Genomic DNA, 213,780 nt, shown 5'->3' on the forward strand with positions numbered 1-213,780 from the left:
CACGCCACAGTCGTTAGCATTGTTGGACAGTCATATCGAATTAAGGATCATTTTACCAAAGAGAATGAGTGATTTTGTACATCCTTAAACAAGCGAAAGTGTACATGTTTAGGTTGACATTTACAGCGTAATTTCAGTATTCATGTGATGAGTAAGTAACTATATTCCTACATTAAAGTTATATTGTCCAAGATTTTTTCATATCCCGCTCATCTTATATGTATTAGATAATAACATATAGGGAAGGGATGGGTTGTGAGCCAAAACGTGATTGTGGGTGTTGCCAAAATAGTATATGTGAATTTTTACAAATATACTAAAGTTGAAAGTATCGTAATAGCAGGAAACGAAATTATGGTATCTTATTTTCTTTCATTTTCACATTATAAAATGGGTATAAAAACCGACTTGAAAAAGTCGATTTTTATTTTCTACAATAAGGTGCTTCCAATATTAATTTCTGTTGCATAGATATTATGAAATGAAGAAATTAACAAAATTAATTTTATTTGTCTTAATAGATTTTTGGAAGTTTTTTTAAAAGTATAGTTATCTATTTTACTATTGAACTTCATCAATATATTATGGTTTTTTTCTGAGATGATAGTTAAGAATTTAATTTTTAATAGGTAAAAATTCATAAAAACTAATTATATTAAACTATGTGTATTTGACTATTAAACAGAGAATACTATTTTTTTTTCCAAATGATAAAAGTGACTATGATACAAACCCACGCATTAATAGAAAAAGTACATATACAGTAAAGAGAGTTAAAAAACTCAATTTTTTTTATAAAGGAGACTATAAAATATGAGTGAACAATGCCCCATTAATGTACCATGTCAAGTAGTAGGACAAACTCAAACACCATTAAGTGATGCAGCTGCAACGCCAATTACTACTCCGGGAACACCGATTGTAAAAGTACCAGTTGTATTAGCAGAAAGAACGATTCAAATTGTTGTAGAATCTGATATTTCATTAGATCCTCCAGCAGTTGAAATTAAACGTATCTTAAAAAATGCATTTTTAACACAATGTAAGTTAGTTCCTGTAGCATTTACTCCAGTACCAGGTACAAATTACCGCCGAGTTACAAGAGCAAAATTATTTGTACAAGGATATATTCGTAAAAATATTGAATATGCAAATGACGAGTGTAATGGAGTGCTATATGACCGAGTTGCTAATGTTCCATTTTCTGGTTTTGCTGATTTGACAGCTGCTGATTTTCTATCACAAGCTATAGTAGCTGCTTCCTCAGATACTACTTCTCACTTTATTAATCCTAAAAATGGTGATCTACCACGTTTAGACAAATACTTCTTCGAAAATACAGTTTTTTATAATGAACAACCGTATTGCGAATTAGTCAGCGCTCAATTTTTTGAATTAGACTTTTCACCTTGTCCAACAGACCTAAACGAACCATTTGAGACTCTTCGTGAAAAAATTGTACTAGATCTTACTTTGAAAGTTTTACAAGTACAACAAGTACAAGTATAAAACTAAAAAAGCATTGTCTTTGATAAAAAGACAATGTCTTTTTTATTATTATAAAACATATATAATGATGAAATGGTCACGTACAAAAAGCATGTTTGTTGAATTTCATCAGATGGGGAGATGGTGATGAAAAATCCATGGGTTGGTAAGGAAATATGGAACAAAGTTTATAAAGGGAAAAAGCTGAATGTTCAAAATGATTCACGCGAAATAAGAGAAAAGGAGAAAAGTGAAGAAACAGAGTCGAAAAAAGAAGATAAAGCAATTAAATTAGAGAAAAAGAGTAAAGAAACAGAGTCAAACAAAGAAGATAAAGCAATTAAATTAGAGAAAAAGAGTAAAGAAACAGAGTCAAACAAAGAAGATAAAGCAATTAAATTAGAGAAAAAGAGTAAAGGAACAGAGTCGAAAAAAGAAGATACGGCAATTAAATCAGGAAAAGAACGTAAAGAAACAGAGTTAAAGAAAAAACGTGTAGATTCAAAATCAAAAATAGAGACTTCAGTACGTTTAATAGAAGTGAAAACTCCATTTTCTATTATTTCGGATGTAACTAGTTTTATAAAATTCCCTAACATGAACGTGAAAAATCAAGAAGCATTTGTATTTCGTAATGAAAAAGATGCAAGAGGGCGTGAGCTGGATTCTAAGTTATTAACTACAATGGAACATTATCATGGAGAAATTGATTGTAATTTAGTTTCTTCAAACCTTCATGAAAAGAGAGTACTTTTAGAACTTTCTAATCAAAAAGTAAAAGGGAATATCCAAGAGAGTTCGGTAGGCTCATCTTCATGGGTTCCTATCCACGGTATCATATTAGAGACGGAAGTTGAAGCAGATGTAAATAATTATATAACTGCGAAATTACCAATAGAAATAGGGAGGTATAAAGGTGAAATTAGTTTAATAGAAAAGATTGTTTTTAAAGAAACAGTTATAGAAATAAAAGAAGTATCACAGGAAATTATTGTAACAAACAAAGAATTCTTATTGCCAAAAATAATAAAGAAAGAAAAAAATCCATCTATAATCGAAAAAGGAAGCTTACGTGTAGAAGGCTATATATTTCAGTGTATTGAATTTACATCAGACCAAAGTGAACATCATGATAAGATCTACCAGTTAATGCAAAATATTATATTGGAACTGAACGTCCAATTATTACAAGAACAGGAAGTTCGTGTGCGAATTACATAAATGATGATATCTCTATCAATCAGTTAGGATTTTTTGGAAATTCGTGATAGAGAAACACAAAAAGTGCTAGCAAGTCTGCAAACAAGCTAGCTAACATGTATTGGAAGTGAAATATTGCCGATGAAGTGATTAACTATACGTTAATTAACTAGGTAAAACGTGATAAATCTTTTTTACATGTGGGGAAATACAAGGTGTTAAATCCTAATTTAGAAAACTCACAACTTAAATAGTAAAACATGTTTATCATAAGTATCCAAACACCAGTTATATTTTTTTAGAATAATTGGATGAATAACTTCTTTGGTAGCATCAACTTCAGTAAAGCCATATTTCTTATAAAAGTTTTCTAATTCCTCAAAAGGAAGACGATATACATTTGGTACTTGTAATTTCTTCGCAGTTGCTACTAAAAATGAAACGAGTTCCCCGGCTAATTGTATTCCTCTATATTGAGGGAGAATATAAATTCCACCCATTTCTAAAGTATCTTTATCTATTTGGATTAATATTCCAAAATCTGCATACTCATTGTTATATGTAATGATTGCAATTTTAGCTCTTTTTAAATCACTTCGTACAAATCCTATTGAGTCATATTGATTATTAATTCCATTCTAAATCATTAGATGTAGCCATTTGAATCCTCATATACATTCTCCTTCGGAATACTAGCATTATCTTCATTTATATTGTATGAAATATATTCTAGAGTAGTCACAAAGAAAGTTGTCTTCTTATTAGAAGGCAGCTTTCTTTTATTAGAAAAAGAAGTAGAAGATTAAGTTACTTGTCCAAACAAATTTTTAAAAAATACATAAAATGCTAGTAGTTAGTCAATATTTTCATATTGCTAATTTTTTAGACTAAAAGGGGTGATTTTATGTGTGAATGTGAAGTTTGTAGAAGAAAGAAAAACCGGGATCCATTAAATCGGGATTCAGAATCATTAAATTCTTATTCATTTAGTAAAAATGCAAATTTTTTAGAAGAAGCTATACAAACAGATGAAATTGATCAAGTTTCTGTGGAATATATTGAAATAGTTGATTCAGCAGATGTACAAGTTACTACTACAGATACAAAAGCTGCGCTATCTATCCAAGCAGCATTACAAGCAGCTATTGTGGTTGTAGTAAGTATTTCTATAGCAGATAGTGAAAAGGTAGATAAAATAACACAAGAATTATTTCAAAAATCATCTATTAAACAAATTAATAGACAAAAAACATTTATTAAAAATTCCAGAAACGTAACGGTAACAACTACTGATACAGATATTGCAGTGAATATTCAAATTCTCCTTCAAATTTTATTAGCTTTACTAGTTAAACTAAATATTTTATAAAGTGTCTAACTTGTTTATATTTAGCTATAAGAGTTCACTCTAAGTAAATATTGTTTGTAGTAATAAGTGGTATAAGCTTGGACTTTATATTATGACTAAATTAATATTCAAGATTGATGGGAAAGTAAGGGTGGAAAACTACAAAATAAAAAAGGTGAAATATACCATTTAACAAGGAAAGCTGTCTTCATATTAGAAGCCAGCTTTTTGATTTTATTAGTAAAAAGAAATGAAAATAGAAGATTAAGTTACTTGTCCAAGCAATTTTTATTAAAGTACATATAATGCTGGTAGTTATTTGAAAATTTTATAGAAAATTGATTGGAGTGAATATTGTAAATGGATGATTTAAACAAATTTTCTTCCTTTAAGTTTGATAAAGATCAAAAGAATATAATCATAGACCTTTTACTCTCAGATATTTTTAATAGGCACGGCATAAATGAAGAAAAATTAAAAAATTTATCGCCAGAAAAAAAGCAAAAAATTAAAAGTATTGTTTCTGAAATACAATCACAGGTTAATAATTATTTAGATTGAAAGGGGGTGAACTCATGGGAAAAGCATGCCGTTCAGATGAAAATAAAAAGTGGAGTGCATTAGATTCTTCAAATCCTCATCCTTCTTTTAAAAATGCTAATGTTTCAGAAGTAGCTGCACAAGAAAGTAAAACTTACCAAATTTCTGAAGAATCTATTACAATTGTTGATTCAGCAGATGTAGAAGTTACTACTACAGATACAAAAGCTGCGTTATCTATTCAAGCAGCATTACAAGCAGCTATCGTGGTTATAATAAGTATTTCTATAGCAGATAGTGAAAAAGCTGACCGTGTAGCTCAAGAATTGTTTCAAAAATCATCTGTTAAACAAGTTAATAAACAAGAAACTGTTATTAGAAATTCTAGAAATGTTACAGTTACGACTACGGATACAGACATAGCAGTAAATGTTCAAATTCTTCTCCAAATTTTATTAGCTTTACTAGTAAAATTAAATATTTTATAAAATGTTTAACCTGTTTTTTAATATAGTGATTCTTACAGGTGAATATTCACTGTTTTAATTATAGTACAGGCTATAAATATTAATCATAACTGGACTAATATTTAACATCGCCAAAATAATAATGTCGACAAGCAATGTGCTGGAAAATAAAGTTTGGTTATTTTTAAAAAATTTAAAAGCCGTTTCCTTTATTGGATTTGGCTTTTAAATTTTAAACAGTATAAATTCGAAAAAGATTATAATAAAATAACAATAAAAAAGTGGTTAAAATAGAATGATTTTTATTAACAGTTCAAGTTTTGAAGAATAGTGCATACAATATAAAGTGTTTTCCTTTCTTCATTTAAGTTTTGCGTATATAATTTAAAAGTACTATTTTTATTTTATATTTTTTATATTTATAACAGAATAGAGGTTTAAAAATGGGTGTTAAAATCATAACGGATAGTGCGGCGGATTTACCGGTAGAATTGCTGCAAGCATATGATATTGATTTAATTCCACTCCGTGTATATGATGAAGCAGAAACAGAATATTTAGATGGAGTAACATTAGAGTCAGTTACATTATTGCAAAAAATGAGAGAAGGCGCAGTTTATAGAACGTCATTACCTTCACTTGAAACTTTTCAAGAAAAATTTGTTTCTTATGCAAAAGAAGGTAATCCTTGTATATATTTAGCTTTTTCATCTGAACTGTCTGGTACATATCAATCGTCAGTTGTTATTAAAGAGGAAGTAAAAGAAACATATGCTGATTTAGATTTAGAAATTATCGATACAAAATGTGCTTCGCTTGGCCAAGGGCTTGTCGTATTAGAAGCTGCTAAAATGGCGAAAGACGGCGCATCAAAAGAAGATATTTTAAAACGTGTTGATTTTCTAATGAACCATATGGAACATATCTTTACTGTAGCTGACTTACAGTATCTAGTTAGAGGCGGGCGCTTAAGTAAAGTAGCAGGTTTTATCGGTGGTTTATTAAACATTAAGCCGATTTTGAACGTGGAAGAAGGAAAACTTGTACCACTTGAAAAAGTACGAGGGAAAAAGAAAGTACTTGGCCGAATTGTAGATATTATGGAAGAACGCGGAAAAGAGCTTAAAGGTCAAACAATCGGTATGACTCACGGTGACGACTTAGAAACAGCTGAAGCATTAAAAGCATTAATTACGGAAAGATTTGGCTGCGAAGTATTTATTGTAAATACAATTGGTGCAGCAATCGGAGCACATACAGGACCTGGCGTTATAACGTTATTTTTCTTAAATGAAGTAGAGTAAAGGATTGATCATTTGATCAATCCTTTTTTAATATTATTCTATAATTACTGATCGATATGGTATTGGTGAAGATAAAATCATAGAAGTTTTGACTGTACCAAATTGTATAACGATATCAATTAATTCCTCTAATTCCTTCATAGAGTGAACTGCTACTTTTAAGTAATAGCTACTTTCACCTGTTACTCGGTGACATTCGAGTATTCTATGTTCTTCGTATATTTTCTCCTCAAATTTTTTGCATGGAATTTTTAAATTTTCGATTCTTAAAAATGCTTGAAGTGATTTTCCAATGACATCTAGTGATATCCGAGCTGTATACTTTTCAATTATCCCTGCATCTTGTAACCTTTTTAGTCTTTCTGTGACACTAGGACGGCTGAGGTGTAGATGCTCAGTCATTTCTGTAATTGTCATTCTGGCATCCTCTTGTAATAATAGGGTTATTTTCTTATCGATTTCATCCATGAATTATGCTCCTTTACAAATGTGAAAGTAAAATTCTGAAATAAATACATAATATAAAATCTAATGCTAGATTACATGCACTTTTGAATGTTGAATAGACTGATAACTTTCTATAATTAAAATATAAATGGAGGTGCATGTAATGTCTAATCATTTTAATAAAACAATTTCAGTTAAAAAGGGAACAGCTTTATACGTCGGAGCGGTTTTAGGATCAGGAATACTTATATTACCTGGTATGACAGCAAGTGTAGCAGAAGGGAATGCCATTGTTTCTTGGCTTGTTATGATTTCACTTAGTATTCCACTTGCATTCACATTTGCTTTTTTATCAATTGAGCATCCAAGTGCAGGTGGAATTGCTACTTTTTCAGAAAAAGCTTTTGGCAAAAATATAGGTGCCATTATAGGTTGGTCTTTTTTTATAGCGGGTAGCGTTGGACAAATCGTTGTATCATTGACCGGTGGCATGTATATAGTGAAAGTATTTGCTTTACCATCATATTTTTCATACGTTATAGCGCTAATTATTTTAAGTATTTCAATTGGCTTCAATTTATACGGGTCAAAAATGAGTGGATTGTTTCAAGTATGTATAGGTGTATTAACTTCCTTTATTTTAATCGTAACAATTATAAGTTCACTACCTTATATTGAAGTGAAACATATAAATATACATATTTCTATGCTAGAAATAAATCCAATTTTAGATGCATCATTATTAATTTTTTGGTCGTTTTTTGGGTGGGAAGCTATTGCAAGTTTAGCTCCAGAATTTAATACACCTAGGAAAAGAAATATTATTTTGTCTACAGGATTTGCAATTGTTATTATTGGATTTTTATATATTGGTATTGCATTATCAGTAATTGGAACGAAATCCTATCATATAAACGCTGATAATACTACAGCTTTAGTGCTTGTAATCAAGCAAACTTTAGGCGAACAATTTGCATGGATAATTGGATTTGTAGCTTTTATTATTTGTTTAGGGACAACAAATGCATTTATCGCAAGTATGGGCCGTTTAGGTTATTCATTAGGGCAGGAAGAAGTTGCACCACGTTATTTAGCACATATTAATAAAAAAAGAGAAACGCCAACAAATGCAATAAAAGTTGTAGGGTGTATTGCAATTATAGGTTTGCTAATAAGTTTCGTTTTTCAAATCAGTATAGATAACATCGTATTAATACCAAACTCATTAGGAATTATTACATACCTAGTCGGTACTGCGGCCGGAATGAAATTAATAAAGAATAAGTTAGGTAAAAATTTTTCTATAGTAGCTTTTACATATTGCATAGCGGTTTATCCTTTTATTGGGGGAGTAATACTTATTCCAGTAGCCATATCATTTCTATGTTTATGCTATTTGCGTTTCAGTAGCAGAAGCAAGAAGTATAAATGAGAATGCATTTATAGAAATCTAAAAATTAAAATATATTAAAATTTTGTCGTTTCATATATAATTGTGTAGGGAGAAATATCTGTAACTATTTGTAAAAACAGGAGGCAGCTATAAAAATGCATGAAATTGCTAAGTGGGATTTAGATCGATTGTATTCGAATGAGGATATTCTAATTCCAATATTGGAGTTAAAAGAACAATATTTTGTAACAAAAGATATAGATATTCTTTCAAAACTTATACAAGCTATTGAAAAAGCAGAATACTATTTGTACTGTCGATCGGCTGAAGAAAGTGTTTCATCTGACAATACTATATTGACTGTGAAAGTAAAGGAACTAAAAAGTGAAGTACAGCAAATAACAAAACAAAGTGAAGTGGAAACTTCCGATAATATTAATACTAGGTTAATAAAAGATGAACTAAGTGCATGGGAAAATATGTACATACAATTAAGAAATAAGATAGAAATAGAGTACAATAATAAGCAATTATCATTTGGACAAGCAAATAATATTGCAATGAATAGTGATAATGAAAAGGAAAGACTAGAAGTATTCGAGTTATTAACAAGTGCTTTACATAAGGAAAAAGAAATCTTTGCTACTGTATTAAACCAAATAGGAAGATTGCGTAATACAAAGAGTAATGCAAAAGAAGATAGAGAGATTTTAGTAGGGTCACTTCATGCGAATGGTATTTCAGAAACTGTATTATTACAAATGTGGAATGCGACAGAAGAAAATCTTGATAAATTAGTAAGTGTTTTAAACGTGTATAAGAAAGGGAAAGCATCGATTACATGGCATGAACTTATGACAGTAAACGAAAATAATGAAGTTATTATTCCCTTTTCAATAGCAGTACAAAACGTTTTTGATGCATTTAAGAATATAGATGAAGAATTAGCAGAATTTGCACGGGATGCAATAGTAAATGGATGGGTAGATGCGGAGCCAAGGGACAGTAAACCACCAGGTGGGTTTTGCGCTCCTTTTTTCAGTGAGAAAGAATCGCGAATCTCTATGTGTTATGACGGGAGTATCGATAGTGTAAGAGTACTTGCCCACGAACTAGGACATGCTTGGCATTTTTATAATATGAGTTTTGAACAAGCTACTTCTTTTTTAGATGATTATTTGCCAATGAGTACGGCTGAATCAGCGTCTATTTTCTTTGAAACCGTGCTAATAAATTATCTAATTCAAACAACAGATAGTATAGATATGAAAAAGTCATTGCTTAGTTGGAAAATAAGAAACAGTTTTAATTATGTAATGGCAATTCGAGCATCGTTTGAATTTGAGAAGAATTTTTATGAAAAGTGTAAAGAAGGTTCTTTAAGTGCTGATGAAATTGAGAAGTTATCTATAGCAGCGCAAGAAAAAGCATATGGGAATGCATTATTAGAATATCAGCCGTTTGTTTGGATGAAATATGTTCAGTTTTATATAGCAGATATTCCTTTTTATAATTATCCATACACATTTGGTTATTTAGCTAGTTTTAGTTTATTAGAGATGGCTCAAGAAACTAAAAGTACATTTCATTCGAAATATAAAGAGTTTTTACGAGAAACAGGAAAAGCTCCAGTGAAAGAGCTTATGAAAAAATATTTTGAAATAGATATAACAAGCTATGAATTTTGGGATAAAGCTTTTAAACAAATTTCTAAAGATATCGATGAATATTTGCAACTTACGTAAGGGGAGAGTATAGTGGATTACCAGCTTATAAAAGGAATACCTTTTTCAACTTTAGAGTCTGCAAAAGCTATAAGTTTATTAAAAGGTTGGCTACATGAACAACAAGAGAAACCAAGGTTTGTAGTAACTGCAAATCCTGAAATTGTTATGTCTGCAAAGGAAAACACAGAAAAATCAAAGCAGTTTAAAAAGATGTTACTATCTGCGGATTTAATAACAGCGGATGGGATTGGCGTCATAATTGGCTCGAAAATATTGAAGGGAACTTTGAAAGAACGTGTTACTGGGGCAGATATTACTCACGATTTAATAAAATATTGTAATGACAATGGATACCGTGTCTTTCTTTTTGGAGCCGCACCAGAAAGTAATAAAAAGGCATTATTAAAATTAAATGAGCAGTTCCCAGGAGCACAGTTTAAAGGACAGCATGGATTTGTAAATGTTGAAGAAATAGAAGAAGTAAAAATAAAAATCAAGCAATTCAAGCCGCACTTATTGCTAGTAGGACTAGGATCACCAAAACAAGAAGAATTCATCTATGAAAACATACAAACATTAAACGTTCCGCTATCTATTGGTATTGGAGGAATGATTGATATAATATCTGGTACTGTAAAAAGAGCACCGAAAATTATGAGGGATACTGGAACCGAATGGCTGTATAGGTTACTCTCACAGCCGAAACGGTTAAAGAGACAATTTGTACTTCCGAAATTTTTATTTTCGGTTATGTCTGAAAGAATTAAAGGGAGTAATTAATAAAGGGGACTATATACATGAACAAAATCGGCATTATCGGAGCAATGCAAATTGAAATAGACTTACTTTTAGAAAAACTAGTTATAAAAGAAGAACAAATAATTGCGGGAATACCTTTTTACGTTGGAGAATTCATGGGAACAGAAGTAATTATTACACGTTCTGGTGTAGGGAAAGTAAATGCAGCTGCATGTACGCAAACGTTAATTCATAAATTTGATGTAGATGCTATCATCAATACGGGTATTGCTGGCGGGTTACACCCGGATGTAAAAGTTGGCGATGTAGTTATTTCAACGAATGTTACCCATCATGATGTAAGTAAAACTCAAATGAAAAACTTATTCCCGTTCCAAGAAGAATTTAATGCAAGTAAGGAATTAATAGAGTTAGCACGTAAAGCAAGCAATAGTAGTAGTAGTTTACATATGGAGGTTCATGAAGGAAGAATTGTCAGCGGTGAATGTTTTGTTGAAGATTCAAAACTAAAAGCGAAGTTAATAGAAGAATATGCACCGCATTGTACAGAAATGGAAGGTGCAGCAATTGGACATGTTGCCCACATAAATGAAGTCCCTTTTCTCGTTATACGATGTATTTCTGACAGTGCAGACGATGAAGCTCAAGTTTCCTATGATGACTTCGCAAAAACGGCAGCGAATTATTGTTCAGAAATTATCGTTGAGATGCTGAAAAATATATCGAGTAAAACTTATAGTTCAAAAGGAGAAGATGAAATGTTACAAGCATTAATTTTTGATATGGACGGAACGTTATTTCAAACAGATAAAATTTTAGAATTATCGTTAGATGATACTTTTGAACATTTAAGATCATTACAATTATGGGATACGGTAACACCTATTGAAAAATACCGTGAAATCATGGGTGTGCCTTTACCGAAAGTTTGGGAAACTTTATTACCGAATCATTCTATTGAAGTAAGAGAACAAACTGATGCATATTTTTTAGAAAGATTAATTGAAAACATTAAGAGTGGAAAAGGTGCTTTATATCCGAACGTAAAAGAAATTTTTGCATATATAAAAGAAAATAATTGTTCAATTTATATTGCAAGTAATGGTTTAACTGAATACTTAAGAGCAATCGTATCTTATTACGCTTTAGACCAATGGGTTACTCAAACATTTAGTATTGAACAAATAAACTCGCTTAATAAAAGCGACTTAGTAAAAAGTATTTTGAACAAATATGATATAAAAGAAGCAGCGGTAGTCGGGGATCGTTTATCTGATATAAACGCAGCTAAAGATAATGGTTTGATTGCAGTTGGTTGCAATTTTGATTTTGCACAAGAAGATGAGCTTGCTCAGGCGGATATAGTAATAGATGATTTACTGGAGCTGAAGGGGATATTACCTGTTTTGCAGAAATAATAAAGGTATTTAATTTATAATAAAATCATTTAAAAAAATAATATAATTTTTTAAAAATCCTTCTCCTATTAATGAAGCAGATTAGTTCAATAAAGTACCAAAAAAGAACTTGTAGCTTCTGAAGAAGTGGGATAAAAGAAAGATTATAAATTCAAAATAGCCTCTGTTATATAGAGGTATAGAGATTATAATTCATTTGTGATGAATTAGTAATAGTTTGATTTGTTTAAAAACTGAGTAGAGGATTATAAAGTGTGCAGTTTTGCCAATTCCTATATGTCTTATTTCACGGAGTAAAATATGCTTAAAGATAATGTTAAAATTAGTAATATTCCTACAGTTTTATGGGGAGATAAGAGTGAAAAAGTTTTTATTGCAGTACATGGAAATATGTCAAATAAGGAAGATGCAGTTATTCAAATACTAGCTGAAGAAGCTAATCAAAAAGGTTATCAAGTATTAAGCTTTGATTTACCTGAGCATGGAGAAAGAACAAATGATAATACACCTTGCAAAGTACAGGTTTGTGTTAGTGAATTATCTATAATTATGAATTACGCAAAAGAACATTGGAAACAAGTAAGTGTGTTTGCATGTAGTATTGGAGCTTATTTTAGCCTTTTAGCCTATCAAAATGATGTGATAGAAAAGGCATTATTTTTATCACCAGTAGTTAATATGGAACGAATTATTGAAAATATGATGAAATGGTTTAATGTAACACCGGAGCTTTTGCAAAAAGAAAGGACTATAGAGACACCAATTGGCCAAAAGTTATATTGGGATTATTTATGCTATGTAAAAGAACATCCTATTAATACATGGAATATAGATACATATATTATGTATGGAGCCAAGGATGAACTGTGTGAATTTGAAATTATTAACGATTTTACAAAAAAACATCGTTGTGAATTAGAAGTCGTGGAGACAGCGAAACATTACTTTCATACTGAGGAACAGTTAAAAATATTTGAACAGTGGTTACACAAGCATATCGATTAAGAAATTATAATTTATCTTGAACCTATTAGAGAAGAATGGTGAATATATAAACTGATATTATATTTAAGAGACATTATAAAAGTATTCACTTAAACAAACAGGTGCTTTAGTTCAATAAGAATTTTTGTCACAATTTAGTACAAAATATCGTTCTGGGGTACTATAGAATTTTAGCTTAATGGGCATTGGGAGGTTACCCTGATAGAGCTATTTTTCCTTTTATGCAGGGAAACAAGCATTATTTTCGAATATGTAGTTAGTAAGGTTACGTAAAGGAGGAGAAATTGAAATGAATCCATATGATTTAAAAATAAAAGAATATTTAAATGAAACTAAGATTAATGCGCAACATTTAATTTTGAACGAATCTTGTCATTCTGTGGAGGAAGCAGCTAAAGCTGTTAATGCGTATAAAGAAGAATTTGTAAAAAATATTTGTATGATGGATCAGAATGGGAATTTAATTGTAGCAATTGTAAAAGGGGAAGATCGTGCTAGTACATCTAGAGTAAGTAAAGCATTAAATATTGCGCGACCACGGTTAGCAACGGAAAATGAGGTATTAGAAGGAACAGGTTATCCAGCAGGAGGTGTCCCTTCCTTTGGGTATCGAGCTGAATTTTTAATTGATCCTAGAGTAACAGAATTGACTTATGTATTTACTGGAGGAGGGTCACCTAATTCTTTAGTGAAAATAACAGTTGAAGATTTATTAAAAGTGAATAAGGGACTAGTTGTACGAATAAGAAAATAAATACAGCAAGATAATAACATGAAATCAGTAGCGTGTATTTCATTAAAAACACTTTCATTTCTATGGAAACAACTTTATTATCACTTCACACCATGCCCATCAAGTTAAAGAGAAATTGTATCTATAAAACGAAAAAAACAGTATTCTTTCTGTAGAATCATAGGAAAGCATGACGTTTTTTATGATTCTTTCGATTCAAGATGTATTAATATTATTTTAGTTATCATAAAATATAGGTTTGCGAAGTATTTTTTATCAAACTTTATTTAAAAGCTACATTAAGTTTTAAGGTAGAAGGACTGTCCTTCTACCTTTTTGTTCAGTTATTTTGTATCAATAATTTTTAATATATTTAGAGTCGTTTATTCGGTAAATAAATAACAACAATAAAAATGAAGAGAAAATAGTGGGTGAAGGACTAAATAATAAAATGAATATGTAATTCCGGTGATGGACGATACTAAACGGAATCATTAAACTTGTTAAATAGAAAAGAGGAATAATATGGATAAACAATATAGTAATCAGAATAGGGGTGAAAAACTGACCGAGAGAATGATGACTACGCCAGTAGTATGGCCAGGTGACAAGAAGGCATTTTTCACGATATGTTTTTCTTATTCCCCTTTTCAAGGTGAGGGGCAAAAACACCCTATATCTTTTAGGATAAAAAGAATGTCTTTATTATGGTGACCTCTGCAAATGGATTTGTGAAGAAAGAAGTATATAAAGGATCTAGTCACTATAAGGTAGTATAGAAATAGCTATCCAAACAATATTTTTGGAAGCTATTTTGATCATCATGGGCTGCTATATTTGAAAAATACAAATACAATTTCATTTACCGAATTATTATTACAAAAAAAACTCAGCTCCAAAAAATAAGCTTATGAGATCACTGTTTTCTAGTCAATTAGGTTTTAACTTTCATTTGTTTCAATAATACCCTCGGATCACCTTTTACATAATAAAAATGCGGATTATTTTCATCATCATAAAGCATAATATAAGGTTTTTCGTTAAGCGGGAGAAGAATAAGTACTTCATCAATTGTTGTATGCAACCATTTATTGGTAATAGAAACTGGTTTAGATAAAGGGATTTTTATCATGTGACCATCTTTTGGGACGACGTTTAAGTTTTTGAATGGACCAGTAATGGATTTAGCGTATTGAACAGCTTCTTTTTGAATAGCTGGATCTAAAGATTGTTTTTGAACGACCATTTCTTTTTGACAATCAAATACTTCAATTTGTTGATTTGTATTTGCGAACGCATTTGTTGATAATAAGAAACAAAGAAGAGTAATGACCCCGATTTTTTTAATCATAATACAACACCTCGCCTTTACTATACCCTTAAAAGGTTTAAATATTTTTCTGTCACATTTATGTAACAAAGAAATTGTATAATACAATTGGTTTTTGTTTAAAAGCAATGGAGGATAATGTATGAAAGTATTAATCGCAGATGATGAACAAGATATGTTAAGGATTTTAAAAGCTTATTTTGAGAAAGAAAGCTTCGAAGTTTTATTAGCGAAAGACGGAGAAGAAGCACTTCAAATTTTTTATAATGAGAAAATAGATTTAGCTATTTTAGATTGGATGATGCCAGTATGTAATGGTATTACTGTCTGTCAGGAAATGAAAAAGAATTCGAGCATAAAAGTATTAATGCTTACGGCGAAAAGCGAAAGTGAAGATGAATTAGCAGCGCTTCAAAGCGGGGCAGATGAGTACGTAAAAAAACCATTTCATCCTGGGGTATTAATAACTAGAGCGAAAAAGCTTATACAGCATGATGATGTCATTCAAGTTCAAGATTTGAAAATAGATTTTACTAAAAATAAAGTTTATAAAAATGACAAAGAGTTAGATATTACAAAAACAGAGCTAGAATTAATAAAGTGTTTTTTAAATCATAAAGGCATGATTTTAACTCGTAAAAAATTGTTAGATATCGTATGGGGGTTTGACTATTTTGGAGAAGAGCGAACGGTTGATACACATGTTAGAAGATTACGTAAAAAAGTAGGAGAAAATATTATAAAGACGCACCGCGGGCTAGGATATAGTTTGGAGGAACAGAGTGAATAAACTTGGAAAAAAGCTATTTCTCAGCATTTCTTTAACTGTTGTTCTTATTTTTACGATATCTTTATTATTAATTAACTATCTTTTACCGAAATATAATATTTACAAAACGCGAGAAAGCTTAGAAGGTATTACAGCGCAAATTCAGTCCATACCGAGCGAACAATTGGACGAAGCAATTACGAGCATTGAAAATAAAGGGAATGTTACGATTGCGTATACATCAATTAACAATTCAGAAGATCATATTAATGATGAGTTACGTATGCAACTTACAAAAAAGAGAGTGGCCCTTAATAAACTTTGGATTACAAAAGAAGAAATAATGAAAGTAAAGAACTTCGGACAATCGAATAAAATATATGATCAAGAGAAAATCAAATCTAGTTTTTTTGTGAAATACATTGCGAAAGACGATATGTTGATTTTAGTTGGGGTTTCTATCGCGCATTCTAATGAAATAATAAAAACGTTAAACTCATTTTATTTATTCATTTTAGGTATTACGATTTTTCTCATTATCGTACTTGTATGGATATTGTCCCAAACAATCACGAGACCATTGAAAGAATTAAGTGATGTTGCAGAAGATATTTCACGTTTGAAATTTGAACGAGCGAAAGTGAAAACAAATGATGAAATTGGAGACTTAGCTAATAGTATTAATATCATGAGTGAAAAACTACATGAAGCGCATCAAGATTTAACAAATCGAAATGAACATTTAAAACGATTTATGGGTGATGTGACGCATGAATTAAAAACTCCAATCGCGTTAGTGAAAGCATATTCTATGGGAATAAAAGATGGTCTAGACGATGGTTCATACATAGATACAATCACTAAGCAGACAGATCACATATCAAACTTAATTGAAGAGTTATTACGATTTTCTAAACTAGAAAGAGATATTTTACAAAAAGAGGAATTTCCTATTGTATCACTAATCCAAAGTATATTAGATAAACATAAGATTGAACTTGACTCGAAAGGAATCAATTTACAAGTGAACTATAATGTTGGTAATGCAATTATTTATGCGGATGTAAATAAAATGAGAATGGTGTTTCAAAATTTAATATCTAATGCGATAAAATATACAGCAAATCAAAATATAAAAATTACTTTAGAAGATCGAAATGAAAGTGTATATTTTCAAATTCAAAATGGTATGAATGCTGAGCAAATGAAAGATATCGATAAAATTTGGGAACCTTTTTACGTCTTAGAATCTTCTCGTAGTAAAGACCATTCAGGTACAGGACTAGGCTTAGCGATCGTGAAAAGTATTTTAGAAAGGCATGGTTTTGACTATGGCGTATCTACTATAGAGGGAGAAATACGGTTTTATATTAATATGAAGAATGACTAATTCAATGCTTTACTTGTTGATTACGGAGGAACGAAGCCGGAAATTGTAACGCGAGGCTGGATGGATCCACAAAACTTAAAGAGTATAGAAAATTCAACAGCGATTCAACCGGGCAAAGAATATACATTTACATGGGACATGCAGCCAGATGATTATGTATTTAAAGCGGGGCATCAAATTGGGGTCGTTTTAATTGCTAGTGACTATGATTATACAATTAGACCGAAGGCGGGCACGAAGCTTACAGTAAAGTTAAGTTAAGTGAAGTGGCATTGCCAATCGTAAAATAAATAGTTATGAATAAAGAGCTTACCGCATAGTAAGCTCTTTACATTTTGAAAGGGGAGTTTATTATGAATTTCAATTGGTAGATATAAAAATGCTTACAACAAATAAAAAATTGCATTTATGATCAATAGGCCACTAAATGTAAGCACAGCAAACCTCCAGCGAATCCGCCCTTCGTAAAAAAAGTCTGAATTTTCATTTTCTATATTTTCATTTCTAAGAAAATATTATACAATATAATTATATTCTATGGAAAGCGAGTGATATATTATGACAGTCAGCTCTTTCGAACTTTCATTAAAAGTAAAGGTACAGGAAGATTAATTGAATGAAAATCTTCCGTACGTAAAAAACGGAGGAGAAAATAAATGTTTAGTTTTTATAGCACACTTTGCACGGAACTTTATGATTACACAAAGCCTGTCGGTTATTCTTTAAATGGTGATATTGAGTATTACCAAGAACGTTTAAAAAATTGTAGAGGAAGAATTCTCGAAGCAGCGGTAGGTTCAGGGCGTGTCATCATTCCGCTTCTAGAGGCTGGTTTTAAAGTGGAGGGGATAGATTATTCAACTGAAATGCTAGATTCTTGTCGTATACGCTGCAAAGAGAGAGGATTACATCCTAATTTATATGAAGGAAGCTTACAACAATTTTCACTTCCTCATAAATATGAGGCAATTATCATTCCTACTGGATCTTTTTGTTTAATTGAAAATCGTGTGGATTCTATAAGCGCATTGAAATGTTTTTATGAACACCTTAATCCAGGCGGACGATTAATCGTAGATATTATGCTTCCGAATGACTGGAAGACTGGGGAGATTCATACATCGACTTTTTCTTTGCCAAATGGAGACGGGATTACATTAGAAAATAAATCAATTGAAATAAATTGGCTGAACCAAGTTACTCTATCATATTTAAAATATGAAAAATGGAGTAAAGGCCAATTAGTACAAACAGAACTGCAACGCTTTGCAATGCGCTGGTATGGAATAGAAGAGTTTAAACTTCTGCTAGAAAGTATTGGTTTCTCTAGCATTACTTGTTCTGCTGACTATGTTTATGAAAAAGAACCATCAAATGCAAATCAAATGTTTACTTTTGAAGCTGTGCGAAAAGAAAAATAAAGAACTATCTAAGGAAACAAGGCGATCGATATTGTATCGATCGCCTTGTTTCCTTTGTATATTACTTACATGTTATTACTTTTTCATTGTCCAAGCATCCTTCTACTAATTACATATACTATTTATATTAAAGACAGTCATTATTTTAAATAGAACTGTTATTTTTCTATAAATGATATTTTAGAGAAGCAGGTGGATAAATTCGGAAAACGACGAACAAGGAAGAATTGAAAATCAAGTGTATTCAAATCGGATAGTAAGATCAGAATTTGATGCGAATTGGGAAACATGTATATCAAAAAGCGGTTATGTAATTTATGTAGCAATAAGTAATAGTATTTCTTGCAGATGGTTCAAGCAAGTTATTAATTTTCGAAAAAGGTGGTAAAGTAGTAGTAGGCGGAGGTGGAACAAGTCATTACAGTAAGCCGCATATTGCAAGAAATATTTAAGGTAGAACATGTTAATTGAGAAGAAACTGGAAAACGGTTAGTTATTCATGTTTAGAGCATGATAGACAAACCGTTTTTATTTGTTTAAACCATTTTAGAAAAAATTGATTTATTACAAATACTTTTGGAGGACCAGTGAATTCTGTAGGGAATTGTATAGATCAGAATTTGAAATAAAATGTAGGTTTTGAAGAATCCTATAAGCAATATAAAAAAGCATTTCCTATTTCGGGAAATGCTTTTTCTATGTTATAGTATAATAGTGTTTTAAAACGATGTTATTTTAATATACTGCAAATTTTGTTGTGTATTATTTTTATATTAAATTAGTTGTGCAAGTATTTTTTTATATAAGGAGTAATAAATAGAGAAATGAAAAATATAGACTTTATACTAGAAAGTGATGAGACATTAAAACCGTCTGAACGATTAGTACTATTATTATTAGAGAAGCATAGAATGTTATATACGAACGATCTATTAGCATTATCTAATTTATCATATAAAACATTAACGGATTCATTAACGGCGCTTGTTTTAAAATCATATGTGTTAAAGGAAACAGGCAAGGGAAGAAGACAGAATTGTTATAGATTAGTATGATAAGACTGCTGATTTTAGAGGGTTCATATCAATACTTTTCAAATGTAAGGAAAAAATGCGTTTTTATTTTTAATTGAAAATACACATCGCAAGGCGCACTTGTATATTTGAATTTCATTTTTATTAATGTAATTCTATCAGTATTGAAAATAGAAAAATAAAATAAACTGCATAAAAAAGAAATAAAAAAACAATCCGTTTTTAAAACGGATTGTTTTTTTATTGGAATAATATTATTTGATGGGTGGAAAACAGGAATGATTATTCTACTTCACTTGTATACTTTTCAGGTAATAATTCCATTACGTTACATTTTACAAGTTCACCATTATAAGAAAGTATAACATTCGTATTTTTTCCGTAATCACTTATTAATTCTCGACACATACCACATGGAGCAACAACCCAACATTTTTCTATATCTTCATGAGGGTGTGGGTGAGCAACTGCTACAATGGTATCAAATTCATGATCGCCTTCTGAAATAGATTTTCCAATCGCCATAGCTTCACCACACACTGTTATTCTTCCAACATTCGCTTCAACATGCACTGCTGCATAAATATTACCTGTTTTAGTTCTTACAGCTGAACCGATATGATGACGACCATATTTATAGTTTTTTTCAATTACTTTTTCAGCAGCTGTAATTAAATCATAGTCTTCATTATTTAAAGGAATTACTTGTAACATGATTTCTCCTCCATATTAAACATGATTAATGCTATTTTAATAGAAAATTTTAATATTTAAAATGAAAGATAAGGTTTGAATAGATAATATTATTATGTAAACTATAATTGACAGGAATATATAATAATCAATAGAACATATAGAAGAGTGTAATTAAATATTCTGAATGATGGGAGATTATTATGGAGATTTTACAATCAATAACACAAGCTGTTATAAGCGGTAATAAGGAAAAAGTGGTGGAGTTTATAAAGACGAATCCAAGTGCAGTTAATGAATTTAGTGAAGAGGGTTGGACACTTCTTCATTTAGCGGCTTATTTTGGACAAAAAGAGATAGCAAGGTTTCTTATAGAAAGTGGTGCAGATATACATATTAGAGCAAAAAACGAGAATAAAAATACACCTTTGCAAGCGGCAATAGCGAATAAGCAAAGTGAACTTGTTGCTTTCTTAATTGAAAAAGGTTCAGATGTAAATGTTATACAAAGTGGTGGTTGGACAGGACTCCACGAAGCAGCATTATTAGGACATGAAGAAATAGTTATGCTACTTCTTGAAAATGGAGCTAATAAAATGATTAAGAAAAATGATGGGAAAACAGCCTATGATATTGCATTAGAAAAAGGATATACTCACCTTTTACATCATTTAAGACAGGAAGTGAACGTATGATAAATAAATGGAGTGTAGGTATATTTTTATTTAATGAGGTAGAAGTGTTAGATTTTGCAGGGCCATTTGAAGTTTTTTCTGTAACCGAAGCGTATGAAGAAAAGCCATTTACTGTCTATACAGTTAGTCAAAATGGAGAAATGATTACAGCAAGAAACGGATTAAAGGTAAAGCCGGATTATAGCATTGAAGATTTACCACCAATTGATATTTTACTTATTCCAGGTGGTAAAGGCGTTCGGGAAAATGAAGTGGAAAATGATATTATAATAAATTGGGTTCGTCAGCAAATGAAAGAAGTAAAACTAATGACTTCAGTTTGTACTGGAGCATTATTACTCGCGAAAGCTGGTTTACTGGAAGGGTTAAAAGCAACAACACATTGGGCTAGTATTCAAACTTTCAAAAAAGATTTTCCAAATGTAAAAGTAATGGAGAATGTGAAATTTGTAGATGAAGGACACATTATTACATCTGCAGGTATTTCAGCTGGTATTAACATGTCATTTCATATTGTGAAAAATTTGTTAGGTGTGGAGATTGCTGAGGAAACAGCTAAAAGCATGGAATATGATATTGATTTACAAAATTAAAAAAGCCCGATTTGGGCTTTTTTTTATTTTGAATGTATATATAGGTAAGTTCCTTAACAGATGATTTATGCTCTAAACCTAAGTTCTGAAACAGTTATTCTGGTTTTATCGAATGAATGTGCAATAATGCTTCTCTTTTCTCCTTGTAACCATGTTAAAACAAGGAGAAATTTGTATGTAAAAAAACTCTTCTACAATAGTAGAAAAAGAATAACAGAAACTACTATTTTATGGCAGCATACATAAAAAAATGCAATATAAATATGGAAATGTCGTCGAATGCTATCTTTAATTGGTTAATTTGTGAGATATTTTTGTGAAGGAGCTTATTTTATAAGAATAGAATTAAAGTTAGTAAGAGATCATACCGATGGTAGTGAAAATATATGTGTTAGGGGGATTTCATAATGAGGAAACTCAAGCGAATAAATGTTCCTAATATACAAGAACAACTATCACAGTCTAATGAGAATCGTGCAATTAATAAGAAAAAACTAAGGCGATTTATATTCATGTTTATATTTATTGCGGCGGCTATTTTGTACGTTCAATTTATTTTAACGAAACAACAAGAAGTAATTGTAGAAAAAAAAGATACAATAACGAATCAAAAAAAACAATTGGTTTCTTTAAAGAAAGATCAGGCTTCTTTAAAGACTAACATAGAAAATTTAACAGACGATGAGGAAGAAATTTTGAAGTTTGCGAGAAAAGAATATCAATTTTCTAAGTCAAATGAAACTATATTTGTGTTGCCGAAGTAGTGTAATAGAACAGTTAGCGATAGCTAGCTGTTTTTTCATGTATGAATGGTATGGTACAAGAAACAATTACATATTGTAAAAATGAAGAGCTTGAGCTGTTTTTATACTTATGGAATATATACCGCGATAAATGTTGTTAAAATTCTGTTAATTGTATTATAATACAAGGTAAGCGGATACATTTTTTAATCAATGTTGAGTTTATCACTCATACGACTATTAAGAAAACCGTTATCCCGTATTAGAAAGGAAGAGAGCTGTGTACGCTTCAAATACAATTTATGTCGTAGGGGATGCGAAAGCACCTCAAAATAATCCCATTACCGAAAAGTTTAAAAGCTATTTTGTAGCGTTTGTACTTGTTAAGGAGACTGGGGAAATTGTAGATGCAGATTGCTCAGCGACAATTGCATTAACATCTCAATTCGTTAAATATTTATTTCTACATAAAAATATTAATGACCCAGCGTTAGTAATGGAAATAAAAGATCGTTATTTCGGTTCGTCTCAAAAGGCACTACTTGTAGCATTAAAAGATGCACAGAAAAAATATAATCAAATCGCTGCTTTGTCTACACATTCCTAGACAAAATCCAGCCGTAAGAATCTTCTTATGGCTGGATTTTTTTATTTCACATTAACCTTCTACATGAAAGGTAAGTGAAAGAGGAGATGAATTGCACGTAAAAAACTAATTTGTTTTTTGGATTAAGATTCCACTTTTTCAGACAACGAAAGGATGAACGAAATGAAAATTACCGATGTAAAAGTAAATCGTAGACGTATAAATCTGCATACACCGTTTAAAACGGCGCTTCGTACCGTAACTGAAATAGAAAGTATAGATGTATATATTCATACAGATGAAGGAATTGTTGGCAAGGGCGCTGCAACCGCAACACCAGTTATTACGGGTGATTTTGCTAACGGGATTGAAGAAGCAATTTTAGGGCCGATGCGTTCCTATTTAATTGGCCAAGACATCATTCAGTTTCAGCAGTTACTGCAGCACATTCAAATGAGTTGTATTGGAAATCCAAGTGCGAAAGCGGCGGTAGATATCGCATTATATGATGTGTATTGTCAATATCAAAACGTTCCACTTTACGCATTATTAGGCGGGAAGAAAGAAATTCATACAGATATTACGGTGAGTGTAGATGAGCCTTTCATTATGGCGAAAGAGGCAAAGCAATATGTAGAAAACGGATTTCAAACTTTAAAAATTAAAGTGGGGAAATCTGCTCCTTTAGACTTAGAACGTATTGAAGCGATTCGAAATAGCGTACCAAAAAATACGACGTTACGATTAGATGCAAATCAAGGGTGGAATCCAAAAGAAGCGGTTACTATCATTAAAGAGATGGAAAATCGTAATTTAAACATCGAATTTATTGAACAACCTGTTTATGCGAAAGATTGGGATGGGTTAAAGTACGTCAAAGATCATGTACAAACGCCCATTATGGCAGATGAAAGCATATTCTCAGCGAGTGATGCATTGAAAATTGTTCAAGGAGGATATGCAGACTTGCTCAATATTAAATTAATGAAATGTGGTGGCATACGTGAAGCGTGGCGTATTGCTGATATCGCAGAAACAGCAGGTGTAAAATGTATGGTCGGAAGTATGATGGAATCTTCACTTTCTGTTAGCGCTGTAGCCCATTTAGCTGCTGCACATCCTAATATTCATTACTTCGATCTTGATGCACCGCTTTGGTTAATGGAAGAACCGGAAGGAATGACTTATTCTGGATCAAAGGTAAATCTTCAATCGACAGTGAATAGTAAATCTTAGGAGAAGAGACTAGTAAACTATCTTTTAAGGGGGATATTTATGAAAAAAGTAGGAACTGCATTTTTAACAACTTTATTTATATTTTCATCGTTTACATCAGCGAATGCTGAAGAGAAGAAAGATAGTAAAGCGTTTATCGATGTATCTGCCGCAACACTTTGGACTGCGCCTGATTCATTACGGCCAATTGATGTACCGAGCGCTACAAATCCAGTTGATTTGTGGAAGTGGACGAAATCGATGACGCTTGATGAGAAACTTTGGTTAACAAATGCAAATAAGTTAGAAACGCAAGCGTTATTAGGCCAAGAAGTAACGGTTGTTGATAAAAAAGGTGAGTGGGTGAAAGTATTAGTCCATGGTCAGCCAACGCCAAGAAACGAAGAAGGCTACCCAGGATGGATGCCTGAAAAACAGTTAACTTATAATCAAGAATTTGCAGATAAAACAAATGAACCTTTCGTATTAGTAATGAAACCGACAGCAATTTTATATATAAATCCTTCTGAAAAACATAAATCGCTTGAAGTGAGCTATAATACGCGATTGCCGTTACTAAGTGAAGATACGATTTCATATCGCGTGTTGCTACCAAATGGACAGAAAGCTTGGCTACGAAAAAATGATGGAACGGTTTACCGTTCGCAAAATGATATTCCGAAGCCGGCAGCTGATGATTTAATAAACACAGGGAAAATATTTTTAGGATTACCGTATATATGGGCTGGTACAAGTGGCTTCGGATTTGATTGCTCTGGATTTACACATACGATTTATAAATCGCACGGTATTACAATTCCGCGAGATTCTGGTCCGCAATCGAGAAATGGAGTTGCAGTTGATAAAGAACATTTACAAAAAGGAGATTTAATCTTCTTTGCACATGATCAAGGGAAAGGCAGTGTTCATCATGTGGGGATGTATATTGGTGACGGAAATATGATTCACTCACCAAGAGCTGAAAGATCAGTAGAGATTATACCGCTAAATACACCAGGATATATAGAAGAATACGCTGGTGCTCGTCGTTACTTACCTTAAAAATAGAGGGGGTTTTCAAATGAAAAAAGTTGTTCGTTACTCATTAGTTAGTACCCTATTAGTTTCTTCAATTTTAGTTGGCTGCGCAAAAGAAAAAACAACGACAAAGCCGAAAGAAGAGAAGAAAGTATTACAGTTACTAGAAACGGGTGAAATTCCGTCGTTAAATTCAGGGAAAGTAACAGATGCAGTATCATTTAACGTTTTAAATAACGTAATGGAAGGATTATTCCGCTTATCGAAAAATGATGAATTGATTGAGGCTGGAGCACAAAAATATGAAGTGAGCAAAGATGGAAAAACATACACATTCCACTTGCGTGATGCGAAATGGTCTAACGGAGATCAAGTAACAGCACAAGATTACGTATACGCTTGGAAGCAGCTTATTAATCCGGATACTGCTTCCCAATATGCATACATTGCGTACGATGTGAAAAATGCGGAGAAAATAAATAAGAAACAATTAGGGTTAGAGGAATTGGGAGTAAAAGCGAAGGATGATAAAACGTTCGTTGTAGAGTTAGAACATCCTGTACCGTATTTTACGAAACTACTTATTTTACCTTCCTTCTATCCAATTAACGAAAAATATGCGAAAGAACAAGGTGATAAATACGGATTAGAAGCAAATAAAGCGGTATATAATGGGCCTTTTACATTATCTGATTGGAAGCATGAAGCTAGCTTTACAATGAAGAAAAACGATAAGTATTGGGATAAAAAAGAAGTGAAGCTAGATGAAGTAAACTATCAAATTGTAAAAGAAATTTCAACTGCGGTAAATTTATATGAAACAGATAAAGTTGATAGAGCTGTCATTTCAACAGAATTCGTAGATAAATATAAAAATAATAAAGAGCTAAAACAATATACAGATCCAGTAATGTACTTCTTCCGATTTAATGAAAATGTGCCGATTCTTAAAAATAAAAATGCAAGGCTTGCACTAAGTACAGTGTTTGATAAGAAAGGACTTGCAACTTCATTTTTAAATGATGGTTCGGTTGCTGCAAACTATTACGTACCAAAAGGATTTTTAAAAGGTCCAGATAAGAAAGATTTTAGAAGTACGGCAGGTGAGTTTAATAAGACTGATGTAAAAAAGGCGAAAGAATATTGGGAAAAAGCGAAGCAAGAGACAGGTACAAATGAAGTAACGCTTGAGTTATTAAACTATGACTTAGAAAACTTCAAAAAAGTAGGGGAATACATTAAAGAACAGCTAGAGAAAAACTTACCAGGCTTAAAGGTAAATGTAAAATTACAACCACACACGCAAAAACTAGCACTAGAGAAGAAGAAAGAATATGAAATGTCATTATCACGCTGGTTACCGGATTATCCAGATCCAATGACTTACTTAGAAGTATTCCTTTCTGGAAGCAGTGTGAACAATACAGAATATGCAAACCCAGAATATGATGCGTTAATTAAGAAGATTAAAACAGAATTAGGTAATGATGAAAAAGCTCGTTGGAAAGCAATGCAAGATGCTGAGAAAATGTTACTGGATGATGCAGTAATTGCACCAGTATTCCAGCGCGGGTTATCATACTTACAAAAGCCGCATGTGAAAGATTTATATGTTCATCAATTCGGTCCAGCAACAAGTTTAAAATGGGCAGATGTACAAAAATAAAAGTATGGAAAAACAGACTTCACATGTGTGATAGTCTGTTTTTCTTATTTAAAGTTAGATAAATAGTTCGTGGTATAATTTACTAGTCTGTAAATAGAGATTGAAGGGGGATGGTGTTTATTTATGTTGGAAGAAAAGGACGTAATATGTACAAAAAGATTGTTCATGAGGAAACCAACTATAGAAGATGTTGATTACTTTTATAACATATTAAAGGAAGAAGCTGTTGGCAAATGGCTTGCTAAATCAAGAGGAATGTCAAAGGAAGAAGTAAATGATTATATTGGACAACTTATATCACATTGGGAACAGTATGATTTCGGGGTATGGTTGTTGGTTAATAGAAATACAGGAAAGCTTTTAGGACATTGTGGTTTAAGAAAGGTAAATGAGACAGGTGAAATAGAAATTATGTATCTCCTTGCCCCAGAATATTGGGGGAATGGATATGCATCAGAAGCAGTAGAGGCTTCCATTCAATATGCAATAGAGACTATGAATGGAAAGAGAATAATTGCTAGAGTAAAAGTAGCAAATGAAAATTCGAAAAAACTATTACGAAAGTTAGGTTTTACATATACTCATGATGTTGATTATAGCGGACGTTTATTATCGTACTTTGAACTCCATACATCATTAGTTGAATTATAGACATTTCCTATGTTTTTTAACTGTTTAAAAATAAAATTGTTATTAAAATTCTAGTGTGAAATGTATGTAGAATCTTGTATAATTAAAATGTTTCTATGGAAACATTTTCTTGCGCTATTTATATAGGATTTAATAGAACAAGGAAGGAAATACATACATGTATATAATAGATAAATAGAATGGAACATGTATAGAGAAAAAGGAGAGAAATGATGGCGTGTCAAAAACAAGGGTTACAATTAAATAGTACTAGAAAGAGGAATAACAGATGAAGATGAAGCATGCTTTCGGACCAATGATTTTAGCCTGTATACTCTTTTTCATTGTGTTGCTTATTCCCTCAAAGAGTTTAGTATCGCTAATAAGCGATAAAAATGTAGAAGATGCGGCAACTTCCTTACAAAAAGAAAAATTACAAAGTGTTTTCTTACAGCAGAAAATGTTAGAGGATTCGCAGTATTTACCGATGTATGGTTCATCTGAATTTTTACGAATGGATGCATATCATCCGTCTAATTACTTTAAAGTAAATCCCGCAGGTTTTACACCATATTTAATGGGGATTGGCGGTACGCAAAGTTTAGCTCACATATTAAATATGACGTCTACAATGGATGAGTTAGAAGGTAAAAAAGTAGTCTTTGTTCTATCACCACAGTGGTTTACCAAAACTGGTGTATCACAAGGGGATTTTACTAATAATTTCTCCAAACAACAAGCATATCATTTTATTTTTAATGATGAAATAAATGTTGAAATGAAGAAGAAAATTGCGAAACGACTATTAGATTATAAAGTTGTTCAAGAAGATGATATATTAAAAAATTCATTACAGGGTATTGTATATAACGATACAAAACATAACATAAAAGCAGGTTTAGTCAAACCACTTGCTTATATGCATCGAAACATTTTAGATCATAGAGATTTATTTAACTCTATATTTAAGATTGAGCCGATGAAAGAAAAAACAAATATGGGATTACGTTCAATTTCTTGGATAGATGCACGTAAACATGCGGAGGAAGAAGGGAAAGCGGAATCTACTACAAACGCATTCGGAATTGAAAATCCGTATTATTATAAGAATAATCTGAAGAAAAAACTAAAAGGTCTAAAAAACTTTAGAGCAAATGAATCGTATGAAGAATCACCAGAATATGATGACTTACAAATTGTTTTAGATATTTTTAAAGAGAAAAATGTCAAGCCACTCTTTATTTCTGTACCTGTAAACGGACCGTGGTATGATTACGCTGGTTTCCCTAAAGAACGCCGTGAAGTGTATTATAAAAAAGTTCGGGAACAAGTTGAGAAAGCAGGATATCCAGTAGTTGATTTCTCCGGCCATGAATATGATAAGTATTTCTTAAAAGATACAATTCATTTAGGTTGGAAAGGCTGGATTTACTTTGATGAAGCAGTGCAAAACTTTTATACTGAGAAATAATAAGAGTGGAGAAAAAGGAATGGCTATAAGCCGTTCCTTTTTTAGTATAGAGGATTTTGATGTGGACAATCTGTACCAAATGTTCCAATAGATGTTGAGGAAATGAATAAGGGAGCAATTAAATATGCGAGATCTGGTATTTTAAAAGAAGAACTATTAAATCAATTTAGTGTTACTCGTAAACAGTTAGTGGATGAAATTGAGCGAATTCCTGCCTGTAATTTTAATAATGAATTTCAAATTGGTACAAAAAAAGTGATGCTAAATCATTATTTTTCATCACTCATTCAGCATGACTTAAAGCATAAAGAAGAAATAATCCAATTTTTAATACATAATCAAGTCTATAATAAAAACCGCTAACATTCGTAATGAATGTATAGCGATTTTTATTTATATTTTTAAGCAAGATTTTTATGCTTTTTTGTCCATTTTTTTATAACGAAGTATAAAAGTATAAGTACGACGCCACCAATAGCGAACGATTTCACATACGGTCCAGCAACATCGTTAATATTCTCCCAATTTTGACCTAGTTTTTCACCTAAGTAAATGAAAATGATAGACCAAGGGATGATTGCGAGTGCTGTTAACGTAGTGAAACGTAGGAATGACATTTTTGTAATACCAGCAGGAATTGAAATCGCATGACGTACTACTGGAATGAAGCGCGCAGTGAAAATTACGCCAGTCCCGTAACGATTAAACCAATCCTCAGCAGCGTCTATTTGTTTTTTATGAATGAAAATATATTTTCCATAACGTTCTAAAATAGGGCGTCCACCGTATCGTCCAATCCAATAAATAAAGATTTGAGCAATAACACCGCCAATTGTACCAAATACAACTGCGCCTAAAAATGAGATACTACCATTGAATACTAAGTATCCCGCATAAGCAAGGACAATCTCACTTGGAATAATCTCAATCATAAGTCCAAGCATAATGCCCCAATAACCTAATCCTTCAAAAAATGTTAATACTGAATGAATAAAACTACTTACCATTGTTGCACCTTCTAATTTATGAATTTTTGAATAGATGCCCCTTTATTTAACAATATAAAAGGTTCACTATATGTAGATTATACCTTATTTATATAGGGGATTGCTATTTCAAATCTTTTATGCCTCTCATAAGTATTATAGTAAAGCATATAAGCCCAGTTTTCATGAAGAGATAATGAAAAGATTATTAAAAATTTCTCATAAAAAAATAGAAGCATTTCTGCTCCTATTTTTTAAGGCTTCACATCTAAGTTCTGTAAAAATAATGTTGCTGTTACGTAACGTTTCGCTAACATTTGTACATAAGCGGTATGTACAGAAAGTGTGGCAATAATAATGGCGTTCCGAATTGCTTCGCGTTGCTCGTTATTAATTTGATCGAACTTGCTTGCGATTTTATCAGCTTTTTCTTTTACGATATTTTCAATTGTATGGACTGTATCTGTTGCATTTAATTGTAAGCAATTCCCTTGATTAAGCTCTTCAAATAGAGAAGAGTATGCTCCATATAAATGAACAGGATTGATTAAGTCATCACTTCGATCGGCTGGGTCATTTACGATAAGGCGTAATAGCTTACGAATGGATTCAAAATCAAGTGCTGTTTTTAAATCTTCAACAATGAATAGTAAGGCTGCTTGTTCAATTGAATACTTTTTCCCTTTTTGAGGAGAGCCAATCATTTCTTTTATATCTCGTTTTACCCAGTTTTGCATGGCCGTTACTGAGAAACTTGTATTTTCAATCTGATTTCCAAGCGCAACTATTTCATTTAATGAAAAACCAACGTCCGTATCTTCAATCTTAATTAGTTTTTCAAAAATAGGTGAAAGTGCGGTAGTAATAAAAGCAGTTACGCTTTGTCCGCTTTCAATATCTTTTTTATGTGACTTAGCCCAAGCTTCTTGTAAAATACCGAGAGGCTTTTTCGTATTCCATCCTCTTAAAGATAGAAGAAGAGTAGCCATTTCGTTTCGTGTGAGATGAAATGTTTCCATCTTTTCACCTCCAAAATAATAAAAAGTTCTTATGAACCTATAATATGTTTTGTTTCATTTAAAGTCAATTCTGTTTTGCTTAATTTTTCCTTTGTCACCAAACTGTCGGAAGTAAATAATACTTGCATATTTCGACAAAAGTTCATATAATAAGTTCATAAGAACCTTTAAAATGTTTTTAAAAAAATCTATCATTCTGAATTTACTAGAAAGGTAGATTTCACATATATCTATATAAAAGGAGAATGGATATAATATGTTGAAAAAACTTGTAGCAGTCATGACAGCATTCATGGTTATCTTTGGAGCTAGTAGCTTCATGTTTGTAGATCAAGCAGCAGCGAAGAGTTACAAATCTGGTAAAAAATCATACACACCAAGTTCAGGTCAAAAGTCAAAAGTTGATTTGAACAAAAAAGATAATAACGTGAATTCACAAAAAACAACAACAGATTCAAAAACAAAAGCAACAAACACAGCACCAAAAAGTAATAAAGGAAGCTTTATGAAAGGTTTATTATTAGGTGGTCTTGGTGGTTTACTAATGGGTAGCTTATTTGCAAATATGGGAGCTCTTGGTTCTGTATTAGCGTTTATGGTAAATATGTTAGTAATGGCTGGTATCGTAATGTTAGCAGTTCGTGCATTTAAATACTTCAAAGATCAACGTAAGAAAAAGGAAGATGAAGTAGCATGGAAACAATAAAAATTTCTGAACAAGAACTAATCAATGCGCTTTGCGTATATATCGCTGAAAAAAGACAAGTTGGTCCAGGAGAAGTTTTAGTTGAACTAATGTATGACGATGACTACGGTTTCTCTGCTGAAGTAGAGGTAAATGGTCGCCAGCAAATTTTAATTCAAGCGAACTTAATCGAAGCGCTACGCTTATTACTTGACAGAGAATATAATGTCAATTCATTTGCAGCAAGATTACAACTTGAATTAGATGATGAAGAAGGCATTTACGCATTAGCGAAATTTAATAACTCAGATGAGTAGAAAAAAGAGCTGTTGAGAGTAATCTCAGCAGCTCTTTTTAGTATGTGTATTTTTGTAAATATAGGAAAGGGTAATTTTGTATAATGTTGTTAAATTTGACTAGTATCAATTACGTTATAGATGTATAATTAAATTAATAGAAATTATATTTAATTTTGTTTAAAACTTATAAACTATTCGTGGATTTTATAAGTTTTTTTACAAAGGATTAAATATGAATATATACTTTTTTTATTATAGTGGTTTGTCAATAGATTTTATATTCATGAAAGTGTTAAAAATTTTGGCTACAGAGGTGATCTGATATTATGTATATTTTACATCCTCCTTTTTTAAAAGAAGAGTATGGTCTGAGTTTTGGTGAATCTTGGGAAATATTTTGCTTGAAGCTCTTGAAAATTCATTATAAAACAAATGAAATAGAGAAAAGAAATCCGCCTGAAAGTGGGATTGATTTATATTTCTCCGATAAAAAAATTGCGTTTCAATGTAAAAGTATAGCAAATAGTAATGGCACATTTAATTATACGCTTGCAGAAAAATCATTACAAAATGCACTTTCAATTCAAAAAGATTTGGGGTGGGAAAAATTCATATTATGTATTAATGGTGAAATTACAGGTGAACAAATCAAAAGACTTCAAAAGGTATATAAAAATGTAAAAGTTATGAGTAAGTATTTTTGGATTCATTTATGTGAAAATCATCCGGAAGTTATTCAAAATAATTTCAGAAAGGTCATAGATGTCCCTAGTTCTTTTCAAGCAAATAAGATTAAAAAAATTTCTAATATACCTCAAGAAATAAAAGACATAATGATTATTAATGACAAGTGTTTTTCGATATGGATTTATATAAGTCAAAATGATTCTTTGATTCCTGTTGAAGTATACAAGGAAATGACTGTTGCTAATCTATTGACATTGATAAAGAACTTACTAGGTATTACTAATAAAACTTTTGTGCAGACCGAAGAAGTTCAGGTGAGTTGTGAACTTTATTTTGGAGGGGAGTATATTAGTGAGTCAAATAAATATTTAGTGGATTTATGTATACAACCATATAGTATAATTGCATTCAATATTAATGTAGAACTTTCAGATATCACTGTATCTTCCTTGATGTTTAATGAAGAACGAGAGTTACTTAATTCATATTTATGTGAGAGAGAAAACTTTCTTTTAAATTGTATTAAATCATATAAAACGAGAGGGTACTAGTGGATAATAAAAACAGATTAATGCTTATATCAGGTGTTACGAATTTTGCTTTTTACGATTACAATAGTTTTCCGGAAATTAATTGTTACAATTATTATACAAAATATATTAATCAAATTTATAATGAAGTTAAAACTGTATCGTATTCTCGATATAGTGAGAGAAATCTTAACTTTAACTTTATTAATCGTTTTGATATAAATGGTATTGCATTTATAAAAGATAATGATGATTATGTACATATTAATGAAGGAGCTTTATACAAAGTATATAAAAAATTTAGTGAATTAGTGATTAGTGGAGCCTTTTCAGAGTATACTTATATAAAACAAGTAGCAAATTGTCAAGTGAATTTAGAAAACGAAGAGGTAACAGAAGAACAATTTATATATAAGATTCCTGATGATTATAATGGTAAGCTTATTTCAGAGTATTTAAGCATGTTTGCAATGAAATTTATTATTTTGCATGAGTTAGGCCATCACATAAACGGGCATTTATTATATATTAAAGAAAAGTATGGGGTTAATAGTTGGTATACAAGAGGAAATCGCCAAAATGTACCTGATGTATTAATTCGCACTCTGGAAATGGATGCCGATGCATTTGCTATAAGTCAATTAGTTAGAGAGTTTCAAGAATTAATTATAAATGATTCTAAATTCAGTAGTTTAGCTATGCCAAATGAAATAAAACTCGGGCTTTTCATTTTTGCAATTCATGTTCTGTTTATTATTTTAGGAGAAGGAATAGAACCTGATGTTTCTAGTAGCAAATATATGATAAGAAAGGCACGGTATGTTTATAATATCTCATGCCTAGAAACTAATTTGAAACTTCGATATAGTGAATTTTATGCATCAATAAATTTTGATTATGTTACTTCCTATTATTGGGTTTATACTGAGAAATTGTATCATAAAGTTTTTGGTGTTGATAATAAGTTGATTGAGGATATGAATAAAGTTATATCTGATTTTAGAAATTTAGACGAAATGGAAAAAACATGGAATTCAATTCATGATGAGCTTTTTAAATTTGCTAGAATACCGATTGCTTCTAAATATGTTTTATCAAAAAAAAAACGCTGAGAAATCTTGGCGTTTTTTTTGATATGGATTTTATTACTAGTTTAAATTGTGAATTAACAATAGACAAACCTGATTATTGCGCTACATGTTTAGTATGAGTTAAACAATGATTCCAAATTTCATTCATCTTCCGTCTACCGACATCAATCCTCGGGTTAAATTGAATGGCAGCTTGTTGACGTACGGCATGTACATGTTGCATTGCTTGTTGCAAGTGCTGTTCAACCGAATGAGATTTTGTATTTGCTTGTTTTACAATTGAATATCCAGCAACAGTTCCTTGTGCCATTGCGATTTTCCCGCTTTCAATGCCAGTTATATTGCCGGCTACAAATAAACCAGAAAGAGGGGTTTCCATTGTTTCGGAATGGATAGGAATGTGCCCGCCTAATTCCGGAATGTAACGGAAAGGACAGCCAGCTACAGCAGCAAGCTCAGCAAGAGGGTATAAGCCGCCAGCAATACAAACGAAGTCTGCCTCATATATTTGTTCCGATCCAGTTATGATGTTTCCTTTCGTATCAATATTAGCAACGCGTACACCTTCAACTTGATCTGTACCGATAATTTCAAGAGCTGCTTTTCGAAGGTGAAGTGGTGTGCCATTTATTTTCATACCGTTATTTGGATAGAAGTTTAATCCAGCTTGTTTCGCCCAATTATATTTCATTAATTGACTACCTATACGTAATAAAGGTGACGGGGCAAGGTGGGCAGCATGTAAGAGAGAATTTAAAACTTCTTCTGGTTCACCAGATTTTTTGCTTAATTCACTTTTTTCAGGAAGTACGATATGTTCCACTTTAATACCCGCTAATTGTAATTCATTTAAAATAGCGAATGACAAAATGTTAGCACCAATAATTACTCCTTTTCTCCCGACTTGAACGCGATGTACATTTGTCATTACTTGGGCTGCCCCGATTGACATGACTCCCGGAAGTGTCCAACCAGGAAGGGGAATAGAGTACTCAGCAGCACCAGTAGCAAGTAAAACGAACGGTGCTTCTAACGTACCGATATTCGTATGTACGTACCAAAAACTTTCATCTTTATCTAAATTATAGACGGAAATACCACATCGAATATCAACTGAAAGTGATTTTGCTTCTTCGTGAAGGCGTTTTGACTCTTCTATTCCATTCCACCATTCTCCAGAAGGCTCTTGATGTAATTGTCCGAGCAACCTTCCGCCAGGCTTCATAAATTCATCAATAACAAGTACATTTAGTCCAAAACGAGCACATGAGATAGAGGCTGATAAACCCGCTGGTCCAGCACCGATAATAATGACATCGTTCATCGCTTTTTCACCATCTCTCTCACGATATTTGGATGCTGTTTACCACTATCAACAACCATATTTTTTTCTACAACAGTTAAGCATGCTCGTACGTTCGTTTGATTGTTTACAGTGACGCGGCATTCAGAACAATGTCCGATATTACAGTAAATACCTCGCGGCGTTCCGCTATCTTCATGCACTCTTAATGTTCTTATTCCGTTTGCAAGTAAAGCGGCCGCAATCGTTTCATGTTCATATGCTTCGTATTGTTGACCATTAAATTGAAAAGTGATGCGCTTACTACTATTTAAACTCCCTAAAATAGGGTGATTTGTAATTCTACTCATTTACTTTCACCTACCGATCCAAAAGTAACTGCACGTACCGGTGGTTGATATTTCAATGGAATGTCATGTGTAGTTACGCCTGGATTTGCATTTTCAATCATTCGATCTATCATCATTCTACATGTGCGGCCACCGCAAAATCCCATGCCAGCACGTGTCCTTAGTTTTAATTCTCTTGCCGAACATTTATAATCAGCAATTGTCGATTGAAGTTGACCGTATGTAACTTCTTCACATCGACAAACAATTAAGTGATCTTTATTCGTCATATGTATTCCTCCTCTAATTCGGTTTGCACAAATTAAATAATGCAATAACTATGCCAATATAGAGGAGGGAAGGTTTATTGTAATCCAAGTTTTTTTAAACGGTTATATAAAGTGGCCCTCGTAACACCAAGCTGTTTCGCGCATTCTAATTTATTCCCATTCAAAATGCGTAAAGCCCTCTCAATGACTTTTTTCTCATGTTCCTCCATCTCTTCTTGTAAAGAGAGGATTGTATTATTGTTGCTGAGTAATAGGGAATGAGCCGAATGATCGTCTAACGTTTCAGTTGTATGAAATGGTAAATATTCTTGTTTTATAATACCGTCAGTCGCAAATACGACAAGTCTTTCAACAACGTTACGAAGCTCGCGAATATTACCTGGCCAATTGTAATGAAGCAGTTCATGCATAATGCTTGAAGGTAAGTCACGAATTGGTCTGTTATAGTTGATTGAAAAATCGTTTAAGAAAGAGTAGGTTAATTCAATAATATCTTCACGTCTTTCGCGCAGCGGTGGAATATGCAAGCTAACTACATTTAGGCGATAGTATAAATCTTCTCGGAACGTGCCTTTTCTCATTTCTTCTTGTAAATCACGATTTGTAGCAGCGATAATACGGAAATCAATATTAATCTCTTTTTCTCCACCAACTCGGTAATATTTTCGTTCTTGTAGTACACGTAAAAGCTTCACTTGCATATCGAGTGGCATTTCTCCTATTTCATCAAGGAATAATGTACCGCCTTGCGCGAGCTCTATTTTACCTTTTTTCCCTTTACTATTTGCACCAGAAAAAGCCCCACGCTCATACCCAAATAATTCGCTTTCAAATAACGCTTCAGGAATTGCACCGCAGTTAATCGAAATAAAAGGTGCCTTCGCTGCCTCACTTGCTTCATGAATCGCTTTCGCAAATACTTCTTTTCCAACGCCGCTTTCGCCGAGTATTAAAACAGTAGATTTCACCGAACAAACCTTTCTAGCTAATTGTATTGTTCTTTGTATAACAGGGCTTTTTCCATTCATCGCAAGGAAAGGATCTGATTCATCTTTATACTTTGCGACCTCTTGTTCTAAACGGTGCATTTCATGTGACATATTAAATAGTTTTTCATTTAAAGCAACTTGGTTTGTCACATCAGTTTCTGAGACGACCGCTCCGATAATTTCATCGTTACAGTAGACTGGGTTTGAATTGATTAATACGAACAAATCTGGACGAGGCTGATGGAACTGAGCGATTATACTTTTTCCGTCATGTAATGATTGCAAAATTTCCAAATCTTTATAGTCAAAAAAACGAGTGATAGGTTGTCCAATAATTTCATTATGGTTGACTGAAAAAATCTTTTCGGCGCCATCTGTCCAAGTACGAACGCGTTCTTTATCATCGATGACTGTAACAGAAGAATCAGTAGTTTGTATTACGGTGTTATAAAAAGATTGTAGTTCATAGTAAGACTTAACAAGAAACGGAATGATTTGCTGGGCTGTTATACAGCATAAAGGCTCCTTATTTATATTCATTATGATCGTGACTAGTTCATTAGAAAACGCGTCAATTAAAGTATTGAACGAATCATCTTCATATATAACTGCACAGTTATATTCTTCTGTAGTAGAAGAGCGGTAATAAAATCTTTCATCAACTTGTTCAATATGTTGAGTGTTATATGTATGATCAATTGATAATGTTTTTAGAAATTCTTTTATTGTGGGAAATGAGAATGCCATATTGACCTCCTGTTATGTATAAAAATTTTGACAGTGATAAAAAAATAATACACCTATTTACGATAAATTTAAAATATTTTTACAAATAAAAATATTATTTGTAAAAAGTGTATATATGTAGAGTTGGCATGTCAATTGCATAAAAGAAAGTGAGGTAGTAAAAAGAAGGGAGGGGTGCTACGTGAGGCACTGTGACGTTTTAATAATTGGCGGTGGTATTATTGGCTGTTCTATCGCTTATTACACATCAAAATACGGAAGAGACGTAACAATCATTGAAAAAGGAGAATTTGTCAGTGGGACGTCTTCACGGTGCGACGGAAATATTTTGGCTATTGATAAAGACCCAGGATTTGATAGTCAAATGTCGTTAGTAAGTCAAAAATTAGTAACTGATTTAAGTGAAGAGTTAGAGCACTCATTTGAATATAGGGCGCCAGGAAGTATTCTCGTATGTGAGTCAGACGAAGAAATGGAAGCAGCGCAGCAATGGGTGAATCGTCAAAAAGAAGCGGGTTTACCGTTTCGAATGCTTGATAGGGAAGATATAAGAGAAGAATCACCATTTTTCGCAGATGATTTATTAGGTGGGTTAGAATGCGCAACAGATTCGACTGTAAATCCATATCTTCTTGCTTTTTCACTTCTTGCAGAATCGAAGAAATTTGGTACGAAAGCTTTTAATCATACGGAAGTAAAAGAAATGAAAAGAGATATAGACGGTTCCTTTATTGTAGAAACGACAAATGGGACGTTTTCTGCGAAGCAAGTGGTGAACGCAGCGGGTGTGTGGGCTCCGAAAATCGGACAAATGTTGGATGTAAATATCCCAATTGAACCGAGAAAAGGGCATATTATTGTAGCTTCAAGGCAACAGCAAGTTGGTTGTCGTAAAGTAATGGAATTTGGTTATTTAATTTCTAAATTTGGTGGAAAACGAAAAGTGGATGCTTTAACTGAAAAATATGGAGTAGCCCTTGTGTTTGAGCCGACAGAAAGCCAAAATTTTTTAATTGGTAGTAGTAGAGAGTTTGTAGGGTTTCATACGAGGATAAATAACGAGGTTATTAAATGTATTGCGAACAGAGCAATTCGTTTTTATCCGAAAATGGCCGATATGATGGTGATTCGTTCATATGCTGGATTACGCCCATGGACAGAAGATCATTTGCCGATCATTTCACATGTGGAACATATCCCAAACTACTTTATAGCAGCAGGGCATGAAGGGGATGGCATTAGTCTTGCCGCAGTTACAGGGAAAGTGATTGAAGAGTTATTAAATGAAAAAGAAACAATCATTCCTATTGAACCACTTCGTTTGAGTCGTTTTACAGAAAGGTTGTTAAACGGATGAGGTCACAAAGAGTCTTTACGACGATTGATACACATACGGGCGGGAATCCAACGAGGACATTGATTAGCGGACTTCCTAAGTTAATTGGAGAGACGATGGCAGAGAAGATGTTACATATGAAAAAGGAGTATGACTGGATTCGCAAATTGTTAATGAATGAACCGCGTGGTCATGATGTAATGTCAGGAGCACTATTAACAGATCCATGTCACCCTGAAGCAGATATTGGTGTTATATACATAGAAACAGGCGGATATTTACCAATGTGTGGTCACGATACAATTGGTGTATGTACAGCTTTAATTGAATCAGGTTTAATTCCGGTAGTTGAACCGATTACTTCGTTAAAGTTAGACACGCCAGCCGGATTAGTTGAAGTAAATATTTCTGTTCAAGATGGAAAAGCGAAAGAAGTCTCCTTTTGTAACATACCAGCTTTTTTACTGAAACATATTATTGTAGACGTCGAAGACATTGGAACTGTAGAGGCCGATATTGCGTATGGAGGGAATTTTTATGCCATTATCGATGCGAAGTCAGTAGGTTTAGAGTTAGTACCAGAAAACGCATCTACAATCATCGATAAGGCAATTCATATAAGAAATATCATTAATGAGAAATTTGAAATCATTCATCCAGAGCATTCGTTTATTAGAGGATTAACCCATGTGGAGTTTTATACAAATCCTACTCATAAAAGTGCACATGTAAAAAATACAGTTGTCGTTCCGCCAGGAGGAATTGATCGATCTCCATGTGGTACAGGAACATCAGCGAAATTAGCTGTATTATACGCTAATCAAAAAATCGAGATGAATGAAGAGTTTGTTCACGAGAGTATCGTTGGTTCTCTATTTAAAGGGTGCGTCATAAATACGACAAATGTTGAAAATATTGAAGCTGTGGTAACGAAAATCACAGGGTCAGCTTGGCTTATGGGTATGCATAGATTTTTTTACAATGAAAAGGATCCACTGAAAGAAGGCTTTTTGCTAATTCCGCCGATGGAACATGAAACGGAGGATGTAAAATGAACATTCAAAAACTGTATACAGCAGTAGACGTACATGTAAATGGCGAGGCATTTCGTGTAATAAAAGATGTACCATGCAAGTACTACTACAATTTAGAGCAATTAAACGAACAATTTTCAATTGAATTAGCAGAAGAAATGCAGCTTTTATTAAATGAACCACGTGGTTTTATCGGTTTAAATGGATGTATCGTCGTTCCTTCTATTCATACGGAAGTCGATGCAGCTGTATTATTTTTTAATCATGAAGGGTCCATCCCTCTTCATTACGGAGGTATTGTCGCAGTCATAACGATGTTACTAGAAAGCGGGTATTTAAAAAAGAGAGAGACGAATCAATACAAAATCGAAACGTTATCTGGCATATTTTCAGTTCATGCGTATATAGAGAATGATGAAGTTGTATCTGTTTCGTTTGAAAGTAAACTATGTTATATGATTGAGAAAAATTTACAGGTAAGTAATATAAGTTACTCTCTTATACAAGCAGATAAAAGATATGCAGTTGTAGAAAAGGATACGTATTCACCAGAAATTCGTATCGAAAATATTTCTGAATTGAAAAAATGGGGAGAAGCCACACTACAAGCTATACAAAAACAGTCGTTAATAAAAAGGCTTATTTTAGTAGATTCTTCGCAAAAAGAAAAGAACCATATAAAGTCGATTACCTTTCATGAAGATAACTTTATCGTACGATCGCCAGGTTTTGTTTCTACTATTGTGTCTTATGTTCATTCGTTATTTAAAAATGATGATATAGCGGATAAACCTTTTATAAATGAAAGTATATTTAATAGCTTTATAACAGTTGAAAAAGTGAAGAAGGAAGAAACGGGTTACATTTTCCGTTTTGAAAGTAGAGGTTTTATTACAGGGATGCAAACGTTTCTATTAGACCCTACAGATCCGTTTCTGACAGGATTTTTATTAAAATAAAATGGTAAAGGGAGAGATAAATATGAAAAAAATTAAAGGGGCATTTCCAGTATTAATTACTCCGATGGATGAGTTACAAGAAATTAATTGGAACGGTGTGAAACAAAACGTAAACTACTTTATTGAGCAAAAGGTGGCTGGAATTATTATTAATGGAAGTACAGGAGAGTTTGTTAGTTTGTCAAAAGAAGAACGATTTAAAATGGTAGAAACAGTATTAAAAGAAGTTGACGGTCGTATTCCAGTTATTGTTGGAACTGCTGCGGAGACGACGAAAGAGACGATTGAATATACGAAACATGCAGAAGCGCATGGAGCGGATTGTGCATTAATTATTAACTCGTACTATTGTAAACCGAAAGAAGAGGAAATTTATTTTCACTTTAAAGAAATCTCAAACGCTGTAAATATACCAATTATGTTATACAATAACCCGTTTACATCTGGTGTTGATATGAGTACAGAGCTCATGCTACGTATTGGAAAAGAGTGTGAAAATGTTACACATATTAAAGAATCAAGCGGCGATATTCGAAAAGCAAGAGATTTAGTAAGACAAGGCGAAGGTGCTTTTCAAGTCTTCTGTGGATCTGAAGATTTAGTTATGGAATCTTATTTAGTTGGTGCCTCGGGATGGGTTTCAGTAGCAGGAAATATCGTACCGGGACTTGTTACGAAAATGTATGAGCACTTCCAAAATGGTGAATTAGAAAAAGCTTGGGAAATAAACGACGCTATTTTACCTCTTTGTGAGTTTCTTGAAGGATCTGGAAAATATGTACAAATCGTGAAACGCTCCATGGAATTGCACGGGCAAGCTGGGGGACCTTCTCGCTATCCGAGACTCAGATTAACTGAAGAAGAAGATCAAAAACTTCAAACGATTTTATCAAAAATTGCAGCGCTTGCGGCTGTTTAATTAAGGAGGAGAGCATATATGTTAACGACAAATATTGAGCTGAAACCAAAAGTGAAAGCGTTTTTAGACGAAGAGATTAAAATGTTTATTAATGGTGAATTTGTTCCTTCAATTAGCGGAAAGACGTTTGAAACATATAATCCAGCGACAGAAGATGTTCTTGCGGTTGTTTATGAAGCACAAGAAGAGGATATTAATGCGGCAGTAAAAGCGGCAAGATCTGCATTTGAATCAGGACCTTGGGCAGAAATGACTACTGCTGAAAGAGCGCACCTTATTTATAAATTAGCAGACTTAATTGAAGAGCATGGAGAAGAATTGGCGCAGTTAGAAGCTTTAGATAACGGGAAGCCATATCAAGTAGCACTGGATGATGATATTGCAGCGACTGTAGAAAATTATCGCTATTATGCGGGATGGGCTACAAAAATTATCGGGCAAACAATTCCGATTTCAAAAGATTACTTAAATTACACACGCCATGAACCTGTTGGGGTTGTAGGGCAAATTATTCCTTGGAATTTTCCGCTCGTTATGTCTTCTTGGAAAATGGGAGCTGCACTAGCAACAGGTTGTACGATCGTATTAAAACCAGCAGAACAAACGCCTTTATCGTTATTATATATAGCGAAACTTTTTAAAGAAGCAGGTTTTCCAGATGGTGTTGTAAACTTTGTGCCAGGTTTCGGCCCTGAAGCGGGAGCTGCAATTGTAAACCATCATGATATTGATAAGGTAGCCTTCACAGGTTCAACAGTTACAGGAAAATATATTATGCGTCAATCTGCAGAAACGATTAAACATGTAACGTTAGAACTTGGTGGTAAATCACCAAATATCATTTTAGAAGATGCTGATTTAGAAGAAGCGATTAACGGTGCATTCCAAGGTATTATGTATAATCACGGTCAAAATTGTAGTGCTGGATCTCGCGTGTTCGTTCACCGAAAACATTACGAAACAGTCGTAAATGAACTAGTAAAAATGGCGAATAACGTGAAACTTGGTGCAGGTATGGAGAAGGAAACGGAAATGGGTCCACTCGTATCTAAAAAGCAACAAGAGCGTGTACTACATTATATTGAACAAGGAAAAGTTGAAGGCGCTACTGTTGCTGCTGGTGGTGAACGGGCATTTGAAAAAGGTTATTTTGTTCAGCCAACAGTATTCACAGATGTTACTGACGATATGACGATAGTTAAGGAAGAAATCTTTGGTCCAGTTGTCGTTGTACTTCCATTTGATTCGATGGAAGAAGTAATTGAAAGAGCAAATCGCTCTTCATACGGGCTTGCAGCGGGCGTATGGACACAAAATATTAAAACCGGACATCAAGTTGCCAATAAATTAAAAGCAGGAACAGTATGGATTAATGATTATAACCTAGAAAATGCAGCAGCACCATTTGGTGGGTTTAAACAATCTGGTATCGGTCGTGAGTTAGGTTCATATGCGCTTGATAACTATACAGAAGTGAAAAGTGTTTGGGTAAATATAAAGTGATAGAGAGTCTAACGTTAATAAATAGAGGGATGAAATAATGAGATAGGCGGACAACTGGAAGGCTTAATAATAGTTGTCCGTTTTCTTATATATAAAATAGTTTTTAAAAGAATGATAAGGGGGATTTAGATGGAGCAATTAGTAGAGTGGTTAGTAGGGCAAGTGTGGAGTATTGGCTTAGTTGTTTTCGCATTAGGGGCGGGTGTGTATTTTACAATCGCAACCCGTTTTCTACAAATTCGTTATTTTAAAGAGATGATTAAACTATTGTTTGAAGGGAAGAGCTCGGAGACGGGAATATCATCCTTTCAAGCATTTTGTTTAGCCTTATCAGGTAGAGTTGGAATAGGTAATATCGCAGGCGTCGCGACAGCTATCGCTTTTGGTGGTCCTGGAGCTGTATTTTGGATGTGGATAATGGCCCTTTTAGGGGCAGCGAGTGCATTTGTTGAATCAACATTATCTCAAGTGTATAAAAGTAAAGTTGGAAATGAATATCGCGGTGGTACACCATATTTCATTGAAAAAGGCTTAAAAATGAAATGGTTTGCAGTCATTGTAGCGGTCGTTGTAACACTTTCATATGGTGTTTTGTTACCAGGTATTCAATCTAGTAGTATCGCAGTTGGATTCGAAAACTCTAATGGGATTAGCAAATATATAACTGGTATATTGTTAGTCGTATTATTAGCAGCAATCATTTTTGGCGGCGTAAAGAGAATTGCGGGCGTTTCTCAAATGCTTGTTCCATTTATGGCAATTGGTTATGTAATTGTTACATGTATCGTATTAATTGCGAATGTAACAGAAATTCCAAGTATGTTCGCTTTAATTTTCTCTAGTGCTTTTGGTGTAAATGAAATGTTTGGCGGAATCGTCGGTGTAGCAATTGCATGGGGTGTAAAGCGTGCTGTATTTTCAAATGTTGCTGGTGTTGGAGAAGCGACGTATAGCTCCGCTGCGGCTGAAGTATCCCATCCTGCAAAACAAGGGTTAGTTCAAGCATTTTCTGTATATATCGATACAATTGTAGTATGCACAGCGACAGCTCTTATGATTTTAATAACAGGTATGTATAATGTTATACCTGAAGGGAAAAGCGCTATCGTAAAAAATATAGGGAATGTTGATGCAGGTCCAATTTATACACAACAAGCAGTTGAAACTGTTATGACAGGGTTTGGTCCATTATTCATTTCAATCGCAATCTTCTTCTTCGCATTTACAACGTTACTCGCTTACTATTATATCGCTGAAACGACACTTACTTATTTAGATCGTGAGCTGAAATATAGCTGGTTAAAACCAGTTTTAAAAATTGGATTTTTAATTATGGTTTACATAGGTAGTGTAGAATCAGCGTCGCTTTTATGGAATCTTGGGGATTTAGGAATTGGTAGTATGGCATGGTTAAACTTAATCGCGATTCTACTATTAAGTAAAATCGCATTAAAAGTGTTAAAAGATTATGAAGCGCAGAAAAAAGAAGGGAAAGATCCAGTGTTTAATCCTAAAAATGTTGGGATTGAAGGATTAGTTTTTTGGGAAGAGAGAAGTAAAGAGATTGAAAGGAAAAACTATAAAGAACAATCAGTAGTAGATGATAGTCTGAAATTGTAGTTGAAATAAACTGAATATTCATTCTTTTTAATGAGGTATATTGCCTTCTTTTCATCACATACTACAATAGGTACAGATAATTTGAATGGAGGTAATAATAAGATGGAACACGAACAACATCATAGTTCAGTAAATGACGTTCTACATCATTATAAAGAAGGTATCGGTAGTTTTACAAACCAAATTCCTGAAATTGCTGAAACATATAATGCATTCACGCAAGCTTGTTTTCAAGAGGGCACTTTAACAAAAAGGGAAAAACAACTTATCGCATTAGGAATTAGTTTAGCAACGCAAGATGAATATTGTACCATTTATCATACAAAAGGTTGTCTTGATCAAGGGTGTTCAGATAAAGAGATTCTGGAAGCATGTGGTGTATCAGCAGCATTTGCTGGTGGAGCTGCAATGAGTCAAGCGGTAACATTAGTGCAAGAGTGTTTAAGTGAACTGAAAAATCAGAAGCATTGAATATAAAAGAACGTTTTAAACTTTATGTTTAAAGCGTTCTTTTACGTGAGATTAAATTTGAGTATAAAAATTACCTCGTATGTGATGTATTAAAGTAAGAATTTTATATTTAGTGGGAATGAGAAATAACAACTATTTATTTAGTTTTAAGATTTTCTAAAAAGTTTCAATTGTTTCATATAGTCAATAGCTTTTGTTTTGTTCTTTTGTTTACATACATATTCGAATTCATTCTTATCTCGATAATAACTATTCATTATTTCTTCTGTAAGAATTCCATCAGAAATAGCTTTTTTAATTGCGCAATGTGGTTCATTTGTATGAGAGCAGTTAGAGAATTTACATTTCTTAGATATCGCCTCTATATCTTCATATCCAAGATCAAAGTCGTCCTTATGAATTATTAAGTCAAATCCTATTTTGCTAATGGTTAATCCCTCCACCTTTAATACATTTTATAAGTATGTTTTCGATTTCCAGTCAAGTAATGCTTTTGCGTATGTTCTACCTAAATATATATTTCCTTTAAGTATTTCGTTATTCCTTCTTTAAAACTTGGTACAATGAAACAAAAGGGGGATTAGTAATGCAAGATTTAGTAATTGAAGAGATTAAGCAAATAAAAGATGATATGGAAGAGCTTTCTGAACTATTAAAAACGGTTGTAGATGATGGGGCGTCAATTGGTTTTTTGCCTCCACTGGAACAAAAAGAATCAACGAAGTATTGGGAAGTCGTTTTAGCACCAGAAGTGATCTTGTATGTCGCTAAAATAAATAATGAAGTGGCAGGGAGTATTCAATTACATTTAGTTACAAAGCCTAATGGGATCCATAGGGCCGAAATTTGCAAGTTAATGACTCATCCAAACTTTAGACGTAATGGCATTGGACGTTTACTTATGCAAAAAGTAGAGGAACGAGCAAAGCAAGAAAACAGGTCTCTTTTAGTGTTAGATACGAGAGAAGGAGATCCTTCTAATAGATTGTATAAATCATTAGACTATCAAGAAGCTGGAAAAATACCAGATTACGCAATATCTCCAAATGGTAATTTAGATGCCACAGTTATTTATTATAAAGTTATATAAGTTATATAAGTTGTGATTAAAAGGTTATCATGCTTAAAATAATAAATTCATTTAGTACATGAAATAAATGAATTTGAGAAAGTTTTTAGAGGGTTCTTTTAGTAATGTTCCTCGACTTATAATGGATGTAGAGAAGATGACTAGGCAACTATAGTTGTTTTCGCTTTATTATGGGAAAGGGGATGACGGGATGAAAACGAAAGGTTTACAGAAGGTGAAGAAAGTCATATTAAGTGGTGGCATATTACTTACGGGATTGTTAACTTTCGGTTTTTCAGAAAAAGCTTCAGCTCACGGATATGTAGAATCACCAGCAAGCCGTTCTTATTTATGTAAGCAAGGGGTGAATGTAAATTGCGGTCCGATTCAATATGAGCCGCAAAGTGTAGAAGGAATAGGTGGATTCCCGCAATTAGGACCTTCTGATGGACAAATCGCAGGAGCTGGCCATTTTCCTGCTTTAGACGTTCAAACAGTTGATAGGTGGAAGAAAGTTACGTTAAACGGCGGGACGAATACATTCAAGTGGAAACTAACCGCACCTCATAGTACGAAAGAATGGAAATACTACATTACAAAAAAAGATTGGAATCCAAATAAACCATTATCACGATCTGATTTAGATTTAGTACCGTTTTATGTGAAAAATGATGGAGGAGCTAGACCAGGAACTTCCGTGACACATGAAGCAAATGTACCTACAGATAGAAATGGATATCACCTTATTTTAGCTGTTTGGGAAATTGCAGACACTGGGAATGCGTTTTATCAAGTTATAGATGTGAACCTTGTAAATACTGGTTTAGTATCAAATTTCGCGCTAAATCATGTAGTGCAAGTTCCTACATTGTTTTAAATGAAATATACATTTTGATCATCTAATTCATTTTAGATGATCTTTTTTACGCAAAACGATGAAAAATATAGAAGAAAGTGCAATTATTTATAAAAAATTATGCTTTAAATATTGTCATATTTGCTTCTTTAAGATATCCTTTTCATGAAGAGGTGGAAAACATGGAAAAAGTACTAGTTTTCGGGCATAAAAACCCAGATACAGATGCAATTTGTTCTGCAATTGCTTATGCAGAATTGAAAAAAGAATTAGGAATGAATGCTGAGCCTGTACGTTTAGGCGAAATCAGCGGTGAAACTCAATTTGCGTTAGATTATTTTAAAGTAGAAGGACCGCGTTTTGTTGAGACAGTTGCAAGCGAAGTGGACAACGTTATTTTAGTTGATCATAACGAGCGTCAACAAAGTGCTAACGATATCGAATCTGTTCGTGTGTTAGAAGTTATTGACCATCACCGTATTGCTAACTTTGAAACAAGCGATCCTATATACTACCGTTGTGAGCCAGTTGGTTGTACAGCTACAATCTTAAACAAAATGTACAAAGAAAACGGCGTTACAATTCGTAAAGAAGTTGCAGGTTTAATGTTATCTGCAATCATTTCAGATTCTTTACTATTCAAATCTCCAACTTGCACAGAGCAAGACGTAGCGGCAGCTCGTGAATTAGCGGAAATCGCTGGTGTAGATGCTGATAGCTACGGCTTAGAAATGTTAAAAGCTGGTGCTGACTTAAGCGGAAAAACAATGGAGCAATTAATCTCTCTTGACGCTAAAGAATTCCAAATGGGTAATGCGAAAGTTGAAATCGCACAAGTAAACGCTGTTGATACAAACGACGTTCTTGTACATCAAGCGGAACTTGAAAAAGTTATCTCTGCAGTAGTAGAAGAAAAAGGTTTAGACCTATTCTTATTCGTTGTAACTGATATCTTAACTAACGATTCTGTCGGTCTTGCAATCGGTAAAGCAGCAAACGTTGTTGAGAAAGCATACAACGTATCTCTAGAAAACAACACTGCTACGTTAAAAGGTGTTGTATCTCGTAAAAAACAAATCGTACCAGTATTAACAGAAGCATTCCAAGCTTAATATTATTGATTATGATTTAACAAAAAGACAAGTAGTCAGATTGGCTACTTGTCTTTTTCTTTCTCTAAAAAACAGAAAATTAGAATTTTAAAAGGAGAGTTGTGTATGTTTAATGATTTGGAGAGTAAATTACAGTCACTTTTAGAGCGAAATATTACTTCTGTTTTAGAATTAGAAAATTGGCTTTTCGATGAATTGCGTGTAAACGCTGAAATAGAAGAGAAGATAACAAGTAGTTTAATCGCCACGTATAGAGATACAGATAACAGAAATATGCGTGATTTACATATGTATAATCAAAATACAATTCAACCACTTTTAAAAAGATACAATGCAAAATTTGACCAGAAATTTAGAGAGTCTCCGTTTTCCGGCTTATTAGATGAGAAGAAATACAGTTTTATGAAAAAAGCAAGATTGTTGAAGAGTAAAATGTTTAATGAAAAGAACATTATTCTTTCCGTTAAAGAGCAAGAGCTTATTGCGAAGTATAGAGCAATAATGTCTAACATATCGATTAATTGGAAAGGCGAGCAAAAGACGTATGCATACGTAAAAGCAAAGTTAGATAACCCCAATAGAGCTATTCGCGAAAAGGCTTGGTATGCTTTATGCGAAGCAAGGAGTATAGTGAAACCAGAAGTGGATCGTATTATGTATGAACTTATACGATTACGGAATGAGATAGCTTTAAATGCAGGGTTTAATAATTATAGTGAATATGCTTTTAAACAAAAAAACAGAGATTACAGTATTGAAGATTGCTATAAGCTCCATGAATCTATAGAAAAGTATGTTGTACCAATTTGGAAACAGTTAGGAAGTATTTCTAAAAAGAATCTCGGTGTAAAAACGTATCGCCCTTGGGATCTTTCTCCATGTAATTTACCAAAAGTCCCATTCCAAAATGTGATTGATTTATTAAATGGTGTGGAAGAAATATTTCGAAAGACAGATTTATATTTTTATGAGAAATTTATTCATATAAGGAAAGCTGGATGCATTGACGTAGAAGAACGTGAAAATAAAGCGCCAGGAGCTGCTTGTTTTACCTTGCCTCATAGTAAAGGGGTTTTTGTGTATTCTAATTTCAGTCCATCTTTTTATGCAATTAATGCACTGATACACGAATTGGGGCATGCATTTCATTTTTATAAACAATTTAATAATGAAAGTAGCATGCAGGAAAGGTATCTTCGTGAAGAGGTGGCTGAGCTGTATTCTCTCAGCCTTGAGTTACTAGTAATGGATAAGCTTAATATCTTTTACAAGCAAGAAGATGAATATAAAGAAGTGCAGCGAGTACAATTATATCGTACTTTGTCTTTATTACTATCATCAGTTGCAGGAGATGTATTCCAGCATTGGATCTATACAAATCCAAACCATACATCTGAAGAGCGTGATAAAAAATATGTTGAACTATGCAAAAGGTATCAATATTCAACAGTCAACATTACAGGGTTAGAGGATGAAATCGGTGCAAGCTGGATAGAGTCATTTCACTATGTTCAGCTTCCCTTTTATAAAATTGAATACGCAATTGCACAAATAGGAGCAATGCAATTGTTTCAAATGTATCGAGAGAATCCAGAAAAAGCAATTGCTTTCTTTAAAGAGGGAGCGAGTGCAGATTGGAACCTACCTATACAAGAAATATATGAAAAGACCGGTGTCTCGTTTGACTTTTCAGAAGAAAGGATAGAAAGTACTGCAATGGTTATTTTGGATCTGCTAAACGAATTAAAATAAGGATAGCATTTGCTATCCTTATAACTGTTTGTTCGTAGATTTTTTCTTGTTTATATAAAATGTAATAATAGCTGTAATGAGAAAAATAGGTATAGCATACACTTGCCCAACAAACAACTTCCAGCCAACATGATTATAGCCTTGAGATGATGGAGCAATCATAGCGATTATGCAAACAATAATATAGAGTACTAGTGCAGGGATTATATTTTTCATATGTTCACCTCCTTTTCATATTTTTATTACATGTATATCTGTATAATACATTGTAGTTTGAGACAAGAGATATATTTTTTCAATAGTCATATAATTAAAAGGGTTGTTTTAAAGTGGAATAGAATAGGTGTATGTAGAATGATATAGGGGTGTTATATATAATGAATAATATACTAAATCGAATAAAGGAAGATGTAAGTATAGAATTATTGAATACGCTATGGCCTGATTTTAATAGGACTGCATTTGAATTATATGATGATAAGCATGTGTATGTATTTTATCATCCATTATTTTTGAAAGATGATAATGAGTACACCATTTTAAAGTGGGATGAACAATTCAAAGCTGATACATTTATCCTATTCAAAGGTTATCCGACTGCCATCGTTAATATGAATAGATATAAAGATTATGAATGTTTATTTGCGGTTTTAGTGCATGAACTTTTTCATTGCTATCAATATTTGAATAAAGAAAGTAGATTTCCAAATGAATCTATAGGATTTCAATATCCTATAATAGAAGAAAACATAGAATTGCGAAATAAAGAACGAATTTGTTTATATGATGCTGTTCATTGTAAGTCACAAGCTGAGAGAATTAATTATATTAAGCGATTTATTGAACTAAGAGAGCATAGAGCTAGTTTTATGAAAGAAGAGTTTATAACATATGAATGTATGGTTGAAAGCATAGAGGGGCCTGCTTGGTATGTTGAAATGAATGCATACAATTCAGTATGCAAAAAGGATGAAAGCGAAACATTACGAAAATATAGCGGACTTATTTTAGATGCATATGAAGCTAATTATAACATTAGGAAGAGCTGCTATAGTTCAGGAATGCTTTTATGTTTAATATTAGATGAAATCCTCCCCGAATGGAAAAAGAGCTTCTTTTATAGTGGTAAATCGTTATATACTTTTTTAAAACAAAATATAAATGTGGATTTGAGTTTAAGTAATGAAATTGTAATGAGTAAAGAAACGAAGCAAATCCTTCATTTTGTACAAAACGAAAGAGGTAAGGATATTAAGCAATTTTATGATGAAGAAGGGTATCATCTATATATTGTAGGGGATATAAAATTAAATTCGTTTAATCCAATGAATGTAAAGTTAAACGGAAATAAAGCATTACATAAAACTTTTTTAAGTGTAAGTATACATAATAAAACATATATGATAAATCAACCTGTTTTAGCATCTTTTGAAGAAGATTTTAAAAATATGACACAAGTTCATATCATAATGAATGAAAAACCGATAGAAACAAATAATGGTTGGAACGTAGTGGGAATTGGAGATATAGAAGCTGCGTATGAAGAAGTAGAGAGTTCTCTATTTTTATATTTAAAAAGTTAGAAGTGAGGTAAGAAATAAAGATGAAAAGGTTATGCATAATTCCATGCGGAAAGAAGAAAATTTGGGATAAGTATTCAGATTACGGGCCGATGGAGGCAAAAGATGTATATATTAGCCCATTCGGAAAAGCATGTCAGGCGTATGCAACTATGTTTTTCGAGAATTGGGTTATCTTATCGGCGAAGCATGGATTTTTAAGACCAAATGATATTGTATTAGAAAACTATGATCTTGCGTTTGATTCAAAGAGTGATGAGATTATTAGTATGGAACAATTAAAACAACAGATGATTGAAAAGGACTTGCTTCAGTTTGATGAAATCGTTTTACTTGCAGGAAAGAAACATAAGAAAGTAGTGAAACAATTATATCCAGAAGAAATCATTACGTATCCGTTAGCTGGGTGTAAAGGGATTGGGTATATGTTGCAGAGGTTGAAAGGGGCTGTGGGGGATGGGAAGGAATTATAGGTAACTAATGTATAATTAAGGTATGAAGATGGAGGTGATTAAGAGTGAAAAAGGTTTTCAAAAGTAATGTATCTAGCTTTGTTTGTATAGGTCTTGTGTTATTATTAATTGATTTTAATAACTTATCAATATTAGAATACATATTCTTAACAACAAGCACCCTTTCTTTTGTTGCATTTTTAGTGAACTTAGCAGTTACATACTATTGTGAGAGAGAAGAAAGAAAATATACATGAATGTAAAGCCCAAATATTGGGCTTTTTTCTATGTTATATTTCCGTTGAATATGTAAGGAAGAATTATTAAGGGTACTAAAATAACTTTTATAAAACGTAGAATATAGACTAGTAAACAAGCCTTTTTATACTTTCAAACATAGAATATGATGAATGCTATTGAAGGGAGAGTCATATTCATGGGAAACAATTGTCGTTGTAGACAGTTCCGGGATTGTAATAGATTTTGGGATGATCTAATGTTTGGAAGATGCATACGTAGAGATTGTGATGATTGTGGTTGTAAACGTAAACGTCATTGTGATTGTGATGATTGCCGTTGCAATCGTAAGCGTGACGATGATGACGATAAATGCCGCAAGTGGTAATTTTTTTTGAAAGAGTACTTAAAAGTAAGTACTCCTTTTGTATATGAAGCTTTTACATTCCATCTTGAATTAATTTTCTTTCAATTTCCCATGTATCTCGTTTTTTAATTTTTATAGCGATATTAGTTCCGCTAGATTCCTTATAAAAGATATATCCATTGTTTTCGTTTACATATGCCAATGGTTCACCTATGCAATCTTGTGAACAAGATGTATTGATAATTTCAATTAAGGATAGTTCGCTCGGATCGTTTTTACTTGCATCTATAATAGTATCAAGGTTCGTTTTACGATAGCCTTGTAAGTTGATATGAAAAAACTGCTCTATTTCTCCTGTAATACTAGTATTCATTACTTCAACTGAATTTTTCTTTTCTTGAAGAAATCCGTTCTCGTAAAGTAATTTTGTATATCCAAGCCATGCGATTAAAACTAGCATGATAAACATACTAAATATTTTTAGTGTTCGAAGTCGTTTGCTAACTACCGTTTCTGAGTATTTCATTTAGTTTAATCCTCCAATGTTTTTAATTTAAAGTATGCCTAAATACTTACTTTTAGAAGAAGGATAGAACTTAACGAGTTCTAGATTCAAAAAAGAAAGCATCTGAAGTTAGATGCTTTCTTTTTTTAGTATTTTTCACTATCTGTTCGTTACTTGTTTCATAAGTGGTCTTATTTCTTTAACTGGTGGTTTTTTATCATAGGCATCAACGTAAGAAAAGTAGTAATTCAAGTTTCTGAGAAGTCCTTTTCCTATTTTAGCGCTTAAAAATGGGAATACTTGTCCAGTATAATCATCAAGAGATTTACAGTAGTATTTTTCATCTAAATATATACTGTATTTACATGTTAGTTCTACTAGTGAGTTTCCTTCATCATCAATTACTTCCTTAGAATCAATAATGTCTATTAATGCGAATTTTTCATTTAGATAAACTTTCTTCTTTTTCTCGTGTTTATTTGTGAGTATAAATACGAGACCAATGGCGTTAATCAAACTGTTTCCTCCTATAAAAAACGGATATTTATAAAATATATCGATATACGTTAAATGTAAAGAGGACAGGTGAAATATCATTGATAGAAAGTTTAATAAGCCGATTTGGTTTTCAAATCGGCTTATTGTTATTGAAATACTTGCGGGAATTGCTTTACGATTGCATTTGTTATCATGTCGGCCATTTCTAAAGCTTCTTTTTCAATTTTATCGTACAATTTTACTCCTGCTTCATAATCTTTATTTAGAAAGGCAAGTGCCTCTGCTTTTGTTAATGCTAAATGTTCATAAAACATTTTTCTGAATTCTTCTTTTTCTATATATGGGTTGATGCTAGTAAGAAACGCAACAATTTCATCACCGTTAGCGTACCATTTTTTCTCTATAGCGGCAGCTGCATTTTGGTCACCAGCTTTTGCGGCTTTAACAAGATCTGCTGCAATGACTAAGTGGTCTTTAATTAATGCACTATATTTTTTTACAGCATCCTCACCATAGAATGGTTCAAGTGACAGTCCCATATGTGTTGCATTTTGAAGAAGCCGTCCAATAGTAACGTTTACGTCAGGTAAATTGAAAACAATACTTATAATAGCTAATCTCGTCCAAGCGACATGTTGTTCCCATAAGGAACGCATATAACCTTTTAAAAAATTCTCGTTTTTACTAATTCGGTAATTACGTACAGATGTATCAAAGTGTACATAAGGGTTATGATACGGGGAGTAATACGATTGCCAATAAGAATACATAAACGGTAACACTCCTTTGAACATGTATAACTCAAAGTATGATGGGAATTTATATTTAGTTACGTGTCCTCGTTTATTTTTAAAATTCGATTTGGGAAAATTCAAGTCTTTTCATTGTGATATATATAGATAAATTGAATATAAAGTAAAAGAGGCTCTGCAAGGGAAGTTGCAGAGCCTCAAAAGGGTATTGCCGAGATGTCGGACTCGACTACGTAATATTATCATAAAACTCGCTTGAAAAAACCTGGTAAATGTGTCCAAATGAAAGTGTGTCTTTAATAAAGTCAAAGGGATCTGCTTCCCGCGGCAGATCCCTTTAACTAGATAATGTCGATGAGCAAAAACTCATCTGGAGTACTTTTATAGTAACAAGTGAATTTCGTTTTGTGTATTGAGAAAAAAGAATTAGATAGTTAAATGTTAAGAATCTATATTTTACCTTTTGTGATTATCACCATTTGTAGTGAGTGGATTATGGTTATAAAATGGTGATAAAATTTATAATTACATCTAAAAGTGTTATGAAATATATAATGATTAGAAAAGACCTGCTTATATAAGCAGGTCAACTTAAGGGGTTTATCCAACAGAATATTTCATATGATAACGACTGTATTGTAGTATGTCTATAAGGTTTATATTGAGAAAATTTTTGTGAATACTATATTTCGCACGTGGATTAACGTTTTAAAAGTTGAGAAAGAAAATGAAAAAGCTTTCTATAAGAAAATAATGGCTGGTACTTATAATATGATTCATATTTCCACACGTCATTATTTGAGAATTGGAGTTGGTTCGGTACGTTTTTTTGCTTGACGGAACTAATATTACGATGCTTCATATAGTCACCTCCTGAATTCACATGTATAAGATTAGTAGTATTCAAGGAAGAGTAATAAAATGTATATTTATTTTGAAATTCTTTTTATATGTGCTGTATTTATATTTAAAAAAAGCAACTAAAACATAGTTGTTAATCAACCTCTAACACGTAAAGAAGTATAAAAAAATGAAAAAGCAAGCTGTTAGTCATGTATTCATCACTTTCATGACGCTTAAGTGATGATATAATAGGAGTAGATGAAAGATAAAGAAAAGCAGGTGACTCTTTTTTGTTTACAAAAGCACAAGAACTTTTAGCGTCTTATTTCGGTTATTCGTCATTCCGAAGGGGACAAGATGAAACAATTAAAAATGTATTAGACGGGAAGGATACAGTCTGTATTATGCCAACGGGCGGTGGTAAGTCAATTTGTTATCAAATTCCCGCATTAGTATTCGAAGGAACGACGTTAGTTATATCGCCTTTAATATCACTTATGAAAGACCAAGTAGATACATTAGTACAAAACGGTATTTCAGCTACTTATATTAATAGTTCTATTTCTATTGCAGAAGCGAATCAACGAATTCAATTAGCGAAACAAGGACATTATAAGTTACTTTATGTGGCGCCTGAGCGTCTTGATTCAATGGAGTTTGTTGATCAACTTATCGATATGAAAATCCCGATGATTGCAATTGATGAAGCACACTGTATTTCGCAGTGGGGACATGATTTCCGTCCGAGTTATTTACATATACATCGCATATTAGATTATCTTCCAGAAAAGCCGCTCGTATTAGCATTAACTGCGACGGCAACACCACAAGTTCGTGAAGATATTTGCAACACGCTTGGAATTAATCAAGAAAATACGATTATGACAACGTTTGAGCGCGAAAACTTATCATTTTCTGTTATTAAAGGACAAGATCGTAATGCATATTTAGCGGATTATATTCGTCAAAATCAAAAAGAATCTGGGATTATATATGCAGCTACTAGAAAAGTAGTTGATCAATTGTATGAGGATTTAATGAAAGCGGGAGTATCTGTATCAAAATACCATGCTGGTATGAGTGATAACGATCGAAATGAGCAGCAAGAACTCTTTTTACGTGATGAAGTGAGTGTAATGGTAGCGACATCTGCATTCGGTATGGGGATTGATAAATCGAATATTCGTTACGTTATCCATTATCAACTGCCAAAAAATATGGAAAGTTATTACCAAGAAGCAGGACGTGCTGGCCGTGACGGATTAGATAGTGCATGTATATTGCTATATTCTTCTCAAGACGTGCAAGTACAGCGCTTTTTAATTGATCAATCGACCGGAGAATCTCGTTTTTCAAATGAACTTGAAAAACTGCAAAATATGACGGACTACTGTCATACAGAACAATGTTTACAATCATTTATTTTGCAATACTTTGGAGAAGAACCTAAAGAAGATTGTGGCCGCTGCGGTAATTGTACTGATGACCGAGAAAGTATCGATGTGACGAGAGAATCACAAATGGTTCTATCTTGTATGATTAGGACGAACCAACGATTCGGAAAACAAATGATTGCACAAGTACTAACTGGATCTAAAAATAAGAAAGTCATTGAATTTAATTTTCATACTTTGCCAACATACGGACTTTTATCAAATCGTAGTGTAAAAGAAGTCAGTGAATTTATTGAGTTTCTCATTTCAGATGAGTTAATTGCAGTTGAACATGGTACGTATCCAACATTAAAAGTAACGGAAAAAGGGAAAGAAGTGTTACTAGGAAAAGAGAATGTTTTACGCAAAGAACGAGTAGAGACAAGACAAATAGTTCAAGATCATCCTTTATTTGAAGTACTTCGTGAAGTACGTAAAGAAATCGCGCAAGGAGAAGGTGTACCTCCATTCGTTATTTTCTCTGACCAAACGTTGAAAGATATGTGCGCAAAAATGCCGCAAAGTGACTCTGAACTTTTAACTGTGAAAGGGATTGGTGAACATAAACTTGTGAAGTATGGTTCTCACTTCTTACAAGCAGTTCAGCACTTTATTGAGGAAAACCCAAACTATGCTGAAACAGTTAAAACAGAAGTGGTTACAGAGCGGAAAAAGTCAGGGAAAGCTTCAGCAAATTCTCATTTAGAAACGTATGAAATGTATAAACAAGGCATTGATCTAGATGAAATTGCGAAAGAACGTGGATTATCAAGACAAACGATTGAAAATCATTTAATTCGTTGTTTTGAAGATGGCATGGAAGTAGACTGGAACAGTTTTGTTCCTGCAGAATATGAACAACTGATTGAAACTGCTGTGAAAAATGCTGATGGTGGTTTGAAATCTATAAAGGAACAACTTCCGAATGAAGTGAGTTACTTTATGATTCGTGCTTATTTACAAATTAGAAAGTAGTGACATGTAAAGGGGATAGGGATTTATGCATCACGTTTTTGTGTATGGCACGTTAAGAAAAGAGCAAACGAATGCTCATTTTATGCAAGGTGCAATATGCATCGCAGACGGAGCGTGGACGTATGGCAAATTATTTGATACAAACGAAGGCTATCCGGCGATGATTTATTCAAATGAAGAAAAGGTCTATGGTGAAGTTTATGAAGTAAATGATGAGATATTGCGTAAGTTAGATGAACTAGAAGAATATACAGGGAATGCGGAGACTGATTTATATTATCGAATCAAGCAAACAGTATATGCTGCTGATAGGGAAATAGAGGCATATGTATATATTGCTCAAGATAAAAAGATGATATTGAAAGTGATTGATTCTGGAGATTGGGTGGAGTATCAAAAAGAAAAATAAGAGTAACTAAAGAGTAGATAGTGGAATAATCCATTATCTATTTTTTATATTTAGACTTTTAAATTTCTTATTATTTTGATAAATTGTAAATATAGGGGAATAAAAGGGGGTTTTTTCATGGGTGTCAGAAATTTAATTTCTCGCCTGTAGTAGAAAAATCTTTTGCAGGAGGAGAATAATAATGAACGAATTAAATGTGAAGGAATTTTACCAAAAACAATTTGAACTGTCGAATTACGATATAAATACAGAAAGCTGGTTAGAGCAGGTTGCTAAAGAAGTTAAAGAACAAATTGGATATCCATTTCAGTCGATGTTAGAATTAGGAGCAGGAAATGGCGGTTTTGCAAGAGCGATGTCTAGGTTACAAGTGAAAATGACTACGGTTGAGCTTGTACCAGAGTTAGTTATGTTTGCAAAAGAACATTCTACTAGTGATATAGATATTCATTGCGCTGATTTTTATAAAATTAACGTTGAAGAAAAGTTTGATGTCGTTACTTATTTGGACGGATTTGGTGTAGGAACGGATGAAGAACAATTATTTTTATTAAAACGCATCCATAATTGGTTGAAAGATGATGGGTGTGCACTTATTGATATTTATCAACCTTTATATTGGGAAAAAGCAAATGGACAAGAAATGCCGATTGGCTCTGCAATGCGAAAGTATGAATATGATAGTGAAAATGCAAGAATGCTGGACCATTGGTGGGAAACGGATTCTTCAAATGATATTGTGACACAATCTTTACGTTGCTATACTATAGATGAGATTAGTAATTTATGTGCAGAGGCTCGTTTCAGTATAGTTGGGATTTTCCCAGGAGGAGCGTATGACTTTGAAGAGAGAAAATATAAAGAACAAGTATCATTAAATGAATGTTTATCATATCGTATAAAAGTAAAAAAGAGTAAGGATTAACTCCTTACTCTTTTTTTGCTATTATAGTGTGAATAATTGACTGTTTTTCGTGTTCATTGTCGTTCTTTTTTTATTCTTATGGATCTCAGTATGATCCCAATTCCAAGAAATAAAACAGTAGCAACGACTCCGCTAATAGGGTTTAACCAAAAATCACTGCTGTTGGTAAGTGTAATAATCCCTGTTATTGTAACTAAAACAGTAGGAACGGCGTCTTCAATTGCATGCATGATTACGCATGGCCATAATGACTTTGTAAGTCTATATATTTCAACATACATAATAGACCAAGAAACCATAAGTATACAGCCTAATAAAAGCATATTTAACCTTGAAATAGATTCAAAATATTCATTTGGTAAAAAGACTAAATAATAAGCGGCATGCCAAAGAGCCCAAACTAAACCAGAAATAATATAAATAAACCAATCGTTTAACTTTAGTTCAATCAGCTTTGGAGTTAAATAACCGCGCCAAGAAAACTCTTCAAAAATATTTTTAATAAAGTTACCAATAGTAGACATGAATATGAGTGAAAATAATGAGGGCATTTCAAAACTGGTTATGTTAGCTACTCCAAAAATAAGTGCTATGCTTATCGTTATTAATATAACGAATGGATAAATTAGTAATGCAACGAAATACCATTTAAAGTTTGCCTTCAAATTTAGTTTGATCCCAAAATCATTCCAATCTCGACCAATAATTCTAAGTAAAATACTTGCGAGAAAGGGTAATATTAGCCATAATCCCATACCTAAAGAGTTTCCGTCAGGCTGATCCGTTAGGAAAGAATCTAGAAATACCCCAATCCAACCACTTGCCAACACAATTAACACAAAAATAAGTAAGTGTAACTTTAGAGGCTTTCTTTTGGTGGTAGTCATTTTTAATAGACTCCTTTACTTTTGTTTTTGAATTTTGTAACCTTGGTTAATTTACAAATGAAATAATAGACAACTAGAAAAGCAGTTGGAGTGTATGTACGGGAAACAAAGTTAGATAGTGTAAAGTTCTTTTAATCGTATCTATTGAATGAATCACTTAATTATATGTGTAGTTGTATAATTTAGATGTTATATATTCTTATCATGTAAAAATATCATTTGAATTTTAATATTAGAAAGGTGAAAAGTAAGTTTTTTCAGAAAAAAAAATTAAATCCTTGACTTTATAAATGGATTTTTAATACAATTATATTTCGACTGAAAAATTAGAACGGACAGGAGGGAATCATCAAATGAACAGCATTTTTGAAGAAGAGTTACAAAAAATGAAAGATACATTACGTACGATGGATGATCAATTAGAACAGCTTGAAAAAATTCCAGTTTATTATGGCGATGATTTTAAAGAGCAAATTCTTGAAAGTATGAGGGAGTCTAATAGACAAAACTTACGTATTGGTGTACAAGAGCCGTACTTTGGAAGATTAGATTTTCAGGAGGATGGCAAGGAAGACATTATGCCTATTTATATCGGTAAAGTAGGTGTTTCAGATAAAGATACGATGAAACCAATTGTAATTGATTGGCGGGCATCTGTCGCAAGTATGTTTTATTCATTTACGGGTGGTGATGAATTAGCGTTTTATCAATCGCCAGACGGATTAGTAGAGGGTGATGTTTATTTAAAGCGAAACATCTCCATTCGAAAAAGAGAACTAGAACGTGTTGTTGATACATATGTAAAAGGAAATGAAGATGTCTCGCATGCCGATGATTTTCTTCTATATCGATTAGGTGAGAATAAAGATAATAAACTAAAGGATATTGTTTCGACGATACAATCGGAGCAAAATGATATTATTCGTGCGGAAAGAAACTTACCATTACTTATTCAAGGGGTTGCGGGAAGCGGAAAAACAACGATCGCTTTACATCGTCTTGCTTTTTTAATTTATGAATATCGTGAGCAATTAGAAGCTGAGAGAATGATTGTTTTCGCTCCGAATAGTCTGTTTTTAGACTATATTTCGAGTGTACTTCCTGAATTAGGTGTAGGGAATATTAGTCAAACAACATTTCCAGATTGGGCATTACGTACGTTAGATGATTCGGTGAAACTGAAGCAGACAGAAGAAAAGTTGAAAGAAGCATTTTCTATTAATCGTGATGAAGAAAAGGTTATGCTCGGTAAATTGAAAGGTACGCTAGAATTTAAGGCATTTATTGAAGAGAGAATGATACAATTTGAAAATGAGTTAGTGCCAACAAAAGATTTTGAAGCATGGGATAAGGCAGTTATTCCGTTAGAAGATATTAAAAAATGGATGCAAGTGGAGTATAAACATTATCCATTAAAGAAAAGAAGAGAACGTCTAGTCGGCCGAATGAAGCGCTGGATTGAAATTGAACTGAAAAAGTATGGAGAAACAAACGAGAAGAAATTATTAAAAAAAGAAGCGACAAAGAGATTGAACACTTATATGAAGTTTTGGCCGAAAATGAGCTCACTTTCACTATATAGTTCAATATTGAAAAGTAAAGAAATACTTGAAGTATTGCCTGAAGAACTTGTGAAAGAAACTGAAAAGAGTTGTCGTAAAAAAGAAGTGTATGTAGAAGATTTACCAGCTTTAATTTACATACATCACCGAATAACAGGTATTGAAATCGGACAGAAATTCCATCACGTCGTTATTGATGAAGCGCAAGATTTCTCGCCATTTCAAGTTTATGTATTAAAAGAAATTACACTAGGTAATTCTTTCACTATATTAGGTGATTTATCTCAAGCAATTTATGATTATCAAGGGATTGAAGATTGGAGTGCTTTTAAGGAAGTATTCCAAGAAACAGGTTATTATGAACTGACGAGAAGTTATCGCTCTACAAAAGAAATTATAGAATTTGCGAACGAAATAATTAAAAATGCAGAGATTCCAGTTGGGCTTGCAACGCCAGTTTTCCGTAGCGGGGAAGAAGTGAAAGTGATTCAAACAGAAGATCAATTCACTGAAATTATGAAGACTTTACAGCATCTACAAAATGAAGATGTGAAAACAATTGCGGTAATCGGAAGAACAGACGGTGAATGCCGCGATATATATGAGAAATTAACAAATGCAGGATTGGCTGTAAACGTCATTGAAGCAGATCAAAGTAAATATGAAGGCGGTATTTCAGTAGTACCTGTATACTTGGCGAAAGGGCTAGAATTTGATGCTGTTCTACTGATTGATGTTGATGCAGAACATTATAAAAATACGAAACATGATGCGAAGTTACTGTATGTCGGATGTACAAGGTCACTTCATGATTTATGGATTTTCCATAGTGGTGAAGCATCTCCGCTAATTAAGAAATAAAAATTCAAGAGGCTTTTCTAGTAACAAAAAGAAGAACCTCTTGTTTTTCTATATAAAGACATGGAGAGAAAATAACTATGATAACAAAAGTAATAACAAAAAGAAATTGGGAAATCGCAAAGATAGATGGAGAAATTAATGAAGCTTCACTAAAAGAAGAGGGATTTATTCATTGCTCATTTTTAGAGCAAGCGTTAAAAGTTGCTGAGAAACATTTTAGTCATGAAGAAGATGTTTTATTACTAACAATTGATCCATCCTTAATAAAAGCAAAAATAAAACATGAACTTGCTTCTAACGGTCAAGAATATCCGCATGTATATGGAGTAATTCATATTGAGGAAATTGTAGATATTACCCCATTTACTAAAGAAAATGGAAAATTTATATTACAAGAGGTGCAAAATTAAGATTGTACTAGGCATTTAAATTAGCTAGAAAAGCACAAATTATATAGTTTGTGCTTTTTAATTGTCTATTTTTTGTAAATACTCATTGTTTTTATCACACTAATACTGTACGATACATAGTATAAAACATATACTGTATGACATATAGTAATGAAAATGAGGTGAGTGAGTGAATGGATGCTTTATTAAATTCGTTAATTACTGAACTAAGAAGAGGTACATTAACATTAGCGGTTTTAAGCCAATTAAGAACGCCGCAGTATGGATATTCACTTGTCCAATTATTGGAGCAATCAGGGATTACAATTGATCAAAGTACTTTATATCCACTACTTCGCCGATTAGAAAAGCAGGAGCTAGTGACGAGTAGTTGGGATAAAACGGAGAGTAGACCTCGTAAGTATTACGTTTTAAGTGAATATGGATTAGAGATATTTTTACAGTTAAAAAAGGAATGGATAAAGGATTCGAAAGAACTTTATAACTTATTAAAGGAGGAGGACAAGAATGAATTTAATTGATATTTATGTCGAGGAAGTAGCGAAGAGATTACCTGAAAAAAATCGTGAAGATATTATTCTGGAACTACGGTCAACAATCGAAGATATGTTACCTGATGATTATACTGAAGATGATGAAAAGAGAGTTCTTGAAAAATTGGGGAGTCCGGTTTCATTAGCAAATGGATATTTGGATAGACCGATGCATTTAATTGGACCGCGTTATTTTGATGTATATACGACGTTATTAAAAATGATTATACCAATTGCAGCTGTTATCGCACTCATTGCAATGGTTGCAGAAAATTTTGTAGGATATAATGGTGAGCCAGCGGTATTAAATGTTATTTTAAATTTGATAGGTAAAGGAATTGGAGAAATTGTCGAAGTTAGTCTCCATGTATTTTTCTGGTTGACACTTGTATTTGCTGTTTTAGAAAGAACGGATACAGAAAAGGATCCACAGCCATTAACAACAAGTTTAAAAAAATGGACGCCAGATGATTTGAAAAATATTTCGTATATCCCGAAGAAAAAGGCAATCTCAAAGTTCGAAGTATTTGGAAGCTTAATGTGGACGGCAATATGGGCTACACTTTACTTTTATGCGAACCATCTCGTTGGCGTATACAGTGGTACGGAAAATGGATTGAAGTTTGTCGCGCCAACTTTTAATCAAGATGTTTTACTGCAGTACTGGCCAATTATTATAATTATGATCGTTTTCGAAATTGGTATATCTCTTTATAAGTTAGTACAAGGACAATGGACGAAAAAGTTGGCAATCGGGAATACTATTCTCCAAATAGTTGGAACGATAGCATTCATTGTAATTGTAGTAAATCCATATTTATTTAACGAAGGATTTATTACGTTTGTTGCAAATGTGTTCACTATTTCTCCAGAAGAATTTAAAACTTGGTTAATTAGTGGAGGTATTCTCATTTACGTTTTATCTGCTGTATTAAGTATTTATGATGGCTTCCGAAAAGCTAGTGTTCGTGTAACGAATAGGTAGTAAAAAAAGAAAACGTACATGAAAGGAAGAAAACGATGATAAGGGAAGCAACGGAAAAAGATGTAACATATATTTTAGATATTTATAATGAGGCGATACTGAATACAACAGCTGTATATGCATATAAACCTGTAACCCTTGAAAATAGAATAGATTGGTATAAACAAAAAAAAGCTGATGGCTATCCAATTTTTGTATACGAACTAGATAATAAAGTGGTAGGATTTGCGACATTTGGTCCGTTTAGAGCTTGGCCAGCTTATAAATATTCAATTGAACATTCTGTGTATGTTCATAAGAAATATAGAAAAAATGGAATTGGCACTTCTTTAATGAAAGCGTTGATTACATTTGCAAAAGAAAGAGAATATATGACCTTAATTGCTGGAATTGATGCGGAAAATGAGAAAAGTATTGCTTTACATGAAAACTATGGATTTGTTCATGCAGGGACAATAAAAAAAGCTGGTTATAAGTTTAATAAATGGATAGATTTAGTTTTTTATCAATTGGAGCTTAATGGTCCTAAAAATCCTTTAGAAGAATAGAAGTTTTTCGTGAAAATTTAACTTTTAGGTAGCAAGGAGTAATTCATGCTACCTTTTTTTTTGTAATAGCCGATATAATCTACTAAAAAGGGTTTTTATATTCTGTATTGAATTATTAGGAGATCATAAAACGGTATGAAATGAGGAATGGAAATGGAAACTGTCATTCAAAAAATGAAAGAGATACAATCTGATCATGTTGGGATAGCTATTTATTCTACAAAAAGCAATCGTATAGTTGCTTCATATAATAGTGCATTAAATATTCCGTTAGCATCGGCAGCAAAAGTAGTAATTGGATTTGTAGTAGCGAAAATGGTAAAGGAAAATACATGTAATTGGAATGATATACTTCATCATGTTAAATTTAATCCACTTGAAGATAGTGCGCAGCTATATCCGCATTTACAAGGAAGAAATGCTTTAACACTTAGTAAAGCAGTAGAAGTGATGATAGCATGTCATGATAGTTACGTTGCACAGTCAGTTGTAATGTACTGTGGTGGATGGGATGCTGTGAAAACATATGCCCAAACGTACTTTTCAAAAATTCATATACAAGAGAATGCTAGAGATAAGAAAAATGCTGGAGAATTAAATGAAGTTCTTTCACTTTTAATACAAATTTTTCAAGGGTATAAATCAGAAGCAGAATTATGGGAACCCATTATTAGCGGCATGGTAAGGCAGCAAGGGGAATATGAAGGAATACATTCATATCATTTAGCTCATATGACAGGTGGACTACCCACAGCTACAATAAATATTGGTATAATAGGAATGTTTAACGAATTCCCGTTTCTTTATGTTATTGGAGGTAAAGATTTACCTAGTCGACGTGAAAACAAAGAGACAGATGAAGCTTTTGCAGTAGCTTTGAAGTGTATGTACAAAGAATATAATAAAAGCATACTAGGGGTGAGTGATTGAAAAGAAACTTAAAAACTTCAACGATCATCATTTTAATTTTAACAGTTATTGTTTTGGAAGTTGGAATTGCTCTATATGATCGGAATTTGTCACTAGATACGATTTACTTTGCTGCGATTCTTATTTGCATTGTATTGCTTTTTGGCACACGTGTTTCTGAAGATAAAGAAAGTACATCGAAACAAGGGCGAAAAAAACAGCTCTTATATTTTGGCCATCTATTTTATTGTCTATTGCTTGTTTTGCAGTTATAAGTTATATAAGAATAGGCTTTGTCTCTGTTCCAGGGATAATTTGGTTTTCGTGTTTTGTTACATATGGTGGATTTGTATTCATTAATATTTTAAAGAGAAAAAATAAAAATTAAAGGTAGCTTACTAAGTTGAAAGGAAGAAATATATGAAACACATAGAGAATGGTACTCGCGTTGAAGGAGAATACATAAAAAATAAAGTCATTCAATATAACATGTCTGTTTTAACTGATGAAGCAAAACAGCCGATGGAACAAGTAAGTTTTGTTGTGAAAGATGAGGATGGAAAAATCTTTGGTGGGGTAACAGGAACGATATATTTTTATCATCTTCATATAGATTTTTTATGGGTTGATGAATCAGTTCGTCATGATGGTTATGGTAGTCAACTATTACATAAAATTGAAGACATTGCGAAGGAAAAAGGTTGTAGATTAATATTATTAGATTCATTTAGTTTTCAAGCACCAGAATTTTATAAAAAGCACGGCTACAGAGAGTATGGTGTTGTTGAAGATCATCCTAAAGGGCATAGTCAACACTTTTTAGAGAAGAGGTTATAGTATTCGTGTTTTACAAGAAAAGTGGATTTTAAAAGCATCACCTTGTTGGCGATGCTTTTTTTAGTTTATAGAAACTAATCAATCTGATGCAATTATGGAAACAAAAAGTACGATTCGTATTATAATGATTTTCTTTTTTATGTAAATAAGTTACTGTTTTTGTAGAAGATAATAACTTATTTATTATGTGCACTAACAAACAGTATTAAATTTTTTGAAGGGGAAGAGCAATAAGACGAGCTCTGAATATAATAATGATAAAGGAGGTGTTAAGCAATGGGTTATATTGTAGATATTTCGAAATGGAACGGTAACATTAACTGGGATGTAGCAGCTCCACAACTAGATTTCGTAATCGCTAGGGTACAAGATGGTTCAAATTATGTTGATCCTTTATATAAAAGTTATGTTCAAGCAATGAAAGCAAGAAATATTCCTTTCGGTAACTATGCATTCTGCCGTTTTATTTCGATTGCTGATGCGAAGAAGGAAGCGCAAGATTTTTGGAATCGCGGTGATAAGAGCGCTACGGTTTGGGCGGCTGATGTAGAAGTGAAAACAATGAATGATATGAGAGCCGGTACACAAGCTTTTATCGATGAATTACGCCGACTAGGTGCTAAGAAAGTTGGTTTATATGTTGGCCATCATATGTATGAACCTTTTGGTATTGCGAACGTAAAAAGTGATTTTGTATGGATTCCTAGGTATGGTGGTAATAAACCAGCATATCCTTGTGATATTTGGCAATACACTGATACTGGTAATGTACCTGGTATCGGTAAATGTGATTTAAATCAATTAATAGGAAATAAACCACTTTCTTGGTTTACTGGATCAGTACAAAAACAAGAAAATGTGCAAGCACAAGTTTCCAAACAAAACATCATCCAATCAGGTGCTTTTTCACCTTATGAAACTCCAGATGTTATGGGAGCATTAACTTCTTTAAAAATGACAGCTACCTTCATTTTACAATCGGATGGACTAACGTATTTTGTTACTGAGCCAACTAGTGATACGCAATTAAACGCTATGAAAGATTGGCTTGATAGAAAAGGTTGGTGGTATGAGGTTAAATAGCTTCTATATGTGAAAAAAAAGAGCCATCCAACAGGACTGCTCTTCTCAAGTTATTATTGAATCTTGCTATTCAAATAATTTATCCATTAAATCTTGGATTTCACGCCTTTTCGTATCTGTTTCGTCCTTATCGATTGTATACTTATCATCCTCGATTATAAGTACATCACCCTCTTTTGCAGTGGAAGGGAGTTTGGATTTAGGTACATCAATTGTTACGTTATTTATTTCAATAACTGCTAGTTCGCCTTCAAAACGGTCAATAATACCTCTTTTCATAATTATCTCTCCGTTCTTACAGAAATGTTAGAACCATCACTATTAATAATTACAGTGCCATTTAAATCAGTTCTATATACCTTAACAGACATTGAATTTAACTTTGCTAAAGTTTCCTGTGTAGGATGGCCATAGCGGTTACCAGAACCTGCACTGATCACAGCGATACTTGGTTTCACTGCATCTAAAAATGGCTGAGAAGAAGATGTCTTACTTCCATGGTGACCAGGTTTTAATACATCAGATTTTAGGTTAGAAGCATATGTTGCAACCATATCTTTTTCACTTTTAGATTCAGCATCACCAGTAAATAAGAAAGATTTGCTTCCGTGTGTTACTTTTAATACAGCACTCCACTCATTTAAATCGTTACCGTATTCTTTAACGGGAGCTAAAAATTGTGAGTTTAAACCATTGATTGGTAAAGTTACTCCAGATTTCGCTTCTTTAATGGTTAATCCTTTGTTGGCTACTGCAGTTAAAAAGTCTTTAAATGTTTGTGTTGTATGGCTTACTTTAGGAGTGTAAACGTTTTTTACATTCATAGAATATAGGACTTCATCTAATCCGCCTACATGATCTGCATCAGGATGAGTGGCGATCATGTAATCAATAGTTTGGAATCCTAATCCTTTTAAGTAATTTGCTACTACCTTACCTTTTCCGTTGTTACCACCGTCAATAAGGATCGTTTCTCCACTTGGAGATTTAATAAAAGTAGCATCACCTTGTCCTACATCAATATAATGTACCTCTAAGTTACCTTTAGGCTTAGGAAGAGCTGGCCGGAAATTTGGTTCTAATACACGAGCCAAAAATGCAGCGAATTGCTCACGAGTTACTTTTACGTCTGGACCAAATGTACCATTAGGGAATCCAGCGGTAATATTATTTTGAGCTAAAATTTTGACATAATTGTAACCCCAGTGATTAGATGGAACATCAGGGAAATTTACGTCGGTACCTGTCGGTTTCAAATCAAAAGTTTTAACAAGAACTACTGCCATTTCTGCACGAGATAACGAGCGATCAGGGAAGTAGTTTGTTTCGCGTTGTACAATGTTATTATGTGCTAACTTATGTATAGAATCATAGTAATAGATACCTTTGGCTACATCGGAAAAAATATGATTATAGCTAGATGGTTTTTCTAATTTTAATGATAAATCTAGCATTAAGGCCATTTGTCCACGCGTTACATCATCACTTGGTTTAAAAGATCCTTCTGGCGTACCTTTAATGATACCTTTATCCGATAAATAGTTAATTTCTTTAATTGCCCAATGATTAGCTTGGACATCAGGGAAAGATTTAGCACTTGTAAGATTTGGAATGAACAATGTTAAAATCATGACAAATGCTGTTAGTAATAAACTAAACTTTTTCAAAAAATCGCCTCACTTAATGTATTTTTCACCTTATTAACCTTACCATTTCTTACAAGTAATTCAAAGTTTAATAGGTAAATATTTTATTAGTAATTGTTTATATTCACAAATTCATTAAATTTAAACATAGTAATGAAATAGAGGAAATATGAAAGAGAGCGGGGAACTATAAATATTGCAATTGTAAAATCTATATTATAAATTAATCTTATGAAGGTTTGGTATTAGGTTAGATTCTAGAACTATAGTGAAGGAAAGGAAGTAAGGAAAAATAAATACGAGGAGAAACTGCACTGTGTAGATCGTTTTGAGAAATGCGCTGAAATAACATTGTAGTTACTTAATGAAAAGTACTAACAAGTATGCAAACGAACTTGTTAATACTATATTTCAATATTTATAAAATAAATTATAATAATTTATATTCTATATTAATGGGAGAAAGAAAATGTACACTTATAAATTACAACATGATCAACCAATCTGCGCAGAAAAAATAAAGAAGCTTTACGATTCTGTAGGTTGGTGGCCAGAAAGAAAAGAAATCGAAATTCAAAAAATGTTAAAGAATAGTATAGCAATTGGTGTATGGGAAGAAAATGAATTAATAGGTTTTGCTAGAGTTGTTTCTGATGGTGTTTTTCGAGCGTACATAGAAGATGTTGTTGTACATGAGAGTGTGAGAAATAAAGGTATTGGAGAGAAGATGCTGACAATATTACTTCAAGAGATATCTCATGTTCATATTGTTAGTCTATTTTGCGGAGAGAAACTAATAAAGTTTTATGGTGAACAGCAGTTTCAAGCGACGAAACAAATTGTAATGCATCGTAATCAAATAGTGAAAGAATAAGAGGTGACAATTAGAATGAGTGCAACAAGAACATATTGTTTATCGAAAAGAAAAGCGACAGAAGATTCTCCAGATGGTTGGAATGCAACATGTATAAGGCTTAATAATAAAATATTTGCAATAGTAAACCATGAAGAAGGAGAAAAAGCTGCGATTACTTTAAAATGTGATCCAGAACTTGCACTAAGATTAAGAGAGGAGTATCCAGAAACAATCATTCCGGGGTATCATATGAATAAAAAACATTGGAATACAGTGTATATACATAAAGATGTAGAGCAGGTGCAAATTAATAAGATGATTGATTGGTCGTATGATTTAGTTTTACAATCATTTTCAAAGAAAAAGCAGCAAGAGTTATTAGATTAATATGTATGAGGGGTGGATGTATTGAAAGACACGATCAAAGATACATATGATAAATTAGCGAGTACATATAAAGAGAATCTAGATGTGGCAAATCCATATAACAGCTATTATGAAAGACCAGCGATGATGGAGATGATCCCAATGAAATTAGAAGGGCAGAGTATACTAGATGCTGGATGTGCAGCTGGATGGTATACTTCTCAATTTGTAGGAAGAGGAGCAAACGTTACTGCAATTGACGTAAGTTCTGAAATGGTAAAAGCTGCAAAGAAAAGTATGGGTGATAAAGCAACGTTTCTTTGTCATGACTTGCAAGAAGTATTGCCATTTGAAGATAATACTTTTGATGTTATTGTAAGTTCGTTAACTCTTCATTATTTAGAAAATTGGAATAAAGTATTTCAGGAATTTCATCGAGTATTGAAGCCTGGTGGAGAATTTATATACTCCATTCATCATCCTTTTATGGACTTTACAAAGTTTCCTTGTGAAAATTATTTCGAAAATCAATTATTAGTAGATACTTGGGTTAAACCAAATATTACAATAGAGGTTAGCTTTTTTAGAAGGTCACTTCAAGATATAATTAATGAAACAACAAATTATTTTGTGTTAGAAAAAATGGTTGAACCAAGGCCTATTGAAAAGATGAAAGAAGCAAACGAAAAGTCATATCATTATTTAAATGCAAATCCACATTTTCTTATTATAAAAGCCATTAAAAAATAGCTAGTAAAATAATTATATTTTACTAGCTATTTACAGTTTTAAATTACATATTAGGAGATCTTGTGATGAATATGAAACGAAATAGATTATTATATGCACTGTTTACTATCGTTGTAATTATTTTAGGTCTTAGTTCAAGAAAGTTAGCTTTTGCGTTACCTCATCTATTAAACGATTACTTAGGTGATGCTTTATGGGCATTGATGATTTTTACAGGGTTCGGATTTTTATTTCCTAAAATAGAAACGAAGAAATTGGCTTTTATAAGTTTAATGTTTTGCTACGGGATTGAAGTGAGCCAATTATACCATGCCGAATGGATAGATAACATTCGTGCAACGACTTTAGGTGGACTCGTATTAGGTTACGGATTTTTGTGGAGTGATTTAGTAGCTTATACAATCGGTGTTGGGATTGGAATATTTTGCGAGTTTATGTTACGGAAAAAATAAGAGATTTAAAAAGGGGTATTTATGAAAAAAATAATATTAATAGGTTCTGGTGGTTCAGGAAAATCTACATTAGCAAAAAAGTTAGGGAATAAATTAAATATTAAAGTGCATCATCTTGATGCGTTATTTTGGAAACCAAATTGGGAGGGTGTTTCGAAAGAGGAGCAAAGAACAGTCCAAAATGAATTAGTTAAAGGGGAAAAGTGGATTATTGATGGGAATTATGGCGGGACAATGGACATAAGAATTAACGCAGCTGATACAATTATCTTTCTTGATATTCATAGAACAATATGTGTTTATCGTGCTTTTAAAAGGGTTGTACAATATCGGAATAAAACAAGACCGGATATGGGTGCTGGATGTGAAGAAAGGTTTGACTTGCGATTTCTCAAATGGATATGGGAATATCCTAAAACGAAACGACCTTCAATTTTAAAGAGGCTAAATCAATTAAATAAGGATAAAGATGTTATTATTTTAAACTCTTCAAATGAAGTAAGACTATTTTTAGAGAAGTACGATACCATAAATAGTTAGATTATAAAAAGAAGTAACATGGGGGGATAGGATTGAATAGATTCATTGGCCCGGTTGATTCTAATATGGTGAAAATTCCAGCAGGAAAAATAGAATTAAGAGATGATCGAATAAAAAAAGAATGGCAAGTTCAAATAAAACCATTTTTTCTGGCAAAGTATGTTGTAACAGCAGAATTATATTATGCAATTACGAATCGTGTACTAAATGGTAATGAAAATAGTAATAAACCTGTTGTAAATATTTCATGGCATGATGCAATTGCTTTTTGTAATTTACTTTCTAAAACAGCAGGATTTACAGAGTATTATTCTATACATGATGATGGGAAAAAGGTTAGTTGTAACTTACATTCAAATGGTTACCGATTACCTTCTGAAGCAGAGTGGCAATACGCATGTAAAGCAGGTACACCGGGATATACATATGGCGAACTTCAAAAAATAGCATGGTATAATGAAAATTCAAATGGACAAATTCAAGAGGTCGGTAAAAAAGAGCCGAATGCATGGGGGATTTATGATATGTTAGGAAACGTTTGGGAATGTTGCTATGATTTGTATGATGAAAAGGTATATGGATCGTACCGAATTTTCCGAGGTGGTAGTTGGGCTGAAACTGCGAGAGGTTGCGGTGCTACTTGTCGCCGGCGTAGCCATCCAACATTTCATATAGATGATCTTGGGTTTAGGCTTGCAAGGTCAATTTAATAAAAGAATGGTATTTAACAAAAAGTTTGGAGAGTATCCATATACTTAACATGTTAGAAAAGATTTGACGTGAGGAGAGTTTATAATGGTACGTGTTTTATTCATTAATACTGGATCAGAAGGACATACAAATCCAACATTACAAGTTGTAGAAGAATTGGTTTCGCGCGGGGAAGAGGTCGTTTATTTTTCAATAGAAGCTTTCAGAGAGCGAATTGAGAAGACAGGTGCGACGGTACGAACAATTGATGATCAAAAATTTATAAAAGCATTTCTTTCCGGTGGCCGAAATTATTTACAAGAAAGAATAAATGGTCTTTTACATACAGCAGATATTATTATACCAAGTGTTCTTGAACAAATTGAAGGGGAACATTTTGATTATATGATTCATGATTCAATGTTTGGCTGTGGCCGTATAATTGCTCAAATTCTCAATCTTCCTGCCATAAATTCGTGCACATCCTTTGCGCAGGATGAAAAATCATTTGAACAAATGTTAGACCACTTGTCTAAAAATATCCCAGTGGAAATTCAGGATAAGATACATAATGATTTTGAAAGCTTAACTAAGGGAATTGCAGAAAAATATAGTGTTGAAATAAACTCACCGTATGAAGTTTTCTGTAATCCTGCGCCACTTACTATTGTGTATACAATAAAAGAATTCCAACCATTTGGAGATATGTTTGATGAAACATTTAAATTTGTAGGTCCATCTATCTCTACACAAGTAAAAAATGAAGAGTTTGATTTTACTACAATTGAAGAAAAAAGCCCGATTTACATTTCATTAGGTACTGTTTTTAATGAAGCATTTGATTTTTATAAACTATGTATGAAGGCGTTTGGGAATAGTGATCATACAATTGTGATGTCTATTGGTAATAAAACGAAAATAAGTGATTTAGGTGAAATTCCTAAAAACTTCATTGTCAAAAACTATGTACCACAAACTAAACTACTTGCATATACAAAATTATTTATTACACATGGCGGGATGAACAGTACGCATGAAGGACTATATAACGGGATTCCACTTATTGTAATTCCGCAAAGTGCAGATCAGCCAGTAATCGCAAAGCAAGTGGAGAATCTCGGAGCTGGGGTTAAGTTGTCTATGAAGGAATTAACTGAGGAACAACTACGTGAAAGTGTAGAACTCGTATTAAATAACTCTTCATATAAAGAAGCTGCTTTGAGTTTGAAGGAGTCTCTTCGGAAATCTGGTGGGTATAAACAAGCTGTTGATGAAATTTCTACATTTGTAGGTCAGTAATAAATAGAAAATAATAGATTTTCAAAAAAAGTGGTATTAATTGGAATTTATGCTCTTTATCCTGTATGATGAAAATGAGGATATTCTAATATTATTATAGCTAATAAAAGGGGAAGGTAGGAGGAGTTGTCATGAAAAACTTAAAAACGGCTATGACGTTGGTACAATCACATCTTAATGAAAATGAGATTATTGAAAATAGCCTATATGGAATGTTTCAATATCAAGTATTTGGTATGGGTGGTCAAAGAAAAGGGATATTGGTCGCTACAAATGAACGTATGTGTTTTTATACAAAATATTTAGGAAGTGAAACGTTTAAAGTATTTGATTATGCCAAAATTAATTCGATAGAGGTAGAAAAAGGGTTATTAACAGGAAAGAAAATCATTTTTTATCATGATGGCGAACGTGAAGTGATGAATTTAATTGAAGAAGGTGACTTGGAGGGGTTTGCAGTATTTGTAAAAGAAAAAATTATGATCTTGAAATAAAGAAGTTTGTTTTTTAAATTCGCTTCTCAAATTAAACAATATTATTATTTGTTAAAATCGAAAACATTAAAACAAAAAACAAATTTTAAATAACTTCAATAACCTCCCATCAAACAGTTTGATGGGAGGTTATTGCCTTTCTGAAGATAAAAATAAAGAGCTTTATTATCCTTATACATAGAAGCTCCAAAAGGGTTCCCGCAAGGCGGCCCGGTTGATGGGCAAATCGCTTCTGCAGGTGGTAAATTTGGTGGTATTTTAGATCAACAAACAGCCGATCGTTGGTTTAAAAATACAATCACATGCGGGGAAAATACATTTACTTGGAAGTATACAGCGCCTCATTTAACGAGTAAATGGCATTACTATATCACAAGAATTGAAAGCGCTTCATATGAAGAGTGGGATGCAAAGAAAGCATATGAAAAGGGCGATAGAGTTCTACACGAGGGAAAAGTATATGAAGCAGTCCAGAGTTATAAAGGAAAGGGGGATCTCAACTGGATTTATGCCTTATCATTATGGAAAACAATATAAGCTTTACCTAGGTATGAACTGAGAGATAATGGGCTTTGATGCAAAAGGAAATCTTGAGAATTCACTTTTCTATTAATAAAAAAGGGTAGTATATGACTACATAAAGTAGTTTCATATACTACCCTTTTTATTATGATAACATTTTCGTCATAAGTATATGTGGAATACCGTCTTCCATAAATACATCAGAAGAAGTTTGATAACCTAATTTTTTATAAAATCCTTCAGCTTGTGTTTGGCCGTGTAGTTTTACTTTTGTTGCTTCTTTTTTTCGAGCAATCTCTTCTAATGCTTGAATAATTACTTTACCTAAACCGTATTTACGATAGTCTTTTAAAATGCAAATGCGCTCTAATTTTCCAGCACCATCAACAAATCGTATACGACCTGTACCTACAGGGAGCTCGTTATAATAAACTAAAATATGTTTACAATTCTCACCGATTTCATCAAATGTATCAAATTCATCTTCAAGTGGGACACCTTGTTCTTTTACAAATACTTCTTTTCGAATGTGAAAGGCAGTTTCTAAATCTGTAAGTTCTGTTATGAGTTTGGAATGCAAATTGTTCAGCCCTTTCTAGTGTAATGTGCTTTTGTTTTCATAGTATATCATAATGATACGACATAAAGAGAAAATAAAAAAGCTGACTGTAAGAGTCAGCTTTCATTATAATTCCTTTATCCCATTTTTTGTTCCAATAATCGCCTTACTAGTCATATTAACAAACAAGCCTGTTTCAACTACACCTGTAATCATTTTTAATTGAGTGTGTAAATTGGCAGGATTAGTTATGTTATGAGGGAATACACAATCTATAATCATGTTATTGTTATCAGTAATAAAGGCTTCATTATTTTTTAAACGTAACGTTGTTTGGCAACCTAAAGCTTGAATTTTATTTTCGGTTTGTTTCCATGAAAAAGGTATGATTTCAACAGGTAATGGGAAAGTACCTAAACGGGTCACAACTTTTGATTTATCAGCGATAATTATAAGTTTGTTGGAGGACGAGGCTACAATTTTCTCTCGAAGTAATGCACCACCGCCACCTTTGATAAGCTGTAAATTAGAATCAATTTCATCCGCTCCATCAATTGTAAGATCAAGACTTTGTACGTCGTTTAACGAAATCAGGGGGATGTTTAGTTGCTGTGCTAATGCTTCTGTTTCCTTTGATGTCGGTACAGCTTGAAATGATAGTCCTTCTTTGACACGTTCACCTAATTTTTGTATCGCCCAGTATACAGTAGAACCTGTTCCAAGCCCAACTTTCATTCCATCTTTTACATAGTCAGCAGCATATTCACCTGCGAGCTGTTTTAAATTCATCACTTTACTCCGCCGGACGTGGTCCAGCATCAAGACTTGAATTTTCAACAGTAAGTACCGGACGAACGACTATATCTTTATGTACGCGCATTTGACACGATAAGCGTAAATGATCTTCAATTCCTTTTTCCGTCATCGCATTCTTTTCATTCGTACTCACTTCACAGAAATCACCTGCTATAATTTCTACTCTACAAGTTGTGCAACGTGCTTTTCCTCCGCAACGATGAAGTATGTGTACACCGTTGTCTTCAATCGCTAATACTAATTTTGTGCCTTCTTTTACATCAAACGTTCCCGCACCTTCAATTGTTAATTTTGGCAAATTTGTTCCTCCTCACGTAAAATTGTACATAACATATTTATGACCGCGAATTATTGAACATAAACATAATTTTTTTATATGCCCCGTAACTTTTTTATTTGTTGAATCGTTAATTAAGTAAGCGCTGAAAAGGAGTGGTTATTTTGTGCACAAAAGTAACTCATATTTTAAAAAATCATATCGATATGAATCATTCAAATATAAACTTTTTAATTGAGCAATACGGAGAGTTGAAAAGGTACTGTACATTTTTAACGAAAAATAAATGGGACGGCGAAGATCTTGCCCAAGAAACAGTTTGTAAAGTTCTTCAAAAATATAGTAATAAAGATATTTGTATGACACTTGTATATAAAATAGCTAGAAATCGTTGGATAGATCAGATGAAATCAAAATCAGTTCATGAAAAAATAAGAGACCCAATTACTTTTGAAGAACCACAAGAGAACATTGCAGATTTGCATGAAATGGTAGGGAAAGTATTATCGTCATTAAATGTACAGCAATCCGCAATTTTATTATTAAAGGATGTTTTTCAATATAGCATCGCTGATATTGCTAAAGTATGTTCGGTATCAGAAGGTGCAGTGAAAGCTTCTTTATTTCGGAGTAGAAATAGGCTGAAAACTGTAAGTGAAGAAGGGATTGAAGTAGTCGAATTCACAGATGATATGGAAGTTGTAGTAACGTCTATTCGTGAGGAGAGACCGGAATTATTAACGAAACTGCTTCCGACGATAGATTTTACTAAGTTACCATCTAAACAGCCAGTCTTATTATTTAATGTGAAAAAACCTTCTTCCTACAGTTGTATGCTTTGCGTTGCATAACAATTATTGGAGGGATATAAAATGAATGCAATTCCATATGTTGTAGAACAAACGAAATTAGGAGAACGTTCCTATGATATATATTCAAGGTTATTGAAAGACCGTATTATTATTATCGGTTCAGAAATAAATGATCAAGTAGCGAGTAGTGTCGTAGCTCAATTATTATTTTTAGAAGCAGAAGATGCAGAGAAAGATATATTCTTATACATCAATAGCCCCGGAGGTTCAACGACAGCAGGTTTTGCCATATTAGATACGATGAATTTAATTAAACCAGATGTACAAACGCTATGCATGGGCTTTGCAGCATCATTTGGTGCATTGTTATTATTATCCGGTGCCAAAGGAAAACGGTTTGCGCTCCCTAATAGTGAAATTATGATTCATCAACCGCTTGGTGGTGTAAAAGGGCAAGCAACAGAAATTGAAATTACAGCAAAAAGAATATTGAAATTAAAGCATGACATTAATAAAATTATTGCTGACAGAACAGGACAGCCAATCGGAAAAATAGCACATGATACGGAAAGAGATTATTTTATGACAGCAGAGGAAGCTAAAGAATATGGGATTGTTGATGGGGTCGTTGAGAAAAAATAACATAAAACAGGCTAGAGAATATACTAATTCTCTAGCTTGTTTTATTAATCTTTTACCCATTCATCAACTAGCGCTTGATTCTTTTCAATCCATTTTCGCGCCGCTTCTTCGGGATCTTTCGTTTTATTTAACATGACCATTAATGTACCAAGCTGTTCATCGTTCATTTTCCATTTGTCAAAGTATTTTACGATATCCGGATGATCTTTTTCGAAACCTTTACGGACAGAGTAATAAATGTCATCTTTTTCACCATATACTTTCTTAGGGTCTTTTAAATATTTTAAGTCAAATTCTGAAAAGCCCCAATGCGGATTCCAAAGCGTAACAGCAATTGGTTTCTTTTTCGTATATGCTTTCTTTAGTTCACTCATCATCGCAGCTTCAGAAGATTGGACAAGTTTTAGCTTTATATCATATTCCTTCATTGCTTTATTCGTTAAATTCATAAGACTGCTACCGGGTTCAATCCCGACAATTTTATTTTCTAATTCATCTTTATGAGCATTTAAATCTTCGATACTGTTTATGTTTTTCATATAAGAAGGTACGACTAAACCTAGTCCAGTTCCTTCATACCATTTAGATTTTAAGACAATATCATCTTTATAACGATCGTTTAGCGGTTTATCCGTAACGGGTAGCCATACTTCTAAATTAGCATCAACATCACCACGAGCAACACCAGTCCAAATCGCAGCTTTTTCTAAATACATGAGTTCAACTGTATAGCCTTTTTGTTCTAGTAATACTTTCCACATGTTTGCAGTTGCAATATTTTCTTTCCAACTTGTTACACCTAGTTTAATTTTTCCTTTCGAATTTGCATTTGTTGCATTACATGAAGAGAAAATCATAGTAATAAATAATGCAAGGCATATAAGCCATATTTTCTTTCTCATTGAAAACCTCCTAAGAAACGTTTGCCTTTTTAAATAAATGTATAAGTAAGCATTCTTATTATGAACGGAAACGAGAATTTTAAAGAAATCTTATGAATGTCATTTTTATGTAATATTTCTTTGTAAAATCGCAACACTATGTGAATAGATGGGTAGAAAAGGAGTAGTGACATGGATAATACAAAGGTGCGTGTTGAAAACGTAACAAAAGTATTTGGGAAACACCCGCAAAGAGCCCTTTCCTTATTAAAAGAGGGAAAAAGTAAATCAGAAATTTTGAAAGAGACAGGAATGAACGTTGGTGTAAAAAAGGCAACGTTTGAAGTATATACTGGAGAAATTTTTGTGATTATGGGTTTGTCTGGTAGCGGAAAATCTACGTTAGTTCGTATGTTAAACCAATTAATTAGACCAACAGCGGGGCATATATACATAGATGGTGAAGACATCGCAACGATGGGAAAAGAAGAGTTACGAAGAGTGAGAAGAACGAAGATGAGCATGGTCTTTCAGAAATTCGCTCTATTCCCGCATCGTACCGTTTTGCAAAACGTGGCATATGGATTAGAAATACAAGGAGTACCAGTAGAGGAACGAGAGAGAAAAGCGTTAGAGTCTTTGAAATTAGTTGGACTAGACCATCATAAAGATAATTATCCAAGTCAACTTAGTGGTGGTATGCAGCAGCGTGTTGGCATTGCAAGAGCGCTTACGAATGATCCGGATGTTTTACTTATGGATGAATCATTTAGTGCATTAGATCCACTTATTCGAAAAGAAATGCAAGATGAGCTGTTAGAGTTACAAGACAAAATGGAAAAAACAATTATATTTATTACGCATGATTTAGATGAAGCACTTCGAATTGGAGATCGTATCGCATTAATGAAAGACGGAGAGATTGTTCAAATTGGAACACCGGAAGAAATTATGATGAGCCCTGCCAATGAATTTGTAGAGAAATTCGTGGCGGATGTGAATTTAGGAAAAGTAATTACAGCGGAATCTATATTAAAACGACCGGAGACATTATTAATTGATCGTGGACCACGTGTAGCACTTCAAATTATGAGGAATGCCGGAGTTTCTACTGTATATGTTGTAAACAAAAAATATGAATTTTTAGGTATATTAACTGCGGATGATGCAAGTAAAGCAGTTCAAAAACAGTGGCCGATTGCTGATTTATTACTTAACGATATTCCGCACGTGTATTTAGATACTTTACTGGAGGAAACGTATGCAAAAATGGCGGAGATGAAATATCCGTTACCAGTAATCGATGAGAAGAAAAGGCTAAGAGGAATTATTAAACGTGAAAGTGTCATTCAAGCTCTTGCAGGCAATATTGAGGAAGAGGTGAAAGACGATGAATAGTATACCACGTATTCCTTTAGGAGAATGGGTTGACTCATTTGTTGCAAGTTTATATGAGCACTTTGAAGGCTTGTTCCGAGGATTCTCTTATATTATCGGCGGATTCGTTGATTTACTCACTAATTTTTTAATAATAATACCAGCTATATTGATGATTATCATCCTTTGTTTCCTCATTTGGTACACAACGAGAAAAATATCTTTAGTAATTTTTACACTGATCGGGTTATTATTTATTTTAAATATTAACTACTGGGCACAAACAATGCAAACATTAGCTCTCGTACTTACATCTGTTATTATTTCAATCATTGTAGGTATCCCAATCGGTATTTTAGCTTCGCAAAATGAACGCTTTTCAAAATTTTTAAAACCGACATTAGATTTTATGCAAACAATGCCGGCTTTCGTATATCTTATTCCCGCGATTACATTTTTCGGAGTAGGTGTAGTACCGGGGATTATTGCATCAGTAATCTTTGCAATGCCACCGACAATTCGTTTTACTGATTTAGGAATTAGACAAGTTCCAGAAGATTTAATTGAAGCAGCGAATGCATTTGGCTCAACCGCATCACAAAAATTATTTAAAGTACAATTACCACTCGCAACTGGAACAATCATGGCTGGTGTGAATCAAAGCATTATGCTCTCTTTATCTATGGTAGTAACAGCATCACTTGTAGGAGCACCTGGACTTGGCGTCGATGTATATCGTTCTGTAACACAAGTTAATATCGGAATGGGATTTGAAGCCGGACTAGCTATTGTTGTCATTGCGATTATATTAGACCGCATTACACAAGGATTTCATCAAAAAAGAAGATAAAAGGAAAACACACTTTATTATACAAAGTGTGTTTTTTATTCGAAAAGATTACATACGAACAATAACAGAACCGCCAGCTGGTGCACAAACTTGATTTTGCTGTTGTTCCATTGATTTAATTAAATGATTATTTTCTTCGATTAATGAGATTAGTTTCGCTAGTTGACTTTCAAGACTTGCAATACGCTGCATCATATAGTGAGAATTATGATGTAGTGTATTCCTTACTAGATGAGGGGAATAAACATATGGTTGATTTAAATGTGGATTCCAATGAGGATACATTTGAATCGTTCCTCCTTCAATAAATTACGAATCTTTCTTATAGTAAATGCCTATGTATATTTAATGGTTACTTGAAATTTTTTCATTGTAAAAGGAGTATGTACAGAAAATGGAAAATATAATATGTGAAGTTAAAGTGCATTTTTTGGAAATATTCAAGTGAGATAGTGAATATAATTAATACATTCAAGTAATTGTATGTTATTTAGGGAGAAATGATGGGAGGAGATGCAATTTTGGCTAAAAATAATAAAAGAAATGATGCCTTGGCAATAGGTGTCGCTATAGGGGTTGTAATCGGTGTATTTCAAGGGTTCTTTACTAACAATTTGGTAATCGGAATTGTGATTGGAATTGTAATTGTGATTGCGTTTTTGAAGAAATAATGAGGTGTAAATTCATATCAAAAATTCACGTATCAAAAGAATGAATTTTCGGAATATAAATCTTGTTTTTCCTTTTTTTATGATATTATATATAAAAAGGTTGGTGATGGATATGTCAACAAACAATCAAGTAGAACAAAACTGCTTTATTTGTGAAAAACATAAAGGAAATATTATAGTTCCAGGTGGTGCTATTTATGAAGATGATCTTATATACGTTGGACATGTCCATTGGGATAGAGAAGAAACATATCTTGGTTATGTAATGATAGATATAAAAAGACATGTACCTGGTCTTGCTGAACTAACAGATGAAGAAGCGAAAACGTTCGGACTTATAACAAGTAGAATAAGTAAAGCACTAAAAGAAAGTGAAGGTGTAGAACATATTTACACTTTTGTTTCAGGGAATGGTGTACCACATATGCATATGCACATCATACCGCGTTATCAAAATACACCCAAAGAGTTTTGGTCACCAACTGAAGTAGCGAAATGGACTGGTGCGCCATATGGTGACGCAGAGAAAATCAAAAAACTATGCGAAAGAATACGTAAGTATATGGTGAATGAATATGCATACAACAAATAATAGACAATATTCATGGGTTGGAAATACGGAAATGTGTTTAGACGAAGTTTCGGTAAAGCAATATGGTGATATAGTACTTGGTAAATACGGTGGGAATATAATTGCCGGAGCAAAAAAGAATGAAGACGGTGCTTTAGTTTGGTCGAATAATGATTGGGAATTCGCGGTTATATTAGACGGACATAATAGTGCAGAAAGTGTTGATTTAGTAGTAAATACAATCCAAAAAGAGTATGAAAATATAAAAACGATTATGAAAGAGCCAATTGAAACTGTGTTTCGATCTGTTGAAAATCATATACTTACAATTTTTCAATCTTCTTCATTTAAGGAAAATTGCCAAAGAATTAAAGGTGAAACAGCTTGCTTACTATGTGCAAGAAAAGAAAACTATATATGGTGGCTATCTATTGGAGACTGTTTAGTTTATGTATTTCATGAAGAGTTACATAAGTTAGGACAATATGCATTAAATCAACGTCATTTTTACGAATGGGTTGGTAATATAAATACTTTTGATTTACCTGTACCTTGCTATTCATCAGGAATTCGCGAGTTACGTACTGGCAACAATCGAATTGTAATGGTGACAGATGGGGTATTAGAATGCGGAGAACGTCGATATGAAACTCCATCAAATCTTTATAATGATATGAATGAAAATAATATAGAGCTTAATGAAAATGTTCACAATGTTTTAAAATACGTTCATCATCAATTCGGACGAGATAGTGCGACAATTATTAGTTGGGACGTAGAAAACAAAGGGAATGCTACGTATCCGAGTGATCAACCGGATAAAAGGTAAAGGAGGAGACAACACTGTTTTTGGTTAAAGTAATTTTATTAATATTATGGATCATATTTTTAGTTGTTTTGGAAAAAGTAGTGAGAAAAAAATTAAATATACCGAAACAAACAGAATGGAATAGTAAATATGTAAACCACTTTCATAAATGGGGCACTAGGGCTCTTATCATTTCTTATATAGTTATTACGACGATATGTGCCCCTTTAAATCCTATTTATATTAGTAATTTACCCATTTTATTTTTAATAACTTTATACTGCTTTCAATCATATATGGAATGGAAATTTGATAAAGAATCGAGGGAATATGTCATTTCTTTAGGAACCGTTCCATTATTAATAATAACAGGAATTATACTTAATCTTTTCTTTTATAACTATTGGATTTAATCATATGTGGAATGAATGAGGAGACAAAATGAAAATGCCTAAATTACGCGCTGAAGTAATGATTTTAAATGAAAATCATTCTAAAGTACTTGTACAATGTGATTTAAGAGAAACATTTTATCGTTTTCCAGGAGGCTCTATTGAATTTGGTGAAACTGCAAAAGAAGCAATAATGCGAGAATTAATGGAAGAATACGATTTGAAGATTGATGTTCAAGAGTTAGCCGTTGTAAATGAGCATATTTTCGAGTGGAACAACGAAAAAGGACATCATTGCACATTGATACATTGGGGGGAACTGTTAAAGAGAGGGTTATAAATGAAATAAGGCATAAAGAATATGAGGATATTATATTAATATGGAAGAGCATAGAGGGATTAAAGGAGAAACCTACATATGCTGAAGGGATTGTAAGTTATTTAGAGGAGAATAACCGAAATATAGTCCACTTTATTTCTAAATATATATAAAGTAATAGGGAGGAGAAGAACAATAGGTACCTCTACAATTTTAATTATTATTATTGGACTGGGTATAGGTGGTTACTTTTTAGAACAGTTTTTAAGAAGAAAATTAAATATGGAGAAAAGAGGTTTCTTTGGATATAAGCATGTGAATAGTTTACATGTAAAATTAGAAATAGGGCTTATTATTATTTATGTAATAGGTAGTTGTTATTATATGTTTAAATTTGAAAACGCTAAAATGGCTTATGTCATGTTCACATATTTAGGGGTATCATTGACTTTAAGAGCATGGATGGAATGGAAGTATGATAGAGAATCAAAAGAATATATACTTTCGATAACGGGAATGGTTGCATTTATATTGATGCTCTCGATACTATTTTATTTAGTTCCACCTGCTGCATAACAAAATGCTTATTAATGGAAGAGAGATAGGAGGATGGACTAAGTTGGATTTAAATGTGATCTTACAAAGAATTTATGAAAAAGGTAAAGAGCAATCACTACAAATAATAGGTATTGATGGTTGTGGTGGCGCAGGAAAAAGTACGTTAGCTAATAAAATAAAAAGTAAGTTTTCCACTGTAACGGTTGTACATATGGATGATTTTTATTTACCATCTGCACAAATTGTAAATGAACATCCTACGAATAAATCGATTGGTGCGGATTTTGATTGGAAACGTCTTTTACAAGAAGTTTTAGATCCGATTAGTAATGGCGTTGAAGGCTGTTATAAACGTTATGATTGGGAAACGGATTCTTTAGCCGAATCTCATATTGTCCCTGCAAACGGAATTGTTATTATAGAAGGTGTATATGCAACGCGTCAGGAGCTGGTTGAAGTGTATGATTTGAAAATATGGGTGAATTGCCCTCGTGAAACACGGATAAAAAGAGGGATTGCTAGAGACGGGGAAGCAGCGCGCGATATGTGGGAAAACAATTGGATGGTTGCTGAAAATATGTATGTAGAAAGTCATAAGCCACATAAATTGGCAGATTTTATTATTGATGGTACAAATCATGAGATAACTAATAAATAAGAAACCATTTACTACTAAATGGTTTCTTATTTAAATTAATCATTTATTTTGGCTAATATCGATGTAATAAAATTTGTTTTATCCTCTGCATATTGATGTTTATCATTAGGATTAGCTCGTGAAAGTTGAATCTTTAACTGTTCATACTGTATACGAGAAGTTTTGTTGTCTATTAAGTAATCTCTGAATTGTAATTGTTCTATTAAATATTTGTTCCTGTGTTCATACATATGAATTTGATGAGTTCGTGGCTTGCCTTTATTAAAATAGTATCTTTCAGGCAGTACATCTTTTCTATACTTATAATTTAGTAGGTCTAACTTTTTAATACATTTCAAACCGTCCGTATAATCTTCTAATTCGATTGCTATATCAATAATTGGTTTTGAACTTAAATGTGGAATAGAAGTACTACCAATATGGTGTATTGCTAAAATATGTTCGCCAATTTGTTCTTCAATGAATTGTTTCTCTTTCATAAACTCGATTTCCCATTCTGCAGTCCACGGAGCTAAAAATACTTTTCCATATGGTAAACCTAACATTTGTTTAGCATCTCTTTCAAAATGGTTTTCAATAAAGGTAATTACATCTTCTTAAAGCTTCTCAAAACAAGGTATTCCCACAATCTCCAAGGAAGAATCTTCTTCGCAAAGATCATAAATTTTACACCTTTTCCAATTGGATATCGTAAATTAGTACGCTTAGATTCAGCAATTTCAACGATTTTATTGGCAACATCTATCGGATTACCAAATGTATCACTGCCGCTATTAATATGTTTTTGTATTTTATCCATATATTCTTTGTAAGGAGAAGTAGTATCAGATTGATTTGTAGCTAGTTGTTTACCAACTTCCCAAATATTCGTGTTATAAGAACCTGGTTCAACTAAAGCAACATCTATTCCGAAAGGTTGTACTTCTAAACGAAGGGATTCACTCCAGCCTTCTAATGCATATTTTGAAGAAACGTAAGGGGATAGACCAGGGAAGCCAACTTGGCCACTAATGCTGCTTATATTAATGATTTTTCCATTTTCTTGTTCTCTCATATAAGGTAAAACAAGCTGAGTGATTGAAATAGCACCAAAAAGGTTCGTTTCAAATTGTTTACGGTATTCCTGTACTGGAATGTCTTCTACAAAACCTCCATTTGCATATCCTGCGTTATTAATAAGTAAGTCTACTCTGTTTATTTCTTTTATATATAATTGAAAGTTATGTATAGAGTTTTGATCGGTTACATCTAATTGTTGAACTTTAATGTTTTGCTGTAAGTTGAGTTGAGTAACTTGAGATATTAAGTTCACTTGTTTTTCAAGGTTTCTCATGGTAGCGATAACTAAATAGTCTTTTTTCGCAAGTGCAATTGTTGTTAAAAGACCGAACCCACTTGAAGCCCCGGTTATAACTGCGATTTTTTTATTCATTTTTTGCTCGCTTTCTTTTTCTTTTATCATAACGAGTTATATAGGGAAAAGCTATTTATTGTATAAAGATATTTGTTATAATTGAAAATAATTATCAATTATTTGTTGATTCATTTATAAAAGGAGCGTGAATTTCATGAGGGCTAACGGTTTTCATGATATTTTTCATAAATATTTTCATGGATTACAAATGGCAGATGAAAAACATATGAATGTACCCAAAACATTAGGTAAAGGTGAAGTACGAAGGTGGACCTCGTTTTCTGGAATGGAAATTGTGTTATCAAACTTTCAATTCTGTAATAATCACCATATTCAGTTTGAATCAGATGCAGCAATGGTGGAGCTTAATTTTTGTTTGCAAGGTTCTGCAGAAGTACAAGTAGGGCGCTCTTCTTATGAATTAAAGACTGGAAATAGTTATTTATATTTTATGAATAATTTTGAAGTAGTATTTGAATATGAAAAAGAGAAGCCTTTATATTCATTAGCTATCGGAATCCCTGTACCATTGTTTAATCATTTTATACTGGATTATACGGATGAAGGAATGCTTAATTTTCACACTATATTAGGTAATCACTCCTTTAAAAAGTTGCAAAGTCCAATTGACTCTCTATCAGCTAATATAATTTCAAAAATGATAGAGTTGCCACATCAAGGTCGTATATATCAATTAGAAATTGAAAGTAAAGTGCTTGAATTACTCTCCATACATTTTGGTAGATTTTTGCTAAAGAATCGTGATGAAATAAAACGAAGAGTTTTATCAAAAGGTGATATAGATAAAATAAAACGTGCTGAAGAAATATTAGTGCAGCGGATGGAATTACCACCATCATTATTAGAATTAGCTAAGTTAGTAGGTTTAAATGATTATAAATTAAAACTGGGATTTAAAGAGTTATTTGGCACATCCGCATTTGCATATTTAAGAGAACAGCGAATGGAACGGGCGATGTTTTTATTGCGTTCTGGAACTAGTAATGTAACTGAAACGGCAGTCGCTATTGGGTACAAAAATATTAGTCACTTTTCAGAGTCATTTAAAAAGAAATATGGAATAAATCCTTCTGAAATTTTACGTATGTATTAAAAATCCGCTATACCGTAAACTCCTCCGTCATTTGGTAGTTTCTTTTTGTAATGGTCATTATAATTACAATTAACATCCAATTGCAAATAACTTTTTATGGGGGAATGTAAATGAACGAACGGAATGAACATCACTTTTGGGTATTTGTATTAATAGGAATGTTCCTGATTATAACAACAACTGGTTTTGCACGTATGGCATATGGAATTATATTACCATTTATGCAAGAGGGACTTCGCTTATCTACAGCTCAATCAGGTATGTTAGGAACTATACTTTTTTTAGGCTATTTATTAACTGTAGGAACATCTGGAATATTTACTATCCGTTTTGGCGCAAAATCCGTTTTATTAATAGGGAGTTGGCTTGTTGTTGTAAGTTTATTGGGATTAGCTTTTGTTTATTCATTTTGGCTAGTCGCTATTTGTATGCTATGTGCTGGAGCTGGTAGTGCTCTAGTATATACACCACTCATGTCAATAACGGTAGGATGGTTTCCAGACAAAAGAGGAACTGTGATGGGGCTGCTATTAAGCGGTGCTGGCATAGGTATGCTATTTAGTGGGATAATTGTTCCTTATATAGTACGTACATTTCCTGAGTATAGTTGGCGTGGTGTGTGGTTTTTGTTTGGAGTTATTACATGTATCGTAGTATGTATCGCTTCAATTATTTTGAAAAATCCTGATGTAACCGAAGATGAGGAAAAAAGGAATCATAAATCGTTTTTATGGAAAACAAAAGAACTATATGTTATTGCATGGATGTATTTTATTGTGGGCATTGTTTACTTAATTCCGAATTTATATCAAACTAGTTTTATGATTGATAGTGGTATTTCGGCACCAATGTCGGGAACCGTTTATGCAATTGCTGGTATGTTTTCAATTGTAGGAGCTCCTATCTGGGGATTGATTTCAGATAGGATTGGCATAAAGAAAACGTTATGTACTGCACTTTTATTAGCTGTAATAGGTGATATGACGCCAATCCTTTTTGGAAACATAATGGGTTTTATTGTATCGGCAATAATTTGGGGTTCTAGCCTCGGTGGTATTCTTTTATTAATTCAAGTTGCAGCATCAAAACAAGTATCCCAAAAGTATGTATCAATGGCAATTGGTTTTATATCTGTTTTTTATGCAGTTGGTCAAATGATTGGACCAGGACTTGCAGGCTGGATTATTGGGACAAGTGGTTATACAGCTGCTTATGGATTAGGTGCTTTCGGTTTCTTTATGTGTATATGTATGGGATTGCGTTTGAAAAGAGGAAATCTTACAAATTCAGCGTATTTAGAGAAGTGAGTATTGTCATGAAATGAATCTTTTTAAAGGAGGGACGAAAAGTGGTACATGTGAAAGATGTATTAGCAGATCAGTTATTAGCGAATGCAAACGATCCTAGTTGGTATATTCCATTTTCAGATGCGGTTAAGGATTTATCTGAGAGAGAAGCTTTCTGGAAACCGAATGAAGAGAGTAATAGTATAGCTGAGATTGTACAACATTTATTGTATTGGAACTCAACGTGGCAAACTAGGTACAAAGAATCGAATGTGAATGCTGTGCCCGCTATTGGTGATAATAACAAAAGTTTTATGCTTTCAAATAATCAAACTTTCGATGAATTAAGAGAAAAACTACTAGAGAAGCTCTTACAATGGCAAAAGCTTATAAATGAAGAAAAGGTTGAAAGTGATATAGTTGGATTTCCTGTTTCTGCAAAGTGGTGGGAAGTGTTAGCCAATGTAACAACTCATAATGCATATCATATTGGTCAAATTATTTACATCCGGAAGTTACAGAAGAGTTTTGATAAGGAATAAGATAATAATTCTCAAATTAGGTGAACAAAAGTGGACAAAACGAGACAGCTGTCTCATTTTGTCCACTTTTTTATTTTTAAAAGGCAGAGAAAACCTATTAAATTAAGGATTGGAAATTGGCACGGTACTTGCAATATAAAAGACGAACAAGAAAATAGGAGGGCTGGACATGTTAAAAACAACTGAAAGTAAAGGGAATGAAATTACGAAAGAACAAGCTCGTTGGATGTACGAAAAAATGTTAGAGATTCGTAAGTTTGAAGATAAGGTGCATGAATTGTTCGCACAAGGCGTTCTGCCAGGTTTCGTTCATTTATACGCAGGTGAAGAAGCGGTAGCAGTTGGTGTATGTGCCCACTTAACGGATAGTGACAGTATTACAAGTACGCATAGAGGCCATGGGCATTGTATCGCAAAAGGCTGTGATTTAAATGGTATGATGGCTGAACTTTTTGGGAAAGCGACTGGGTTATGTAAAGGTAAAGGCGGTTCCATGCATATTGCTGATTTAGATAAAGGAATGCTTGGTGCAAATGGAATTGTAGGTGGCGGTTTCCCACTTGCTTGCGGTTCGGCATTAACAGCTAAATATAAAGGAACAAAAGATGTAAGTGTGTGCTTCTTCGGTGACGGTGCGAACAATGAAGGGACATTTCATGAAGGGGTTAACTTAGCGGCGATTTGGAAGTTACCAGTTATTTTTATCGCTGAAAATAACGGTTACGGTGAAGCGACGACATTTGAATACGCTTCAAGTTGTGATTCTATTGCCGATCGTGCAAAAGCGTATAACATTCCAGGTGTTCAAGTAGATGGAAAAGATCTACTTGCAGTATATAAAGCAGCGGAAGAAGCAGTAGAACGTGCGCGTAATGGTGGTGGCCCAACAATAATTGAATGTATGACATATCGTAATTACGGTCATTTCGAAGGTGAAGCACAAACATATAAAACTTCAGAAGAAAAAGAAGAACATTTAAACGAAAAAGATGCGATTGTGAATTTCCGTAAGCATTTAATTCATGGAGCTTTATTAACTGAATCTGAGCTTGTGGATATGGAAAAGGCAGTAGATGAAGCGTTGCGAAAATCGATTGAATTTAGTGAAAATAGTCCATATCCAGAGGATGAAGAATTATTAAAAGATGTATACGTTTCTTACAAATAAGAGGAGGGTGAAAAATAATGACTAGAACAGTAAGTATGTCAACTGCAATTAATGAAGCGATGAAAATTTCAATGCGTCGTGATGAAAATGTAATTTTAATCGGAGAAGACGTTGCAGGTGGTGCACAAGTTGATCATTTGCAAGATGATGAAGCATGGGGTGGTGTACTCGGTGTTACGAAAGGACTTGTACAAGAATTTGGCCGAAATCGTATCTTAGATACACCAATTTCTGAAGCAGGTTATATGGGAGCAGCAATGGCAGCTGCGGCAACAGGATTACGTCCGATAGCTGAATTAATGTTTAATGACTTTATTGGTAGTTGTCTTGATCAAGTATTAAACCAAGGCGCAAAGTTCCGCTATATGTTCGGTGGTAAAGCGAAAGTTCCAGTGACAGTACGTACGATGCATGGCGCTGGTTTTAGCGCAGCGGCACAACATTCACAGAGTTTATATGCGTTGTTTACGAGCATTCCAGGTATAAAAGTTGTCGTTCCTTCTACTCCGTATGACGCAAAAGGCTTATTATTAGCGGCAATTGAAGATGATGACCCAGTAATCTTCTTTGAAGATAAAACACTCTACAATATGAAAGGTGAAGTGCCGGAAGGGTACTATACAATTCCTTTAGGTAAAGCAGATATTAAACGTGAAGGTTCTGATGTAACAATCGTCGCAATCGGAAAGCAAGTTCATACAGCACTTGCAGCTGCTGAGCAATTATCGAAAAAGGGGCTTGAAGTAGAAGTAATCGATCCACGTTCCTTATCACCGCTTGATGAAGATACAATTTTAGCATCTGTTGAAAAAACAAACCGTCTTATTGTTATTGATGAAGCGAATCCAAGATGTAGTATCGCAACAGATATTGCGGCAATTGTAGCGGATAAAGGTTTTGATTTGTTAGATGCACCTATTAAACGAATTACAGCACCACATACACCTGTTCCGTTCTCACCACCACTTGAAAAGTTGTATTTACCAACGCCAGAAAAAGTAATTGAAACTGTATCAGAAATGATCGGAGACCAATCTTTATTACATGTGTAATAAAACGATGAGAAGGGAGAGAGAAACATGGCTGTAGAAGTTGTAATGCCGAAGTTAGGTATGGCAATGAAAGAAGGTATTATTACGAGCTGGAATATTAAAACAGGCGATAATGTAGCAAAAGGTGAACTAATTGCTAGTATTAACTCAGAAAAAATTGAAACGGAAATTGAAGCGCCAGCTGATGGAACTGTTCTTGATATAGCAGTAAGTGAAGATGAGGGAGTTCCACCAGGTACTGTAATTTGCTATATCGGTAAACCGAACGAAAAAGTAAAGGTGCACGAAAGTACAAGGGTTGAAGAAGAACTAACAACGAGTGAATCACCACAAAATGTACAACATCCAGAACCATCTGCAAAAGAAGTTACGAATAAACAAAGAATCAAAATATCTCCTGTAGCGAAGAAAATTGCGACAACTGAAAACCTTGAAATTTCCACATTAATTGGTACAGGCCCTGGTGGAAGAATTACAAAGGTTGATGTTTTAAAAGCACTTGAAGAAAGAGTGACGATTCCAGAAGTATTGGAACAAGAAGAAAGTAAGGTGATTCCTGTTACAGGTATGCGAAAAGCAATCGCAAACCGTATGCATGCAAGCTTACAAAATAGTGCGCAATTAACATTAACGATGAAAGTAGATGTTACAGATTTAGTTGCTTTACATAAAGAAATAGCGGAAGTTGTACAAAAACGATACGATAACAAACTAACCATAACGGATTTCGTTTCTCGTGCTGTTGTATTAGCGCTTCGGGAGCATAAAGAAATGAACAGCGCTTATATAGGTGATGCAATTCATCAATTTGGACATATTCATTTAGGCATGGCAGTCGCATTAGAAAAAGGATTAGTCGTTCCAGCTATTCGTTTTGCAAATAATCTATCCTTAGTAGAGTTATCTAAAGAGATTAAGAATGTGGCACAAAAGGCACGAGCAGGCAATTTAAGTAGCGATGATATGCAAGGAACAACATTTACAATTAGTAATTTAGGAAGCTTTGGTATTGAATATTTTACACCAGTATTAAATGCACCTGAAGCTGGTATTTTAGGTGTAGGTGCAATTGAACATGTTCCTGTATATAAAGGGAAAAAATTAAGAAAAGGCAGTATGTTACCTTTAAGTTTAACATTCGATCATCGTGTATTAGACGGTGCACCAGCAGCTGCATTTTTACGCACAATTAAACGTTATTTAGAAGAACCTGTAACAATTCTTTTATAAAGAGAGGGTGAGAGAATGAGTAAATTAGTTGTTATTGGAGGCGGACCTGCCGGCTATGTAGCGGCAATTACCGCGGCTCAAAATGGTAAATACGTCACTCTTATTGATGAAGCTGATCTTGGCGGTACTTGTTTAAATGTTGGTTGCATGCCTACAAAATCATTATTAGAAAGTGCTGAAGTACATGACATTGTGAGAAAAGCGAATGATTATGGAGTTAAACTAAACAAAGGAAGTATATCAATTGATTGGAAGCAAATACAGGCAAGGAAGTCGCAAATCGTAACACAGCTTGTCCAAGGAATTCAATATTTAATGAAGAAAAACAAAATTAAAGTAATAAAAGGGACAGCGAAATTTGAAACGGATCGTCGTGTGCGAGTTATGCACGGTGATAAAGAGGCTGTAGTAGATGGAGACCAATTTATTATAGCCGCAGGTTCAGAACCGACTGAATTACCATTCGCTCCGTTCGATGGAAAGTGGATTTTAAATAGTAGTCATGCAATGTCTCTTGATAGTGTGCCATCTTCATTGTTAATCGTTGGCGGTGGTGTAATAGGATGCGAGTTTGCAAGTATTTATAGTCGTCTTGGAACAAAAGTTACGATTGTTGAAATGGCACCGCAATTATTACCTGGTGAAGATGAAGATATCGCAAATATATTAAGAGAGAAACTAGAAAAAGATGGTGTGGAAATTTTTACAGGAGCAGCTTTAAAAGGATTGAATAACTATAAGAAGCAAGCTTCGTTTGAATACGAAGGAATTACTCACGAAGTAACTCCAGAATTTGTACTTGTTTCTGTAGGTAGAAAACCACGAGTACAACAAGTAGGATTAGAAAAGGCAGGCGTTCAGTTTTCGAATAAAGGGATTACTGTGAATGAACATATGCAAACGAACGTATCGCATATTTACGCAGCTGGTGATGTGATTGGTGGAATCCAGCTTGCTCATGTTGCCTTCCATGAAGGAACGACAGCAGCATTACACGCAAGCGGAGAAGTTGTGAAAGTAAATTATCACGCTGTGCCTCGTTGCATATACACAGCTCCAGAAATTGCAAGTGTCGGTTTAAACGAAAAAGATGCAAGAGAGCATTATGGTGACATACAAATCGGAGAATTCTCTTTTACAGCGAATGGAAAAGCTCTTATTTTAGGAGAACAAACGGGTAAAGTAAAAGTCATTGTTGAACCTAAATATCAAGAAATTGTAGGGATTTCTATTATCGGTCCTCGTGCAACCGAACTAATCGGACAAGGAACTGTAATGATTCATACGGAAGTTACCGCTGATATAATGAGAGATTATATTGCAGCGCATCCAACTTTATCTGAAGCGATTCATGAAGCGTTACTACAGGCAGTAGGACATGCTGTACATGTTTAAATGGAAATATAATAAACCACTATTCTCTAAGTGAATACGAGAATAGTGGTTTGAATTTTTATAGGAGAAATTAAATACCCTATTATTTTTTAACGTCAATAGCTGAAGTAATATCGTTCCAATCAGCAGCTAAATTAGCAGTTTTACCATACCAATCAGCGTGTTTAAATACAACACCTTTTCCATATCCTTGTGTAGAAGTATGCTCCCAAAGTGTTGTTGAATAACTTGCAGAAGGTGACGCTGTACTTACAGAAGAAATTCTGTCGTTCCAGCTAGATGGTAAGTTTTTAAAGCCGCTGCTCCAGTAAATGTATTGGCCACCTTTATCTTTATGTTCATAAAAATCAGTACTACCAGCACCGCTACCTAAAGGATTAATTTTATTTTTAAGTACTTTTTTATCCTTTTTGATATAAGCATCTAATGTTTCACGGCTAGTAAAACCATAAGCTAGCCAATCTCCATTTTCATTTTGCTCTGGTAATACCATAGTAATTTGGATGTTTTTCTTATCCTGATTACTTAATTTTGTAAGTGAATTAACATTCTGTTCATCCACTTTTAAATAATCAAAAGACTTAATTGTGTTCCCTTTTTCTTCAGCACTTGCTACTCCTAGTCCTCCAGTTAATGCAAATCCCGCTACTAATGTACCTGCTACTAATTTCTTCAACATATAACCATCCCTTTTTATTTAGATTTTTGTACAGGTAAATCTTTGTACTAGTAAAATGTATTCTAAAAATAGATTATTGTAAATATTCTGAAGTTTTAGAAATAAAAGGCGGAATATTTACAGTTTTGCATTTTTTCTTTAGAAAAAATAGTTATTGGAATGATATAATAAATAGATATATCGCTTTTGTTGGATGTTAAAATCTTTTAGGAGGAAAACTTTTGAAGTATTTCAATAAAAATTGGTATAAAGAAATGCAAGTGTCTGGATTTTTAATTTTCTCAGAAACAGTAGAAGAATGGGAAGAGATGTTACGAGAGAGCGAAAAGGTAGGAATGGATTATAAACAAAGTTTAAAAGAAGACGTGGAAGAAAAGAAAGAAGAGCTATTAAAGTTTCTACCTAAGTCATTACATCCGTACATTCATAATAATACAATTAATTCAGAATACCCATCGGAAAAGTTAAAGAAACTTATGCTTGAGTGGACAGAGGATTATGAGAAAAGAATGGATGATTTAGAACAAGCTTATATAGATAATTATAATGCTATAAAAGAAAAGCTCACGCAGAATGTCGTTCAACTACATGAATACTCACTACATGACAGTGTAGTTAAATCAGTTGAGAGAAGATCAAAAGATACACTAATTATAACTTTAGATTGCAGTGGTATTTTCAGTGAGTTCGATAAACTACAAGTAACTTTTATAGGAGTAACGAAATGTTCTACTCCGGAAAATTTTGAAGGTGCTTGGTGGTTATGTCATGAAATAGATCTTGCTGAAGATGGTTTTGAACTAGGGGTTTTATTTGATTGTCCATTTAGAGAAGTAAAGATTTGCGCAGCCGATGTATTACTTGAAGAGAGATAAATTTACATGGAGTATTACAAATGTTTGACATGATAAAGAAATAAAGTTATTGTAGATATATGAAGTCTACAATAGGAGCTGTACTATGAAATATTCTAAAGCTACAAATTATGCTCTTCATACAATGCTTTTTCTGGCAAAGGCAACACCAAGTAAGTTAGTTAGTGTTCACCAATTAGCAGAAATGCAAAATGTTTCATCAACGTACTTGTCTAAAATACTAACTAAGTTGACGAAGGAAGGGATGATACATTCATCGTCTGGTCCAAAAGGTGGGTATTCGCTTAGTCATAATTGGGAAGATATTTCATTTTTAGATATTATACATGCGATTGAAGGTAAAACATCATTGTTTGAGTGTTGTTTACATGACAAACCTGGATGTTTAATTAATAAAGCAATGCTTGCAGCAGAAGAGAAAATGGAAGATGAGTTACGAAATCAAAAAATCGTAGATCTTGCAAAAAAAATAAAAGTGGATTTTTAATCTGCTTTTATTTTTAAATTAATTAAGGATAAAAAGACTCTTTAATATCTTTAATTGTAGTTAGAAAGTGATATGAAGAAGGAGAGATGATGATGAATAACTTTTGGAATGATCGATATAAATCAGATGAATATTTTTACGGGGAAGAACCTAATACATTTATTAAAGAACAAGCATTTCGTTTAGTAAATCACAATAAAGTAATAGCATTTGCTGAGGGAGAAGGTAGAAATGCTGTATTTCTAGCAAGACAAGGGCACGAAGTAACAGCTATTGATTATTCGGAAGATGGATTAGAAAAGACGAAAAAATTGGCAGAGAAGCATAACGTAAAAGTAAATACTAAAAAAGTAGATTTATTAGCTGATAGTTTGCCAGTAAATGAATATGATGCGGCAATTATGGTATTTGGACATTTTCATAATGATCATAAAAAAATGGTATTAGATAAAATGATACAAACGATAAAGCCTGGTGGATTAATAATGTTTGAAGTTTACTCAAAAAAACAAATTAATTATGGTACTGGTGGGCCAAAAGATATTGATATGCTGTATGATCCAATTGATATCCTTACTTGGTGTGAAGAACATAAGGTAATTCATTTCTTTAATGGGGAACAAGAGCGAGTTGAAGGGAAAGGGCACACTGGTTTATCTGATGTAATTCAAGTTGTTATTAGCAAATCAATGTAAATGTTAATGAAAATTAAATGCATGAATGTAAAAAAACCAGTCATTTAAGACTGGTCTTTTTATTTAGATACTAAATTATCAAGCTTCCAATATGTATCTGTTAATGGCGCAGCTTTGCTATATATGTATAAATACATATTATTTAAATCTTTTGGTGAAGTTTTCATATTAAATTCAATGTCGGTAGTTAAAGAAAACTCAGATGGAACCTTTTTAGCATTTTCATTTTGTATAAATTTACCTTCGTATTTTTCACCCGTTTTTTCATCTTTTATGAAATATTTTATTTCTGAAAGATCTATCGTTTGTCCGTCAGCACGAGCGTTATTTATTGTAACGCGAGCTGTGAGACGCCACTCTTTGTCTATTTTTTCGAATTTTGCATTTTCAACAGTTGCTCTATAGTATTCATTTTTAAATATTTCTCCATAGTGCATTGCATTCTTTTCAAGAGCGCTTTTTTCTTGTTTTGGTGTAGTACTACCATTACATCCTGCCATTATTCCTGTAAATAATAATGCTGTACAAGTTACTTTCATTAAAGATTTCATAGTAATTCCTTTCTGTATTAAAAAGTAAAACATAGGAATAATTTTACAACAACAAGGAGGTAAATAGAAGTATTTTAATAGAATATGCAAATATACATTTATTCGGTGTTGAATTTAATGGGATAGAAAGAAGGAGAAAACCTGTATAAAGCGGAAAAAATAAGAATTGAAAATATTGTAAAACTGAAAAAGCATGCATATAATGAAAATAAAGATTAAATTTCTGAATCTTCAATAACGGTGGTGAGAGCATGTTTACTGAAGAGCGTAGAGAGAAAATTTTAGAGTTACTTAAGAAAGATGGAAGAGTAATCGCAAAGGATCTTGCGGAAAGTTTCGATATATCTATCGATTCTATAAGAAGAGATTTGTCTATTATGGAGAAGGAAGGTTTATTAAAAAGAACGCACGGAGGTGCGATTGAACTTGCTAGAGTAAGGAATTTAGCAGCCAAGCCATTTGAACGTTATAGTAATGGTTCTGTATATGAAGACGCAATTGCAAAAATCGCAGCTTCTTATATACAAGAAGGAGATTCCGTTTTTATTGGTGGAGCTTCGATTCATTATGCCATGTTAAAATATTTACCTGAAACATCATTTACAGTGATTACGAATTCTATAGAAATTGCTAGTACGTTACAGGAATATAAGAACATTGATACGTACTTAATTGGTGGAAAGGTGAAACCATCAGGAAATATGACAGATACACTTGCCTCTGAATTGATTAGTAGATTTTCTATTGATCTTAATTTCTCTACAGGTGGTGGCATTTCATTGAATGGTATAAGTACTGCAACGCCGGAAGTTGCTTATTTTGGAAAAACAGTAAGTAATATTGCTAGAAGAAATATTTGTTTAGCTCCTCATAATAAACTTGGAATAGACTGCTTTATAAAAGGAGAATCACTGGGAGAAATTGACCTTATAATAACAGATTCAGAGACTAGTAAAAAAACGATTCAACAATTCGAGAAACAAGAGAAAGAAATTGTAATAGCATCAATAGATTACATTTAAAAGGAGTTTGAAATGATTATAAAAGGACAAGAGTTTCATATAAATGGATTAACTTATACAATTCGTTCTGCAGCTGAAACGGATGCAGAGCAGTTATCAAAAGTTAGAGTTCAGATCGATGGAGAAACTGAAAATATGGATAGAGAAGCTGGAGAGGGATTTATAGATACGAAAGGGTTTCAAAAAATAATAAAAACAGATAGTGAATCGACGAAGAATCTCTTTTTAGTTGCAGAAGTACAAAATCAAATCGTTGGATTTTCAAGATGTGAAGGGGCAAATCTGAAGAGATTATCCCATAAAGTAGAATTTGGTGTTTGCGTTTTAAAAGAGTTTTGGGGATATGGAATGGGTAAGAGTCTATTGCAACAATCTATTCATTGGGCTGATGAAAATGAGATTAAAAAGATATCATTACAAGTATTAGAGACAAACGAAAAAGCCATTCAGCTTTATAAAAAATTAGGTTTTGAAGTAGAAGGAATTTTGAAAAATGATAAAAAACTGTCAGATGAGAAGTATTATAATACGGTTGTAATGGGAAGGTGTATGTGAGTCTGTTCATAAAAGAGGTGGAAATGTATGTTTTATAGAAGAAAGTACTATATAGTAAAAAATGAATTTATTAAAATTTTTAATGATCATTTCAATAACATGAACTTACCTAATCAGTTAAAGCATGGCTCTAGGCTAATAGGACGCTGGATGAAAGATAATAAGAATGGTACGACTGAAGTGTTTGCTATATGGGAATATGATAGTTATGAACAGTATAAAGAAATAGAATCAAAAATTAGAAGTGACGAGAAGCATATTAGAAGAATACATGAATGGTATAAAAAATATGGTGGGAAAGAATATGTTTTACAGAAGTACATATTAGAGTTAAAAAATGAAGAGTTAGTATGTACTGTAAAGTGATAGAGGGCTAATAGGAATTAAAACAAAATTATATTTCAGTTTAGCATCCACTATTTTATTTGCAATAGCCGTGATTGTTTTCTTTATAAACGGCAATCCACAAAAGTGGTTTTGGTTATGTATTTTCGTTGCGTCCATTATACAAAATATAGTGCTACTAAAAAGGCGCAAAGAAGTGTATTAAGATATTCAAATTATTAACATATTTGTGTCGTCTTTCTAGTTTTATTGAAAACGCTTTTATTCAGTTTTATAATAAAAGTATGTTTTTACAAATCTCCAAAACAATTAATAGGGAGATGATACAATGTTAGCTTCACCGTTTTACTTACATACATGGAAAAAGTTTGTTGATGAAGGAGTCCTTGATTCGAACCGTATAAACGAAAGAATTTCAGAATCATGGCATCGATGTAAACAAGCAAATGTGAATCCTTATATGAATAAGGGTCAGAAAATTCTGTCTTCTAACTTTTTTCAGGATCAAAAGAAAAAGAGTGAAATCTTCCTTGATATAGCAATACCTCAATTACAAAATATGAGGAAAACCATTGATGAACTGCAAATGATGGCATTATTAATTGATCCAGACGGTTACGTTCTATCATTAAGTGGAAATCAACAAACGTTGAAACGAGCGAAACATATTAACTTCATTGAAGGTGTGAAATGGACGGAAGCAGCTGTTGGTACAAATGCGATAGGAACAGCGTTAGAGATTGAAGAGGCTATTATGATAAGTGGTACAGAGCATTATTCTGTCGCATCTCATAGCTGGAGCTGTGCCGCCGCTCCCATTCATAATGATGATGGGAAATTAATTGGTGTTCTAGATTTCTCCTGTCCAATTGAATTTTCACATCCATATATGCTCGGTATGGTAACTTTGCTTGCACATGCGATTGAACGTGAATGTAGCATTCGGGTGCATCAAAATGAGCTACACTTAATCCATCGTTTTTTAGATGTAATTGATAGTGATGAACACGTTGTTATTTGTAATCATCGTAATGTTATCGTTTCTGCAAGCAAGAGGGTTCGGGAACAAGTATGTAATTGGTCACGAATGAAACTTGAAGATTTAATCCAAAATGGATTGAAACCTAAATTAGAAGTACCAGTATATAGTAATGATAGAATGATTGGGAAATGTATTTATGTAAAGGAAAATAAACAAGAAAAATTCCTTTCTACTTCCTCATTTATAAACGGAATTTCTTTCCCTGGAGTTATTGGTACAAGCAATGCATTTCAACATACTTTAGAAGAAATTAAGCTTGTGTCACCAACTGACGCCAGTGTATATGTTTGCGGGGAAACAGGTGTAGGGAAAGAGTATGTAGCGAGAGCGATTCATGAAAATAGTCCGAGAAAAAATGGTCCTTTTATAGCTGTTAACTGCGGTTCATTGCCGAAAGAATTAATGGAAAGTGAATTATTCGGTTATGCTGAAGGAGCGTTTACGGGTGCGCGGCGCCAAGGATATAAAGGGAAATTCGAACAAGCAGACGGAGGAACAATATTTTTAGATGAAATTGGTGAAGTGCCGCCAGAGATGCAAGTAGCATTATTACGTGTTTTACAAGAACGAACAGTAACTCCAATTGGCAGTGCGAAAGAGGTAACAGTAAATATTCGTATTATTACTGCGACACATAAAGATTTATTACGATTAGTAGAAGAAGGGAAATTCCGTCAAGATTTATATTACCGTTTACATGTTTACCCGCTATATGTTCCATCGTTAATAGAAAGAAAAGAGGATATTCCGTACTTTATACAAAATTTTTGTGAACGAAAGAATTGGAATGTTGTATTTCCAAAGAGTATTTGTAATCAATTTTGTCAGCATACATGGCCCGGAAATATTCGGGAATTATTAAATGTATTAGAACGCATATACATTTTGTCGCAAGGACGGGAAATATGCGAAAAACAAAGCTCTTTTTTATTACAAACAATGATGGGAAGTCAACATCAACTTGAATTGCAAGCAGAAAATAAAACTGAGCATACATTAAATTTCCGTGAAAAAATACAGCGTGATAGTATGATTGAAGCGCTAGAAAAGACGAATGGAAATGTTTCGTTAGCTGCAAAACTTTTAGATGTACCTCGAAGTACATTCTATAAACGAATGCAAAAATTTAAGCTATAAAAGTAGATTTTTGTAATCTACTTTTTCTTTGTGGGCTCATGTTCTGTCGGAATGTGCGCTTACCGGGGAAATAATAGAGTAGTTAGAAATTAATTTCTGGAAGGGGGACTTATATGAAGTATATTGAAATTGGTTTCGGAAATAGGTGGTTCGTTCGAACAGAAACTGAAAATAAAGATGGAACGGAATTTGAGGAACGAGGAATTATAAAACCTATTTATTTTGAGTCTTTATATGTACGAGTTTGGTTTCGGAAAACGTGTTTTATTTTTGATACGAAAGAAGGGTTTAAGAAAGTAAGAAAAAGTAGAGCTGAGTATAAGTTTATTGTTGGAATTGTAAGTAGGTTAAAACAATGGAATTAAATAGGGGGTGTTTTTATGATTAGAATTACCATATCTAAGATTTGATAATAATAAATGGAATCCAATCGAGTGCGCCCAACAAGTACCATCCAGACCTTTTGTTGTAATACGGTCTATGTATATTTCAATGGTAGGAAAATAATTACCAGTTTCATTACCTTTTTCACAGTTAATTATTTTAGTAAGAGTTTCCCACTTTACTTTTTCTTGATGAGATTTAATAAGCTCATTTAAAAACTTTAAGCTAGTAGGCTGTTTTGTAGCACCTAAAAATGATAGAAAGCTATTTACAAGTTATTCTTGTGACATTTTCTTACCCTTTCTATATAGAAATTGTTATTGGAATTATTATACAGTTGATATCAGGAAATACAGGTATTTATTAATGGTGTGGGAGAGAATTATATGTCGATGTCGCTATATTATAAAAAAATCCGTGAGCAATTAGGCCATGAACTAATTTTTATACCGAGTGTAGCTGCTATTATAAAAAATGGGCAAGGGGATATTTTATTTCAATATCCTGGTGGAGAATATTGGAGTTTGCCAGCTGGAGCAATTGAACTTGGGGAAACTCCAGAAGAAGCAGTAGTTCGGGAAGTTTGGGAAGAAACAGGATTGAAAGTGCAAGTAAAAAAACAAAAAGGGGTATTTGGAGGGAAAGAGTACCGCCATACATATCCGAATGGCGATGAAGTAGAATATATTGTTGTTGTGTTTGAGTGTGAAGTTACAAGTGGCGAGCTAAATTCAATAGATAGTGAATCTTTAAAACTACAATATTTCTCTTTATCTGAAAAGCCACCTTTAGCTCTACCATACCCAGACAAAATATTTTTATAGATGTAAAATAGCACACCTCACTTATTGAAGGTGTGCTATTTATATAATCCTATCGTATACATTTCCGTCAATGTATGCACTACTTCCTCTAACTCTAATTCTGTAATATTTTGCACAACCGTCCAAAGAAACATCTCATTCATCGCGAACCAAGCACGTGCTACAATTTCTTTATTTAATTCAGAATGCGCTAACCCATTTTTTTGAGAGTATGTAATATCTTGCGAAATACTTTTTATAAAGCGTTCTCGGATCTCGTCCCATTTTTGACGTATCTCTTTTGATAATCCAATTGCTTCTTCTACAACTTGTAAAATTGCTCGTTCTTTCTCTGCTAATTTTAGAAATGCTCTAACTTGATTTTGAATCATAATACTTGCTTCTTCTTTTGTTTGAGGCGAAAAGGAACGCTCAGCAATATCATAAAACTGATTCATGACATCTTCCATTAAAACGATGAGGAGATCATCTTTGTTTTTAAAGTAAACATATGCTGTTCCATAACCAGTTTCTGCATGTTTAATAATTTGTGTAATTGTTGTTTTTTGAAATCCGTTATGTATAAAAGTCGTGTAACCAGAGTGTAAAAGTTTTTTCTTTGTTTCTAAGGAGCGGTGTTTTCTTGATGAAAGAGTAGTGTTTTTCAAAGAATCACCTCTTTATACTGAAATATCTGAAAATATAACTGTATTGTAAAAGAAATTCACATATAAAGTCAACTGACATAATATCATTGACGTTATATCAATTAAGGTGATATATTTCAATTAGTTAGAATAAAAAGAAAATTAAAAGAAGGTGACACCATGTATAAAGAGCCATTTCAACCAACTTATGAGTATGCGCTTGAATGTGATAAACATGATGAACTGAAAGATTTTCAAACTGAATTTTATAAAAAAGAAGGAACAATATATTTAGATGGAAACTCATTAGGGTTACTTTCAAAAAGAGCAGAGAAATCGTTACTTACGATGCTAGATTCATGGAAGGAGTATGGCATTGATGGCTGGACTGAGGGTGAGCATCCGTGGTTTTTCCTTTCGGAGAAATTAGGTGAACTGACTGCGCCTTTAATTGGAGCTTTACCGGAAGAAACAATTGTAACCGGTTCCACGACAACAAATATTCATCAAGTAATCGCGACTTTCTATGAGCCGAAAGGAATACGTACAAAAATTCTTGCAGATGAGTTAACATTCCCGTCCGATATATATGCGCTACAAAGTCAAATTCGTTTAAAAGGCTTAGATCCAGATGAGCATTTAATACGAGTGAAGAGCAGGGATGGTAGAACACTTTCTGAAGAGGATATTATTCATGCAATGACAGATGATATCGCGTTAATTTTATTACCTTCTGTACTATATAGAAGTGGCCAAATTCTTGATATGAAACGTTTAACAGCAGAAGCACATAAGCGTGGTATTCATATCGGATTCGATTTATGTCACTCAATTGGTTCTATTCCGCATCATTTCAAAGAATGGGATGTTGATTTCGCTATTTGGTGTAATTATAAATACTTAAACGCAGGACCTGGTGGTGTTGCCGGCCTTTATGTAAATAAAAAACATTTTAATAGACTTCCAGGTTTGTCTGGCTGGTTTAGTTCTAGAAAAGATAAGCAGTTTGATATGGAACATACATTAACTGCAGCCGATCATGCAGGTGCATATCAAATTGGTACTCCTCACGTATTAAGTACAGCGCCGTTAATCGGTTCTCTTGAAATTTTTAAAGAGGTTGGTATAGAACGTTTACGTGAAAAATCCCTACATATTACAAGATACATGCTTAATTTAATTGATCATGAATTAAAAGATTTCGAATTTACAATTGGAAATCCATTAGAGGATGAAAAACGAGGCGGGCACATTTATTTAGAGCATACAGAAGCAGCACGTATATGTAAAGCGCTAAAGGCAAATGGAGTAATCCCAGATTTTAGAGCGCCAAATGGAGTGAGACTCGCGCCAGTCGCTTTATATAACACATATGAAGAAGTGTGGAAATCTGTACAAATATTAAAGAAAATTATGAAAAATGAAGAGTATAAGCAGTTTGAAAATAAGCGAGAGGTTGTGGCATAAGCATGAAAACATCAGAGTGGATTGATATTTCACAACCGCTAAATAATGATATTGCAACTTGGCCAGGAGACACACCGTTCTCGTATGAAGTTTCGTGGTCAAAAGAAGAAAGTGGCTCGGTAAATGTCGGAAAGTTAACGATGAGTATTCATACAGGCACTCATATTGATGCACCATTTCATTTTGATAATGATGGAAAGAAAGTATTAGATTTAGATGTTCAAGTTTATGTTGGTCCAGCACGGATTATTGACGTTTCTAATCTTGAAAGCATCGGGAAAAAGGAATTAGAAAGCTTTCATTTAGAAGGTGTAGAACGATTATTATTACGTACATCTTCACATGGAAAAGCTGAAGAATTTCCAGATGTGATCCCTCATTTACGTGCAGACATAGCACCTTTTCTTTCAGAGAAAGGTATACGTTTAATCGGAGTAGATGTACCATCAGTTGATCCGTTAGATGATAAAGAATTAGCAGCGCATCATCAATTATTTAAACATGGAATTCATATTTTAGAAAATGTCGTACTAGATCACGTAGCAGACGGTGATTATGAACTTATTGCACTACCACTTGCTTTAACAGATGCAGATGGAAGTCCAGTTCGAGCAGTTATTAGACCAATATAAGTAGAAATATATATAAAGGGGCGTTTGGCTAATATGAAAGAAAACGAAAAGGTAATTATGGAAAAAGGGATTCATACGGACTTTAAAGAGAATATGACGTACGGGGAGTATTTGCAATTAGATAGTTTACTATCTTCTCAAAAGAGATTATCAGACCATCATGATGAAATGTTATTTATCGTTATTCACCAAGCAAGTGAGCTTTGGATGAAGCTCATTTTACATGAGCTAAATGCGGCGATTGAATCTATTAAACAAGATAAATTACAACCAGCTTTTAAAATGTTAGCACGTGTATCAAAAATTCAGTCTCAAATTATTCAATCTTGGGATATTCTTGCGACATTAACGCCATCAGAGTACATTGAATTCCGTGACTCGCTCGGTCAAGCTTCAGGTTTTCAATCGTATCAATATCGTATGATTGAGTATGCACTTGGCTATAAAACACCACATGCATTAAAAATTTATGAAAAAGATCCAGAATTACACGCTCGACTTCATACAGCGCTACATACACCAAGTTTGTATGATGTCGCAATTCAAGCTCTTGTAAAAAAAGGATTCCCGATCCATAAAGATGTGTTAAATCGTGATATTACGCAGCCTTATGAAGAAGATGCAACAGTAGAAGCGGCTTGGATTGAAGTGTATGCGGATGTGGAAAAATATTGGGATTTATATCAACTCGCTGAAAAATTAATCGATATTGAAGATTGGTTACAACAATGGCGTTTCCGTCATATGAAAACGGTAGAACGCATTATCGGACATAAAATGGGAACAGGTGGATCTTCTGGTGTATCTTATTTGAAACGGGTACTTGATCAACAGTTCTTCCCAGAGCTTTGGAATGTTCGCACGAAATTATAAAAACAAACCTGTCAGTTCATTACTGGCAGGTTTGTTTTTTATTTGAACTTAATTATGTTTTAATAGAAGCTACAAGATATAATAATTGAGTAACTATTTAAATGGAGGTAAAGTTTTGGATTTCAAGCAACTAGAAAATAAATTTGAAAAGAAAAAAGTAAATACATTTCTTGTTTATCAAAAAGGTGAGTTAACAACTGAGTATTATAAAACGTTAGAGTGTGAAAATAATCTATTTAAAATAAATTCGATTACAAAAAGCATTGTATCTATATTAATAGGTATTGCAATCGATAAAGGATATATAAATAATATACAGACACCGATTACAGCGTGGATTGAGAATGCTCCTGAGGAAAAAGCTGATTCGACGCTTTATCACTTATTAACAATGACAACGGGGGAGGATTGGAAAGAGTTCGGAAATGGAGTTGTATTCCCTAATGAATTTGTAGAATCGGAAAACTGGGTGCAGTACATATTAGAAAAAACAATAATTGAAGAACCCGCTACAAAAATGAATTATAACTCAGGGTCTTCGCATTTGCTTAGCTATATTATTCAAGAAGCTACTGGAATGCCGACAGAACAGTTTGCGAAAAAATATTTATTTAATCCATTAGAAATTACCGAATATGAGTGGCAACAAGATCCCCAAGGAATACATGTCGGCGGGTTCGGTATGAAAATGAAATCTAAAGATTTATTAAAGCTCGGAATATTATGCTTGCAAAATGGATATTGGCAGGGGAATGAAATTGTATCATCGAAATGGTTAGAAGAATCAAGTACAGCTCTATTTGAAACGTATGAACATGTTGGGGCGTATGGATATCACTGGTGGGTTTTGAATAATGAAAGATTTCACATACCGTACTGTATATATTTTGCTATGGGATACGGTGGACAATACATCGTTATCATTCCGCAGTTAGAGGTGGCTGCTGTAATAAGTAGTCATATGCCTAAACGTGGGCTCGTTCCATTAAAGTTATTTATCGAGCATGTACAGGAGAATTATAAGTTTGGATAATAAGAGGAGGGACTATATGAGAGATGTAAAAACATTATCTTTATTTAGACTATGTTTAAGCCTTCTAGCATTTAGTGCAATCATTACGCAATTTATAATACGGGCACAAGTGAAACCGTTCAATCCAGTTAACTTTTTTAGTTTCTTCACTATCGAAAGTAACATTTTAGTTGCATGTATTCTCCTTTTAAGTAGTATCGGAACAGTAACATTTGGTCGATCAGAACAGTTTGGTATACTTCGTGGTGCCGCAACGGTATATATACTTACGACAGGACTCATTTATTTTTTGCTATTAAGAGGATTAGAAGAATCACTTCAAACTGCAATACCATGGGTAAATACAGTGCTGCATTATATCATGCCAATTGCGATGCTTTTAGATTGGATTTTAAATCCGCCAAATAATAAAATCACTTGGAAACAAGCTGCAAGTTGGTTCTTATTCCCGTTTTTTTACGTTGTATATAGCTTAATTCGTGGTCCAATCGTAAATTGGTATCCATATCCGTTTTTAGATCCGAGAATAAGTGGATATGGTAGAGTATTTTTATACAGTATAGGGATAGCAGTTGTAATTGGCGCTATTTGTATATTGGTAAGATTTTTAGGGAATCGAAATTTTAGAAAAGAATTTTAGAAATGAAAGAACCCCCGCTGTTTAAAATATAAACAGCGGGGGTTCTTTCATTTTATCTACTCGTTTTCTGAAACGACATCTTTATAAATTTCTCCGTCTTCGTTTCAAATTCTACATCAACAAAAACACCATATTCTTTTCCGTCCTCGCGTAGCCATAATTTGAATTTTTCAACTGTTATTTGAACGGTTTTTGGTTTTCTACCTATATGAAGGTAATCAATAATCTCTGCTTTTGGGTACTGTTCTTTCGTTTTCTCTACAGCAAGCTTACCCCATTTGGCATACGGCGGCTGCGCATGAACAATTGATGAGCCTGTATATATATTTGAACATGTTGTTAGGAACAGAATGACAAGTGCGACACGCTTTAACAATTTCTTCATGATGAACTCCTTTTATCCTTTTTTATATTGTTGACATATTTTTTCAACGATATGAGTTTGGATTTTTTTGTCTTCTTTACATAAAAGCAAGGCTTTTACAAAACATAAACAAGAAATCATTTACATAATTAAGGAGGGAAAATTATGCGCCAAAAAGCTATTTTTAAAATAGCAATTTTACTTTCGTTCATAGGACTGTCTTTGATGGTTAGTAGTATACAACTAAAAAATGTAGAAGCCTTTTCTAATCAAGTCATTCAAAGAGGAGCATCTGGCGAAGATGTCATTGAACTACAATCTCGTTTAAAATATAACGGATTTTATACGGGGAAAGTGGATGGTGTTTTCGGATGGGGTACATACTGGGCACTTCGAAATTTTCAAGAGAAATTCGGATTACCTGTTGATGGTTTAGCTGGAGCTAAAACGAAGCAAATGCTCGTGAAGGCAACGAAGTATGACAAGTCAACTGCTAATACAGGAAATAGTGGTGGTACTGCACAAGAAAATAAACCATCTCAAAATAAAGGCACAAATGTTCCAAATGGTTATTCTCAAAATGACATTCAGCTTATGGCAAACGCAGTATATGGAGAATCTCGTGGTGAGCCATACTTAGGACAAGTTGCAGTAGCTGCGGTTATTTTGAATCGTGTTACAAGTGCATCATTTCCAAATACCGTTTCGGGTGTAATCTTTGAGCCAAGAGCATTTACAGCGGTAGCAGACGGACAAATATATTTAACGCCAAATGAAACAGCGAAAAAGGCTGTATTGGATGCAATTAATGGATGGGATCCAACAGGAAACGCATTATATTATTTCAATCCAGATACTGCAACAAGTAAATGGATTTGGACTCGTCCACAAATTAAAAAAATCGGGAAACATATTTTCTGTAAATAGAGCGGAGGTGGAACTATGTTACGAGGTATTATAATCGTATTATTAACAGTCGGTGTAGTCGGAACAGGATACTGGGGCTATAAAGAGCACCAAGAGAAAAATGCAGTATTAATTCGAGCAGAAAATAGCTATCAACGTGCGTTTCATGATTTAGCGTACGAGGTAGATTTATTGCACGATAAAATTGGAACAACGCTCGCGATGAATTCACGTGCATCTTTATCACCTGCATTAGCAGATGTATGGAGATTAACATCTGAAGCTCGTTCAGATGTAGGGCAACTTCCTTTAACATTAATGCCTTTTAATAAAACGGAAGAATTTTTAGCGAATATCGGTGATTTTAGTTACCGTGCAGCCATTCGTGATTTAGAAAAAGAGCCGTTAAATGATCAAGAATACAAAACGTTGCAAACTTTATACTCAAATGCAGGAAATATACAAGATGAACTAAGAAAAGTGCAACATCTTGTTTTGAAAAATAATTTACGCTGGATGGATGTTGAGATGGCACTCGCATCAAATCGTGATCCTGCAGACAATACAATTATTGATGGGTTAAAAACAGTAGAAAAAAATGTAACATCGTATTCATCTACAAACTTCGGACCTACCTTTACAAGTACACAAAAAAATAAAAAAGGTGGATTTGAAGCGGAAGGAAAAGCAATTTCAAAAAATGAAGCGGCGGAAATTGCAAAATCGTTTTTGAATTTAAAAGGAAACGAAAAAGTAGAAGTTGAGAAAAGCGGAAAAGGTGCGAAAGAATCTTTCTATAGTGTGAAAATTAAAGATAAAGCAACGAATAATGAGTTTTATATGGATATTACCGGAAAAGGCGGATATCCAATTTGGGTTATGAATAATCGAGAAATTAAAGAACAGAAGATTAGTTTAAACGACGCAGGAAGTAAGGGTTTAAAATTTTTAAAGGACCATAAGTTTAATAATATGGAGCTTTATGATAGCTCACAATATGATGATGTTGGAGTATTTACGTATGTAGTAAATGAGAATGGCGTACGAATTTATCCAGAAGCAATCCAAATGAAAATTGCCTTAGATGACGGTTCTATCGTTGGATTCTCTGCAAAAGAATATTTAGCGTCACATCAAAAACGAACCGTTCCATCAGCCAAGCTAACTGCAGGGGAAGCAAGAAAGAAAATCAATCCAGATGTGAAAGTTATGGAAGAACGTAAAGCTGTCGTAGTAAATGATCTGCATAATGAAGTACTTTGCTATGAATTTGTAGGTACGTTAGGGAAAGATACGTACCAAATTTTCATTAATGCAAATAGCGGAGCAGAAGAAAAAGTGAAGAAAATGCAAGCTGTTGAAAAAATTTATGATTAAACTTTATTAGTAAAGTGGTGAAAATAATGAAAATCCTAATATATATGTTAATGTTTTGCTTTTTTATAGCTGGATGTAGTATTGGAAAAAAGGACAATCCAAACGAAAAGCCAGAGCAAAAAAATGTTTCGATGAAAAATGTTAATTATACGAACAAATCAAATAAGCCAAATGAAAAAGCGGCGGACCATCTAGCATCTTTAGCAGCAAGTGTGCCAGGTGTGAATGATGCGACAGCTGTAGTAGTCGGCAAATATGCTATTGTAGGTATTGACGTAAAAGCAAAACTTGATCGAACTCGTGTTGAATCAATTAAATACTCTGTTGCGGAAAGCTTAAAAAACGATCCTGATGGTGCTAATGCAGTCGTTGTAGCGGATGTTGATACGTACGAACGACTAAAACAAATTGGAAAGCAAATTAAAAAAGGAAAAACAGGTGAAGGTATACTCGATGAGTTAGCAGCAATTGTTGGCCGAGTAATGCCACAAGTTCCAAACGACATGATTGAAAATAAAGAAACGAATCCAATTAAAGATAATGATAAACAATTACCAAAAGATGAAGAACAAGAACTGAGAAAAGAACAGGATGACCAATCTAATAATCATTTGAATAAATAAAATTAACCTTACCCCTGTACTAAATTGTGCAGGGTTTTTTAATATAATATTAAATATTCAGTTTATTTTTAAGGGAAAATATGGTTTAATTATTATGGGAGGGACAACTGTTATGATGAAAAAAAGCGCATTAATATTATGTAGTTTATGCTTAGGTTTCAGTATGACAGCGTGTGAACAGAAGAAAGAAGTAAAAAAGCAAACAGCGACTTCTTCTACTGTGATGGAAAATCAGAAGAAAGAATCTATCAATATAAATCATTTTTCAAATATAAATGAAGGAATGACTTATACAGAAGTGAAAGATTTAATTGGTTTTGATGGTAATTTACTTATAGAAGAAGGTGTAGAGCATTCTACACAAATTAAACAAATTTTTGCTTGGAAGGGAAGCGATCCAACTGCATTAGTTGAAATTACCTTTTTAGATGGAAAAGTACATTCTAAAGTGCAGCAAGGTTTAAGTTAATAAGTAAAAATGGGAGAGTTTAGCATGAACATACATACAGAGGAAATACAATTAGTCCCCTATAAAGAAAAATATAAAGAAGTTATACAAACATTTACTTTACCAAGTGAACAAGTTCAATTCACATCAGATCCAGGCGAATTGCTGGAGAAAGCTAAAAGTGATCGTACAAAAAATGTGATTGTTATTTTGGATTACAATGGGGTACCTGTTGGTCTTTTTGCATTGCAAACAGGAGATAGAGTACAGGAGTTCACAGAAAATGAGAACGCTTTACTTTTAACTTCGTTTTCTATAAATCACGATAGACAAAGGAAGGGATATGCTAAAAAATCACTGGCACTATTACAAGAGTTTGTACAACGCTATTTTCCGATGAAAAATGAAGTTGTACTTGCCGTGAATGAAAAAAATATTCCAGCACAAAATTTATATGAAAAAGTTGGCTTCCAAGATCAAGGCGTTAGAAGAATGGGGCCAATTGGTCAACAAATCATTATGCATTTACCTATCATAAAATAATGAGAAGAAAAACTTACTCTTGCATATCAAAGTAGTAAGTTTTTTTATTTAGAACGATAAGAGAATAAATATTAAACGCATATATTTAAGAGCGACGAAATGCATCTTTCGTTGAACAAAATTAAACAACTAATAAGAATCTTACTACGCTATAATATAGCAAGGTTCTTATAGTTTATACTAAAACTAAATAACTTTATGATCACATTAGATCAATTGTGAAATACATTTAATTGAGGAGAAATGCTATGACAATTTATATTGCATTACTAAGAGGAATCAATGTAGGCGGGCATAAGGTAATCAAAATGGCTGATTTAAAACGAGTGTTTGAATCAATAGGGTTAAAACAAGTGAAAACATATATTCAAAGCGGTAATATCGTATTCGAATCCGAGGAGGATATAAAATTTCTAAAGGAGCGAATACAATCTGAAATTAAAAATGTTTTTAGTTTTGATGTTCCGGTTATGTTAAGAACATATGATGAATTTATAAATATTATAAAAAGATGCCCCTATGAAGCTGATTCATTGCTAGAAGGGGAAAGTATACATGTTGCTTTCTTAGCAAATGAACTTTCTGAAAAAGAAAAAGATCAGTTGCTTATGTATAAAAATATGACCGAAGATTGTTATATACATGAAAAAGTTGTGTATTTATTTTTCAAAAATAGCATTCGAAATTCTAAATTAATGAACCAGTTTCAGAAGATACATACACCAGCTACAGTAAGAAATTGGCGGACTGTGAATAAATTAAAAGCGATAGTAGAGGGGATGTAAATATAAAAAGATGAGATTTTCTGTATATAGAAGATCTCATCTTTTTATTTATATTGTTTGGCAACAATGAGTTCAACGATTGGATAAATAAAGAATGAAGAGCAAAGTGCGATAAAAAGAGGGAGATTCTTTATTTCCTCAAGTAATAGGAATGCAAATCCTTCTGAAAATATTAAAATTAGAAATATAAAACACATAAGTACAAAATAAGCAATTTTAAAGCTTTTATATTTAATTTGCTGTCCCATTTCATCTTGACTTTCTTCCGATACTCCGTTTGGATCTCCCCAAGTAATTTGATTAATTAAATTACCAAGTATTAACGAAATAACGAATATTGTTCCTCCCAAAATCGAACCTTCAGTTACATATTTATATGCGCCATGTATGAGGACTCCAATTAATGAAAAAACGATAATAGTGAAAACAAATTTTTTATGGTTCAAATTAGAAATAACACCTCCATAGTTGTAAAAAACTCTTTACAATCATAGTATAAATTTGAGAAAGTTATATGTCAAACACTTTTTACACAAAGGATGAAAGAATATAATATTTTGTTTTTACGATTAATAAAAAATTACATTACATTTGAATGTAAAAGAATGGGTTCGCATATATTTGGAAGGGATGTCAGATTAATTTAGGGGGTAGTTATGTCTATTCTTTTAAAAGCTGGTGCTGATGCAGGAAATAATGGTTTGAAGTTAATGGTGAAAGGGCAAGACCCTATTTTTATTCCGAGTATATATTCTTTATATATAGGAGAGCCTACAGGGTTGTTAGATGAGGGAGATGTTTCATTATCTGAATTAGAAAATCACATTGACGTGACCATTAGTTCTCCATCGTTAATGTTAAATAACGTGCGGTATATCGTTGGAGAAAAAGTCATTCAAGATCAATTAAAAGGGACTGAGGTTGAGAAGAAATCGAATAAGTCAACGGATGAGTTAATGGTTATTACAATTCTATCTGGTTTAGCGGTAAGTGCTATGCGTCAAAGTCCAACTTCTAGTCATATTAATATTCGTTACGATTTATCTGTTGCTCTTCCTATGCAGCTTATTACACAAGAGATAGCTGCGGAAAATGCGAAACGTTATATGGGCAATCATAAAGTTGTGTTCCATTATCCAAATGGACGTGATGTGACAATTAATATTTCTATCGAATATTGTAAATGCCTACCTGAGGGCGCTTCTGGGACGTGGGGCATTGTATATGATGAAGAAGGAAATGTTGTAAAACATAAAATAGAATGTGAACAAAATCAGGTTTCAGAAATTGATTTTGTTGATAAAACACTATTATCTTTTGATATTGGCGCAGGGACGACAGAAGAAGTAGTTTCACTAGGCGTAAACTTTAGACCGCAACTAAGTAAGGGTTTATCATACGGTGTGAAAGAAACGTTGCTACAAATTATTACGAGATGGAACCGGAAGTATCCAACAAAGACGATTGATAGCATTACAGAGTTTAACCAAATTTATTTAAATGAAAAGCACCCAAGAAATGCGTTGTTAGTTGAAGAATCACAACCAGCATTATTAGGTTTAGCGGCGCGTGTCGCAACTGATATCATAAATAAAATTGATGATATGAAGGACGATCCATACGTATTTATTTATGGCGGGGGCGCAGTAATTATTAAAAACAGTTTGAAACTGATTTTAAAGCAAAAAGGACGAATAAAAAATGTAATCTTTGTAGATAATCCGTTATTTACAAATGCACGTGGATTATTAGTCTATACTTGTTCACCAAAATATAGAGAGCATAAGCAAAAAGAGTTAGGATTTACAAACTTAACAATAAGTTAGTTGGTGGAAGTATGCGATCTAGGCGATATAAACGTGGTGATCGAGTGAAAATCAATATTCATAAATCAGTATCACCTGAAATGCTTGCATGGCTAAATAAACAATCAAACCCAACCAATTTCTTTTTCTTTGCTGCACAGCAACTCTTTAAACAAGTGGGAGATATTGATGTGTCAAAAGCTATACCAAGCAGCCATGTTTTCTCATTATACTTGGAGCCATCATCTTTATTAAAGGTCGAAGTTAATCCTTTTAAAAACGTACCACTAGAAGTAAATAAATCCACCGATAATATAAAAAAAAAATCCTGGGAAGCTGTTGATCAATTAGATTGTCCGTTTTTTTAAACATAGAAAAATATAAATATTGCCCATCACTATACATATGGATACAGTGATGGGCTTTTGTTTGTAAATGGAAGGGGCACCATACAATTTGAGCCCCTTCTGTTAATTATTTGTTTGTCTAAATTGCAGATGTATGTCTAGAAACAGCATTAATTATGTTTTCCCAGTCATCTGGATGGTTTTCATGGCCTGCCCCTTTAAGAGTTAATAGTACTGAGTTTGGAATTTCATTAATTAGTGCGAGGCCATGCTCAAATGGGAGTGCTGTATCGTCTGTTCCATGAATAACCAATGTTGGTGCTTGTATGGAGTGAAGTACACCTTCATATGCATCATCACCTTGAAGTAAAGCATGATTAAACATACTTAATAAATTGTTTGCGCGTTCTATTTCTTGTTTCACTTGTTTATAAACTCTATTTTCATCAAATATTCGTTCTGATCCACATAATAGACGGGATCCTGAAACTAAATACTCTGCCACATCATTTTTATTTGTCCAATCTATACTTGTGCCATTTACATGATGTGTTAAAATCCTTTCATCCATTGGAGGTAAATCGCGAGTATTGTTATCAGATCCTATTACACTAGTCGCTAGTAAAGTTAGCGTCAAAATTCTTCCGGGATGTTTTACAGCGGCAATTTGAGCAATCATACCACCTAATGACATACCAAATAGGTGAGCTTTATCAATATGATAAGCATCTAGTACTCCAATTGCATCTTCAGCCATATCTGTTACTGTATAATTGGAAGTTCTAGGTTCATAGGCAACAGAGCGTCCAACATCACGGTTATCAAAGCGAATAACAAATTTCCCCGTACTAGCCAACAGCTCACAAAATTCTTCGTCCCAATAAACCATGGAACATGTAGCGCCCATAATTAATAAAATAGCAGGGTTCTTAGGGTTCCCAAAGCTTTCTGTACATATATCAATTCCGTTTATTTTAAATATCTTTTCACTCATATAGTTAGCCCCATTTCTTTTGAATTTAATTAATAATACAGTTTTGAATAATTCTAAGATGTGTGTAAGATTCTTTTTGAAATTCATCCCGCTATTTACCGGGCAGTAAGAGCCCGATTGGTGAGGAATGATTAAAGTTTCACTTTATAATGCTTTTTGCATAATTACCCCCAAAAATAAGTATATGGTAATTCAAGGAAAAAAATTTCGAGAAATAATTGTATGTTATTAAAATAAATAGCAAGGAGGAGAGGAAATGAAAGCAATTGTTATTGATCGATATGGTAGTGTTGAAGAATTAAAAGAAAGACAAGTTTTAAAACCGGTTGTTAAGAATAATGAGGTATTAATACGTATTCATGCAACATCTGTTAATCCAGTTGATTGGAAAATAAGAAAAGGTGACTTACAAGAACAGTTACGCTTTTCATTTCCCATCACTTTAGGATTAGATGTAGCTGGAGTTATTGAAGAAGTTGGAGAAGATGTAGAGTGTTTCAATATAGGAGAGAAAGTGTTTACGAAACCTGAAAATATAGGAAGGGGCTCTTATGCTGAATTCATTGCAGTACAATCAGATTTAGTATCACATATGCCTAATAATATTAGTTACGAAGAAGCAGCTTCTATTCCTCTTGCAGGACTTACAGCGTGGCAAAGTCTTGTAGATTACGCAAAAATAAAAGAAAATGACCGTGTATTCATTCATGCTGGAGCTGGTGGAGTTGGAAGTTTGGCAATCCAAATCGCAAAATCATTTGGAGCTTTTGTTGCAACGACTGCAAGTAGTAAAAATAAAGAATTTTTACAGTCTTTAGGGGCTGATCTCATTATTGATTATAAAAAAGATAAATTTGAAGAGTTATCAGCTTTAGTTGTAGAGGGGAAAATTAAACCTATTTTAAGTAAGGTTGTGCCGTTTAATGAAGAAGGAATTAGAGAAGCTCATATTTTGAGTGAAGGTCAACATGTTAGAGGTAAGATCGTAATGAAAATGGGATGAAAAAATAATTGTATATTGATTTGAATAAAAATGATTTAGCATACTTCAAAATTTCATACTACCCCAAAACAAAAATATCTTGGGGTAGTTACTTTTTAGCTTAAAGGGATTGTGCATATGTTTCTAAAGTTTATAGTTTCGTATTGTATCATGTAATTTCTCTAATCCAATCAACATATCTTTTTCATTTAACATAGAATAGCTAATTCTTAATTGGTAATTATTTCTTTCATTATTTAATAGACAAGCTGTTCCTGGTAAAAAAGAGACATCTACTTCGTTTGCTTTTTGTAATAAGGTAAAGGGATCTATCGAGTCAGGAAGTGTAATCCACAAATTAAAGCCACCATTTGGTATTTCAAATCTTATTTCTTTAAGTGGTGATAACGTATCAATAGTTATATCACGTCTAATTTGTAAAGCCGTACGTAATTTTTCTAAATGGTTTTTCATACGCTCTGCACGTAAAAACGGTAGAAGTGCTTTTTGTGTTAATAAAGGGCTACCGATATCCATTGAACCTTTAAATCCTACAATGGGAATGGGGGCTTGTTTTATATTGATTGGTGTATTCTTGGCCAATCGTTCAACACTACGGACTTATTTCAAAAAAAGGCGGTTATTAGAGACGGAGATGTAGTTTAATAAAGCAACAGCCCTGTATATTACAGGACTGGTAAAATTAAAAACACAGTTGGAAAAATAACCAACTGTGTTTTTATAATTAATTTACTTTTTTAATAAAACCTTTATAATGACGTTTTACAAGCTGGCTTTCTAAAGTCTTCATAGTTTCTAGTGCTACACCGACAATGATAAGTAAGCTTGTACCACCAATTTGAGCAGAAGGTGGTAACGTAGCAATTTTCGTGAATACGAGCGGTAAAATTGAAATTGCACCTAAGAAAATTGCGCCGATAAATGTTAAACGGTATAAAATTTTAGTTACATATTGTTCTGTTGATTTACCAGGACGAATACCAGGAACATATCCATTTTGCTTTTTCAAATTCTCTGCCATTTGTTCAGGATTTACTTGAATAAATGCGTAGAAGTATGTGAAAGCAACGATAAGACCGACATAAAGTGTCATTCCAATTGGATGTGCGAAATCAAGATTTGCAACTAACCATTTTGATACGCTTGAATCAGGGAAGAGCTGCGCAATTGTACGCGGTGTCATTAAAAATGCAGAAGCAAAGATAACTGGTATAACACCAGCACTATTTACTTTAAGCGGTAAATGAGTGTTTTTTGCTCCTTGATATTGATTGTTTCCTGAAACCGCTTTTGCATATTGGATCGGTATTTTACGTACAGCTTGTTGAATGTAAATAACGCCAACAACTATCGCTAAAATTACGAGACCAATTAAAAGCATTTTTATGATGTGCATGAATAATTGATCGCCTGCATTTTGAAATTGTTGTAAATAAATTTGATTTGCAACATTTGGAATCGCGGCAACGAGACCTGCGAAGATAATCATCGAAATACCATTACCAACTCCGTTAGCGGTAATTTGTTCGCCTAACCAAAGTAAAAATGCAGTACCTGCAGTTAAAACTGTCGCAATAAATACGTATGTAGTCCAGCTTTGATCTGTTATTAATTGTCCACCTGCTATATTATTAAAGCCATAAGACATCCCAATGGCTTGTATGAATGCGAGAATGATTGTAAAGTATCGAGTGAATTGAGCTGATTTCTTACGGCCCATTTCTCCTTGCTTTGCCCATTCCGAAAATTTAGGTATAACGTCCATTTGTAGTAATTGTACTATGATGGAAGCTGTAATATATGGTGTAATACCTACAGCAAAGATTGAGAAGTGTTGCAGTGCTCCTCCGCCAAAGACGTTTAGCATACCTAAAACGTTAGCTTGATCTTGTACTTTTAATACCTCTGCGTTAGTATGAGGAACTGGAATAAACGTGCCAATTCGAAAAACGATTAACATCGCTAGTGTAAAAAGGATTTTCCTTCTTATCTCAGCTACTCTCATGAAATTTGAAATCGTACGAAACATTATGTCGCCTCCTATATTTTTATCAGTTTAAAACTGATTATTATATCCCGATGAAGTAACCACAAACCTCCTTCCGCATTAAATTCATTTGACAAATGGAATTTTATACATTTTGTAGTTTTCACGGATATCAAAATATAAGGTGTTTTTAGCGAACTATAAGCTTTTCGTAATCATTCAATACACATAATATATCGAATAAATTAACAAATGTACATACATTCGCATTAAAAATGAATAAAAAGGGTCATTTTTTACATTTATTTAATGATAAATTGATAGGACATTATTATTCAAGATTGTTATACATGTTATAAAAATAAAGGCGAGCCATTATGATTTATAACTAATATTCATTCAAATGTGTCAGCTAATAGTGTCTCCCAATCTTTAAAGGATAATTTATCAGTTATATGTTTTAGTGCGTTAGGTACAACAATATGACAAATAAGTTCTAAGCTATTACCATCTGGATCAATAAAATAAATAGATGCATTACCTTGATGTGGACGGACAAAGGGTTCAATAGATTCATTACTGCCAAACGGAACAGCTTTAATTTGAAGTGAGTGTAACCAATGTAATGATTCTTTTAAATCCTCATATGAAACTCTAAATGCAATATGACGTAAAGAAGGATGATATTTTGTTTCGTATTCAGAGCCCGCCCATAATCCTAGCCAACTTTTCCCTTCCTCAATCCAAAAGAATGCTGTTGATTCATCGCTCCAGGCTAACTTCAATCCTAGTTTTTCATAAAATTCGATAGATTGTTTTAAATTACTCACTGGTAAATGCGCTTCGTATATTCCTTTAATCAATTAAAATCCTCCACCTTTTTATTTTCTTACAATTAATATATCGATTTAAAAAGAATTTAAAATCAAATAAAAGTATGAAAGTACATACTACTTTAGTAGTAGTGGTAGTAATCAATTATATTTCAATTAAAATTCATTCCCCACTGATTAAAGGTTCACTTTATGTGATTAGAAAATTCTTTTTATTTAAGAAGGAATAAATATTAAAGAAAGCTAAATAAACAGTGTACATATTTATAGGGGAGAAGATGTAAATGAAAATTGTTATAAAAAAATTACCACCATTAGAAGTAGCGTATATAAGACGAACTGGTAGCTATTTTGAACCGCAAGATCACTGGGGAAAGTTACTGAACTGGTCAATTGAAAATAAACTGTATCCACCAGAGCAATCATTTATCGGAATATCATTAGATAATCCTGAACTTGTTGCAAGTCATAAGTGCCGGCATGATGCATGTGTTACGATTCCTGAAAACTTCGATAAAGAAAAGTATCATGATGTGCAATTTAAAAGATTAGATGGAGGTACATATGGTCTATACCAGTTCTATGATGAACCTCATAAATTAAGTGAAGCGTATCAATACATGTATGCAGAGTGGCTACCAAATAGTGAGTATGATGCAGATTATGATAGAAATAATTTAGAGTTTTGCTTAAATAATGCTGCTGAAGATCTAGAAGGAAAGTTAAAGGTTGATTTATTTGTGCCAATTAAAAATATACAAAAAAAAAATAACCTCATTTGTGGCTTTAAAATGAAATTGGAATAGTAGTGAAAGAAAATCCAAATACCATATTAGTAGATGCTGGGGATACAATTCAAGGAAACTCAGTAGAATTATTCAACGATAAGCCACAATCGCCAATGATGGTAGCGATGAATACAATGGGATATGACGCCTGGGCATTTGGAAATCATGAATTCAACTTTGGATTAGATACATTGAAAAAAGTTAGTGAGCAATATAAGGGGAAAACGTTAGCAGGAAATAAATTGATAATGATTATGCCCGTTTAGATACAGGTCCTATTAAGAAAAAAGATATTGCGTACAATTACCAATATGCCTTGGGAGAAATTACAGTATATAAGATTTCTGGAAAAGATTTAAAAGACTATATGGAATGGGCAGCAGGATATTTTAACTCATCTCGTGCCGGAGATGTAACCGTTAGCTTTGATAAAACCCGCCGTGCATCTAAATATAGTACGAACGATTTCTTTGGAGGCGTAAAATACGAAATTGACTTAACAAAACCATACGGAAGCAGAATTACAAATTTACGCTCTATTCGTACAAACAAACCAATCAAAATGAGTGATGTTATGACGTTGGGAATGAATGCATATAGAATGGAGGCTCTTCAGGCAAAAGGAGGAGCTTTAGAGGGGCGTAAGTTTGAACAAATTTGGTCATCTAAACAAGAGCATGCATTTGGAGAAACAGGTGGAACCATTCGTAACCTTGCTATTACATATTTAAAAGAGGTAAAGAACGGTGTATACACGCCAAAAGTTATGCGTAATTGGAAAATTACTGGTGTAGATTTACATTCTTCAGAGCATAAGGCTGTAGTTGATCTTGTGAATAAAGGGATTTTAGAAATTCCCAAAACAGAAGACGGAAAATACACAAATATAGCATCTATAAATACGAAAGACTCAATTTCAAAAGAAGAGATTGTAGCACTCTCACAAAAAGCAAATATTAATCCAAACGAGTTTAATCATGCAAAGACACAAGGTGAATTTTATAAAAAACTTAGTAGGATTACTAAAAAAATATAAATTATAAGGTTTCTTATAGTAATTGTTATTTTAATAAAATGAAACCCACTCTTACAATAGTTAAGAGTGGGTTTTTATGTTGTTATTTAGATGTAAGTATAATTTTATTAGAATGAATATAGATAATTAATAACTAACCAATTGGATGAGCGCCTATAAGGACTCTCTTTTATTCAAATTAATGTACATATGTGTTCTGTTCATTATTTACAATATTGACCACAATTTATGTAATTTTGCATAATGTTACATAAATTGTGTATTTTCCCTTTTTTTCGACAGAAACAGACAGTATACTTTGTACAAGCTTTCTATTTTAAAAATTATACGAGGTGAAAAAATGAAAAACAAAAAGACGTTAACTAAGGTAGCATTAACAACAGGTTTAGCTTTAACAGCAGTAGCACCATATGGAGTAGGTCATGCAGAGGAACCAGATCAACTACAAGTTCAAATTCAGGAGGAATCGTTCCGTTCGGGTGAACTTACACAACCTTCACAAAAAGCACCAGAGAATGTAGTAAAAGATGCTCTTAAGGAGAAAACAGAACAAGCCCTTTCTCCAAAGCAAGTCAATGGAGAAACAGGAGTAGATTATAAAGTTCTTCAAAAACGTGGTTCATATGATGGGACTACACTTGTACGTATACAGCAAACATACGAAGGAAAAGAAGTATATGGCCATCAATTAACTGCACACGTAGATAATAACGGTGTTATTAAAAGCGTTTCAGGCGATAGCGCACAAAATTTAAAACAAGAAGAATTGAAAAAACCTATCAATCTATCAAAAGATGAAGCGAAACAATATATTTATACGAAGTACGGGAACGATATCAATTTTATTTCTGAGCCAGAAGTTAAAGAAGTTATTTTTGTTGATGAAAATAATGGACAAGCTAGCAATGCATACCAGGTTACATTTGAAGCGGCAACACCAAACTATGTTTCCGGAACGTATTTAGTAAATGCACAAAATGGTGATATGTTAAAAAATATGGTGCAAGAATCTAACTTGAAAGCAAGTGAAAAACTAGTTGGAGCCTTAAAGCAAAGTAAAAAAAGCAGTCTTACATCATTAACTGGTACTGGAAAAGATGATTTAGGTATATCACGTACATTTGGTATTTCTAAACAAAGTAACGGCAAATATGCTCTTGCCGATTATACAAGAGGGCAAGGAATTGAAACATATGACGTGAATTACAGAGATATTACTAAAGAAGAAAGCTATTATCCTGGTACATTAGCAACTAGTACTTCGACAGCATTTAACGATCCAAAAGCAGTAAGTGCTCATTACTTAGCAACAAAAGTATTTGACTTTTATAAAGATAAATACAATCGTAATAGTTTTGATAATAAGGGACAAAAGGTAGTTTCAGTTGTACATGCTTGGGATTCTGGAGATACGAATGATCCGAAAAATTGGCAGAATGCGTTAAGTGCTAATAATGGAAGTATGCTTGTATATGGAGATCCTATCGTCAAAGCATATGACGTAGCTGGACATGAATTTACACATGCTGTTACTTCTAGCGAATCTAATCTTGAATATTACGGTGAATCTGGTGCGATTAATGAAGCTTTATCTGATATTATGGGAACATCTATTGAGAAATACGTAAATAATGGAAGCTTTAACTGGACGATGGGAGAACAAACTGGATCTGTCTTCCGTGATATGGAAAATCCAGCTTCTGTTTCATCTTCACTTGGAGTACCTTATCCAGATGATTACAGTGAATTTAACGATTTTAATGGATGGGATCAAGGTGGCGTTCATTTTAATTCAAACATTATTAATAAAGTTGCATATCTCATTGCAAAAGGCGGAACTCATAACGGTGTAACTGTTAAAGGGATTGGTGAAGATAAAATGTTTGATATCTTCTATTATGCAAATACAGATGAGTTAAATATGACTTCTAATTTCAAAGAATTGAGATCAGCATGTATTCGAGTGGCAACTAATAAATATGGTGCAAATACAGCAGAAGTTCAAGCGGTACAAAAGGCATTTGATGCAGTAAAAATTAAGTAAGTTAGAAACATAGTTATCATTCCTATATTATTACATTATGAAAAACAGCTAATGCCATTTGCAGGATATTAGCTGTTTTTTTACGTAGCAATGTATTATTGAAAATAAACTGACTAAGCAATAATTAGGCGCGTTATCTTTAAGAAGTTGCGACATCTTTTATTAATGCCCTCCAAAATGTTGTAGCTTATTCAATAGATGGAAAGGGCTATGGGAATAAAAACGAATACTTTATGGTGGCTCATAATGCAAATAGGGAATCCGTTGACATAACGCTTCCATCGAAAGGTCCTTGGAAAGTACTAGTAGACGGTAAACAGGCAGGTAGTAAAACACTATATGTTGTCCGCGATAATAAAATTAAAGTTCCTGCATTAAGTTCATTAGTTTTAAAAACAGAGAAACCGATTAAATAAATGCCAAAAGTGGAGGAAGGTTGTTTTCACTTCGCTTTTAAAGTTAAAACAGTATAATTTCACATACTGTAATTATATTACAATTTAATAAATAAAAAGAGAAGAACTCAACAAGGTTCTTCTCTTTTTTTATGTATAATTAGAGTTTCCGTAGTTGCTAATATAAGGGTTTATGAATATAGAAAAAGGCAAGACGATGAACTTATTTACAAAGTGACGAGAGAATGACAAAACTGTAAGAATGCACGAATGTTTGTAAGAAAGTTCGATGTTTTCCTTGTTCTTTTTTTATTAAAGTAAAAAAGAAGAAAGCGATGTCATAAGAGGTTGATATTTTTTAGATGAGTACAATAATCAAAACTATTCATGTAATGAAAGTATATGGCAATCAGTAAAACACCTTACTAAAAAGGAGGGATTTGAAATGTCTTTTTCTCAATTCAATATTGATATTTTTCAAGCAATTAATGATTTAGGTAAACAATATTCATTCCTAAACTCAACCATGGTATTTTTGGCTGAATATATGGTATATATTTTTGCTTTAATTATTTTAGCTTATTGGTTTACTGGTTCCAGAAAAAGTAGGATGATGGTTATTCAAGCGATGGTTGCTTTTGTAATTGCTGAGGTGATTGGAAAAATAGCAGGGAAATTTCATCTGAATTATCAACCGTTTGCAGTATTGCCTGATGTTAATAAACTTGTCGACCATGCTATAGATAATTCATTTCCTAGTGACCATACGATTCTCTTTTTTTCGATTTGTTTTTCGTTTTGGCTTGTTCGTAAAAAAAGTGGATGGCTATGGCTTATACTTGCACTTTGTGTAGCGATCTCACGTATTTGGGTAGGGGTTCATTATCCTTTTGATGTTGCAGTAGGAGCTTTAATAGGGTGTATTTCAGCGGTAATTTCGTATTGGTTAGTACCGAAATTATCTTTTATTAGGCAATTACTTACTCAATATGAAAGAGTAGAGAAACAAGTTTTACCATTCAAAAACAAATCAAAGGGATTGTGAGTACAGTCCTTTATCATCCTCATTACTATTCTCCACAAGTTGAATGGGCCGAGACATCCAATATACTTATTTACATCCAAGAAGACGAAAAAGAATAGGTAGTACGTCTAGGTAATAAACTATTTTATTACCTAGACGTATGATCTAAATACTGTCCCGTTAACATTTTAAATGTATCGTTATTGTAGAATTAAACCTACAATCATAATTAAACTAAATAGTATCATCCAACCAAACGCACAATAGCCAAAGAGTCTAATCCATTTTGGTAATTGATTCATGTTAACTTTATTTGTGGGAACTCCTTGCATAAAAAACATCATTTTTTGATCTCTATCCCTATTATTTTGTTGTTCATACATAAAATCATTACCTCTCTAGAACCATTGTGTTTATAGTATATCAGTCTGAAGAAAATTATGTATAAAGGCTAGTTTGCATCATATGTGGTGAATTTTATAAATAGTGAAAAAGAGTTCTACATAAATGGGACTCTTTTTCTTCAAACATTAACTTACTGGATATGCATTAGAACCTAGATAACGTTCTTTTATAATTTGTAGATGATGAAGCTCATGTCCAGCTATGATGTATGCTAATGCACGAACTGTAACTTCAGATTTGTTCGCATTTCCTCTTTGTAACCAAGTGTCTTTATCTAAGCTTTTCAGTAAATGCACGGTAGATTGGCGAACAACTATTAAATTATCAACAAGATCTTGCATAGATTGCTTATCAAAAGCAGCTTTAAGAACATACATATCATCGTTATAGCCTGGAAGTTCTGCTGTCTCGCCTCGAGCAATAGATAACAAGCGATACGCCATAATACGTTCTGTATCTGCAATATGGCCGATTACTTCTTTTATACTCCATTTAGTAGGAGCATATCGGAAAAGTCCCTCACCATCAGAAATCTTCTTTAATAAAAGATTCGTTTCCTTTATTTGATGTTCTAAAATATGTATGATATTTCCGTCTGATACTAAGTTAATATACGTTGCATAATAGGAATTATATTCACTTGCTTTTGGTCTAATTTGCATACGAATCATCCTTTATATTTAATCTTTAAGTACAGCTTATCACAAAAGAGTTTCGAATTAATCTGAAAGTTCGAAATCACAATTAAAAAATTCATCTACTACCTTAGTCGAAATCTTATACTTTCACATCAATTAACAAACAGAAAAAGGATTTTTGATTTAACTCTTAGAATATCGTTCTATTAGGAGTTCTTTGATATGAATTGTTTTTGATTACTTTTGATGAGAACTAGGAAATATAGAAAGGTTGTGAATTTATTTGATGGGTTATAAAGCTATGCTGTTTGATTTAGATGATACGTTACTTAATAGGGATAAGGCAGTAGATAAATTGTTTTTATTTGTTTTAGAAAAGTGTTATGAGGATGTTAGTGATACAGTCAAAAACAATATGTTACAGAAATTCAAAGAATACGATAAAAGGGAATACGGCATGAGTGATAAAACGATAGTTTTAGAATCATTGTTTGATGTATTCCCGCCGAAGTATAGATTACCACGCAATTACCTCCAAGATTTTTGGAATAATAATTTTCCTAAATGTTTTTCAATAGACAAAAATACTATTCATTTCTTAAATCATATAAAGAAGCACTTTGAAGTTGGAATTATAACAAATGGCTCAACTCAAAGGCAAAGGGCCAAAATAATTAACACGAATTTAAACAATTACTTTGATACGATTATTATTTCTGAAGAAGTGGGATTGAGTAAACCTGATAAACGTATATTCGAACTAGCATTAAATAAGCTTAATGTGCAACCAGAAGATGTATTATTTATTGGAGATGACTTAGAAAAGGATATTGCTGGTCCTCAAAATGTAAATATAAAAGGTGTGTGGTTTAACCCTCAGAAAATCAAGAATACTACCAAAATACAACCATATGCCGAGATTAACACTTTGGATAGTTTGTTAAGTTATGTTACTCCACAATATTTTTATAACAAGTAAAAGTAATTCCATATATATATATTCAAAAATATAAAAAAAAGAGAAACTATCATTAATTTCATTGACCGTATTAGTTATAAAAAATAGAGGCCATTTTAATAGCTGCGGCTATTTTATCTATGATTAATACGAAGTTTTGTAAAACAATTTTACTCATACTGTGTAAATTATAAAGGGGTGGGACTATGGAAATAAAGAAAGTAGTAATCGATGGAATCAATATTGCGGTCATTAGAAACGATAAGGTATTAATATCCGATGTTCAATCTGCATTAGATACTATGGCAACAGTTCAATATGAGGTAGATGCGAAACATATTATTATCCATAAATCTTTAATAAGCGAAGATTTCTTTAATCTAAAGACACGTCTTGCGGGCGATATCCTTCAAAAGTTTATAAACGACAAGGTAAAGTTTGCTATTGTTGGGGATTTCTCTATGTATACTAGTAAAAGCTTAAAGGACTTTATTTATGAATGTAATAAAGGTAAAGATATTTTTTACTTAGCAACTGAACAACAAGCAATTGAAAAACTAAGTACATTAAGGTAATAATTATATCCTGCTAAATTCCCCCATTTCACTTAGCTCATGATTATATACGATATAGAAGAACTAATGTTTGTGGTAAACTAAGAAATGAATAAAGGGGGAGTTTTCTTGAACAATTATAACGATACGATCAAAAATTTAAACAATATAGTTTACAAACCTAACAATTTAATGATTACGAATGTAAAAGAAGAAAAGCAAAACGCAGAATATGCAGGATGTTTATTTCACTTAAATAACAAAACCATTCGTTTTAGAAAATCCAAAATTACTCCTAATAAAATTGGTCAATTTGTTTCTTTTTGGGAAAAAGATGACAATATGCAAAATCAAGCGTTTTCTTATGACACTGCTCCTGACTTATTAGTTATCACTTGTATAGATGATAATAAACTAGGACAATTTATTTTGCCTAAAGAGATTCTTCTTAAGGAAAAAATCTTAAGAACACAAAATCAAAAAGGCAAGATGGCTATGAGAATTTATCCTATATGGGATAACCCTCTCAGCAATCAAGCTAAAAAGAGCCAAATGTGGCAACTTCAGTATTTTGTTGATTTAAGCAATCATATTAATTTACCTATAGACAAATTATTAAATTTGTATTCGTAGCTTCTTATCTTAAGTAATCTTGTGGGTTAGACTTTTTGTACCGGTACAGTTAAACGAAATGTACATTGTTTCAGTACCCCATCAAATTTACAATCAGCATATATTATTTTAACTTATACATTTTAAGGGGTGCTGACTATGATAAGTCTACAACATAAGCTTTTTACAAGATTGAATCTTGCAAAGCGTACTGAAGTGAAATTTGAGGAATTAAATACAATTCTCTTTGCATTTGCACACACTATACCATTTGAGAATTTAGATGTTATAGCACGTAATACGAATACAATTACTATGGAAAATTTACAGGATAAAATTTTAACTAGATCCCGCGGCGGGCTTTGTTATGAGTTAAATACTCTTTTTTACTACTTTTTAAAAGATTGTGGTTATGATGTACAACTTGCATTAGGTACCGTATATAAAAATGATATAAACGCTTGGGCACTTGAGGATGGACATATAACGATTATTCTAAATTATGACAATGTACGATACGTAATTGATGTAGGTATTGCTTCATTAGTTCCTCTAGTCCCTGTACCTTTTACTGGTGAGTCTGTTTCTTCTAAAAATGGTACGTATCGAGTGAGACGAAAAGATACGAGTAAAGGGAATCACGTTCTAGAAAGAAAAGATACGAACGGTGAGTGGAAAGTTTGTCATGCTTTTTATAATCGTATCATTGATGAGACAGTAGTGAATGATGTTCAAAAAAGAGTAATAGAAGATGAGAAATCTATTTTCAATAAGGGCCCAATTGCAGTCAAATTGACGGACTCTGGCCATGTCTCTTTAACAAATACTAGTTTAACGGAAATAATTCATGGTGAAAAAGCGAAACGTGAAATTACAGAAGATCAATATAGAGAGCTTTTATATACTTTATTTGCTATTGAGTTATGATGAAGCAAATAGCTAGCCGGTTCTTATGCAGAACCGGCTATTTTATTAATTTTGCTTTTAAATAACTATTAAAGTTTAATTTTCTTAATAGATATAATACACTAGAACGGTATGAAAAAGTATATACAATGAATTTTGAATGTAAAGGAAGATTTTTTATGTCAGTTATCGATAAATTGAAACTTAATAAGTATACGAATATGGTTGTTATTAATGAACCCAGTGATTACGAAATTTTTACAGGTAAAGAAACTGTATTTTCAAAAGAACACGATGCCATTTTTATTTTTGTAGAAACACTGGATGAAATGGTGAAACAAACGAATTATATTATAAGTAATGAAGAATTATTGATTGAAAAAGGATACGTATTCTTCGCATATCCGAAAAAAGGTAATTCTCGCTACAGTACGTTTATTCACCGTGATGAGATGTTTCCAGCATTAAACGTTGGAGAAGATGGATATGTAGGAGAAAGCAATATTAAATTTGCGCGAATGGTAAGTATGGATGACATTTTTACTGTTGTAGGTTTAAAGCGAGAAACGAAAAAAGCGACAAAAACGCCTACAATGAGCCAATGTGTAGCTGATTATGCAGATCGAATTCAAGATGTTGAAGCTTTATTAGCTAATTATCCGAATGAACTTAAGTTTTATCAAAGTTTAACACCTGGATATCAAAAAGATTGGGCACGTAATCTTTTTTCTGTAAAACAAGAAAAAACACGTGAAAAACGTCTTGAGAAAATGGTTGAAATCCTTTCGCAAGGCTATAAAACAATTGAATTATTCCGTAAAAAGAAAAAATAAGACTAGGAAAGTCACAATGATGCAACAATTAATTGCGCTTGGCACATTGAAAAAAGAAGTCCTTCCAGTATACTAAGGGATGTTCTTATATTTAAATAATTAGCAAAAGAGAAAAGGTGTTTGAAATGAAATCGTATATTGTAGTTGGAGCTGGTATTTTAGGAGCGTCTACTGCTTATCATCTTGCTAAGGCTGGCGCGAACGTTACTATCGTGGATCGTCAACAAGTAGGTCAAGCAACCGATGCAGCAGCAGGTATTGTCTGTCCATGGCTTTCGCAACGTCGTAATAAAGCATGGTATAAAATCGTTAAAGGCGGTGCACGTTACTATTCTTCGTTAATTCATCAATTAGAAAAAGACGGTGAAACGGATACAGGTTACAACCGTGTAGGTGCAATTAGTTTACATACTGATGAGAAAAAACTAGATCAAATGGAAGAGCGAGCGTATAAACGCCGTGAAGATGCCCCGGAGATTGGTGAAATCACTCGTTTATCAGCTGAAGAAACGAAAAAATTATTCCCAGCATTATCAGATGAATATAGTTCTGTACATATTAGTGGTGCTGCACGAGTAAACGGAAGGTTATTACGTAAAGCATTAATAAGTGCTGCGAAACAACATGGTGCAACTTTTATAAAAGGCGATGCAGTATTAGTCCGTGAAGGTAATCGTATTACGGGAGTTAAAGTAAACGATGAAACAATTTTAGCAGAAAAGGTTATTGTAACTGCAGGCGCATGGGCGAACGAAATCTTAAACCCATTAGGAATTAATTTCTTAGTTACGTTCCAAAAAGGACAAATTGTACATTTGCAAATTGAAAATACAGCAACAGAAAATATGCCAGTTGTTATGCCACCAAATGACCAATACATTTTAACATTTGACAATGGTCATGTCGTAATTGGTGCAACACATGAGAATGATACTGGTTTCGATCACCGGGTAACGGCTGGTGGTTTAAATGAAGTATTCCATAAAGCATTAACAGTTGCACCTGGCTTAGAAAATGCTACCATGCTTGAAACGAGAGTTGGATTCAGACCATTTACGCCAGGATTCTTACCTGTAATTGGCCCGCTTCCTAACTTTGAAGGTATTCTCGTTGCAAACGGATTAGGTGCTTCAGGTTTAACTGCCGGTCCATATTTAGGATCAGAACTTGCTAAATTAGCGTTGGGACAACCAATTGAATTAGATTTAAATGATTATGACGTTGCTGGGGCAATTGAATAACATGGGGTACTGCTAACATTTGGAAAAAATCTACACTAAGCAAATTCAACAGTAAATAAGCAGGCTTTTCCTCCGTTAGGTGTTAGCCTGTTTATGAAAAATAAAATCCTTTAAAAATGAGGGCCGCCACCATAAACCTGCATTATTCATGTAGAATTGTGATGTCGGCTCTTTATTCATATTTATTTAAAGCTTATTTTGGGGAGGAGGTTAAGCAATGAGAGCACCATATCAAGTGTTGATATTTCCTTATATAAAAACTGACGATTCTATTCAATATGCCATTTTTAACCGAAGTGATTATGGTTATTGGCAAGGAATAGCTGGTGGTGGAGAATACGGTGAGATTCCTATTGAATCAGCAAAACGGGAAGCGTTTGAAGAAGCTGGTATTACAAGAGAATGTCCATATATACAATTAGATTCTGTGTCTTCACTACCAGTAGAGGATGTAGTTGGAGGATTCCTTTGGGGAGAAGACGTTTATGTAATAAAAGAATTTTCTTTTGGAGTTAAAGTCCCTACAAAAAACATCTTATTATCTAAAGAACACTTTAATTATAAATGGTTATGCTTTGAGGAAGCAGTAAAGCTTTTGAAATGGGATAGCAACAAAACAGCATTGTGGGAATTAAACAAAAGACTATTAAAACAATAAAAGTGTTAGCTAACAAAGATAGTAGTGGAACAAGAATTGAACAATTAAAAAACCCTTGCTACACTGCATTTGTAGCAAGGGTTTTTTCTTAGTGTCGCTTTTTTTTAAATCAAATATGGGTTTGGCATGGCCAATGAACTAAGAGAATCTGCATTAAGAAAAGCCCTATACAGTTGCCTCTGAAAAAATGAAAATAGTTAGAAATATTTTTATGTTGTACGGTTTTTGACTATGAATAGCAGAATACATATTAAGTATTCAACGGTTCAAATAGAACGAGTCATCTTTTTATTTTAAGAAGAAAGATGACTCGTTTTATGCTAAAATTCGCTTAGTGTATATTTTCGTTAAAATGTGGGTAGGCCCCCTTTTAGCAAAACCGGAGTGGAAATGATGAGTATAAATAGTTTTGTGGGATTGATAAAGAACGAATTATTAAAAGAGGTAAGCATAAGAAGTGAGGATGAATTTGAGCCTGTAGTAGTTAAACATATTCCTAGACTTTGGAAGTGTTTAGGGACAGGTAATTATGCCGCAGTATTCATGCACAGAGAATACAAAGATTGGGTAGTGAAAGTTTACGCGCGAGAAGGAGAAGGAATTGAAAAAGAGTCAGAAGTATACCGAAGAATTGGAAATCATCCTTCTTATTCAAAGCTTATATATAAAGGGAAAAATTTCATAGTATTGAAACGTTTAAAAGAAATTACCTTATACGACGCTATTCATAAGGGGATTAAAATTCCTAAGCAGGTAATACTTGATATCAATGAGGCTTTAGAGTATGCGAGGGAACAAGGATTAACTCCTTGTGATGTTCATGGGAAAAATGTGATGATGGAAAAAGGAAGGGGATATGTGGTCGATGTATCTGATTTCTTAAAAACAAAAGAAGATAGTAAGTGGAGAGACCTAGAAAAGGCATATTTTACATTTTATTTGCCTATCATTTATAAATTGCCTTTCCCTGTTAAAATACCGTATTTTATGTTAAATATTGTTAGACGTTCGTATAGAAAATATAAGAAGCTTAAAAAGAAATTCAAATTATAAAAAGATCACATACTTATCTTTAGGTTAAATAAGTGAACCAATAGTAAACAAAAGTACCGTACATTTTAGATATGTCTAATATGTACGGTACTAATTTTATAACTTCATGAAGTAATCAGTTGAACAAATGGGTGTCCCGCTACATCGCCATAAACTTAAGAAATGCATTGTTCCCAAAAACGAGTTGAATTCACATAAATTACTATAGAAAAATTAAAAATTTTGTTTAGGGGTTACTTCAAGACCTTAGCTTGCTGGGCATGTGGTGCTACCCAAAAATATAAAAAGATTAGGAGTGAATCTTAATCTTTTTATTTATACATATTTTTGTTAGTTATATCACTATCAATTCCAAAACGGGATATTTTGAATAAATGAAACCGTCAAAATAAGTGTTGATGCGGAACCAGCAGTTACTAAAGTTACTATTTTTCGTCCATTCTGTTCTTTTGAAGGTTTTTTAAGTTCTGTAATTAACACACTCCATATTATGATAGAGACTATTGAAATAATATTTATAGACATATGTAACACATCCCTTCTTGTTTTTACATAAATATTTCTTCTTTTATAAAATAAAAGCAATTTAACAAGAAAATATGTACCGCATTAAAAATCAATATTGTTCTGTTAAACCACCTTTTTTAAATAGAAATACGACTGATAAAACGATAACAACAGCCTTCAAACTGCCCCAATATGGATAAATAACATGATCTGTTAGATTAGCATGTTGAAAAATGTTCTCTAAATCAAAAATCCCAATAATGACTGCTAAAAGAAAAGCGGCTTTTCCAATAGCCGTATTACGATAGAGGGTAAATAAATATAGTGCAAATATAAGTGGTAAGATGATCTGTAGTAAAAGTGTCATAAGTAGCCCCCTAGTTTATTTATAATTATATTATATACATAATTGTAATAAAAAGGAATGCGACTCATTTGATACTAACAGAACTACTCTAATCATATCTTTTTAAAATTAAAGAGGCGAATTTGGATTGTTTCCTTTTCAGCCACTTATCTACTTATAGGTATTATGATCGTTCTCGATGTTTTCCGCTTTCCGGTACTTGGTCCTGCTGTGCATACAACTATGGATATAAAAATTATTTTATCAATATTTATAATGAGCTTTCTATACTGTTGGATTTATGCAGGTTTTTGCAGAATAATGATGAATAGATTATATAAAGTGTTGTATTGACAATGGCATAATGAGGATTGGAGAATGCATTCATGACTAACGTTGCAGTTAGAAGACCGAATTTGAATGATGTAGATGAACTATATTTGTTTTTTCGTATCGTTATTACGAATACATACAAAAATGAAGGATTATCACAACTATTGGATGACATAGAAAATGAAATTAACTCGAAAAAGCGATATTTGAAAAATGATTTTGATAGTAATGGAGAAAATCGTTACTTTTTATTAGCGATAGATACAAATAATGATAAAATCATTGGAACAATTGAAGTTGGTCCAGCAAGTACATTGATTAATAATTGTACAGGCGGCGCACTTAAAGAGTTGTATGAAATAGGAACTGTATTTATACTTCCAGAGTATCAAAGAAAGGGTATAGGGAGTTTACTACTAAATACAATGTTTCTTACGTTACTTAGCAGAGGAATAACTGAATACTGTTTAGATAGTGGATACAAAAAAGCGCAAAGTATATGGACGAAGAAGTTTGGAGAGCCTAGTTATGTACTGAAGTATTATTGGGGAGAATCAAGTGATCATATGATTCGGAAGAAAAGTTTACATGATATACCTATAATATTTGAATTATAAAATGAAATATGCCTCTGAACATAGCTTTTCTTACATATGTATGCTATTATTTATCTTTATAATAAAAGAGGACGTGAATGAACTTGATTAAAATTAATATTCCTGAAGCTGATGTTTCAATTACTGAACGTAAACAAGTTATTAAAGGAGACGAGCCAATCATTACTCCAATTAATGGATTTATCGATTTCCATTTGTTCCCTAGAGATAAAGGCGGCATTTTTATGTTTTACAATATTAATGACGAACTTCTTTTCGTAGGTAAAGCTCGTAAAATTAGACAACGTATTAAGAAGCATTTTGAAGATAATGTTTCACCAATTAAAAATCACCGTGATGAAGTATACCGCATTGATGCATGTATCGTAGAAGATCCAACAGAAAGAGAAATTTACGAAACATATATCATTAATGAATACAAAGCAAAATATAACATTGATAAAGTATTCTATAAATAAGTAACAAAAAAACAATCCTAGTACAAATATTGGGATTGTTTTTTTTATTTTATTTAGATTTAGTCTTCATATTTTTCTCCTTTTTTTAAATGATTAGCAACAACAAAACAGATTACACCTATACATATAAGTACAATACCAAGCGTTTTATGTTTTCTCTCAAAGAAAGGAATATCTGAAATAACATTTGTCATACATAGTCCTAAAAATACAAGGATAGGGCCCACCCAAAGTAATACATTACCGAATTTTGTGTGCTTCCACATAATAACCCTCCTCAATCCTCTTTACATATATATCCATAAATTAAAAGTAAATTCATAGAGAATATAGTTTTTTTCATATCGAAAATTTAACCCTCATATATTGGTACAAGCAAAAGAGAAAGGAGACCATCATGAATTGGTTAGAAGCTTTCATATTAGGTATAATTCAAGGTTTAACAGAATTTTTACCAATCAGTAGTACCGGACATCTTTATTTAGGAAGGCATTTGTTCCAGTTGGATGAAGCTGGCTTATTTTTAGATACGATGCTGCATATCGGGACTTTGCTTGCGGTGTTTATTTATTACAAAAAAGAATTTATATATTTAATTAAAAATCCATTTTCAAAACTTATGTTACTACTTATTGTCGGAACGATACCCGCAGTTGTAATCGGATTATTATTTAAAGACTTCTTTGAAGATATTTCAAAAACCGGTATCACGATTGGTTGGGAGTTTTTAGTGACAGGATTCTTTCTCTACATGGCAGATAAACAAAAGAATGGTCGTAAAAAAATGGACGACATTACATATAAAGATGCATTTATTATCGGTTCATTTCAAGCGGCTGCTATTTTTCCGGCAATTTCTCGTTCTGGAATGACTATCGTGGCTGCATTATGGAGGAAGCTAGACCGCGAAACTGCTGCTTACTTTTCTTTTTTATTATCAACTCCAGCCATTGCCGGAGCTATCATTTTGCACTTTGCAGATGTTTTTCAAGGGAAAGCAGAATCTATTTCTAGCACATCTTTAATTGTCGGAACGTTATCAGCTGCGTTTTTCGGTTACATAGCCGTTTCATGGATGATTCAATATTTAAAACGTCATTCTTTAAAAGTATTCGCTTATTACGTATGGGGATTAGGCATTTTAATTTTAACATTGCAATTTACTCATGTGTTTTAATTTAGTAACTATTCGCTTAGATCCTGTTTCATTCATACAAGGCAGGGTCTTTTTTCATTAAGGGGGAAAATATGTTTAATAAGGCTATCGTTATTGGCGGAAGTATAGCAGGAAAACTGGCAGCGAAAGCATTATCAACTTCTTTTAAAGAAGTAATCATTATAGAAGCTGGCGAAAAATGGGATGGAAAAGTTTCCAGAAAAAGAGTTCCACAAAGTAATCATCCTCATGTGTTATTAAAAGGGGGAGGAAACGCAATTGAAAAATTGTTTCCTAATATTACGAACGAATTAATAGAAGCAGGTAGTATCGTAAATAACTTTACTCGCGATTTAAAATGGCATCAATTTGGTTTATGGAAACAGCCATTCATAGGAGAAGTACATATGATTCAGCAAAGTAGGTTTTTGCTTGAATGGCATATTCAAAAACGAATACATCAAATTTCAAATATCACCAGTAAATTTGGAACACTGGTTGAAGGATTATTAGTAGATGAAAAGATTAACAAAGTATGTGGAGTAAAAGCTAAATGTTTAGAGACAGGCACACAAGAAGAAATGCAAGCAGATATTGTTGTTGATGCAAGTGGATTTAGTTCAAAAAGCATAGCGTGGTTACGTGAATACAATATCGAAGTGCAAGAAGAGAAAGTACGTATTGATTTATTTTACGCAACTAGAATGTTTAAACTTAAAGAAAATGAGGAATTAGACTGTTGTAATATGCTAATGTCTCCAAGTTTCCCTGACAATCCGTATGGCGTTCTTATTCAAACGATTGAGGATAATCGTTATTTTGTTACTTTCAGCGGATATGCAAATGAGAAAGCACCACAAACAGATGAGGAATTTTATAATTTTGCTGAATGCCTATCAATATCCAATGTTACAGATTTCCTTAACAAAGCAGAAGCAATTTCAGAAATCAAAACGTACAAAATTCCGTATCAAGTACGTCGACGATTTGATTTAGTGAATAATCTACCCGAAAGATTATTAGTAGTTGGGGATGCGCATTGTCGTTTTGATCCTGTTTTCGGGCAAGGTGTTTCAGTTGCTGCTATGGAAGCTCACCAGTTGCAGTTGCTTTTACAAAGGAGACAAAAGCTTGATAAAGCATTTACACAGCAATTTTATAAAAAGACCGCTACTATAATTCAAACTCCTTGGGAAATGACTATAACGGAAATATCACGTCATCCGCAGCTAAAAAGAGAATTAACGATAAAGCAAAAATTTCAGCTCTGGTATACGAAACAAATCTATCAACTATCTGCAAGTGACTCTGACGTTTATATTCGATTAGTAAGAGTGATGAATTTAATTCGTAGTCCATTTCACCTATTTCATCCGAAAGTGCTACTTGTTGTGTTACTGAAACGAAAGAAATAGCAGGAAAATAGTTGATTAAAAAAGAATATATAACAGTTAGTAGATATAGAAGGAGTAATTGAGATGAAAATATACATAGAACAATTAAAGAAACACGATGCTAAGGATTTATTTACGTTTGAACTTACGAATAAGTCTTTTTTTGAAACAATGGTACCCAATCGTGGCTCGCAATATTTTGATTTTGAATATTTTCAAAAACTACTAGACGATTTATTAATAGAACAGGCAGATGGAGAATCTTATTTTTATTTAATTCGTAATGAAGAAAATGAAATTGTAGGACGAATAAATTTAGTAGATATAGATTCGGAAACTCGAATCAGTTCGCTAGGTTATCGGGTCGGAGAAAAGTTTACTAAAAAAGGAGTTGCAACAGCAGCCGTAAAATTAATTTTAGACGTAGCGAAAAATAATGAAATTAATGAGGTTTATGCTAAAACAACTACTAATAATCTTGCATCGCAAATTGTACTAGAAAAAAGCGGATTTTCTTCTTATCAAAACGAAACAGATACAACATCTGTACAATTAAATGGAGAGCATGTGAATTTTGTACATTATATTTGGAGAAATACTTCGCGCTTATAATAAGGGGGACTTATTCATGAATGATTTACGTTATCCAATTGGGCAATTTACATACAAACGTCCTATAACTGAAGAAATGATAGATACATGGATTCAAGAAATTGAAGATTTACCTAATGAACTAACGAAGGCTATCAAAGATTTAGATCAGAAGCAGTTAGACACACCGTACCGCGTTGGTGGATGGACGGTTCGTCAAGTAGTTCATCACGTTGTTGATAGCCACATGAATAGCTACATACGCTTTAAATTAGCACTAACAGAAAAGAATCCAACGATTAAACCATATAAAGAAGAAAAGTGGGCAGAATTACCTGATTCTAAATTACCAGTAGATGTTTCACTAGTAATGTTAGAGTCATTACATAAAAGATGGGTTAACCTTTTATATTCTTTAGAACTTGAAGATTTAGAAAAGACATTTAACCATCCAGAGACTGGTGAAACAAAACTTGCTGCTGCAATAGGACTATACGCATGGCACGGACGTCATCATACAGCTCATATAACTTCATTAAGAAAGCGACTAAATTGGTAACATGGATATTACATTAGAGAAGGCGACAGAATCTGATGCAGCAGTTTTATTTCAAATGCAAATAGACTCATTTAGCCCTTTATTAAATAAATATAAAGATTATGAAACAAACCCAGCAAATGAATCTATTGAAAAAACTATATTTAGAATAAATAATCCCAGCAGTAACTTTTATAAGATGATAATAGATTCGAACTTTGTTGGAGCGATATGTATATCCCAAAAAGAAATACCTTATAAATTTTGGATCAGTCCAATGTTCATTCATCCAATCTATCAAGGAAAAGGAATCGCTCAAAAAGTACTCATTTTAATTGAAGAGATGTTTCCAGAAGTACGGAGTTTTGAACTTGCTACGATTTTAGAAGAAGAGAGAAATTGTTTTCTATATGAAAAAATGGGGTATAAAAGAACAGAAGTTATAAAGAAACTAAATGATAAAACTACACTGATTTATTACAAAAAAGAAAGGTAAAGCATTTGAAATACGCTTTACCTTTTTATGTTATTTAAGATTAAATATACAAAATTAATGTATATACTTCCAAAATATTCGGGTTAGTAATTTTTAAAATGAATAAATATACAAAAAATCGTTATTCCGTCGTATATGTTACCAATGCTTTTTGAATGCTTAAAACACTATCGTCACCTTTAAATTCTTTCGTAATTGGCGTGCTCAAACTAGATACCCAAATTTTAAGTTCAGCATCTAAATCAAAATGCCCAGCTGTTTCAACGCTGAATTGTGTAATACTTTTATAAGGGATAGAATGGTATTCTGTTTTTTTACCTGATATCCCTTGTTTATCTACTAAAATAAGACGACGGTTTGTAAATACGATTAAATCACGAATTAATCTATAAGCATGTTCAACTTTTTCATCGTCTAACATAATCTTCTCTAAATCACGTTCTACACTTTCTGTACTCGCATTTGATGCATTTCCTAAAATACCGCTAAATAAACCCATAGGAAATTCCTCCTCCATTATTTGTGGATTGTGTTACTTATATTGTACCATGCTATTTACTAAGAAATTATGACATTACTTTAGTAGTTTCTGGTTATTGTTGCAATTCATTTACATAACCTCATCTTAATATCTTGTGCTAATATGTAAGTAAGAAAAAAGAAGCAGAGGGATATAGCATGAAAAATATCGGTTTAGTATTAGAAGGCGGAGGAATGAAAGGTTTATATACTGCAGGCGTACTCGAATATTTTATGGAAAAGAAATTATTCTTTCCGTATGTAGTCGGCGTATCCGCTGGAGCCTGTATGGGTGCAACTTATTTATCACGTCAAAAAGGGAGAAATAAAAAAGTAAATACAGAGCTAGTGTCAGATCACCGATATATATCTTATCGAAATTTGATTAGAAAACGTGAATTATTCGGAATGGACTTTTTATTTGATGAAGTACCTAATAAAATTGTTCCATTTGATTTTCAAACTTTCTTAAATTCAAATGAACAGTTTGTTATAGGAACGACTGATTGCGAAACAGGACAAGTTGTTTATTATAATAAAACAGAACATGGAAATGATATTTTAAAAATCATTCGTGCATCTAGCTCTGTTCCATTTATAGCGCCTGCTGTAGAATATGATAATCGAAAATTGTTAGATGGAGGGATTATAGATCCTATACCGGTTTTGAAAGCTCAAACTGATGGTTATGAAAAGAACGTTGTTATTATGACAAAGTCAGAAGGATATGAGAAGCAGCGAAATAAATTTTCAGGCCTGGCTAAAATTTTATATAGGAAATATCCGAATATCGCACAATCTTTAGTAGAACATTATCGTTTTTATAATGAGACGATATCTTATATGAATCAAATAGAACAAAAAGACAACTTTTATGTCATTCAACCAAGTGTACAACTTCCTATAAGCGGTATAGAGAGAAATAAAGAAAAACTCGTTAATTTATATAATCTTGGGTATGCAGATGCTCAATATCATTATGAAAACTTATTAAATTGGCTGGAGAAATAGAGGGGTAAAAAGTTGAAATTAGGAAAAAGGGTTATTTTTAATGAATTGCAGAAAATGCATAGTCCACTGCATAAACCGTTTCCGAATTGTGACATTCGAAAAATACGAAAAGATTTTAATAATATGTTTACAGAAGATGATTGTATAAGCGCTGATTTAAATTATTATTGGATGCATACAGCAGGTACTTTAAGTTACGTGCTTAATAACAATGAACAGGAAATTGTGTTTAATCAAATAAAGTGGCTAAGGAAATCGTTTTTCGAGTGGTTTCCACAATATCGTTTTCTAGAAACTGAAATTGTTAAGTATCCCATTTTGTATAGAGATTTCATGAATTATGAAAAGACCCGAAAGCTATTACTTTATTACCTTACTGAATAAAAGCAAAAACGCACAGGTTACATTACATGTGCGTTTTTTGTTCATAAAAAATACAAAATTTATACCTTGTTTATATAGGGATTTTAATGTGAACAAAGAAGTACATATAGAATGCTGTAAGGGAGGAAGAGGCGTTTAGTGACCGTTTTCCTTTAATTTATTGTCCAACTCGAATATAGTTAGTTATTTATGTTAAAATATTTCGAGTAAAATTAAGTACTCATTTTATCAAACATTAAACAAAATAAGTCAGAAAAATAGAAGGGACAACGTTAACATGGAAAACGTATCAAATATAGATAAATCGGAATCAATAAAATCTTTACAATCGACTATTTGTAAATTTGAAAATGCACTATCACAAATGACTCAAAAAGGTGCCAATACTACATTAGTGAAAAAACGACTTAAAGCTGTTTGCATAGGGTTAGCAGTACTAGAAAACGTTTGGAATCAAAGAAGTCACCAGTATGGCCAAGAAGAGCTAGCAGAAGCTCGTAATATCCTTGCTGGTTTGCTCCCATCAATAGAGAAGGCCTATGATAAGTCTAAAGCTGGAAGTCCTCAAAGAACACTTTTAACAAGACGGATAAAAGCGTTGGAACTTTCTATTCAAGCAATTAATAAACTTTCTAATAAATAACTTAAATAGATACATAACATCCTAAAGCAATTTTTATATAGGTAATACAGAGGAGGAAAAGGGGTGACTTCAATAATTAGTCCTAAGTTAGAGGAGTTTATTAATCAATTGAAAAATGGAAACGAGAAAGCTTTGTATACTTTTTTTGCATGAGATAAAGTTAAATTCAACTTATTATTTTACAGTAAATGATTTTTTCGAAAATAATTGGATAAAGCGTAGTGAACAGTATCGATTAGACCAATTTAATGAAAATACCTTTGGAGAAGGTACCAATAAAGCGTCTGTGTTAAAAATAGGTATGGATGTGCAGTATAGCAGTCGTTTTCCTTCAAATCATTATCCATCTGGTAGAATTGAAACATATTCTTTTCATAGTTCGATTTTAAATAACACACGTAAAATTTATATTTATACGCCTCATGATTATTCTCACACTTCACATCTTCAAGAACTTCTCATTGTATTTGATGGAAATTCATTCATAACCTTTCAATCGCAAAAACACTTAATTATTTAATTTACGAAAAAGAAATCCCATCTTGTATTGCTGTTGCTATAGATCCTGTTGATCGATTAGAAGAGCTAACTTATAACGATAAAATGAATACATTTTTAACGAAGGAATTACTTCCGTGGATTCAAGCTAAGTATCACGTATATCAAGAAAAGAATTATACAACAATTGCTGGTTTCAGTCTTGATGGCTTAGCAGCTTTTTATGCAGCACTTCAAAATCCGCATATTTTTGGGAATGTGTTGTCAATGTCTGGATCCGTACATTGGAAAAAGGATGATTATGAAAATACAATTCCTTGGATTGAAAATCAAATTTCATCAATAGATTTTAATGCGACTCATCTCTATTATTACATAGCAGTAGGTACACTTGAAAACGAACCCCTTTTAACGGCTAATAGACGTCTATATAAAGCTTTAGAAGAAAAGAAACGCCCAAAAGTTCCGAGGCGGTCATGATAGCGTGTGGTGGCGAGAAAAGCTATTCGATGGATTAAGGGCATTGGAATTTACAAAAACGACACTAAAAAATAAAAAGGAGAGAGAATCTATGAAGCAAGAAGAACTAGATAAAAAACTAAAAAAGCAAGAGATTTTAGTAAAAGATGAGAAAGTTTGGTCCTTTACGTATGAGGATCATATTAGTTCTATCGTTAAAGAAGCAGAAAAGAAAGGGTCTTTTGATAATTTACCTGGTAAAGGGAAACCTCTTAATCTTGATAAAGACCTTTCGTACAATCCTGAAAAGCAATTGTATAGAACTTTGAAAAATAATCATGTTTTACCTAGGTGGATTGGACTTTCAAAGGAAATTGATGATTTAAAAGAAAGACTACAAGAAAATACAAATACTGCAGAAGCAGCGGATTTAACTCGAACTATTAATAAAAAGGTTTTAGAACATAATTTACTTTGTCCACCAAGTGCGCAAAAAACGAGGGTGAAAACAGACTTTTAACAATTTTCAATGAAGCTATCTCTTGCTATATAATTAAGTAAGGCATTTTCAATTCATTATGAAAGGGAGGCAAATGTGATGAAGAACACGTTTCAACTTCAAATTCCGAAAGAACTAGAGCAGTATCGTAGTATTTTAGAAGAAAGTGTAAAACCGTATATTAAGGTGTCTGGAACATTAGCTGAGACAACTCTTTTTGAAAGTAAATTTGGTGGTTATCCTTATTTACCTATAGATCAAGAGCATCCGAAAGATTCAAATGGACAACCTATGATGTTACTTGCGCAACTAAACTTTGAAGAAATGCCGCATGTTGAATATATGCCACAAAAGGGAATGTTACAGTTTTTCGTAAGTGCTGAGGATGAGCTTTTCGGAGCAGATTTTGACCATCCAACAATCCAAGAAGACTTTCGAATTATTTATCATTCTACAATTATAGAAGATTTAAATAAGGTTATTACTGATTTTAGTTATTTAAACACTTTAGAATTAGAGGACTTTATCATACCTGAAGCAGCGAAATTAAAGTTTGAATTAGGTTATCAACCCGTAACATCAAGAGATTATCGATTTGAGCAGATTTTTAGCGATAACATTGATTGGGAAGAAATCGTTGATGAAGAAAATAATACAGAATTAGGCGAACTGTATGATGACTTATGTGAAGATCAAGGACATAAAATTGGTGGATATCCATTTTTCACACAGACAGATCCAAGGGAATGGGAAGAAAAATACCAGGAACATGATATATTATTGCTACAAATCGATACAGATGATTCATTAAATATTATGTGGGGAGATTCTGGTGTTGCTAATTTCTTTATAAAAAAAGATGATTTGTTAAATCTAGATTTTTCCAATGTTATTTACAACTGGGATTGCTACTAAAAAGGTACAAATAACATAATAGCAAGCTAAAAAATCTTCCTGAAGGTGAGGGAGATTTTTTTACGTTAAAAATAAACGTTATGTTAACTAGAATGAAGGATGATAAGTACAATAAAAGTCAAGCGTAAATAACAGAAATAACAACAAATAATCTAAAGTTATAAAACGTGTGTGAATAGCAATATAAATTCATTAAGTAAAACATAAAATGAATTTAATAATTTATATTTTGTATAGAAATAATTTTTCTGTATAAAAAATTTCTTGTCGATCAAAAATATTTTTGATTCGTTAAAGCTTAATTAATAATCGTTTAAAATTTGCTTTGATGGATTTATAGCAAAATAAATGATAAAAACTGTAGAAATTCGTTTAGATAAGATTTTGTGTGAATCTCACTAAAAATCCCCGTCCTGTCTCATTAAGTATAGTTTACTTGGTTTTTGATACCTGGTATTGCTTTGTTTCTATAACTACCTATAATATATATTATGTTAACTGTAAAAAGTAATAAACTTATTAAGTATTAGTTGTAGTTGTTATGATCCCCTTTTCCACCGAATTAGTAATGTGTAACTGATTGTGTAGTTAGTTGTTTTATACGCTATTGATAATAATATTTTTGGATATAAATTAGATTTTAAATAATAAAAAATACAATTCGTTTAAAATGAATGCGTTAAACGAATTGTATTGATATGATTACGAATAAGTTTTTAAAATTAGTTTGCTACAGCAATTGCTTCGATTTCAATTAATAAGTTATCGTTAATTAACTTTCTAACTTCTACAGCTGAACTTGCTGGTGGATTTTTAGTATCAATGTATTGGTCTCGTATATCTCTAACAATGGCCATTTGAGAAATATCTGTTAAGAAAAATGTTAATTTTACTACATCATTAAAGTTTAAATTTGAAGTTTTTAATGCACATTTAATATTTTCGAAAACTTGTCGTGTTTGTGTAGCTAAATCACCAATGCCGACTATTTTACCATCAGTGTTAATCGCTACTTGTCCAGATATGTAAATTGTTCGTTTAGCGTTACTAACTTCGACTACATGCGAGTATCCAAAAGTTGGTGGCATCGTTTCTGGATTGATAAATTTCTTTTGCATAGCTCTTCTCCCCTTTAAATAGCTTATTTTCTTCATATTAGGTTTTAATTTCAGACTATCCCCTATTTACTAATAATTATTTATCCATTTAGCTGCTACATTTGTAAAAGTATATTAACACTTTAATTTAAAGTTATTAATGAATTATGTACGTTTGATTTTCTTGTGCGCTTGTTATAATTACACCTTGTTTTATTAATTCTTCAGTTACTTTTGTATAGAAAAAGTGATACCACCAAATAAAAAACTCTTCATAAGTTATTTCTTTTGAGTATCTGCTGCTGGCAAAGTATTGTTTTAAAGGTTTATCGTATTCTTTAAATAATGAGACTAAATCTTTACTGATTGTGTTTGCAATTTCGTTAAGCGTAGATAAGTCTTTTCTTTTAAACACTGGGATAATAGGTTGTGAATTTTGATATAAGCCTAATTTTTCATAAACTACATTTAAATTTAAATCTATTTGTCTATCTGCTGCTACGAAACCTTTTACTAATTGCTTTTTCTTATAATTAATATCAGTATTAGTGTTTTGAAAATATTCTTCAAATATTTCGTTATTTGCTGTTATTAAATTTAATGTTGAATATCGAGAATTTCCATAAAGACCAATTTGAACTTCTCCTAAATCTAAATACGTATTACCATACATCCCGAAAGCCTCTATATCTGCTAGTTCTTGTTCTTGAATAGCATAATAATATCTTTTCTTATTTCTTAAAGGTCGTTTCTTTTTTAAATAGTTTTCTTCAATGTAATTTATTTGTCCAAAATCTAATAACACACCACTATACAGTAAAAGACTATACGATTCTTTAGATAAATGATTAAACGTGTCGATTCTTTTTGAAATAGCTTCAATATGAATTGAATAATTTTTAATAATCTTAAGTGTTGGTTTAATTAGAGGTTCACAAAGGTTATAAAGTTTTTCTCCTTCAAAAGCTGTTATAACCATACACGTTGGAAAATAGCTTCCTTCTGTTTTTTTTAATAAACCTTCTACTTCTAATGAATTAACATGATCTTCAAACTCCTCATTCGTCCAACTTAGCATTGTTTTTATAACATTTGACTCAAAACCAAGATGAAGCATTACAAGTAAATATTGAAGTTTCGTCCCTTTTATTTTTATAGATGGCGAATTATCTCCAGATGAAATCATTTTAGTTTCATAAGATGTATGTAATATATTCTCCGGACTATTATTAGTGAGCATTTCATATTCCCTCCCTGACTAATAAATTCATTGTAAAATCTATGTATTTACTAAGTTCTATTAACGAAAATAAGTATCCTCTAATAATCTCAAATTAAAAATCTTAGCATAGATATACTAAGGTTTTTTGCATTTTTATAATGAATGAATTCTTTCATAGTCTTTTTTAAATTGATTATCATTTTGATTCGAGGTGGTCTGCGATTCATATGTTGCCTGAAGAAACTGTACAAGCTCATATTGATGTAAAAGGAGAATTACTTCTTCCAATTTCACTGGGGTGCTTTTACATTAGCGTTACACGAATGGAGTGACCCGATAGAACGTGTTACGAAAGAAGCTAACCGTTTAGGAGTTAAAATTACAAGGCCTCAAATTGGCGAATCTATTGCGTTAAAATCTACAGACTATCCTAGGTATGCTTGGTAGCAAAAAGTCTAATTATAATAAAAAGCGAATCTGTCTTATATAGAAGATTAGCTTTTTACTTATTGATTATAATGTATCGTTGACAAATTGATTAAACTTGTCTACTTCTTCAACGAATGGATTATGATTACTGTCTTCAAATTTAGTTAATGTTGCGTTCGGGATTAAATTTGCTATTTCACGAGAAAATATGTAGGGACATTGTGCATCATGCTTACCACAGTATATATTTGGTCATACGTAACTTTTATATTAGTCTCTTCCTTTATTTCACGAATCGCATTTTCTAAAGGTGTTTCTCCCTTTTCTATCTTTCCTCCTATCCCATTCCATAATCCTTTTACAGGATCATATTCTCTATTTAACATAAGTATCTCTTCATTTCTTTTTATAAAACATAAAGTGTGCTTGTACATAATGTGGTTCCTTCCTCCGTTTTTAATAAGCTCTTACTGGAGATATAAGATGGATTGCTGCAGATTGTGTCCCTGCTTCAATTAATATCGGTCTCATAGAACCGCTGAAACTTAAAGTAACCGTTTCTTCTTTTATTGCCCTTAAAGCATCCAACATAAATCGTCCATCGAAAGATATGTTTAATTGTTTCTCACCTTGAATTACATCTACCTGTTGTGTCTCGGATATTTTTCCGATCTGAGAAGCATGAGAAGAAATTTGAATTGTAGATTCGTTTACAATTTCTAAGTTAACATTGTTATTTGCCCATTCACTTGCTAATAAACTTGATCGATCTACCCCTTGTAACATTCTTTGTCTATCTATGTTAATGACTGTTTGAAATTCATTTGGAATGAGAGTAGAAATATTAGGATATTTACCTTCGATTAGTCTTGAATATAACGTAGTTGTGCCGAATGTAAAAATAATGTGACTTTCTGAAAGATAAATAGAAACAAATTCTAAATTGCTGTTCATTAATTTTAAAAGTTCATTAATGGTTGCACTTGGTACAATACAATTCGCTTTCATATTAGTAGAAATTTGTGTTTCACGTATAGCTAGTCTATGAGAGTCAGTTGCAGCGCATATTAATTTGTTGTGGTCTAACTCAATATGTACTCCGGTAAGAACGGGTCTAGATTCATTTTTCGCTACCGCAAAGACTGTTTGTTTAAACGCATCAATCAATTGTTTTGTTTCTATTTGTATTTCTGCGTGATCGTCTATTGGTGGTACGTTTGGAAACTCATTCGTTGGAAAACCATTTAAGTTTAAAGTGATTTCTTCTGATTGTATGGTAATTGTTTGCTCATTCTTACTTTTTATTACTATATCACTTGGCATTTTCTTTATAATTTCAATGAAGTATTTTGCAGGTACAACAATTGTTCCTGCTTTTAAGATAGTCGTAATTTGTTCGTCATCTATGGAAATAGGTACAAATTTTTCGATGAAAATATTTGAATTACTTGCGATTAAAGTAATTCCAGATTGATCTGCTGTTATTTTTATGCCGGATAATATAGGAATTGTAGCTTTGGTAGATATAGCTTTACTTACTTCTGAAAGTGCTTGAGTGAAATGTTTATGATTAACGATAAACTCCATTTTTTCCCCGCCTTACATGAAATGATAATTTTATGAAGATTGATGAATGATTGTTCCGTTAAAAAAGTAAGGTACTGTTTCTTTCCTTTGTAATATATTTAATAAGTGTTCTGGTATACGTAAATGCGGTGCTGCTCTATGTAATTCCATCCAAGTAATCTCTTCGATTTCTTTTGGTCTTGATATATATGTCTCTCCGCTGCTTATTTCGCCTAAAAAATTAAAGAAAATTGCATGATGTCCTCTCTCTTCAAAAAAAGCTTCGCTAATGTAACAAATTCCGTTTACAGTTATATGTAGCCCGGTTTCTTCTTTCACTTCTCGAATTACTGCTTCCTCTAACGTTTCCCCAAATTTAACTGCGCCGCCTGGTAGTGTGTAATAAGAACCATTCTTCCCTTTGTTTTTTACCATTAAGATTTTTTCATTTGTTTTATCGTATAAAAGTGCATATGTAACATTTACTTTTTTCATACGTACCTCCTCTGTTTTTAATAAAAGGAATTTTCTGTCTTCTATTTATTCTACCATTTACTCGTTTTAATATATATAAATTAATTGAGTCTTACTTTACCACTATTTGAGGAGTTAATAAGAAACGAATTCACATGTATTAAAAAAGAACGTATTACAGGGAAATTACGCAAAGCACGTTCTTGAAGTTTTAAAAAGAAAATTGATTAAATTAATACTAAATGAAAATATCAAGATAACTTCAGAATTAATAAAAACCCCGCCCTTATTTTGTTTCCCGTCACTACTATTCCAATCCTATCTTTTCTTGCTTTAGCAATCCTTCTAATTCATAACAAAATAAGAGCCCTAGCATGAGGACTCTTATTTACAATTAAGTTACTTTCCGAAGTAAATGTTGTGTTTCTTTTTTCTTTTCTGCTTTTGGAGGACGAATTAATATCGAAATGATGAAGGAAATAACGCTTAAAACCCCTATTGTAATAAAGGTCGGTTGGAATCCACCAAGTAATGCCCCGATGAATGAACCTGCAAGTGCACCAAATCCGAAACCTTGATATACAATCCCATAATTTGTACTATGGTTTTTTAATCCAAAGAAATCTCCGACAATAGCTGGGAATATAGTTATATTACCGCCGAAACAAAAGGCGACACTTGCTACACATACAAAATAGATTCCGTAATTTAGCGGAATAAAACTTAAAGTAAAGACTGACAATCCTATAATAATAAACGTTACAGAGACAATTTTCATTCGGCCGATTTTATCTGATAACGTCCCAAGAATGATTCTACCTACTGTATTAAAGATTGCAATCATAGCAACAGCGTTTGCAGCGGTTGCTACGCTAAGTCCAACGAGTTGTACGCCGATATCTTTTACCATACTTATTAAATACAACCCCCCCATACACGAGGTGAATAACATAAAAAATAGCAGATATACTTGTTTCGTTCGCATCATTTCACGCGGAGTATAGTCATTGTGTAATGTTTCAGTTACAGCATTACTTACAATTGCCTCACGTATGAAGAACGATCCGATTAACACTAAAAGTAACACGATAATACCCCAATATAAGAATGCTTGTGATACACCAAGGTTATCGATAAGATTTCCGTTTATATATCTAAAGATTAAGCTGCCCATTCCATACGCTGATACAGATATCCCTGAAATAAGCCCTTTCCGATTTGGAAACCATTTAATTAAATTAGATAGTGATGTAATATAAGCTGTTCCATCCGCATAACCAACAACGACACCAGCTAATAAATATAATAGTGGTAAGGAAGAAACTTGTGAACTAAGTATTAAGCCGAGTCCTAAAACAATTCCTGCAGTAGCAATAAGTTTCCGAAGGCCTAATTTTTTCTGCAACTTGGCTGCAAATAAAGTTGAGAATGATAAAGAAAAACTTGTTATGGAGAAAGTTATCGCTACCGAATTAAGATTCCATCCAAACTTACTTACAAGGGGTTGATTAAATAAACTCCATGTATAAATTGTTCCAAGGCCAATTTGAACAATGATTGTACCTAGAACAATTAGTAACGGATTTATAGAAGTTTGTTTCATACTAACTGTCCCCTTCTTTTATCTTGAAATGAATTTTCACAGTTAGTATATCCATCATAAATTGCAAGATACTGTACGGAAAATGGTAATTAAGTTCATATACACAAAAAGACACTTCATAAAGAAGTGCCTTTTGCAGGTTATATCAGATTTTTCTAAAGAAAGCTTTGTTAAGATAAGACATTTTCAAATGCTTATGTATATATGTTACCAAATGATTTCTTATATGTGATGGGACTTAAGACGTATTTTTCATTCATCATATAGTCGGATGAAAAATTAATATTCGATTTCATCAAAATCTTTCGGCTGCGGTACAGTTTGCATATTAGCTGCATCTTTAGGATCGCTATAGATCGCATTTTGTTCTGTATTTACATCTTTTATATTTTGCTTTTTATTTTTGTTCACTTTATCTTTCACTTTCAATCACTCCTTTTTGTTATAGGAGTAATTATGCCCTATTACCGTTACTAAATGTATCAGCGACTAAATTACTAAATTCACGTAAATAATATAAGTAATTATCACCGCCGTAGTTATATCTTTTGTTATACATTTTTGCAACAACTACATTATATTCAGGTATTACTAAAATAGTCGGTCCAGTAATCCCTAATATTTGATACGACCCTTTTGGAACACGTTCACCAAGTTCGCTTACTTGTGCAGGCTCATTTTGGATGAACCAAAACAATCCATTTTGTGGTAGCTCTTTGTTTATATATGTTGGACTCTGCAAACTCGTAGCGATTTTTATAACTTCTTTTGGAACAATTTGTTTATCATCTATCCTACCTTGATTTAAATGAAGATTGCCCCACTGCGCAAATTCTCTAGCTGAGACAAACAAATTTTTTTCAGTACCGTCATCTACCGTACCAATTTCACTAATTGCGTCTTCATTTGGATTATTAACAACGTCAACTAAATTTTCATCTCGCTGAACTCTCCAACCTGTTTCTTGAAAATTAGCAGGCTTAAAAACACGCTCCTTTAACAATTCAGGAAAACTTTTGTTATATAGCTGATAAATAAGACGTGTCATCATTCTTACATTAATATCTCTATACGCCCATGATTGTCCCGGTTCAAATTCACGAAAAATTGTCCTGTCATTCGTTTCTTCTAATCCGTGCGAATGTGTTACTAAATGTCTTATCGACGTTTTACTAAGCAATGCAGGATCAAAGTCTTTAAAATATTTTATCGCTTCATCATCAATAGAGTTTATTTTCCCCTCATAAAGCGCATACGCTATCATTAATCCTAAATAACTTTTTCTAGCAGAAGCAACGTTAAATTGTGAAGATGCTGTTACTTTCTTGCTTGTAGATGTATTTGAGTGATAACCACTATAATGCTCTAGTACGATTTTATTATCTTTTATAATACAAAGTGCTGTAGCAGAGCTATGGTTTTTTTCTTTTATATTCTCTACCCAAGCAATCAACTGATCATATGTATACAAATACATCCCCCTCAATACGCATAAAAATTACAGCTTGAAAGAAAAGTGCAAAATAGTTTTCACACCTTTCTTTCAAGTAAATTAGCTTTGATGTTCTATACTTAAATAATCCACCAGTTCCAGCAATTAAAGCAACTGAAACATCCTGCGCATCCTATACATCCGCCGCAACGACCTGCACAACCACCACATCTACCGCCACATCCACCGCAACGTCCACCACAACCTCCACATCCGCCGCAACGACGTGCATCGTCTTGAATGTAATAGTATGGATATTGACTTTGTTGTTGATCCCAATACACAACATTGCCAGTTTGATAATCATTAAGATTTAATGATTGTAGTTCTTGTTGAAACTGATTCATTTCGAAACCCTCCATTTATAAAAATAAATTCCGTCCAAATGTTAAAGTTTATATATTTTTGCAAACAAAGTAGAAATAAGGCTGTAGACTAAATGCGTACATCAACAAAATATGAACTTACACTAGGTGATGTACCTTGTTTTTTAGCCTATTTTCTTAATCTCCTTTCGGTGGACGTATTTATTATTAATAGAGGTGTTTAAAAATTACTAATCCAACAGTTTAGTAGTTCATCGCTTAATTTTCTTTCTAGTAACTCTTTAACTGAAGGCTCTGGCATGATTTTATACGTATGTAAAGTTTCTTGATTATAATCTATCCAGTGAAACGCTAAATGAGATTCTTTAGATTTTGGTATGAAATCAATATGTAAATCTTGCGACTCTACTTCAAAAATGTGGTTAATTTCATGATGAAGCACTTCTTTATCTTTCCATTGATTTTCTATAACTCCTAAAAATTGTTGTATACTACAGTTTACTCCGAGTTCTTCTCTTAACTCTCTTATTAATGCATTCTCTGCTGATTCCCCAATTTCAATATGGCCACCAGGTAAAAAATAATGATGGCCGATATATTCAGCAACTAATAATTTTTCATCTTTTATCACGACTGCTCGTACAATATGATGGAAGTTACTTTTCAATTGATATTCCTCCTAGTCATTTCTTTTATACTTGCTCAAAATAGTCATTTAATATCGGGATAATATAAATCATAGGTGCTTCATACGGATGAATTTCATGAATAACTTTAAGAGCACTTTTTACAAGGTCTCGTTTACACTTTATTTCAATTTTACACTCTTGCCCTTCGCATATTTGACCAATTTCCCCATGAAAAGGTGATGCCCCGTCTAACGGTCTCCAATATCCTTTCACTGAACTATAAGACATGCAATAGTCATATTGCCCCGTTTTACAAGCGTTAATTTTATTTAATTCATCCCGTAATAATACAATGTATTCTTCTGGAATAAACACTTCGATTTCCACTTCAGTAAATTGCATATTTCATTTCACGCCTTTACTTCATAATAGTTAAACGAATAAGCGATATACTTCCTCACCATCATAATCATGTCCTAATGGTTGAAAACCGTAACGTTCATATAGTTTCTTTGCAGAGATATTATCTTTATGTACTGTTAATCTAATTTCTTTACACGCCTTACATGTATTTTTTATTAAATAAATACTTTCAAGTAATGCTGCTTTTCCATAACCATTACCTTGCTGATTGTAATCAATAATGAACCCGTTAATCCAATACATATCTGATGTTTCTCTTACAACTGCATGCATAATAAAACCAACCATAAGATCACGATCATATATAGCAAATGGTATGTACTCTACATTTTCGCCATCCGGTTTTATATATACTTTAGCAAGTGAAACTGCTACGGATGGAACAAATTTCATTTGATTTTCTTTAACTTGTAGCTGTAATGCTTCTTCCCAATTTTCTCTCGTAATAACCTTTAACTGGACATTCAATACTATAAGCTCCTTTATAAATAGGGTGTATTTTTATATTCAACGTAGCGAAATAATCCCCCTTTTTTGACAGTAACTTATAACATAGTTTTTATAAAATCTTGAATGAATTTTTCTTCATCTATTTCTAAAGCTATACGGGCACCTTCACATATAGAGCTAGGGCGAAAATCAGCAAATGTTTGTCCTTTCGTATCTCCGAATGTATCTACATTCACTGTACGATGCACAAATTTAAAAAAACTTGGATTTACTAATCCACTTATAGCAACCACATCATGTAGCAAAGGCCCTTCGATAGATGGATTAAGTTTTTGGTATACAGATAAATAGTAATCATACATTGGTTTCATTATCGTATGGAATGGATTCTTTGAATTAGCTTGGATATAGTTAAATACATTTGGTGTTAACACGGCTTTGTTTGTTACATTTAAAGGAAATATTAATAAATTCTTTGCTTGCTGAAAAACAATTTTACTTGCAATAGGATCTCCATACACGTTTGCCTCTGCTAATGGCGTAACGTTTCCTACTTCTAAAAAAACACCACCCATGAAATAGATTCCTTTTACATTTCGCATTAAATCATTCCATAAATTAAAAGCAATCGCTAACAAGGTAGATCTTCCTACATCGACAATTGTTAAATCTTTTCCGTACTTTACAAGAATTGAAGCAATACTACCAAAATTGTATATCGGGATAGACAATACACTTCCTAGCACATGAATAGGCCCTAATCCTTCTGGCCCATGAATTTCAGGATAGTATGTTGTAATTTCTTCTGTAAGTGGTTTTGTTGCACCGCTAATTACAGGAATGTCTTGTCTATTTGCTAACTGTAAAATATACGCTGCATTATGAGCAGCATGTATATGCTCAACATTTCCATATCCAGTTACAATACCGACAATTTCAATTTCAGGATGCAGTAAGCCGTACATAATAGCAAACGAGTCATCAATACCTGGGTCTCCAAAAAATAATACTTTTTCCAAGAAATACTCTCCCTTCACAAAAACATAGAGTCATCAATAACTATGTATATGAAAAAAGCAAGTATATCTATGCGAATTTTAGAATGGATAATGTTTTACAAAATATTAAAAAGGAACTAGCGTATGCTAATTCCTTTCTTAAGTAACTATTCTCAAATTTAATTATCGTATCCTTCATAAATTGCATCATTTATTTGATTTTGTAATTTTTTATCATCAGGTACAGGTTTCCACCAATTTCCTGTAATAAATAACATAGTTAATAAATTATAACTATCACTAAAATAGCTTTCTCTCTTATTCTTCATCCAATCCCAACCGCTATTTACCCACTTTTGATTATTGCTACTCGTTATACTTGCAGCAATAAACGGTGAAACGAATACAGCAGTTGGATAGCTACCAATATTGGATCCATTTAATTGATAACCATCCACAATTTTAGAAGGATTTCCATTCGTTTTATTTTGAATCCATGAAGAGACTTTATCAGAAATGACTTTACTTCTTTTCTCGCCGTACATCGCATAGTCCATTACAATTCTCAATGGTACCCGACTAGCATTGTAATAATATGCATTTGTATATTCTGACTCATCTAAGAAGTCTTTAGGTGCGGGTTGTGGTGGTTTTTTTACAACGAAATCTGAAATAAGTCCTGTATTTGGAGAGTACTTATTACTAAATTGCGTATAAACATCGTACAAATTATTAATAACAGTAAGCCAAGTTTTATCACCTGTAAATTCATAAAATGCTCTAAGATGTGACATCATCCAATCAGATGGTCTCGTATCAAGTGAATTTTTAGAATCCCAATCTCCTAAATTTAGTCGGTTATTATTTGTAACATTACTAGCTTTAATACCTTTTGTAATCATGTCTTGTGCTTCTTTCAAATAATTAACTGTTCCATTAGATCCCCACTGCTTATGAGCAAGAAGAAGAGAATACGCAATATCTAAATCCCCATCAGTAGCAGAATCAAAATGACCTTGTGCTTTTTTACTATCTGCGACAACCCATCCCATTAAATTAGGATTTTGAGAGCTTTTAAAAGTTCTTGCTGTTTTAAATAAACCGTCATAGATTTTTTGAGCATTCGAATCATAACCAGCCATTAATATTGTAATTATCATCCCATACCCTTGACCTTCTGAAGTTCCAAGTGGCTTAAACCCATCCGCGTCACCCGTAATCTCTCCTTTTACGTAATAACCACCAGGTAAAGAAGATAAATCATTTTTCAAATATTTCTTTTTCCAATTATCGTAGTAACTTCTTACAGAAGCATTTAAACTTTCCTGTGTAACATGATTCGGTTTTATAACACCTGCATAATTAACTTGCTGGGGAAATGGTTTCATTTCCTTTGCAGCAGCTACTTGTTGATTAACTACGGGAATAGAATTTTGCACTGAATTGTCCGTTACAATTGCTGCGAAACTAGAATTAGAAAAACTAGCTAGTCCGATTCCTATAATAGAAATACATGTGAAAATTTTTCTTTTTCCATTCATTATGTTGTCATCTCCTTTTAAAATGCTTACTACATAAAATGTAACATACAATATTTAACTGAAATACAAAATATTATATTTATCAACATAAGAAAGAAAATATATGAAAAAGTATTATAAAATTATTAATGAATTACATTATACGGATTGATTATTTGCTAAATTCCTATGTTTTTCTTTTCTTAATACTGGTATATGAGCAATTACAACTCCAAGTATAGTAATCCCTCCGCCAATTATCGAAACTAAAGTTGGCACTTCTCCTAACCATATCCAAGCAACAAAACATGCAGTTATTGGCGTTAAATATAGAGCACTTGTTGCTTCAGAAGCACCCGCACGAGATATAATATAGGCCAATGCAATATACGGGAGCACTGTTGGGAAGACACCTAAATATATAACGCTCAAGTTAACTTCAAGAGAAGCTGCTAGTATTTCTTGATAAACTCCAGGTAAGAAAATAAGCATACATACAGTACTAGACAAAATTGTATATATGGTAAATGGTAAGAAGCCGTATTTTTTTAAGTAAGATGTTTGGAAAACAAAATATAGGCTTTCTGAAATCGCTGCTAATAATATAAATAATCCCCCGCTATTTAATTGAATAGCGTCGCCTTGGCTAAATGAAATTAAGGCAATTCCTGCAAAACTCATTACACCACCGATCCAGCCATTTAATTTCATTTTTTCATTCAAAAAAACAGAAGCAAGAATTGCCGTTACTATTGGAGTGACTGAAATTATTAAACTTGCAGATCCAGCATTTACTGTTTTTTCGCCGTAGTTTAATGCGATGTGATAAATAGTAAATCCTAGAGCACCAAATATAAAAATTGCTGGGATATCCTTTAAATCCGGTAGTCGTAGTTTGTATATAAATGAAAATAACACAAGTATAAATGAGGCGATTAATAAGCGTAGTAAAGTAAGGTGTTCAGGCGTATAAGATTCAAGCCCCATACGAATTGCCGGAAAGGCAGTCCCCCATATTAAAATCGTAAAAGCATGAGCACAAATAATCGAAAAATCCCGTTTTTTATAATTCATGTTTTTCTCCCCCTTCAAACCAACCACTTAGTATTTTTAAAATGAATGAGGGAGTTTTTTTATGACAATTAATAAAAAACTGCCTAAGTATCGGCAGATAATAATGATAAGAGCGTTAAATGAGTATTGTGCAGATATTTCCACCTGGGATATTCCTAGCGGCGGATTCTTTATATGGCTAAAGGTTGTACCTAGCATTCCGATGAAAAAATTTTTTTCAGAGGCACTATCAAAAGGAGTTCTTTTAAACCCAGGACGTATCTATGAAGAAGAATCAGATCAGTACATTCGTTTATCATATGGATATGCTTCTCCGGAACAAATCACTAACGGGATTAAATTGTTGGGTGAATTAATCCGTAAGTTAATGACATAATAAAAACTCCTCTTTTTCTATAGAGGAGTTTTTATGTATTTTATTTACCACAATCTCATTTCCTGTCCCAACACAATCAATTCGTCATAAGGATCCCCGTCGATGTTTAATACTTGAGCAAAAGCAGGTTCTGTTTTTAAACCGCTCTCTTTTAAGCGAATAATTTCCTCCCTTATATGGGGATGCTGCATTAATAGCATGTGCTCTACTATCATATGTCTATATGCATTTTGGTTACGCACTGGCTTAGGCTGAGCGAATAATTCAAACTCAAAACCTTCAAAATTAAAATTCACCTTTATCGATTCGGTATTTTTAATTTTTTTCTTTTTTATTTTGAATCCTTCATAAGAGCCATATAAAGATCTCATTTCTTGTTCAAAAACATCAAAGTTATGTACTTCCATTACTATATCTAAGTCAGATTGAAGCGTATCAATTCTTATAGGTATAGTCCCGCAAAGAACGGGACTATACAAAGCTAAATCCTCCATGATGTTTAGTTTATTCAAAACATCATAAACCTTTTGTTGCTTGTCATTCCCTGATTGTAAATATGTAATAGATGTAAACATGGAAGTCTCTCCTTCATTTCACGTAATACGTGACTCACTAAATTCAAGAAAATTTGTCCGTTTAAATTTGTTCTAAGAGTACCTTTATTTCAATATATTAAGACGAACAAACTATACGTTTCAACTTTTCTCCTATACTGCAATACTATAAAAATAAGAAAGGAGGAATTATTATGAGCATTTTTAACATTCTTTTAACCATCCACATATTATTTGGGATAATATGCTTAATCACCGGTATTGTAGCGATGGTTGCTCAAAAGAAGAAAGGAAAACATACGGAATGGGGTGAAATATATCATGCATCCTATATGGTCATCACCCTTACTGCAATTATATTATCCATTATAAACTGGGATAAAATCGCATATTTATTTTATGTAGCAATTTTCTCTTATGCTTTTGCGATTTATGGCTACCTTGCACGAAAAAAACGTTGGGAAAATTGGCTTCACCACCATATTAGAGGTATGTTAGGCTCTTATATCGGTGCCGTTACCGCACTATTAGTAAACGTAGGTATTCATATTCCCATAATTAATTTATTGCCGCCTATATGGTTTTGGTTTTTACCTACATTAATCGGTATTCCTCTCGTAGCCAGTGTATCAAAAAAATATAAAAAGCGTAGTTAAAATTCATTACATTTTCGTTACTTTCTAATTATTATTATGAAAAATCATACTCAATGTAATATTATATTTATAAATTCAAAATCGTATTGCTTTAAGTTAGGCACTTAGCGCTAAATAAAAAGAATCCAATAAAAGTATTGGATTCTTTTTCGGATTTCATTTCAATATCGGCTTTATATATTTAATGATGTTATCCTCTGAATGGCGAACTATTATTGAATAACAGTGGATCCTTGCATCGTTTTTTTAATAACCTCTTATATTATTCCTTTAAGAATTCTACTTTTAATTCATGAGTTTTTTAACTTTAAAACTGAATGTAATCGATCCGGATAATTCGTAAACATCCCGTCAACTCCCCATAATAGTAACTTTTTCATGTCTGTTTCGTTATTTACAGTAAATGGATGAACTTCTAATCCGTGTTTCTTTATTTTCTTTACATAAGCTGCATCAATATATTTGTAGTTCATACCAATACCTATGCAATATGTACTATACTTCTCTATCTCTGATTCAGTTAATTGAACTGACTTTTTGTAAGATAGTAATTGGACTAGAGGTATATTAAAATGTAAACTATGTAGCTTTTGCAGACTTTTTTCACTAAATGATTGAATAATAACTTTATCCTGTATTTCATAGTGATTGATAATTTCTAATAACTTTTCTTCCATTCCTGGATATTCATCAGGTGATTTGGTTTCAATATAATAGTTCGCGTGATGCCCAAACATTTCAATTATTTCTTCTAGTGTTGGAACTTTAGCATTTTCATATTCTTTCTTTGCTAAAGTTGGATATTTTTCATTAAAAAAAGAACCTGCCTTTAATTGCTTTAATTCTTCTAATGTATGTTCCTTAACTAGCCCCGTACCGTTTGTAGTACGATTTACTGTTTCATCATGCATAGCTACTAAATGTCCATCTTTTGTCATTTGAAGATCTATTTCTATATAATCGCCCTTCAATTGTTGTCCTAATTTATATGCTGCTATTGTATGCTCAGGCGCATACGCAGAAGCACCTCTATGTGCAATGTTTTTTATATGATTCGATTGATTAATAGCTTTCGTGTACTTAAGTTCATTTACTTTATGAAAAACAAAAGTACCTATTACTATAAAGGCGAAAATGATTGTAACGATATATATCTTTTTCATCATGATGTATTAACTCCTACATGAAAGCAATTTGGCTTAGACAATTTATTCAAATAAATGTCGATTTTCAAATACAGTCATTTGTCCAACAGATTGAAAACCAGCCTTTTTATAAATAGTAACCCCATCAGGTGAAGCTTGTAATACACATTGAGCAACGTTCAATTCTTTTGCTTCTTGCAGCAAGTAATTAAACATAGTAGAACCAAATCCTTTTCCTCTCATTTCTTCTTTAGTTGCTATATCATAAATACCAATACTTTCTTTTGTACATACTAGTGAACCAACCGATACGACTTCATCTTTATAAAGTCCTAAGTACAGTTTCATATTTCCACTATTCCATAAGTCGAAAGAAGCAGTTTGATTGTAAAATGCTTGAACATGTATACCTTCCTCTAATGTACCAAATAGACTGGCTAACACTTCTCCAAACTTTTTAATTTGTCCTGGGGAAGATGCTTTTTGTATCGTAAAACCTTCTGGCATGTTTATTGTTGGATGAATTGTATTTAATTCTGCTACCATCGCGATATTTTGTTCTGCTTCTTTTAATCCAGGCTTTATTAATTCGTTCTTTATATTATCCTCTAGTTTCTCATCCCAAAACCAAACACTCATTGGATATTTCTTTTGATTATAGTATGCTACCTCCTTATATAATTTCTCGATACCTTCCGTTACATTATTGTTTAGTAAAGTAATGATATTAAATGTATCTGCAGGTAAACCACAGTCGACAGCAATGTAATCCTTCGTATCTTTTACATTCATTCCCTGTGCCTGCCGCGCAATATATGAAGTTTTATATGTAAAATTATCTATTAGTAACTGTTTAAAATCCATTCATTTTGCTCCTTTCATAAAATTTGTATTCGAATACTTCAGTATTAAATATAACATATAAGAAATGTACCTATTTCTATAAAAATATCTCTTTACATCACTCTTTGCGCCCTACAACAATAAAAAATGATATAACGTTGTCGGAATGAAAAAAGTGGTATATAATAAATATTAACATTACTAGTAATTATTTTAGGTATTCCTAGAATAAAGGAGCGATACATATGAAAATTACTATTTATTTCGGAAGTCATGAAGATCAAGATGTTCGTACAATGGACTGTCATTTAGATGTAGAAGATACAGAAGAGATTGTTTCTGTATCTTAATATAAATAGTTGGGATGAATCCTCTTCCCTACAACGTTTAAGGCACCTTTTATAGGTGTCTTTTTTGTTGTTTTTTCGACAAAAACCCTTTACTTTAGAGCGTTTTAATAGTAAAATATAAATATACGAACAAACGTTCTTTTTATTTTAATTGTACATGAAGGGATGATTTTTACAATGACTCAAGCAAAGCGCAGAGGAAGAAAAAAGCAAACACCTATTATTTCAAATACAGGCTTTATCGGCTCTGTCTTTATTGATACATTGGAGTTACAAAAGAAATCCTATTATTTCGCCCGTAAAAAACTTCAAATTGTTCATCACGTACTAGATGGTCTCTCTGGGGCAACAAGTTCTCTATTTAAAGAACATAATATTTCAGCATATATGTCATGTGTGTATTTACATAAACAAAAGAAAATTGGTTTTGTTCTTTCAACGAAACCATTTGAACAAAGTGATGGCGTTGCTTATTTTGTAAATTATTTAATTGAAAAGAATTTTTACGGTAATCATGAAGAAGACGTAGAATATCAAGAAGTATTTAATACAGGTTTTATCGGTGTAGTATTCGCCGATTTATGTAGTATAGATCGTTTTAATTTCGAGTTTGAAATGGGTATGTTAACGAAATTAATGAAAGATATGATTATTCCGGTTAAAGAACTTTTTTTACGCCATAATGTACCGGCTTACATCTCTACTTCTCATTTAGAAGAACAAAACAAATTAGGCTTCGTTCTTTCTGTAAAGCCATATGATGAACGCGCTGAAGCAGATTTATATTTTGAAGCATATTTAAAAGAACGCGGATTATTTATTGGTGATGAAGAAGATGATATTGATAAGATTGTTATTAGAAAAACAGCTGAATTACGATAGATAAGCGCAGGATGATGATCCTGCGCTATTTCGATATTATTTAATTACGTTCAACACTATACCCTTTTGAATGAATTATAGTGAAAATATTAGGGGTCTATCTTTTAATGTTTGTATATGGACTTTATAAATTGATGGTGAATTTTAATCAATCAGATGTAGCAAATACTTTAATTGTTGTAAATTTAGTCAGTCTTCTAACACTGATCATTGCAGATTTTAATGTTAGAAATGTAAAGAAGAACTGCGATATGGAAGTTGATTCAGAGGAAGAAGATGCTTATTTACTTCAGTTAGAAAGAAAAGCATATACAGCATCTATCTATATTCAAGTATCATTATGTTTATCATTTATTGTCGTCCTAACTGGATTCTTATTATTAAGAGATAAACAACCTGGTATTGTTTTAGCAAGTTTTATTATTATAATTCTTGCATTTATGAAGTTATATCCTAGTAAAAAAATCATTAATCTTACAAATCCAGGGTTTACGTTCCCAAATCCTCGCTCTAAAAATTATGAAAAAGAGCTTTTAGATCAGTTTGATGATGGTCAAAAACATGTCATGTTGCAAGGTCTTTATAAATTATATTCATTTATAAACACGGGGTTAGTTATACTATCATTTGCACTTATGTTCTATTCTGCGTTTACTGGTAATTCACAATTAGTTAGTGTAATTGGTATTGGTATACTATTAATGTTAATTCAAATTAGCTTTACAATCAGTTTGAAGCCAAATAAATCGAAATAGCTGGCGCAATTTTCATTTGCAAAATTAACGTTTACATAGTTATTTTAATCAAACTTTGGATTCAGCCCATCGCTATCATGCTAAGAAAAGCAAATACCCCAAAACGAGAAAATTGGCATCTCCAGGTGAAAATGTACATTTTTTTTGTTTTGGGGGCGTTATAATATTCTTAAGTTGATGAGCATATGGCGGGACCCCTTTAATGTTTTTTATGAATACAACAGCTTCTTTTAATAATCTCTTTCTTTCGCAATCTCTCTTTTTAATTCATCATACAATCGGTCGTGTTCTGTTATATCTTCAAATTCAATTAATTGTTTTTTCTCTTCTCTCCATTCTTTCTCGGAATAATGGTTGCAAATCTTTCGAGCGTCATCGCATACTTTTCCTTCATTACTACCGCCAATCTCCATAAGGTCCTCACAGATTTGAATCGTCTCTCCTGCGTCCTCCACTTTCTGTTCATGAAGGGATTTCGCACAGCCTTTTAGACCAAATACGAGAATGATGAAGATAATGACCAATCCGAATAAAATGATGATACCGTCTTTCTTATCTTTTTTCGCTTTCTCTGCCGTCAACCCATCGAGGTACTCCTGCATCATTCTCTTCGTTTCCTACATCTCACGTAGCGTCTTCATAAGAGTTTCGTCTCGTGCTTCCAATCGTTTCTCAACTCGTTCATTATGCGCTTCAACGCTGGCTTTAATTTCCTCATTACTTTGCTTTGCCTGGTCACTTAATCGCTTCTCCATCGCTAACATACTCTGATTCATTTCTTGCGTCATAACGTAGTACTGTTGCTGTAATTGCTGTTTAATGTGGAATGGGATTAGATCCGTTTCTTGGGATTCCTCTGTCTCCGTATTTGGATAGGCTATCTTTAATCGTTGCGCTATCATCTTCGCTGCCTTCTCTAGCGTCATACCGTCATGCTTACTTAGCTCAATTAACTTCTCAATCACCATAACGTCATGCTCTGTGTATCGGCGTCTGCCGCGATTATCTTTTTTCACTGCGAATCCTTCGCGTTGTAATACTTCCATGTACTTTCTAAGGGTGCTATCACTTATTCCTAGTCGTTTATAAACTTCACTAGCAGAATAAACAATTTCGTCCGTCATAGCGTCACAACACCTCCTAGTGAGAGTATTCAATGATGAATAGGAAATTCCTGCAAATAAAAAATCCGCCTCTCAAAAGAAAGCGGATTTTTTCAGCTTGCTAATATATATGATTCATGCGCAACTTTTTGTGGATCTATGAATAAAAATAATAATGAGTCTTTACCATAATAAATTATAATTTTACCCCAAGAAAAAAATTGTTTTACTCAAAATAAGGGTCATCATTTTGAACTGACTCTGTAGAGTTAGAAACTTGGCTAGCAACTGGGCTAGAAACTAAATCTAATACATTTTCTAACTTGAATTGTAAAAGCATTTCTTGCTTTACAACAGTTTGTAGTGTTTGACGCACACTATTATTTAGTGTTAATAAATCTGGTAATGTTGTCGGCGGAGGAGTAACACCAGTAGATAATGTTCCTAATAAAAATTGAATTTTCTCCGCCTCACTATTAATAATATGGGCTAATGCCAGTTCTTCAAGAGCAATTGAAGCCACTATTAAAGAAATCGATTGTCCTGGAGTAATTGCTATTGTCGGCGTTATATTTGGAATATTCGCTTGAGACATACTCATCTCCCTTTCCATTTTTAGATTCCATACACTGTATGATTTTTTTAAGGATTTGTATCCTGTCCTATACAGCCCATATTTTTTCAATAAGACATCAAGGTAAAAATGACGCCGAGAAAAACTTCACACATACATTGGATTCACTTGCTGTGATATCGATTGTAAATCCTAATTTATCGATATTATTGATACAAAATAACCAGGGATCCACATAGTGGATTCTTTTTTTATCATATAAAGACTCATCGGAATTTTTTACTTTACTAAGATCCTCATAAGTATCTTTGAGACCATGCCAAACTTTATCACGTAAAGATCCGCCATTTTTCTCACTATTTAACGTACCACACATTGCTCCTTCTTCAAGATTTCCGCCATATGAAGCATCTGCGGTACGGAATTTTTCGGCAATTCGTTTCAAATCCTCTTCGACTTGCATAATCGAATTTTTAGATTAGTATAATAATATTTATGTGAAATGAAATCTTCTTAATTGTAAATAAAACCTATGTATATGTGAAATAAGGTGAAAAAAGGTTTGCTCTAATCTGAGCAAACCTTTTTTACGTTTAATTAATAACACGTATTAATTACGAACTGGACGGAAACTTGGTTCTTGCAAACGTGCTAAGAATGCAGCGAACTGTTCACGAGTAACTTTTGCTGTAGGTGCAAATGATCCATCTGGGAATCCAACAGTAATGTTATTTTGAGCTAAAATTTTAACATAGTCATATGCCCAATGAGTAAGTGGGACATCTTTGAATCTAACGTGAGCTCCAGTCGATTTTAAATTAAAAGCCTTAACGAGTGCTACAGCCATCTCTGCGCGTGTTAATTCTCGTTCTCCAGCGAAATTAAAACTATTAGCTATGTAACCGTAATGCATTAATTTATGTGCAGCATCATAGTAATAGGAATCAGCCGGAATATCCTGGTACGTGTCTTTGTAGTTATATGGCATTTTTAAATCTAATGCTTTATCTAACATTACAGCCATTTGACCACGAGTTACATTATCGCTAGGTTTGAAGTATCCCTCTGGAGTACCATTAATAATGCCTCTTTCAGTTAAATAGTTAATTTCTTTGTACGCCCAGTGATTAGTTTGTACATCTGGGAAAGATTTAGCACTTGCAAGATTAGGAATAAAAAATGACATAATCATTACAAAAGTAGTTAGTAACAGACTTGATTTTTTCACAAAAAACACCTCAATATATTTTTATATTTACATATTAACATTAATTACTTTATAAATAAAGTAGATTTACTGGCATTTAAACTTTTATAAAATTGAAAACCGAAAAAAATAACAAGTAAATAATGTTACATACAGCACGAAAAAGGCCGCCTGTAAATAGATGGCCTTTTTCGTTAAATTAACGCACATTCACATACGTATCACTAGCCGTAATATAGAAAACTTGCCCATGACTATTATGCACTTTATATTGATACGAATCATTTACACTTATCTTTGCATCAATTATAAATCCTAATCCTGCATTTTCATATTAGTATTAGTTAAATTCCTCCACCAGGCTCTGTGTTAGCCGGTGCTCCTCCATAATCTCCATGTGATTCTAACTTGGGTACAGGTGTATCTCCCTTATTGTAAGCAGGTGCCCCTCCTGTATGCCCATGAGTATAGAACGGTGCTCCCCCTGTATGTCCATGTGCATAACTTGGAGACAATCCCTCTCCATGAGTATCAGATGGTGCTCCTCCATGATTTCCATGTGCATATGCAGGCGCTCCTCCTCCATCCCCTTCTGAAGCCGCTTGAACAACGCCTCCACCATTTTCATGAGTAAAACCCAAAATTCCAAATCCTAAAACAGATAAACCTACGACTGCTGTACCGATTTTTCTTTTCATAATCACTCTCCTCTATGTGTATTTCATGTTAATTGAAATGAACATATTATGGATATCAGTCATGATGAAGATTCGACTCATTTCATTATCATATATTTATACTTCTATGTATTTTTTTGTAAAACCTTCTTGAAATCTGAAGAAAATGGTTATTTTTTGTAAAGCTCCAATGTAGTAACAAATCTGAAAGAACCTGAACTCCAGCGGGTTCTTTCTTTTATTCCTCTTCTTATAAATCTATTTATTTAAATGTAAAATTGTAAATAAGTTCTAACATTTTGAATTGAGGTGAAAATCATGAGAAGCTTTGGCTCATTAATGATCTCTACTGTCTGTTCAGTACTTCTTATAATTTGGAATACCTATTCCTTCTATGATGGATTCACAGTAGGGCGCACTTACTATTGGATTAATGGCATCGCAGCTGTTATCTTCCTTCTATTCTTTATCCTAAACATGCGTGATTTCAAAAAGAAAAACTACAGAACCTCACAACAATAGGAGTTGATACATATGTGGAAAAAATTTTTAAATTATAAATTGAGCTTAAAAGATTTAAAGTTCATGTTATGGTTGTTTGGTATTACTGGTTTTATATATAGCTACAATTTCATTACAGGATTAGCTTTTGAACAAAAATTCCAAGTCTATTATTTAGGTTGCGCCATAGCTACGTTCTCCGCATTTATGGCTACTAAAAATAGGATTAAAAATAAAAATTATAAGACAGCGTAATGTAAAAGGGATCCTTTATGATTTCCTTTTTTTCTATGCAAAATAAAAAAGCAGCTGATTCGCTACTTTAACTGTTTATTATTCGCTTCGTATTCTTTTATATAACGGTATAAAGTCGCTCTTGCGACATCAAACATCTCACATACTTCCACTTTTGTTTTACCAGAAGCAAGCATTTCCATCATACCTTGAATTTGTTGATGAGTGTGAGCCTTCTTTCTGCCGCCTTCTATTCCTCTTGCCTTAGCAGCAGCTACGCCACTAATAACACGCTCATTAATCACTTCGCGTTCCATTTCAGTCATGGCGCCAAATATATGAAATAGGAATCTTCCCATTGTTGTAGATGTATCAATTCCATCTTTAATTGAAACAAAGTGAATGCCCTTTTCATTAAACTCTTGAAGTAAATTAACAAGCTGATGCATTGTTCTTCCTAGACGATCAAGTTTATAAACAACTAAAGTATCATCCTTGCGAAGTTTACTAAGAAGTAGTTGAAATTCTTTTCTATCCTTCTTCGCACCACTTTCTTTTTCGGTTATGATTTCCTCACAATCGTATCGTTTCAACTCATCTAATTGCATATCCAAACTTTGCTTTTTTGTTGATACCCTCGCATAACCAAATATCATTCCCCATCACCCTCTATGTTTGATAGGTTAATTGTATCAATTTCCTGTCTCAAATTCAATTGTTTTTGATACATAAGAATCATTGATATTTGGTTAATGGTGTTTATGTCTCGTAATCAAATGTTTTTAAGACATTGTGCTTATTGAGAGTGATGTTTTAATCCTGCTAAAGTAGCTTCGATAAACATTTTCTCTTCTGGACCAACTTGAGCTATCAACTTATCGACTATATGTCTATCTGTGTTAACTATCAAAAAAACAGCAATATTTGCAATACCACTTACATAAGCTGTTGCATCCTTACTTTCACCATTCATTTTCATGGAAAACGTAACGTTAGAGTTCATGATTATTCGCCTCTATTTCCGTTCGTTGTGTTCGTTTGTTTTGTTAATCCTTACCTTTCAAATACACGTACAAAAAAAAGAGCGCTTTTCTTCAAAGCCCTCTCCAATAAGAATTTACCAATCTCGACATTTATCACAATCACAGTCACGATCATGATTACGTCTACGACGACAGTCATCACAATCACAGTCGCGGTCACGTCTACAACGATGGTCATCACAATCTCTATGTCTGCGTCTGCAGAACATTAAATCATCCCAAAATCTATTACAATCTCGAGAATGTCTGAAATTACAATTACATCCCATAAATATAATTACCTCCTCTTTACTCTTGGATTCATCATATTCTATGCTAAAAAACAAAAATAGCTTGTTTACTAGTCTACTTTCTGCATTTTAAAGTAATAATATTATTATCTAATCTTTAAGTGTCAAATCTATTTCATCCTTATCTTTCCTTAACAACAAACAAGACGCCCACCAGATCACGGCAGCGCCTACGATTTTTGGCAATTTGATATGACCATGAAGCAACATAATATTTCCGTTTACTACATTCGTTGTATAAGACTTTCTGTCTTTTTTACTTTTGAATGTTGGGAAGTCATTTTGACCACTAAAAAAATTCTTATAAGCAGTTTGCAAGTTTAATTGAGCATTTGCCAAAGTTAATGAATCTACTTCTTTTAACCACTCAGATCCATCTATTAATAAAACGCTATCCTCACAATCACAAAATTCCGCGTGTAATTCATTTATTGGAGTATCTACGGTAGGTCTAGCGAGACTGACTAAATACGTTGATAATGCTTGTTCTCGTGTTAACTCTACTGGAACACCTTCTTCCTTAACTTGTCCTTCACTATCACCAGCTACATTTTCTACATATATTTCAATTGCTTTATCCACATCACCATTTACCGCAATTAACGCATAATATTCATGCTTATTAAACTCAAAGTATTTTATATCCATTCCCCTTTTCTACAAAATGAAATTTTTATTAAGTTTTCTATTAATAACGTATATTGATTTCTTTTCTAAATTAATTTAGAGATAAATAGTTCATTGATGAACTATTCTATGTTAAACTAAATTAAAAAAGAAAAGAGACGAGTATTATGAGTTTAAAAAATCAAAGTTTCAAACAAGCAGGAGAAGTTGTCCAGTCATTTGTAACAATAAACAAAGAAATTATAAAGTTCACACATCAAAACGCCTCCAGTTTAGGATTAACAGTACAACAAATGGGTATCTTAAATACAATTTATGCACTCCCTAATGTTACTCTTAAAGAGATTTCAGAACGTCTTTCAGTTCCAAAAAGTACAGTGAGTGTGAATGTAGATGAATTAGTTAATCTACAGTTCATCGAGCGAAAACAATCAGATGAAGATCGTAGAGAAATAAAATTAAAAGTAACAAACCAAGGACAAAAAGCATCGAAAAAATCCATTGAAAACTCTACTTCCTACAAAGCAATGGAACTAGCAATACAACAACTTCAAGAAGATGATGTTCAAACATTATTGCGTATTCATAAAAATTTATTAATCTCTCTACAGCAATTTCGTTAATTGATGTAAACCACCTTTTTTAACTGTGGTTTTACTAATACTTTTGTGCTAAAACCACTAGGATATTTATTTTTATATTATTTTTTGGAGGCTTTATGAATAATCAAAACAACAATGAAACAAACAACATCAATAGACTATTGGCAATTTTTCTAATAGTATCACCACTATTAATACCTATCGCGCTCCCTACAGCCATAATTGTAGGAATGAAACAATGGATGCCTGATGACGTTAAATACCCAAGTATAATGTCACTATTGACCTTATGTATTGGATTTTTCATAGTTGGGATCATCTTCTCTTTCGTATTACGCGTATTTAAATTATCTGAAGAAAAGCTAAAAGAATTAGGTTTCTTAGGATTTACAATTTCAACTGTTAGTACCTTCCTGACAATGTATGTCGGATATTTTTGGCTAGCAAAACTTAATTTCACAGCAGTGCAATTATCGCCACATGCTGTATTAATCTTTGCGATTTTATCTACAATTCTTTTAGAAGCAATCTTTAAGCTGATTGATAAATTTGATACACCTGATACAAAAGAAACACTTTAATAGATATTAAAATGATTATCTTAGAGCACATATTAACATGTGCTCTTTTTTCTTTTAATCAAATAACGCTTTTGTTTAGTTTTGTTGAATATTTGAACCCTCAAATTTCGCTTTTAACCGCTCATATGTTACTTTTTCCTGCTCTTCTTGTTTTCTTTTATATTCTTCTTGTTGTTTCTGTTGTTCTAAGCGTCTTTGATTCTCATATTCTTGAATCTTTTCATGAGATATTATTCCTTTTTCATGCAATGTTTTTCTTAACCAATCATGCTTTAACACATATGCTCTTGCGTTGTATTATTGATAACTGCCCTTCGATCTCCACTAATTCCATTACAGTTTCCCCTTTTGTTTTAACTGAAATATCATTCTTTATGCTTGTACTCCATCTCCACAAATTCAGCTAAATCAATTTCTTTCATTATCAATTCTTCTAGAAAGTAAAACGCTTCTTGTTCCCCTTCGTTTTCTCTTACATTTTAAAACTGTAATTTTTGTTCTTCATCTATTTCAAATTTCACTTTTGCTTCTACAACCATCATTCATCCCTCCATGTCTTTATATTTTTCAAACATCCCATTCTTCCGGAGAGTATTCACTAACTGTCTAATCGTACTTTCCATTCTTCCTAAAGATAAAGCGATTCCCTTCACCTTTCCGAATCCATAGTACTTACATATGTAGGCTAATTCCCTCGTTGTGTACGGCTTTCTTATGATTCGGATGGTAATTGGGATGGTACTTCATTCAGCCCTGTACATCATATTGAACTTCCATCCTGATCACTTTTTTGTTAAAATTCTTTTCACCTTTTTACTGAACAAGCATATGTTATTGTATGGGCATTAGCCATTCATAACCTTTCTTATCTAAGAGCATGCTTATATGTGTGCTCTTTTTTATTTACTATGAAATAACGATTTTATTGAGATTTAAACTAATAACTAATGCCCTATAGTAGTTATTCGCTGTTTCCAAAATAAATTGAATTAATAGTATAAAAATGAGGTATTAATAAAAAAATTAAATTTACTATTTTCTAAACACATAAGTGAGGTGATTTTGATAGATTACAAAAACAAAGATATATTCAATAAATTTCCGTTTATGGATATTAACCATATTATTCTCCCACATTATCCATCCGGACCAACTGGTGTTACCGGATCGACTGGAACCGCTGGCGTAGGATTAACAAACTATCTATATGCTTTTGATACTACCAACCAGTCAATTGTAGTAGGAGGTAATGTTACTTTTAATACAAATGGACCTATAATAGGAACCGCCCTTACCCACATAGCAAGTACTGGAAATATTATAATTAATACACTAGGAACATATGTAGCAGAATTTCAATTAGAATCTTCTCGTGAAAACCAATTTTCCTTTGCACTAAACGGTATACCAATTCCAGGCGGACCGTTTGGAACAGGGTCACCTCATTCCGTAAATCAAGGTACTGTTGCTTTTACAGTAACACTTGTTCCTTCGACATTAACTTTAATAAATAATACTTCTTCAGCGGGTACTATCACTCTCTCAAATAGTGATGGTGGCTCTTTAACAAATGTATCTGCAAGTATAAGTATTTTTCAGGTAGGATGATTAATTAGTTTAGAAACGTGATTCATAAAGCGACTCTCTACTTAACCTTTATGAATCACGTAGATTAGGATAACTTTTAACCTTCTTACTTTAATTAAAATAACGCTTTTATTAAGATTGTCTACATTTCTCACAGAATACTTTTTCATCTATAACTACAGTATCTTCCTCAGTGCATGTAGTTGAGCACTTCTCACATTCAAACCACCAACCACTTTTTAACATTGCTTCTTTCGGTACATAACCCAAATCGGAATACTGATAAAATACTTTAACTCTGTTTGCTCTAACTTCTGTATATTCACACCATCCATAAGTTTCAATTTTCATTTTTGCTTTACCAGTTGTTTCTGCAAACACAACTTCTTGATGTTCCCCATCACTGTGCTGTACATGATATGCTTTCATGTTTCTCCCCCCATATTTGTACAAAATTCAAATTTGGTCTCACTTTACTCCTGTAGATCCAAAGCCACCAACGCCACGTTCACTATCCGATAGATCGTCCACTTCCACAAAACTAGCTGTTTTCCACTGGCGCTATGACGCCTTGAGCAATACGAGTACCCTTTTCAATTACATGTGCTTGCATATTGGTTGCTTTAGGAATTTCAGTATTATCAACTAGCACCCCAACTTCTCCGCGATAGCCACTATCCACCGTGCCAAGAACAACTCTTAACTTTGTATTACGCGTCATACTGCTACGCGGGCGCACTTGCAATTCATATACTGGTGGAATCTCAAAAGCTAAATCAGTTGGTACAACCTTTGTTTCTCCTGGCCATATGATTGTGTCCTCTGCTGCTACAAGGTCAAAACCCGAATCGCCCGGTTTCGCATACCTTGGTAATTCCACATCTTTCAATCGTTTAATTTTCACTCTTAACTTCATTTTCCCCGCTCCCTATAAAAAACTTTTCAATTCTTCTTTCCGGTTCTTCAACTCTTCCAAAGAACGCTTTGTCTTACGTTTTTCTCTATCCAATCCAACCAAGCGATATTCCAACTTACGAATCTCGCTTTCTACTACATCAAGTTCACTTTGCACCTGCATCACGGGTTCTTTTTTCATTACTTACCTCCCGCTCTACTTCTTGCTTTCTGTAAAAATCCTTAATTGCTTGTTCCCAATATGTGTAATTGCAACTTGTTACAGCCATTACTCTTCAACTCCTTTCAATAGCTTTCTTAGTTCCTCACATGACCCTTCATATAAATAACGACCATCAGGTAATTTAAATACATGTCTATCAATCAAACGTTCTATTAACCTGTCTTGCTCGCTCATGTTGCCACCCTAGCTGATTTGTTTCTTTTTCGTACTTCCACGCTTATCCTTTGGCTTTGTTGCTGCTAAATATGGGTGCGTTCCTCTTTCTACCCTTTTATAGAAGCAAATATCATTTATTCCGTTTTCTCTAGCTACTTCTATATATGCCGAATGTCCCTTAGGTTTCATGGCTGCATCACGTCTTGACATTCCCTCTCTAATTCTTCTGTAAAAAGTTGAAGCGTTTATTCCGTTTTGTCCAGCAATCATTAGCATTCGTGCATTGTTATCTTTCTTATTTTTCTTTTTAACCGGATCAGTTATAGCTCGTTCGATACTCCAATCATACGAATCCACCCTCTGATCCACGTTCTTTCTAGAAATCCCATTTTTCTCTGCCTTTTTATAATCCTCTTCTGTAGGACAATTGTTTTTTATTCGTTAATACTGTGATTACATAGTCGATATCAAGCTTTAAAAGAAATGTCCGTTTCTTTATCGGACATTTCTTTTAAAGCTTTTACTGCATGTCTTACTTGAATCTGCAAAACATCTTTCATTTCCGCATTCCTACTTCTTTACTTAGAAGAAACGACTATGTTAAAATATAGGTACAAAATATTGCGTCGTTTCTTTAAAACAGTCGATTAGGGGTAATCGGCTATTTTTATTTTGTTTTGATGCTTTCGTGCATCGGAATATCCTGGAATCCATTTTAGGTAGGGGAATATCATTAAATAACCGAACATTCCGATAACAAAAAACTTGCCCTTGTTCATAATTTTGTAAAATCTTTATATGAAAATTTAATGAAATATATGTTAAAGTTATTACATTCCAAGAAGTCCTTTATTTTTAGAATCGACAATTCTTCAATACCCTTAGTCTTGCCCTGCAACCCCTGCAGGGCTTTTATCATTTAGCTAGAGTTATAAACTCCTTATGCATTTCCTCAACCTTATCTGCGCTGTTATGTATCCCTCTAGCTCTTAAATCTCGTATCACTTTGATAATGTTTGCTTTCTCTTCTTTGTTCCGCTGCTGTCTATCCATCATTTTTCATCCTTCATAAACCTTTTGTCTATCCGATCCATCAAATAAATGAATCCTGCAATCCCGATAACTACCACCTATACCATGAAATGTGAGAATGAACTTTCTTCCATTGTTTACACCGCCTTCTGTTCTTGTTCTTTCTTCAGTCGGTCTATGATGTAGGCTTGTCCTTTTGGTGTTACATATGTTGTTGTCCATGTGAACGGTTCACCGCTAGGTTTCTGTTTAACACCTTGAGCGATTTCAAAATATCCTTTTTCAACTGCTGCCTGAGTTGGTTTGGTGGATCGCTTGAATATTAAGTTCCATTCTCTAATTTTTGCGAATAACTGAAGTTGCCCGATTTTGACATTGTGTTTTGCTGCTAACTTAGCGACTTCGCTCACCTTTAGTGATTTATCCGAATGCATACACGCTTCTGCGAATGTTACTAGTGGTTGCTGCTGTACGATTTGTTGTTGTGCCGCTGCAAGCTTTTCTTTCTCTTCTTTTAATTTAGTGAGAAGACCGATTGCGAAGTCTGGATTTGTAACCGCTTGTTCCAGAATTTTACCTGTCATGTATGCTCCCTGTTTTCTAATAGAAGGAAGCACTTCAATCGCTAACCAATCTTGAAAAGCTTCTGCTACTTCGTTACTTGCTTTGAAGGCTAACTTGTACACTAAAGGTTCTGGAATTAAATCTCCTTTCGCCACTTGTGACGAATTCTTAGGAAGGTAAGAATTAACTCTGTTCCATCTCACATAATTCCTTTGTGTACTTTTGAGAAAATTTAGAATAAAATAAAAACATAGTCACCTACCTATTATTCACTAATGGAAAGGAAAGGGGGTAGCGAAATGCACTTGAAGTATGGGAAGCACATTAATATATTATCTATTATTCTGACTTTGTTCTCTTTTTTCGCAATTGTAATTTTCTCTACCTGGTTGAGTAAATATTCAATTCCCAACATTTCTAATATGCTTAAGGTAACAATGTTGAGTGCATTTATTCTTGGAATTATAGGGTTTAGACAAGAGAAAAGCGCACTAGCGATTATAATTATGGGAATATGTGCCTTTTCTCTAGTCGTTCTATATATTTATGCGGTTATAAGTTTTCTTGAGCATTGAACACCATGGAAAAGAAACGAACATTTTTGTTCGTTTCTTTTTTGGGGGATGATTATTATAAAATAGCCTCTTCTAATGATTGAGTGCTGAATCCTAAAACCGCACCAGGATAGGAATGTATAAAAAAATGCATAGATCCATAGAACAAAAAAGACGATTCCCTTGTGAGAGTAGGGATTCGTCTTTTTCTTCGCTACCGATAATGGGACGTTATGTTAACAAAATATGTATACAATATACATGAATTTTACAATATACAATAAGTTCTTCTCTACTCTTCTTTAAAAATTCACTATTTATTTTAAAGACTCTATTTGCTTCGTAACACGTTTTTAAGTCTAGACACTTTAGATTAACTATATAACAACAAAAAAGCCCTTCAATTATAATTGTAGATTAGACACATTAATTTATAGTACAAATGGCTTTTTTGTTGTACTTTATAATTGTATATTTAAACATATTTGCCCAGAATAATATGGGTGAACCCTTATATTTTAAATTTTACCTTTGAAACTTAGAGAGGTGTAATACTAACCAAATCTAATACATTTTCTAATTTAAATTGTAAAAGCATTTCTTGCTTAACAACTGTTTGTAGTGTTTGTTTTACACTATTATTTACTGTTAACAAATTTGACAATGTCACTGGTGGAGGAGTAACACCCGTATCTAGTGTTCCTAATATAAATTGAGTTTTTTCTGCTTCACTATTAATAATATGCGCTAATGCTAATTCTTCCATCGCAATAGAAGCTACAATCAAAGAAATAGATTGTCCTGGGGTAATTGAAATAGTTGGAGTAATATTAGGGATATTCGCTTGAGACATATTCATCTTCCTTTCTTTTTTCAAAATCTATACATCATACGAGCTTGTAAAGAATTTTGAGCCTGTCCGAAAAGCCTGTATTTTTTCAAAATCAAAAAAACACCCCCACCCCCTCATTTCTTGAGAGGGATGGGGGTGTTTTGAAATGAGTCAATTCCTTGGGATACGGCCAGCATTTTTGAAAAAACAACGTTAAGCAAAAACATACAATAAGCCGCCTATATGGGCCGTACGGGCAGCTTATTTACATAATTATCGATTATAATCAGTTAAAAATTTATTTTATTAATTGACTAAGTAATATTTTAAAAGAAAATATAGCTATAATAGAAAGAAGATTCGGTGTATTTTGTTGATACGCTGAATAGGTACATTATTTTATGTTAAAAATTTAGCTTAAGGTGGGATTGCATGTGAATGGAGATAAAAGACTGAAAAAACCGGTGGTAAGTTTTATATTATTAACTAACATTATTTTTTGGCCACTTTTTCTTCTTGTAGGAGTTACAAAGTTATTAGATTTTCCAACGTGGATTTTTGATGTGATGCGTTGTATATCAGCTTGGTCTTCCACTTTTGCTTTTGTGTTGTTATTTAAAAAACTTTATCCTGGACAGAGTTTTATTCGATTCGTAAAAGATAGATTTAAAAATAAACTTAGTTTTTCTATAGTTCTTACTGTAAGTATGATTCAAATAATTATATTTTTGACGATCTTGTTTCTCGTGTCGATTAACAGTGAAGCAAACTCGATTTTTAATAGAACTACATGGGGCGTGTTAATTTATTATTTTGTTAAAACTATTGTATCCGGACCACTAGGAGAAGAATTAGGGTGGAGGGGTTTTGCATTAATGGAACTTCAGAAAAAATACTCGCCATTAAAATCTTCAATCATTATTGGTTTTTGGTGGGGAATGTGGCATCTACCTATATGGTTTACTAACGGTTTTACAGGCAGTAATTTAATCAAATATATTTTATTTTTTATGATTGCAATTATATCTACTACAGTTATCATGACAGCATTTTATAATTTAAATCGAAATTTAATTATTCCAATCATCATCCACTTTTTCTTTAATTTATTTATTGGCATAATAAATGGACAATTAATGGAATTAATTATGTATAATGCGATTTTTTATTTAATAGTTGCGATTTTACTTATAGTTATAAATCCAAAGAAAGTATTATATGGGAATAAAATTAAAAAAATTATTAATAGAGAACATGATTCGATTTAATAATAGTTTTTACAGTTTTTTATGTTTGTTCTATACAAAATTAGGAGACATAGTGTCTCATTATCAATAGTCAACGATGCATAAAATTTCCGTTATGGGAGTAGTTGTATTTTCTTAGCTTGATGGTGATGTGGTTGCTCCACAAAACGATAAAATAAGATTTTTGTTGCGAGTTAACACAAATTTCGTTCTAGAGTGCTATAAAACTTCAACTTGATGGCAGCGTGGTGTGCACCATTTTCAAATAAAAAACCCGCGAATTATTCACGGGTTTCCTTCTTAATAACTAATTGCTATTGTTCCTTCACCTGCGTGAACCGCAAATGAAATTGGTAATGGATATAGTTTGAAATCCATTTCAGGGAATGCTTGTCTAATATTTGCAATCCATTCTTCGGCTCCATCTTTATCGTTAGCATGGAACATATGAAGTACTTTTGGTAATTCTTTTTCAAGCTCATTTTTAATGTATTCTCGACATTTTTGGATTTTGCGAACTTTCTTTTCAAGTAAAAGTTCTCCACCTTTTACTTCTAAGATTAAGTTAACACTCAATAAACTTCCAAGTAAAAATTGAACACCTTTTACACGACCACTTGCATATAGACCTTTTAAACTCTTTGGAAATACATGAAAAGGTCTTCTTTTTTCATCTACTAATGTTTTGTGTATATCTTGTAAAGTCATACCATCATTGTATAACGATTTCGCTTTTCTAATTAATTCATCCATTGGATAGCTTGTTGTTTCACTATCTAATACCGTTAATGGGAAACCTGCCATTTCTGCAGCTAATTTCATGTTTTGATAGGTTCCACTTACTTTTCCGCTAATAGCAACTGCAAATCCCTCTTCATATTCTTCTTTGCACTTCGAAAATAACTCTACCATTTCCCCTATGTTAGGCTGTGATGTAGTGACAGTTTTACCTTCGTTCAAAGCATTATAAACGCGCTCACGCACACCTTCTTCACAATCTTTGTACGACACACCATCAATAATAACTTCAATTGGGATAACAAAGTTATCTCCTTCTGTTGTAAAACTCGCAGTTGTACTATCAGTAATCCAAGCAACACGCTTCATGTTGTTCCTCCCTTAATTCAATTCCTCTTTTCTAATTTTTCTATATATTTATGTTATGAAAAGAGAATATCCCTGTAATAGTAACAGGACTTTATTGATTTGGCTATAGTAGATAGATTATAAATGTGAATATTTCTTGTATTTTTCACAAATTAAAAAGAAAATCAAGGAATTTGCTCGATTTTCTTTTTATCATACATTATTTAAAGGTTTCATTATCTAAAATCACAACATAATCATTCGTCAATCGCCCGGCTTCTTTCGTATAACTAACAAGTCTTTGTACGTTATCGCAGCAAAGTTTTGCTCCCCAAATAAGTAACGGTACACCGATAAAGTCAATATGAAATCTTCTAGAAAACAATCCACCAAAAGTCATTGGTAAAGGCACTGTTGGTGATGTATTAGAAAAAATAATCTTTTCATGGCTTTGATAATGTTTTTGCAGAATCTCTCCTAAATGCTTCATCGCAGGTACAACGACTTTTGATGCGCCGCATCCAATCGTATAAACTGGGTTACCATTTTCATCTATTCCATGAAAAATAATTTTCCCCATATCTTCTGTTTTCAATTTATTAAAGTAATCTACATTTAATATTTCTTCTTTCGTTAACTTACGATCCGTTGGTAATTTATTCAAATGATAAGCTGCAGCGAGTGAAGTTGAATGTGTTCCGCCGAAATCTGTGTAAATGAATATCATATTATCATCCCTTGTTATAAAAGTTCAATGTTATTTAGTATTACCGTTCACAGCATTGATAAACAAGGGATGAATTTATTTACACTTTTTGTGTTAGTTCATTATATTTTTTCCAAATGTAATATCGTCTACTTATTACTGTACCTAATGTGATACATAAAAAGGCATTCGTTACAAGCATTAATGTGTAATGAGTACTGCCAGAAAACATACTTTGCTTAATTAAAATTTTCGCACCTAAAATAACAAGAAGAATCATCGTGCTTAACCAATTTCCTTTTCGTAATACATGACCCGTTTCATTATCTATTCGAAATGTTAATGCTTTTCCTCTAATAACTCCAAGAACCAATCCAATCCCGAACATTGCAACAAATAGTAGTAATTGTAATATAGTTAGTTGTCCCATATGAATAATGGACTGGATTGTTACAAAGCACAACAAAGCCGGAACGAGCCAAATGCGATTAACTTTCACTTTACGTTCCTTACTTTGCATTAATACGATAATAAGCATAACAAGTAAAATATCCATTTAGTGTCCTCCTATATACTTGTTTACCTTTAAAAATTATATTCACCTCTTTTTATTCCATACTTGAAATGCGATAGCTACTTCAAATTATAAAATATGGAATTTGATTCCCCATCAGTCTGTAGCATTATTTTTAAAAATAAAAAGACGTACTTTTTACTTGTACGTCTTTAGTACCGTTAAATTCTTTTATTTATTATTTTTTCTAAAAATTACGGTGCGTGAAATTACTAAAATCTATAAAAAAAGAGCCTATTGTATATAGACCCTTCACATTGCTCGAATTAATTTGTATTTGCCTCTGCTAACGGTTGTAACGGTGTTTCTAATTCTAGTTCTAATGCATCACCTTCTTGTATAGGTTGTCCTTTTTCGATACTTTGACTTGTTACATATCCCGTGCCTGAAGTTTTTAAATCTAATTTTAATAGTTTAGAAAAATACATAACATCACGCATTGACCAACCTTGTAAATTGGGCATTATTGCGTTGTTTCCTAATAAAAATATACGATCACCTTCACTCATTACTTCACCAAACTGCGGAAATTGTTTTATTATTTTCCCTTCTCCTAAAATTATCGGTTGGAGTTTCTCTTTTTTCACATTATTCTCTACCGTATCCATGGATTGATTCACATAGTTTTGTACTTTTAATGGGGATCTTTTCGTTGCATCGGCTATTTGTTTTTCTGTGTAGGGTCTCACCTTTAAATATTCAAGACTATTTTTCACAACTGGTTTAAATATTTCAGCAAGCGGCTGAGCTCCATACTCGTCTCCCTTTAACTTTGGCTGCTTAATAGCTAAGTATACAATTAACTCTGGGTCATCAATCGGAGCCATACCTAAAAATGAAAAAATATAATTTTCTTTCCCTTCCATATATCGTCCATTTTCAGGATTCGGAATTTGAGCTGTTCCTGTCTTACCTCCTATTGGATAACCATCCACTTTATACATTGTACCAGTCCCTTTTGAAGACGTAATAACACGCTCCATTAAGTCTCTTACCTTGTCCGCTGTCCCTTTTTTTATCGGATTCCCAATTTCTTTCGGTTGATTTTCCATAATAACTTGTTTGTTTGTTGGATTTACAACTTTGTCAACGATATATGGTTGCATCATTTTTCCGTCATTTGCTATAGCGGTAGCTGCTTGGATTAATTGAATAGGAGTTACTGTAGAGCCTTGCCCGAAAGAAGTTGTGACTTGTTGAATTTGTGTGTTTAATAATAAAGTATTTTTACTTTCACCAGGTAAATCTATTCCGGTTTTTTGGTTGAATCCAAATTTTTTCATGTATTGCTTAAATTTATCTGGTTTCAACAGTTGATCTTCTAAAATGGAAAAAGCTACGTTTGATGACCTTTCAAAACCTTCATCAAATGTAATAGACCCCCATCCAAATCCACCATTATGATCTTTTATATCAGATGAACCCACTGAATATTTTCCGGATTGGAAATATTCTTTCCCGTTATATACACCTTCATTAATTGCAGCAGCTAACGTAAATATTTTCATTGTGGAACCTGGTTCGTATGCATTTGCGATTGGATCATTTAAAAAGTATTCGATATCACCTTTATTAGGGTTAAAACTAGGTTTACTAGACATTGCTAAAACTTTCCCTGTCTTTGGATCCGCTACGATTCCTACTAACATAGACGGATCATAGTGCTCTTGTGCCTTATTCATCGCTTCTTCTAAAAAACTATTAATTTGTTTATCAAGCGTAAGATATACGTTATTTCCATGTTTAGCAGGTTCTATTTTTCCTATATCATTTGTAAGCGGGATACCTCCCCGCGCTCCCACATATTCTACATTCCCATTTGTCGAGCGCAAATATTTATCCAAACTTTTTTCAAGTCCAAATTTCCCTTCTGTATTTCCTTTATCGTCTGGTCTAGCAAAACCAAGTATATAAGATGCGAAATCCTCATTCGGATACACTCTTGCTTTCTCAGGCATAAAAGAAACACCCGGGATTTTCAATTTTTTAATTTGTTCTTTCTTTTCTCTAGATAAATTCCGACCAACTTTTCCAATTTCAACCTGCGTACGCCCCTCATGAAAATTTTTTAATACGTCTTCTTTATCAATTTCAAGCGCATCAGCTAATTGCCCTGCGGTTTCATCTTTATTTTTCACTTTATCTTCACCTTTTAAATTTACAACAACACGATACGTTGTGGAATCTTGGACAAGCACTTTTCCAGTTTGATCATAAATCGTGCCACGATTCGCTTCCAAAACCCCTTTTTTATTATGTTGTTCAGTTGCAAGATCCTTTACATCCACATTATGCACGACCCCTACTGCTTGAATATAGAAAAAACGCAAAAGCATAATAAGAAACAAAATAATAAAAGCAATCATAAAATACCGCGCGCCTTTATTCGTTTGAAGTTTATGCATATTTATCTCCTTTCTTTCACTATTAATTACCGCAAAGATGTGCTACAAATTATGTAGTTTTTGATTTCAATACTATATGTTTCGAACTTTTCCTTTTAATTCCTTTAAAACGTCCTGAGAGTAGCCACTGTTTCTGTTTTATTCATCTATTTACATTACGGTGCGTGAAATTTAAGAATATTCTGTTGTCGAGAAGGTTATTTGTGGTTATTTAAACTACTAATTTAAGTCTTTTTTTCGTCACTCTTTTAGTATGTATACCCTTATCTTGTTCACAATAAAAAAAGTTCCCCTCTGTATTTTAAAAGGAGAACTTTTAAACAAACTTATATATGGTTATTTATAGAAATTAAGCTATATGGTTATATTTCGCTAAAAAAGGAATTCGTTTCGCTATCAATGCATACATTTTGAATACAAATTTCGCTATTGGTTCAAACATACGTGTACTTTGCATTACTAATCCGCTCGTAATAAATGTTAAGAAAGCAGCACCAAGTATATCTAAAGGATAATGAACACCTACGTACATACGTGATATACCGACTAACACTGCCCATATAAGTGCGATATATTTCAGTTTTTCTCCCCTAAGAATAAATACGAAGGCGATTGAAAATACAAGTACAGAATGATCACTAACAAATGATGAGTCTGCTGCATGTGGTACTAATTGATGTACATCATGTGATACAAACGGACGTGGATGGTAATATACCGCATGTATCACGACATTTACTAGTAACGCGATAATGACTGAAAGTGTCGTATATAACACTGTGTATTGTTTTTTAATTGCATTGACTTTTTTTTCATTATTAAACCATAAGATAAACATAAACAAAATTGCTACATATATAGCACTATTTGTAATAGCAATCATTAACGTATCTAATAGTTTGGATGATCCAGCAAAATTATTAAACCATTGAAATACTGTGTAATTCATAATACTCTCTCCTTACATAAAAGCTTTCTTGATTTACACAGTATACAACATCAATATGAAAATAGGCTTAAACTTTTCTCATCTAATTCTCATTTTACTGTTACTCATTTGACAATATTGATACTAATTATAACGGCTAATTATGTATAAAGCTGAAAAACCTTTAAAACAATACGAATCACATATTTTTATGTGTAGAATACATAACATAGTTACTTAAATATACTTGTTGCGAAATCATATTTTTAATACATACGAAGTGCAATATTACCGAATTGTTCGCCTTTTTCCATACGGCTTAACGCTTGAATGGTTTCTTCTAACGAATATACTTTATCAATAATTGGTTTAATTTTATGGCTATCTATAAAATGAATCATTTCATTAAATTCCTCACGGCTCCCCATAGATGTTCCCATTATATCGACTTGATTATAAAATAACGCTCGTAATGGTAATTCAATTTTATCTCCAGAACTTGCACCAAAGTTAACAATTCTCCCATTCGGTTTTAATACATCAAAATATTTTAAGAATGTTGCCGGACCTATACTATCGATTATTAAATCTACTTTCTCTCCTCGTAAACTCTCTTCCCAATTTCCAGAACTATTAAAAGAAAAGTCTGCGCCATATGTTTCGGCAAACTTTCTTTTGTTCTCTACCCTTGAAGTAACACTCACTTTTGCGCCAATTGCTTTCGCGAATAACATGGCAAATGTCGCTACACCACCGCCTATTCCCGGAATTAAAACATGTTCTCCACATTTCAATCTACCCTTTGTAAAAAGTGCTCTATATGCAGTTAGTGCCGATAAAGATAAAACGCCAGACTCTTCCCAAGTAAGGTAGAACGGTTTTTCCACTACATTTTCAGCTGGCACAATAACATATTCAGCAAAAGTTCCATCTTTCGGTCCACCTAACACCTCTGGTAACTCAGGTATTTCGGTCATATTATCCCATCCAATACTAGGATTAATAATAACCTCGGTTTGTAATAAAGTACCTGAAACACCTTCTCCAATTTCCGTAACAATACCTGCACCATCTGACCCCAGAACTAATGGTAATTCCATTTCTCTTCTATTATTCATAATAAATAAATCTCGATGATTTAAGCCTGCTGATTTTAATTTCACTTTAACTTCCCCAGCGTTAGGTGTTATCTCAGGTAATAATTTATATTCTACCCCTTCAAATCCGGCTTTATATTGTTGTACGATAGCTTTCATTTTTATTCCCCCTTCATAATTCTAATGTACTAGAAAGTTCCAAATAAGCAAAATAATTTGACTGTAAAAAAGAAGAAATGTAGAAACATCCCTTCTTTTCAATCTATTAAAGTGAAATGGTAGGCAGTGTAATCGTAACAATAGTTCCTTCGCCTTCTATACTCTCTATTTGAATAGTACCGTTGTATTTCTCTACAAGTCGTTTTGCAATAGACAAACCTAGACCGTTTCCACCCTGTTTTCGACTTCTTGCTTTGTCCACTCGATAAAAGCGGTTAAGAACAAAAGGTAAATCCGCTTCAGGTATCCCCGCTCCACGATCTATTATACGAATGTTTACTTCCCCTGATTTTACACTAGATTCAGTACAAATATATTTATTAACTTCTTTTGTATATTTCACTGCGTTATCCATTACGATAATAATAATTTGTTCTAAGTAAGATGATGGTATTGAGACATACGCCGCATCCCTATCCAATTTCATATCAAATTGAAATTCAGTTTGAAGTACTGCAAAGTTTTGTGTAACTTGTTTTAATATGCTGTTTACGTGGACTGGCTCAGCTGCTATTGGATGCATCTGTTCTGATTCAGCTCTTGATAGTTCTAGCAATTCTAAAACTAACTTATTTAAACGATCGACTTCCTTTAAACTAGATTGAAGCGATTTATCTAAAACTGCTGGATTATTTTTTCCCCACCGATTTAACATCGATAAGTGTCCTTGAATAATTGTTAATGGGGTTCTCAGTTCATGAGATGCGTCTTCTACAAATTGTTTCTGTTGTGTAAAAGAAGTTTCTAATTCATCCATCATTTCGTTAAAAAGAAATGATAATTTTGCAAGTTCATCATTATTTCTACGTACTGGAACCCGTTCATTTAGCCCATTTTTCTTAATACGCTTCATCGTATCCGTTATATTTTGAACACTTGATAATAGCTTTTTCGTGATTAGTATCCCACCTAAAAAACTAAGGATTAATCCACATATTCCGGCAATAACCATTACCACTAAAATAATTTTTAATAAATGATCAAAAGCCTCTAAGTTTTTCGTAAGTTCAATAGTGCCAGTGAAATCTTTTGTTTGAATTGGTATACGCTTAACTAATATGCGATCTTCTATATTTCTTTTTATAAATGATTCATCCTGAATAACTTGTTTTGGCTTTATCCATGTTTCATTAAAATCTCGCGAAACAGTAACAATTGTTTTCCCGTCCATGCCGATAATACGAATCATTTGATGTTTATCAATCATATTGTTTAAGAAATCTTTACTGTTTTCAAACGTTTTACTCGAAAGGGTATCATTTTTATCTTGGAAATATGCCGCTATTTCTGTCACTTGCCTATTTATTTGTTTCTGTTCATAATCTATAGTCCACTTATTAATTACAATAAACTGCAAAGCGCTATATAAAATGAATAAAATAAATACTAGTGTAGTGGACCAAAGTGTTAATTTCCACTTTATAGGTAGGTTTCGAATTTGATGCACAATATTTTTAATCATTTCATTATATATCCAGCACCGCGGACCGTTTGGATATATTCCTCCTTATCTACACTATGTAACTTGTTACGTAAATAACGAACGTATACATCAACAATATTCGTCTCAACCATTGCGTCATATCCCCATACTTGATCCAATAAAACATCACGGGTAAGTACTCTATTTATATTTTTCATAAACATAACCAAGAGCTCAAATTCTTTATTTGTAAGTTCGATTTCTTCATTTCCTTTTGTAATAGTTCGAGATTCAATCTGAAGATGTAAATCTTTGAACGTAAGAGAAGAAACATGTTTATTTTCTATATGTTCTTCTCGTCTAAATATAACTCTCATCCGTGCTAACAGCTCTTCAATTGCAAATGGTTTCGGAAGATAATCGTCGGCTCCGCTATCTAAACCTGTCACGCGATCCATAATACTATCGCGTGCAGTCAGCATAATAATAGGTGTATTTTTAGTTGCCCTTAATCTACGACACACTTCTAGTCCATTTAATCCTGGTAGCATTAAATCCAGTAAAATAAGGTCATAATTTGTTTCAAGTGCGACTTCTAAACCCTTCCTTCCATCAAGCTGTATGTCTACTTTATATCCTTCATACTTTAGTTCTAATTCTAAAAAATCAGCTAAACTTTCCTCATCTTCAATAATTAATATGTGTTGCAATAGCAGTTCCTCCTATACAGTTAAATGGATGAGTAATCCTATCCCAAATATAATTGCAATAATCTGATGTGCTTTTCTATACAATATGAAGTTTGTTTTTTTATTACGTTTCTGTAAGGAAAATCCAACAATTCCTAGTATGATTAAAATGAAAAGAGAGAATATACCACTATAGAATATGAGTATATGCCGACTTCCTTTTAATAAAAAATAAACACCGTGAGTAATTGATACAGTTAATACAGCATATCCAATTAATACATGAAATTTTTTAATGAACAAATATAAATCTTTTATCAATTTAACCCCAATTATATTTTTCTTTTTAAAAAATAACCCTACATGACGTAAAAACCATAACGATACAGCTAAAATTGCCCCATACTCACCGAAAGAACCTAATTTCTTATTTAACCCTTTTACATTTAATACGTTTCCGTAAATTACATTAATAAGTAACAATGCTACACTACAAAAAATAATAGTAAAGCCTATAATTTTTACTAATAAATGAAAAGATTTATTTCTTAGTAGCTTTTCCATTTCATTTAAGCTCCTTTCTTAAAAAGCTTCTGTAACAAGCAGAATATCAAATAAAAAAGAAAGGAACATGAGAGGAAGATTAAAATAAAATGAGAATTTCAAGATTACTTAAATTTTTTAGCTTCCTTTATTATTTTTTGAATAAACGGTGCTTTTGCATTTGTATAAGAAACACGATCAAAAGGATAGGTAGCTGCAAGTCTCTCTTTTAATTCTCTATATTCTTTACGTGCCCATTCATGCTTTATTAGAAAGTCTCGAAATAAAAGATTGTTTTTCCATTCGTCACTATTATAAATATAAACATGTAAATGATGAGTACCCGCTCTCCATTTTCCCTTTCTAAAAAAACGCCAATTAGGTGTTTCTTTTGGAACATACTCATATCCAATTTTTAATAGCTTTTTAATCCACTTTTCGGTAATTTGCAAATCCGTTACACCAATCATCATATCTATTAGAGGTTTCGCTCCTAATCCTTCTACGGATGTACTTCCTATATGTTCAATAGCGATACACTCTCCTCCAATTAAAGAAATGAACTTCTCCTTTTCTATTAAATACTCCTCATGCCAATCTTTTTCATATGGTTTAATTACGATTTGTTGTTCCATTTTATTCACCCTCTTATAAGTGTTTATCATTATATTTGTAAAATTTCATGTGATTAACATAGGATTTTTACAAAATATGTCGAATACTGAAATATACAACTTAATTATAATAAATGCGAGGTAAATAATGAAAGATATTCCAGTTGAAATTCAGTTGAATCAAATAACATTCCAATTAAAAGAACATCATAATTTTGATTGGCTATTGAAATTAGGAAACGTATTTGCAGTTTTTGACCAGCAAGATTCAGGTAATCTATCTTTCGGTGTAGAAAAAGATGGGTGTAAGAAATTTATTAAATATGCCGGAGCACATACAATGGCATATAAGGGGAATACGAATGAGGCTATTGAAAGATTAAAAAATTCAGTTTCCCTATACGAGAAATTAAAGCATGACTCGCTTATAAAACTAATAGAACATTTTCCAGTTCAATCTGGATATGTATTAATTTTCGATTGGTTTGATGGTGAATGTCTTCATTCACATTGGAGTTTCCCGCCTCCTGAAAAATATACTAATCCAAGCTCTCCATTTTATAAGTTTAAACATTTATGTGTTAGGGAAAGAATTCAATCATTAAATTCCATTTTTTCTTTCCATGTTTATGTAGAAAAGAAAAACTATGTAGCGATAGATTTTTATGACGGTAGTATTTTGTATAATTTTCATACAAATGAGACGAAAATTTGTGATATTGATTTATATTCTAAAAAACCATACGTGAATAAAATGGGAAGATTATGGGGTTCCTCACGTTTTATGTCTCCTGAAGAATTCGAGTTAAATGCAATGATTGATGCAAGAACAAATGTATTTAACATGGGGGCGATGGCTTTCGCAATTTTAGGCGGTGAAAAAGATCGTTCCTTTATAAAATGGGAAGCGAGTAAGGAATTATATAAGATAGCCTTTCGTGCTGTAAATGAAAACCGAATTGAACGATATGTATCGGTTGAAACATTTTATGAAGAGTGGCTAAACGCGGCAAATGCTGAAAAGGTATAAACTTATAGTATTAAAAGCAAAAAGTTTCTACTATAATCATGTATAATATATGTGAAAAGGAAATTCAAAATAATGAGGCAAATATTATGAACTTTGTTTATATTAATCAAAACGTATTAAATAATCTTCTTTACATTTTAAGTAGTATATTTATTTTTTATTTTATATATGATAGCGGGCGTTATTTCAAGAAATATAAAAAACTACTTATTATACTTTGTACGAGTGTCCCTCTTATTTTATGTATGCGTTATCCTATCTATATGGATGAAAATTGTATTCATGATTTAAGACAAATACCGGTTATAATAGGTACGCTTTATGGTGGCTTCCCTGTAGGTATAATACTGTTTGCTATTTTATTAATTACAAGATTTTTATTTTATGGGTTTAATATGTTAACAGTACTAGTTTATGGCACAATGTTTATCATTACAGCATTCGCATCTGCAAAATTTAATAAGTATAATAGAAAAATTAAAGTAGCTTATGGAATGTTTTTAACATTTTTTCTAGTAATATTTACAACTGTAATTGTATTAACTTTATCAGATTTTGAAGTAAATAATTTATACATTATGTATTTCATAATATTACCAACTATTTTGATGTTGTTTGTAATTTATTTTAATGAAGTTTTAAAAGATGCAGTATGTATGCGATCTAAGATAATTAAAATGGAGAAAATGGAGATTGTTAGCCAACTCGCTGCTAGTATATCGCACGAAGTAAGAAATCCCTTAACTGTCGTAAAAGGATTTACTCAACTTTTAAAAACACCAAATTTAACTCCAGAATCAAGAGACAAATATATTGAACATATACTTGAAGAGTTACATCGTGCCCAAGGAATTATTGATGATTATTTAACGTTTGCCAAACCTGCTACTGAAAAATCAGATCATATTTCAGTAGAACAAGAGTTAAATCGAGTTATTAATATGATTTTACCATTATGTAATATGAATACAATACATATTACAAAAGATTTCTCTACGGCAACAATAGTTGGTAATAAACAGCACTTTCAACAATGTTTTTTAAACTTAATAAAAAACAGTATTGAAGCAATGCCTAATGGTGGTACTTTAAATATCTCCTCATCTATTAGTAGTAATAAAGTTATCATACGAATTGAGGATAGCGGAATTGGTATGTCACAAGAGCAAATAAATCGATTTGGCGAACCATACTTTAGTACAAAAACGAAAGGTACAGGTTTAGGTACAATGGTTGCTGTTAAGATCATTGAAACGATGCAAGGTAGTTTAAAAATCCGAAGCGTTATTAATAAAGGCACAACTTTGACAATTACATTGCCGAAATGTAATACGAACTCATCTGAAAACAAATAAAAAAGGAACATAATTGCTCCTTTTTTATTTGTTTCGATACATAAGTATCTTTTATATTTTTTAAGTTTACATTTGTGGAGACTAATTAGAAATTAGTACCCTCCGCCCCAGCAGCTACATCCAACGATAATTAATAAAATAAATAACACAACTAATAAAGCGAAACCTCCACCAAAACCACAAGAACCACCGTAACTCATATTTTCTCCTCCTTTTGGTTTGAAAACTAATAGGTAGTTGATCATTTTAACTGGTTCGTATTATACATTATGTAAATATCCCTTTTTTGAGCATGTCTATATAAAAATAAGTAAAAGCACTCATTTGAGAGTGCTTTAAAATGGATACCAAAAGTTTTGAAATACATGTAACTTTAAATATACTGCAGCAATTAAAATAAAAACACCTACAAATAAAGCAATGAAATCCCCGCTTTTCGCTTTATTTGTATAAAACCACGTACGTGTATCCTTTTTTCCAAATCCTCTTAAATCCATTGCATTTGAAACTGTATCGATTCTCTCTAAAGAATGAATAATTAAAGGCCAGAAAATTAAGAAACGGTTTTTCATGCGAATCCATAAACTTGCTTCTCCTTTTTCAAAAGCTACTCCTCGCGCCTCTTGGGCATGTTTAATAACTTGATATTCGGACTGAATATCAGGTATATAACGTAATGCAATATTTATTGCATAAGTAATCTTATAATGAATTCGAAATTTACTTAAGCTACTCACAAATTTGCTTGGATCAGTCGTATAAATAAAAATAAGTGTAAATGGTAATAACGTAAAATACTTTAACGAAAGTGTAGCTGCATAAAATAATGTTTCGTATGTAATTGTTGCATATCCAATATACACAAATGAAGTATATGATCCGGTTAATTCAGATCCATGGGTTGGTGTAATCAATAAAATCATGACAGAATTTAACAAACTAAATGTAAATATAACACTAAAAACAATAAAAATTTTACGAAATGGAATTTTAGCAACTAGAAGTCCAATGCATCCAATTATAAACACAAATAGCAATATGCGAAAATCAAAAAATAAAAAAGTAAGTGTCATACAAAAAATAAATAGCAACAATTTCACTGCCCCGTCCATGCGATGAAAATATGTATTATACACCTTCCTCCCTCCTAATATCATCAAAATAAAGTTCCATAAATTTTTCAGGATTTGCAATACCACTAAATTTAACGAGTTTGAATAAAGAACTCTCCTTTAAATTCGCTCTTTGTAACGTTTCTGCATGTCCTAATACAATAGACGCGGTATTATTCGCAATAATTTCACCTTCATGTAGAACTATTGCTCTGTCTGCATATTCTAATGCGAGATTCATATCGTGTGTGATAAAAATAAAAGACATTCCCTTCGCAGCTAGTTTTCTAATACACGTCATAAATCGTTTATAATGATAATGATCTTGTCCGGCTGTCGGTTCATCTAATATGATCAGTTTTGGATTTGTTGTAAGTACAGATGCAATCGTTAATCTCTTTTTTTGACCATAGCTTAATGCCTGAATTGGCCAATTTCGAAATGGATACAAGCCACAAATTTTTAATGTTTCCTCTGCTCTAAGCTTAATTTCTTCCTTCGAAAACTTTTTTAATTTTAACGAAAATGAAATCTCTTCCATTACAATAGCTTGTGTAATCATATGGTTTGGATTTTGCATCACATAAGATATAACCTCACCACGTTTACGAATAGACCAAGAATTGATATTTACTCCATCAATTAAAATCCTATCATTGTTTGTTTTGTTTATCCCTATAAGACTATGAGCTAGTGTTGATTTTCCAGCTCCATTATGACCTAAGAGTGCTACTATTTCACCTTTATATATAGAGAAATTTACATTGTCTAATACTTTTTGTTTATTAGGATATGAGAATGATAAATTCTCTACTTTCAATAATTCTTTTTTTGTAGGAGTATCTTTACCAAAAGCTTGCTTCTCCATCCAATCATTTATTACGCCACTAACACTTTCCCTTTGAAGATTTTCAAGTGGGTATATTACGTCATTATTACTATCAAAATGCAATTTCTTTAATCCTTCTATATACATAGGTTCTCTTAATCCGATAGATGGTAATATATTTGATGCCAAAATTTTTTCTGGTGTGCCTATCGCAACAATTTCCCCTTCATCAATTAAAATGATTTTATCTAAATCTAGGTTTAACATTTCTTCTATTCGATGTTCAATTATTACAATTGTTTTATTATATTGCTTATGTATATTTTTAATAAGTTCAATTGTATGTAAGCTGCTAGCTGGATCTAAATTTGCTAACGGTTCATCGAACAATAATATATTAGCATTTGTTGTTAACAGACCTGCTAAAGAAACAGTTTGTTTTTGCCCTCCAGACAATTCATGCGGACTTTGTTTATGAAAATTATGCATCTTTACCTTTTTTAATGATTCCGAAACAATCTTTTTCATATCATCTTCACTTACGCAGTCATTTTCTAAATAAAAAGCTACATCTTCCTCTACTGTAAGACCAATAAATTGTGAATCTTGATCTTGCAAAATTGTTCCAACCTGTTTACTCTGTTCAAAAATACTTCCTTTCCTCGGGTCTTTTCCGTCAATTAAAATAGTACCAGTACTAGTCCCTTCATAAGAAAATGGGATTAGCCCATTAATACAATGAGCTAATGTTGATTTCCCTGAACCACTTCGTCCAGCAATTAGCACTTTTTCCCCAGGATATATATGAAATGTAATGTCTTTAACAGTAGGCTGCGCTGCATGCTTATATTGAAAGTTGAATTGTTCAAAAGAAATAATTGGTTGCATGTTAACATCCCTACTTTTCAATTTTTAAATGTGTATGTTTCTTATTAGATTTAGCCAGCCCTATTGTAATTGGCAATCCAAGAACTAAAAATACAATAACATCAGCAATTGTTGCACCTAATACTTGTATAACAATTTTGTCAAACGGTTCTCCCATCACAATAATATCGAATGCCCCAGCAAATATAATAGCAATGACAATACCAATTAACCCAGTAATGGCTAAATAAGAAATATCTCCTTTATTATATGTCCCATTTTTCACACTAAAGCCAACTCTTTTTTGAATAAGCCCCATTGCAAAGCCGATAATGCCTGAACTAAAAACCCATCCCCACCAAATACCCCAGCCAGCAATTGTATCTGTTACGGTATGACCGATAAGTCCTATTAACAGTCCTGCCACTGGGCCAAATAACGCTCCAAAAACGGTTAAAATAGCTAATGCAGGTTTAATAAATGTATTTGGTGCAATAGAAAATCCCCAAAGTCCTAATATCCCGTATAATGCTGCTCCAATTCCGATTGCTACTACTAATTTTGTTGATAATTTGTTCATTACAATTCCCCTCTCTTAATAGTCAACTTTTATTACTCTATATTTATTTTGAAAATGAATTATGCATCGACACTCCCTTTCTATACAACAAAAAATGACCTCTTACATAAGAGATCATTTTCTTTCACGTTCAAGAATCCTCTTATCTTCAAAAAAACACATCGTGTTCTCTGCGGAATTAGCACCTTCCTATACAGTTACATAGGGGTTGCTGAGGTTTCATAGGGCCGTTCCCTCCACCTCTCTGGATAAGTATTAATTTGTAATTCGTATTATGGCATTAAGAAGTATAAATTTCAATACTTTTCTAATTATTTTTATTTTTTGTTTAACAGCACATTTAAATCATTGTATTCTTATCGGAATTATGAAATAATAAATTAAAAATAGTTACGGGAGGAATGTACGATGAAAGTAATCGGTTTAATTGGTGGACTAAGTTGGGAATCTACATCATTATACTATAAACATATTAATACACTTACACTCTCTCAATATAATCAAAATGCAAAGCTTGTTTTATATAGCATGGACTTTGGTGAAGTAACTACTTTATTACAAAATCATCAATATGAAGAAGTGAAAAACGAATTAGTCACCGTTGCAAAAAAGGTTGAAAAATCTGGAGCTGATTGTTTATTAATCTGTTCCAATACGGTCCATTTATTTGCTGAAGAAGTAGAAAATGCAATATCCATTCCACTTCTTCACATTGGTGATGTAAGTGCTAAAGAAATGGTAGAACAGAATATAAAGCGTATCGGACTATTGGGTACGAAACAAACGATGGAACAAGACTTCTATAAATCACGACTAGCGAATTATAACATTGAGACAATCATCCCAAATAAAGAGGAAAGAAATTTTATTCATCATGTTATTTTAAATGAATTAAGTAAAGGAATTATTTCAGAAACATCAAAAGAAAAGCTATTACAAATTACAAAATCATTGATTCAAAATGGTGCAGAAGGTATACTACTAGGCTGCACCGAAATACCATTGCTCATTTCTCAAAACGACCTTACTGTTCCTGTTTTTGATACTGCTTTTTTACATGCAAATACTGCTGTGCAGTTTGCAGGATAATCATATAAAAGCATAAAGGTAGAGCCTCTATGCTTTTATATTGCCACACTATTTATTTAACAGAGATTTGATAACTGTGATCGCTTCTTTTGAACCACCACATTCTAAAAAACTATCTTTCAGCTTTCGTATACCATGCTTATACTTTTCATTTGAAAGAACGTCTGTTACGGCTTCTTTTAAAGTTTGTACATTAACATACTCTTTCATTAACCTATGTGCTGCTTCCAGTTCGGTTAATCTTTGTGCTATCATTGGCTGGTCTTTATCATGTGGAATTATAACAAATGGGACATTAAAATAAATGGCATCGTGTACGCTATTCATGCCGCCATGTGTAATAAAAACATCTGCTTCACTTAATACTTCTGATTGAGGTACGTATGGAGCAATTATAAAATTATCTGGCGCTTGCTTTATTTTTGAAATATCATTTCTATCACCAATTGCCATTACGACTACCCCCTCAAAATTTGAGAAAGCGTCAATGCAAGTATTAAAGAATGGTTCAAGCCCTTCAAGAAGCGTTCCCATTGAAAGGTAAATAACTTTCTTATCTTTAAGTAATTCAAGTGGAAATTTTATATTTGTTTTCCGCCTTACAAAACTCGGTCCAATAAAAATATTCTTTTCTCCGAATGAATTGCTATTAGGTTGAAAATAGCGACTTGTATACACGAGAGTAATATCTCCCTTGTTATGCATAAATTGAAGATTATTTTTAGGCTTTACTCCAAATTCATGTTCCATTTGATATAGTAACTGTTCAGAAATTTCATCAGGTTGGAATGGTATTTCTGCATTTGGATGAAAAGGTAATGTCTCCAAAAATTTTGGAGACATTAAAAATATAGGTGAGGACACTACACCTGGAACTTGTAAATACTCCTTTACTAACTCTCCCGCACCAAATATATCATAAATTACGAAATCAAAATTTATGCTTTCACATAATTGTTTTGTAATTTCTAATATATATAAAGAAGTTTGAACATGTACATGAAAGAAAGCATTTAACCCAGATGAAGTTTCAGAATCAATAGAAATCTCCTTTAATAGATCCGGATGAGTATGTACAGTAGCTCCTAAATCTTCAATTCTATCCTTAAAGTTTGCCGTTGTAATATAATGTACGTTATCCCCTTGTTCAGTAAATGCTTTTACTAAACTTAATGTAGGGTTTACATGTCCTTCTGCCGGAAAATTAACCACTAAAATATTTAGCACTTATTTCTCACTCCTTACATTTCAATGCTCTTATTAATCATACTGTAATTATTATCGTCAATCTTCCCCTAATAGCCCTAATATACTTGCTACTGTAGATTGATAAATAATTATCAGTTATTTAATTAAAAAAGGCATCTACATAAGTAGATGCCTAACCGTGATAAGGAGTGTTCTGTGAGGTTAGAATAAGCTTTTCAGCTTGTCCTATGCTATCAATATATGATTTATTTTATAAAACGTGAATAGTTAATAGAATTATTTTTTTCGCTTTTATACCCTATTTTGCAAGTAGTTCACGAGTTAATAATAGATCTATCGTCACAAGTTGATAGAGATTTTTTATTCTGAGCTTTCGGCAAATAAATGGTTACTGTTGTCCCGACACCAACCTCACTCATAATACTTATATTCCCTTGATGACTTTCAATAATTTTATAACTTAACATTAATCCAATACCGGTCCCTTTTTCTTTCGTACTATAAAAAGGTTCACCTAATCTTTTAATTCTTTCTTCAGGTATTCCTATTCCTTTATCTATTACACTAATAATGATACCATTTTTACCTATTTCTTTTATGTGAATTGAAATTCTCCCACCATCTGGCATAGCTTCGATTGAATTTTGCAAAATGTTAATAAATACTTGTTTCAGTTGATTTTCTGAGCATTCAATGATTATATCTTTGGAATCTGTATATAATTCAACTTGAATATTTGTCATAATTGCTTTTGTATTTATTAATGAGACGACATTTTTAAATATTTGATAAATCTTTTTCTTTTCGGTACTTATTTCTTCTGTTTTAGCAATCGACAAAAACTCTTGAAGAATCGCTTCTATTCTTTCAATTTCAGAAAGCATTAGATCAAAATATTTTTCTTGATCTTCTTTATTAATTTGAAATAACTGTATAAACCCTTTAATGACTGTTAATGGATTCCTAACTTCGTGAGCTACACCAGCTGCTAATTGACCGATTGCTGCAAGTGTATCTGATTTATTTAGCAATTCTTCTGTCTTTTTTCGCTCTGTAATATCCCGTACAATAATCATAATTTTATCATGCAATAACGGTAAACATCTTGCTTCAAAGAAATCGATACTTTCATTAATTGTAAGTGGATATTCAACAATTACATTCGTTCCTTTTTCTTTCACTTGACAAATTGCTTCTTGAAATTTTTTTGCTACTGAAGATGGTAATACTTCGTAAAACTTTTTTCCCATAAAAGCTTCTGCGGGTACGTAAAATTTTGTAGGGGATCCTGCTTTATAATCAATAATTGTTCCATCATCTTCTGTTAAGAAACATAAATCCGGTAAAGCTTGAAAAATTAATTCCAATTCAGACGTTTGTTGTTTTAATTTCTCTTCTATTGCTTTTAAATGTGTAATATCTACACCAACAGCCCAATAGCTAAATCCACTTACAGGAAACTGTTCTGATATATTGGACCACATTATCGTTTTAATTTCACCATTTTTACATGTTAAGCGCATTTCCCAATCTCTAAAGTTCTTTCCACGAGTCAAAAACTTCTTTTGTATCTCGTGACGATAATCATGATCAGGATACAGTAATCGAAGTGCGTTTGGATTTCCAATTACCTCTTCTGCAGTATATCCTGTTACAATTTCACATTCACGATTCCACAAAACAAAATCTCCATTATAATCAAGTGCATCAACCATAACAGGCATGTTTTGTAAGATTGTATGTAGTTCCTCCTCTTTTCGAGTAAGTAACGTTGTATTTTTACTTTGAAGTCCTTTCATTACTCCACCTATAATTAAATTTGAAAGCATTTCAAAGTATTTTTGACAATTGAAAATTTCGCTTTTCTGAGACCATACAACAAAAGATCCTAAATATTGATTGTATAAAAAAATGGGGATTTCAATTTTGGGAAGTTTACATATTTTCTTTTCATTTATTCCAAATGAAAATATACATTCTTTTTCAGCATCAAGAAGTTGATGTGATATGTTGGTTAATTGATAAAATTGTTCTGCCATGGTTTCTATTGTACTCACATCAATAAGTTCCATTAGCCGCGCATTCATTCCTTTTTCACCTCAATATGTAAAATTCATACAAATTTAAAATTCATACTTCTCCATTATACGAAGAATGTGTCTGTAGGTATATAGCTGAAGAATAATTATTCGCACAAATTTTATTTTTCAATTAAAATCATAAAAAGAATATCCGTTCAAATTGAAACTCTAATTAGTAAGCTTTATTCATCTCCAATTGATTATTATCCGATCCAATCATGATTTTTTTGTTGTACGAACTCTCCTTAACATCCTTACATTCGTTGATTTTTGACATGGATTCATACTCAGTAGTAGTATAAAAATACATTAAATATAAAGTTCATAAATTTTTCATAATTGTCATGAAAAATATAAACATTTATTCCAATATATTCTATATAATAAAATGTAATAAGGCTTCTATGAATCTCATAGAATACCTTACCCCTAATAAAAAGGAAAAAAGAATCTATTTAGATTCTTTTTTCTTTTTCTATTACATTACATATTTATATAAAGCATGTGCGACACCGTGTTCTTCATTAGTCAATGTTTCGTATTGGCACATCGCTTTTATTTCTTCAACTGCATTTCCCATTGCAATTGATATATTTGCTTTTTCCATCATGGATACATCGTTCAGCCCATCACCTATCGCTACAGTATTTTCAACTGGAATATTCAGATGTTCTGCTAAAGTATATAGTCCATTTCCTTTTTGAGCGTCTCGATGATTAATCTCTAAATTATGCCAATATGAAGATGTAATTGCTAAATCAGTATTATGCAGAAATGTTTCTTTTAACTTTTTTAATTTTTCCATGTCATAAGAAAATGGTAAAAGCTTATGCACATGTATATCTGTTTCTATAATTGGTTTACAACTTTCTGCACTAAGAAATGCTGTATGTTCAAGGTATAATGCTGCAATCGTTTCCAACTCATTCAAGTCGATATTTTCATTTGAATTTTTCACATACTCAATTTCATTACGTACACTCTCTACCCCATATTCCGGTACGTACACACCTTTATTAGTATACAGCTGATAATATAAGCCATTTTCTTCAAGATAATTCACAATCTCAAGCGCCTGTATATTTTGAATTGGATATCTCTTCATCATTTTTTTATCATTATATATAAGCGCACCATTTTCGGCAATAATTGGACACTCTAAATTCACTTCTAACAACAATCGTTCAATATCGACGATAGAACGACCTGTACAAATTGCCACAACATGGCCAGCTTCCTGACATTTTCGAATTGCTTCTGCATTCTCTTTACTAATCATTTTGTTACCTGAAAGAAGAGTTCCATCTAAATCAATTGCGATTAATTTCATTATTTCTTCACCACTTTCTATATATACACGAGCTCATATTAAATGAAAGGTATCGTTTTCATACCGATCTCGTAAAGTACTCCTTATTTATAATTTATGAAAAGCGTTTCAGGTCAAGAAATAATTATAAATAAAATCCAAAGCAAGAGCTTTGGATTTTAAACTATGAATTATAATGAATATATTTTGTCTCACACGTGTATACATTCTTTTTTTTAGTTGGGACGTATACGTTAAACTTTTCTAAACGTTTTCCATAAACATGAATTGTTACAGATTTAATAAATGCTTGAAACGTTTTACTTCCATTACACGTTAACATAAGTATCCTCCTCTACTCTTTTTTGACACACTTCCATACTAAATAACCTGACAAAAATTTACAATTGAGAAATAAAAAACAAGGTACAGTAAATTTTCACCTTGCTAAACGGTTTATTGAGCCTTTAAGCGAATAGGTAAGAATTTTAAAGTTTGTTCATTTTCCAACATACATTGTTCTAAATTGAACGATGGAGATAATGCTATCTTTTCAAAAGCATTTATAAAGGTAGTTAATGCAATCTCAGCTTCTAAACGTGCAAGTGGTGCTCCTAAGCAAAAGTGAGGACCTTTTCCAAAGGTTAAATGCTTTTCATTTCCTGTTCGATGTACATTAAATTGAAAGGCTTGTGAAAATTTTTTCTCATCTAAATTCGCTGCACTAACCCACGCAACTACCATTTGATCCTTTTTCATTAAAGGGCCAAATATATTGGTGTCCTCTGTAATTCTCCTAGCTAATGTAACGGGAAAGCGATAGCGTAATACTTCCTCAATTGCTTTTGAAATTAAATTAGGTTCTTTTCTTAACTCTTCATAAATTCCAGGTGAATCTACTAAAAAACAATAAAAGCTATTAATAATTAAATTTGTAGTGGTTTCATTTCCAGCCGCTAGTAAACCTAATGAGAAGGTTACAATTTCTTCATCGGTTAATCTTTCGCCTTCATATTCAGCTCGAATTAAATCAGAAATGATATCATCGGTTAAATGATATCTCTTTTCCTGAACAATCGGTAGAAGATATACTTTAAATTCATTTAATGCTATCTCTTTCTCGGCATCCAGATCATTAAACTTTTCTTTACTATACGGCATAAATAAAATATCAGACCATTCTTTAATTTTTTTACGATCTGTTGTTGGGACTCCTAATAAATCAGAAATAACGGTAACGGGTAAAGGGGCTGCAAACTGTTCAACGATATTAACTTCATTACACTTTTCAATATCTTTTACAAGTTCATCTGCGATAGCCTGTATTCGAGGTTTCCATTGTTCTAAACTTCTTGGAGTAAATGCTTTAGAAACGATAGAACGTACATTACGATGTTCTGGTGGATCAGTAGAATTGATATTTATTCGAGTTTCTAAAGGAGGGATTGAGAATTGTCTTCGCTCCCTTCTACTTGAAAACAGGCGATAATCTGATAAAACACGATTTACATCCTCATACAAAAAGACATTCCAAACATCTTGCTCTTCATCATAATGTACTGGGTGATTATCCCTCATAAATTGATACCACTCATACGGATTCCACAATTCTTCTTTCGTTTTCAGCTTTGAAATTTCATGAACTAAAATCACATTTTCAGGCGAAGCCATAGTTCTTTCCTCCCTTTTCTTTTACAATAAAAGTGATAGGTCGGTAATTCAAAGTTGTATAATCTAACATATGTTATTTTAACATATACTAAAGGGGATTGTTCGTAAGAGAACTTGAGAAATAAATAAGGGGGATTTTTATGTATGTTGATATTTTATTACTGGCAGAATTGACGTCAGGACCAAAATATGGGTATGAAATAAAGAAAAATATCCAAAATCGGCTAGGAGAGAATTTTGAATTAAATCATAATATGCTTTATCCTTCTCTTCGACGTTTTGAGAACATGGGGGCTATAACGAAAAAAGTACATACACAAGTCGGTAAGCCAAACCGAAATATGTACGACATAACTGAAACAGGAGAAGAAATCTTTTCTGAAATGTTACGCGAGTTTCCCGAAAAACTCGCGACAAACAATGTAGAATTTCTTGTTCGTATCGCGCTATTTGAAAAACTGGATTATGAAGCTAGAAAAGAAATTTTAACAATACGCCAAGACATACTACATAAACAACTTACTGCTATTCAATCTCTAGATGCTAGCTCATCTTTTATTACAGAAGTCATTGAATTTAGTAAATCACGTATTGAACATGAATTGCTCTGGATTACATCACTTATGAAGAAAATATGAAAAAATAAAAAGAAAAGTTAAAAACAATGAATGAAAATGAGATTTATTATCAATAATATAATTAATAAAAGGGTAACCACGATTTGGCTACCCTTCAAAAATTTATATTTCCGGATCGAAAGTTTTGCAATCTGTTTCTTCTGTAGTCGATGCTTGTTTCCCTTTATGACTTACTACATAAATTGCGTCAGCGCTACATTTATTGCCGTTAGCCCAAAATTTACAATTGTTTACTTCACATAAAACGTCTTGTGCCATAGTATCACACCTCCTTGTTCTATTATCATTAACAAAATTCGGAGGTATGATACTCTTTGTCATGCATTTTTCATTCCCTTTTTAGTTTTCTTAATGGCTCTATATCCCCTGGTACAATAGCACCTATATTTTCAGTTATTCTTTCAATGTCAAAATGCCACCATTGAATTTGCAATAATTCTTCTATTATTTCATTTGAAAATCTCTCTTTTATTTTATTTGCAGGGTTTCCACCAACAATTGTATATGGTGCGACGTCTCTAGTCACAACAGATTTAGCTGCAATGATTGCACCATCCCCTATTTTTATTCCGGGCATAATTGTTGTATCCATACCAATCCAAACGTCATTTCCTATAACTGTATCACCTTTATAAGGTAAATCAGACAAACTAGGTGTATACTTCTCCCACCCATTTCCAAATATATTAAATGGATATGCTGAAAATCCATCCATTCGATGATTAGCTCCGTTCATAATAAAGTTAACTCCAGATGCAATACTGCAAAAATTCCCAATTGTAAGACAACCCCCCAGAAATTCATAATGATGTAATATTCGATCTTCAAATGTTTCTCCATCTTTTGCATCAAAATAAGAATAGTCACCAACAAGTATATTAGGTTTTGTTATTGTATTTTTTATAAATTGAACGTTTTGATTTCCTTCAATAGGGTATTTAACATTTGGATTAGGATTCATTTTGTACGGCACTTCCTTTACCACTTATTTCACTTTCTACCGCTATTACTGGCTTTAAATTGTATATAGGTAAAATAAACAATAATCCAATTATAAAAAGTAAAGCCGTCCCTTCATACATCATACTTAACGAAAACATCTCTTTTAATGAACCAGCTATACTCATCGTTACTACCATTGAACCGGTAAAAAGCGGACTTAAAATACCATTTACACGACCTATAAAATCAGTATCGCTATTTTGAATAATAAGTGTATTAATACCAATTTGGATACAAGGAAGAGCTAAACCACTAAAAAGCTGCGCTGTAAGTGTCACCCATAAATTTGTGGAATATCCTATAATGCCAATACCAATTGCTTGACCAAGCATACCGATAATTAACATCTTTTGCGGAGCAACGTTTTTCGCAAATACCATCGCTAATGCTCCGCCAACAATCATTCCTGCACCATTTACTGTTAATAGCCACTGTAAACTCTCTTTTGATAACCCTAACTGCTCAGTCACAATAAATATACCTAATGGCTGAATTAATCCTATACCTAGTCCTGCAGCCATAAAACAAAGCCCTAGCAAAGTTAATGCTTTTTTCTTTTTGACATACTTAATACCATCCTTCATCTCCTGTAACAGAGTGATATCTTTCTTTTCTACGTCGTTTTCAAGATCTTTCGGAAGAAATAACAATACAACTGCCGCAAGTAAAAACGAGATACCTGTTATGATGATTGAAATATAAATTCCAAAACTATGAAAGATAAATGTCCCTAGGATTGGTCCTAATACCATAAATATTGCAAATATCGTTTGATATATAGACATCGCTAATTGAATTTGTTCCGTTGATAAATGTTGTTTAAACAACTTCATTCCAGATGGTTGTGAAAACTGTGAAAGGATTGCAGAGATGAGTGTCACAAAAAACACAATTTTCCACGTTCCAAACATAAGCGTAATTAATACAGCGAATACTGAAATGGAACTTAACGTTTCACACCATATCATTGTCTTCTTTGGCTTCCACCTATCAGCAAAAGTACCGCCAATAAATGAAAAAATAAAAATTGGAGCGAATTCAGCAACTGAAATCATTGAAATAGCAAAAGCATCACCTTTTGTCATTTCCATTACATATAGTAATACCGCAAAGTTTCGAACCCATATTCCTATTTGTAAAAATAATGCTGATGCTAAAATCCCTTGAACAAACCGATTTTTTAATACTTGTGATACCCCATTGTTTTGTTTCGTTACTACATTTGTCGACATAAAAAAGCCTCCTATTTCATGTTCTGAACAGGAGGCAGCACAAATCATATAAAAAGACTATATATTCGCAGAGCGAACTACATCCCTTTTCTATAAATGTACAGACTAACCCTATTCAGAAGAATATTTCGTTTTTTAACGAAGATCTCTTACAAATAGAATTAGTTGATCATTGGGATGTCTTCACCCTTCCGTTTCGAATTTAAATAACACATACATACTCTATGTAAATCATTTTCGATGTATGCATGTCTCCTTTTAACTATTCTAGAAAGTTAAAGGCAATTCCTCTAAAGAACGCATTAAATAATTACCTTGCCATTTAATTTCTTCACGATTCCCTTTTATTTTTAGTTCAGGCATTCGATTAAACAAAGTAGTAATAGCAATCTTTGCTTCTAACCTCGCAAGTGGAGCTCCTAAGCAGAAATGACTACCATGACCAAAGGCAATGTGACGGTTGTTCTCCCGTGTAATATCAAATTTTTCTGGATTTTCAAATACTGTTTCATCACGGTTCGCTGAAGCCAATGCGATAATAACCATATCTCCTTTTTGTATTGTTTGATGGTGAATTTGAAAAGGTTCTGCTGCCCATCTTGCAGTTGTAACCTCAACTGGAGAATAATAACGCAATCCTTCCTCAATAGCCGAATCAATTAGTTTTGGATTATCTTTTAATAACTGTAATTGATTTGGATTTTCAAGAAGTGCTAATACCGTATTTGTAATTAAATTCACTGTCGTCTCATGTCCTGCGACAATTAATAGCATTATCATTGAATATAGTTCCCGAGCGCTAAGTTTATGCCCTTCACTCTCTGCAAGTATTAAAGCACTCACCAAGTCTTCTTTTGGCTCTTTTCTTTTAATATCAACTAAATATTGAAGATATGTAATAAATTCAGATAGTTGTTTTTCGGTCTCTTTTATTTCTTCAGGTATTTCTGGTGATGCAATAACAGCATGAGACCAAATTCTAAATTTCGCTTGATCTTCTTTTGGAATACCGAGCATCTCGCTTATTACAATAATTGGTAATGGAAATGAATAATCATCCACAAGATTTAATGTACCTTTTCGCTCTATATCACTTATCAAATCATCTGCTATTCTCTGAATTCTTCCGTCTAATTGTGCAATCATCTTCGGTGTAAAAGCTTTTTGAACTAAAGATCGTAAACGACTGTGGTTAGGTGGATCTGAATTTAGCATATGTGTTGTTAAGTGGTCACTATTATCAACGGAAAGATACATGTTCTTTATATCTTGAGAAAACACATTTGTCCAATCTTTTTTTAAACGATTATCTTTTAAAAGTGGCAGAGCATCTTCATATCTAGTAATGAGCCATTCTTTACCGATTTCAACTTGGTTTACAAATAATATAGGTTGTTTTTTTCGCGATTCTTTATAAATTTCATACGCATCTTCTTTAAACTGAGCTGAAGCTAAATTAATGCCATCCTCTATGCTTAACCCAACTTTGTTTTTCATTGACATTGTATTCCCTCACTCTCATTTGTTTTTGAAAACCAACCAACATATGCATTATACTCTAATAAAAACGTGAAAATTGTAAATTTTTAATCAAAATCTTACTTCGTATATTGAAAAATAAAAAAGTGAGAGAGTAAAATCGTTTTACTCTCCCACTTCTCTTTATGCGAAGCACATAAAATTACTAATTTGTTGATAGCGATAACTTACTTTACGACGACGACCACCTTGCCAAGTGTAACCTGATACTCCGTTTCTTCTCACTTCAGTCGGAAAGAACCATAAATCTCTTCCAAAAGGCCCAGGACGATGTAAACGTAAATAGCCCCATTTTCCTAGACAGTTGCACATCCAGGATTTCATATTGCCTGCTTGTGCTGGAGACGCAAATGTAGATGGTAACGATGGCGCTTGGGACGGTGGTGGTGACGTTGGAGCATCTTCCGCATCATCTGGTCTATAATCTTCTTGTTCCACATCTCTCACTTCATTTGTAGATTCATACCCGTAGTTTTGTGGATTATAATACATCCCTTGATCATATGGATAATTTTGTTGGTTATACATATTAACAAACCACCTTCTTTTCATTCATTACCTTTAACATTCATATGTGATATGCCCTCTATAGGAAGCTTATGTATAGCCTAAATTCAATAAAAAATAAAGCTCGTATTTTAAAAATACGAGCTTTTTCATAAAAAGAATAGATATATTATTTTCTCAACTTCACACTATAAAAACGCATTTCATTTAACGAACCTACAAATTCAAATACTTCTTGTTTAATTAATTCCTTTAAGCGATATTCTAAAAACGTATCGCCAACTAACTGCTCTACAAGACCAAGTGCTTCACCAATTACTCTAGGGGCTTTTAAGAATTCTCGATCAGCACCTATACTTTTCGCGCATTCAATGATAAATTGATCAAAATAATCTTCTTGTACAGAATGCACATCATTTTCTTTCCAAACTCTTAAAAGTTCCCTTTGATCAGATAAATGGTTCCACCCATTTTCAAGAGTTACTCTGCTTTCTGTAGTTAAATATGGTAAATCTACAAAGTTTCTGTGTAAAGCAGCTAAACTTTCAGGTGATAATTCTCCCGTCCCACGAATAGCATACGTTTTATTTAATATTTCTGTGCTCGCTTCAGATGTATTCATGATTCGAATATTTTTCTTATCTTTTAATTGTGTAATTGCGAAACAAAGTCCTACATGTTCATGTGCGTTATCTGCCTTCCAAATAGTAATCGGTGTTTCATTGGGAATTGAATGTAGATCTTCTAAAGTTTCCTTAAATCTTGGTAAATACTCTTCTTCAAAATAACAATCATAAGAAGTTAAGTTATTTAATAACCACTCTTTTCTTGCTAATTGGCCTTTATTCATATGTAATTGATATATGGGACCAATTGAAAAGAATTCAGAAAATGAAACCACACTCTCCTCGAGTAACCCTTCCTGTTTCAACATATATTTTAAACAACCAGCTGTTGAATCATCAAAAGCGATATGAATGTGTGTACTTTCTTCTAAATTCTTTTCCAGAGTTGTATGATTCGTCAATTGCTTAGGGATACTCGTTAAATTTTTTATCATATCTTCGTTATAATTCCCGTCTAATACATCTAGCTGTATTAGAATACTTTGAAGTAAATGTTTTGCTTCATCTTCGTACATATCTTCTACAACATTTTTGATTTTATCTATCATATATATCCCTCAATTCATTTCAAACATAACGTAGATTATAGTGTATCATTTTAGTATTGTACTTTAAAAGTTTTTTTAAAGTACAAGCATTTATTATTCAGATTACTACAGCTATCTACTTTTTCGATAAAATCTCTCCCTACAATTCTTAATTACTAAATATCCTTTTGTAAATCCTTTTATTTAAATGTATAATTATATAGAAAATAAAAAATATAGGAGCTATATGTATGGAGAAAGTATTTACTACTTATAAACATTATTTAAAAAATTGGAGATTTATATTAATTTGTATATTACCTACTATCGCCTTTTTATATGCTTTCGATGTCATCCTTGAATTACTATTTCATCAAGATTTCTATTTATCTAACTTAATTTTTGCTATTATATTATTTTTAATATTTATTAACGTTAAAGATACGTTTAAAATTAAAAGTTAAAGAGCAGGATAAAAAAGAGCACCCTGCAATTAGATGCTCTCATGTGATAGAGGGTTTTTCTGAGTATTAAGTAGGACTCGAATCGAAGGTCTTGTCCCACTATATAATATATGCTTGTACTTATTTTATTGTGCATCTATTACACATCAAATGTATACGTATTGATAAAAATTCTGCTTATATATTCATTGTACAAATTATCATATTTATAAATAAAAAACATCCCTGTGGATGTTTTTTATTTACCAATTTTTAAGCTTCCATAAACTTAGCCGGTACACCAATTTTTTCAACTACAGAAGATATATTAGTAGGATTAATCATTACATTTTCAATACTAACTAATTTATTTTCTAATAGCCCATTCTCTGTAGTAATAAGTTCTTCAAACCGATCTAGAGTCATCGAGAATTTGTGTTCACTTCCGCCATTCATACATACTTTTACATACTTCATAGTGTCACCGCCTTTCATAATAATCTATATTTCGATAAGAAGACGCTTACATCCTTTTTATTTACCCCTAGATTTTTCACTTTTACATTTGCCAATTCACGTTTATTTTATTTTGAAGAAAACAGCCAATATTTTATATTCACGTTATAATTGCTAGTAAGAATGATAAAGATAAAAATGCACAAAGTGGTATATATAAAGCAGTATCCATTCTAGCAAATTGGGTATCTTTTTTTCGCTTTAAAATACCAAAATAATGAAACTCACCAATTACTCTTATGAAAAATACAATCATACATACCCAGGATCCCACTTGAACAATAATATTAGGAAATGCAAAATGAACAACATTTGTTTGTTGTAATAAAATCATTGCTGCCATACTTAATAATAACGCAATGAGCAATGTCATTCCTGCACCTGGTATAAACGCCTTTTCTCCAGATTTGGTTGGAATGACACTATTTGTCGCCCACTTACCTCCGAAAGCCCAGTAAACATGTAAAAAGCTAACTAAAAATAATATACAGACAGAAATATATGTAATAATAAGCATTTTGTCCTCCCATTATTTTATTTAAGCCCTCAACTATAGAGTATGCTACTATTTCCACATTAGCAATCTATATTTAATTACATAAAAAACCCTTTAATGATAAATCATTAAAGGGTTTACTAAAATTTCTTATGCATTATACCTATTTTTACGACGCTCCATCCTCGTTTGTCCTTGAGCAGTACCTTCTTTATATTGATGTATTTGGCCTGTCACTTCATATGTTGCAGCTGAAGCTGGTTCTTCGTAATTATGCTCACGTATTTTTTCTGGCGTTTTTTGTTTTGATGCTTTTCCACCAAACTTAATTAATTTCATCTTAATTTTCGGTAATCTTGGAAGTGGAATCTTAAATGATAATTTTTTTCTTTTCTTTTTTTGTTTAAATAGATTTATATTTTCTTTATTACCATTTTTCTCTCTGCGGTGAATTAACATCGCAAGTAATCCACCTAATATAAGTCCTCCAACTAACAGTAGAAGATATAAGTAATGACTTGTCATTAAACTCGACATACGTTCAAGTATAACTAACGACTGTACTTCTTTAATATCCCATAGTAAAGCGGCCCATAATGCGAATAAACCGAAAGTAAGTCCATATGTACGAAAACGGAATAAACATGGGATTAAAGCGATACAAGCGGCAATTTTCGCATTCGCTATTATTGAACTAGTTGAAATATCTTGATGCCAAATGACTAACAATAGTGTAATAAATGACGCATACGCTATCCAGCTACATATACGTGAATATATTTTTTTCGCAAAATAACTACCGAAACTAGTAAAAAATAATAGGCCTCCAATATATAAAGATTGTTCTAGTGGGATTTGCTTTAAAATTCCTGCAACTGGAAAGAGGCCGCTTAATAGCATTAATAGCACATCTAATTTTTTCACAATTCCTCATTCCTTTCAAATTTCTTTTGAATCAATTCATATTGCTTTTCCATATGATGTAGATTTTGTATTTCTAAAAAACATCTTAATCCTGTATGTAAATAAAGTAAATACATAAAAGAAAAGATACATGACAAAGGATATCCTTATTTACATGAAAAAATGACAAATCCTGACCGATATAATGAGCAGGATTTGTCTATTATTTTTTAAAGTAGAATTATTGAATCTTTCTTTTCTCTTTTTATAACATCTACATCCAATTCATCATCAAACTCTTTAAACTCTCTTGCATCTATATCCGTCATATCACGAATGATTTTATGAGCATTTCGCATAAGTATGATTTAACTGATTAAAGCTGTTTTCAAAGACGACATATCAGCGATAATTTATGTCTATTCTGTATAGGTGTTAGCAAGTTCGTTTGCAAACTTGTTAGCACTTTTTTATTTTTCTTCTATTACATAAACCATCACAAAACTTCATATTTAACTACTAACTTTTCTAATCTCCCTCTGTATTCAGTAACTGTTTATAAATTAGCATAAACTGTTCATGGTTTTTAAAATTTCACTTTCTATGAGCAGTCCAACTCCAAGGTATTAAACATGTCCTAAAAATGGTATAAAAAAAATAACAGTAAATACTTATTCCTGTGAAGTATTCAGCAATTAATTTAACTTATGGAGGTAGTATAATGGATGAAAAACCTAATGTTTCCCAACTCGAAATGGATGAAAGGGTTGCTAGAGACTTAAAACAACTCTTAAATGGTACGTTAAAACCTGAAGAAATTGATCGTATGATTACCCAGGCCAAAACTAATACAAAGTATCATGCTGAGTTTCGAGCACTAGGTGCTATATTTTATACACATTATTGGGTATGGACACCGGATGCAGACTCCCCCTATGCGAAATTTAATGGTGATGCTGGTGGAATAAATGGAATTGGACAAGCAGGTGAAGGTGACATTTACACCAATGATAGAGAAGCTTTAATCAATAATACAACCAGTTTTGCTTATTTAGGTGTTGCTGGAGTATACTTTTCTATATACTTTTATGATAAACATTCTAATTTACTCGGTCATTTTCAAGCTGGTGGTATCGGTACTGCTGGAGCAGGTGGTGGTACTGGTAAATGGACTCGAACTCCACCAGAGCTAAAGGATTAAGTTAAAGAAGGTTAATTATATTATTCTCTGAAGAAGGAGGCTTTCCACTAAGAAATAGCCTCCTTATTATTTAGTAACTACATAACCTGTACTTGTTGTAATATAAAATGTTTCATCTTTGCTGTTATGTACCTTGTATTGTGACGATCCATTGACAGTTACCTTTGCATCAATCGTAAATCCTAATCCTGCATCTACAGAACCTGTCACGTCTTTATCTTGCCAAGATGGGGCATCATAGAAATACAGATTTTTAAATTTAGATATTAAGAATGATTTTATGTGCATTTCCTATAAGTATGATTTAACTGATTAAAGCTATTTTCAAAGACGACATATCGGCGATAATTTATGTCTATTTCGTATAAGTGTTAGCACTTTTTATATTACTTCTTTTACACATCACTCGCACTGTCATTATGGCGAAAACCATCAATTAAAGAAACAAATTATAATAGGCGCTTCCTTAACGTACAGAATTTTTTTCTTTCTCAAATTTTTCTTAGGCTGTAAAAATTCGTGTTTTGTTGGTACTACCCCATCGCTATCAAGCTAAGCTCATACAACGTCAATTAAAGTAGAGGTTGTTTCTTTTTTATAAAATTTATGTGTAGGGAACCTAAAGATTTGCACACGAAATAAACCCTAACGGGTTTCATTTTTTTTGAATTAAGCCGCTTGATTATCAGACATGGTACAATTGTAAACGACACCTAATATATCAAAGACTGTTTTCTTCTCATATCGATGAGATTTTCTCCCGTTTTGCTGTAGGAGGTTGAACAGGCGAATTAGAATCTTTGATAGCTCTTGGGTGTCTTTCTGTATTGCTTGGAAAAGAAGAAGAAAGTAATCTTTAATCATATATATGGCCTTATATTCACTCAGTTCTCGTTTCTTTTTCATAAGAAGCAATTGCCGCATTTGAAACATGGTAGAAGAACAAAGTAAAATGGCAATCAGTTGCCCATACAAATGGCATTCCAATCGTTCTTGTTTTATCTTTTTACAATGATGAATATGAAAGAATGATTTCCACGTTTTAAATAAAATCTCGATTTGCCAACGTAAAGAATACCAATCATGTACTTGTCCCATTGGGACAATATCTATAGGAGTATTTGTCATATATACATTGATACCACTTAGCCGTTTACTACGAGCAGAATATTTCATTCCTTTCTTTTTTTCTCTTACCGTTTGATCGTGTAATCGTTTTTGTTGTTGTTCTTTTGTTAGTCGATGAACAATCACACGAGTTGGTACTTTATCAGTCATTCCTACATAAGCGTCGGATATTTCATACGTTTGTCCTGGCTGAAGAGAGTTCATTAAAACCTCCATATCTATTTGGATATACTCTGTACCCTTCTTAATTCTGCCATCTTGAAAATAATCAGGGTTTGGATTTTTTTGATAAATACGTGTATTCGATTTGATACGTGAGATATAATAAGCCTTTTGATCTTGTATATGTTGAAGATCTTTCAAATGAAAATAACCTAAATCTCGGATACATAAATCATTCGCTTTTACAGTTGGGGCACACAGGGAACCGTAGGTTCGATCATGTTGTTTACCTGGACCTGTATGAATATGAAGGAATTGTCCACTTAATAAATCATATTCAAGCTGTATCTTTA

At 32.7% G+C, this 213,780-nt stretch carries 238 protein-coding genes, 31 pseudogenes and 1 riboswitch; of the genes and pseudogenes, 157 read left to right on the forward strand and 112 right to left on the reverse strand.

What is annotated here, in order from left to right; genetic code table 11:
* Positions 1 to 248: 248 nt before the first annotated feature.
* The 3 genes and pseudogenes from CO726_RS31780 to CO726_RS13315 all read left to right on the forward strand — a co-directional run.
* Positions 249 to 400, forward strand: a pseudogene (locus tag CO726_RS31780) (BC_2878 family exosporium-associated protein); the annotation flags it as partial.
* Between the two features lie 413 nt (positions 401 to 813).
* Positions 814 to 1,509, forward strand: coding sequence for a CsxC family protein (locus tag CO726_RS13305; protein ID WP_099684558.1), 696 nt, complete (start codon positions 814 to 816; stop codon positions 1,507 to 1,509).
* A 126-nt stretch (positions 1,510 to 1,635) separates the two neighbouring features.
* Entirely contained in the window at positions 1,636 to 2,709 is a 1,074-nt protein-coding gene (locus tag CO726_RS13315; protein WP_099684559.1) for a BC_2427 family protein, read from the forward strand.
* Between the two features lie 218 nt (positions 2,710 to 2,927).
* On the opposite strand, the pseudogene CO726_RS13320 reads toward CO726_RS13315, so the two are convergent.
* Positions 2,928 to 3,360, reverse strand: a pseudogene (locus CO726_RS13320) (GNAT family N-acetyltransferase).
* 232 nt (positions 3,361 to 3,592) lie between these two features.
* Between CO726_RS13320 and CO726_RS13325 the strand changes: the two are divergent.
* The 4 genes from CO726_RS13325 (at position 3,593) to CO726_RS13340 (ending at position 6,347) form a co-directional block, all read left to right on the forward strand.
* A complete protein-coding gene (locus CO726_RS13325; RefSeq protein ID WP_099684560.1) occupies positions 3,593 to 4,057 on the forward strand; it encodes a spore coat protein in 465 nt (154 codons plus the stop codon).
* 339 nt (positions 4,058 to 4,396) lie between these two features.
* Positions 4,397 to 4,597 (forward strand): spore coat protein, encoded by a 201-nt coding sequence (locus CO726_RS13330; RefSeq protein WP_098759529.1) that lies wholly within the window; start codon positions 4,397 to 4,399, stop codon positions 4,595 to 4,597.
* Between the two features lie 14 nt (positions 4,598 to 4,611).
* Complete coding sequence (locus CO726_RS13335) at positions 4,612 to 5,064, forward strand: spore coat protein (protein WP_099684561.1); 453 nt, start codon at positions 4,612 to 4,614, stop codon at positions 5,062 to 5,064.
* A gap of 422 nt (positions 5,065 to 5,486) precedes the next feature.
* Entirely contained in the window at positions 5,487 to 6,347 is an 861-nt protein-coding gene (locus CO726_RS13340) for a DegV family protein (protein WP_098759531.1), read from the forward strand.
* Positions 6,348 to 6,380: 33 nt separating this feature from the next.
* Here the strand turns inward: CO726_RS13340 and CO726_RS13345 are convergent, their stop codons facing one another.
* Positions 6,381 to 6,815, reverse strand: a complete 435-nt coding sequence (locus CO726_RS13345) for an Lrp/AsnC family transcriptional regulator (protein ID WP_099684562.1) — start codon at positions 6,813 to 6,815, stop codon at positions 6,381 to 6,383.
* A gap of 142 nt (positions 6,816 to 6,957) precedes the next feature.
* On the opposite strand from CO726_RS13345, the gene CO726_RS13350 reads away from it, so the two are divergent.
* The 6 genes from CO726_RS13350 to CO726_RS13375 all read left to right on the forward strand — a co-directional run bounded on the left by CO726_RS13350 (position 6,958) and on the right by CO726_RS13375 (position 13,850).
* Positions 6,958 to 8,226 carry an APC family permease gene (locus CO726_RS13350; RefSeq protein WP_099684563.1) on the forward strand — a complete coding sequence of 423 codons (1,269 nt, stop codon included), beginning with the start codon at positions 6,958 to 6,960 and terminating at the stop codon, positions 8,224 to 8,226.
* Between the two features lie 116 nt (positions 8,227 to 8,342).
* Positions 8,343 to 9,932, forward strand: coding sequence for a M3 family metallopeptidase (locus CO726_RS13355; protein ID WP_099684564.1), 1,590 nt, complete (start codon positions 8,343 to 8,345; stop codon positions 9,930 to 9,932).
* 12 nt (positions 9,933 to 9,944) lie between these two features.
* A complete protein-coding gene (locus CO726_RS13360) occupies positions 9,945 to 10,694 on the forward strand; it encodes a WecB/TagA/CpsF family glycosyltransferase (RefSeq protein ID WP_099684565.1) in 750 nt (249 codons plus the stop codon).
* Between the two features lie 17 nt (positions 10,695 to 10,711).
* Positions 10,712 to 12,091 (forward strand): 5'-methylthioadenosine/adenosylhomocysteine nucleosidase, encoded by a 1,380-nt coding sequence (locus tag CO726_RS13365; protein WP_099684566.1) that lies wholly within the window; start codon positions 10,712 to 10,714, stop codon positions 12,089 to 12,091.
* 300 nt (positions 12,092 to 12,391) lie between these two features.
* On the forward strand, positions 12,392 to 13,096 hold the full coding sequence (locus tag CO726_RS13370; protein ID WP_099684567.1) for an alpha/beta hydrolase: 705 nt from the start codon (positions 12,392 to 12,394) through the stop codon (positions 13,094 to 13,096).
* Between the two features lie 289 nt (positions 13,097 to 13,385).
* Entirely contained in the window at positions 13,386 to 13,850 is a 465-nt protein-coding gene (locus CO726_RS13375; RefSeq protein ID WP_099684568.1) for an aminoacyl-tRNA deacylase, read from the forward strand.
* Between the two features lie 913 nt (positions 13,851 to 14,763).
* Here the strand turns inward: CO726_RS13375 and CO726_RS13385 are convergent.
* Positions 14,764 to 15,180, reverse strand: coding sequence for a hypothetical protein (locus tag CO726_RS13385; protein ID WP_099684570.1), 417 nt, complete (start codon positions 15,178 to 15,180; stop codon positions 14,764 to 14,766).
* 121 nt (positions 15,181 to 15,301) lie between these two features.
* Between CO726_RS13385 and CO726_RS13390 the strand changes: the two genes are divergently transcribed.
* From CO726_RS13390 to CO726_RS13415, 6 genes and pseudogenes are all read left to right on the forward strand, one after another.
* Positions 15,302 to 15,949, forward strand: a complete 648-nt coding sequence (locus CO726_RS13390) for a response regulator transcription factor (protein ID WP_098759542.1) — start codon at positions 15,302 to 15,304, stop codon at positions 15,947 to 15,949.
* Positions 15,942 to 17,318: a sensor histidine kinase gene (locus tag CO726_RS13395; RefSeq protein ID WP_099684571.1), complete on the forward strand. Its 1,377-nt coding sequence runs from the start codon at positions 15,942 to 15,944 to the stop codon at positions 17,316 to 17,318. The genes CO726_RS13390 and CO726_RS13395 overlap by 8 nt, the downstream gene beginning before the upstream one ends.
* Before the next feature lie 6 nt (positions 17,319 to 17,324).
* Positions 17,325 to 17,608: pseudogene (locus tag CO726_RS13400) on the forward strand (CocE/NonD family hydrolase C-terminal non-catalytic domain-containing protein); the annotation flags it as partial.
* Positions 17,609 to 17,974: 366 nt separating this feature from the next.
* On the forward strand, positions 17,975 to 18,739 hold the full coding sequence (locus CO726_RS13405; RefSeq protein WP_098759545.1) for a class I SAM-dependent methyltransferase: 765 nt from the start codon (positions 17,975 to 17,977) through the stop codon (positions 18,737 to 18,739).
* Positions 18,740 to 18,935: 196 nt separating this feature from the next.
* Positions 18,936 to 19,191 (forward strand): annotated as a pseudogene (locus CO726_RS13410) (hypothetical protein).
* Between the two features lie 372 nt (positions 19,192 to 19,563).
* On the forward strand, positions 19,564 to 19,794 hold the full coding sequence (locus CO726_RS13415; protein WP_000789036.1) for a hypothetical protein: 231 nt from the start codon (positions 19,564 to 19,566) through the stop codon (positions 19,792 to 19,794).
* Positions 19,795 to 20,055: 261 nt separating this feature from the next.
* Here CO726_RS13415 and CO726_RS13420 read toward each other — a convergent pair whose 3' ends face one another.
* Positions 20,056 to 20,487 carry a cytidine deaminase gene (locus tag CO726_RS13420; protein WP_099684572.1) on the reverse strand — a complete coding sequence of 144 codons (432 nt, stop codon included), beginning with the start codon at positions 20,485 to 20,487 and terminating at the stop codon, positions 20,056 to 20,058.
* A gap of 182 nt (positions 20,488 to 20,669) precedes the next feature.
* Between CO726_RS13420 and CO726_RS13425 the strand changes: the two genes are divergently transcribed.
* The 10 genes and pseudogenes from CO726_RS13425 to CO726_RS13475 form a co-directional block, all read left to right on the forward strand.
* Positions 20,670 to 21,161: an ankyrin repeat domain-containing protein gene (locus CO726_RS13425; RefSeq protein WP_099684573.1), complete on the forward strand. Its 492-nt coding sequence runs from the start codon at positions 20,670 to 20,672 to the stop codon at positions 21,159 to 21,161.
* Positions 21,158 to 21,754 carry a DJ-1/PfpI family protein gene (locus CO726_RS13430; RefSeq protein WP_099684574.1) on the forward strand — a complete coding sequence of 199 codons (597 nt, stop codon included), beginning with the start codon at positions 21,158 to 21,160 and terminating at the stop codon, positions 21,752 to 21,754. Before CO726_RS13425 ends, CO726_RS13430 begins: the two co-directional genes overlap by 4 nt.
* 407 nt (positions 21,755 to 22,161) lie before the next feature.
* Positions 22,162 to 22,518, forward strand: coding sequence for an FtsB family cell division protein (locus CO726_RS13435; RefSeq protein WP_099684575.1), 357 nt, complete (start codon positions 22,162 to 22,164; stop codon positions 22,516 to 22,518).
* 259 nt (positions 22,519 to 22,777) lie between these two features.
* A complete protein-coding gene (locus CO726_RS13445) occupies positions 22,778 to 23,104 on the forward strand; it encodes a DUF3870 domain-containing protein (protein WP_000271324.1) in 327 nt (108 codons plus the stop codon).
* Between the two features lie 153 nt (positions 23,105 to 23,257).
* On the forward strand, positions 23,258 to 24,319 hold the full coding sequence (locus CO726_RS13450; protein ID WP_136699614.1) for a dipeptide epimerase: 1,062 nt from the start codon (positions 23,258 to 23,260) through the stop codon (positions 24,317 to 24,319).
* Between the two features lie 39 nt (positions 24,320 to 24,358).
* Positions 24,359 to 25,360 carry a C40 family peptidase gene (locus CO726_RS13455; RefSeq protein ID WP_099684577.1) on the forward strand — a complete coding sequence of 334 codons (1,002 nt, stop codon included), beginning with the start codon at positions 24,359 to 24,361 and terminating at the stop codon, positions 25,358 to 25,360.
* 19 nt (positions 25,361 to 25,379) lie between these two features.
* Complete coding sequence (locus CO726_RS13460) at positions 25,380 to 27,002, forward strand: peptide ABC transporter substrate-binding protein (protein ID WP_099684578.1); 1,623 nt, start codon at positions 25,380 to 25,382, stop codon at positions 27,000 to 27,002.
* Between the two features lie 123 nt (positions 27,003 to 27,125).
* Positions 27,126 to 27,653 carry a GNAT family N-acetyltransferase gene (locus CO726_RS13465; protein WP_099684579.1) on the forward strand — a complete coding sequence of 176 codons (528 nt, stop codon included), beginning with the start codon at positions 27,126 to 27,128 and terminating at the stop codon, positions 27,651 to 27,653.
* Positions 27,654 to 27,921: 268 nt separating this feature from the next.
* Complete coding sequence (dltD, locus tag CO726_RS13470; protein WP_099684580.1) at positions 27,922 to 29,103, forward strand: D-alanyl-lipoteichoic acid biosynthesis protein DltD; 1,182 nt, start codon at positions 27,922 to 27,924, stop codon at positions 29,101 to 29,103.
* A 63-nt stretch (positions 29,104 to 29,166) separates the two neighbouring features.
* Positions 29,167 to 29,466, forward strand: a pseudogene (locus tag CO726_RS13475) (DinB family protein); the annotation flags it as partial.
* A gap of 38 nt (positions 29,467 to 29,504) precedes the next feature.
* On the opposite strand, the gene uptA reads toward CO726_RS13475, so the two are convergent.
* Both uptA and CO726_RS13485 read right to left on the reverse strand, forming a co-directional pair.
* Complete coding sequence (uptA, locus tag CO726_RS13480; RefSeq protein ID WP_099684581.1) at positions 29,505 to 30,110, reverse strand: undecaprenyl phosphate transporter UptA; 606 nt, start codon at positions 30,108 to 30,110, stop codon at positions 29,505 to 29,507.
* A gap of 233 nt (positions 30,111 to 30,343) precedes the next feature.
* Complete coding sequence (locus CO726_RS13485) at positions 30,344 to 31,108, reverse strand: DUF1836 domain-containing protein (protein WP_000447236.1); 765 nt, start codon at positions 31,106 to 31,108, stop codon at positions 30,344 to 30,346.
* A gap of 256 nt (positions 31,109 to 31,364) precedes the next feature.
* Between CO726_RS13485 and CO726_RS13490 the strand changes: the two genes are divergently transcribed.
* From CO726_RS13490 to CO726_RS13505, 4 genes are all read left to right on the forward strand, one after another.
* Positions 31,365 to 31,814 (forward strand): hypothetical protein, encoded by a 450-nt coding sequence (locus CO726_RS13490; RefSeq protein WP_098759557.1) that lies wholly within the window; start codon positions 31,365 to 31,367, stop codon positions 31,812 to 31,814.
* Entirely contained in the window at positions 31,802 to 32,110 is a 309-nt protein-coding gene (locus CO726_RS13495; protein WP_099684582.1) for a YxcD family protein, read from the forward strand. The genes CO726_RS13490 and CO726_RS13495 overlap by 13 nt, the downstream gene beginning before the upstream one ends.
* 308 nt (positions 32,111 to 32,418) lie before the next feature.
* Complete coding sequence (locus tag CO726_RS13500; protein ID WP_099684583.1) at positions 32,419 to 33,330, forward strand: hypothetical protein; 912 nt, start codon at positions 32,419 to 32,421, stop codon at positions 33,328 to 33,330.
* The gene (locus tag CO726_RS13505) at positions 33,330 to 34,421 is read left to right on the forward strand and encodes a hypothetical protein (protein ID WP_099684584.1); all 1,092 of its coding nucleotides are present in this window, start codon (positions 33,330 to 33,332) and stop codon (positions 34,419 to 34,421) included. The genes CO726_RS13500 and CO726_RS13505 overlap by 1 nt, the downstream gene beginning before the upstream one ends.
* A gap of 73 nt (positions 34,422 to 34,494) precedes the next feature.
* Here the strand turns inward: CO726_RS13505 and CO726_RS13510 are convergent, their stop codons facing one another.
* The 4 genes from CO726_RS13510 to CO726_RS13525 form a co-directional block, all read right to left on the reverse strand.
* Complete coding sequence (locus CO726_RS13510) at positions 34,495 to 35,724, reverse strand: NAD(P)/FAD-dependent oxidoreductase (protein WP_099684585.1); 1,230 nt, start codon at positions 35,722 to 35,724, stop codon at positions 34,495 to 34,497.
* Positions 35,721 to 36,053, reverse strand: a complete 333-nt coding sequence (locus CO726_RS13515) for a (2Fe-2S)-binding protein (protein ID WP_098759560.1) — start codon at positions 36,051 to 36,053, stop codon at positions 35,721 to 35,723. Before CO726_RS13515 ends, CO726_RS13510 begins: the two co-directional genes overlap by 4 nt.
* Positions 36,050 to 36,322, reverse strand: a complete 273-nt coding sequence (locus CO726_RS13520; protein WP_098759561.1) for a (2Fe-2S)-binding protein — start codon at positions 36,320 to 36,322, stop codon at positions 36,050 to 36,052. Before CO726_RS13520 ends, CO726_RS13515 begins: the two co-directional genes overlap by 4 nt.
* 74 nt (positions 36,323 to 36,396) lie before the next feature.
* Complete coding sequence (locus tag CO726_RS13525) at positions 36,397 to 38,058, reverse strand: sigma-54 interaction domain-containing protein (protein WP_099684586.1); 1,662 nt, start codon at positions 38,056 to 38,058, stop codon at positions 36,397 to 36,399.
* 181 nt (positions 38,059 to 38,239) lie between these two features.
* Between CO726_RS13525 and CO726_RS13530 the strand changes: the two genes are divergently transcribed.
* The 7 genes from CO726_RS13530 (at position 38,240) to CO726_RS13560 (ending at position 45,900) form a co-directional block, all read left to right on the forward strand.
* Positions 38,240 to 39,415: an NAD(P)/FAD-dependent oxidoreductase gene (locus CO726_RS13530; RefSeq protein WP_099684587.1), complete on the forward strand. Its 1,176-nt coding sequence runs from the start codon at positions 38,240 to 38,242 to the stop codon at positions 39,413 to 39,415.
* Positions 39,412 to 40,449 carry a proline racemase family protein gene (locus CO726_RS13535; RefSeq protein ID WP_099684588.1) on the forward strand — a complete coding sequence of 346 codons (1,038 nt, stop codon included), beginning with the start codon at positions 39,412 to 39,414 and terminating at the stop codon, positions 40,447 to 40,449. The genes CO726_RS13530 and CO726_RS13535 overlap by 4 nt, the downstream gene beginning before the upstream one ends.
* The gene (locus CO726_RS13540; RefSeq protein ID WP_099684589.1) at positions 40,446 to 41,387 is read left to right on the forward strand and encodes a proline racemase family protein; all 942 of its coding nucleotides are present in this window, start codon (positions 40,446 to 40,448) and stop codon (positions 41,385 to 41,387) included. Before CO726_RS13535 ends, CO726_RS13540 begins: the two co-directional genes overlap by 4 nt.
* A gap of 1 nt (position 41,388) precedes the next feature.
* On the forward strand, positions 41,389 to 42,306 hold the full coding sequence (dapA, locus tag CO726_RS13545) for a 4-hydroxy-tetrahydrodipicolinate synthase (RefSeq protein WP_136699616.1): 918 nt from the start codon (positions 41,389 to 41,391) through the stop codon (positions 42,304 to 42,306).
* 18 nt (positions 42,307 to 42,324) lie between these two features.
* Positions 42,325 to 43,809: an aldehyde dehydrogenase family protein gene (locus CO726_RS13550; RefSeq protein WP_099684591.1), complete on the forward strand. Its 1,485-nt coding sequence runs from the start codon at positions 42,325 to 42,327 to the stop codon at positions 43,807 to 43,809.
* 129 nt (positions 43,810 to 43,938) lie between these two features.
* Positions 43,939 to 45,429, forward strand: coding sequence for an alanine/glycine:cation symporter family protein (locus tag CO726_RS13555; protein WP_099684592.1), 1,491 nt, complete (start codon positions 43,939 to 43,941; stop codon positions 45,427 to 45,429).
* 30 nt (positions 45,430 to 45,459) lie between these two features.
* Positions 45,460 to 45,900, forward strand: coding sequence for a carboxymuconolactone decarboxylase (locus CO726_RS13560; protein ID WP_136699618.1), 441 nt, complete (start codon positions 45,460 to 45,462; stop codon positions 45,898 to 45,900).
* Positions 45,901 to 46,046: 146 nt separating this feature from the next.
* Here CO726_RS13560 and CO726_RS13565 read toward each other — a convergent pair whose 3' ends face one another.
* Positions 46,047 to 46,343: a P-loop NTPase family protein gene (locus tag CO726_RS13565; RefSeq protein WP_169513036.1), complete on the reverse strand. Its 297-nt coding sequence runs from the start codon at positions 46,341 to 46,343 to the stop codon at positions 46,047 to 46,049.
* A 143-nt stretch (positions 46,344 to 46,486) separates the two neighbouring features.
* Here CO726_RS13565 and CO726_RS13570 point away from each other — a divergent pair, with 143 nt between their 5' ends.
* From CO726_RS13570 to CO726_RS13585, 4 genes are all read left to right on the forward strand, one after another.
* Positions 46,487 to 46,990, forward strand: a complete 504-nt coding sequence (locus CO726_RS13570) for a GNAT family N-acetyltransferase (protein ID WP_099684593.1) — start codon at positions 46,487 to 46,489, stop codon at positions 46,988 to 46,990.
* A gap of 190 nt (positions 46,991 to 47,180) precedes the next feature.
* On the forward strand, positions 47,181 to 47,846 hold the full coding sequence (locus CO726_RS13575; protein ID WP_099684594.1) for a lytic polysaccharide monooxygenase: 666 nt from the start codon (positions 47,181 to 47,183) through the stop codon (positions 47,844 to 47,846).
* 161 nt (positions 47,847 to 48,007) lie between these two features.
* Positions 48,008 to 48,937 carry a manganese-dependent inorganic pyrophosphatase gene (ppaC, locus tag CO726_RS13580; RefSeq protein ID WP_000416871.1) on the forward strand — a complete coding sequence of 310 codons (930 nt, stop codon included), beginning with the start codon at positions 48,008 to 48,010 and terminating at the stop codon, positions 48,935 to 48,937.
* Positions 48,938 to 49,042: 105 nt separating this feature from the next.
* On the forward strand, positions 49,043 to 50,689 hold the full coding sequence (locus CO726_RS13585) for a M3 family oligoendopeptidase (protein WP_099684595.1): 1,647 nt from the start codon (positions 49,043 to 49,045) through the stop codon (positions 50,687 to 50,689).
* A gap of 18 nt (positions 50,690 to 50,707) precedes the next feature.
* Here CO726_RS13585 and CO726_RS13590 read toward each other — a convergent pair whose 3' ends face one another.
* Positions 50,708 to 50,905, reverse strand: a complete 198-nt coding sequence (locus CO726_RS13590) for a DUF4017 family protein (RefSeq protein WP_098759574.1) — start codon at positions 50,903 to 50,905, stop codon at positions 50,708 to 50,710.
* Between the two features lie 161 nt (positions 50,906 to 51,066).
* Here CO726_RS13590 and CO726_RS13595 point away from each other — a divergent pair, with 161 nt between their 5' ends.
* The 4 genes from CO726_RS13595 to CO726_RS13610 all read left to right on the forward strand — a co-directional run bounded on the left by CO726_RS13595 (position 51,067) and on the right by CO726_RS13610 (position 53,346).
* Complete coding sequence (locus tag CO726_RS13595; protein ID WP_099684596.1) at positions 51,067 to 52,272, forward strand: peptide ABC transporter permease; 1,206 nt, start codon at positions 51,067 to 51,069, stop codon at positions 52,270 to 52,272.
* A 20-nt stretch (positions 52,273 to 52,292) separates the two neighbouring features.
* Positions 52,293 to 52,742 carry a DUF6884 domain-containing protein gene (locus CO726_RS13600; protein ID WP_099684597.1) on the forward strand — a complete coding sequence of 150 codons (450 nt, stop codon included), beginning with the start codon at positions 52,293 to 52,295 and terminating at the stop codon, positions 52,740 to 52,742.
* A gap of 44 nt (positions 52,743 to 52,786) precedes the next feature.
* Positions 52,787 to 52,978, forward strand: coding sequence for a hypothetical protein (locus CO726_RS13605; protein ID WP_098760261.1), 192 nt, complete (start codon positions 52,787 to 52,789; stop codon positions 52,976 to 52,978).
* Between the two features lie 179 nt (positions 52,979 to 53,157).
* Entirely contained in the window at positions 53,158 to 53,346 is a 189-nt protein-coding gene (locus tag CO726_RS13610; protein WP_099684598.1) for a hypothetical protein, read from the forward strand.
* Between the two features lie 52 nt (positions 53,347 to 53,398).
* On the opposite strand, the gene CO726_RS13615 is transcribed toward CO726_RS13610, so the two are convergent.
* The 4 genes from CO726_RS13615 to CO726_RS31785 all read right to left on the reverse strand — a co-directional run bounded on the left by CO726_RS13615 (position 53,399) and on the right by CO726_RS31785 (position 55,942).
* Positions 53,399 to 53,851: a hypothetical protein gene (locus tag CO726_RS13615; RefSeq protein ID WP_098760263.1), complete on the reverse strand. Its 453-nt coding sequence runs from the start codon at positions 53,849 to 53,851 to the stop codon at positions 53,399 to 53,401.
* A 138-nt stretch (positions 53,852 to 53,989) separates the two neighbouring features.
* Complete coding sequence (locus tag CO726_RS13620) at positions 53,990 to 54,346, reverse strand: hypothetical protein (protein WP_000606238.1); 357 nt, start codon at positions 54,344 to 54,346, stop codon at positions 53,990 to 53,992.
* Between the two features lie 128 nt (positions 54,347 to 54,474).
* Positions 54,475 to 55,098, reverse strand: coding sequence for an acetylglutamate kinase (locus CO726_RS13625; protein ID WP_136699620.1), 624 nt, complete (start codon positions 55,096 to 55,098; stop codon positions 54,475 to 54,477).
* Positions 55,099 to 55,780: 682 nt separating this feature from the next.
* Positions 55,781 to 55,942, reverse strand: a complete 162-nt coding sequence (locus CO726_RS31785) for a hypothetical protein (protein WP_169513037.1) — start codon at positions 55,940 to 55,942, stop codon at positions 55,781 to 55,783.
* Positions 55,943 to 56,213: 271 nt separating this feature from the next.
* Between CO726_RS31785 and recQ the strand changes: the two genes are divergently transcribed.
* From recQ to CO726_RS13645, 3 genes are all read left to right on the forward strand, one after another.
* Positions 56,214 to 58,331 carry a DNA helicase RecQ gene (gene recQ, locus CO726_RS13635; RefSeq protein WP_099684601.1) on the forward strand — a complete coding sequence of 706 codons (2,118 nt, stop codon included), beginning with the start codon at positions 56,214 to 56,216 and terminating at the stop codon, positions 58,329 to 58,331.
* Between the two features lie 25 nt (positions 58,332 to 58,356).
* A complete protein-coding gene (locus tag CO726_RS13640) occupies positions 58,357 to 58,740 on the forward strand; it encodes a gamma-glutamylcyclotransferase family protein (protein WP_016087539.1) in 384 nt (127 codons plus the stop codon).
* Between the two features lie 181 nt (positions 58,741 to 58,921).
* Positions 58,922 to 59,665 carry a class I SAM-dependent methyltransferase gene (locus CO726_RS13645; protein ID WP_099684602.1) on the forward strand — a complete coding sequence of 248 codons (744 nt, stop codon included), beginning with the start codon at positions 58,922 to 58,924 and terminating at the stop codon, positions 59,663 to 59,665.
* 21 nt (positions 59,666 to 59,686) lie between these two features.
* On the opposite strand, the pseudogene CO726_RS13650 reads toward CO726_RS13645, so the two are convergent.
* Positions 59,687 to 60,552, reverse strand: a pseudogene (locus tag CO726_RS13650) (CPBP family glutamic-type intramembrane protease).
* A 353-nt stretch (positions 60,553 to 60,905) separates the two neighbouring features.
* On the opposite strand from CO726_RS13650, the gene CO726_RS13655 reads away from it, so the two are divergent.
* The 9 genes and pseudogenes from CO726_RS13655 (at position 60,906) to CO726_RS13695 (ending at position 68,280) form a co-directional block, all read left to right on the forward strand.
* Positions 60,906 to 62,975: a HelD family protein gene (locus tag CO726_RS13655; RefSeq protein ID WP_099684604.1), complete on the forward strand. Its 2,070-nt coding sequence runs from the start codon at positions 60,906 to 60,908 to the stop codon at positions 62,973 to 62,975.
* 77 nt (positions 62,976 to 63,052) lie between these two features.
* Positions 63,053 to 63,385, forward strand: a complete 333-nt coding sequence (locus CO726_RS13660) for a DUF952 domain-containing protein (protein WP_099684605.1) — start codon at positions 63,053 to 63,055, stop codon at positions 63,383 to 63,385.
* Between the two features lie 173 nt (positions 63,386 to 63,558).
* A complete protein-coding gene (locus CO726_RS13665; protein ID WP_099684606.1) occupies positions 63,559 to 63,906 on the forward strand; it encodes a PadR family transcriptional regulator in 348 nt (115 codons plus the stop codon).
* Positions 63,893 to 64,903, forward strand: coding sequence for an HAAS signaling domain-containing protein (locus CO726_RS13670; protein ID WP_099684607.1), 1,011 nt, complete (start codon positions 63,893 to 63,895; stop codon positions 64,901 to 64,903). Before CO726_RS13665 ends, CO726_RS13670 begins: the two co-directional genes overlap by 14 nt.
* 35 nt (positions 64,904 to 64,938) lie before the next feature.
* Positions 64,939 to 65,451, forward strand: coding sequence for a GNAT family N-acetyltransferase (locus CO726_RS13675; RefSeq protein WP_099684608.1), 513 nt, complete (start codon positions 64,939 to 64,941; stop codon positions 65,449 to 65,451).
* Positions 65,452 to 65,604: 153 nt separating this feature from the next.
* Complete coding sequence (locus CO726_RS13680) at positions 65,605 to 66,381, forward strand: serine hydrolase (RefSeq protein ID WP_099684751.1); 777 nt, start codon at positions 65,605 to 65,607, stop codon at positions 66,379 to 66,381.
* Positions 66,378 to 66,748, forward strand: a pseudogene (locus CO726_RS13685) (hypothetical protein). The gene CO726_RS13680 and the pseudogene CO726_RS13685 overlap by 4 nt, the downstream one beginning before the upstream one ends.
* Positions 66,749 to 66,780: 32 nt before the next feature.
* Positions 66,781 to 67,197 (forward strand): GNAT family N-acetyltransferase, encoded by a 417-nt coding sequence (locus CO726_RS13690; protein ID WP_099684609.1) that lies wholly within the window; start codon positions 66,781 to 66,783, stop codon positions 67,195 to 67,197.
* A 276-nt stretch (positions 67,198 to 67,473) separates the two neighbouring features.
* Positions 67,474 to 68,280 carry a GH25 family lysozyme gene (locus CO726_RS13695; RefSeq protein ID WP_099684610.1) on the forward strand — a complete coding sequence of 269 codons (807 nt, stop codon included), beginning with the start codon at positions 67,474 to 67,476 and terminating at the stop codon, positions 68,278 to 68,280.
* Between the two features lie 66 nt (positions 68,281 to 68,346).
* On the opposite strand, the gene CO726_RS13700 is transcribed toward CO726_RS13695, so the two are convergent.
* A complete protein-coding gene (locus CO726_RS13700; protein ID WP_098760276.1) occupies positions 68,347 to 68,559 on the reverse strand; it encodes a DUF3006 domain-containing protein in 213 nt (70 codons plus the stop codon).
* A gap of 2 nt (positions 68,560 to 68,561) precedes the next feature.
* Positions 68,562 to 69,947 carry an S-layer homology domain-containing protein gene (locus CO726_RS13705; protein WP_099684611.1) on the reverse strand — a complete coding sequence of 462 codons (1,386 nt, stop codon included), beginning with the start codon at positions 69,945 to 69,947 and terminating at the stop codon, positions 68,562 to 68,564.
* Positions 69,948 to 70,395: 448 nt separating this feature from the next.
* Here CO726_RS13705 and CO726_RS13710 point away from each other — a divergent pair, with 448 nt between their 5' ends.
* The 9 genes and pseudogenes from CO726_RS13710 to CO726_RS13750 form a co-directional block, all read left to right on the forward strand.
* Complete coding sequence (locus CO726_RS13710) at positions 70,396 to 70,800, forward strand: GNAT family N-acetyltransferase (protein WP_099684612.1); 405 nt, start codon at positions 70,396 to 70,398, stop codon at positions 70,798 to 70,800.
* A 15-nt stretch (positions 70,801 to 70,815) separates the two neighbouring features.
* Positions 70,816 to 71,169 carry an MmcQ/YjbR family DNA-binding protein gene (locus CO726_RS13715; RefSeq protein ID WP_099684613.1) on the forward strand — a complete coding sequence of 118 codons (354 nt, stop codon included), beginning with the start codon at positions 70,816 to 70,818 and terminating at the stop codon, positions 71,167 to 71,169.
* Positions 71,170 to 71,190: 21 nt separating this feature from the next.
* On the forward strand, positions 71,191 to 71,898 hold the full coding sequence (locus tag CO726_RS13720) for a class I SAM-dependent methyltransferase (RefSeq protein ID WP_099684614.1): 708 nt from the start codon (positions 71,191 to 71,193) through the stop codon (positions 71,896 to 71,898).
* Positions 71,899 to 71,963: 65 nt separating this feature from the next.
* The gene (locus tag CO726_RS13725) at positions 71,964 to 72,350 is read left to right on the forward strand and encodes a ribosomal maturation YjgA family protein (protein WP_099684615.1); all 387 of its coding nucleotides are present in this window, start codon (positions 71,964 to 71,966) and stop codon (positions 72,348 to 72,350) included.
* Positions 72,351 to 72,371: 21 nt separating this feature from the next.
* Positions 72,372 to 72,890 carry a DNA topology modulation protein gene (locus tag CO726_RS13730; protein ID WP_099684616.1) on the forward strand — a complete coding sequence of 173 codons (519 nt, stop codon included), beginning with the start codon at positions 72,372 to 72,374 and terminating at the stop codon, positions 72,888 to 72,890.
* A gap of 32 nt (positions 72,891 to 72,922) precedes the next feature.
* Complete coding sequence (locus CO726_RS13735; RefSeq protein ID WP_136699622.1) at positions 72,923 to 73,600, forward strand: formylglycine-generating enzyme family protein; 678 nt, start codon at positions 72,923 to 72,925, stop codon at positions 73,598 to 73,600.
* A gap of 85 nt (positions 73,601 to 73,685) precedes the next feature.
* On the forward strand, positions 73,686 to 74,879 hold the full coding sequence (locus CO726_RS13740; RefSeq protein WP_099684617.1) for a macrolide family glycosyltransferase: 1,194 nt from the start codon (positions 73,686 to 73,688) through the stop codon (positions 74,877 to 74,879).
* 131 nt (positions 74,880 to 75,010) lie between these two features.
* A complete protein-coding gene (locus CO726_RS13745) occupies positions 75,011 to 75,373 on the forward strand; it encodes a PH domain-containing protein (protein ID WP_099684618.1) in 363 nt (120 codons plus the stop codon).
* Positions 75,374 to 75,550: 177 nt separating this feature from the next.
* Positions 75,551 to 75,910, forward strand: a pseudogene (locus CO726_RS13750) (lytic polysaccharide monooxygenase); the annotation flags it as partial.
* 130 nt (positions 75,911 to 76,040) lie between these two features.
* On the opposite strand, the gene CO726_RS13755 reads toward CO726_RS13750, so the two are convergent.
* The 3 genes from CO726_RS13755 to CO726_RS13765 all read right to left on the reverse strand — a co-directional run bounded on the left by CO726_RS13755 (position 76,041) and on the right by CO726_RS13765 (position 77,568).
* Positions 76,041 to 76,475, reverse strand: a complete 435-nt coding sequence (locus CO726_RS13755; protein ID WP_099684619.1) for a GNAT family N-acetyltransferase — start codon at positions 76,473 to 76,475, stop codon at positions 76,041 to 76,043.
* Between the two features lie 105 nt (positions 76,476 to 76,580).
* Complete coding sequence (gene rpiA / locus CO726_RS13760; protein WP_099684620.1) at positions 76,581 to 77,243, reverse strand: ribose-5-phosphate isomerase RpiA; 663 nt, start codon at positions 77,241 to 77,243, stop codon at positions 76,581 to 76,583.
* Between the two features lie 4 nt (positions 77,244 to 77,247).
* The gene (locus CO726_RS13765; protein WP_099684621.1) at positions 77,248 to 77,568 is read right to left on the reverse strand and encodes a 2Fe-2S iron-sulfur cluster-binding protein; all 321 of its coding nucleotides are present in this window, start codon (positions 77,566 to 77,568) and stop codon (positions 77,248 to 77,250) included.
* A gap of 143 nt (positions 77,569 to 77,711) precedes the next feature.
* Between CO726_RS13765 and CO726_RS13770 the strand changes: the two genes are divergently transcribed.
* Both CO726_RS13770 and clpP read left to right on the forward strand, forming a co-directional pair.
* Positions 77,712 to 78,398 (forward strand): RNA polymerase subunit sigma-70, encoded by a 687-nt coding sequence (locus CO726_RS13770; protein ID WP_099684622.1) that lies wholly within the window; start codon positions 77,712 to 77,714, stop codon positions 78,396 to 78,398.
* A gap of 21 nt (positions 78,399 to 78,419) precedes the next feature.
* Positions 78,420 to 79,001, forward strand: a complete 582-nt coding sequence (gene clpP / locus CO726_RS13775) for an ATP-dependent Clp endopeptidase proteolytic subunit ClpP (RefSeq protein WP_099684623.1) — start codon at positions 78,420 to 78,422, stop codon at positions 78,999 to 79,001.
* A gap of 44 nt (positions 79,002 to 79,045) precedes the next feature.
* Here the strand turns inward: clpP and CO726_RS13780 are convergent, their stop codons facing one another.
* Positions 79,046 to 79,903 carry a glycine betaine ABC transporter substrate-binding protein gene (locus CO726_RS13780; protein ID WP_099684624.1) on the reverse strand — a complete coding sequence of 286 codons (858 nt, stop codon included), beginning with the start codon at positions 79,901 to 79,903 and terminating at the stop codon, positions 79,046 to 79,048.
* Positions 79,904 to 80,074: 171 nt separating this feature from the next.
* On the opposite strand from CO726_RS13780, the gene CO726_RS13785 reads away from it, so the two are divergent.
* Both CO726_RS13785 and CO726_RS13790 read left to right on the forward strand, forming a co-directional pair.
* Positions 80,075 to 81,280, forward strand: coding sequence for a quaternary amine ABC transporter ATP-binding protein (locus CO726_RS13785; protein WP_098760291.1), 1,206 nt, complete (start codon positions 80,075 to 80,077; stop codon positions 81,278 to 81,280).
* Positions 81,273 to 82,109, forward strand: a complete 837-nt coding sequence (locus tag CO726_RS13790) for an ABC transporter permease (protein WP_099684625.1) — start codon at positions 81,273 to 81,275, stop codon at positions 82,107 to 82,109. Before CO726_RS13785 ends, CO726_RS13790 begins: the two co-directional genes overlap by 8 nt.
* A gap of 48 nt (positions 82,110 to 82,157) precedes the next feature.
* Here CO726_RS13790 and CO726_RS31485 read toward each other — a convergent pair whose 3' ends face one another.
* Positions 82,158 to 82,394, reverse strand: coding sequence for a hypothetical protein (locus tag CO726_RS31485; protein ID WP_136699624.1), 237 nt, complete (start codon positions 82,392 to 82,394; stop codon positions 82,158 to 82,160).
* A gap of 218 nt (positions 82,395 to 82,612) precedes the next feature.
* Here CO726_RS31485 and CO726_RS13800 point away from each other — a divergent pair, with 218 nt between their 5' ends.
* The 7 genes and pseudogenes from CO726_RS13800 (at position 82,613) to CO726_RS13830 (ending at position 86,086) form a co-directional block, all read left to right on the forward strand.
* Complete coding sequence (locus CO726_RS13800; protein WP_136699626.1) at positions 82,613 to 82,780, forward strand: glycine zipper domain-containing protein; 168 nt, start codon at positions 82,613 to 82,615, stop codon at positions 82,778 to 82,780.
* 40 nt (positions 82,781 to 82,820) lie between these two features.
* Positions 82,821 to 83,372, forward strand: a complete 552-nt coding sequence (locus CO726_RS13805; protein WP_136699628.1) for an HIT family protein — start codon at positions 82,821 to 82,823, stop codon at positions 83,370 to 83,372.
* Positions 83,350 to 84,180: a PP2C family serine/threonine-protein phosphatase gene (locus CO726_RS13810; protein WP_099684627.1), complete on the forward strand. Its 831-nt coding sequence runs from the start codon at positions 83,350 to 83,352 to the stop codon at positions 84,178 to 84,180. Before CO726_RS13805 ends, CO726_RS13810 begins: the two co-directional genes overlap by 23 nt.
* A 68-nt stretch (positions 84,181 to 84,248) precedes the next feature.
* Positions 84,249 to 84,572: a DUF4181 domain-containing protein gene (locus tag CO726_RS13815; RefSeq protein WP_099684754.1), complete on the forward strand. Its 324-nt coding sequence runs from the start codon at positions 84,249 to 84,251 to the stop codon at positions 84,570 to 84,572.
* Between the two features lie 28 nt (positions 84,573 to 84,600).
* Positions 84,601 to 85,043 (forward strand): annotated as a pseudogene (locus CO726_RS13820) (NUDIX domain-containing protein).
* Between the two features lie 22 nt (positions 85,044 to 85,065).
* Entirely contained in the window at positions 85,066 to 85,446 is a 381-nt protein-coding gene (locus CO726_RS13825; protein ID WP_099684628.1) for a DUF4181 domain-containing protein, read from the forward strand.
* A 43-nt stretch (positions 85,447 to 85,489) separates the two neighbouring features.
* Positions 85,490 to 86,086, forward strand: coding sequence for a uridine kinase family protein (locus CO726_RS13830; protein ID WP_099684629.1), 597 nt, complete (start codon positions 85,490 to 85,492; stop codon positions 86,084 to 86,086).
* Positions 86,087 to 86,121: 35 nt separating this feature from the next.
* Here CO726_RS13830 and CO726_RS13835 read toward each other — a convergent pair whose 3' ends face one another.
* Positions 86,122 to 86,631 carry a GrpB family protein gene (locus CO726_RS13835; RefSeq protein ID WP_099684630.1) on the reverse strand — a complete coding sequence of 170 codons (510 nt, stop codon included), beginning with the start codon at positions 86,629 to 86,631 and terminating at the stop codon, positions 86,122 to 86,124.
* A gap of 41 nt (positions 86,632 to 86,672) precedes the next feature.
* A complete protein-coding gene (locus CO726_RS13840) occupies positions 86,673 to 87,518 on the reverse strand; it encodes an oxidoreductase (protein ID WP_220389086.1) in 846 nt (281 codons plus the stop codon).
* A 136-nt stretch (positions 87,519 to 87,654) separates the two neighbouring features.
* Here CO726_RS13840 and CO726_RS13845 point away from each other — a divergent pair, with 136 nt between their 5' ends.
* From CO726_RS13845 to lpdA, 7 genes are all read left to right on the forward strand, one after another.
* Positions 87,655 to 88,614: a helix-turn-helix transcriptional regulator gene (locus CO726_RS13845; protein WP_099684632.1), complete on the forward strand. Its 960-nt coding sequence runs from the start codon at positions 87,655 to 87,657 to the stop codon at positions 88,612 to 88,614.
* Between the two features lie 110 nt (positions 88,615 to 88,724).
* Positions 88,725 to 89,921: an MFS transporter gene (locus CO726_RS13850; protein ID WP_099684633.1), complete on the forward strand. Its 1,197-nt coding sequence runs from the start codon at positions 88,725 to 88,727 to the stop codon at positions 89,919 to 89,921.
* Between the two features lie 41 nt (positions 89,922 to 89,962).
* The gene (locus CO726_RS13855; protein WP_099684634.1) at positions 89,963 to 90,442 is read left to right on the forward strand and encodes a DinB family protein; all 480 of its coding nucleotides are present in this window, start codon (positions 89,963 to 89,965) and stop codon (positions 90,440 to 90,442) included.
* A 169-nt stretch (positions 90,443 to 90,611) separates the two neighbouring features.
* A complete protein-coding gene (gene acoA / locus CO726_RS13860; protein ID WP_099684635.1) occupies positions 90,612 to 91,610 on the forward strand; it encodes an acetoin:2,6-dichlorophenolindophenol oxidoreductase subunit alpha in 999 nt (332 codons plus the stop codon).
* A gap of 17 nt (positions 91,611 to 91,627) precedes the next feature.
* Positions 91,628 to 92,662, forward strand: a complete 1,035-nt coding sequence (gene acoB, locus CO726_RS13865; protein WP_000198893.1) for an acetoin:2,6-dichlorophenolindophenol oxidoreductase subunit beta — start codon at positions 91,628 to 91,630, stop codon at positions 92,660 to 92,662.
* A gap of 27 nt (positions 92,663 to 92,689) precedes the next feature.
* Entirely contained in the window at positions 92,690 to 93,892 is a 1,203-nt protein-coding gene (locus CO726_RS13870) for a dihydrolipoamide acetyltransferase family protein (protein ID WP_099684636.1), read from the forward strand.
* A gap of 15 nt (positions 93,893 to 93,907) precedes the next feature.
* Positions 93,908 to 95,287 (forward strand): dihydrolipoyl dehydrogenase, encoded by a 1,380-nt coding sequence (lpdA, locus tag CO726_RS13875; RefSeq protein ID WP_099684637.1) that lies wholly within the window; start codon positions 93,908 to 93,910, stop codon positions 95,285 to 95,287.
* Positions 95,288 to 95,369: 82 nt separating this feature from the next.
* Here the strand turns inward: lpdA and CO726_RS13880 are convergent, their stop codons facing one another.
* Complete coding sequence (locus tag CO726_RS13880; protein ID WP_099684638.1) at positions 95,370 to 95,966, reverse strand: hypothetical protein; 597 nt, start codon at positions 95,964 to 95,966, stop codon at positions 95,370 to 95,372.
* Between the two features lie 221 nt (positions 95,967 to 96,187).
* Between CO726_RS13880 and CO726_RS13885 the strand changes: the two genes are divergently transcribed.
* The 3 genes from CO726_RS13885 (at position 96,188) to CO726_RS13895 (ending at position 98,023) form a co-directional block, all read left to right on the forward strand.
* Positions 96,188 to 96,841 carry a DUF4085 family protein gene (locus CO726_RS13885; RefSeq protein WP_099684639.1) on the forward strand — a complete coding sequence of 218 codons (654 nt, stop codon included), beginning with the start codon at positions 96,188 to 96,190 and terminating at the stop codon, positions 96,839 to 96,841.
* A gap of 85 nt (positions 96,842 to 96,926) precedes the next feature.
* Positions 96,927 to 97,328: an Rrf2 family transcriptional regulator gene (locus CO726_RS13890; protein WP_099684640.1), complete on the forward strand. Its 402-nt coding sequence runs from the start codon at positions 96,927 to 96,929 to the stop codon at positions 97,326 to 97,328.
* A gap of 89 nt (positions 97,329 to 97,417) precedes the next feature.
* A complete protein-coding gene (locus CO726_RS13895; RefSeq protein ID WP_136699643.1) occupies positions 97,418 to 98,023 on the forward strand; it encodes a class I SAM-dependent methyltransferase in 606 nt (201 codons plus the stop codon).
* A gap of 59 nt (positions 98,024 to 98,082) precedes the next feature.
* Here CO726_RS13895 and CO726_RS13900 read toward each other — a convergent pair whose 3' ends face one another.
* Positions 98,083 to 98,574, reverse strand: a complete 492-nt coding sequence (locus CO726_RS13900; protein WP_099684642.1) for a hypothetical protein — start codon at positions 98,572 to 98,574, stop codon at positions 98,083 to 98,085.
* A 251-nt stretch (positions 98,575 to 98,825) separates the two neighbouring features.
* On the opposite strand from CO726_RS13900, the gene CO726_RS13910 reads away from it, so the two are divergent.
* From CO726_RS13910 to CO726_RS13935, 5 genes are all read left to right on the forward strand, one after another.
* On the forward strand, positions 98,826 to 99,596 hold the full coding sequence (locus CO726_RS13910; RefSeq protein ID WP_099684644.1) for a DeoR/GlpR family DNA-binding transcription regulator: 771 nt from the start codon (positions 98,826 to 98,828) through the stop codon (positions 99,594 to 99,596).
* 12 nt (positions 99,597 to 99,608) lie between these two features.
* On the forward strand, positions 99,609 to 100,151 hold the full coding sequence (locus tag CO726_RS13915; protein ID WP_099684645.1) for a GNAT family N-acetyltransferase: 543 nt from the start codon (positions 99,609 to 99,611) through the stop codon (positions 100,149 to 100,151).
* 27 nt (positions 100,152 to 100,178) lie between these two features.
* On the forward strand, positions 100,179 to 100,517 hold the full coding sequence (locus CO726_RS13920; protein ID WP_099684646.1) for an NIPSNAP family protein: 339 nt from the start codon (positions 100,179 to 100,181) through the stop codon (positions 100,515 to 100,517).
* A 307-nt stretch (positions 100,518 to 100,824) separates the two neighbouring features.
* A complete protein-coding gene (locus CO726_RS13930; protein WP_099684648.1) occupies positions 100,825 to 102,675 on the forward strand; it encodes a sigma-54-dependent Fis family transcriptional regulator in 1,851 nt (616 codons plus the stop codon).
* A 113-nt stretch (positions 102,676 to 102,788) separates the two neighbouring features.
* Entirely contained in the window at positions 102,789 to 103,040 is a 252-nt protein-coding gene (locus CO726_RS13935; protein WP_098761873.1) for a DUF3977 family protein, read from the forward strand.
* A gap of 30 nt (positions 103,041 to 103,070) precedes the next feature.
* Here the strand turns inward: CO726_RS13935 and CO726_RS13940 are convergent.
* A pseudogene (locus CO726_RS13940) lies at positions 103,071 to 103,349 on the reverse strand (hypothetical protein); the annotation flags it as partial.
* 96 nt (positions 103,350 to 103,445) lie between these two features.
* Here CO726_RS13940 and CO726_RS13945 point away from each other — a divergent pair.
* On the forward strand, positions 103,446 to 103,883 hold the full coding sequence (locus tag CO726_RS13945) for an NUDIX hydrolase (protein ID WP_099684649.1): 438 nt from the start codon (positions 103,446 to 103,448) through the stop codon (positions 103,881 to 103,883).
* 35 nt (positions 103,884 to 103,918) lie between these two features.
* On the opposite strand, the gene CO726_RS13950 is transcribed toward CO726_RS13945, so the two are convergent.
* Positions 103,919 to 104,530 carry a TetR/AcrR family transcriptional regulator gene (locus tag CO726_RS13950; protein WP_099684650.1) on the reverse strand — a complete coding sequence of 204 codons (612 nt, stop codon included), beginning with the start codon at positions 104,528 to 104,530 and terminating at the stop codon, positions 103,919 to 103,921.
* A 159-nt stretch (positions 104,531 to 104,689) separates the two neighbouring features.
* Here CO726_RS13950 and kynU point away from each other — a divergent pair, with 159 nt between their 5' ends.
* The 5 genes from kynU (at position 104,690) to CO726_RS13975 (ending at position 109,154) form a co-directional block, all read left to right on the forward strand.
* Positions 104,690 to 105,976, forward strand: a complete 1,287-nt coding sequence (gene kynU / locus CO726_RS13955) for a kynureninase (RefSeq protein ID WP_099684651.1) — start codon at positions 104,690 to 104,692, stop codon at positions 105,974 to 105,976.
* A gap of 2 nt (positions 105,977 to 105,978) precedes the next feature.
* Positions 105,979 to 106,608: an arylformamidase gene (gene kynB / locus CO726_RS13960; protein ID WP_000858061.1), complete on the forward strand. Its 630-nt coding sequence runs from the start codon at positions 105,979 to 105,981 to the stop codon at positions 106,606 to 106,608.
* Positions 106,609 to 106,641: 33 nt separating this feature from the next.
* Entirely contained in the window at positions 106,642 to 107,481 is an 840-nt protein-coding gene (kynA, locus tag CO726_RS13965) for a tryptophan 2,3-dioxygenase (RefSeq protein WP_099684652.1), read from the forward strand.
* Positions 107,482 to 107,596: 115 nt separating this feature from the next.
* On the forward strand, positions 107,597 to 108,514 hold the full coding sequence (locus CO726_RS13970) for a serine hydrolase domain-containing protein (protein WP_099684653.1): 918 nt from the start codon (positions 107,597 to 107,599) through the stop codon (positions 108,512 to 108,514).
* Between the two features lie 16 nt (positions 108,515 to 108,530).
* On the forward strand, positions 108,531 to 109,154 hold the full coding sequence (locus tag CO726_RS13975) for a Pr6Pr family membrane protein (RefSeq protein ID WP_099684654.1): 624 nt from the start codon (positions 108,531 to 108,533) through the stop codon (positions 109,152 to 109,154).
* Between the two features lie 52 nt (positions 109,155 to 109,206).
* Here CO726_RS13975 and CO726_RS13980 read toward each other — a convergent pair whose 3' ends face one another.
* Entirely contained in the window at positions 109,207 to 109,539 is a 333-nt protein-coding gene (locus CO726_RS13980) for a DUF3889 domain-containing protein (protein ID WP_000734902.1), read from the reverse strand.
* A gap of 144 nt (positions 109,540 to 109,683) precedes the next feature.
* Between CO726_RS13980 and sleB the strand changes: the two genes are divergently transcribed.
* From sleB to CO726_RS14010, 6 genes are all read left to right on the forward strand, one after another.
* Positions 109,684 to 110,445 (forward strand): spore cortex-lytic enzyme, encoded by a 762-nt coding sequence (sleB, locus tag CO726_RS13985; protein ID WP_099684655.1) that lies wholly within the window; start codon positions 109,684 to 109,686, stop codon positions 110,443 to 110,445.
* Between the two features lie 15 nt (positions 110,446 to 110,460).
* A complete protein-coding gene (gene ypeB, locus CO726_RS13990; protein WP_099684656.1) occupies positions 110,461 to 111,801 on the forward strand; it encodes a germination protein YpeB in 1,341 nt (446 codons plus the stop codon).
* 26 nt (positions 111,802 to 111,827) lie between these two features.
* Positions 111,828 to 112,424 (forward strand): YhcN/YlaJ family sporulation lipoprotein, encoded by a 597-nt coding sequence (locus tag CO726_RS13995; RefSeq protein ID WP_098761866.1) that lies wholly within the window; start codon positions 111,828 to 111,830, stop codon positions 112,422 to 112,424.
* A 112-nt stretch (positions 112,425 to 112,536) separates the two neighbouring features.
* A complete protein-coding gene (locus CO726_RS14000; protein ID WP_099684657.1) occupies positions 112,537 to 112,893 on the forward strand; it encodes a hypothetical protein in 357 nt (118 codons plus the stop codon).
* Positions 112,894 to 112,917: 24 nt separating this feature from the next.
* A complete protein-coding gene (locus CO726_RS14005) occupies positions 112,918 to 113,415 on the forward strand; it encodes a GNAT family N-acetyltransferase (RefSeq protein WP_099684658.1) in 498 nt (165 codons plus the stop codon).
* Between the two features lie 248 nt (positions 113,416 to 113,663).
* Positions 113,664 to 114,200 (forward strand): DUF1697 domain-containing protein, encoded by a 537-nt coding sequence (locus CO726_RS14010; protein WP_099684659.1) that lies wholly within the window; start codon positions 113,664 to 113,666, stop codon positions 114,198 to 114,200.
* Between the two features lie 44 nt (positions 114,201 to 114,244).
* Here CO726_RS14010 and CO726_RS14015 read toward each other — a convergent pair whose 3' ends face one another.
* Entirely contained in the window at positions 114,245 to 114,646 is a 402-nt protein-coding gene (locus CO726_RS14015; RefSeq protein ID WP_098761862.1) for a hypothetical protein, read from the reverse strand.
* A 210-nt stretch (positions 114,647 to 114,856) separates the two neighbouring features.
* Between CO726_RS14015 and CO726_RS14020 the strand changes: the two genes are divergently transcribed.
* Both CO726_RS14020 and CO726_RS14025 read left to right on the forward strand, forming a co-directional pair.
* Positions 114,857 to 116,026: a ParM/StbA family protein gene (locus tag CO726_RS14020; protein WP_098761861.1), complete on the forward strand. Its 1,170-nt coding sequence runs from the start codon at positions 114,857 to 114,859 to the stop codon at positions 116,024 to 116,026.
* 11 nt (positions 116,027 to 116,037) lie between these two features.
* Entirely contained in the window at positions 116,038 to 116,373 is a 336-nt protein-coding gene (locus CO726_RS14025; protein WP_098761860.1) for a hypothetical protein, read from the forward strand.
* A gap of 118 nt (positions 116,374 to 116,491) precedes the next feature.
* On the opposite strand, the gene mleBCA is transcribed toward CO726_RS14025, so the two are convergent.
* Positions 116,492 to 117,346 (reverse strand): BCA family alpha/beta fold macrolide esterase, encoded by an 855-nt coding sequence (gene mleBCA / locus CO726_RS14030; RefSeq protein ID WP_099684660.1) that lies wholly within the window; start codon positions 117,344 to 117,346, stop codon positions 116,492 to 116,494.
* Between the two features lie 256 nt (positions 117,347 to 117,602).
* On the opposite strand from mleBCA, the gene CO726_RS14035 reads away from it, so the two are divergent.
* On the forward strand, positions 117,603 to 118,349 hold the full coding sequence (locus tag CO726_RS14035; protein ID WP_099684661.1) for an NADP-dependent oxidoreductase: 747 nt from the start codon (positions 117,603 to 117,605) through the stop codon (positions 118,347 to 118,349).
* 123 nt (positions 118,350 to 118,472) lie between these two features.
* On the opposite strand, the pseudogene CO726_RS14045 reads toward CO726_RS14035, so the two are convergent.
* A pseudogene (locus CO726_RS14045) lies at positions 118,473 to 118,874 on the reverse strand (PLP-dependent aminotransferase family protein); the annotation flags it as partial.
* Between CO726_RS14045 and CO726_RS14050 the strand changes: the two are divergent.
* Positions 118,867 to 118,989, forward strand: a pseudogene (locus CO726_RS14050) (DMT family transporter); the annotation flags it as partial. The pseudogenes CO726_RS14045 and CO726_RS14050 overlap by 8 nt on opposite strands.
* Positions 118,990 to 119,073: 84 nt before the next feature.
* Here CO726_RS14050 and secY read toward each other — a convergent pair.
* Both secY and CO726_RS14060 read right to left on the reverse strand, forming a co-directional pair.
* Positions 119,074 to 120,378 carry a preprotein translocase subunit SecY gene (gene secY / locus CO726_RS14055; RefSeq protein WP_099684662.1) on the reverse strand — a complete coding sequence of 435 codons (1,305 nt, stop codon included), beginning with the start codon at positions 120,376 to 120,378 and terminating at the stop codon, positions 119,074 to 119,076.
* Between the two features lie 353 nt (positions 120,379 to 120,731).
* Positions 120,732 to 121,199 (reverse strand): VOC family protein, encoded by a 468-nt coding sequence (locus CO726_RS14060; protein ID WP_098761857.1) that lies wholly within the window; start codon positions 121,197 to 121,199, stop codon positions 120,732 to 120,734.
* A 254-nt stretch (positions 121,200 to 121,453) separates the two neighbouring features.
* On the opposite strand from CO726_RS14060, the gene CO726_RS14070 reads away from it, so the two are divergent.
* The 6 genes and pseudogenes from CO726_RS14070 (at position 121,454) to CO726_RS14090 (ending at position 126,477) form a co-directional block, all read left to right on the forward strand.
* Positions 121,454 to 121,975 carry an AraC family transcriptional regulator gene (locus tag CO726_RS14070; RefSeq protein ID WP_099684663.1) on the forward strand — a complete coding sequence of 174 codons (522 nt, stop codon included), beginning with the start codon at positions 121,454 to 121,456 and terminating at the stop codon, positions 121,973 to 121,975.
* Positions 121,976 to 121,977: 2 nt separating this feature from the next.
* Positions 121,978 to 122,223, forward strand: a complete 246-nt coding sequence (locus tag CO726_RS33165; RefSeq protein ID WP_425427797.1) for a metallophosphoesterase family protein — start codon at positions 121,978 to 121,980, stop codon at positions 122,221 to 122,223.
* Positions 122,199 to 122,993, forward strand: a pseudogene (locus CO726_RS14075) (5'-nucleotidase C-terminal domain-containing protein); the annotation flags it as partial. The gene CO726_RS33165 and the pseudogene CO726_RS14075, both read left to right, overlap by 25 nt.
* Positions 122,994 to 123,333: 340 nt before the next feature.
* The gene (locus CO726_RS14080; RefSeq protein WP_099684664.1) at positions 123,334 to 125,037 is read left to right on the forward strand and encodes a M4 family metallopeptidase; all 1,704 of its coding nucleotides are present in this window, start codon (positions 123,334 to 123,336) and stop codon (positions 125,035 to 125,037) included.
* Between the two features lie 167 nt (positions 125,038 to 125,204).
* Positions 125,205 to 125,453, forward strand: a pseudogene (locus tag CO726_RS14085) (hypothetical protein); the annotation flags it as partial.
* Between the two features lie 424 nt (positions 125,454 to 125,877).
* Positions 125,878 to 126,477 carry an undecaprenyl-diphosphatase gene (locus tag CO726_RS14090; protein ID WP_099684665.1) on the forward strand — a complete coding sequence of 200 codons (600 nt, stop codon included), beginning with the start codon at positions 125,878 to 125,880 and terminating at the stop codon, positions 126,475 to 126,477.
* A 179-nt stretch (positions 126,478 to 126,656) separates the two neighbouring features.
* Here CO726_RS14090 and CO726_RS14095 read toward each other — a convergent pair whose 3' ends face one another.
* A complete protein-coding gene (locus CO726_RS14095) occupies positions 126,657 to 126,839 on the reverse strand; it encodes a hypothetical protein (RefSeq protein ID WP_000273224.1) in 183 nt (60 codons plus the stop codon).
* Positions 126,840 to 126,986: 147 nt separating this feature from the next.
* Complete coding sequence (locus tag CO726_RS14100; RefSeq protein WP_099684666.1) at positions 126,987 to 127,523, reverse strand: DinB family protein; 537 nt, start codon at positions 127,521 to 127,523, stop codon at positions 126,987 to 126,989.
* A 262-nt stretch (positions 127,524 to 127,785) separates the two neighbouring features.
* On the opposite strand from CO726_RS14100, the gene CO726_RS14105 reads away from it, so the two are divergent.
* The 8 genes from CO726_RS14105 to CO726_RS14140 all read left to right on the forward strand — a co-directional run bounded on the left by CO726_RS14105 (position 127,786) and on the right by CO726_RS14140 (position 134,314).
* On the forward strand, positions 127,786 to 128,478 hold the full coding sequence (locus CO726_RS14105; RefSeq protein ID WP_136699630.1) for an HAD family hydrolase: 693 nt from the start codon (positions 127,786 to 127,788) through the stop codon (positions 128,476 to 128,478).
* 185 nt (positions 128,479 to 128,663) lie between these two features.
* A complete protein-coding gene (locus CO726_RS14110; RefSeq protein ID WP_099684668.1) occupies positions 128,664 to 129,032 on the forward strand; it encodes a DUF4180 domain-containing protein in 369 nt (122 codons plus the stop codon).
* An 87-nt stretch (positions 129,033 to 129,119) separates the two neighbouring features.
* A complete protein-coding gene (locus CO726_RS14115; protein ID WP_099684669.1) occupies positions 129,120 to 129,644 on the forward strand; it encodes a MepB family protein in 525 nt (174 codons plus the stop codon).
* Positions 129,645 to 129,782: 138 nt separating this feature from the next.
* Positions 129,783 to 130,550 carry an arylamine N-acetyltransferase family protein gene (locus tag CO726_RS14120; RefSeq protein ID WP_099684670.1) on the forward strand — a complete coding sequence of 256 codons (768 nt, stop codon included), beginning with the start codon at positions 129,783 to 129,785 and terminating at the stop codon, positions 130,548 to 130,550.
* A gap of 158 nt (positions 130,551 to 130,708) precedes the next feature.
* A complete protein-coding gene (locus CO726_RS14125) occupies positions 130,709 to 131,362 on the forward strand; it encodes a YdeI/OmpD-associated family protein (RefSeq protein WP_099684671.1) in 654 nt (217 codons plus the stop codon).
* Positions 131,363 to 131,487: 125 nt separating this feature from the next.
* The gene (locus tag CO726_RS14130; protein ID WP_099684755.1) at positions 131,488 to 132,603 is read left to right on the forward strand and encodes an NAD(P)/FAD-dependent oxidoreductase; all 1,116 of its coding nucleotides are present in this window, start codon (positions 131,488 to 131,490) and stop codon (positions 132,601 to 132,603) included.
* A gap of 217 nt (positions 132,604 to 132,820) precedes the next feature.
* Positions 132,821 to 133,261: an NUDIX hydrolase gene (locus CO726_RS14135; RefSeq protein WP_099684672.1), complete on the forward strand. Its 441-nt coding sequence runs from the start codon at positions 132,821 to 132,823 to the stop codon at positions 133,259 to 133,261.
* 384 nt (positions 133,262 to 133,645) lie between these two features.
* Positions 133,646 to 134,314 (forward strand): protein kinase family protein, encoded by a 669-nt coding sequence (locus tag CO726_RS14140; protein WP_136699632.1) that lies wholly within the window; start codon positions 133,646 to 133,648, stop codon positions 134,312 to 134,314.
* Positions 134,315 to 134,659: 345 nt separating this feature from the next.
* Here CO726_RS14140 and CO726_RS14145 read toward each other — a convergent pair whose 3' ends face one another.
* Both CO726_RS14145 and CO726_RS14150 read right to left on the reverse strand, forming a co-directional pair.
* Positions 134,660 to 134,839: a hypothetical protein gene (locus CO726_RS14145; protein WP_099684674.1), complete on the reverse strand. Its 180-nt coding sequence runs from the start codon at positions 134,837 to 134,839 to the stop codon at positions 134,660 to 134,662.
* Between the two features lie 91 nt (positions 134,840 to 134,930).
* Entirely contained in the window at positions 134,931 to 135,188 is a 258-nt protein-coding gene (locus CO726_RS14150) for a hypothetical protein (protein ID WP_099684675.1), read from the reverse strand.
* A gap of 99 nt (positions 135,189 to 135,287) precedes the next feature.
* On the opposite strand from CO726_RS14150, the pseudogene CO726_RS14155 reads away from it, so the two are divergent.
* From CO726_RS14155 to CO726_RS14165, 3 genes and pseudogenes are all read left to right on the forward strand, one after another.
* Positions 135,288 to 135,521 (forward strand): annotated as a pseudogene (locus CO726_RS14155) (hypothetical protein); the annotation flags it as partial.
* A 32-nt stretch (positions 135,522 to 135,553) separates the two neighbouring features.
* Positions 135,554 to 136,117 carry a GNAT family N-acetyltransferase gene (locus CO726_RS14160; RefSeq protein ID WP_099684676.1) on the forward strand — a complete coding sequence of 188 codons (564 nt, stop codon included), beginning with the start codon at positions 135,554 to 135,556 and terminating at the stop codon, positions 136,115 to 136,117.
* 77 nt (positions 136,118 to 136,194) lie between these two features.
* The gene (locus CO726_RS14165) at positions 136,195 to 136,575 is read left to right on the forward strand and encodes a nucleotide excision repair endonuclease (RefSeq protein ID WP_071719478.1); all 381 of its coding nucleotides are present in this window, start codon (positions 136,195 to 136,197) and stop codon (positions 136,573 to 136,575) included.
* A 59-nt stretch (positions 136,576 to 136,634) separates the two neighbouring features.
* On the opposite strand, the gene CO726_RS14170 is transcribed toward CO726_RS14165, so the two are convergent.
* Positions 136,635 to 136,841 carry a hypothetical protein gene (locus tag CO726_RS14170; protein WP_099684677.1) on the reverse strand — a complete coding sequence of 69 codons (207 nt, stop codon included), beginning with the start codon at positions 136,839 to 136,841 and terminating at the stop codon, positions 136,635 to 136,637.
* Positions 136,842 to 136,972: 131 nt separating this feature from the next.
* Here CO726_RS14170 and CO726_RS14175 point away from each other — a divergent pair, with 131 nt between their 5' ends.
* The 5 genes and pseudogenes from CO726_RS14175 to CO726_RS14195 all read left to right on the forward strand — a co-directional run.
* Positions 136,973 to 137,752 (forward strand): undecaprenyl-diphosphate phosphatase, encoded by a 780-nt coding sequence (locus CO726_RS14175; RefSeq protein WP_099684678.1) that lies wholly within the window; start codon positions 136,973 to 136,975, stop codon positions 137,750 to 137,752.
* Between the two features lie 71 nt (positions 137,753 to 137,823).
* Entirely contained in the window at positions 137,824 to 139,146 is a 1,323-nt protein-coding gene (locus CO726_RS14180; RefSeq protein WP_099684679.1) for an NAD(P)-binding protein, read from the forward strand.
* A gap of 63 nt (positions 139,147 to 139,209) precedes the next feature.
* Complete coding sequence (locus CO726_RS14185; protein WP_099684680.1) at positions 139,210 to 139,737, forward strand: GNAT family N-acetyltransferase; 528 nt, start codon at positions 139,210 to 139,212, stop codon at positions 139,735 to 139,737.
* Between the two features lie 16 nt (positions 139,738 to 139,753).
* The gene (locus CO726_RS14190; RefSeq protein ID WP_000999077.1) at positions 139,754 to 140,275 is read left to right on the forward strand and encodes a YfiT family bacillithiol transferase; all 522 of its coding nucleotides are present in this window, start codon (positions 139,754 to 139,756) and stop codon (positions 140,273 to 140,275) included.
* A 1-nt stretch (position 140,276) separates the two neighbouring features.
* Positions 140,277 to 140,750 (forward strand): annotated as a pseudogene (locus CO726_RS14195) (GNAT family N-acetyltransferase); the annotation flags it as partial.
* A gap of 121 nt (positions 140,751 to 140,871) precedes the next feature.
* On the opposite strand, the gene CO726_RS14200 reads toward CO726_RS14195, so the two are convergent.
* A complete protein-coding gene (locus tag CO726_RS14200) occupies positions 140,872 to 141,249 on the reverse strand; it encodes a PH domain-containing protein (protein WP_099684682.1) in 378 nt (125 codons plus the stop codon).
* A 179-nt stretch (positions 141,250 to 141,428) separates the two neighbouring features.
* On the opposite strand from CO726_RS14200, the gene CO726_RS14205 reads away from it, so the two are divergent.
* The 6 genes and pseudogenes from CO726_RS14205 (at position 141,429) to CO726_RS14235 (ending at position 145,678) form a co-directional block, all read left to right on the forward strand.
* The gene (locus tag CO726_RS14205; protein ID WP_099684683.1) at positions 141,429 to 142,280 is read left to right on the forward strand and encodes a patatin-like phospholipase family protein; all 852 of its coding nucleotides are present in this window, start codon (positions 141,429 to 141,431) and stop codon (positions 142,278 to 142,280) included.
* A gap of 12 nt (positions 142,281 to 142,292) precedes the next feature.
* Positions 142,293 to 142,664, forward strand: a complete 372-nt coding sequence (locus tag CO726_RS14210; RefSeq protein ID WP_099684684.1) for a YxiJ-like family protein — start codon at positions 142,293 to 142,295, stop codon at positions 142,662 to 142,664.
* 277 nt (positions 142,665 to 142,941) lie between these two features.
* On the forward strand, positions 142,942 to 143,307 hold the full coding sequence (locus tag CO726_RS14220; RefSeq protein ID WP_099684685.1) for a hypothetical protein: 366 nt from the start codon (positions 142,942 to 142,944) through the stop codon (positions 143,305 to 143,307).
* Positions 143,308 to 143,370: 63 nt separating this feature from the next.
* Positions 143,371 to 144,285, forward strand: a pseudogene (locus tag CO726_RS32435) (alpha/beta hydrolase).
* A gap of 91 nt (positions 144,286 to 144,376) precedes the next feature.
* The gene (locus CO726_RS32440; RefSeq protein ID WP_245916641.1) at positions 144,377 to 144,784 is read left to right on the forward strand and encodes a DnaJ family domain-containing protein; all 408 of its coding nucleotides are present in this window, start codon (positions 144,377 to 144,379) and stop codon (positions 144,782 to 144,784) included.
* A 78-nt stretch (positions 144,785 to 144,862) separates the two neighbouring features.
* Complete coding sequence (locus CO726_RS14235; protein ID WP_099684687.1) at positions 144,863 to 145,678, forward strand: YwqG family protein; 816 nt, start codon at positions 144,863 to 144,865, stop codon at positions 145,676 to 145,678.
* Positions 145,679 to 146,400: 722 nt separating this feature from the next.
* Here CO726_RS14235 and CO726_RS14240 read toward each other — a convergent pair.
* Entirely contained in the window at positions 146,401 to 146,796 is a 396-nt protein-coding gene (locus CO726_RS14240; RefSeq protein WP_099684688.1) for a RidA family protein, read from the reverse strand.
* 136 nt (positions 146,797 to 146,932) lie between these two features.
* Positions 146,933 to 148,015, reverse strand: a complete 1,083-nt coding sequence (locus tag CO726_RS14245) for a hypothetical protein (protein ID WP_099684689.1) — start codon at positions 148,013 to 148,015, stop codon at positions 146,933 to 146,935.
* A gap of 182 nt (positions 148,016 to 148,197) precedes the next feature.
* On the opposite strand from CO726_RS14245, the pseudogene CO726_RS14250 reads away from it, so the two are divergent.
* Positions 148,198 to 148,444 (forward strand): annotated as a pseudogene (locus CO726_RS14250) (MBL fold metallo-hydrolase); the annotation flags it as partial.
* 66 nt (positions 148,445 to 148,510) lie between these two features.
* On the opposite strand, the pseudogene CO726_RS14255 reads toward CO726_RS14250, so the two are convergent.
* The 14 genes and pseudogenes from CO726_RS14255 to CO726_RS14320 all read right to left on the reverse strand — a co-directional run.
* Positions 148,511 to 148,672, reverse strand: a pseudogene (locus CO726_RS14255) (alpha/beta fold hydrolase); the annotation flags it as partial.
* Positions 148,672 to 148,860 (reverse strand): annotated as a pseudogene (locus CO726_RS14260) (NUDIX domain-containing protein); the annotation flags it as partial. The pseudogenes CO726_RS14255 and CO726_RS14260, both read right to left, overlap by 1 nt.
* Positions 148,861 to 148,882: 22 nt before the next feature.
* On the reverse strand, positions 148,883 to 150,013 hold the full coding sequence (gene dnaN / locus CO726_RS14265) for a DNA polymerase III subunit beta (protein ID WP_099684690.1): 1,131 nt from the start codon (positions 150,011 to 150,013) through the stop codon (positions 148,883 to 148,885).
* A 30-nt stretch (positions 150,014 to 150,043) separates the two neighbouring features.
* Positions 150,044 to 150,487 carry an NUDIX hydrolase gene (locus tag CO726_RS14270; protein WP_099684691.1) on the reverse strand — a complete coding sequence of 148 codons (444 nt, stop codon included), beginning with the start codon at positions 150,485 to 150,487 and terminating at the stop codon, positions 150,044 to 150,046.
* 373 nt (positions 150,488 to 150,860) lie between these two features.
* Positions 150,861 to 152,069 (reverse strand): L-lactate MFS transporter, encoded by a 1,209-nt coding sequence (locus CO726_RS14275; protein WP_099684692.1) that lies wholly within the window; start codon positions 152,067 to 152,069, stop codon positions 150,861 to 150,863.
* A gap of 279 nt (positions 152,070 to 152,348) precedes the next feature.
* The gene (locus tag CO726_RS31790) at positions 152,349 to 152,492 is read right to left on the reverse strand and encodes a hypothetical protein (protein ID WP_000653680.1); all 144 of its coding nucleotides are present in this window, start codon (positions 152,490 to 152,492) and stop codon (positions 152,349 to 152,351) included.
* A 31-nt stretch (positions 152,493 to 152,523) separates the two neighbouring features.
* A complete protein-coding gene (locus tag CO726_RS14285; RefSeq protein WP_099684693.1) occupies positions 152,524 to 153,540 on the reverse strand; it encodes a serine hydrolase domain-containing protein in 1,017 nt (338 codons plus the stop codon).
* 101 nt (positions 153,541 to 153,641) lie between these two features.
* Entirely contained in the window at positions 153,642 to 153,908 is a 267-nt protein-coding gene (locus CO726_RS14290) for a heterocycloanthracin/sonorensin family bacteriocin (protein ID WP_001071389.1), read from the reverse strand.
* A gap of 199 nt (positions 153,909 to 154,107) precedes the next feature.
* Positions 154,108 to 154,554: an NUDIX domain-containing protein gene (locus tag CO726_RS14295; RefSeq protein ID WP_099684695.1), complete on the reverse strand. Its 447-nt coding sequence runs from the start codon at positions 154,552 to 154,554 to the stop codon at positions 154,108 to 154,110.
* 25 nt (positions 154,555 to 154,579) lie between these two features.
* On the reverse strand, positions 154,580 to 154,918 hold the full coding sequence (gene cutA / locus CO726_RS14300; RefSeq protein ID WP_099684696.1) for a divalent cation tolerance protein CutA: 339 nt from the start codon (positions 154,916 to 154,918) through the stop codon (positions 154,580 to 154,582).
* A gap of 30 nt (positions 154,919 to 154,948) precedes the next feature.
* The gene (locus CO726_RS14305) at positions 154,949 to 155,407 is read right to left on the reverse strand and encodes a GNAT family N-acetyltransferase (protein WP_136699634.1); all 459 of its coding nucleotides are present in this window, start codon (positions 155,405 to 155,407) and stop codon (positions 154,949 to 154,951) included.
* 77 nt (positions 155,408 to 155,484) lie between these two features.
* Entirely contained in the window at positions 155,485 to 156,408 is a 924-nt protein-coding gene (locus CO726_RS14310; RefSeq protein WP_099684697.1) for a nucleoside hydrolase, read from the reverse strand.
* A 158-nt stretch (positions 156,409 to 156,566) separates the two neighbouring features.
* The gene (locus CO726_RS14315) at positions 156,567 to 157,928 is read right to left on the reverse strand and encodes a family 8 glycosyl hydrolase (protein ID WP_099684698.1); all 1,362 of its coding nucleotides are present in this window, start codon (positions 157,926 to 157,928) and stop codon (positions 156,567 to 156,569) included.
* A gap of 138 nt (positions 157,929 to 158,066) precedes the next feature.
* Entirely contained in the window at positions 158,067 to 158,981 is a 915-nt protein-coding gene (locus CO726_RS14320) for a DMT family transporter (RefSeq protein ID WP_099684699.1), read from the reverse strand.
* A gap of 85 nt (positions 158,982 to 159,066) precedes the next feature.
* On the opposite strand from CO726_RS14320, the pseudogene CO726_RS14325 reads away from it, so the two are divergent.
* Positions 159,067 to 159,357, forward strand: a pseudogene (locus CO726_RS14325) (PLP-dependent aminotransferase family protein); the annotation flags it as partial.
* 44 nt (positions 159,358 to 159,401) lie between these two features.
* Here CO726_RS14325 and CO726_RS14330 read toward each other — a convergent pair.
* Complete coding sequence (locus tag CO726_RS14330; protein WP_099684700.1) at positions 159,402 to 159,932, reverse strand: DUF4269 domain-containing protein; 531 nt, start codon at positions 159,930 to 159,932, stop codon at positions 159,402 to 159,404.
* Positions 159,933 to 160,105: 173 nt separating this feature from the next.
* Between CO726_RS14330 and CO726_RS14335 the strand changes: the two genes are divergently transcribed.
* A complete protein-coding gene (locus CO726_RS14335) occupies positions 160,106 to 160,567 on the forward strand; it encodes a DUF2306 domain-containing protein (RefSeq protein ID WP_099684701.1) in 462 nt (153 codons plus the stop codon).
* Between the two features lie 290 nt (positions 160,568 to 160,857).
* On the opposite strand, the gene CO726_RS14340 is transcribed toward CO726_RS14335, so the two are convergent.
* Positions 160,858 to 161,730, reverse strand: a complete 873-nt coding sequence (locus CO726_RS14340; RefSeq protein ID WP_099684757.1) for a glycerophosphodiester phosphodiesterase — start codon at positions 161,728 to 161,730, stop codon at positions 160,858 to 160,860.
* Positions 161,731 to 161,775: 45 nt separating this feature from the next.
* Entirely contained in the window at positions 161,776 to 162,576 is an 801-nt protein-coding gene (locus CO726_RS14345; RefSeq protein ID WP_099684702.1) for a GNAT family N-acetyltransferase, read from the reverse strand.
* 494 nt (positions 162,577 to 163,070) lie between these two features.
* On the opposite strand from CO726_RS14345, the gene CO726_RS14355 reads away from it, so the two are divergent.
* Positions 163,071 to 163,787: a hypothetical protein gene (locus CO726_RS14355; protein WP_136699635.1), complete on the forward strand. Its 717-nt coding sequence runs from the start codon at positions 163,071 to 163,073 to the stop codon at positions 163,785 to 163,787.
* Between the two features lie 107 nt (positions 163,788 to 163,894).
* Entirely contained in the window at positions 163,895 to 164,542 is a 648-nt protein-coding gene (locus CO726_RS14360) for a DUF3169 family protein (protein WP_099684704.1), read from the forward strand.
* Between the two features lie 557 nt (positions 164,543 to 165,099).
* On the opposite strand, the pseudogene CO726_RS14370 reads toward CO726_RS14360, so the two are convergent.
* From CO726_RS14370 to CO726_RS14395, 6 genes and pseudogenes are all read right to left on the reverse strand, one after another.
* Positions 165,100 to 165,666, reverse strand: a pseudogene (locus CO726_RS14370) (MerR family transcriptional regulator); the annotation flags it as partial.
* 205 nt (positions 165,667 to 165,871) lie between these two features.
* Entirely contained in the window at positions 165,872 to 166,240 is a 369-nt protein-coding gene (locus CO726_RS14375; RefSeq protein ID WP_099684707.1) for an alpha-helical endospore appendage domain-containing protein, read from the reverse strand.
* Between the two features lie 157 nt (positions 166,241 to 166,397).
* Positions 166,398 to 166,697, reverse strand: a pseudogene (locus CO726_RS32445) (WXG100 family type VII secretion target); the annotation flags it as partial.
* Between the two features lie 144 nt (positions 166,698 to 166,841).
* Positions 166,842 to 167,447: pseudogene (locus CO726_RS14385) on the reverse strand (S-layer homology domain-containing protein); the annotation flags it as partial.
* A 178-nt stretch (positions 167,448 to 167,625) separates the two neighbouring features.
* A pseudogene (locus tag CO726_RS32985) lies at positions 167,626 to 167,754 on the reverse strand (N-acetylmuramoyl-L-alanine amidase); the annotation flags it as partial.
* A gap of 16 nt (positions 167,755 to 167,770) precedes the next feature.
* On the reverse strand, positions 167,771 to 168,124 hold the full coding sequence (locus CO726_RS14395) for a hypothetical protein (RefSeq protein ID WP_099684709.1): 354 nt from the start codon (positions 168,122 to 168,124) through the stop codon (positions 167,771 to 167,773).
* 297 nt (positions 168,125 to 168,421) lie between these two features.
* Here CO726_RS14395 and CO726_RS32450 point away from each other — a divergent pair, with 297 nt between their 5' ends.
* Complete coding sequence (locus CO726_RS32450) at positions 168,422 to 168,625, forward strand: hypothetical protein (protein ID WP_099684710.1); 204 nt, start codon at positions 168,422 to 168,424, stop codon at positions 168,623 to 168,625.
* Positions 168,626 to 168,637: 12 nt separating this feature from the next.
* Positions 168,638 to 168,859: a hypothetical protein gene (locus CO726_RS14405; protein ID WP_099684711.1), complete on the forward strand. Its 222-nt coding sequence runs from the start codon at positions 168,638 to 168,640 to the stop codon at positions 168,857 to 168,859.
* A gap of 62 nt (positions 168,860 to 168,921) precedes the next feature.
* On the opposite strand, the gene CO726_RS14410 is transcribed toward CO726_RS14405, so the two are convergent.
* The 4 genes and pseudogenes from CO726_RS14410 to CO726_RS14425 form a co-directional block, all read right to left on the reverse strand.
* A complete protein-coding gene (locus CO726_RS14410) occupies positions 168,922 to 169,494 on the reverse strand; it encodes a recombinase family protein (RefSeq protein WP_099684712.1) in 573 nt (190 codons plus the stop codon).
* A gap of 140 nt (positions 169,495 to 169,634) precedes the next feature.
* Entirely contained in the window at positions 169,635 to 169,841 is a 207-nt protein-coding gene (locus CO726_RS14415; protein WP_099684713.1) for a hypothetical protein, read from the reverse strand.
* A gap of 114 nt (positions 169,842 to 169,955) precedes the next feature.
* Positions 169,956 to 170,150, reverse strand: a complete 195-nt coding sequence (locus CO726_RS14420; RefSeq protein WP_099684714.1) for a hypothetical protein — start codon at positions 170,148 to 170,150, stop codon at positions 169,956 to 169,958.
* Positions 170,151 to 170,345: 195 nt separating this feature from the next.
* Positions 170,346 to 170,540 (reverse strand): annotated as a pseudogene (locus tag CO726_RS14425) (RNA-guided endonuclease TnpB family protein); the annotation flags it as partial.
* Positions 170,541 to 170,965: 425 nt separating this feature from the next.
* Between CO726_RS14425 and CO726_RS14435 the strand changes: the two are divergent.
* Entirely contained in the window at positions 170,966 to 171,421 is a 456-nt protein-coding gene (locus tag CO726_RS14435) for a MarR family winged helix-turn-helix transcriptional regulator (RefSeq protein WP_099684715.1), read from the forward strand.
* 95 nt (positions 171,422 to 171,516) lie between these two features.
* A complete protein-coding gene (locus CO726_RS14440) occupies positions 171,517 to 171,981 on the forward strand; it encodes an epimerase (RefSeq protein ID WP_099684716.1) in 465 nt (154 codons plus the stop codon).
* Between the two features lie 75 nt (positions 171,982 to 172,056).
* Here the strand turns inward: CO726_RS14440 and CO726_RS14445 are convergent, their stop codons facing one another.
* Together CO726_RS14445 and CO726_RS32990 are read right to left on the reverse strand one after the other, a co-directional pair.
* Positions 172,057 to 172,260, reverse strand: coding sequence for a hypothetical protein (locus CO726_RS14445; protein ID WP_245916643.1), 204 nt, complete (start codon positions 172,258 to 172,260; stop codon positions 172,057 to 172,059).
* Positions 172,261 to 172,523: 263 nt separating this feature from the next.
* Positions 172,524 to 172,728: pseudogene (locus CO726_RS32990) on the reverse strand (DNA-entry nuclease).
* A gap of 315 nt (positions 172,729 to 173,043) precedes the next feature.
* Between CO726_RS32990 and CO726_RS14455 the strand changes: the two are divergent.
* Complete coding sequence (locus CO726_RS14455) at positions 173,044 to 173,589, forward strand: collagen-like protein (RefSeq protein ID WP_136699637.1); 546 nt, start codon at positions 173,044 to 173,046, stop codon at positions 173,587 to 173,589.
* Positions 173,590 to 173,700: 111 nt separating this feature from the next.
* Here the strand turns inward: CO726_RS14455 and CO726_RS14460 are convergent, their stop codons facing one another.
* The 8 genes and pseudogenes from CO726_RS14460 to CO726_RS14480 form a co-directional block, all read right to left on the reverse strand.
* A complete protein-coding gene (locus tag CO726_RS14460) occupies positions 173,701 to 173,997 on the reverse strand; it encodes a hypothetical protein (protein ID WP_099684718.1) in 297 nt (98 codons plus the stop codon).
* 39 nt (positions 173,998 to 174,036) lie between these two features.
* A pseudogene (gene dut / locus CO726_RS14465) lies at positions 174,037 to 174,484 on the reverse strand (dUTP diphosphatase).
* A gap of 12 nt (positions 174,485 to 174,496) precedes the next feature.
* Complete coding sequence (locus CO726_RS31795) at positions 174,497 to 174,664, reverse strand: hypothetical protein (protein ID WP_169513038.1); 168 nt, start codon at positions 174,662 to 174,664, stop codon at positions 174,497 to 174,499.
* Positions 174,630 to 174,752: a hypothetical protein gene (locus CO726_RS32810; protein ID WP_281259842.1), complete on the reverse strand. Its 123-nt coding sequence runs from the start codon at positions 174,750 to 174,752 to the stop codon at positions 174,630 to 174,632. Before CO726_RS32810 ends, CO726_RS31795 begins: the two co-directional genes overlap by 35 nt.
* Complete coding sequence (gene fbpA / locus CO726_RS14470) at positions 174,752 to 174,880, reverse strand: Fur-regulated basic protein FbpA (RefSeq protein WP_099684719.1); 129 nt, start codon at positions 174,878 to 174,880, stop codon at positions 174,752 to 174,754. The genes CO726_RS32810 and fbpA overlap by 1 nt, the downstream gene beginning before the upstream one ends.
* Positions 174,881 to 174,889: 9 nt before the next feature.
* Positions 174,890 to 175,219: a hypothetical protein gene (locus tag CO726_RS14475; protein ID WP_245916647.1), complete on the reverse strand. Its 330-nt coding sequence runs from the start codon at positions 175,217 to 175,219 to the stop codon at positions 174,890 to 174,892.
* A gap of 558 nt (positions 175,220 to 175,777) precedes the next feature.
* Positions 175,778 to 175,915: a hypothetical protein gene (locus tag CO726_RS31800; RefSeq protein WP_169513039.1), complete on the reverse strand. Its 138-nt coding sequence runs from the start codon at positions 175,913 to 175,915 to the stop codon at positions 175,778 to 175,780.
* A gap of 116 nt (positions 175,916 to 176,031) precedes the next feature.
* Positions 176,032 to 176,520, reverse strand: a pseudogene (locus CO726_RS14480) (phage antirepressor KilAC domain-containing protein); the annotation flags it as partial.
* Between the two features lie 237 nt (positions 176,521 to 176,757).
* Between CO726_RS14480 and CO726_RS14485 the strand changes: the two are divergent.
* Complete coding sequence (locus CO726_RS14485) at positions 176,758 to 177,033, forward strand: hypothetical protein (protein WP_099684722.1); 276 nt, start codon at positions 176,758 to 176,760, stop codon at positions 177,031 to 177,033.
* 517 nt (positions 177,034 to 177,550) lie between these two features.
* On the opposite strand, the gene CO726_RS14490 is transcribed toward CO726_RS14485, so the two are convergent.
* Entirely contained in the window at positions 177,551 to 177,865 is a 315-nt protein-coding gene (locus CO726_RS14490; RefSeq protein ID WP_099684723.1) for an alpha-helical endospore appendage domain-containing protein, read from the reverse strand.
* A gap of 413 nt (positions 177,866 to 178,278) precedes the next feature.
* On the opposite strand from CO726_RS14490, the gene CO726_RS14495 reads away from it, so the two are divergent.
* A complete protein-coding gene (locus CO726_RS14495) occupies positions 178,279 to 179,112 on the forward strand; it encodes a CPBP family intramembrane glutamic endopeptidase (RefSeq protein WP_099684724.1) in 834 nt (277 codons plus the stop codon).
* A gap of 279 nt (positions 179,113 to 179,391) precedes the next feature.
* Here CO726_RS14495 and CO726_RS14500 read toward each other — a convergent pair whose 3' ends face one another.
* From CO726_RS14500 to CO726_RS14545, 10 genes are all read right to left on the reverse strand, one after another.
* Positions 179,392 to 180,198, reverse strand: coding sequence for a DegV family protein (locus tag CO726_RS14500; RefSeq protein ID WP_099684725.1), 807 nt, complete (start codon positions 180,196 to 180,198; stop codon positions 179,392 to 179,394).
* Between the two features lie 199 nt (positions 180,199 to 180,397).
* Positions 180,398 to 180,904: a DUF3189 family protein gene (locus tag CO726_RS14505; RefSeq protein WP_016087683.1), complete on the reverse strand. Its 507-nt coding sequence runs from the start codon at positions 180,902 to 180,904 to the stop codon at positions 180,398 to 180,400.
* Between the two features lie 79 nt (positions 180,905 to 180,983).
* Positions 180,984 to 181,439 carry a CcdC protein domain-containing protein gene (locus tag CO726_RS14510; RefSeq protein WP_016134609.1) on the reverse strand — a complete coding sequence of 152 codons (456 nt, stop codon included), beginning with the start codon at positions 181,437 to 181,439 and terminating at the stop codon, positions 180,984 to 180,986.
* A 284-nt stretch (positions 181,440 to 181,723) separates the two neighbouring features.
* Positions 181,724 to 183,862 (reverse strand): penicillin-binding protein, encoded by a 2,139-nt coding sequence (locus CO726_RS14515; protein WP_099684726.1) that lies wholly within the window; start codon positions 183,860 to 183,862, stop codon positions 181,724 to 181,726.
* 349 nt (positions 183,863 to 184,211) lie between these two features.
* Positions 184,212 to 184,811 (reverse strand): undecaprenyl-diphosphatase, encoded by a 600-nt coding sequence (locus CO726_RS14520; protein ID WP_099684727.1) that lies wholly within the window; start codon positions 184,809 to 184,811, stop codon positions 184,212 to 184,214.
* Between the two features lie 245 nt (positions 184,812 to 185,056).
* Positions 185,057 to 186,046: a zinc-binding dehydrogenase gene (locus CO726_RS14525; protein WP_099684728.1), complete on the reverse strand. Its 990-nt coding sequence runs from the start codon at positions 186,044 to 186,046 to the stop codon at positions 185,057 to 185,059.
* Positions 186,047 to 186,152: 106 nt separating this feature from the next.
* A complete protein-coding gene (locus tag CO726_RS14530; RefSeq protein WP_099684729.1) occupies positions 186,153 to 187,568 on the reverse strand; it encodes a sensor histidine kinase in 1,416 nt (471 codons plus the stop codon).
* The gene (locus CO726_RS14535) at positions 187,565 to 188,239 is read right to left on the reverse strand and encodes a response regulator transcription factor (protein WP_098761772.1); all 675 of its coding nucleotides are present in this window, start codon (positions 188,237 to 188,239) and stop codon (positions 187,565 to 187,567) included. The genes CO726_RS14530 and CO726_RS14535 overlap by 4 nt, the downstream gene beginning before the upstream one ends.
* 12 nt (positions 188,240 to 188,251) lie before the next feature.
* On the reverse strand, positions 188,252 to 188,782 hold the full coding sequence (locus CO726_RS14540) for a hypothetical protein (RefSeq protein WP_099684730.1): 531 nt from the start codon (positions 188,780 to 188,782) through the stop codon (positions 188,252 to 188,254).
* A 104-nt stretch (positions 188,783 to 188,886) separates the two neighbouring features.
* Positions 188,887 to 189,396, reverse strand: a complete 510-nt coding sequence (locus CO726_RS14545) for a GrpB family protein (RefSeq protein ID WP_099684731.1) — start codon at positions 189,394 to 189,396, stop codon at positions 188,887 to 188,889.
* A gap of 127 nt (positions 189,397 to 189,523) precedes the next feature.
* On the opposite strand from CO726_RS14545, the gene CO726_RS14550 reads away from it, so the two are divergent.
* On the forward strand, positions 189,524 to 190,405 hold the full coding sequence (locus CO726_RS14550) for a protein kinase family protein (RefSeq protein WP_099684732.1): 882 nt from the start codon (positions 189,524 to 189,526) through the stop codon (positions 190,403 to 190,405).
* An 86-nt stretch (positions 190,406 to 190,491) separates the two neighbouring features.
* A complete protein-coding gene (locus tag CO726_RS14555) occupies positions 190,492 to 191,760 on the forward strand; it encodes a sensor histidine kinase (RefSeq protein WP_099684733.1) in 1,269 nt (422 codons plus the stop codon).
* A gap of 92 nt (positions 191,761 to 191,852) precedes the next feature.
* Here CO726_RS14555 and CO726_RS14560 read toward each other — a convergent pair whose 3' ends face one another.
* The 4 genes from CO726_RS14560 to CO726_RS14575 all read right to left on the reverse strand — a co-directional run bounded on the left by CO726_RS14560 (position 191,853) and on the right by CO726_RS14575 (position 195,148).
* Positions 191,853 to 191,960: a YjcZ family sporulation protein gene (locus CO726_RS14560; RefSeq protein ID WP_000120182.1), complete on the reverse strand. Its 108-nt coding sequence runs from the start codon at positions 191,958 to 191,960 to the stop codon at positions 191,853 to 191,855.
* A gap of 135 nt (positions 191,961 to 192,095) precedes the next feature.
* Complete coding sequence (locus CO726_RS14565; protein ID WP_136699639.1) at positions 192,096 to 192,896, reverse strand: energy-coupling factor transporter transmembrane component T family protein; 801 nt, start codon at positions 192,894 to 192,896, stop codon at positions 192,096 to 192,098.
* Complete coding sequence (locus CO726_RS14570; protein WP_099684734.1) at positions 192,889 to 194,589, reverse strand: ABC transporter ATP-binding protein; 1,701 nt, start codon at positions 194,587 to 194,589, stop codon at positions 192,889 to 192,891. Before CO726_RS14570 ends, CO726_RS14565 begins: the two co-directional genes overlap by 8 nt.
* 10 nt (positions 194,590 to 194,599) lie before the next feature.
* Complete coding sequence (locus CO726_RS14575; protein WP_099684735.1) at positions 194,600 to 195,148, reverse strand: ECF-type riboflavin transporter substrate-binding protein; 549 nt, start codon at positions 195,146 to 195,148, stop codon at positions 194,600 to 194,602.
* 139 nt (positions 195,149 to 195,287) lie between these two features.
* A riboswitch (SAM riboswitch) is annotated at positions 195,288 to 195,403 on the reverse strand.
* A 153-nt stretch (positions 195,404 to 195,556) separates the two neighbouring features.
* Between CO726_RS14575 and CO726_RS14580 the strand changes: the two genes are divergently transcribed.
* Entirely contained in the window at positions 195,557 to 196,237 is a 681-nt protein-coding gene (locus tag CO726_RS14580) for an aspartate/glutamate racemase family protein (protein WP_099684736.1), read from the forward strand.
* Positions 196,238 to 196,285: 48 nt separating this feature from the next.
* On the opposite strand, the gene CO726_RS14585 is transcribed toward CO726_RS14580, so the two are convergent.
* From CO726_RS14585 to CO726_RS14610, 5 genes and pseudogenes are all read right to left on the reverse strand, one after another.
* Entirely contained in the window at positions 196,286 to 197,464 is a 1,179-nt protein-coding gene (locus tag CO726_RS14585) for a macrolide family glycosyltransferase (RefSeq protein ID WP_099684737.1), read from the reverse strand.
* A 296-nt stretch (positions 197,465 to 197,760) separates the two neighbouring features.
* On the reverse strand, positions 197,761 to 199,533 hold the full coding sequence (locus CO726_RS14590) for a PAS domain-containing sensor histidine kinase (RefSeq protein WP_136699641.1): 1,773 nt from the start codon (positions 199,531 to 199,533) through the stop codon (positions 197,761 to 197,763).
* 472 nt (positions 199,534 to 200,005) lie between these two features.
* The gene (locus CO726_RS14600; RefSeq protein ID WP_099684739.1) at positions 200,006 to 200,857 is read right to left on the reverse strand and encodes a Cof-type HAD-IIB family hydrolase; all 852 of its coding nucleotides are present in this window, start codon (positions 200,855 to 200,857) and stop codon (positions 200,006 to 200,008) included.
* A gap of 163 nt (positions 200,858 to 201,020) precedes the next feature.
* Positions 201,021 to 201,131 (reverse strand): annotated as a pseudogene (locus tag CO726_RS14605) (cysteine dioxygenase family protein); the annotation flags it as partial.
* A gap of 161 nt (positions 201,132 to 201,292) precedes the next feature.
* Positions 201,293 to 202,507, reverse strand: coding sequence for a cytochrome P450 (locus tag CO726_RS14610; RefSeq protein WP_099684740.1), 1,215 nt, complete (start codon positions 202,505 to 202,507; stop codon positions 201,293 to 201,295).
* Between the two features lie 140 nt (positions 202,508 to 202,647).
* On the opposite strand from CO726_RS14610, the gene CO726_RS14615 reads away from it, so the two are divergent.
* Positions 202,648 to 203,145 carry a PadR family transcriptional regulator gene (locus CO726_RS14615; protein WP_099684741.1) on the forward strand — a complete coding sequence of 166 codons (498 nt, stop codon included), beginning with the start codon at positions 202,648 to 202,650 and terminating at the stop codon, positions 203,143 to 203,145.
* A 102-nt stretch (positions 203,146 to 203,247) separates the two neighbouring features.
* Here the strand turns inward: CO726_RS14615 and CO726_RS14620 are convergent, their stop codons facing one another.
* The 6 genes from CO726_RS14620 to CO726_RS14650 all read right to left on the reverse strand — a co-directional run bounded on the left by CO726_RS14620 (position 203,248) and on the right by CO726_RS14650 (position 208,599).
* Positions 203,248 to 203,403: a DUF1540 domain-containing protein gene (locus tag CO726_RS14620; RefSeq protein ID WP_073515157.1), complete on the reverse strand. Its 156-nt coding sequence runs from the start codon at positions 203,401 to 203,403 to the stop codon at positions 203,248 to 203,250.
* A gap of 70 nt (positions 203,404 to 203,473) precedes the next feature.
* A complete protein-coding gene (locus CO726_RS14625) occupies positions 203,474 to 204,106 on the reverse strand; it encodes a Vat family streptogramin A O-acetyltransferase (protein ID WP_099684742.1) in 633 nt (210 codons plus the stop codon).
* Positions 204,096 to 205,379: an MFS transporter gene (locus tag CO726_RS14630; RefSeq protein WP_000106396.1), complete on the reverse strand. Its 1,284-nt coding sequence runs from the start codon at positions 205,377 to 205,379 to the stop codon at positions 204,096 to 204,098. The genes CO726_RS14625 and CO726_RS14630 overlap by 11 nt, the downstream gene beginning before the upstream one ends.
* A 267-nt stretch (positions 205,380 to 205,646) precedes the next feature.
* Positions 205,647 to 206,882, reverse strand: coding sequence for a cytochrome P450 family protein (locus CO726_RS14640; RefSeq protein WP_099684743.1), 1,236 nt, complete (start codon positions 206,880 to 206,882; stop codon positions 205,647 to 205,649).
* 159 nt (positions 206,883 to 207,041) lie between these two features.
* Positions 207,042 to 207,446, reverse strand: coding sequence for a hypothetical protein (locus tag CO726_RS14645; protein ID WP_099684744.1), 405 nt, complete (start codon positions 207,444 to 207,446; stop codon positions 207,042 to 207,044).
* Positions 207,447 to 207,594: 148 nt separating this feature from the next.
* Positions 207,595 to 208,599: a DUF1835 domain-containing protein gene (locus CO726_RS14650; RefSeq protein WP_098761789.1), complete on the reverse strand. Its 1,005-nt coding sequence runs from the start codon at positions 208,597 to 208,599 to the stop codon at positions 207,595 to 207,597.
* 230 nt (positions 208,600 to 208,829) lie between these two features.
* Between CO726_RS14650 and CO726_RS14655 the strand changes: the two genes are divergently transcribed.
* Positions 208,830 to 209,042 carry a hypothetical protein gene (locus CO726_RS14655; RefSeq protein WP_098761790.1) on the forward strand — a complete coding sequence of 71 codons (213 nt, stop codon included), beginning with the start codon at positions 208,830 to 208,832 and terminating at the stop codon, positions 209,040 to 209,042.
* A 252-nt stretch (positions 209,043 to 209,294) separates the two neighbouring features.
* Here CO726_RS14655 and CO726_RS14660 read toward each other — a convergent pair whose 3' ends face one another.
* From CO726_RS14660 to CO726_RS14670, 3 genes are all read right to left on the reverse strand, one after another.
* Positions 209,295 to 209,498 (reverse strand): hypothetical protein, encoded by a 204-nt coding sequence (locus CO726_RS14660; protein ID WP_000878362.1) that lies wholly within the window; start codon positions 209,496 to 209,498, stop codon positions 209,295 to 209,297.
* A gap of 139 nt (positions 209,499 to 209,637) precedes the next feature.
* The gene (locus CO726_RS14665) at positions 209,638 to 210,054 is read right to left on the reverse strand and encodes a DUF3995 domain-containing protein (RefSeq protein WP_099684745.1); all 417 of its coding nucleotides are present in this window, start codon (positions 210,052 to 210,054) and stop codon (positions 209,638 to 209,640) included.
* A 129-nt stretch (positions 210,055 to 210,183) separates the two neighbouring features.
* Positions 210,184 to 210,957 carry a DUF3959 family protein gene (locus tag CO726_RS14670; RefSeq protein WP_099684746.1) on the reverse strand — a complete coding sequence of 258 codons (774 nt, stop codon included), beginning with the start codon at positions 210,955 to 210,957 and terminating at the stop codon, positions 210,184 to 210,186.
* 700 nt (positions 210,958 to 211,657) lie between these two features.
* On the opposite strand from CO726_RS14670, the gene CO726_RS14675 reads away from it, so the two are divergent.
* On the forward strand, positions 211,658 to 212,137 hold the full coding sequence (locus CO726_RS14675) for a VapA/VapB family virulence-associated protein (protein ID WP_099684747.1): 480 nt from the start codon (positions 211,658 to 211,660) through the stop codon (positions 212,135 to 212,137).
* Between the two features lie 66 nt (positions 212,138 to 212,203).
* Here the strand turns inward: CO726_RS14675 and CO726_RS14680 are convergent.
* A pseudogene (locus CO726_RS14680) lies at positions 212,204 to 212,407 on the reverse strand (N-acetylmuramoyl-L-alanine amidase); the annotation flags it as partial.
* 399 nt (positions 212,408 to 212,806) lie between these two features.
* Positions 212,807 to 213,780, reverse strand: a 974-nt coding sequence (locus tag CO726_RS14685) for an IS4 family transposase (RefSeq protein WP_099684749.1), incomplete at its 5' end; no start/stop codon positions are given.

This window comes from Bacillus fungorum (genome assembly GCF_002746455.1).
GTDB classification, from domain to species: Bacteria; Bacillota; Bacilli; order Bacillales; family Bacillaceae_G; genus Bacillus_A; species Bacillus_A fungorum.

Excerpts from the sequence above, each read along its gene's own strand:
- CO726_RS13665 (WP_099684606.1), top strand. The coding sequence starts at position 63,559 with ATGGATGCTTTATTAAATTCGTTAATTACTGAACTAAGAAGAGGTACA.
- CO726_RS31785 (WP_169513037.1), bottom strand. The coding sequence starts at position 55,942 with ATGAAGCATCGTAATATTAGTTCCGTCAAGCAAAAAAACGTACCGAAC.
- kynU (WP_099684651.1), top strand. The coding sequence starts at position 104,690 with ATGTATAAAGAGCCATTTCAACCAACTTATGAGTATGCGCTTGAATGT.
- CO726_RS14510 (WP_016134609.1), bottom strand. The coding sequence starts at position 181,439 with ATGGATATTTTACTTGTTATGCTTATTATCGTATTAATGCAAAGTAAG.
- CO726_RS14345 (WP_099684702.1), bottom strand. The coding sequence starts at position 162,576 with ATGGATTTTAAACAGTTACTAATAGATAATTTTACATATAAAACTTCA.
- CO726_RS14200 (WP_099684682.1), bottom strand. The coding sequence starts at position 141,249 with ATGGGTTTATTTAGCGGTATTTTAGGAAATGCATCAAATGCGAGTACA.
- CO726_RS14665 (WP_099684745.1), bottom strand. The coding sequence starts at position 210,054 with ATGCTTATTATTACATATATTTCTGTCTGTATATTATTTTTAGTTAGC.
- CO726_RS13385 (WP_099684570.1), bottom strand. The coding sequence starts at position 15,180 with ATGATTAAAAAAATCGGGGTCATTACTCTTCTTTGTTTCTTATTATCA.
- CO726_RS13365 (WP_099684566.1), top strand. The coding sequence starts at position 10,712 with ATGAACAAAATCGGCATTATCGGAGCAATGCAAATTGAAATAGACTTA.
- CO726_RS13550 (WP_099684591.1), top strand. The coding sequence starts at position 42,325 with ATGTTAACGACAAATATTGAGCTGAAACCAAAAGTGAAAGCGTTTTTA.
- CO726_RS14290 (WP_001071389.1), bottom strand. The coding sequence starts at position 153,908 with ATGAATCAGTTTCAACAAGAACTACAATCATTAAATCTTAATGATTAT.
- CO726_RS13980 (WP_000734902.1), bottom strand. The coding sequence starts at position 109,539 with ATGAAGAAATTGTTAAAGCGTGTCGCACTTGTCATTCTGTTCCTAACA.
- CO726_RS14115 (WP_099684669.1), top strand. The coding sequence starts at position 129,120 with ATGAATAAAGGGGGAGTTTTCTTGAACAATTATAACGATACGATCAAA.
- CO726_RS32810 (WP_281259842.1), bottom strand. The coding sequence starts at position 174,752 with ATGGCTGTAACAAGTTGCAATTACACATATTGGGAACAAGCAATTAAG.
- CO726_RS13345 (WP_099684562.1), bottom strand. The coding sequence starts at position 6,815 with ATGGATGAAATCGATAAGAAAATAACCCTATTATTACAAGAGGATGCC.
- dapA (WP_136699616.1), top strand. The coding sequence starts at position 41,389 with ATGGTAAAGGGAGAGATAAATATGAAAAAAATTAAAGGGGCATTTCCA.
- mleBCA (WP_099684660.1), bottom strand. The coding sequence starts at position 117,346 with ATGAGTGAAAAGATATTTAAAATAAACGGAATTGATATATGTACAGAA.
- CO726_RS13615 (WP_098760263.1), bottom strand. The coding sequence starts at position 53,851 with ATGAAATACTCAGAAACGGTAGTTAGCAAACGACTTCGAACACTAAAA.
- CO726_RS13600 (WP_099684597.1), top strand. The coding sequence starts at position 52,293 with ATGAAAAGGTTATGCATAATTCCATGCGGAAAGAAGAAAATTTGGGAT.
- CO726_RS14010 (WP_099684659.1), top strand. The coding sequence starts at position 113,664 with ATGACAATTTATATTGCATTACTAAGAGGAATCAATGTAGGCGGGCAT.
- CO726_RS13525 (WP_099684586.1), bottom strand. The coding sequence starts at position 38,058 with ATGGCATTCTCATTTCCCACAATAAAAGAATTTCTAAAAACATTATCA.
- ppaC (WP_000416871.1), top strand. The coding sequence starts at position 48,008 with ATGGAAAAAGTACTAGTTTTCGGGCATAAAAACCCAGATACAGATGCA.
- CO726_RS14550 (WP_099684732.1), top strand. The coding sequence starts at position 189,524 with ATGAAAGATATTCCAGTTGAAATTCAGTTGAATCAAATAACATTCCAA.
- CO726_RS13585 (WP_099684595.1), top strand. The coding sequence starts at position 49,043 with ATGTTTAATGATTTGGAGAGTAAATTACAGTCACTTTTAGAGCGAAAT.
- CO726_RS13880 (WP_099684638.1), bottom strand. The coding sequence starts at position 95,966 with ATGTTGAAGAAATTAGTAGCAGGTACATTAGTAGCGGGATTTGCATTA.
- CO726_RS13655 (WP_099684604.1), top strand. The coding sequence starts at position 60,906 with ATGAACAGCATTTTTGAAGAAGAGTTACAAAAAATGAAAGATACATTA.
- CO726_RS13520 (WP_098759561.1), bottom strand. The coding sequence starts at position 36,322 with ATGACGAATAAAGATCACTTAATTGTTTGTCGATGTGAAGAAGTTACA.
- CO726_RS13495 (WP_099684582.1), top strand. The coding sequence starts at position 31,802 with ATGGAAACAATAAAAATTTCTGAACAAGAACTAATCAATGCGCTTTGC.
- CO726_RS13810 (WP_099684627.1), top strand. The coding sequence starts at position 83,350 with ATGAATATGCATACAACAAATAATAGACAATATTCATGGGTTGGAAAT.
- CO726_RS14180 (WP_099684679.1), top strand. The coding sequence starts at position 137,824 with ATGTTTAATAAGGCTATCGTTATTGGCGGAAGTATAGCAGGAAAACTG.
- CO726_RS14245 (WP_099684689.1), bottom strand. The coding sequence starts at position 148,015 with ATGCTCACTAATAATAGTCCGGAGAATATATTACATACATCTTATGAA.
- CO726_RS32450 (WP_099684710.1), top strand. The coding sequence starts at position 168,422 with ATGAGAAGCTTTGGCTCATTAATGATCTCTACTGTCTGTTCAGTACTT.
- CO726_RS13330 (WP_098759529.1), top strand. The coding sequence starts at position 4,397 with ATGGATGATTTAAACAAATTTTCTTCCTTTAAGTTTGATAAAGATCAA.
- CO726_RS14675 (WP_099684747.1), top strand. The coding sequence starts at position 211,658 with ATGGATGAAAAACCTAATGTTTCCCAACTCGAAATGGATGAAAGGGTT.
- CO726_RS13780 (WP_099684624.1), bottom strand. The coding sequence starts at position 79,903 with ATGAGAAAGAAAATATGGCTTATATGCCTTGCATTATTTATTACTATG.
- CO726_RS14660 (WP_000878362.1), bottom strand. The coding sequence starts at position 209,498 with ATGAAGTATGTAAAAGTATGTATGAATGGCGGAAGTGAACACAAATTC.
- CO726_RS13575 (WP_099684594.1), top strand. The coding sequence starts at position 47,181 with ATGAAAACGAAAGGTTTACAGAAGGTGAAGAAAGTCATATTAAGTGGT.
- dnaN (WP_099684690.1), bottom strand. The coding sequence starts at position 150,013 with ATGGAGTTTATCGTTAATCATAAACATTTCACTCAAGCACTTTCAGAA.
- CO726_RS14000 (WP_099684657.1), top strand. The coding sequence starts at position 112,537 with ATGATGAAAAAAAGCGCATTAATATTATGTAGTTTATGCTTAGGTTTC.
- CO726_RS14545 (WP_099684731.1), bottom strand. The coding sequence starts at position 189,396 with ATGGAACAACAAATCGTAATTAAACCATATGAAAAAGATTGGCATGAG.
- CO726_RS13870 (WP_099684636.1), top strand. The coding sequence starts at position 92,690 with ATGGCTGTAGAAGTTGTAATGCCGAAGTTAGGTATGGCAATGAAAGAA.
- ypeB (WP_099684656.1), top strand. The coding sequence starts at position 110,461 with ATGTTACGAGGTATTATAATCGTATTATTAACAGTCGGTGTAGTCGGA.
- CO726_RS14160 (WP_099684676.1), top strand. The coding sequence starts at position 135,554 with ATGACTAACGTTGCAGTTAGAAGACCGAATTTGAATGATGTAGATGAA.
- CO726_RS14315 (WP_099684698.1), bottom strand. The coding sequence starts at position 157,928 with ATGAATGGAAAAAGAAAAATTTTCACATGTATTTCTATTATAGGAATC.
- CO726_RS14420 (WP_099684714.1), bottom strand. The coding sequence starts at position 170,150 with ATGGGATGTAATTGTAATTTCAGACATTCTCGAGATTGTAATAGATTT.
- CO726_RS13460 (WP_099684578.1), top strand. The coding sequence starts at position 25,380 with ATGAAAAAAGTTGTTCGTTACTCATTAGTTAGTACCCTATTAGTTTCT.
- CO726_RS13660 (WP_099684605.1), top strand. The coding sequence starts at position 63,053 with ATGATAACAAAAGTAATAACAAAAAGAAATTGGGAAATCGCAAAGATA.
- CO726_RS14575 (WP_099684735.1), bottom strand. The coding sequence starts at position 195,148 with ATGAACAAATTATCAACAAAATTAGTAGTAGCAATCGGAATTGGAGCA.
- CO726_RS13355 (WP_099684564.1), top strand. The coding sequence starts at position 8,343 with ATGCATGAAATTGCTAAGTGGGATTTAGATCGATTGTATTCGAATGAG.
- CO726_RS14580 (WP_099684736.1), top strand. The coding sequence starts at position 195,557 with ATGAAAGTAATCGGTTTAATTGGTGGACTAAGTTGGGAATCTACATCA.
- CO726_RS14035 (WP_099684661.1), top strand. The coding sequence starts at position 117,603 with ATGAAAGCAATTGTTATTGATCGATATGGTAGTGTTGAAGAATTAAAA.
- CO726_RS13670 (WP_099684607.1), top strand. The coding sequence starts at position 63,893 with ATGAATTTAATTGATATTTATGTCGAGGAAGTAGCGAAGAGATTACCT.
- CO726_RS14500 (WP_099684725.1), bottom strand. The coding sequence starts at position 180,198 with ATGAAGCGTGTTGCTTGGATTACTGATAGTACAACTGCGAGTTTTACA.
- CO726_RS14435 (WP_099684715.1), top strand. The coding sequence starts at position 170,966 with ATGAGTTTAAAAAATCAAAGTTTCAAACAAGCAGGAGAAGTTGTCCAG.
- CO726_RS13500 (WP_099684583.1), top strand. The coding sequence starts at position 32,419 with ATGTATATTTTACATCCTCCTTTTTTAAAAGAAGAGTATGGTCTGAGT.
- CO726_RS13590 (WP_098759574.1), bottom strand. The coding sequence starts at position 50,905 with ATGAAAAATATAATCCCTGCACTAGTACTCTATATTATTGTTTGCATA.
- clpP (WP_099684623.1), top strand. The coding sequence starts at position 78,420 with ATGAATGCAATTCCATATGTTGTAGAACAAACGAAATTAGGAGAACGT.
- CO726_RS13595 (WP_099684596.1), top strand. The coding sequence starts at position 51,067 with ATGAATAATATACTAAATCGAATAAAGGAAGATGTAAGTATAGAATTA.
- CO726_RS13850 (WP_099684633.1), top strand. The coding sequence starts at position 88,725 with ATGAACGAACGGAATGAACATCACTTTTGGGTATTTGTATTAATAGGA.
- CO726_RS13455 (WP_099684577.1), top strand. The coding sequence starts at position 24,359 with ATGAAAAAAGTAGGAACTGCATTTTTAACAACTTTATTTATATTTTCA.
- CO726_RS13930 (WP_099684648.1), top strand. The coding sequence starts at position 100,825 with ATGTTAGCTTCACCGTTTTACTTACATACATGGAAAAAGTTTGTTGAT.
- CO726_RS13430 (WP_099684574.1), top strand. The coding sequence starts at position 21,158 with ATGATAAATAAATGGAGTGTAGGTATATTTTTATTTAATGAGGTAGAA.
- CO726_RS14640 (WP_099684743.1), bottom strand. The coding sequence starts at position 206,882 with ATGTCAATGAAAAACAAAGTTGGGTTAAGCATAGAGGATGGCATTAAT.
- CO726_RS13450 (WP_136699614.1), top strand. The coding sequence starts at position 23,258 with ATGAACGAAATGAAAATTACCGATGTAAAAGTAAATCGTAGACGTATA.
- CO726_RS14270 (WP_099684691.1), bottom strand. The coding sequence starts at position 150,487 with ATGAAAAAAGTAAATGTTACATATGCACTTTTATACGATAAAACAAAT.
- CO726_RS14490 (WP_099684723.1), bottom strand. The coding sequence starts at position 177,865 with ATGTCTCAAGCGAATATCCCTAATATTACTCCAACTATTTCAATTACC.
- CO726_RS13645 (WP_099684602.1), top strand. The coding sequence starts at position 58,922 with ATGAACGAATTAAATGTGAAGGAATTTTACCAAAAACAATTTGAACTG.
- CO726_RS32440 (WP_245916641.1), top strand. The coding sequence starts at position 144,377 with ATGAAGCAAGAAGAACTAGATAAAAAACTAAAAAAGCAAGAGATTTTA.
- dltD (WP_099684580.1), top strand. The coding sequence starts at position 27,922 with ATGAAGATGAAGCATGCTTTCGGACCAATGATTTTAGCCTGTATACTC.
- CO726_RS13845 (WP_099684632.1), top strand. The coding sequence starts at position 87,655 with ATGAGGGCTAACGGTTTTCATGATATTTTTCATAAATATTTTCATGGA.
- CO726_RS14530 (WP_099684729.1), bottom strand. The coding sequence starts at position 187,568 with ATGATTAAAAATATTGTGCATCAAATTCGAAACCTACCTATAAAGTGG.
- CO726_RS14330 (WP_099684700.1), bottom strand. The coding sequence starts at position 159,932 with ATGTTTACATCTATTACATATTTACAATCAGGGAATGACAAGCAACAA.
- CO726_RS31485 (WP_136699624.1), bottom strand. The coding sequence starts at position 82,394 with ATGTATCCTCATTGGAATCCACATTTAAATCAACCATATGTTTATTCC.
- CO726_RS14110 (WP_099684668.1), top strand. The coding sequence starts at position 128,664 with ATGGAAATAAAGAAAGTAGTAATCGATGGAATCAATATTGCGGTCATT.
- CO726_RS13610 (WP_099684598.1), top strand. The coding sequence starts at position 53,158 with ATGGGAAACAATTGTCGTTGTAGACAGTTCCGGGATTGTAATAGATTT.
- CO726_RS14505 (WP_016087683.1), bottom strand. The coding sequence starts at position 180,904 with ATGATATTCATTTACACAGATTTCGGCGGAACACATTCAACTTCACTC.
- CO726_RS14415 (WP_099684713.1), bottom strand. The coding sequence starts at position 169,841 with ATGAACTCTAACGTTACGTTTTCCATGAAAATGAATGGTGAAAGTAAG.
- acoA (WP_099684635.1), top strand. The coding sequence starts at position 90,612 with ATGTTAAAAACAACTGAAAGTAAAGGGAATGAAATTACGAAAGAACAA.
- CO726_RS13510 (WP_099684585.1), bottom strand. The coding sequence starts at position 35,724 with ATGAACGATGTCATTATTATCGGTGCTGGACCAGCGGGTTTATCAGCC.
- CO726_RS14515 (WP_099684726.1), bottom strand. The coding sequence starts at position 183,862 with ATGCATAAACTTCAAACGAATAAAGGCGCGCGGTATTTTATGATTGCT.
- CO726_RS13390 (WP_098759542.1), top strand. The coding sequence starts at position 15,302 with ATGAAAGTATTAATCGCAGATGATGAACAAGATATGTTAAGGATTTTA.
- CO726_RS14095 (WP_000273224.1), bottom strand. The coding sequence starts at position 126,839 with ATGTATGAACAACAAAATAATAGGGATAGAGATCAAAAAATGATGTTT.
- CO726_RS14625 (WP_099684742.1), bottom strand. The coding sequence starts at position 204,106 with ATGAATCCTAATCCAAATGTTAAATACCCTATTGAAGGAAATCAAAAC.
- CO726_RS13560 (WP_136699618.1), top strand. The coding sequence starts at position 45,460 with ATGAGGTATATTGCCTTCTTTTCATCACATACTACAATAGGTACAGAT.
- CO726_RS14235 (WP_099684687.1), top strand. The coding sequence starts at position 144,863 with ATGAAGAACACGTTTCAACTTCAAATTCCGAAAGAACTAGAGCAGTAT.
- CO726_RS13725 (WP_099684615.1), top strand. The coding sequence starts at position 71,964 with ATGAATATGAAACGAAATAGATTATTATATGCACTGTTTACTATCGTT.
- CO726_RS13710 (WP_099684612.1), top strand. The coding sequence starts at position 70,396 with ATGTACACTTATAAATTACAACATGATCAACCAATCTGCGCAGAAAAA.
- CO726_RS13785 (WP_098760291.1), top strand. The coding sequence starts at position 80,075 with ATGGATAATACAAAGGTGCGTGTTGAAAACGTAACAAAAGTATTTGGG.
- CO726_RS14130 (WP_099684755.1), top strand. The coding sequence starts at position 131,488 with ATGAAATCGTATATTGTAGTTGGAGCTGGTATTTTAGGAGCGTCTACT.
- CO726_RS13640 (WP_016087539.1), top strand. The coding sequence starts at position 58,357 with ATGCATCACGTTTTTGTGTATGGCACGTTAAGAAAAGAGCAAACGAAT.
- CO726_RS13325 (WP_099684560.1), top strand. The coding sequence starts at position 3,593 with ATGTGTGAATGTGAAGTTTGTAGAAGAAAGAAAAACCGGGATCCATTA.
- CO726_RS14375 (WP_099684707.1), bottom strand. The coding sequence starts at position 166,240 with ATGTCTCAAGCGAATATTCCAAATATAACGCCGACAATAGCAATTACT.
- CO726_RS14320 (WP_099684699.1), bottom strand. The coding sequence starts at position 158,981 with ATGAATTATAAAAAACGGGATTTTTCGATTATTTGTGCTCATGCTTTT.
- kynB (WP_000858061.1), top strand. The coding sequence starts at position 105,979 with ATGAAAACATCAGAGTGGATTGATATTTCACAACCGCTAAATAATGAT.
- CO726_RS14655 (WP_098761790.1), top strand. The coding sequence starts at position 208,830 with ATGGAGAAAGTATTTACTACTTATAAACATTATTTAAAAAATTGGAGA.
- CO726_RS13915 (WP_099684645.1), top strand. The coding sequence starts at position 99,609 with ATGATTATAAAAGGACAAGAGTTTCATATAAATGGATTAACTTATACA.
- CO726_RS13540 (WP_099684589.1), top strand. The coding sequence starts at position 40,446 with ATGAACATTCAAAAACTGTATACAGCAGTAGACGTACATGTAAATGGC.
- CO726_RS13690 (WP_099684609.1), top strand. The coding sequence starts at position 66,781 with ATGAAACACATAGAGAATGGTACTCGCGTTGAAGGAGAATACATAAAA.
- CO726_RS13890 (WP_099684640.1), top strand. The coding sequence starts at position 96,927 with ATGAAATATTCTAAAGCTACAAATTATGCTCTTCATACAATGCTTTTT.
- CO726_RS13895 (WP_136699643.1), top strand. The coding sequence starts at position 97,418 with ATGATGAATAACTTTTGGAATGATCGATATAAATCAGATGAATATTTT.
- CO726_RS14590 (WP_136699641.1), bottom strand. The coding sequence starts at position 199,533 with ATGAATGCGCGGCTAATGGAACTTATTGATGTGAGTACAATAGAAACC.
- CO726_RS13680 (WP_099684751.1), top strand. The coding sequence starts at position 65,605 with ATGGAAACTGTCATTCAAAAAATGAAAGAGATACAATCTGATCATGTT.
- CO726_RS13840 (WP_220389086.1), bottom strand. The coding sequence starts at position 87,518 with ATGAATAAAAAAATCGCAGTTATAACCGGGGCTTCAAGTGGGTTCGGT.
- CO726_RS14395 (WP_099684709.1), bottom strand. The coding sequence starts at position 168,124 with ATGAAAAGAAAAATCGGTACAGCAGTCGTAGGTTTATCTGTTTTAGGA.
- CO726_RS13625 (WP_136699620.1), bottom strand. The coding sequence starts at position 55,098 with ATGTATTCTTATTGGCAATCGTATTACTCCCCGTATCATAACCCTTAT.
- CO726_RS13375 (WP_099684568.1), top strand. The coding sequence starts at position 13,386 with ATGAATCCATATGATTTAAAAATAAAAGAATATTTAAATGAAACTAAG.
- CO726_RS14275 (WP_099684692.1), bottom strand. The coding sequence starts at position 152,069 with ATGAAACAAACTTCTATAAATCCGTTACTAATTGTTCTAGGTACAATC.
- CO726_RS14600 (WP_099684739.1), bottom strand. The coding sequence starts at position 200,857 with ATGAAATTAATCGCAATTGATTTAGATGGAACTCTTCTTTCAGGTAAC.
- CO726_RS14335 (WP_099684701.1), top strand. The coding sequence starts at position 160,106 with ATGAGCATTTTTAACATTCTTTTAACCATCCACATATTATTTGGGATA.
- CO726_RS13835 (WP_099684630.1), bottom strand. The coding sequence starts at position 86,631 with ATGTTAGGTTTACCATATGGAAAAGTATTTTTAGCTCCGTGGACTGCA.
- CO726_RS13800 (WP_136699626.1), top strand. The coding sequence starts at position 82,613 with ATGGGAGGAGATGCAATTTTGGCTAAAAATAATAAAAGAAATGATGCC.
- CO726_RS13405 (WP_098759545.1), top strand. The coding sequence starts at position 17,975 with ATGTTTAGTTTTTATAGCACACTTTGCACGGAACTTTATGATTACACA.
- CO726_RS13700 (WP_098760276.1), bottom strand. The coding sequence starts at position 68,559 with ATGAAAAGAGGTATTATTGACCGTTTTGAAGGCGAACTAGCAGTTATT.
- CO726_RS13490 (WP_098759557.1), top strand. The coding sequence starts at position 31,365 with ATGTTGAAAAAACTTGTAGCAGTCATGACAGCATTCATGGTTATCTTT.
- CO726_RS14615 (WP_099684741.1), top strand. The coding sequence starts at position 202,648 with ATGTATGTTGATATTTTATTACTGGCAGAATTGACGTCAGGACCAAAA.
- CO726_RS14070 (WP_099684663.1), top strand. The coding sequence starts at position 121,454 with ATGAAAATTGTTATAAAAAAATTACCACCATTAGAAGTAGCGTATATA.
- CO726_RS13975 (WP_099684654.1), top strand. The coding sequence starts at position 108,531 with ATGAGAGATGTAAAAACATTATCTTTATTTAGACTATGTTTAAGCCTT.
- rpiA (WP_099684620.1), bottom strand. The coding sequence starts at position 77,243 with ATGAATTTAAAACAGCTCGCAGGTGAATATGCTGCTGACTATGTAAAA.
- CO726_RS14185 (WP_099684680.1), top strand. The coding sequence starts at position 139,210 with ATGAAAATATACATAGAACAATTAAAGAAACACGATGCTAAGGATTTA.
- secY (WP_099684662.1), bottom strand. The coding sequence starts at position 120,378 with ATGTTTCGTACGATTTCAAATTTCATGAGAGTAGCTGAGATAAGAAGG.
- CO726_RS13920 (WP_099684646.1), top strand. The coding sequence starts at position 100,179 with ATGTTTTATAGAAGAAAGTACTATATAGTAAAAAATGAATTTATTAAA.
- CO726_RS13910 (WP_099684644.1), top strand. The coding sequence starts at position 98,826 with ATGTTTACTGAAGAGCGTAGAGAGAAAATTTTAGAGTTACTTAAGAAA.
- CO726_RS13485 (WP_000447236.1), bottom strand. The coding sequence starts at position 31,108 with ATGGAAACATTTCATCTCACACGAAACGAAATGGCTACTCTTCTTCTA.
- CO726_RS13340 (WP_098759531.1), top strand. The coding sequence starts at position 5,487 with ATGGGTGTTAAAATCATAACGGATAGTGCGGCGGATTTACCGGTAGAA.
- CO726_RS13570 (WP_099684593.1), top strand. The coding sequence starts at position 46,487 with ATGCAAGATTTAGTAATTGAAGAGATTAAGCAAATAAAAGATGATATG.
- CO726_RS13935 (WP_098761873.1), top strand. The coding sequence starts at position 102,789 with ATGAAGTATATTGAAATTGGTTTCGGAAATAGGTGGTTCGTTCGAACA.
- fbpA (WP_099684719.1), bottom strand. The coding sequence starts at position 174,880 with ATGAGCGAGCAAGACAGGTTAATAGAACGTTTGATTGATAGACATGTA.
- acoB (WP_000198893.1), top strand. The coding sequence starts at position 91,628 with ATGACTAGAACAGTAAGTATGTCAACTGCAATTAATGAAGCGATGAAA.
- CO726_RS14540 (WP_099684730.1), bottom strand. The coding sequence starts at position 188,782 with ATGGAAAAGCTACTAAGAAATAAATCTTTTCATTTATTAGTAAAAATT.
- CO726_RS14560 (WP_000120182.1), bottom strand. The coding sequence starts at position 191,960 with ATGAGTTACGGTGGTTCTTGTGGTTTTGGTGGAGGTTTCGCTTTATTA.
- CO726_RS14100 (WP_099684666.1), bottom strand. The coding sequence starts at position 127,523 with ATGCAAATTAGACCAAAAGCAAGTGAATATAATTCCTATTATGCAACG.
- CO726_RS13675 (WP_099684608.1), top strand. The coding sequence starts at position 64,939 with ATGATAAGGGAAGCAACGGAAAAAGATGTAACATATATTTTAGATATT.
- CO726_RS14240 (WP_099684688.1), bottom strand. The coding sequence starts at position 146,796 with ATGCAAAAGAAATTTATCAATCCAGAAACGATGCCACCAACTTTTGGA.
- CO726_RS13515 (WP_098759560.1), bottom strand. The coding sequence starts at position 36,053 with ATGAGTAGAATTACAAATCACCCTATTTTAGGGAGTTTAAATAGTAGT.
- CO726_RS14220 (WP_099684685.1), top strand. The coding sequence starts at position 142,942 with ATGGAAAACGTATCAAATATAGATAAATCGGAATCAATAAAATCTTTA.
- CO726_RS14135 (WP_099684672.1), top strand. The coding sequence starts at position 132,821 with ATGAGAGCACCATATCAAGTGTTGATATTTCCTTATATAAAAACTGAC.
- CO726_RS13805 (WP_136699628.1), top strand. The coding sequence starts at position 82,821 with ATGAATTTTCGGAATATAAATCTTGTTTTTCCTTTTTTTATGATATTA.
- CO726_RS14170 (WP_099684677.1), bottom strand. The coding sequence starts at position 136,841 with ATGTGGAAGCACACAAAATTCGGTAATGTATTACTTTGGGTGGGCCCT.
- CO726_RS13335 (WP_099684561.1), top strand. The coding sequence starts at position 4,612 with ATGGGAAAAGCATGCCGTTCAGATGAAAATAAAAAGTGGAGTGCATTA.
- CO726_RS13900 (WP_099684642.1), bottom strand. The coding sequence starts at position 98,574 with ATGAAATCTTTAATGAAAGTAACTTGTACAGCATTATTATTTACAGGA.
- CO726_RS13695 (WP_099684610.1), top strand. The coding sequence starts at position 67,474 with ATGGGTTATATTGTAGATATTTCGAAATGGAACGGTAACATTAACTGG.
- CO726_RS14570 (WP_099684734.1), bottom strand. The coding sequence starts at position 194,589 with ATGCAACCAATTATTTCTTTTGAACAATTCAACTTTCAATATAAGCAT.
- CO726_RS14120 (WP_099684670.1), top strand. The coding sequence starts at position 129,783 with ATGATAAGTCTACAACATAAGCTTTTTACAAGATTGAATCTTGCAAAG.
- CO726_RS14485 (WP_099684722.1), top strand. The coding sequence starts at position 176,758 with ATGCACTTGAAGTATGGGAAGCACATTAATATATTATCTATTATTCTG.
- CO726_RS14440 (WP_099684716.1), top strand. The coding sequence starts at position 171,517 with ATGAATAATCAAAACAACAATGAAACAAACAACATCAATAGACTATTG.
- CO726_RS14090 (WP_099684665.1), top strand. The coding sequence starts at position 125,878 with ATGTCTTTTTCTCAATTCAATATTGATATTTTTCAAGCAATTAATGAT.
- CO726_RS13425 (WP_099684573.1), top strand. The coding sequence starts at position 20,670 with ATGGAGATTTTACAATCAATAACACAAGCTGTTATAAGCGGTAATAAG.
- uptA (WP_099684581.1), bottom strand. The coding sequence starts at position 30,110 with ATGGTAAGTAGTTTTATTCATTCAGTATTAACATTTTTTGAAGGATTA.
- lpdA (WP_099684637.1), top strand. The coding sequence starts at position 93,908 with ATGAGTAAATTAGTTGTTATTGGAGGCGGACCTGCCGGCTATGTAGCG.
- CO726_RS31795 (WP_169513038.1), bottom strand. The coding sequence starts at position 174,664 with ATGAAAAAAGAACCCGTGATGCAGGTGCAAAGTGAACTTGATGTAGTA.
- CO726_RS14555 (WP_099684733.1), top strand. The coding sequence starts at position 190,492 with ATGAACTTTGTTTATATTAATCAAAACGTATTAAATAATCTTCTTTAC.
- CO726_RS14405 (WP_099684711.1), top strand. The coding sequence starts at position 168,638 with ATGTGGAAAAAATTTTTAAATTATAAATTGAGCTTAAAAGATTTAAAG.
- CO726_RS14020 (WP_098761861.1), top strand. The coding sequence starts at position 114,857 with ATGTCTATTCTTTTAAAAGCTGGTGCTGATGCAGGAAATAATGGTTTG.
- CO726_RS14125 (WP_099684671.1), top strand. The coding sequence starts at position 130,709 with ATGTCAGTTATCGATAAATTGAAACTTAATAAGTATACGAATATGGTT.
- CO726_RS13370 (WP_099684567.1), top strand. The coding sequence starts at position 12,392 with ATGCTTAAAGATAATGTTAAAATTAGTAATATTCCTACAGTTTTATGG.
- CO726_RS13415 (WP_000789036.1), top strand. The coding sequence starts at position 19,564 with ATGAAAAATATAGACTTTATACTAGAAAGTGATGAGACATTAAAACCG.
- CO726_RS13305 (WP_099684558.1), top strand. The coding sequence starts at position 814 with ATGAGTGAACAATGCCCCATTAATGTACCATGTCAAGTAGTAGGACAA.
- cutA (WP_099684696.1), bottom strand. The coding sequence starts at position 154,918 with ATGCAATTTACTGAAGTGGAAATCGAAGTGTTTATTCCAGAAGAATAC.
- CO726_RS13535 (WP_099684588.1), top strand. The coding sequence starts at position 39,412 with ATGAGGTCACAAAGAGTCTTTACGACGATTGATACACATACGGGCGGG.
- sleB (WP_099684655.1), top strand. The coding sequence starts at position 109,684 with ATGCGCCAAAAAGCTATTTTTAAAATAGCAATTTTACTTTCGTTCATA.
- CO726_RS14190 (WP_000999077.1), top strand. The coding sequence starts at position 139,754 with ATGAATGATTTACGTTATCCAATTGGGCAATTTACATACAAACGTCCT.
- CO726_RS14460 (WP_099684718.1), bottom strand. The coding sequence starts at position 173,997 with ATGAAAGCATATCATGTACAGCACAGTGATGGGGAACATCAAGAAGTT.
- CO726_RS13740 (WP_099684617.1), top strand. The coding sequence starts at position 73,686 with ATGGTACGTGTTTTATTCATTAATACTGGATCAGAAGGACATACAAAT.
- CO726_RS14650 (WP_098761789.1), bottom strand. The coding sequence starts at position 208,599 with ATGATAGATAAAATCAAAAATGTTGTAGAAGATATGTACGAAGATGAA.
- CO726_RS13465 (WP_099684579.1), top strand. The coding sequence starts at position 27,126 with ATGTTGGAAGAAAAGGACGTAATATGTACAAAAAGATTGTTCATGAGG.
- CO726_RS14355 (WP_136699635.1), top strand. The coding sequence starts at position 163,071 with ATGATTTTTACAATGACTCAAGCAAAGCGCAGAGGAAGAAAAAAGCAA.
- CO726_RS31800 (WP_169513039.1), bottom strand. The coding sequence starts at position 175,915 with ATGGATAGACAGCAGCGGAACAAAGAAGAGAAAGCAAACATTATCAAA.
- CO726_RS13730 (WP_099684616.1), top strand. The coding sequence starts at position 72,372 with ATGAAAAAAATAATATTAATAGGTTCTGGTGGTTCAGGAAAATCTACA.
- CO726_RS13995 (WP_098761866.1), top strand. The coding sequence starts at position 111,828 with ATGAAAATCCTAATATATATGTTAATGTTTTGCTTTTTTATAGCTGGA.
- CO726_RS13715 (WP_099684613.1), top strand. The coding sequence starts at position 70,816 with ATGAGTGCAACAAGAACATATTGTTTATCGAAAAGAAAAGCGACAGAA.
- CO726_RS14645 (WP_099684744.1), bottom strand. The coding sequence starts at position 207,446 with ATGTATAACCAACAAAATTATCCATATGATCAAGGGATGTATTATAAT.
- CO726_RS14025 (WP_098761860.1), top strand. The coding sequence starts at position 116,038 with ATGCGATCTAGGCGATATAAACGTGGTGATCGAGTGAAAATCAATATT.
- CO726_RS14360 (WP_099684704.1), top strand. The coding sequence starts at position 163,895 with ATGTTTGTATATGGACTTTATAAATTGATGGTGAATTTTAATCAATCA.
- CO726_RS13790 (WP_099684625.1), top strand. The coding sequence starts at position 81,273 with ATGAATAGTATACCACGTATTCCTTTAGGAGAATGGGTTGACTCATTT.
- CO726_RS13420 (WP_099684572.1), bottom strand. The coding sequence starts at position 20,487 with ATGTTACAAGTAATTCCTTTAAATAATGAAGACTATGATTTAATTACA.
- CO726_RS14520 (WP_099684727.1), bottom strand. The coding sequence starts at position 184,811 with ATGAATTACACAGTATTTCAATGGTTTAATAATTTTGCTGGATCATCC.
- CO726_RS14630 (WP_000106396.1), bottom strand. The coding sequence starts at position 205,379 with ATGTCGACAAATGTAGTAACGAAACAAAACAATGGGGTATCACAAGTA.
- CO726_RS14005 (WP_099684658.1), top strand. The coding sequence starts at position 112,918 with ATGAACATACATACAGAGGAAATACAATTAGTCCCCTATAAAGAAAAA.
- CO726_RS14165 (WP_071719478.1), top strand. The coding sequence starts at position 136,195 with ATGAACTTGATTAAAATTAATATTCCTGAAGCTGATGTTTCAATTACT.
- CO726_RS13435 (WP_099684575.1), top strand. The coding sequence starts at position 22,162 with ATGAGGAAACTCAAGCGAATAAATGTTCCTAATATACAAGAACAACTA.
- CO726_RS13945 (WP_099684649.1), top strand. The coding sequence starts at position 103,446 with ATGTCGATGTCGCTATATTATAAAAAAATCCGTGAGCAATTAGGCCAT.
- CO726_RS14620 (WP_073515157.1), bottom strand. The coding sequence starts at position 203,403 with ATGGCACAAGACGTTTTATGTGAAGTAAACAATTGTAAATTTTGGGCT.
- CO726_RS14105 (WP_136699630.1), top strand. The coding sequence starts at position 127,786 with ATGGGTTATAAAGCTATGCTGTTTGATTTAGATGATACGTTACTTAAT.
- CO726_RS13350 (WP_099684563.1), top strand. The coding sequence starts at position 6,958 with ATGTCTAATCATTTTAATAAAACAATTTCAGTTAAAAAGGGAACAGCT.
- CO726_RS13745 (WP_099684618.1), top strand. The coding sequence starts at position 75,011 with ATGAAAAACTTAAAAACGGCTATGACGTTGGTACAATCACATCTTAAT.
- CO726_RS14525 (WP_099684728.1), bottom strand. The coding sequence starts at position 186,046 with ATGAAAGCTATCGTACAACAATATAAAGCCGGATTTGAAGGGGTAGAA.
- CO726_RS14410 (WP_099684712.1), bottom strand. The coding sequence starts at position 169,494 with ATGATATTTGGTTATGCGAGGGTATCAACAAAAAAGCAAAGTTTGGAT.
- kynA (WP_099684652.1), top strand. The coding sequence starts at position 106,642 with ATGAAAGAAAACGAAAAGGTAATTATGGAAAAAGGGATTCATACGGAC.
- CO726_RS13555 (WP_099684592.1), top strand. The coding sequence starts at position 43,939 with ATGGAGCAATTAGTAGAGTGGTTAGTAGGGCAAGTGTGGAGTATTGGC.
- CO726_RS14175 (WP_099684678.1), top strand. The coding sequence starts at position 136,973 with ATGAATTGGTTAGAAGCTTTCATATTAGGTATAATTCAAGGTTTAACA.
- CO726_RS14610 (WP_099684740.1), bottom strand. The coding sequence starts at position 202,507 with ATGGCTTCGCCTGAAAATGTGATTTTAGTTCATGAAATTTCAAAGCTG.
- CO726_RS14205 (WP_099684683.1), top strand. The coding sequence starts at position 141,429 with ATGAAAAATATCGGTTTAGTATTAGAAGGCGGAGGAATGAAAGGTTTA.
- CO726_RS13315 (WP_099684559.1), top strand. The coding sequence starts at position 1,636 with ATGAAAAATCCATGGGTTGGTAAGGAAATATGGAACAAAGTTTATAAA.
- CO726_RS14150 (WP_099684675.1), bottom strand. The coding sequence starts at position 135,188 with ATGACACTTTTACTACAGATCATCTTACCACTTATATTTGCACTATAT.
- CO726_RS14080 (WP_099684664.1), top strand. The coding sequence starts at position 123,334 with ATGAAAAACAAAAAGACGTTAACTAAGGTAGCATTAACAACAGGTTTA.
- CO726_RS14145 (WP_099684674.1), bottom strand. The coding sequence starts at position 134,839 with ATGTCTATAAATATTATTTCAATAGTCTCTATCATAATATGGAGTGTG.
- CO726_RS14340 (WP_099684757.1), bottom strand. The coding sequence starts at position 161,730 with ATGAAAAAGATATATATCGTTACAATCATTTTCGCCTTTATAGTAATA.